Origin of the sequence: Streptomyces sp. NPDC096323, assembly GCF_040302845.1 — a bacterium.
In the GTDB taxonomy this organism is placed as follows: domain Bacteria; phylum Actinomycetota; class Actinomycetes; order Streptomycetales; family Streptomycetaceae; genus Streptomyces.
The window spans coordinates 169,106-399,791 of sequence record NZ_JBEOSI010000009.1 but is presented as its reverse complement, the minus strand read 5'-3'; the positions used below and the strand labels follow the sequence as shown (position 1 = coordinate 399,791).

The following is a 230,686-nucleotide window of genomic DNA, read 5'->3' as shown; positions in this document are numbered from 1 at the left end:
GGCAACTGGAGCGATTCGCGCAGCTCAGCAACGCGACCCTGCCCGAGGACCTGAAAGAACGCATCCTCGCCGCCAAGGACGATGCCGCCGCTGTACGCTCCATTGGCATCGACTTCGCCACGCGGTTCTGCGCGAAGCTGCTTTCCGAGGGTGTCCCCGGGCTGCACTTCATCACGCTGAACAACTCGACGGCGACGCTCGAGATCTACGAGAATCTCGGACTGCACGAGCAGTCGTGACCGGCCGTACCCGCCGCTACCCCGGGCGGTGGCCGTAGAAGGGGGCGGGCATGGGCTGGACGGTGCTCTACATCGCGTTCGGCATCGTTGCGCTGTGGCTGCTCGGTGAGGTGCTGCTGCAGTACAAGGCACGCCTGCGCTGGCGCCTGCTCGCCTTCACCGGCTTCGTCGGTGTCGTCATCGGTGTCCTGATGCCGTCCGTGTTCGTCATCGCCGTCGGCGCAATCGCCTTCGCCACCGGCCAGACGTACGTCACACTCTCCTTCCGCCGCGGCTTCTCGACGGGCTGGGCCATAGGGGGCAGTCCCGGAGCGAGCAGGCGCCGCCGTGGCGGAGCCGACCGGGAGCCCACGCTGCAGGTCTCGGACCTGGAGATGGAGTACGACGCCCAGGCACCGGCACAGCCGGAGGCCGCACCGCACGCCGAGCCGACCGCTGTCTACGCCCCCGAACCGCTGCCGGACGACACCGGGCAGTACGGCGTCTACACGGAACCCGGCCGGCAGGAGCAGCCCCAGGAGCCGCAGTACGCCGCCTACGACCCGTACACCGACTACTCCGCGTACCCGGCGCAGGGCCAGGACGCGTACGGCGGTCAGGACAGCTACGGCGGTCAGGACACGTACAGCGGTCAGGACACCTACGCGGGCGCCGGTCAGTACGACTACGGCACGGGCCAGCAGCAGTACGCCGCGTACTCCGACCCGTACATCGGCACCACGTCGAGCACCCCGCAGTACAGCACGTACGGAAATGACGGAACCGGCGACAGTTACGACAGCTATGGCGGCGGCCGGCAGTTCGCCGACCCGTACGCCCAGCCCCAGGCGTACTCCTCCGAGACTCCGCCGGGCGGCGTGTGGGTGCCGCAGCAGCGCGAGGGCGAGCAGTACCCGCCGGTGCCTCCGGAGCAGCCCGCCCAGCCGGCGCCGTACCCGAACGGCTACGACGCGGGCTACAACGAGCAGTACCGCTACTGAGACCGGGGCGGGTTCGCCGGTGACCCGGTCCCGCCCGCGGTTGTCACTGCGATCCGCGGAACCCGTCTCCCTCGACGATCAGCCCGGCGACCAGCGCCCCTGACATTCCCGCGTGCGCCGGACCGCCGCCCGGATGCGACCAGCCGCCCGCCAGATACAGCCCCGGCAGCCGGGTGCGATTGCCCGCGTGGAGCCAGCCGCCCCCGGCGCCCGCCAGCGCGGGCGCGGGAACCGCGCCGCCCGGCGCACCGGTCTCGGCGGCGGACTCCGCGGGCGTCCGTACCTCCGCGTGCAGTATCCGGTCCCGCAGGCCCGGCAGGGCCACGCCCGTGGTGTCGATGAGGGTGTCCGCGTACCGCGCCCGCAGCGCCTCGTCCGTCCAGTCCACCGGGCCGTGCGGGGCGACGGTCGCCGTCAGCGTCACCGCCTCGTGGGCATCGTCGGGGCGGGTCGACGGGTCGTCGGGGCGCAGCACCGTCACCGTGGGGTGCGTGGCGAGCCGGCCGCCGAACACCGCCTCCCGCTCGGCCGGCCCGTCCGCCGGATGCACCAGCGTCCGGTGCGCGGCATCCGCGGGCCGGGCGCCGCGCAGCGACAGCAGGACCAGGAACCGGCCCGTCGGGGCGGAGCCCTCCGGCCGGGGCTGGACCGTCACGTCACCGTCCTGCCAGAGCTCCTGAGCGGGCATCAGGCCCGGATGCGGATGGGCCCCCAGCACCACGTGAGCCGCCTCCGCGACCGTGCCGTCCGCCAGCTCCACGCCTGCAGCCCGGCCGTCCTTCTCCAGGACCCGGGCCACGTCCGCGCCGAAGACGAACTCCACCTTCCGCGCCAGGCACCGCTCGTACACCGCCTGCGCCAGCGCTCGCATGCCACCGGAGACGTACCAGCTGCCGAACGTCTCCTCCATGTACGGCAACAGGGCCGTGCTCGCCGGGGCGCGCAGCGGATCGAGGCCGTACGACAGCGCGTACCCGTCCAGCAGGGCGGCCAGCCGGGGGTCCGCCAGCTCCCAGGCGCCGATCTCGCTCACCGTGCCGGCCCGCCGAGCGGGGCGCAGCAGCCGTCGCCGCACGGACGCCGGATAGGGATCGCGGGTCAGGACCTGCCAGTCGGGGCGCAGGGGCTCCTCCAGCAGCGGCCGCCGGGACCGGTCCCACGCCTCCCGGGCCCGGTCGAGGAACGCCCCCCAGTTCGCGCCCGCGCCGCCGCCGAGCGCGGCGTCCAGGGCCGCGACGACACCGGCCCGCGAGGCGTTCGGCAGGGACACGTCGGTGCCGTCCGCGAAGAGGTGACGGCTCGCCGGGTCGACCTGGGTGAGGGTGACGCACCGCTCCAGCGGTTCCTTGCCGGTCTTCACGAACAGATCGCGGTAGACGGCGGGCAGATGGAGGAGGCCGGGGCCGGTGTCGAAGGCGAAGCCGCCCCGGGCATGGCGGCCTACCGAGCCGCCGAACGTATCCGACCGTTCGTACACCGTCACCCGGTGGCCCGCCACAGCCAGCCGGGCCGCCGCCGACATCGCGCCCAACCCGGCGCCGATCACCGCAATACGTGCCATGCCAGCGACCTTAACCGGCGTTGCGGACAACTCACCCGTCAGGCCATGAGGAAGCCGAGCCGGCCAGGCGTTTCTCCTCGCGGCGCTGTGCCCTGCGGCGCAGGAACCGGCGGATCCGGGAGGCCAGGAAGACCAGTATCACCAGGCCGAGCAGCAGCAGCGTCGCGGCGATGCCCGCCGCGATCCACGGATGGAATATGGCGAAGGTGACGACTCCGGCGACGCCCAGGTCCTCGGCGATGCTCACCGCGATGTTGCTGAAGGGTTCGGGGGAGGTGTTGACCGCCATCCTGGTGCCGGCCTTCACCAGATGGCTCATCAGTGCCGTGGATCCGCCGATGGCCCCCGCGGCGAGTTCGGGCAGCGAGCCGCTCTCGCCGGCCAGCAGCGCCGCTACGACCGCTCCGGCGACCGGCCTGATGACGGTGTGGGCCGTGTCCCAGACCGAGTCCACGTACGGGATCTTGTCCGCCACGACCTCGCACAGGAAGAGCACACCGGCCACGACGAGGACATCGGTGCGCTGCAGCGAGGCGGGCACCTCGTCCGTGACACCGGTCGCGCCGAAGATGCCGAGGAGGAGGACCACCGCGTAGGCGTTGATCCCGCTTGCCCAGCCACTTGTGAACACCAGGGGGAGTACGGACACGGGGGTGATCGTAACCAGGCGGCATACCGGTGCGGGAGGGAGCGGGTGCCCAGGTCTGAGTACCCGTACCCAGGGCGTGAGATGAGTAGGCGCACGGATGGGCCGCGACCTGCGGGAACGGCAGAGTGGGGACCACGGAAGGGGCGCTGCGCCGGTACCGCCGGCACGGGGCGGCGGAGCAGGCGCGGCACTCTTTTCCGAACGGGGGTGCGCGGCGGAGGACTCGGGACCACGGGGGACGACGGGGTCACGGGGGAAGGTTCTCCGGCAGCACGGAAGGCGCCGGTCAGGCGAGGCTCGGGGGGATCGAGCCCCGTCGGACCGGCGCTTTCATGTGTGCGACGGGGCCCGGGCCGGGGTCAGCGGCCGCTGACCCGTCCGTGCAGCAGCAGGGACAGCGCGGAGTGCACGTCGTCGATCGACCGCTCCGGCTGGAACGCCTGCCAGTCCAGCGCCGCCACCAGCACCATGCCGACCAGGGCCGCCGCCGTCAGCGGGATGTCGATCTCCTCGCTGAGCTCGCCGCCCGCGACGCCCTCCTTGAGGACGCCCTCGACCACGGCGACGGCCTCCTGACGCACCACCAGCAGGGTGCCCTGCCAGGCGCGGTTGGTGCGCCAGAGCTCGGCCACGTACAGCTGGGTGAAGGCCGGGTAGCGGTCGATGAAGACCAGACCGGCCCGGATCATGGCGTCCAGCGCCTCGACCCGGCTGCCGCCGCGCGCGTCGGTCTCCTCCGCCGCCGAGCGGAGCGAGGAGGTGAGGAGCCCGACACCGTGGCGCAACAGTTCCTCGAAGAGCTCGCTCTTGCTCTTGAAGTTGTAGTACACCGTGCCCTTGGCGACCCCGGCCCGCTCGGCGATCTCATCCACCGTGGTCGCAGAGAACCCCTTCTCGGCGATGAGGGTCACGGCCGCTTCGTAGAGCTTCTGCCGGGTGGCCTGACGGCGTGTGGCGCTACTGCTTTCCATGCCCCTGATTCTCACAGGTCCAGGAGCGCTCACAGACTCAGCTCCGGATGCAGCCGGTCCAGGGTCCACACCTGCTTGCGGCGTGCGGACAGCGCGGTCAGCGCGAGCGCCCCGGCGGTGAAGGCCACCAGCACCGCACAGGCCTGCCAGACCGGGCCGAGTCCACCGCCCGTGATCAGCCGGCGCAGGCCCTCGACGATGTAGCTCATCGGCAGGTAGGGATGGATCGCGTTGAAGAAGCCCGGACTCGTCTGTACGGGATACGTGCCGCCGGCCGAGGTCAGCTGGAGCATCAGCACCGCGAGGACGAGAATGCGGCCCGCCGCTCCGAAGCGGGCGTTCAGCCACTGCACGATCGCGCCGAAACAGCAGGTGACCAGGGCGAGGAAGCCGATGGTCCCGGCGGCCCGGGCCATCTGCAGCCCGAGCCCCCAGTGCAGTACGGACATCAGCGCGGCCACCTGGAGCAGACCGATCGCGGCCACCGGCAGCCAGCCCGCGAAGGCGATCCGCCAGGCCGGCGCCCCGGCGGCCAGGGCACGCCGGTTGAGCGGCTGGATCAGCATGTACGCGACCATCGCGCCGACCCACAGGGAGAGCGGGATGAAGTAGGGGGCGAAGCCGGTGCCGTAGTTGGGGGCCGCGTGCAGCGACTGGGAGGCCAGCTGTACGGGGTCGGCCATGACACCCGTACGGGCGTCGCGGTCCTTCTTGTCGTAGTCCGGGATCTTGCCGGTCCCGTCCTCGAGTCCCTTGGCGAGCGTGGCCGATCCGTCGCCGAGCCGGATCATGCCGCTGTCCAGGCGCGTCGCGCCCTTCTTGAGGTCGCCGACTCCGGTGTTCAGCTCGGCGGAGCCCGACCTGGCCGTGGCCAGGCCGCTGTGCAGCCGGTCCGCTCCCTTGGCGACCTTGTGGGCGCCGGTGTTGAGCGCGTTGACCTTCTTGACGGCGCTCTCCAGGTCCTCGTCCAGATGGGGCGAGCGCGCGGCGAGGGCGTCAGCCTGCTTCTGCAGCGTGGCCAGTTGGCTCCGGAGCTTCTTGAGGTCCCCGTTCTGGTTTCTGACCAGGACGTTCACGTCGTCGGCCACGGCGGCGACGTCGGCCGCCGCCGTCACGGCCCGCTTCAGCGGCGCGCAGACGCCGGGATCGGGGAGCGGCTGCTCCTCGCACCGGGTGCGGTGGATCGCGGTGAGGTCGTCGGAGGCTGTGTGGGCGGCCGTGGCGGCGGTGGGCGCCGCCTTCACCAGCAGGTCCAGGTTGTCCCGGACGGTCCGCGAGGAGTCGGCGACGAGCCGGGCTGTGTCGCCGATCGCCTTGCCGTTGTCCTTCAGGAACGGGCGGACGTCGGCGGCCACCCCGTTGACCTTGTCGGCGAGGAGCTGGGTGCCGTCCGCGACCTGGCGCGAGCCGGTCTCCAGGTCGCCCGCGCCCTTGTCCAGCTTGACGATGCCGGTGGCGAGGCTGCTGCTGCCGGCCTTCGCGTCCTTCAGGCCGTCCGCGAGGTCCTTCGAGCCCTTCTTCGCCTTGCCGATCCCGCCCTGGAGGTCGGCGGCGCCCTTGGCCGCCTTGGCCGTCGCGTCGTGGAGATCGGAGAAGTTGATGAAGATCCGGTCGAGGAAGCCCCGGGAGGCGTTGGCCGACGCGGCGGTGCGGACCTCGGAGAACACCGTGCGGGAGATCTGGCCGACGATGTAGTTGTTCGCGTCGTTGGTGCGCACCTGGAGCGCGCTCGTCTCGGGGGCGTCACCGGCGCTGGACGCGATGCGCCTGCTGAAGTCCGCGGGCATGGTCAGCGAGAGGTAGTACGTACCGTCCTCGACGCCCTGGCCGGCCTCGGCGGCACTCACCTCGTGCCACTCGAAGACCTTGGAGTCGAGGAGCTTGCCGGTGATCTCGTCCCCGGCCGCGATGCGCTTGCCGGCCGCGGTGGCGCCCTGGTCGTCGTTGACCAGCGCGACCGGGATGCGGTCCAGGCGTCCGTAGGGGTCCCAGAAGGACCACAGGTACAGGGCGCCGTAGAGCAGGGGCAGCAGCAGGAGCGCGGCGAGCGCGGCGCGCGGCAGCCTTCCCCTGCCGAAGCGCCGGAGCTCAAGCGCGGCCAGTCTCGGCGAACGCATCGGCCGTCCCTTCCTCGTGTTCGGGGGCCGCGGGCTCCACGGCGTCGTCGCGGCCTGTGATGTCCGTGCCGCCGGGGATCGTCTCCCCGGTGCGCACGGTGACGGCGTCCTCGGGGGCCTCGCTGCACACGGCCAGTACGGTCGTGCCGTCGGCGGCGAGCACACGCAGCAGCTCCCAGGCATCGGCGCGTTCGGCGTCGGAGAGCTTGAGGTCGGCGTCGTCCACCGCGAGCAGCCGTGGCCGGCCGATCATCGCGAGGGCGACGGAGAGCCGCAGCGCCTCCAGCCGCTCCAGATCCCGTACGGAGGTCCGCTCGCCCTTGGGCAGGGTGGCGGGGTCGAGCCCGGCCGCCTCCAGGGCGGTGTCGATCCGGGCCCTGGCCGTGGCGACGCGCTCGCGGTGCGGCCGCAGCAGGGCGCGCGGCGAGCCGTCGAAGCGGCGCTGCAGCAGGGCGCGTTCGCGCAGGTGCTCGGCGACCGTGAACGCCGGGTCGAGCTCGCTGACCCCGGGCACCGGGCCCAGGGCCGCGATGCGGCGTACGGCGGCGGCCCGGCGCGGGAGGCGCCGGCCGGCGGTCGCGGCATCACCTTCGGTGGGGCGCATCCGGCCGGTGAGGGCGAGCAGCAGGCAGGTGCGGCCCGAGCCGGACGGGCCCTCGATCGCGATCAGGGACCCGGGTGCGGCGTTGAACGTCACGCCCCGGAACGCCCAGCCGCGCGGCCCCTTGAGGCCGAGGCCGTCGGCCGTGACGGCTGCTCCGTGCGGGCCGGCCGGACTGTCCACGCTGTCCACAGACCTCCCCTTCCTGCTTCTGTACTGACTGGTCAGTGCAAAAAGATAGCCCGAACGGGCGGTCGAAGCAAAAGGCCTGGTCAGAGGGGGATCGAGGGGAATTGTCAGTGGGGGCCGTCACGATGGATACAGACGGCCACGAAGCCGTTACGAGACAGGAGGTTCTGTCATGGCCCACTCGTCCGCAGCAGCCGCCCCGCGACGCCGCGCAGACGGCCCTGCCCCCTCACCGACCGGTCCGGCGCACGACGTCCACCCCGTACTCCGGCGCACCACGGCGCCGCCGGCCGCTCTCGATCTCCTCGCCCAGGCCCGCGCCGGCCTGGAAGAGGCGGCTGTTCTCGATGTGCCGAACGAGCGCTATGCCACCGCCCATCTCGCCGCGCTGCGCACCGCGGCCGCGGTGCTCGCCGTCCGCGGGCGCCCCGAGACCTCCCGGCGGCGCCGCGAGCGGATCCGCAGCGCCTGGGAGGTCCTGCCGGAAATCGCCCCCGAGCTCACCGAGTGGAGCGCGCTGTTCGCCTCCGGCGCCCGCCGCCGGGCCCGGGCGGAGGCGGGCATACCCGGCGCGGCGGGCCGGCGCGACGCGGACGACCTGCTGCGCGACGCGGCGATGTTCCTTCGCCTGGTGGAGCGGCTCCTGGTCCTTCAGCCGGTCCTCCCGCTACCCCGCGCGGAACGGCCCGATGCGGGATGAGGGCGACGGCGGCGCGAGGCAATAGGGTGGTCGGGACCTATCACCTGCGCCGTTCACGCTCCGCCCGCAGAGGCGGCACCGTGCCGAGGAGTCAACTGCCGTGTCGGACCAGCTGCGCCCCCGCGCCTCCCTCCGTACCGCCGTGGTCTGGGAGGTCCTCAAGGATGCTCTCGACCGCCAGGTCAAGGCGACCGGCAGGGACGCCCTGGACGTACTGGACACCGGCGGCGGTACGGGCAACTTCGCCGTGCCCGTCGCCCGCCTGGGTCACCGGGTCACCGTGGTCGACCCCAGCCCCAACGCCCTGTTCGCCCTGGAGCGCCGTGCCGCCGAGGCCGGGGTGGCCGACCGGGTCAACGGGGTCCAGGGCGACATCCTGGGCCTGTTCGACGTGGTCGAACGCGGTGGCTACGACGCGGTGCTCTGCCACGGAGTCCTGGAGTACGTGGACGATCCCGCCGATGGCGTGCGGCACGCGGTGGACGCGCTCCGCCCGGCCGGTGCGCTCAGCCTGCTCGCCGCCGGGCTCGGCGGCGCCGTCCTGGCCCGGGCGCTCGCCGGCCACTTCACCGAGGCCCGCCACGTGCTCGGCGACCCGGCCGGCCGCTGGGGAGAGGGCGACCCGGTGCCCCGGCGGTACACGGCGGAGCAGCTCACCGGGCTCGTCGAGGGCGCGGACGTCGAGGTGGGCGCGGTCCACGGTGTACGCGTCTTCGCCGACCTGGTGCCCGGCGTCCTCGTGGACACCGAACCCGGCGCGATGGAGGCCCTGCTCAAGCTGGAGGCGGCTGCAGCCGAGCTGCCCGCGTTCCACTCGGTGGCGACCCAGTTGCACGTTCTGGGCACCAGGCGGCCCTGAGCCACCGGCCGGATCGCGACGGCAGCGTGGCTGATCAGCAACGCAGCTGCAGACGGAGTACGCCCCAGCAGCCCCGATCGGGGCCTCGGCCCCGTATGATCGGGGGACACCATCCGGCATGACGGATCGGAGGTTGGGGAATCAACGCCTCAGCAGCTGAGCCGTCGTGGCGGCCCGGACTGGCTGATTGGCAATGAGGGCGGGTTTCACGGGGGCGATTCCCTGCCTATCCTGGAAGGGCCGCAAACCGGCCGCCCCCCGCGGCCGACGACGAGGAGGACTCCGTGCCGCTCTCGGAGCACGAGCAGCGAATGCTCGAGCAAATGGAGCGAGCGCTGTACGCCGAAGATCCCAAGTTCGCGACAGCGCTCGAGGGAAGTGGGCTGCGTACATATACCCGGCGACGGGTCTACCAGGCAGTTGCTGGCTTCCTGGTGGGAATCGCGCTCCTCATGGCCGGAATGGTCGCCCAGCAGATCTGGATCGGCGTGGTGGGGTTCCTCGTCATGCTGGGCTGTGCGGTGCTCGCGGTGACGGGTTGGCGCAAGGCGCCGAAACCGGGCGAGCAGCAGGCGGTCCGCGCCGGTAGTGCGGAGCCGCGGCGACAGCCCAAACAGCGCCGGTCCGTGATGAACCGGATCGAACAGCGGTGGCAGCGCCGCCGTGATGAGCAGGGCCAGTAGCGCTCGAAACACTTTTGGGTGAGGGGCGGTCGCATTTCTGCGGCCGCCCCTCACGCGTGTCCTGGCCCGGCGACGCTCCGCCCAGGGGCCGGCATTCCCCGGCCCGCCTTGCCCCGCCCCGGGAGAGCCCGTTGCGCACGGGGAGCCTCTCCTGCGCGCAGGACCGTCCGCCCAGGGAAAGCCTCTTCTGCGCGCAGGCCCGATTGCCGGGCGGGCCCGCGGTTACCCCCGGGCGGGCCTTCCCTCCGCTCCGGGGGAAGGCCCGCCCAGGGTTGCCCGTCAGCCCCGCCGTGCAGGGCGTCCCGTCAGCCCTGCTGGCGGGACGGGCGGCGCAGCCACGCCGGTCGCTGCGGTGTCCGCCACCGGCCGGTCAGAGCCGCCCGGCGCTCCGATGCCGCCCACACCACCTGTACGGCCGATCGCGGCGCCACCACCGCGCGGAACCGGGCGAACCGGTCGGCGGAGGCCCGGAGGGCCGCCCGTACCGTCTGAGCGTCGTCCACGAGCCCGGACACCGGCCTCGGCTCCGGCGCGTAGAGCACCTGCTCCACCGCGCCCGCCACCCGGTGCACCGCCTCGGCCGCCTCCGTATCCAGCTCTCCCACCCGCACCACCCGGGCCGCCGCTTTCCTCGGGGTCAGCGACTCGTCCGGCTCGATGCCGTGGTCCCACGCGGTGTCGATGATCTCCTGCCAGGCAGCCAGCGTGCGCGCGGTCGCGTCCGCGGAGGTGCGGCCGGTGGAGGAGCCCAGCCGCCGGGAGCGTACCCGCATGCGCCAGAACATGGGCAGCAGCGGGAGCAGCAGGACGAGCACGGCCACCAGGACGACTCCGAGCACGGTGCCCGCCGGCGTCCCCGTGTCCGCGGAGGCCGCGGCATCCGGAAGCGCCGAGCTGCCGCACTCGCCCTGCCGGCGCATCTGCGCCGGGCAGCTGTCCGACGCGGACGGCGCCACCGGCACCGCTGCGGAGGCCGCGGCCTCCGGCTGCGCGGGATCGGCGGAGTCGCCGGAAGGCGCGTCGGGCAGGGTGTACGAGGGCGCGGAACCACGCGTCGGGGTGGGCTCGAAGCGGGTCCAGCCCACGCCCTCGAAGTACAGCTCCGGCCAGGCATGCGCATCGCGCAGACCGACCGACACCGAACCGTCCGACTGTGCCGTGCCGGGTGTGAAGCCCACGGCGACCCGGGCCGGGATGCCCAGCGTCCGGGCCATCGCGGCCATCGTGAAGGAGAAGTGGACGCAGAAGCCCCGCCTGTTCGTCAGGAACCGGCCGATCGCCGCGCTGCCGGTTCCCGAGCTCACCGAGGTGTCATACGTGAAGCCGCCCTCGGCAGCGAAGTAGTTCTGCAGTTTGACCGCCCGCTCGTATGCGTTCGACGAGCCCCGTGTCACTCCTTCGGCCGTCTCCCTGACCACCTTGGGCAGCGAGCCGGGCACCTGGGTGTACTCGCGGAGCAGCGCCGCCGGAGCCGTGCCCGCGCGCGCCAGCTGGGCGGCCGTCGGCTGCACGACCAGGCTGGAGACCCCGTACTGCGCACCGCCGGTGGTCTCCCCGTCGTCCCCGACGAGGGTGCGGCCCTCGGGCTCGAACCGCCAGCGCCCGTCGACCCTCACCTCGGTCGCCGGGTAGGGGAGCGGCAGGTAGGTCTGCCGGTACGAGGCGGACGCGGAGATGTTCGTACTGATCTCCGTCACGGCGACGTCCGGCGACAGACCGGGCGGGTTCGGGAGCCGCTTCGGTACGTCCTCCAGCCGGCGGGTCGAGGCACGCCACTCGTTCCCGTTGAACTGGTCCAGGGCCAGAATGCGGAGGTAGAGGTCCTGCGCACCGGTGGCGTTGGTGCGGTACGACATCACCTCCCGGTTCTCCGGCTGGTTGAGGTTGTTCTGGAGCGAGACCAGCGGGTTCACGGCGGAGATGGTGCCGCCACCGGACCCCTTGCCGTTGCCGCCCCCCGTACCGGCCAGCAGTCCGCTGTCGAGCGCGGGCAGAGCCGCGGGCACGACCAGTGCGACCCCCAGGGCCAGCGCGCCGATGCGCCGTCCGGTGCGCACCGGGGCGAGCGCCCCGCCGCCCGGGGCGCCGATGCCGGAGGACGGACCGCCCCGGGGCCCCGCGGCCCCGGCGAAGACGCGCCCCCACTGGGAGAGCCGGTCACGCCCCTCGGCCAGCAGGAGGAGCAGATAGCCACAGGCGGCCAGCAGGAACCACAGCCAGTCGGCGCCGCCGTCGGAGAGACCGGCCGCGACGGAGTAGAGGGCCAGCAGGGGCAGCCCGGCCGGCGCGGCGCTGCGGAACGTGACCGCCAGCGCGTCCACCGCGAGCCCTATCAGCAGGACCCCGCCCACCAGCATCAGCCGGATGCCGTCCGTGTCCGGAGCCGGGATCGCGTACTGCCCCACATCGTCCGCGCCCGCCGTCAGCAGGTCCGCGAGCCGCCGCACCGACTGCGGCCCCGGCAGGAAACCCGCCAGCGCCTGCTCCCGGGCGAACGTCGCGGTCAGCAGCACCACCAGGACCAACGCCTGCGTGGCGACGGTCACCAGCCGGGGCAGCGGCACCCGCCGGCCGAGCGCGCCCACACCGCACTGCAAGGCCAGCAGGAACGAGGCCTGCAGGATCCAGGTGAAGGGGTCGACCAGCGGCAGCATCGAACAAGCCGCCATCAGCGTCGCCGCATAGGCGCACAGCGCCAGCCGACCACGACCGCTCATGACCGTCCCCTCATGACCAACCACCGGAGAATCCCGTCGTCCCGCCTGTTGTGCCGCCCACCGCGGCGGACTGCGTCAGCGAACCCTGATGGCTCGCCTGCTGCCACAGCCGGGCCAGATCCGTGCCGGGCCGGACCGGCACCGCGGTCCACCCCGCCTCGCGCAGCAGCTGGAGCCGCCGCTCGCAGGCCGCGTCGGAGGCGGGCGCCTGGCCGTGCACCCAGGCGGCGCTGTCCAGGACGAAGGCGACCGCCCCGCCGCTGCGCTGCCGCATCCGGGCCGCCACCGCGGCCTGCTCGTCGTCCAGCTCGCCGAGGAAGGCGATCAGCAGGCCCTCGTTGCCGCCGCGGAGCACGTCGTACGCGCGGGCGAGAGTGCCGCCGTCCGAGTGGTCGACCACGGCGAGGGTGTCCATCATCAGCCCGGCCGACTCCGCCGAGTCCTGGGTGGAGCCGGCGAAACCGCCCTCGCCCGGCACCGACGTGCCGTCGTCGGTCAGCAGCCGGACCGCGAAGCCCCGCTCCAGCATGTGCACCAGCGCGGACGCGGCGCCGGACACGGCCCACTCGAACGCCGAGTCGGGCCCCGTGCCCTGGTAGCCGGTCCGGCGGGTGTCCAGCAGCACCGTGCACCTGGCGCGCTGCGGCTGCTCCTCGCGGCGCACCATCAGTTCGCCGTAGCGCGCGGTCGAGCGCCAGTGGACACGGCGCAGATCGTCGCCGTGCCGGTAACCGCGCGGGATGACGTCGTCCTCACCCGCCAGTGCGAGCGACCGCTGCCGGCCCTCGCCGTAACCGGTGGCCTCGCCGGCCAGCCGGACGGGGGGCAGCGGTTCGGTCCGCGGGATGACGACGAGCGTGTCGTACGCGCTGAACGAACGCGTCAGTTCGCACATCCCGAAGGGATCGCTCAGCCGCAGCTGAAGGGGACCGAGCGGATAGCGACCGCGCAGGTCCGACCGCACACGGTAGGACACCTCGCGCCGGCCGCCCGCCTCCACCCGGTCCAGGACGAACCGGGGCCTCGGCCCCAGCACGTACGGCACCCGGTCCTGGAGCATGAGCAGGCCGGTCGGCAGCCGCGAGACGTTGTCCATCCGCAGGTGGACCCGCGCCTCGGTGCCCGCGGGCACCCGGGACGGCGAGAGCCGCCGGGTCCCGGCGACCCGGTAGCGGGTCCGGAAGAGGACCGTCACACAGACCAGCGGCAGCACGGCGAGCAGCAGGCCGACCCGCAGCAGGTCCCCCTGGCCCAGCACATAGGCGCAGACCGCGGCGGCCACACCGGCCGCCAGGAAGGACCGTCCGCGCGTGGTCAGGCCGCCCAGGGCGGCCCGCAGACCGCCCTTGTCGTCCCGGTCGTCCATGGCGGGCGGCCCCCCGGCGGCCATCAGAGCCGCCGTGTGCCGGGCTGCTGCCGGCCGCCGTACACAGCGCCCGGCTGGTGCTGGGGCGCCGGGACGGCGGCGCCGCCCGACGCCGTCGGCACGGGGGTCTGCGAGAGGATCTCCAGCACCACCTGTTCGGCGGTGCGGCGGTTGAGCTGCGCCTGCGCGGTGGGCAGCAGCCGGTGAGCGAGCACGGCGACGGCGAGGGCCTGCACATCGTCCGGCAGGCAGTAGTCCCGGCCGCTCAGCGCGGCGGAGGCCTTGGCGGCGCGCAACAGGTGCAGCGTCGCACGCGGCGAGGCGCCGAGCCGGAGATCGGGGTGGTTGCGGGTGGCCCCGACGAGCTGCACCGCGTACCTCCGGACGGCCTCGGCGACATGGACCGCGCGCACCGCGTCGATCAGCTTGACGATGTCGTGGGCGTGCGCCACCGGCTGGAGGTCGTCGAGCGGGGAGACACCGCCGTGCACGTCGAGCATCTGCAGCTCGGCCTCCGCGCTGGGATAGCCGATCGAGACCCTGGCCATGAACCGGTCGCGCTGGGCCTCGGGCAGCGGATACGTGCCCTCCATCTCCACCGGGTTCTGGGTGGCCACGACCATGAAGGGGTCGGGCAGCTCGTAACTGTGCCCGTCGATGGTGACCTGGCGCTCCTCCATCGACTCCAGGAGCGCGGACTGCGTCTTGGGCGAGGCCCGGTTGATCTCGTCGCCGATGACGATCTGGGCGAAGATCGCGCCCGGTTTGAACTCGAACTCGCGGCGCTGCTGATCGAAGATGGACACGCCGGTGATGTCCGAGGGCAGCAGGTCCGGTGTGAACTGGATGCGTCGCACCGAACAGTCGATGGACCGTGCCAGCGCCTTGGCCAGCATGGTCTTGCCGACTCCGGGGACGTCCTCGATCAGGAGATGGCCCTCCGCGAGCAGCACGGTCAGCGAAAGGCGTACGACCTCGGGCTTGCCCTCGATCACACCTTCCACCGACCTGCGTACGCGCTCCGCTGTGGTGGTCAGATCTGTGAGGCTCGCTCGATCGTCATAGGTCGTCACCCGGCCCTCCTCGGCCCTGCCCCACGCTCCTCAGGAGCACAGGAATCCCCAGTCACGGGCCGGCGCCCTTGTGCGGCCCGGCCCACCCCGAAATACGGACACCGCGCCGGACGGGGTCCGGCGGGGTGTCACACCCGCATTCTTGTTGCCGTTACCGCTTCGTGTCACTCGCCTGTGGATAACCGGGGTCGATATGCCGGGTTGAGGAGGATTCTTCCTGCCGGAATGTGTCCGTCCGGCGTGCCCTCGCGTGAGGAAAGGCCAGGAAGGACCAGGCGGGTCAGACAGCCGGGAGGATCTCGCGCAGCAGACCCGTGGTCACGTCGAAGACGAAACCGCGCACGTCGTCGGTGTGCAGCAGGAACGGGGAGGTGCGGACCCGCTGCATCGACTGCCGCACGTCCTGGTCCGCGTCGCTGTAGGCCTCCACCGCCCAGGCCGGCCGCTGGCCGACCTCCATCTCCAGTTCCCGGCGGAACTCCTCGGTGATCGACTCCATGCCGCAGTTGGTGTGGTGGATCAGCACCACGCTGCGCGTGCCCAGCGCCCGCTGGCTGATCGACAGGGAGCGGATCACGTCGTCGGTGACCACGCCGCCCGCGTTGCGGATGGTGTGGCAGTCGCCGAGCGCCAGACCGAGCGCCTTGTGAAGGTCGAGGCGGGCGTCCATGCAGGCGACGACGGCGACGCGCAGCACGGGCTTCGCGTCCATCCCGGGATCGCTGAACTCGGAGGCGTACGCGATGTTCGCCTCGACCAGGCGGTCGGTGACGGTGCCGCCGGTGCGGGCCTGGCCGGCGGTGGGAGCGGAGGGCTCGGCAGGGGAGTGCGCGAAAGTCGACATGGAACAAGACGTTAGCTCTCGCGGGCCGAACCGGTGTGGTGTCGAAGCGGACAAAGAACGTCAACGGCGCTTGTTGTGAGGTAACCCACAAGCCTCACAGTCGGTCACCCGGCCGAGTGAACAACGCGAGGGCCGACGCGCTGTCGGGTTGATTGATCGGGAATCGATCGAATGGCAGGGTGGACTAAAGTGACGGGAAGTTACCGACACCCTGCACATTCCGACGTTTTCCCCGTGTGCGCGGCGTACGTACGGCCCGGCCCTCTCCCGCTCGCCGGTCGGCTGACGCCCCTTCCCCGGCGCCGGCGGACCTCCCCTTCGCGAGCGGGCGGGGACCAGGCCGTACGTGCAGCGCCCCGGGACCTGAGCCTGAGAGGGCGCATGAGCCAGACCCGACACGTCCCGGTGATGCTCCAGCGGTGCCTGGACCTGTTGGCCCCGGCTCTGGACGCCTCCGGCCCGCAGCCGCCCGTGGTCGTCGACTGCACCCTGGGCCTCGGCGGGCACAGCGAGGCCCTGCTCTCCGCCTTCCCCGCCGCGCGGCTGATCGCGCTCGACCGGGACAAGGAGGCGCTGCGGCTCTCCGGCGAGCGGCTCGCCCCGTACGGCGACCGTGCCACGCTGGTGCACGCCGTCTACGACGAACTGCCCGAGGTGCTCGCCCGGCTGGGCGTCCCCAAGGTCCAGGGCATCCTGTTCGACCTGGGCGTCTCCTCCATGCAGCTGGACGAGGCCGACCGCGGATTCGCGTACGCCCAGGACGCCCCGCTCGACATGCGCATGGACCAGACGACCGGCATCGGCGCGGCCGAGGTGCTCAACACCTACCCGCCGGGAGAGCTGGTCAGGATCCTGCGCGCGTACGGCGAGGAGAAGCAGGCCAAGCGGATCGTCTCCGCCGTCGTGCGCGAACGGGAGAAGGAACCCTTCACCAACAGCGCCCGGCTCGTCGAGCTGATCCGTGACTCGCTGCCGCAGGCCGCCAAGCGCACCGGCGGCAACCCGGCCAAGCGCACCTTCCAGGCGCTGCGCATCGAGGTGAACGGCGAACTCACCGTGCTGGAGCGGGCGATCCCGGCGGCGGTGGCGAGCCTCGCCGTCGGCGGGCGCATCGCCGTCCTCTCGTACCACTCGCTGGAGGACCGCCTGGTCAAGCAGGTGTTCGCGGCGGGCGCCGCCAACACCGCGCCGCCCGGCCTGCCGGTCGTCCCCGAGCGCTACCAGCCGCGGCTCAAGCTGCTGACGCGCGGCGCCGAACTGCCGACCGAGGAGGAGGTCGCCGAGAACCGGCGAGCCGCCCCCGCCCGGCTGCGCGGAGCCCAGCGGATCCGCGAGGAGGAGCGATGAGCAGCCGGCGCCCGGAGACCTCGCGGACGCGGCCCGGGGACGGAGCAGCGCGGTGAGTGATGCGGCCGGCGGGCTGAAGGGACGCGCCGCGCGGCTCAGCCGGCTGATGCCGGCCGGGCCGAGCAACGCCGCCCGGACCCCCTTCGTCCTCCTGGTCGTCCTGCTCCTGGGCGGCGGCCTGATCTCCCTGCTGCTGCTGAACTCCGCGCTCAACGAAGGATCGTTCCGGCTGAGCGAGCTGAAGAAGCGGACCACGGAGCTCACCGACGATCAGCAGGCCCTCCAGCGCGACGTCGACAGCGCCTCCGAACCCGACGCCCTGGCGCGGCGCGCACGGGAGCTGGGCATGGTCCCCGGCGGCAGCCCCGCCTTCCTCGGGCCGGACGGCAAGGTCAGCGGTGTCCCCTCCACCGCCAGTGCCGCGCCGGTCACCGCGGCGCCGAAGTCGGCGGTCCCCGAGCCGCTTCCCGTACCCCCGCCGGCGACGGCCCCCGCCGGATCCGGCCCTGTGCCCACCCCGGGGGCGCCGGGCACCTCGGCGCAGGCGCGTACCCCGGCAGAACAGTCCTCCACGAGCCCCGGCAGGTGACGCAGTGCCCTCCCAGGAACCACCGCGCCGCCGGGTACCCGGCCCCGCCCGACCGCGAAACGCCGCGGCCCGCGCCGGCCGCCCCCGGCCCGCCGCCCGCCCCGAACAGCGACGACGGCCCTCGTCAGCGGCGCCGCGCGGACGGACCCCCCGCGGCCGCTCCCGCCGGCCCCTGCGCCTCGGCAGTCCGCGGCCGCGGCTGCGGCTCGTCAGCCTGGCCCTGACCCTGGTCATGATCGCGTTCGTCGTCCGGCTCCTCCAGGTGCAGGCCGTCGACGCCAACGCGTACGCGGCCAAGGCCGAGAAGAACCGCTACCTCAGCTACACCGTCGCCGCCGAGCGCGGCGAGATCACCGACCGCGGCGGCATCGCGCTGGCCACCAGCGTCGACGCGTACGACATCACCGCCGACCCCAAGATGTTCACCCCCGAGGACAGCAAGGCACCCGACGCGCCCCAGCAGGCCGCAGCCCTCCTCGCGCCCATCCTCGGCGTCGACGCGGCCGGGCTGACCAAGAAGCTGTCGAAGCCGAAGAGCCGGTACGCGGTGCTGGCGCGCAGGCAGACCCCGCAGGTCTGGACGCAGATCAAGGACCTCAAGTCCGTCTTCGCCGAGAAGGCCGCGAAGGACAAGGCGGCCGGCGGGCCGGGGGCCAATGTGCTGGCCGGGGTCTTCCAGGAGCCGACCACCAAGCGCGTCTACCCCAACGGCGGCCTCGCCGCCGGGATACTGGGCTACGTCAACGCCGAGGGCGAGGGCGCGGGCGGCCTCGAATCGCAGCTGGACAAGGAGCTCGCCGGCGAGGACGGCACGATCAAGTACGCCCAGTCCGGCGGCCGCCGGGTCCCCACCGCGGGCACCAAGGAGGTCCCCGCCGTCGCCGGCTCCGACATCGAGCTGACCATCGACCGCGACATCCAGTGGGCGGCCCAGAAGGCCATCTCGGACCAGGTCGCGAAGTCCAAGGCCGACCGCGGCTACGTCATCGTGCAGAACACCCGCACCGGTGAGGTCCTCGCCATGGCCAACGCGCCGGGCTTCGACCCCAACGACCTCTCGCAGGCCGACGCCGCCGCGCTGGGCAACGCGGCGCTCCAGGACGTGTACGAGCCCGGTTCCACCAGCAAGGTCATGTCGATGGCCGCCGTGCTGGAGGAGGGGGTCGCCACGCCCGGCACCCACGTCACGGTTCCCAACCGCCTGCACCGGGGCGACCGGCTCTTCAAGGACGACATCGACCACAAGACCTGGTACCTCACGCTCAACGGCGTACTCGCCAAGTCGAGCAACATCGGCACCATCCTGGCCACCGGCCAGCTCGGCAGGACCCAGGCCCAGGCCAACCAGGTGCTCCACAGCTACCTCCGCAAATTCGGCATCGGCTCACCGACCGGACTCGGCTACCCGGGTGAGACCGCGGGCATCCTCGCCAAGCCGCAGGACTGGTCGACCTCGCAGCAGTACACGATCCCGTTCGGCCAGGGCCTCTCGCTCAACGCCATGCAGGCCGCCTCGATCTACTCGACGATCGCCAACGGCGGCGTCCGGATCGAACCCACCCTCGTCCGCGGCACCAAGGGCGCCGACGGCCGCTTCACCCCCGCCCCGGCGCCCGCGCAGAGGAGGGTGGTCAGCGAGAAGACCGCCAAGACGCTCGCCACCATGCTCGAGTCGGTCGTCGACGACCGCGAGGGCACCGGAACGAAGGCCCAGATCCCCGGCTACCGGGTCGCGGGCAAGACCGGCACGGCCAACCGAGTCGATCCGGTACGCGGCGGCTACCACGGCTACACCGCCTCCTTCGCCGGCTTCGCCCCCGCCGACAACCCCCAGATCACCGTCTACTGCGCCATCCAGAACCCCACCAAGGGCCTCTACTTCGGCGGCCAGATCTGCGGGCCCATCTACAAACAAGTCATGGAATTCGCGCTGAAGACACTGCAGACCGCGCCCTCCGGCAGCGAGCCTGCCCGGCTGCCGGTGTCCTTCGAACCCGGCGAGTGAACTCGGGGAGACCCTCAGTGACAACCATCACCCCCGATCCGGGGAACCGGAACGGGAACCACCGCACCCCCAGCCCCTCACTTCGCGAGAGGCCGGGTGCGCCCGGTACGCTCACCGCCGTGCCCCACGCTGAACAGTCCCGAACCACCCCGAAGGACGCCCCTGTGAACTACCCGGGAGCGCCCCGCCCGGATCGGCTGCGGCCGACCTCCCTGGTCACGCTGGCAGCCCGGCTGGGAGTCGAACCGCCGGGCAACGGCGAAGTCACCGGCATCACCCACGACTCCCGGGCGGTACGCCCCGGCGACGTGTACGCGGCGCTGCCGGGTGCCCGGCTGCACGGTGCCGACTTCACCGCCCAGGCCGCCGGTCTCGGCGCGACCGCCATCCTCACCGACCCGGCGGGCGCCGAACGCGCCGCGGCCACCGGCCTTCCGGTGCTGGTCACCGAGGATCCGCGCGGCCGGATGGGCGAACTCGCCGCCGAGATCTACGGCCACCCCGGCACCGGCCTGCTCCAGATCGGCATCACCGGCACCTCCGGCAAGACCACCACCGCCTACCTCGTCGAGGGCGGCTTCCGCGGCGCCGGACGCACCACGGGCCTCATCGGCACCGTGGAGATGCGGATCGGCGACGAACGCATCAAGTCCGAGCGGACCACCCCCGAAGCGACCGATCTGCAGGCCCTGTTCGCCGTCATGCGCGAACGCGGCGTGGACGCGGTCACGATGGAGGTCTCCAGCCACGCCCTGGTCCTCGGCCGGGTCGACGGCTGCGTCTTCGACGTCGCCGTGTTCAACAACCTCAGCCCGGAACACATGGAGTTCCACTCGGACATGGAGGACTACTTCCAGGCCAAGGCGCGGCTGTTCACCCCGCAGCGCAGCAGGCTGGGCGTCCTCAACTACGACGACGAGTACGGCCGCAGGCTGGTCACCGAGGCATCCGTGCCCGTCACCACCTTCTCCGCCGAGGGCCACCCGGACGCCGACTGGCGGGCCGAGGACGTCGAGGTGGGCCAGCTCGGCTCCACCTTCACCGTCGTCGGACCCAAGGGCGAGCGGGCCACGGCACGGGCCCCGCTGCCCGGCCCGTTCAACGTCGCCAACACCCTCGCCGCGATCGTCACCCTCGCCGTCGCCGGGATCGACCCGCAGACCGCGGCCGACGGCGTCGCCGCCGTGCCCGGAGTGCCCGGCCGGCTGGAACGGGTCGACGCGGGACAGCCGTATCTCGCGCTCGTCGACTACGCGCACAAGACCGACGCCGTCGAGTCGGTGCTGCGCTCCCTGCAGAAGGTCACCGAGGGCAGACTGCACATCGTCCTCGGCTGCGGCGGCGACCGCGACACCACCAAACGCGGCCCGATGGGCGCCGCCGCGGCACGGCTCGCCGACACCGCCGTACTGACCTCCGACAACCCCCGCTCCGAGGACCCCCTCGGCATCCTCGCCGCCATGCTCGCGGGCGCCGCCGAAGTGCCCGTGCACGAACGCGGTGACGTCCTGGTCGACGCCGACCGGGCCGCCGCCATCGCGGCCGCCGTCGGCCGCGCCGGACCCGGCGACACCGTGCTCATCGCCGGCAAGGGCCACGAACAGGGCCAGGACGTCCACGGAGTGGTGCGCCCCTTCGACGACCGGGTGGTCCTGCGCGCGGCCATCGAGCGGTCCCTGGGCCACGAGGACTCCACCCACCGTGCGCGCACCCACGAGAACAACAGTCAGGGATGACCAAGTGATCGCCCTTTCCCTCGCCGAGATCACCGAAATCGTCGGCGGGCAGTCGTACGACATACCGGATCCGGCCGTAACCGTCAGCGGGCCCGTCGTCATCGACTCCCGGGAGGTGAAGCAAGGCAGCCTCTTCGTCGCGTTCGCCGGTGAGCGGGTCGACGGCCACGACTACGCGCGGCGCGCCGTCGAGGCGGGTGCGGCCGTCGTGCTGGCCGCCCGCCCCGTCGGCGTTCCCGCGATCGTCGTCGACGACGTGGTGGCGGCGCTCGGCGCGCTCGCCCGCGCCGTCGTCGGACGGCTCGGCACCACCGTCGTCGCCCTCACCGGATCCGCCGGCAAGACCTCCACCAAGGACCTGATCGCCCAGCTCCTGGAGCGCAAGGGCCCGACCGTGTACCCGGCCGGCAACCTCAACAACGAGATCGGTCTGCCGCTCACCGCGCTGCGCGCCACGGAGGAGACCCAGCACCTGGTCCTCGAAATGGGCGCCCGCTACATCGGCGACATCCGCTACCTCACCGGGCTCGTCCCGCCGCGGATCGGCCTCGTCCTCAACGTCGGCAGCGCCCACATCGGCGAGTTCGGCGGCAAGGAGCAGATCGCCCAGGCCAAGGGCGAGATGGTCGAGTCCCTCCCCGAGGACGGCCTCGCCGTGCTCAACGCCGACGACCCGCTCGTGCGTGCCATGACCTCCCGGACCAAGGCCCGGGTGCTGCTCTTCGGCGAAGCCGCGGATGCGGACGTACGGGGCGAGAACGTCCGCCTCACCGAGGACGGCCGCCCCGCGTTCAGGCTTCACACACCCACCGGGTGCAGTGATGTGACCATGCGCCTGTACGGTGAGCACCACGTGTCGAACGCGCTCGCCGCGGCCGCCGTCGCCCATGAGCTGGGCCTGTCCGCAGACGAGATCGCCGTGGCGCTCTCCGAGTCGGGCACCCTCTCCCGCTGGCGCATGGAGGTCACCGAGCGTCCGGACGGCGTGACGTTCGTCAATGACGCCTACAACGCCAACCCCGAATCCATGAAGGCCGCGCTGCGCGCGCTGGCCGCCATGGGGAAGGGGCGTCGTACGTGGGCGGTGCTCGGCCAGATGGCCGAGCTCGGCGACGCCTCGCTCACCGAGCACGACGCGGTCGGACGGCTTGTCGTCCGGCTCAACGTCAGCAAGCTCGTCGCGGTCGGGGGGAGAGAAGCCTCCTGGCTGCAACTGGGCGCATACAACGAGGGTTCGTGGGGTGAGGAGTCGGTGCATGTGTCCGACGCACAGGCTGCCGTCGACCTGTTGCGCAGTGAACTGCGCCCGGGAGACGTCGTGCTGGTGAAGGCGTCCCGGTCGGTAGGCCTGGAACAGGTCGTCAGCGCGCTGCTGGAGAACGCGTCCGAGGGCGAGGTCGCCGGCCGATGAGGCAGATCCTCTTCGCGGGGGCCATCGGGCTCTTCCTGACCCTGGTCGGTACCCCGCTGCTGATCAAGCTCCTGGCCCGCAAGGGATACGGGCAGTTCATCCGCGACGACGGCCCGCGCAGCCACGGATCGAAGAAGGGCACGCCCACCATGGGCGGCATCGCCTTCATCCTGGCGACGATCATCGCGTACGTCCTGGCCAAGGTGATCACCGGCGAGGACATGCGCTTCTCCGGTGTGCTGGTGCTCTTCCTGATGGCCGGCATGGGGCTCGTCGGCTTCCTCGACGACTACATCAAGATCGTCAAGCAGCGTTCGCTGGGTTTGCGGGCCAAGGCCAAGATGGCCGGCCAGCTGATCGTCGGCATCGCCTTCGCGGTGCTCTCCCTCCAGTTCGCCGACGCCCGCGGCAACACCCCCGCCTCCACCAAGCTCTCGTTCGTCGAGGACTTCGGCTGGTCGATCGGCCCGGTGCTGTTCGTGCTCTGGGCCCTGTTCATGATTCTCGCCATGTCCAACGGCGTGAACCTGACGGACGGTCTGGACGGCCTGGCCACCGGCGCGTCCGTGATGGTCTTCGGCGCGTACACCTTCATCGGGCTCTGGCAGTTCCAGGAGTCCTGCGCCAACGCGGCCACCCTCACCAACCCGAGCGCCTGCTTCGAGGTACGAGATCCACTCGACCTCGCGGTCGTGGCCTCCGCGCTCATGGGCTCCTGCTTCGGCTTCCTGTGGTGGAACACCTCGCCCGCCAAGATCTTCATGGGTGACACCGGTTCGCTGGCCCTCGGCGGCGCGCTCGCGGGCCTCGCGATCTGCTCCCGCACCGAGTTCCTGATGGCGGTGCTCGGCGGCCTCTTCGTGATGATCACGATGTCCGTCGTCATCCAGGTCGGCTCGTTCAAGATGACCGGCAAGCGCGTCTTCCGGATGGCACCACTCCAGCACCACTTCGAACTCAAGGGGTGGTCCGAAGTCCTTGTCGTGGTCCGCTTCTGGATCATCCAGGGCATGTGCGTGATCGTCGGCCTCGGCCTCTTCTACGCAGGATGGGCAGCCAAGAAGTGAGCAACGTGGACTGGCAGGGCAAGCACGTCACGGTCGCCGGACTCGGGGTCTCCGGGATCCCGGCCGCCCGGGTGCTGCACGGCCTCGGCGCCGTCGTCACCGTCGTCAACGACGGGGACGACGAGCGCTCCCGCGGCCAGGCCGCGGAGCTGGAGGCGCAGGGCATCACCGTGCGCCTCGGCGACGGGGCCACCCTGCCGAAGTCCACCGAGCTCATCGTCACCGCCCCCGGCTGGAAGCCGGACAAGCCGCTCTTCGCCGCAGCCGCCGAGGCGGGCGTCCCCGTCTGGGGCGACGTCGAACTCGCCTGGCGGCTGCGCGGACCCGGTGCCGCGCCCTGGCTCGCGGTCACCGGTACCAACGGCAAGACCACGACCGTACGCATGCTCGCCTCGATCCTGGAGGCCGCCGGACTGCGCACCGCCGCCGTCGGCAACATCGGCGTCTCGCTCCTGGACGCGGTCCTCGGCGAGGAGACGTACGACGTCCTGGCCGTCGAGCTCTCCAGCTACCAGCTGCACTGGTCGCCGTCGCTGCGCGCCCACTCCGCGGCCGTCCTCAACCTGGCTCCCGACCACCTCGACTGGCACGGCTCCATGGAGGCGTACGCGGCCGACAAGGGCCGGATCTACGAGGGCAACACCGTCGCCTGCGTCTACAACGTGGCGGACCCCGCCACCGAGGACCTGGTGCGCGAGGCGGACGTCGAGGAGGGCTGCCGGGCGATCGGCTTCACCCTCGGCACTCCCGGGCCCTCCCAGCTCGGGGTCGTCGACGGCATCCTCGTCGACCGCGCCTTCGTGACGAACCGGCAGAAGCAGGCCCAGGAGCTCGCCGAGGTCGCGGACGTGAACCCGCCCGCCCCGCACAACATCGCCAACGCCCTGGCGGCCGCCGCGCTGGCCCGCGCCTTCGGCGTGGAGCCCGCCGCCGTGCGCGACGGGCTGCGGGCCTTCCGGCCCGACCCGCACCGCATCGAGCACGTCGCGGACGTCGCGGGGGTGGCGTACATCGACGACTCCAAGGCCACCAACACCCACGCCGCCGAGGCCTCCCTGGCCGCCTACGACCCGATCGTCTGGATCGCCGGAGGACTCGCCAAGGGAGCCACCTTCGACGAGCTGGTGACCGGGTGCGCGGGGCGCCTGCGGGGCGTCGTGCTGATGGGCGCCGACCGGGCGCTCATCCGCGAAGCCCTCGCGCGACACGCGCCCGAGGTCCCGGTGACCGACCTCGACCGGACCGACACTGGGGCGATGTCCGAGGCGGTCCGCGAGGCGGCACGGCTCGCCCGGCCGGGAGACACCGTACTGATGGCCCCGGCCTGCGCCTCGATGGACATGTTCGTCAATTACAACAAGCGGGGCGAGGCCTTCGCGGACGCCGTCCGCACGCTGGCCGCCGAGAACGCCTGACGGGCCCGGCCCCCGCGCCGTACCGTCCCGGAGCACCCGGGCGGGTACCGGCCGGGGGCCCCCGGCACAGCAGCCCCGGGCACGAGCAGTGGAGGGGACAGGGACCATGCCGGCCGAAGAGAGCTCTGCCGCACGCGGCAGGGACCGCTCACGGGCGACCTCGGCGATCAGCCGGGCGCTCCATCCGCCCCTCCTCGCGGCAGGAGGCGCACCGCTGCCCGCCGGCCTCGCCCTGCGCGTGCGGCCCCCCGCCGGCGCCCCACGGCCCGCTGTGGCCCGCTCCAGGACCTCCGGTGGCCCCCGCTCTCCCCGGGGCGGCGGGGCGCGGCGGCTGTACGAGCAGGCGCGCCGGGCGTGGGACCGCCCGCTGACCGCGTACTACCTGATTCTGGGCGCCGGACTGCTCATCACCGTGCTCGGCCTGGTGATGGTCTACTCCGCCTCGATGATCAAGGCGCTGGAGCTCGGCAAGCCCGGAACGTACTTCTTCCGCAAGCAGTTCCTCGCCGCAGTCATCGGGGCCGGGCTGATGGCGGCCGCCGCCCGGATGCCCGTCAAACTGCACCGGGCCCTGTCCTACCCCCTGCTGATGGGCGCCGTCTTCCTGATGGTCCTGGTCCAGGTGCCGGGGATAGGGATGTCGGTCAACGGCAACCGCAACTGGCTCTACCTGGGCGGCCCCTTCCAGCTCCAGCCCAGTGAGTTCGGCAAGCTGGCCCTCGTCCTGTGGGGGGCCGACCTGCTCGCCCGCAAACAGGACAAACGGCTGCTGACCCAGTGGAAGCACATGCTGGTGCCCCTGGTCCCGGTCGCCTTCATGCTGCTCGGGCTGATCATGCTCGGCGGTGACATGGGCACTGCGATCATTCTCACGGCCATCCTGTTCGGACTGCTCTGGCTGGCAGGGGCGCCGACCCGGCTGTTCGCCGGAGTGCTCGCCTCCGCCGGCCTGATCGCCTTCCTGCTGATCAAGACCAGTCCCAACCGGATGTCCCGGCTCGACTGCATGGGGGCCAGCGAGCCGGGCCCCGGCGGCTCGTGCTGGCAAGCGGTGCACGGCATCTACGCCCTGGCGTCCGGCGGATGGTTCGGATCCGGGCTTGGCGCGAGTGTGGAAAAATGGGGCCAACTACCCGAACCACACACGGACTTCATCTTCGCCATCACCGGGGAGGAACTGGGGTTGGCGGGGACGCTGTCGGTACTCGCCCTCTTCGCGGCCCTAGGCTATGCGGGTATCCGCGTGGCCGGACGCACGGAGGACCCCTTCGTGAGGTACGCAGCGGGAGGTGTGACCACCTGGATCACGGCCCAGGCCGTGATCAACATCGGTGCGGTGCTCGGTCTGCTGCCGATCGCCGGTGTCCCGCTCCCGCTGTTCTCCTACGGGGGGTCGGCCCTGCTGCCGACCATGTTCGCCGTCGGGCTGCTGATCGCGTTCGCGCGAGCGGATCCCGCCGCGAAGGCTGCCCTGGCCATGCGGAGGCCCGGGGTGAGATGGAAGACGATGAGACGGCGCGTCAAGAAGCGTCCGTCCGGAGAGCGGTGAATTTCGGTGCATGTCGTACTCGCCGGTGGGGGGACCGCCGGCCACATCGAGCCCGCGCTTGCCCTCGCGGACGCACTGCGCAGGCAGGACCCGAGCGTGGGAATCACCGCTCTCGGCACGGAGCGCGGACTCGAGACCAGGCTCGTACCCGAGCGGGGGTACGAACTCGCCCTGATCCCGGCCGTACCGCTGCCGCGCAAGCCCACCCCCGAACTCATCACCGTCCCGGGCAGGCTGCGCGGCACCATCAAGGCCGCCGAGCAGATCCTGGAGCGCACCAAGGCCGACTGCGTGGTCGGCTTCGGCGGCTACGTGGCGCTGCCCGGCTACCTGGCCGCCAAGCGCGCCGGAGTCCCGATCGTGGTGCACGAGGCCAACGCCCGGCCGGGCCTGGCCAACAAGATCGGTTCGCGGTACGCGCACGGGGTCGCCGTCTCCACGCCCGACAGCAAGCTGCGCGGCGCCCGCTACATCGGCATCCCGCTGCGCCGCACCATCGCCACCCTGGACCGGGCCCGGGTCCGCCCCGAGGCGCGAGCCGCCTTCGGGCTCGACCCCAACCTGCCGACGCTGCTGGTCTCCGGCGGCTCGCAGGGCGCCCGCCACCTCAACGAGGTGGTCCAGCGCGTCGCACCGCTGCTCCAGCGCTCCGGGATCCAGATCCTTCACGTGGTCGGCCCGAAGAACGAAATGCCGCGCGTCGACAACATGCCCGGGATGCCGCCCTACATCCCGGTACCGTACGTGGACCGGATGGATCTCGCGTACGCCGCGGCCGACATGATGCTCTGCCGCGCGGGCGCGATGACCGTCGCCGAACTCTCCGCCGTCGGGCTGCCCGCCGCCTACGTCCCGTTGCCGATCGGCAACGGCGAACAGCGGCTCAACGCCCAGCCGGTGGTCAACGCCGGCGGCGGACTGCTGGTGGACGACGCGGCGCTCACCCCCGAGTGGGTGCAGGGCAATGTCCTCCCGGTGCTGGCGGATCCGCACCGGCTGTACGAAATGTCCCGCGCCGCCGCCGAGTTCGGCCGCCGGGACGCCGACGATCTGCTGGTCGGCATGGTGTACGAGGCGATCGCCGCACGCCGAGGCGCGTGAGGCGGCCGGGTCCGGGGGCGGCGCCCCCGGACCCGGCATAAGGAGCGAGCGTGGCCGGACCGACGACCGCCCAGCGCGGCACAGGGCAGCAGAAGGACACCCGGGACAGCCCGCCGCGCCCGCGTGCGGAGGGCCGCCGGATGTCCCGGCGCACTCTCCTGATCGTGATCGCCGCGGCCGTGCTGCTGCTCGGCTCAGGCGCAGTCTGGGCGCTCTACGGCTCCTCCTGGCTCCGCACCGAACAGGTCCGGATCACCGGCGTCGACGTACTGACACCGGCCGAGGTGGAGGCCGCGGCGGCGGTGCCGATGGGCGCCCCGCTGATCTCCGTCGACACGGACGCCGTCGCCGCGAGGTTGCGCCAGAAGTTGCCTCGTATCGACTCGGTGGATGTCGTACGGTCATGGCCCCACGGCATCGGACTTAAGGTGACCGAACGGCAGCCGGTCCTGCTGATGAGGAAGGGTGCGAAGTTCACCGAAGTGGACGCCGAAGGCGTGCGCTTCGCCACGGTGGACAAAGCCCCCGTCCGTGTGCCCCTGCTGGAACTGGCGCCGGGACAGTCCGCGAGCAAGCGGAGGTTCGGCAGCGACAGGCTGGTGCGGGAAGCGGTCCGGGTGGCGGGCGACCTCCCGGAGGGGGTCGCCGGGCAGACACGGGTCGTGCGGGTCGTCTCGTACGATGCGGTCTCCCTGGCCCTCACCGGGGACCGCACGGTGATCTGGGGGAGCAGCGAAGAGGGTGTGGTGAAGGCGAGAGTCCTCACCGCTCTCATGAAAGCCTCTCCCAAAGCGGGACACTTCGACGTGAGCGCGCCCACCGCTCCCGCCGTGTCGAGTAGTTGACGCGCATTTGGCCTGGCCAGCACCCTGGTTGGTCAGCGCTACGGGTGATCACATAGGGTGAAAAGAAAAACGGGAGGTTCGGCGTGTTCGTTGAACGTGCGCCACTTGTCGACTTAGTGTCCTGTTCGGAAGAGTCCATGAAGCAGACACACTGGTAACCCTAAACTTCAAGGTTAGGGTTTGGGTCGGCGTTCGGACCGTCCCAATCGGCATCCGTCGTCGCGGCGGGACTACCGCCAAGCGACGACACGTAACTCGAGGCGAGAGGCCTTCGACGTGGCAGCACCGCAGAACTACCTCGCAGTCATCAAGGTCATCGGTGTCGGCGGCGGTGGTGTCAATGCCATCAACCGAATGATCGAGGTCGGTCTCAAGGGCGTCGAGTTCATCGCGATCAACACGGATGCGCAAGCCCTGTTGATGAGCGACGCCGACGTCAAGCTCGACGTCGGCCGTGAACTCACCCGCGGCCTCGGCGCCGGGGCGAACCCGGCCGTCGGTCGTAAGGCGGCAGAGGACCACCGTGAAGAGATCGAGGAGGTCCTCAAGGGGGCCGACATGGTCTTCGTCACCGCAGGAGAAGGCGGCGGCACCGGCACAGGTGGCGCACCCGTCGTCGCCAATATCGCGCGCTCGCTCGGCGCCCTGACGATCGGTGTGGTCACCCGCCCGTTCACCTTCGAGGGCCGGCGTCGCGCGAACCAGGCGGAGGACGGCATCGCCGAACTCCGCGAAGAGGTCGACACCCTCATCGTCATTCCCAACGACCGACTGCTGTCCATCTCGGACCGCCAGGTCAGCGTGCTCGACGCGTTCAAGTCGGCCGACCAGGTACTGCTCTCGGGCGTCCAGGGCATCACCGACCTCATCACCACCCCGGGCCTGATCAACCTCGACTTCGCCGACGTCAAGTCGGTCATGTCCGAGGCCGGATCGGCGCTCATGGGCATCGGCTCGGCCCGCGGCGACGACCGCGCGGTGGCCGCGGCGGAGATGGCGATCTCCTCGCCGCTCCTGGAGGCGTCCATCGACGGCGCCCGCGGTGTCCTGCTCTCCATCTCCGGCGGCAGCGACCTCGGTCTCTTCGAGATCAACGAGGCCGCCCAGCTGGTGAGCGAGGCGGCACACCCCGAGGCGAACATCATCTTCGGTGCGGTCATCGACGACGCGCTGGGCGACGAGGTCCGGGTCACCGTGATCGCGGCGGGCTTCGACGGCGGACAGCCGCCGGCCCGCCGGGAGAACGTCCTGGGTGCGAGCTCCACCAAGCGCGAGGAGCCGGCTCCGCCGGTCCGGGCCGCCGAGCCCGTGCGCCAGACGAGCGGACTGGGTTCCGTGCCCCCGCGCGAGGAGCCCCCGGTACAGGCCGATCCGGTTCCGGTGGCGCACGAGAGCCACCTCCCGCCGGCCGCCCCGCCGCACGTCCCGCCGGCCCGTCCCTACCAGGACTCCCAGGCCGAAGAGCTGGACGTACCGGACTTCTTGAAGTGATAGATCCGCACCATTCAGTGAGCAAGAAGGATTCTGTTTCTTCGGACGGCGGCGCTCACTTCTCCTTCACCGACAGGTGGGGCGGGGTGAGCGCCGCTCCGTACGCGGAGCTCAACCTCGGCGGCGCGGTCGGTGACGACCCCGCCGCCGTCCTGGCCAACAGGGAACGGGCGGCCCGGGCCCGCGGATTCGCTCCGGCGCAGGTCGTCTGGATGAACCAGGTGCACGGGCGGGAGGTCGCCGTGGTCGACGGCCCCTGGGGCGACGGCCGTGAGATCCCCGCCGTGGACGCCGTGGTGACCGCGCGACGCGGACTCCCGCTCGCGGTCCTCACCGCCGACTGCACCCCCGTACTGCTCGCCGACCCGGTCGCCGGAATCGTCGCGGCAGCACACGCGGGCCGTCCCGGTCTGGTGGCCGGAGTCGTCCCCGCCGCGGTCGGGGCCATGGTCCGGCTCGGCGCGGATCCCTCCCGGATCACCGCCCGCACCGGACCGGCCGTCTGCGGCCGGTGCTACGAAGTGCCCGCCGCCATGCGGGACGAGGTCGCGGCCGTCGTCCCCGCCTCGTGGTCCGAGACCAGTTGGGGCACGCCGGCGGTGGACGTCACCGCCGGAGTCCACGCGCAACTGGCGGACCTCGGCGTCACCGACCGGCAGGCGTCGCCCTTCTGCACCCTCGAATCGGGCGACCACTTCTCGTACCGACGCGACCGCACGACCGGGCGGCTCGCCGGATATGTCTGGCTGGACGGATAGGGCATGACGGATCGTAAGGCGCAACTCGCCGCAAATCTGGCACAGGTGGAGGAACGCATTGCTTCCGCCTGTGCCGCCGCCGGTCGCAAGCGGGAAGAGGTGACCCTCATCGTGGTCACCAAGACCTACCCCGCGAGCGATGTGCGGATCCTGCATGAACTCGGTGTGCGCCAAGTCGCGGAGAATCGTGACCAGGATGCGGCCCCCAAGGCCACCGCATGTGCGGATCTGTCCCTCACGTGGCACTTTGTCGGTCAATTGCAAACGAACAAGGTCCGGTCCGTGGCGAGTTATGCCGATGTCGTGCAGTCCGTGGACCGTACGAAACTGGTGACCGCACTCTCCGCCGCGGCCGGCCGCGGCGGGCGCGAACTCGGCTGTCTCATCCAGGTCGCGCTCGACGCGGAGAGCGGCGAGCGGGGGGAGCGCGGCGGTGTCGCGCCCGACGGGATCGAGGAGTTGGCCGACGCGGTCGCGTCCGCGCCCGGACTGCGGCTGGACGGTCTGATGACCGTCGCGCCCCTTGCCGGACCGTACGCCGGAAGGCAACGTGCCGCGTTCGACCGGCTGATGGAATTCTCATCCCGGCTGCGCGGGAACCATCCGGCTGCGAACATGGTCTCTGCAGGGATGAGTGCGGACCTCGAGGACGCGGTTGCGGCCGGAGCGACACATGTGCGCGTCGGTACTGCGGTACTCGGAGTCCGACCCGGGCTCGGGTAACGTCGCCAAGCAAGTCGGACCACAGCAGAAAATATGGTCATTACCGCCTATGGCGGGCAGGCCACCGTGGATCGCGGGCACTTGGTGACAGATGCCGATCCACCACAGAGCGGAGGACTCAGAGCATGGCCGGCGCGATGCGCAAGATGGCGGTCTACCTCGGCCTCGTGGAGGACGATGGGTACGACGGTCCGGGGTTCGACCCCGACGACGAATTCGAACCCGAGCCGGAGCCCGAGCGCGACCGGCGCCGGCACCAGCCCGCGCATCAGGTGGAGCGGGACCGGGACGAACCGGTACGAGCGGTGCAGCCGCCGGCGCAGCGAGAGCCGGTCCAGATCCCGGCGGAGCGAGAGCGACCCGCCCGGATCGCCCCCGTGGCATCCATCACACCTGAACGTCCGAACATGGAGAAGAACGCACCGGTGATCATGCCCAAGGTCGTGTCCGAGCGGGAGCCGTACCGCATCACCACGCTGCACCCCAGGACCTACAACGAGGCCCGTACCATCGGGGAACACTTCCGTGAGGGCACTCCGGTGATCATGAATCTCACGGAGATGGACGATACGGACGCGAAGCGACTTGTCGACTTTGCCGCGGGACTCGTCTTCGGCCTCCATGGCAGCATTGAACGTGTGACACAGAAGGTGTTCCTGTTGTCGCCTGCTAACGTCGATGTCACGGCGGAGGACAAGGCCCGCATCGCAGAGGGCGGATTCTTCAACCAGAGCTGAGAACACGACACCGGGAACGACCCGGCCGCGAGGCCGGAGCTACGAGAGCCAGGGGAGAGGGAAGCGCGAAGGATGGGCGTCGCACAAAGTGTTGTCTACATCGCGTTGATGTGTTTCCTCATCGTGCTGATCTTCCGGCTGGTCATGGACTACGTCTTCCAGTTCGCACGTTCATGGCAGCCGGGCAAGCCGATGGTGGTCGTCCTCGAGGCGACCTACACGGTCACCGATCCACCGCTGAAGCTCCTGCGGCGGTTCATTCCGCCGCTGCGCCTCGGGGGCGTGGCACTCGACCTGTCCTTCTTCGTTCTGATGATCATCGTGACCATCCTGATCAGCATCGTGACCAGGCTGTGAGCGATACGGTCCTGCCGACTGCCGACGACTACGTAGAGGTGAAGAAGAGATGCCGCTGACCCCCGAGGACGTGCGGAACAAGCAGTTCACGACGGTCCGCCTCCGAGAAGGCTATGACGAGGACGAGGTTGACGCCTTCCTCGACGAGGTCGAGTCCGAGCTGACCCGCCTGCTCCGTGAGAACGAGGACCTGCGCGCCAAGCTGGCCGCCGCCACGCGTGCCGCCGCGCAGAACCAGCAGCAGCAGGGCATGCGCAAGCCGGAGCCGCAGGACCGTCCCGGTTCCCCTGTGCCCGCCGCCATATCTGGTCCGCCGGTCCAGCAGCAGCCCCCGCAGATGGGTCCGCCCCAGCTGTCCGGTGGAGCTCCCCAGCTGCCGGCCGGTCCCAGTGGCCACGGACCCCAGGGTCCGCACGGCCCCGGTCCGCAGGGCCCGCACGGCCCCGGCCCGATGCAGGGCGGTCCCATGGGTGGCCCGATGGGCGGCCCCATGGGGCACAACCCGCAGCAGCAGCAGATGCAGCAGATGCAACAGCAGCAGCCGCCGCAGATGCAGCAGCAGGGCCCCGGTGGCGACAGCGCCGCCCGTGTCCTGTCCCTGGCGCAGCAGACCGCCGACCAGGCGATCGCGGAGGCCCGTTCCGAGGCCAACAAGATCGTCGGCGAGGCGCGCAGCCGTGCCGAGGGTCTGGAGCGCGACGCGCGTGCCAAGGCGGACGCGCTGGAGCGGGACGCGCAGGAGAAGCACCGCGTGGCGATGGGCTCGCTGGAATCCGCCCGCGCGACGCTGGAGCGCAAGGTCGAGGACCTGCGTGGCTTCGAGCGCGAGTACCGGACCCGTCTGAAGTCCTACCTGGAGAGCCAGCTGCGTCAGCTGGAGACCCAGGCCGACGACTCGCTCGCTCCGCCGCGGACGCAGGCTGCCGCATCGCTGCCGCCGTCGCCCTCGCTGGCTCCGGCCGGCGCCGGTGCCATGGGTCACACCATGGGCGGCAACCACGGCGGTCACGGCAACCAGCAGATGGGCGGCAACCCGTCCATGGGCGGTGGGCCCTCGTACGGTGGCCAGCAGCAGATGTCGCCGGCAATGACCCAGCCGATGGCACCGGTGCGGCCGCAGGCGCCGCAGCCGATGCAGCAGGCGCCGTCGCCGATGCGTGGGTTCCTGATCGACGAGGACGACAACTGAGCGGTGCGCGCTCGCTGAGCGCGTAGCCGTCGGCAGGCTGAGGGCCGGGCCCCGGGGATTCCCCGGGGCCCGGTCCTTTGCCGTGCGCGGCGGGTGGGTGCGGCCGGCTGCGGGGGGCCGCTGCGCGGGGCGTGTTCCCCTACCCACCCCTTCTCGAACCCGGGGCTCCGCCCCGGACCCCGCGCGTCAAACGCCGGCGAGGCTGACACTCGAGCCCCTGGGCTACGGGAAGGGGCGAGTGGGGGAACAGCGAGGGGCCCGGCCGGAATGTGTCCGGCCGGGCCCCCTCGTCGCGCTGCGGGCTACCGCTCCGTCTTGCGGAGGCGGAACGTGAGGGACAGGCCCTCGTCCTCGAACGGGGCGCCGTATGTGTCGTCCGCCTCGCCCTCGGCGTAGTCCAGGGCCAGGACCTCGTCCGCGATCAGCGGCGCGTGCTCGGTGAGGGCCTCGGCCGTCGCGGGGGACGTGGACGTCCAGCGGACGGCGATGCGGTCCGCCACGTCCAGGCCGCTGTTCTTGCGCGCCTCCTGGATCAGCCGGATCGCGTCACGGGCCAGGCCCGCACGCCGCAGCTCCGGGGTGATCTCCAGGTCCAGGGCGACCGTCGCGCCGGAGTCGGACGCGACCGACCAGCCCTCGCGCGGGGTCTCCGTGATGATGACCTCGTCGGGGGCCAGAGCGACCTGCTCCCCGTCGACCTCGACCGACGCCGTGCCCTCGCGCAGAGCCAGCGAGAGCGCCGCCGCGTCCGCGTTCGCGACGGCCTTCGCCACCGCCTGGACGCCCTTGCCGAACCGCTTGCCCAGCGCCCGGAAGTTCGCCTTCGCCGTCGTGTCGACCAGCGAGCCGCCCACCTCGGACAGGGAGGCCAGGGAGGAGACGTTCAGTTCCTCCGTGATCTGGCCGTGCAGCTCGGGGGAGAGGGACTCGAAGCCCGAGACCGCGACCAGGGCGCGTGACAGCGGCTGGCGCGTCTTGACGCCCGACTCGGCACGCGTGGCGCGCCCCAGCTCGACCAGGCGGCGGACCAGGGCCATCTGCGTGGAGAGGCCCGGGTCGATCGCGGACAGGTCCGCCTGCGGCCAGGCGGAGAGGTGCACCGAGGCGGGGGCGTCCGGGGTGACCGGTGTGACCAGGTCCTGCCAGACCCGCTCGGTGATGAACGGGGTCAGCGGGGCCATCAGCCGGGTGACCGTCTCGACGACGTCGTGCAGGGTGCGCAGCGCCGCCTTGTCACCCTGCCAGAAGCGGCGGCGGGAGCGGCGTACGTACCAGTTGGACAGGTCGTCGACGAACGAGGACAGCAGCTTGCCGGCGCGCTGGGTGTCGTAACCCTCGAGCGCCTGGGTGACCTGGTCCACCAGGGCGTTCAGCTCGCTCAGCAGCCAGCGGTCCAGGACCGTGCGGTCGGCCGGTGCCGGGTCGGCGGCCGAGGGCGCCCAGTTCGACGTACGGGCGTACAGGGCCTGGAAGGCGACCGTGTTCCAGTACGTGAGGAGCGTCTTGCGGACGACCTCCTGGATCGTGCCGTGACCGACGCGGCGCGCCGCCCACGGAGAGCCGCCCGCCGCCATGAACCAGCGCACCGCGTCGGCGCCGTGCTGGTCCATGAGCGGGATCGGGTCGAGGGTGTTGCCCAGGTGCTTGGACATCTTGCGGCCGTCCTCGGCGAGGATGTGGCCCAGGCACACCACGTTCTCGTAACTCGACTTGTCGAAGACGAGCGTGCCGATCGCCATCAGCGTGTAGAACCACCCGCGCGTCTGGTCGATGGCCTCCGAGATGAACTGCGCCGGGTAGCGGCTCTCGAAGACTTCCTTGTTCTTGTACGGGTAGCCCCACTGCGCGAACGGCATCGAGCCCGAGTCGTACCAGGCGTCGATGACCTCGGGGACGCGGTACGCCTCCAGCTGGCAGCTCTCGTGCGAGCAGGTGAACGTGATCTCGTCGATGAACGGCCGGTGCGGGTCGAGCCCGGACAGATCGGTGCCGGTGAGTTCGGTCAGCTCGGCGCGCGAGCCGACGCAGGTGAGGTGGTCGTCCTCGCAGCGCCAGATCGGCAGCGGCGTGCCCCAGTAGCGGTTGCGGGACAGGGCCCAGTCGATGTTGTTGTTCAGCCAGTCGCCGTAGCGGCCGTTCTTGACCGAGTCCGGGAACCAGTTGGTCTTCTCGTTCTCTTCGAGGAGCCGGTCCTTGACCGCGGTCGTGCGGATGTACCAGGACGGCTGCGCGTAGTAGAGCAGCGCGGTGTGGCAGCGCCAGCAGTGCGGATAGCTGTGCTCGTACGGGACGTGCCGGAAGAGCTTGCCGCGGGCGGCCAGGTCCTCGGTGAGGGCCTCGTCGGCCTTCTTGAAGAAGACGCCGCCGACCAGCGGCACGTCCTGTTCGAAGGTGCCGTCGGGGCGGACCGGGTTGACGACCGGCAGGCCGTACGCCTTGCAGACCAGGAGGTCCTCGGCGCCGAAGGCGGGGGACTGGTGGACCAGACCCGTACCGTCCTCGGTCGTCACGTACTCGGCGTTGACGACGTAGTGCGCCTCGGCCGGGAAGTCCACCAGCGCGAACGGGCGCTCGTAGGTCCAGCGCTCCATCTCGCGGCCCGTGAAGGACTGCCCGGTGAGCTCCCAGCCCTCGCCGAGCGCCTTCTCGACGAGCGGCCGGGCGACAACGAGTTTCTCCTCGCCGTTCGTCGCGACGACGTACTCCACCTCGGGGTGCGCGGCGACGGCCGTGTTGGAGACCAGCGTCCAGGGGGTCGTCGTCCAGACCAGGAGGGACGCCTCGCCCGCCAGCGGGCCGGAGGTCAGCGGGAACCGCACGAAGACCGAGGGGTCGACGACCGTCTCGTACCCCTGCGCCAGCTCATGGTCGGAGAGGCCGGTGCCGCAGCGCGGGCACCAGGGGGCGACACGGTGGTCCTGGGTGAGCAGGCCCTTGTTGAAGATCTCCTTCAGCGACCACCAGACGGACTCGACGTACTCGGGGTCCATCGTGCGGTACGCGTCTTCGAGGTCGACCCAGTAACCCATCCGGGTCGTGAGCTCGGTGAAGGCGTCGGTGTGCCGGGTCACGGACTCGCGGCACTTGGCGTTGAACTCGGCGATGCCGTACGCCTCGATGTCCTTCTTGCCGTTGAAGCCCAGCTCCTTCTCGACCGCGAGCTCGACCGGCAGACCATGACAGTCCCAGCCGGCCTTGCGGCCGACGTGGTAGCCCTGCATGGTGCGGAAGCGCGGGAAGACGTCCTTGAAGACGCGGGCCTCGATGTGGTGGGCGCCCGGCATGCCGTTGGCGGTGGGCGGGCCCTCGTAGAAGACCCACTCGGGGCGGCCCTCGGACTGTTCGAGGCTCCGGTCGAAGACCTTGTTCTCGCGCCAGAAGTCGAGCACGGCGTGCTCCAGCGCGGGCAGGTCGACCTGGGCGGGTACCTGGCGGTACTGCGGCGATGTCATACGGGCTTCCTCCGGCGGACGTTTTCCACTTCCGTCGGAGGGACGAGAACCGATGCCGGATCCCGCGGTACCACCCTCCTTGGCCCCGGACGTGCCGCCCGTGGCCCCCTCATTGGGGTGCGATGCCGGTTCTACCGGCCCGGGGCCCGTGGGCGGTGCCCACTGTCCCAGGCGTTCTTCCGGCGGCTCCGGGGTGATCTTCGCGGCGCGCTCGCCCCCGGGCTTCCACCGTCCCCGGGTCGCTCTGGGCTGCGTACGACGCTACTCGTCCCATCCATGCCTCTCGCTGAGGCCAGTGTACGGGCCCGCGGGGGCGGCGGCCGACCGGATTTCCGGCGGCCCGGGCGTGACCCGAATGGCCAGACGGGGCGTCCCGGATCCTTCCGCCGCCCCGGCGGGCCGGCGGAAGGCGGATTACCGGGCGGGGAGCTGGGCACAACGGTTTCAGGCGAGCGGTGATCCGGACACGGGGAGGGGCGATGCGGCGGCGTGCCCCGTTGCCGCGGGGCTGGGGCCGATTTATCGTCCCAGCACGACTCGCGAGCAAGATCACAATGCGTGAAGGGGCCGCGGCCATGGTGGCGAAGAAGACCGCCGCAGACAAGACGGCGTCAGCGACATCCACGGGCGCGGCAGCCGCGGAGATGACGGAAGAGTCCGGCCGGGACGGCGGCTCGGACGCGGACACGCGGACCGGGCCGGATCACACGGCCGAGGAGACCGCCGCCGCCACGACCACGAAGAAGGCCGCCAAGAAGTCGGCCGCGAAGAAGACCGCGGCCAGGAAGACGGCGGCCAAGAAGGCCGCCGCGAAGAAGACCACGGCCGGGAAGCCTTCGAAGAAGGCCGCCGACGCGGCCACAGGGGCGGCCGAGGCCGCCGAGGAGACGGGAGCCCACACGGTGGTAGCCAAGAAGAGCGCGGCCAGGACCCGGACGGCCGGCCGGAGCACGGCGCCCGTGCCCCCGGCGCGGGCCGCGGCGACAGCCCCCGGGGAACTGGCCGTACGGCCGGGAGAGGACCCCTGGACGCAAGAGGAGGTCGCCGCCGCCCACACCGAGCTGACCGGCGAGATCACGCGGCTGCGCAACGAGCTGGAGGCGTCGGGCCTGGCGCTGGCCGGGCTGATGCGCGACTCCGGCGACGGGGCGGGTGACGACGAGGCGGACACCGGCACCAAGAACATCACCCGCGAACACGAGATGTCGCTCGCCGCCAACGCCCAGGAGATGCTGGAGCAGACCGAACGGGCACTGGCCCGGCTCGACGCGGGCACGTACGGACTCTGCGAGATCTGCGGCAAGCCGATCGGCAAGGCACGGATGCAGGCCTTCCCCCGGGCCACGCTCTGCGTCGAGGACAAACAGAAGCAGGAGCGGCGCGGCTGATCCCGGACGGTGTGTCGTACCCTCGTCCTCAGTCGGGAACTAGGTTGAGGGACTCACGTGGCAGAGGCGGAGCGCATCATCGGTACGCCGGACATCCCCGAGGCCGAGGGACACGAGGGAGCCGGGCCGGAGAAGCCGGAGGCGAGCGGCTCCCCCGAGTCCGTCGGGCCGGACGGCCAGGACGCCGGGGACGGCGGGAGCACGGTCGACCGGTCGCCGGCCACGCGCCGTCGCCGGATCGTCCTGCTCTTCTGCGTCGCCGTCCTCGCCTACCTGCTCGACCTCGGCAGCAAGATGCTCGTGGTCGCGAAGCTGGAGCACCACGAGCCGATCGAGATCTTCGGCGACTGGCTCCGGCTCGACGCGATCCGCAACGCGGGGGCCGCCTTCGGCCTCGGCGAGGCCTTCACGATCATCTTCACCATCATCGCGGCGACCGTCATCGTGGTGATCGCCCGGCTCGCGCGCAAGCTGTACAGCCTGCCCTGGGCGATCGCGCTCGGCCTGCTGCTCGGCGGCGCCCTCGGCAACCTCACCGACCGCGTCTTCCGCTCGCCCGGTGTCTTCGAGGGCGCGGTGGTGGACTTCATCGCCCCGGCGCACTTCGCCGTCTTCAACCTGGCGGACTCCGCGATCGTCTGCGGCGGCATCCTGATCGTGCTGCTCTCCTTCAAGGGCCTCGACCCCGACGGCACCGTCCACAAGGACTGAGTCGTGCCCAAGGTCCTGGGCCGGTCCGGCCGCCGGCCGCGACAAGGCATACTCGACAGGTGAGTACGCAACCCGAGGTCCGCACCCTGCCCGTCCCCGATGGCCTGGAAGGCGAGCGCGTCGACGCCGCCATCTCCCGCATGTTCGGCTTCTCCCGCACCAAGGCCGCAGAGCTGGCCGCCGCCGGGAAGGTGCAGGTGGACGGTTCGGTGGTCGGGAAGTCCGAGCGGGTGCGGGGCGGTGCCTGGCTGGAAGTGGAGATGCCGCAGGCTCCCGCTCCGGTTCAGATCGTCGCCGAGCCCGTCGAGGGCATGGAGATCGTCCACGACGACGACGACATCGTCGTGATCATGAAGCCGGTCGGCGTCGCCGCGCACCCGAGTCCCGGCTGGACCGGCACCACCGTCATCGGCGGCCTCGCCGCGGCGGGGTACCGCATCTCCACCTCGGGCGCCGCCGAACGCCAGGGCATCGTGCACCGCCTCGACGTCGGCACCTCCGGGCTGATGGTCGTCGCCAAGTCCGAGCGCGCCTACACGCTGCTGAAGGCCCAGTTCCGCGACCGGGTCGTCGACAAGAAGTACCACGCGCTGGTCCAGGGTCACCCGGACCCGATGAGCGGCACCATCGACGCCCCCATCGGACGCCACCCCACCCACGACTACAAGTGGGCCGTCGTCGCCGAGGGCAAGCCCTCCGTGACGCACTACGACCTCATCGAGGCCTACCGCGCCGCCAGCCTCCTGGACATCAAGCTGGAGACGGGCCGCACCCACCAGATCCGGGTGCACATGTCCGCCCACCGCCACCCCTGCGTCGGCGACCTGACCTACGGCGCCGACCCGACCATGGCCAAGCGCCTCGGCCTGACCCGGCAGTGGCTGCACGCGGTCCGGCTCGGCTTCGAGCACCCGTCGGACGGCAGCTGGGTGGAGTTCGCCAGCACCTACCCCGACGACCTCCAGCAGGCCCTCGACAGGATCGCGGCAGAGAGCGAATGACCTCCTACACCACCCGCACGGTCACCGGTGAGCAGGACCGTGCCGCCTGCTTCCGGATCCGCAGGGACGTCTTCGTCGGCGAGCAGAACGTGCCGGAGGAGATCGAGTACGACTCCTACGACGCGGACGCGGTCCACGTCATCGCCGTCGCGGAGGACGGCACGGCGCTCGGCACCGGGCGGCTGCTGCACGGCCCGGCCGTGGCGGCGAAGACCGGCGGCGATCCCGCCGTCGGCTCGCTCGGCCGGCTCGCCGTGACCAAGGAGGCGCGCGGCCTCGGCGTCGGCGCGGCCCTGGTGCGGGCCATCGAGGACGCCGCCCGCGGACTCGGCCTGTCGGCCGTCGACCTGCACGCCCAGACGCATGCGCTCGGCTTCTACGAGCGGCTCGGCTACGCGGCCTACGGCCCCGAGTTCCCGGACGCGGGCATCCCGCACCGGGCGATGCGCCGGGCCGTGGACGCGTAGGGCGTAGGGCCTCTCCTCGCGCCGGGCCGTGAAGGCGTAGGCGTCTCCTCGCGCCGGGCCGTGAAGGCGTAGGGCCTCTCCTCGCGCCGGGCTGCGGACGCTTGGAACCTTCCGTTCGGATCGGGCCGGATCAGGCGGCGTTGTCCGGAGTGTCCGGGGTCTGCGTGGCAGGCTTGGGCCCAGTCCGGCCGGTCACCGAGGCCGGCTCGGCCCGCTCCGGAAGGCGCCCCGTGGACCAGATGGCACTGCTGCTCCTGCTGTTGCTCGGAGCCGTGGTCACGGTGCCGCTCGGGGACCGGCTGGGGCTTCCGGCGCCGGTGCTGATGACGCTCGTGGGCGTCGGGATGGCCTTCGTCAGCTTCGTACCGAACGTGGACATCCCGCCCGAGATCATTCTCCCCGCGCTGCTGCCCCCGCTGCTCTACGCCTCCGTGCAGCGCACCTCCTGGAGCCAGTTCGCCGCCAACAAACGGCCGATCTTCCTGCTGGCCGTGGCGCTGGTCTTCGTCACGACGGCGGCCGTTGCCGCGGTGGCCCACGCGGTCGTCCCCGGGCTGCCCCTCGCGGCGGCCGTCGCGCTGGGCGCGCTCGTCGCCCCGCCCGACCCGGTCGCGGCCACCGCCGTCGCCGGATCGGTCGGGCTGCCCCGCCGGCTCATCTCCATCCTGGAGGGCGAGGGGCTGTTCAACGACGTGACCGCGATCGTGCTCTACCACGTGGCGATCGCCGCAGCCGTCAGCGGCACCTTCTCGCTGCCCGAGGCCTTCGGGCTGCTGGCCCTGTCCGCCGTCGTCGCCGTCGCGGTCGGGTTCGCGCTCGGCTGGCTCACCATCAAACTCATGAACCTGCTGGACGACGCCACCCTCCAGGTCGGCCTGACCCTGCTGGTGCCGTTCGTCAGCTACGTGCTCGCCGAGGAACTGAAGGGCTCCGGCGTGCTCGCCGTCCTGACCACCGCCCTCTTCCTCGCCGAGCACACCGCCGACGCCGACGACGTCCTCGGCCGGCTCACCGGCCGCACCTTCTGGGAGATCGTCGACACCCTCGTCACCGGTGTCGCCTTCGGGCTGATCGGCCTCGAACTGCACAACGTCTTCGGGACCGCCGACGGACGTGGGCTGCGGATGGCCGGCTGGGCCCTGTCCGTCGTCGCCGTCGTCATCGGCGTACGCCTGCTGTATCTGCTCCCCGCGGCCTGGCTGACCAAGCGGCTGCACAGCCGCCGCGACGTGAGCGAGGACATCCCCGCCGGCTGGCGGGAGACCGTGATCATGTGGTGGGCGGGGATGCGCGGCGTGGCCTCCGTCGCCCTCGCCCTCGCCATCCCGCTGAAGACGGACGACGGCAAGCCCTTCCCCGGCCGCGACGAGATCGTCTTCATCGCCTTTGCCGTGATCATGGTCACCCTGGTCTTCCAGGGCCTCACCCTGCCCTGGCTGGTGCGCCGGCTGGGAGTGCGCGCCGACACGGACGCCGAGGCCGCGCTGGAGAGGGAGCTCGCGATCCGCGCCACGAAGGCGGCCAAGCGTCGGCTGAAGGAGATCCAGGAGACCCAGGAGTTCCCCGAGGACGTCACGGAGCGCCTTAAGCGGCTGGCCTACGACGTGGGCGCGCGGATCAGCCCCGACATGGTCGACAGCGAACGGCGCGAGGCGTACGCCCAGCGCGCCCAGCGGTACAAGGAGGTCAGCCGCGTCCAGCGCGAGATGATGTCGGCCGCCCGCCACGCGGTGCTCTCGGCGCGCAACGAGGCCGGCTCGGATCCCGAGGTGGTCGACCGGGTGCTGCGGCAGCTGGACGTACGCAGCCTGCGCTGACCGCGCCCCCTGCGCTCAGCCGCGTCCGGTGCGCGGCGCCCTGCCCCAGCCCGCCGGCTTCTCGTCCGCTCCGTCCACCCCGTCCACCGTCGGCCATACGTCACCGGGCGGCAGCGCCGCGGGGGCCGTGGCGATCCGCGGCAGCGCGTACGGATGGTGGTCGCGCAGCCAGCCGATCAGCTGCTCCCGGACCGCGCAGCGCACCGTCCAGATGTCGTCCGCGTCCTTCGCCGTGACCACCGCGCGCACCTGGATCGTGGACGCCGTGGTGTCGGTGACGGCCAGCGACCAGTCCCGGCCGTCCCAGGCGGCGCACTCGCCGAGGATGTCCCGCAGCCGCTCGCGCATCGCGGCGACGGGCGCCGCGTGGTCGAGGTGGAAGAAGACCGAGCCGGTCATCTGCACCCCGCCGCGCGACCAGTTCTCGAACGGGTTGCTGGTGAAGTAGGAGACCGGCATCGTGATCCGCCGCTCGTCCCAGGTCCGGACCGTGAGGAAGGTCAGCGTGATCTCCTCGATCGTGCCCCACTCGCCGTCCACCACCACCGTGTCGCCGATGCGCACCATGTCGCCGAAGGCGATCTGCAGGCCCGCGAAGAGGTTGCCGAGCGTGGACTGGGCCGCGACACCCGCGACGATGCCGAGCACGCCGGCCGAGGCGAGCATCGAGGTGCCGACGGTCTGCATGGCGGGGAAGGTCAGGAGCATCGCGGCGACCGCGACGGTCGTCACGATGGCGATGACCACCCGCTGGATCAGCGTGACCTGCGTCCGCACCCGGCGCACCCGCGCCGGATCGCGGGTGCTCGCCGCGTAGCGCGCGTACACGGAGTCCACCACCGCGACGGCGATCCGCACCACCAGCCAGGCCGACGCCCCGATCAGGACCAGCGTCAGCACCTGCCCGATGCCGGCCCGGTGGCCGGCGACCACGTCGAGCCCGGTGTGGGTGTACGTGCCCCGCAGCAGAGCCGCGCCCAGCGTCAGCTGGAACGGCACCCGGCAGCGCCGCAGCAGACCCCACAGCGGCGTCTCGTGGTGCCGCCCGTCGGCGCGTCTCAGCAGCAGGTCGAGCAGCCAGGCCACCACCACCGTGATCAGGGCCGAACCGCCGAGCACGATCAGCGGGCGCAGTACGTTCTCCATGCTGTGGCTCTCCAAGCTGTCGCTCGCCGTCCTTTCGAAGGTAACTGGCACCATGGGCCTCATGAACATCATGCTTTTCCACTCGACGTACGGTCTGCGCCCCGCGGTGCACGCGGCCGCCGACCGGTTGCGCGCCGCCGGGCATGAGGTGCACGTGCCCGATCTCTTCGGGGGACACACCTTCGAAACCGTGGAGGAGGGGCTGGCCTTCAAGGAGGAGACGGGCAAGGAGGAGCTGCTGAAGCGTGCCGTGCTGGCCGCGGCGCCCTACTCCGACCGCGGGCTGGTCTACGTCGGCTTCTCGCTCGGGGCCTCCGTCGCCCAGACCCTGGCGCTCGGGGACGCGAAGGCGCGCGGGCTGCTGCTGTTCCACGGCACCTCGGACATCGCCGAGAACGCCTCCGTGGACGAGCTGCCCGTACAGCTGCACGTCGCCGACCCGGACCCGTTCGAGACGCACGACTGGCTGAACTCGTGGTACCTGCAGATGCAGCGGACCGGGGCGGATGTCGAGGTCTACCGCTACCCCGGCGCCGGGCATCTGTTCACCGACCCCGAGCTGCCGGACTTCGACCAGGCGTCGGCCGAGCTGGCCTGGAAGGTCGCGATCGGCTTTCTCGCCACCCTGTGAGCACATGAGGGGCCCCGCGCCGGAATCGGCGCGGGGCCCCTCGGGTGTGACGGAGCGGGATCAGCCGCGGTACGCGGTCCAGCTGTCGCTCATCCGCTGCACCTGGCCCGCGGTGAACTGGTACATGCAGGCGTCGTACGTGTAGTCCATGAAGTTGTGGATCGGGTCCACGCCCGTCTTGTTGGCGCAGGTGTCGCGCCCGGTCGGGCACTCGAACGCGGCGCTCTTCTCGGCGGGGGTGTCGGTGACGTAGTCGCCGTTGCCGTTACAGCCGCCCTGGAACGTGTGGTAGAGCCCCATCCAGTGGCCGACCTCGTGCGTGGCGGTGTCGCCCTCGTCGTAGTTGGAGGCCGAGCCGCCCGGCAGCGAGGCGTCCAGGATCACGACGCCGTCCATGGACGGGCTGGAGTTGTAGGAGCTGGGGAAGGTCGCCCAGCCGAGCAGTCCGCCGCCGAGGTTGGCGGTGTAGACGTTGAGCGCGTTCTTGCCGCCCTTGCGCAGGGCCGTCTTCATGGCCTTCTCGGCCGACGAGCCCGAGGAGAGGTTGTACCAGGAGGCGTTGTCCGTGTAGTCGGTGCCCGCCAGGGAGAACTGGAAGCCGGTGGGGGTGTTGCCGGTGCCCTGGCCGCTGTACGCCGAGTTCAGCACGCTCATCTGGCTGCTGATGTCGCCCGAGGTGAGCTTGCCCGTGGTGCCGGAGTGGATGACGTGGAAGTAGACCGGGATCGTCGCGCCGGCGGCGAGCGTGGAGCCGGTGAGCCTGCGCTCGGCGACTCTCTGCTTCAGCTGCTTGTCGATGGCCGCGGCCTGGGCGGTGGTGAGCTCGTTGGGATCCGCGGCGTGCTGCGGGCCCGAGGGGCGGGACTGGCGCGCGGCGGCGCCGGCCGGGGCGTCGGCGCAGGCCTCGGCCGACGCGGCCGCGGAGGCCTTGCCGGAAGCGGCGGTGGCGCCGGAGGAGACGGTGAGGGGTGCCAGGGCCAGGGTTCCGGCCAGGACGGCGGTGCCGATCGCACGGTGACGCATACGCGGTGATATACGAGCAAGAGTGCGCACAGGGACTCCTCGCGGATGTGTGGGGGAGGGATTTCCTCACCCGCCGCCGGGGAGATTACGTGCGCATGTCACACCTGGGGGAGAATCGATCCGGCCCAATCATTCATGGTGCAGACCGGGACAACGGGAAGAAAATCTTCTGCCCGTTCCGAAGTTTGAGACACGAACGACATGTACCGGCCGTTCCCATGGCCGGTGTGTCCGCATTGGATCCGTCCGGAACGCCGCCCGAAGCAACCCTGTCATCCGCCGTCAACACGCCCCGCGGTGGCTGGATCCCGATGGTCCGCACGCCCGGGAGACGCGAACGGGCAGGTGAACCCGGCGGGTTCACCTGCCCGTTCGTCCGGGACCGGGCGGATCAGGCCTTCAGCGCGGCCGTGATCGCGGTGTTGAAGTCCGCCACCGTCATCGGGGCGTTCTTGTTGTCCGAACCGGTGAGCGTCTTGCCGTCCATCTTCAGCGTCGGAGTGCCCTCGACGCCGCTCTTGTCGAAGGTGGCGGACATCTTCATCGCCCAGGCGTCGTACGTGCCGTCCTTGACCTTCTTCTGGAAGGCCTTGTTGCCCTTGAGCGCGTCCACCGTGTCGGCGACCTTGATCAGGTACGCGTCGTCCTTGAACTTGTCCTCCGTCTCCTGCGGGTGGTACTTCGCGGAGTACAGGGCGTACTTGTAGTCGAGGAAGGCCTCGGGGCTGACGTCGAGGGCCGCGCCCAGCGCGCTCAGGGCGTTCTTCGAACCCTCGCCGTTGTCGCTGTTGTCGATGAACGTGGCACCGACGTACTTGACCTTGTACTTGCCGGCGTCGATGTCCTTGTGGACGGTCTCGCCGACGGTCTGCTCGAAGGTCGCGCAGATCGGGCAGCGGGAGTCCTCGTACAGCTCCAGCGTCTTCTTGGCGGTCGACTTGCCGACCACGACGGTCGTGCCGTTCTCGCCCGAGGTGTTCTTCGGGGCGGTGATGTTCTTCGCGTCCTTGGCCGCTTCCCAGTGGCCGGGCTTGTTCAGCTGCATCACGCCGTAGGCGCCGCCGCCGACGATCGCCAGGGTGGCGACCACCGAGACGCCGACGACGACCTGCCGGCGGGTGCGGTCCTTCTTGGCCTGGCGCTCGCGCTCGACGCGCAGCCGCTCGCGGGCGGCGGACTTGTTGGCCTGGCTGTTGCGGTTGCTCATGATCGGTTCTCCGTGGGGTGCGTGGTCGTACGTCGTCGGGGACTCGCGTGCTCAGGCGGTGGCGCAGGCCGAGCGCGGCGGTCCCCTCCGTCCCACGGAGTGCACCAGCAGACGGGCGTGGACGAGCAGGTGCGGGCCGGCTCCGGCGGTGCGGCCCTTGAGGCGTACGGAGCGGCGGACCGCCCCCGCCACGGCCACCGCGATCAGCAGCGGCCGGAACGCCAGCAGGGCGAACGCGCCCAGCAGCCCGGCCAGCGCCCTCTCGCCGCGATGCAGCCAGGCGGCGGCCAGCAGCCCGACCGTCACGTGAGCGGCCAGCAGCAGCCACGGCACCAGCGGGCCGGGGGAGGCCAGCAGCGCGGCCGCGCCATGGCCGCCCGCGGCCACAGACGCCAGCGGGGTGCCCACCTCGCCGACGCTGCCGAGGCCCCCCGCGCCCGGCCCGACGTCACCGCCGCCGCACAGGGCGTCGATGCCGACCGACCGCAAGGGACCCGCGATCGGGCCGCCCGCCGCGCCGTAACAGAGATGCTGGCCGGTGGTGAAGACGGTGTCCGCGGCCAGCTCCAGCGGTACGAGCAGCCCGGCGATGGCCCCGAAACCGCGCTCCCGGCCGGCCAGCGCGTAGGCCAGCGCGAACACGGCGCCGGCCAGCACGGCGACGAGGGTCAGCGGCAGCGCGACCCGGGAGAGCAGCACATGGGAGGCAGCGGAGAGCGTCACGACGAGCGCGGTGAAAAGCGCGGCGCGTACGACCCTGAGCTGCGTCCCGGAGATATCCATCGTCAGGGAGTGTCGCATGGGAACCTGTAGGCCAGCCCTAAAGGTCCGCTGTGCTGTGGGAAGGCTTACACAGGGCCCTTGCCGGCTCCCTACAGCCCCGGGATGCGGCCGTTGCGGAACAGGTCCACGAAGATCTGGTGGTCCGCCCGCGCCCGGGCCCCGTAGCTGTGGGCGAAGTCCACCAGCAGGTCCCCGAAGCCCTCCTCGTCCGCCGCGATCGCCGCGTCGATCGCCCGCTCCGTGGAGAACGGCACCAGGGAGTGGCCGCTCTCGTCGTCCGCCGCGGAGTGCATCGTCGCCGTCGCCCGGCCGAGGTCCGCGACGACCGCCGCGATCTCCTCGGGCTCGTCGATGTCCGACCAGTCCAGATCGACCGCGTACGGCGACACCTCGGCGACCAGCTGCCCGGCCCCGTCCAGCTCGGTCCAGCCCAGCCACGGGTCGGCGTGCGCCTGCAGGGCCCGCTGCGAGATCACCGTGCGGTGCCCCTCGTGCTGGAAGTAGTCCCGCACCGCCGAGTCCGTGATGTGCCGGGAGACGGCGGGGGTCTGCGCCTGCTTGAGATAGATCACGACATCGTTCTCCAGGGCGTCGCTGTTGCCCTCCAGAAGGATGTTGTACGAGGGCAGCCCGGCCGATCCGATGCCGATCCCGCGACGGCCCACGACGTCCTTGACCCGGTAGGAGTCCGGGCGGGTCAGGCTCGACTCCGGCAGCGTCTCCAGATAGCCGTCGAAGGCGGCGAGGACCTTGTAGCGCGTCGCCGCGTCGAGGTCGATCGAGCCGCCGCCCTCCGTGAACCTGCGCTCGAAGTCACGGATCTCGGTCATCGAGTCCAGCAGCGAGAACCGGGTCAGCGACCGGGCGTCCCGCAGGGCCTCCAGGAGCGGCCCCTCGGCGGTGTCCAGCGTGAACGGCGGCACCTCGTCGTTCTTCGCGCCCGTCGCCAGCGCGTGGATCCGCTCGCGGTAGGCCGCCGCGTAGACCCGGACCAGCTCGGTGATCTGGTCGTCGCCCAGCGCCTTCGCGTAACCGATCAGGGCGACGGAGGCGGCGAAGCGCTTGAGGTCCCAGGTGAAGGGGCCCACATAGGCTTCGTCGAAGTCGTTCACGTTGAAGATCAGGCGCCCGTTGGCATCCATGTACGTGCCGAAGTTCTCCGCGTGGAGATCACCGTGGATCCACACCCGGCCGGTGCGCTCGTCGAGATACGGGCCGCCGTGCCGCTCCCCCTCCAGGTCGTTGTAGAAGAGGCAGGCCGTGCCCCGGTAGAACGCGAAGGCCGACGCGGCCATCTTCCGGAACTTCACACGGAAGGCCGTCGGGTCAGCGGCCAGCAGCTCACCGAAAGCGGTGTCGAAGACCTCGAGGATCTGCTCCCCGCGCTGCGCTGCGCCGGTCTGCGTGTCCGACATCTCTGGGTGCCTCCTGGTACCTGGCCTGCATGACTACGTACATGACAAAAGGAACGGGTGTCCTCGCCCTTCCAACGCGCGACCGTATCGCGGAGTGCCCGTCGCTTGTCATCTCGGAGACGTAGACTTCCACGCTGTCCCCCCAGCCGACATCCGCCGTTCCCCCGGAGGCACAGCGCCGTGACCAAGCCGCCTTTCACGCACCTTCACGTCCACACCCAGTACTCGCTGCTGGACGGTGCCGCGCGGCTCAAGGACATGTTCGAGGCCTGTAACGACATGGGCATGTCCCATATCGCCATGACGGACCACGGCAACCTGCACGGGGCGTACGACTTCTTCCACTCCGCCCGGAAGGCGGACGTGACGCCGATCATCGGGATCGAGGCGTACGTCGCTCCCGAGTCGCGCAAGCACAAGCGGAAGATCCAGTGGGGCCAGCCGCACCAGAAGCGGGACGACGTCTCCGGTTCCGGCGGATACACCCACAAGACGATCTGGGCGTCCAACGCCAAGGGGCTGCACAACCTCTTCAAGCTGTCCTCGGACGCCTACGCCGAGGGCTGGCTGCAGAAGTGGCCGCGCATGGACAAGGAGACCATCTCCCAGTGGTCCGAGGGCCTGATCGCGTCCACCGGCTGCCCCTCGGGCGAGGTGCAGACCCGGCTGCGGCTCGGACAGTTCGACGAGGCGGTCCAGGCGGCCTCCGACTACAAGGACATCTTCGGCGAGGGCAAGTACTTCCTGGAGCTGATGGACCACGGCATCGAGATCGAGCGCCGGGTCCGTGACGGACTCCTCGAAATCGGCAAGAAGCTGAACATCCCGCCGCTCGTGACCAACGACTCGCACTACACCTACGCCAGCGAGGCCGCCGCGCACGACGCGCTGCTCTGCATCCAGACCGGCAAGAACCTCTCCGACCCGGACCGCTTCCGCTTCGACGGCACCGGCTACTACCTCAAGACGACGGACGAGATGTACGCCGTCGACTCCTCGGACGCCTGGCAGCAGGGCTGCGCCAACACCCTGCTGGTCGCGCAGCAGATCGACACCTCCGGGATGTTCGAGAAGCGCGACCTGATGCCGAAGTTCGACATCCCGGACGGGTACACGGAGATCACCTGGTTCCAGGAGGAGGTCCGCGTCGGGATGAACCGCCGTTTCCCGGGCGGGGTCCCCGAGGACCGGCAGAAGCAGGTCGAGTACGAGATGGACATCATCATCCAGATGGGGTTCCCGGGGTACTTCCTGGTCGTCGCCGACTTCATCATGTGGGCCAAGAACAACGGCATCGCGGTCGGCCCGGGACGGGGATCCGCCGCCGGTTCGATCGTCTCGTACGCGATGGGCATCACCGACCTCGACCCGATCGAGCACGGACTGATCTTCGAGCGCTTCCTCAACCCCGAGCGCGTCTCCATGCCCGATGTCGACATCGACTTCGACGAGCGCAGGCGCGTCGAGGTGATCCGCTATGTGACGGAGAAGTACGGCGCCGACAAGGTCGCCATGATCGGAACCTACGGCAAGATCAAGGCCAAGAACGCGATCAAGGACTCGGCCCGCGTCCTCGGCTACCCGTACGCGATGGGCGACCGCCTCACCAAGGCCATGCCCGCCGACGTCCTCGGCAAGGGCATCGACCTCAACGGCATCACCGACCCCAAGCACCCGCGCTACAGCGAGGCCGGCGAGATCCGGGGGATGTACGAGAACGAGCCGGACGTCCGGAAGGTCATCGACACCGCGAAGGGTGTGGAGGGCCTGGTCCGGCAGATGGGCGTGCACGCGGCCGGCGTGATCATGTCCAGCGAGCCGATCGTCGACCACGCGCCGATCTGGGTGCGGCACACCGACGGCGTGACGATCACACAGTGGGACTACCCCCAGTGCGAGTCGCTCGGCCTGCTCAAGATGGACTTCCTGGGACTGCGCAACCTGACGATCATGGACGACGCCATCAAGATGGTGAAGGCCAACAAGGGCATCGACCTGGAGATGCTGGCGCTGCCGCTGGACGACCCCAAGACGTACGAACTGCTCTGCCGCGGTGACACGCTCGGGGTGTTCCAGTTCGACGGCGGGCCGATGCGCTCCCTGCTGCGCCAGATGCAGCCCGACAACTTCGAGGACATCTCCGCCGTCTCGGCCCTGTACCGGCCGGGCCCGATGGGCATGAACTCGCACACGAACTACGCCGAGCGCAAGAACGGCCGCCAGGAGATCACTCCGATCCACCCGGAGCTGGAGGAGCCGCTCAAGGAGGTCCTCGGCCTCACCTACGGCCTGATCGTGTACCAGGAGCAGGTGCAGAAGGCCGCCCAGATCGTCGCCGGGTACTCGCTCGGCGAGGCCGACATCCTGCGCCGCGTGATGGGCAAGAAGAAGGCCGACGAGCTCGCGAAGAACTTCGTCCTCTTCGAGGCCGGCGCCAAGAAGAACGGCTTCTCCGACGCCGCGATCAAGGCGCTGTGGGACGTGCTGGTCCCGTTCGCCGGATACGCCTTCAACAAGGCGCACTCCTCCGCGTACGGGCTGGTCACCTACTGGACCGGCTACCTCAAGGCGAACTACCCCGCCGAGTACATGGCGGCGCTGCTCACCTCGGTCAAGGACGACAAGGACAAGTCGGCGGTCTACCTCAACGAGTGCCGGCGCATGGGCATCAAGGTGCTCCCGCCGAACGTGAACGAGTCCGAGTCCAACTTCGCCGCCCAGGGTGACGACGTCATCCTCTTCGGACTGACGGCCATCCGTAACGTCGGCCAGAACGTCGTCGACTCGATCATCCGGTGCCGCAAGGCGAAGGGGAAGTACAGCAGCTTCCCCGACTTCCTCGACAAGGTCGAGGCGGTCGTCTGCAACAAGCGGACCGTGGAGTCGCTCATCAAGGCCGGCGCCTTCGACGAGATGGGCCACACCCGCAAGGGCCTCGTCGCGCACCACGAGCCGATGATCGACAACGTGGTGCAGGTCAAGCGCAAGGAGGCCGAGGGGCAGTTCGACCTCTTCGGCGGCGGTGAGGAGGACAGCGACGAGCCGGGCTTCGGGCTCGACGTGGAGTTCTCCGACATCGAGTGGGAGAAGTCCTACCTGCTGGCCCAGGAGCGCGAGATGCTCGGGCTCTACGTCTCCGACCACCCGCTCTTCGGCATCGAGCACGTGCTGAGCGACAAGTCGGACGCGACGATCTCGCAGCTCACCGGCGGCGAGCACAGCGACGGCGCGATCGTCACCATCGGCGGCATCATCTCCGGCCTCCAGCGCAAGATGACCAAGCAGGGCAACGCCTGGGCCATCGCCACCGTCGAGGACCTGGCCGGCTCTATCGAGTGCATGTTCTTCCCGGCCACCTACCAGCTGGTCTCCACCCAGCTCGTCGAGGACACCGTGGTCTTCGTCAAGGGCCGGCTCGACAAGCGCGAGGACGTGCCCCGGCTGGTCGCCATGGAGATGCAGGTCCCGGACATCTCCAACGCCGGAACCAACGCGCCCGTAGTCCTGACCATCCCCACCGTCAAGATCACCCCGCCCATGGTCAGCCGGCTCGGCGAGGTGCTGAGCAGCCACCGGGGCGACACCGAGGTGCGGATCAGGCTGCAGGGCCCCCGCAAGACGACGGTGCTCCGGCTCGACCGGCACCGCGTGAAGGCCGACCCGGCGCTCTTCGGCGATCTGAAGGTGCTCCTCGGCCCGTCCTGTCTGGCCGGCTGAGCACCGGCCGCCCGCCCGCGCACGCACGAGAGGGGCGCCCCGCGAAAGCGGGTGCGCCCCTCTTCGGCTGCCGGCCTGTGGCCGTACCGGAGAAGTCCGGTCAGTTGTGGCCGAAGCGCCGCTGATGCTTACGCGCAACATCGGCAGGGCTGCCCTGGGACTGCGCCTGGGGCTGGTTCTGCGACTCGAAAGCCGTGGACCGCGCCTCCTGCGCACCGCGCTCCGACTCGGACGCGCGGTCCTGCTGGCTGCTCTGCTTGCGGTTCTTGTTCTTGGCCATGGTGTTCCTCCTAGGGGGACTCTCGGGGCCAGGACCGCTGTCAGATTCACATAATCGGATAAACATCGCATGTTGGATCATTACCATGCGTAGTGCGGGGGTATGATGCGCCGATTTCCGGATCCGCCACGCCGATGATCGAGTTCCGGCCGTTAACCCTCGCGTGGTCGGGCAGACTCGAAGGAAACCCTGAGTAAGCGGATCCGCCCCTTCCTGAAGACCGGACCCGCCGAACCCGTTCCCGAAAAGCCTGGAAGAGGGTGGAACGCGTGGACCGTTGCGTCGTCCTGGTGGACGCCGGCTACCTGCTGGGCGCAGCCGCGAGTCTGCTGGCCGGTGAGCCCGCCCGTTCCCGCATCACCGTCGACCACGCGGCGCTGATCCAGGGGCTGAGAGAGCGGGCCGAGGCGGATACGGAACAGCCGCTGCTGCGGATCTACTGGTTCGACGGCGCCCCCGACCGCGTACCGCAGCCCGAACACCGCAGGCTGCGCGTCATGCCGCGGGTGACGGTACGGCTGGGAGCCCTGACCCGCAGTGACGGACGGTGGGCGCAGAAGGGCGTCGACGCGGCGATGCACGCCGAGCTCACCGAACTGGCCCGGAACCGGGCCTGCTCGGACGTCGTGCTGGTCACCGGTGACGGCGATCTGCTGCCCGGCCTGATGTCCGCGAAGGAACACGGAGTCGCCGTCCATCTCTGGGCCGTCCAGGCGGCCGACGGCGACTACAACCAGTCGGAGGACCTGGTCGCCGAGGCCGACGAGCGGCGCGTGCTGGACCGGGCCTGGATCACCCAGGCCGTACGGGCCAAGGAGACCGGCGGCGCCTGTGCCCCGCCTCCCGTCCCGCGCCCCGAGATCGCCGCGATCCTCTCCGCGCCGCTGCCCGAGGCAGCCCTCGCGGCCTCCGCCGAGCGGGCCCAGGAAGCTCAGGAGGCCCAGGAGGCCCAGGAGGCCCAGGCCGCCCGCAACGGGACGTCCGCGCAGGGCGACGAGGCCCCCGGCCACACCTCGCACACCCACAACGGCAGAGGCGTCCCCACCCCGAAGGACCTCGCGGGCACCCTGCGCGGCCCCGCCGCCCAGGCGGACCGGCACCACCCCGCCCCGCCGCTCGCCAACGCGACCCTGCGCTGGTCGTCCGACCGGGGCTGGGTGGAGCGCGGCGGCCCCCTCGGCGAACCCCCGGAGACCGCCTCCCTGCCGACGCTTGCCCAGCTCACCACCGCCGAGCAGCGCTGGGCGGACCGGGAGGAGGACATCACCACGGTCGGCGGCGACCCCTTCGAGGTGGGCCAGGTCTTCGCCCGGCGCTGGATGGAGCGCCTGCCGGAGACCGTTCACCTGCAGAAGCTGTCCACCATGTACCCCCGCATCCCGCACCGCATCGACGGCGAGCTCCTGCGGTACGCGGCCCGCTTCGGACTGCTCGCCCACAAGGACGACCAGATCGACGAGCACGACCGGTACGCGATCCGGGCGGGATTCTGGCGCGAGATCGACGTACGGGCCGCCGCGGAGCACGCGCCCGCGGGTGAGAAACCCGGCGGGGCGGCCGACCGGCACGCGGCCGCAGGCAAACCGGAGAACGCGGTGCCGTCCCGGGACTGAGGCCGGATCGGGAGCGGAGCCGGCTCGGGACCGACTCGGGCCAGGGACCGGTGCCGCCGCGGGACTGAGGCCGCCAGGGGACTGCGGCCGGCTCAATACGCACGGCGCTCAACCCGGCACGCAATTGCTGCGTTGATGTCCGATCGGTGCGGCCCCGGGCGTAATGCGGGTCCCCGGACCCCGTACTCTCGTACCTCGTGAGTACGGGCACAGCACAGGCGCAGACGGCGAACGGCACCGTGTGCGCGGTGCGCGACCTGGTCAAGACCTACCCCGCGGCCCGGGGGCGGCGGGGCACCCCCGCCACACCCGAGGTGCGCGCCACCGACGGCATCAGCCTGGACATCCGGCGCGGTGAGATCTTCGGACTGCTCGGCCCCAACGGCGCCGGCAAATCCACCCTCGTACGACAGCTCACCGGACTGATGCGGCCGGACTCCGGCAGCGTCGACCTGCTGGGCCACGACCTCGTCCGCCACCCGGAACGGGCCTCCCGGTTGATCGGCTACCTCGGGCAGGAGTCGACCGCCCTCGACGAACTGACCGTCGGCCTCGCCGCCGAGACCACCGGGCGGCTGCGCGGCCTGCCGGTGCGCGAGGCCCGGGCCGAACGCGACGCGGTGCTCGGCGAACTCGGCCTCGGCGAACTCGCCGGCCGGCCCCTGAAGAAGCTCTCCGGCGGACAGCGGCGGCTCGCCTGTGTCGCGGCCGCGCTGGTCGGGGAGCGGCCGGTGCTCATCCTCGACGAGCCGACGACCGGCATGGACCCCGTGGCCCGGCGCGCCGTCTGGGCCGCCGTCGACCGGCGGCGCGCCGAACGCGGTGCGACGGTGCTGCTGGTCACCCACAACGTCATCGAGGCCGAGACCGTCCTCGACCGGGTCGCCGTCATCGAACGCGGCAAGGTCATCGCCTGCGACACCCCGGCCGGGCTCAAGGAGCGGGTCGCGGGCGAGGTCCGGGTGGAACTGGTGTGGCGCGAGCGGGCACCGCTGGATGTCCCCGAGGTCGCCGCCCTGCGGGCGTCCGCGCAGGAGTCCGGGCGCCGCTGGGTGCTGCGGCTCGGGCCGGACGAGGCGCGGGCGGCGGTCGCCGCCGTCACCGGTGGCGCGGCCTTCGCCGCACTCGACGACTTCACCCTGGCGACACCCAGCCTCGAAGATGTCTATCTGGCGCTCGGCGGGGACGCCACCGACGCCACCAAGGGGCTGGTCAAGTCGTGAGCGGGATCAGTGGCTCGGTGGCCGGAGCGGACCGGCAGGAGAGCGCGGGGGGCCGTCCGGCGCGGCCCATCGGTACGTCCGGCCCGGCGGGTCACGAGGACGGCGTGCGGGGCGCGGTGCCCGCGCCGCTCGCCCCGCGCGCCCGGCTCTTCCCCTCGCTGGCCGCGGTCTACCGGGCCCAGCTGTCCCGGGCCCGGGTCGCCAGGATCCCGCTGCTCTTCGTGGCGACCTTCCAGTCCGTCGGGATCATGGTCCTGATGCGCGGGGTCGTGGACGGGGGCTCCGAGGCCCGCGCCGTCGTGGCCGGCTCCAGCGTCCTGGTCGTCGCCTTCGTCGCGCTGAACCTGCTCGCCCAGTACTTCGGGCAGCTGCGGGCCGCCGGCGGACTCGACCACTACGCGACCCTTCCGGTGCCGCCCGCCGCCGTGGTCCTCGGTACGGCCGGGGCGTACGCCTCGTTCACCGTGCCCGGCACGATCGTGACCGCCGTGACCGGCAGCGTGCTCTTCGGGCTGCCGATGACCCACCTGTGGGTCCTCGTCGCCGTCATCCCGCTCTCCGGCGCGGCCCTCTCCGGCCTCGGCGCCGCCCTTGGGCTGCTCGCCCCGCGGCAGGAGCTCGCGACCCTGCTGGGACAGCTCGGCATGTCCGCGGCGCTGCTGCTGGGAGTGCTCCCCGCCGCCCGGCTGCCGGAGCCCATCAGCTGGGCCCGCGACCTGCTGCCCTCCACGTACGGAGTCGAGGCGCTCTCCCGGTCCTTCGACGCCCACCCCGACTGGGCCGTCGTCGGCCTCGATCTCGCCGTCTGCGCCGCTGTGGGCGTCCTCTCGCTCGCCGTGGCGGCGTGGGCGTACCGCAGGGCAGCGGTCCGGTGAGGCGCGGCACAGGGACGCCTGGCACGATGGCACGGTGACAGCACCTCTGACGCCGCCGCACCAGCCCTCGCCCGACGACCCGTGGCAGAAGCCGCCGAAGGGGGGCGGCCCCGGCGGCTCCCACCTCGGGACCCTGCTGCGGTCGCCCGAGGACGTGGAACTCCGTGCGGAACTGCGCCGGGCGGCACTGGTCGCCGTCGCCGTGACGGTCGCCGGGGTGGCGCTCGGACTGCTCTGGCTGTGGCTCGCGCCGCGCGTTCCGCTGGTCTCCGACGACACGGCCGTCTTCCTCAGCGACAGCGAGGGCGAGGAGGCGATCGGCGCCGACGGTACGTTCGTGCTGCTCGCGCTCGCCTTCGGTGCGGTGAGCGCGGCGCTGGCCTTCTGGTTCCACCGCAAGGGCGGGATCGCCCTCGTGGCGGCCCTCGCGGTGGGCGGCGTACTCGGCTCGCTTCTGGCGTGGCAGATCGGCACCCGGCTGGGCCCCACGGACGACGTGGTCGCCCACGCCCGCGAGGTCGGCAAGGGCGTGATCTTCGACGCACCGCTGGAGCTGCACGCGAAGGGAGCGTTGCTGGCGTGGTCGCTGGCGGCGATGGCGGTGCACCTGGGGTTGACGGCGCTGTTCGGGCCTCGGGATGCGGAGCCGGAGTGGGGGGTGTACGGGGAGCCCTCGGGGGGGCCTGCGTACGGGCCTGCGCCCGGGGCGCCGTCGGCGTCCCCTTCGCCCTCGTCCCCGCCTTCGCCTTCGCCCGAGGGGGGGCCGCCGTCGGGCGGTCCGGCGGCGTGAGCGGGGCGGGCGGGGCCGACGGGGCCGCTGCGCGGGGCTTGTCCCCTACCCGCCCCTTCCCGTAACCGGGGCTCCGCCCCGGACCCCGCTCCTCAATCGCCCGAGAGGCTGAAAATGGCTGGGCCGGGGCCCCACGGCGACGGGCCTAGCTCCGCCCGATCGGGGCGAATACCGCGTCCGTCAGGGCCGCCAGATCCGCGGGGGAGAGTTCGACCTCCAGGCCCCGGCGGCCCGCCGATACGCAGATCGTCGCGTGCTCCCGCGCGGACGCGTCCAGCACCGTGGGCAGCCGTTTGCGCTGGCCCAGGGGGGAGATGCCGCCGCGTACGTAGCCCGTGGTGCGTTCCGCCGCCGCCGGGTCCGCCATGGTGGCGCGCTTGCCGCCGGCCGCCGAGGCCAGGGCCTTGAGGTCCAGGGAGCCTGCCACGGGGACGACCGCGACCGTCAGGTGGCCGTCCACATCGGCTACCAGGGTCTTGAACACCCGGTCCGGGGAGACGCCCAGGGCCTCGGCCGCCTCCTCGCCGTAGGAGGCCGACGCGGAGTCGTGTTCGTACGCGTGCACGGTGAACTCCGTGCCCGCCGCGGTCAGGGCGACCGTCGCGGGGGTGCCGCCGGACTGCGGCTGCTTCTTCGGCTTCTTCGCCACGGGGGTGTGGCCCTCCGGTCGCTCAGTTGGGGTGGGTCGGGGCGAGGGTGAGGTCCACGGCGGGCAGCGACGGAAGGTGACGGATGACGGCCGTCTCGGAGCGCAGGATCGTCAGCTCCTCGCGGAGCCGGGTCGCGGTGTCCGGGGCCTGGAGGAGCCGCTGCCTGGCGGGGACGTCCAGGGTCGCCGCGGCGGCGACCAGGTAGGAGACCACCGACGGCTCGTCCGGCAGGTCCGCGCCCGTGGTCAGGGAGCGCTCGCTCGCGCCCGCCAGCCGCTTCTGGTAGCTGCGGAAGGCCCGCAGGACGCCCTCGGTGAGCGCTTGGGCCTCCTCGCCCGGGTCCTCCTCCAGCTCTTCGAGCTCAGCGATGAGATACGGGCCGCTCGCGTCCACGGACAGCAGCCTCACCCGGCTGGTGCCGGTCGCCAGGACCTCGAAGCTGCCGTCCGAACGCTCCCTGATCTTCGCCGCGTCGGCGATGCAGCCGACCCGGTGGAACGTCTGGACGGGGTCGGGGCCGAAGCCGTCCGCCGGGCCGCGCTCGGCGGGCAGGGTCATCGCGTCGGGCATGCCCGAGCCCGTCCGGGCGGTCTCGCGGCCGTCGCGGATGGCGACCACGGCGAAGCGGCGCGGTTCGTCCTCGTCGGTCTTCAGCAACTCGCGCATCATGGCGCGATAACGCTCCTCGAAGACGTTCAGCGGCAGCACGAGGCCGGGAAACAGCACCGCGTTCAGCGGGAACAGAGGCAGGCGAGCGGTGGTCACAACGGTCAAGCGTAATGGCCGCGGACCCGTCCCCGGACGCCCCGGTGGCGAAGCGGCGTCCCGGAGGCCACCCGGAGCCGCGCTCCGTCGCGTGCGTCGAGGAACCTGCCGAGCGGATCGTCGGAGACGAAGGCCCACGGGAACGACGCCGCATGGGGTCCGATCTGCCGGAACTGTTCCAGCGCCTCGCCCCAGCGGCCCCGCGCCACCAGCACGTACGCGAGCAGGTTGCGCACCTCGGCCGGCCACGGGTCGCCCGGGGCGAAGGAGGCGGACAGCGAGATCGCCCGGTCCGCCGCGGCGTCGATCCGCTCCTCCTGCACCGAGGTGAACCCGGCCCCCGGCCCCTGGGTCAGCACCGCGAACGCGGCCCGCAGCGGCAACGCCTGCACCAGCGAGCTGGGCAGCGAGTCCTCGGCCGCCCGCTCGGCGAAGTCGAAGCACTCGCGGTGCGAGCCGTACCAGGCCGCCGAGAGGTACTGGAGGGCGGCGACATGGCAGCCGTAATGGTGCGTGGAGCGCTGCAGGGCCTGCTCCCAGAGCGCCTCGAACGTGGTGTGCGTCGCCTGCGTGCCGCGCGCGTGGTCCAGGGCGAGGCGCCAGGGCACCGGATCGCGCGGATCGCTCCGAGCCGCCGCCGTGATCATCGGCCCGACCGTGCGCAGCTGCTCGGCGCGGGCCGGTGACTCCCAGGCCCGCCCGACCGCGAGCTGGGCCTTGACGAGGAGCGCGTCGCCGTCGTGCGGGGCGGCGGCCAGCCAGTCGCGGAGCCAGCCGTCCCGGCTGCGGGCGAAGGCCACGAGCCGGTTCAGATAGCGGTCCCGGCTCTCCCACTCGGCGGCGTCCCTGGTGGTCGCCAGCAGCTTCGCGGCCGGCTCGTACTCCCCGAGGGCGGCGGCCACCAGCACGGGCGACAGCCGCTCGTCGGGGGCGTCGAGCATCACCGCATGGTCGGCGGGCAACCCGGTGGACAGCTCCGGGGTGTGCCGGATCACACGCGCGGTACGAAGCAGAGCGCGGAGGAAAGGCATGGTGCAGACCATTGAAAAGCGCAGGTCGGGACGGCGCCAGGGGGGTGCTGTGAAGCTTTGGTGCCGAGTGGGAGGGTTGCCCTGTCCCGGTCCAAGAAAGAGTAAAGGAAATCGCGGGAACTGGCCTGATTCCGTCGGTCCTGCTGGGTGTGCCTGACCCCGTGAGCCCGGCACGGTCCCAGCGAAAGGCCCAAGGGGCGCGGCCCCGGTGCCGTCCGGCAGACCGCGCACCCGGTCAGCCGCGGCGAAGCAGCCGTGAGGCGCCCGCCGCGACGGTGGTGGCCAGTATCCATCCGAGCAGCACCAGGGCCGCCGCGATCCACTGCCAGCCGCCCTCCAGCCGCCAGTACCCGTCCTGGCCGAGGTTGATCACCGGCACCAGCAGATCCAGCGCGTACAGGGCCGGATTCCACTCGGGATGCTCACTCCCCTTGATCGACGCCGGTTCGTACCGCGCGAACGCCACCGCGCCCGCCGCCCACAGCACCGCCATCCACACCGCGGCCCGCCCCGGCCGGTAGCCGTACGCCACCGTCCAGTCCTGGACGAAGCCCCAGAGCTTCGCGGCGGGCGGCAGTGTCTCGCGGCGGCGCCGCTGCTTGGCGAGCAGCACCTCGCGGGCGTCCGCGTCCTCCCCGCTGTTGCGGAGCACGGCGGCCAGCCGTTCGTACGGTTCCGGCACGTACTCCGGAGTCGCCGCCGCCACCCACTCCAGCCGGCGGGAGAGCGGGAAGTGTCCGTACGGGACGAGGTTCTCGTACACGAAACCGCCCATCGCCAGACCGCCCGGGCCCGGCCAGCTGGTCGACACGTCGATGAGCGTGACGACCTTCGCCCCGTTGAGCACCACCCGTCCCCGCGCCGGGCGTTCGGGATTGAAGCGGAGCTCCGGCGCGACCGTCCGGCGCAGGGACAGCTCCTCGTGGCCGGCCAGCACGAAGACGGCCTTGTGCAGATCGATCGCGTCACCGAACCGCCCGTCGTCCAGCCGCACCCCGCCCCGGCACCGGAAGACCTGCGGGCGGGTGCCGCGGGCCGGTGTCGGGGAGTTGGCGATGCCGTACGGGGGAGTGGTGCCCTGGTTGCCCGTGTCCACGCTGACCCAGGCCTCGCTCATGTACAGCGTCCGCTCCACGCTCAGCTGCGGGGCGTTCAGCGCGCGGCGTCCCTGCGTCGCCCGCAGCCGGCTGCCGCGCAGACTCAGCGAACCGCCCACCTTCGCCCCGCGCAGGCTCAGCTCGCCGAGCGTCTCGATCATCTCGGCCTGCAGGTCCTGGGCGACGCAGAGGCCGTCGCCGACGAGCGCACGCCCCTGCCGGTCGGGCCCGACGTCGATCTGGCTGATCAGCAGATCCGTGCCGATCTGGGCGTCCGTGAGCCGGATCCCCCGCTCGACCCGGCAGCGCGGCAGATGCAGGTCGCCCTCGGTGCGCAGCCGCGCCGCCTCCAGCCGGGGCATCGCGCACCCCACCAGCCGCAGCGTCGTGAAGTGGCACTCGGGCAGCAGGACTTCCTCATCGAAGCGGCAGCCCGTCATCTCCACGTAGGGATCGACGCGCCCGCCCGCGAGTTCGAGCTTTCCGGTGATCCGCAGCCCCCGGAGCTTCAGCGCCGCCACCCGGCCCGGCCGGGGCTGCGGGCCGCTCAGCAGCAGCCGGGCGACGACGCGCGCCTCCACGCTGCGTTCGGGGCCCCACACGTGCGGGGCGAAGGGATCGTCGCGCGCCGCGTCGCGGGCGCGCAGGTCGTAGGTGGTCCCGGTCCGGAAGGACTGCCACATACCCAGTTCCGCGGGGCTGAGGCCGTCCGGAAATTCGTCGTGCGGTTCGGTCACCGACGCTCCCTCCGCTCGGAGCCGTAAGACCACCGTCACCTGCGAGGCGGTCTGAATCGGTAATCCCCTTATTCCCTCTGAGTGACCCCGTGAACGCACATAGTCAGCCGTCACACCGACGGCATGTATCAGCCAGTGATACGGGCGTCCGGGCGTCTGCGGCGGTCTGCGAGAATTGCGGTGTGATCTCTCGAATCGATCTGCGCGGCGATGCCCTCCCCGAGGGCGGCGCCCTGCGCGACCTGCTGCCCCGTGCCGAGTTCGACGTGGAAGCCGCCCTGGAGACGGTGCGGCCCATCTGCGAGGACGTACGCCATCGTGGCTCGGCGGCAGTGATCGACTGGGGGGAGAAACTCGACGGGGTGCGGCTCGGCTCGATCCGCGTCCCGGCCGACGCGATCACCGACGCGCTGGAGCGGCTCGACCCCGCTGTGCGCGCCGCCCTCGAGGAGTCGATCCGCCGCGCCCGTCTCGTCCACCGCGAGCAGCGCCGCACCACGCACACCACCCAGGTCGTGCCCGGCGGCACCGTCACCGAGAAGTGGGTGCCGGTCGAACGCGTCGGGCTGTACGTGCCGGGCGGGCGTTCGGTCTACCCGTCCTCCGTCGTGATGAACGTGGTCCCCGCCCAGGAGGCGGGCGTCGAGGGCATCGCCGTCGCGTCCCCGCCGCAGAAGGAGTTCGGCGGACTGCCGCACCCCACGATCCTGGCCGCCTGCGCCCTGCTCGGGGTGGACGAGGTGTACGCCGCCGGCGGCTCCCAGGCCATCGCGATGTTCGCGTACGGCACCGAGGACTGCCTGCCCGTGAACCTCGTCACCGGCCCCGGCAACATCTACGTCGCCGCCGCCAAGCGCCTCCTCAAGGGCCGCATCGGCATCGACGCCGAGGCCGGTCCCACCGAGATCGCGATCCTCGCCGACGCCACCGCCGACCCGGTCCACGTCGCCGCCGACCTGATCAGCCAGGCCGAGCACGACCCGATGGCCGCCGCCGTCCTGGTCACCGACTCCGAGGTGCTCGCCGCCGCCACCGAGGCCGAGCTGGAGCAGCAGGTCGCCGCGACCAAGCACGTCACCGACCGGATCGAGCCCGCGCTGGCCGGCCGCCAGTCCGCGATCGTCCTCGTCAACGACCTGGAGGACGGTCTCAAGGTCGTCGACGCGTACGCCGCCGAGCACCTGGAGATCCAGACCGCCGGCGCCGCGGCCCTCGCCGCCCGCGTCCGCAACGCCGGCGCGATCTTCGTCGGCCCCTGGTCGCCCGTCTCCCTCGGCGACTACTGCGCCGGCTCCAACCACGTCCTGCCCACCGGCGGCTGCGCCTGCCACTCCTCGGGCCTGTCCGTGCAGTCCTTCCTGCGCGGCATCCACATCGTCGACTACACGCGCGACGCGCTCGCCGAGGTCACCCACCACGTGGTGACCCTCGCCGAGGCGGAGGACCTCCCCGCCCACGGCGCCGCGCTCAAGGCCAGGTTCGGGTGGAAGGTTCCGCAGCAGTGACGAACGGCAAGACCCGCATCGACGACCTCCCCGTCCGCGACGAGCTGCGCGGCCAGTCCCCGTACGGGGCGCCCCAGCTCGACGTACCCGTCCGGCTGAACACCAACGAGAACCCGTACCCGCTCCCCGACGCCCTCGTCGACCGGATCGCCGAACGGGTCCGCGAGGCCGCCCGAAACCTCAACCGCTACCCCGACCGGGACGCCGTCGAGCTCCGCACCGAACTCGCCCGCTACCTCACCCGCACCGCCGGGCACGAGGTCGGACCGGCCAACGTGTGGGCGGCCAACGGCTCCAACGAGGTGCTCCAGCAGTTGCTGCAGACCTTCGGCGGCCCCGGCCGTACCGCCATCGGCTTCGAGCCCTCGTACTCGATGCACGCCCTCATCGCCCGCGGCACCGGCACCGGCTGGATCTCCGGACCGCGCAACGAGGACTTCACCATCGACGTCGACGCGGCCCGCGCGGTCATCGCCGAGCACCGCCCCGACGTCGTGTTCATCACCTCGCCCAACAACCCCACCGGCACCGCCGTCGACGCGGACACCGTCCTCGCCCTGCACGACGCCGCCCAGGCCGCCGGTCCCTCGATGGTCGTGGTCGACGAGGCGTACGGCGAGTTCAGCCACCACGCCTCCCTGCTCCCGCTGATCGAGGGCCGCCCCCACCTGGTGCTCTCCCGCACCATGTCCAAGGCGTTCGGCGCCGCGGGACTGCGGCTCGGCTACCTCGCCGCGGACCCGGCCGTCGTCGACGCGGTCCAGCTGGTGCGGCTGCCGTACCACCTGTCCTCCGTCACCCAGGCCACCGCGCTCGCCGCCCTGGAGCACACCGATACGCTCCTCGGGTACGTCGCGCAGCTCAAGAGCGAGCGCGACCGGATCGTCACCGAACTGCGCGCCCAGGGCTTCGACGTCACCGACTCGGACGCCAACTTCGTCCAGTTCGGCCGGTTCGCCGACAGCCACACCGCCTGGCGGCACATCCTCGACCGGGGCGTCCTGGTCCGGGACAACGGCGTACCGGGATGGCTGCGGGTCTCCGCGGGGACCCCGGCAGAGAACGACGCGTTCCTCGATGCGGTACGCGAACTGAAGAAGGAGCACGACGCATGACTCGCGAGGCCCGCGTAGGAAGAGTGGAGCGGACCACCAAGGAAACCTCCGTCGTCGTCGAGATCAACCTCGACGGCAGCGGCAAGGTCGATGTCGCGACCGGGGTCGGCTTCTACGACCACATGCTCGACCAGCTCGGCCGCCACGGACTGTTCGACCTCACGGTCAAGACCGACGGCGACCTGCACATCGACTCGCACCACACCATCGAGGACACCGCCCTCGCCCTCGGAGCCGCGTTCAAGCAGGCCCTCGGCGACAAGGTCGGCATCTACCGCTTCGGCAACTGCACCGTCCCGCTGGACGAGTCGCTCGCCCAGGTCACCGTCGACCTCTCCGGCCGTCCGTACCTGGTGCACACCGAGCCCGAGAACATGGCGCCGATGATCGGCGAGTACGACACGACGATGACCCGGCACATCCTGGAGTCCTTCGTCGCCCAGGCGCAGATCGCCCTGCACGTCCACGTCCCGTACGGGCGCAACGCCCACCACATCGTGGAGTGCCAGTTCAAGGCGCTCGCCCGCGCCCTGCGCTACGCCAGCGAGCACGACCCGCGCGCGGCCGGCATCCTCCCCTCCACGAAGGGCGCCCTGTGACCGGCCTCAACACCGTCCTGATCCTGGTCGGCCTGTTCCTGGCCGGCGGGGTCTACTCCTTCTCGAAGCAGGGGATGCCCAAGGGCGTCATCGTGCTGCTTTCGATCGCCTCCGTGATGTGCCTCGTAGCGGGCGTCATGCGGATCCAGGGCCTCTGGGACTGAGGAGCGACACGTGGATACGAAGAAGAAGGTCGTCGTCTTCGACTACGGCTTCGGCAACGTCCGGTCCGCCGAACGCGCCCTCGCCCACGTCGGCGCCGAAGTCGAGATCACCCGCGACTTCGACACGGCGATGAACGCCGACGGGCTGCTTGTGCCCGGCGTCGGCGCGTTCTCCGCCTGCATGGAGGGGCTGAAGAAGGCCCGCGGCGAATGGATCATCGGCCGCCGGCTCTCCGGCGGGCGCCCCGTCATGGGCATCTGCGTAGGCATGCAGATCCTCTTCGAGCGCGGCATCGAGCACGGAGTGGAGACCGAGGGGCTCGACGAGTGGCCCGGCACCGTCGGACCGCTCCAGGCCGACGTCGTCCCGCACATGGGGTGGAACACCGTCGAGGCCCCCGAGGGCTCACGGCTGTTCGCCGGACTCGACGCCGGGGCGCGGTACTACTTCGTGCACTCCTACGCGGCGCACGACTGGTCCCTCGAAGTCACCAACGCCAAGATCCGTGCCCCCAAGGTCACCTGGGCCACGCACGGCGAACGGTTCGTGGCGGCCGTGGAGAACGGCGCGCTGTGGGCCACCCAGTTCCACCCCGAGAAGTCCGGCGATGCCGGCGCCCAGCTGCTGACCAACTGGATCGAGACGCTGTAATGCCGAAGCTTGAACTGCTCCCCGCCGTTGACGTCCGCGACGGCCAGGCGGTCCGCCTGGTGCACGGCGAGTCCGGCTCCGAGACCTCCTACGGCTCGCCTCTGGAGGCCGCACTCGCCTGGCAGCGCTCGGGCGCCGAGTGGCTGCACCTCGTCGACCTGGACGCCGCCTTCGGCACCGGTGACAACCGGGCGCTCATCGCCGAGGTGGCCGGCGCCATGGACATCAAGGTCGAGCTCTCCGGCGGCATCCGCGACGACGCCTCGCTCGCCGCCGCCCTCGCCACCGGCTGCCGCCGCGTCAACCTCGGTACGGCCGCCCTGGAGACCCCCGAGTGGGTCGCCAAGGTCATCGCCGAGTTCGGCGACAGGATCGCGGTCGGCCTCGACGTCCGCGGCACCACGCTGCGCGGCCGCGGCTGGACCCGCGACGGCGGCGACCTCTACGAGACGCTCGCCCGCCTCGACTCCGAGGGCTGCGCCCGTTACGTGGTCACCGACATCGCCAAGGACGGCACCCTCCAGGGCCCCAACCTGGAGCTCCTGAAGAACGTGTGCGCGGCGACCGACAAGCCCGTCGTCGCCTCCGGCGGCGTCTCCTCGCTCGACGACCTGCGGGCCATCTCCTCGCTCGTCCCCGCGGGCGTCGAGGGCGCGATCGTCGGCAAGGCCCTGTACGCGAAGGCGTTCACCCTCGAAGAGGCGCTGGAGGCGGTCTCCGTATGACCGACTCCGTCAAGCGCATCTCCTCCGGCGCCCCCTGGGAGGAGAAGTTCGGCTACTCCCGGGCGGTCGAACTCTCCAACGGGCTGGTGCTCGTGGCCGGCTGCACGTCGGTGGTGGGCGGCCAGATCTCGGCGGGCAGCCCGTACGAGCAGACCGTCGCCTCCTTCCAGGTGGCCTTCGACGCGCTGAAGCAGACGGGCCTGGGCCGCGAGGACGTCGTCCGCACCCGGATGTACATCACGCACGCCCGGGACGTCGACGACGTCGGCCGCGCCCACAAGGAGCTGTTCGACGACGTGCGCCCCGCCGCTTCCATGATCATCGTGTCCGGTTTCGTCGACCCGAGCCTGGTCGTCGAGGTCGAGGTCGAGGCCTACCGGGCAGGTGTGCGATGACGCTCGCCGTACGGGTCATCCCCTGCCTCGACGTGGACAACGGCCGGGTCGTCAAGGGCGTCAACTTCCAGAACCTGCGCGACGCCGGCGACCCCGTCGAGATGGCGAAGCTGTACGACGCCGAGGGCGCCGACGAGCTGACCTTCCTGGACATCACCGCGTCCAGCGGTGACCGGGAGACGACCTACGACGTGGTGCGCCGCACCGCCGAGCAGGTCTTCATCCCGCTCACGGTCGGCGGCGGCGTCCGCGCCCCCGACGACGTCGACAAGCTCCTGCGGGCCGGAGCCGACAAGGTCGGCGTCAACACCGCGGCCATCGCCCGGCCGGAGCTGATCCGGGAGATCGCCGAGCGCTTCGGCCGCCAGGTCCTGGTGCTCTCCGTGGACGCCCGCCGCACCCCCGCCGGCACCTTCGAGGTCACCACGCACGGCGGCCGCAAGGGCACCGGCATCGACGCCGTCGAGTGGGCACACCGGGCCGCGGAACTGGGCGCGGGCGAGATCCTGCTCAACTCGATGGACGCCGACGGCACCAAGGACGGCTACGACACCGAGATGATCGAGGCCGTGCGCAAGCACGTGAGTGTTCCCGTCATCGCCTCCGGTGGCGCGGGCCGGCTCGCGGACTTCGCACCGGCCGTGGAAGCCGGGGCCGACGCGGTCCTCGCCGCGTCCGTCTTCCACTTCGGTGACCTGCGGATCTCCGAGGTCAAAAGCGCTCTGCGGGAGGCCGGGCACCCGGTCCGCTGAGGTCCGGGCGCTCTTCGCGAGGCCGGGCACCCGGTCCGCCGAGGTCTCGCAGGGGAGGACCCGCCGGTCCAAGACCGGTGAACTTGCCGATGTGCGCCACCGGGGCGCACCGCAACAGTGGCGACCGCCAGAGAACAACGGCGGTTCCACGCGGTGCACCCCGAAGGCCCCCGGTGACGACGGGCCGGCGGTCCCTGCCCGGCGTGGCACCCCGCCACGACCGAGAGGACCCCCCGTGCAGCACCTCCCCTCCGGCGACACCTCCCCGCGCCACCGGATGTCGAAGAGCCGCTCGCGCATCATCCAGGGCCTGCTGGCCGCCACCGTCGCCACCGCGGGTCTGTGCACCGCGCTGATGCCGGGCGCCCAGGCGGCCGGCAACCCCTACGAGCGCGGCCCGGCGCCGAGCAACTCGAGTATCGAGGCGAGCCGCGGCCCGTACGCGGTCTCGGAGACCAGCGTGTCCTCACTGCGTGTCAGCGGCTTCGGCGGCGGCACGATCTACTACCCGACGTCCACCGCGGACGGCACCTTCGGCGCGGTCGCCATCTCGCCCGGCTTCACCGCCTACCAGTCCAGCATCGCCTGGCTCGGGCCACGGCTCGCCTCCCAGGGCTTCGTCGTGTTCACCATCGACACCAACACCACACTCGACCAGCCCGACAGCCGCGGCCGTCAGCTCCTGGCCGCGCTGGACTACCTGACGCAGTCCAGTGCGGTGCGCAGCCGGATCGACACCTCACGGCTCGGCGTGATGGGCCACTCCATGGGCGGTGGCGGCACCCTCGAGGCCGCGAAGAGCCGCACCTCGCTGCAGGCGGCGATCCCGCTGACCGGCTGGAACCTCGACACCACATGGCCCGAAGTCCGCACGCCCACCCTGATCTTCGGCGCGGACGGCGACACGATCGCCCCCGTCGCCACCCACTCCGAGCCCTTCTACCAGTCGCTGCCGAGCAGCCTGGACAAGGCGTACGTGGAGCTGCGCGGGGCCACGCACTTCACCCCGAACTCCTCCAATACCACGATCGCGAAGTACAGCATTTCGTGGCTGAAGCGCTTCATCGACAACGACACCCGCTACGAACAGTTCCTCTGCCCGCTCCCGCAGGCGAGCCTGTCGATCGCCGAGTCGCGGGGCAACTGCCCCCACACCTCGTGACTCCTGACGCCCGGTGAGGGCCGGACCGCGAACGGCGGTCCGGCCCTTCGCCGTTCCCGTCACGGGAGGGGCCGCGCGCGGCAACGGGTCCGCACTGTGCGGGTGCACAGCCGACACCGGCCCGCCTTGGGAGGGTGCCCCGCAACCGGCCGGGGGCGGGGCGGGACCGGACGCGCGTCTTCCGGCGTTGTTTACGCGGAAGTAACGTGCTGGTGTGACTCCATCGACGACCGTGCACAGTCCGCTCCGGCTGTACGGCCGCAGCGGTGAACTCGCCATTGTGGACACCCTGTTGGCCCGGCTGCACCAGGGTGACGGCGGAGCGCTGGTACTGACCGCGCTGCCCGGCGTCGGCCGCACCGCGCTCCTGGACGAGGCCGTGGCCGCACACCGTGACCGGCGCACGGGACCCGTCCTGTACGCCACCGCCGCCCCCGCCGAGCAGCGGCTGCCGTACAGCGGGCTGCACGCCCTGCTCTGTTCGGCGCCGGGCCCGCTCCCGTCGCCGCCGGACCGGGTGCTGCGCGACGGCATCAGCCCGACCGCGCTGCTCGCGCTGCTGCGGCAACTCGGTGCGGACCGGCCGCTGCTGGTGTGCGTGGACGACGCGCACGCCTGGGACCCCGATTCGCGCGACGCCCTCGTCTTCGCTGCGCGCAGGCTCGGCGCGGGCAGCCGGGTCGCGGTGCTGATCGGCGCCGGCGACGAGACGAGCTTCGCGGGGCTGCCCGCCCTCCGGCTCGGCCCCCTCGGCGACGACGCGGCGGCGGCCCTCCTGGACCGGATCACCGACGCCGCGGGTGCCGCGGACCGGGTGGACCCGGTGGTGCGCGGCGAGCTCCTCCGGGAGGCGGCCGGAAACCCCCGGCTGCTCGCCGGACTGGCCGCGCGGCTCACCCCCGGCCAACTGGCGGGCCGCACCCCGCCGCCCTATCCGCTGCCCGGCGCCGAGGAGGTCCTGGACGCGCACGCCGCCCGCCTCGACGGGCTGCCCCCGGACACCCGCACGCTGCTTCTGCTCGCAGCCGCCGCGCAGGAGCACGAGCCGGAGGGCGCCGGGGCGGACGTGACCCTCCTGCTCCGCGCGGCGGCCTCGGCCGGTCTCGGCCCCGCCGTGCTCGACCAGGCCCTGCTCACTCCGGCCGGTACCGCCGGAGCCCTCCAACGCGCGGGCGACCGCCTCCACTTCAGCCACCCGCTGCTGCGCCGGGCGGTCCTGCACCGCGCCTCCCCGCAGCACCGGCGCGCGGTGCACGGACTGCTCGCCACCCTCCTGACGACGGTCCCGCCGGGCGCCCGCGGCGGCGTCCGCCGGCCACAGCGACGGACCACGGGGGCGGGCTCCGTCGCGAATGCGTCGTCTGTTTCGTACATCCCCCCTCTCGCGCGCCCCGGCGACGCCCCCGCACCCGGAGCCGGGGCGCGGGCGGCCGTGCCGTCCATGCTGCCCGCGCTCGTCCAGTGGGCCTGCGCCGCCGCGGGGCCGGACGACCGGCTGGCCGACGCCCTGGAGGCGGCGGCCGTGGCGCCGCGGCCGCATGCCGAGCGGGCGGCCGCGCTCGCCCGTGCCGCCGTGCTCTCCACCGACGAGGCGACGCGGGCCGCCCGGTTCACCGACGCCGCCGAACAGACCCGGCTCGCGGGCGACGCCGGCCGGGCCCGTGCCCTGCTGGCCCGGGCCGGCACGCACCCCGCGCACCACGGAGCGCATCTGGTGCGGGGACTGCTCGCCCTGCGTGACGGACCGGCCGCCGACGCCCACGAGGCCCTCCTCACCGCCGCGGCGCTGCTCGCACCGCACGACCCGCCGCGCGCGCTCGACGCCCAGCTCGGCGCCGCCGAGGCCGCCTGGGCGATGGGGGACGCGCTCGCGTACCTCGACGCCATGACCCGGATCCCCGTCGCCGTGACCGATCCGGCCCTCGCCCAGTACCGCGACGGCATGAGCGCGGTGCTGTGCGGGCGCATCGCCGAAGGACAGGCGCTGCTGCGCCGCTGCCTCGACTCGGCGGGCCGGGCGCACGACCCCGCCACCCTGATGCGCGGCGGGGTCTCGGCCCTGGTGCTGGGCGACATCGACGCCGCCTGCCGGTTCGGGACCCGGGCCCTGGCCGTCGTACGGTCGGCAGGCCCGGAGGCCCTGCTGCCGCAGGCACTGGAGCACCTGGCGTACGCCGAGCTCCGGGCCGGCCGCCATGGTCCCGCCCGCGCCCACGCGCGGGAGGGCCTGCACGCCGCCCGGCGTACCGGACAGCCCAACACCGCCTCCCACCTGCACGCCGTGCTCGCGCTCGCCGCGTCCGTGGAGGGCGGCCCGGAGGCCTGCGCCACCCACGCCGACGCGGCCCTCGCGGGGGCGGGACCGCACGGACTCGCCCAGGCCGCGACCCTGGCCACCTGGGCGCTCGCCCGCGCGGACCTGGCGGCGGGGCGCTCCGGAGCGGCGGCGGCCCGGCTCGACCCGCTCGTCCGGCCCGGCCCCCGGCGCGGGCACTTCGCCACCCGGATGCTCGCCGTGCCGTGCTACGTCGAGGCGTCCGTCCTGGCCGGGCGGGCGGACCGGGGCAGGGGAGGGGACCCGGTCGCCGACGCCGTGGCGGAGTTCGCCGTGTGGGTCACCCGCACCACCGATCCCCAGGCCCCCGCCCAGCTCGCCCGCTGCCGCGCCCTGCTGGCGGCGCCCGCCGACGTGGCCGGACGGTACGAGGAGGCGCTCGCCCACCACGACCGCGCAGGAGGCGACTTCGAACGCGCCCGCACCCAGCTGCTGTACGGGGCGTGGCTGCGCCGGCGCCGCCGCACCCGGGAGGCCAGGGGTCCGCTGCGCGACGCCCTGGTCGCCTTCGAGCGGTGCGGTGCGCGGGCCTGGACCGACAGGGCGAGCGGTGAGCTGCGGGCCGCCGGGGAGGCCGTGGAGGGCCCGGCCGCGGCGGGGGGTACGGATCCGCTGTCCGCGCTCACTCCGCAGCAGCAGCGCATCGCCCGGTGCGTCGCCGAGGGGGCCACCAACCGCGAGGTGGCGCTGCGGCTCTCGGTGAGCACCCGGACCGTCGACCACCACCTGCGCAATGTGTTCGCGGCGCTGGGCGTGCGGTCACGGACCGAGCTGGCCAGGCTGCTGGACCGGTAGAGACAGCGCTGCTACGGGGGCCTCCGATCGGACCCCGTAGCGGTGTCCGAGTCCGGGAGGTTGCAGGACCGTGATGAGAAGAACGACGCAAACCTCTAGGTACCGACTGGGCGGTATGCCATTCTGCGGGCGTCAGGATGATTCGGTGTGCTCATGCCCAACACCGGGCTGGGTGAACCGGAGCCGGCCGTATTCCGGAGCCGGCCGAATCCCGGTGGAGGCCGCCATGCCGCAGGTCGTACGTTCACGGGTCAGGGCGTTGCACGGGCCGCCCCCTGTCGCGCCGGTGCCGCGCCGCTTCCGTTCGCTGGCCGATCGCGAGGCCGTCGCCGCACTGCACCGGGCTGCCCGGGTGCTGATGGAGGGACTGCCGGAGCTGACGGACCGGCTCGTCGAGGCCCTGCGCGAGGAGGAGCCCGCCTACCGCTCGGCCATCGACGCCGACGCGGCGGAGATCTGGCAGGAGGTGCACCACTCGCTGCGGCACAACGTCGGCTCGCTGATCCAGCCCCGGGAGTTCCGGGAGGCCGCCCACCGCACCTCCCGCCGGATCGGTGAGGCCCGGGCCGAGCAGGGCCTGCCGCTCGACGCGGTCCTGCACGCCTTCCGGATGGGCGGTGCGATGGTCTGGCAGGAGCTGGTGGACGACACCGCCCGCCGCCACCCCGAGGACATCCGGCTGCTGGTGCACGTCGCGGCGGACGTCTGGAACTTCGTGGACGAGCACTGCGGTGTCGTCGCTGACGCCTACCGGCAGACCGAACGCCGACTGGCCTGGCGGCGGGAGAACCGCCAGCGCCTGATGACGGCGGCGCTGCTGGACGGCACCGCCCAGATCGCCGAACTGCCGGACGCCGCCGCGATGCTGGGGCTGCCGGAGCACGGCAGGTACGCGGTGCTCGCGGTCGCCACCGCCCGCCGCGCCCCGCACGGCACCGCGCAGCCGCCGATGACCCTGCCCGCGGGGACGGACGCGCTCTGGCACCCGGGCCCGGACGCGGAGTTCGCGATCCTGCCGCTGTCCCGGGGCGAGGGGCCGGCCCTGCCCCTCGCCCCGCTCACCGGATCCGCGGAGGGGGGCGAGGGGCCTCCGGCCGCAGTTGACGGGGATACGGAACTCGCCGCGCTGGCCGCCCAGTTGTCCGCCCCGCCCGGTGCCCGGGTCGGCATCAGCTCCGTCGTCGACGGGCTGGCGGCCGTCGGGGACGCCCGGCGCCTCGCGGAGACCGCTCTGCGGGCCTGCCCGGCCGGGGGCGGGGTCGTCCTGCTCGACGAGCAGCTGCCCGCCGCCCTGGTCGTCTCCTCCCCGGGGCTCGGCTCGGCCCTGGCCGCGCGGGTGCTGGGGCCGCTGGACCGGCTGGACCCGGCCGACCGCGACGTGATCATCGAGACGCTCACGGCGTGGCTCGACTCGGACGGCTCCGCGCAGCGGGCGGGGACCCGGCTCTACTGCCACCGCAACACGGTCCTGAACCGGCTGCGCCGCTTCGAGCAGCTGACCGGCCGCTGTCTGACCCGCCCGTCCGACGCGGTCGAGGTCTCCCTCGCCCTGGCGGCCCGCCGCCTGCTGGCCGGCTGACGGGGCGCGGCCGCGATTTCCCCGGCCGTCGGCGGGGCCTGCGGGGCCTGGGCGGCACCGTCCCGCAGGCCCCGCATGCGCTGGCGTGCCACCGTGCGGTCCCGGCACATCAGGGACGTACGCAACCCGCCGTCCCGCGCCCCGCACGCCCAACTGCCGCCGCGCAGGCCCGCGATGTGCTCGCGCACAGACCTCGCCCGTACCGGCTGTACCCGCGCAGCACCTCGGTCCCGCACGCTGTACGCGGGCCCCGGCGCCTGATGCCGTGACCGGCATGCCCTCAGTGCCCCCGAGACCCCGCGCGCACCACGCGCCCCGCGCCCGCGCGACCGCCGTCCCCTCTGCCCCCGCCCCGGGACCGCGCCGGTGAGCGGCGGCTTCGACGCCCGGTCGCTGGCCGTGGTCGTCTTCCTCGGATTCGTCGCCGTGTCGCTGCTGCTGTGCGGGCTGGCCGCCGCGGACCAGGACGACCCGGAACACTTCTACGCGGGCGGCGGCTCCGCCCTCGGTCCCGCCGGGAGCGGGCTGGCCATCGCCGGTGACTACATCTCGGCCGCCACCCTGCTCTCCACCACCGGCTCCGTCGCCCTCGCCGGATTCGACGGCATCCTCTTCGCCGTCGCCACGGTCGCCTCGCTGGTCCTGGTCATGCGGATCATGGCGGGACCGATGCGCCGCAAGGGCGTGTTCACCCTCGGTGACTTCCTGGCGGACCGGCTCGGCGACCCGACCGTACGCCGCGCCCTGGGGATCACGACCCTGGTCGTCCTGACGCCTCTGCTGCTGGTCCAGCTCGCCACCGCAGGCCGGGTCATGGCCTCCGTGTTCGGACTGCCCGACGGCGCGCTCACCAGCTGCACCGTCGCCAGCGGGGCCCTGATGGTCTGCTACTCGGCCGTCGGCGGCATGCGCGGCACCGGTTACATCCAGATCGTCAAGGTCGCGGTGGTGCTGGCCGCGGTGACCCTGCTCGCCGGCATGGTGCTCGCCCGCTACGGCTGGAACCCGTTCACCCTCTTCGACGCCGCCCGGCACGGCAGCGGCGCCGGCGGCTCCTACGCGCGCCCCGGGCTGCAGTTCGGCCACACCTTCGCCGGCGCCCTGGACCTCCTCGGCTTCCAGCTCACCCTCGTGCTCGGCGCCGCCTGCATGCCGCACATCATGATGCGGCTGCACCCCATGCGCGACAGCTGGACCGTGCGCCGCGCCACCGTGTGGGCGGCGGCGCCGGTGGCCTTCCTGTGCACCGGTGTCGTCGTGGTCGGCCTCGGCGCGTCCGCCCTGCTCGGCCGCAAGATCATCCAGGCCGCGGACCCGGCGGGCGGAACCGCGCTGCTGCTGGTGACCGGCGCGCTCGACCCGGGCGCCGACGGGCCGCGCGAGTCCCCGCTGTTCGCCTTCGTCGCCTGTGCGGTCTTCGCCACCACCCTGGCCGCGGTGGCCGGGATCACCCTGGCCGCCGCCTCATCCGTCGCTCGCGACTTCACGGCGAAGGCCCGCTCCCGTACGGCCGCCCGGTCCGACCGGTCCGCCGGGCGCGAGATCCTCCGCGCCCGCCTGGCCGTCGTGCTGACCGGTGCGCTTTCCGTCTATGTATCGACATATACCCATGACCGCAATCCGCAGGTTCTGCTCTCCCTCTCCTTCGCCGCAGCCGCCTCCGTGCTGCCGCCGGTCCTGCTGTACGCGCTCTTCCGTCCGTGGTTCAACGCGCGCGGGGTGCGCTGGACGGTCTACGGGACGCTGCCGCTGATCGTGTTCCTGATGGTCTTCTCGCCCGCGTTCTCCGGTACGCCGATCGCGCTCTTCCCGTCCCGCGACTTCCACTGGTTCCCGCTCCAGACGCCGGGGCTGATCACGATCCCGGCCGGATTCCTGCTGGGATACCTGGGCTCCCGCGCCGGGCGCGGGGAGCGGCCGGCACCATCGGCACAGCGTGCAACCTTTATTGCGCAATAGATATTGCGCAAGTTTCCTTTCGTATTTACCGTGGGAGGCATGGCAAGCAACGAACCACGCCGGGTGTCCGATCTCGGCACGCTCAAGGCGTTCGGGCACCCGCTGCGGATGAAGCTGTACCGGGCGCTCTACATCGCCCGGCAGGCCACCGCCTCCCAGCTCGCCGAGCAGGTGGACGAGCAGGTCTCGCTGGTCAGCTACCACCTGCGCAAGCTCGCCGACCACGGCCTGATCGAGGAGGCGGACCGGGAGGGCGGGGACCGCCGCGAACGGTGGTGGCAGCCCGCCTCGAAGGGGCTGAACTTCCACGACGAGGACTTCAGCGACGCCCCCGAGAAGGCCGCCACCCACACCGCGGTCAGCAGACTCTCGTTCGACCAGCACATCGAGATGTACCGGCGTTTTCTCGACGCGTACCAGAGCTGGCCCCCGCAGTGGCGCGCCGCCTCAAACAGCGCCGAGTACCTGGCCAGGCTGACTGCCGAGGAACTTTCCGCGCTCAGCCGTGAGGTGCACGAGCTCGTCGACCGCTACGAGGAGCAGGGCCGCGCCCGCGACGAGGCCGGCGACACGGAGAACCGCGAGAACGTCGCCCTGCACCTCTACGGCTTCCCGTTCAGGACCTGAACCGGCGCCCCGAGAGGACGACCCGTGACCGTCACCCTCCCCGCCACCAAGGACACCGGAAACACCGGACGCCCCGCCCACCGCGACGGCAACGTCCTGCGCTGGCTCGGCGCCTACACGGCGTCCATGATCGGCGACAGCGTCTACTACATGGCCCTCGCCTGGGCCGCCGCCCGCACCGGGAGTGCCTCCCAGACCGGTCTGGTGCTCGCCGCCGGGTCCATACCCCGGGCCGTGCTCCTGCTCGGCGGGGGAGTGCTCGCCGACCGGCTCGGACCGCGCCGCGTCGTGGTCGCGAGCGACACGGCCCGCTGCCTCGTCGTCCTCGGCCTGGCCGGCGCCCTGCTCCTCACGTCGCCCACGGTGTGGATGCTCATCGCCGTCGCACTCGTCTTCGGCGCGATCGACGCCCTCTTCCTGCCCGCCGTCGGCGCCCTGCCGCCGCGGATCACCGCCGCCTCCCAGCTCGCCCGGGTCCAGGGGCTGCGCGGCCTCGCCACCCGTACCGCCAACGTCGTCGGTGCCCCGCTCGGCGGCGTCGCTGTGGCCCTCGGCGGCCCGGTCCTCGCCTTCGCCGCGGCAGGCGTGCTCTTCGCCGTCTCGCTGCCGCTGCTCCTGGCCGTACGGATGAGCCCGCTGCCGGCCGGCGACGAGGCGGAAGCCGGACCCGCCGGAACCGCCTGGCACGAACTGGCCGACGGGCTGCGTCACATCCGCCGCCACCCGCTGCTGGGCCCTCTGATGCTCGTCGTCGCCGTCAGCGAACTGGGCTTCGTCGGACCGCTCAACCTCGGCCTGATCCTGCTCAGCGAGGAACGCGGCTGGGGCGCCTCCGGAATGGGCTGGGTCATTGCCGCCTTCGGCACCGGCGCGGGAGCCTCGGCCCTGCTGCTCGCCGTCCGCGGCCGGATCCGCCGGGCGGGGCTCGTCATGTGCCTCACCGTGCTGGTCGGCGCGGCCGCCATCGCCGCCCTGGCGTACGCACCCTCCGTGCCGCTCGCCGCAGGTGTCGCGGTCCTCGTCGGACTCTTCGCCGGCCTCGGCGGCGCCCTGTGCGGCGCCCTCATGCAGACCGCCGCCGACCCCGCCTACCTGGGCCGCGTCACCTCGGTCTCGACGCTCTTCACCCACGCCCTGGCGCCGCTCAGCTACCCGGCCACCGGCGCCACCGTCGCGCTCTGGGGGACCGGCCCCGTCTTCGCCGCCAGCGCCGCGCTGTGTGCGGCGGGCGCGGTGGCCGGCCTGATCCTCGGCCCGCTGCGCCGCGCGGAGCTCCCGCGCTGAGCGCGCCATGGGCGCGGAACGCGCCTACATCCCGAGCTTCGCCGTCGTCAGCCGGCCGATCGCGTCCTGCTCGCCCTCCAGCTCCACCCGCGCCGCGTCCTGGCGCCCGAACGCGAACAGCAGGAGCTCGCCCGGCTCGCCCGTCACCGTCACCACCGGGGTGCCGCGGTGCGCGACCGCCGTCTGCCCGTCCGGGCGGCGCAGCACCAGCCCCACCGGGGACTTCCGCCCCAGGACCCGCGCCGCCTTCTCCGTACGCGACCACAGGACGTCGGCGAACACCGGGTCCAGCTCCCGCGCCGACCAGTCCGGCTGGGCCCGGCGGACATCCTCCGTGTGCACGTAGAACTCGACGGTGTTGGCCGCCTCGTCGAGCTGCTTCAGGGCGAACGGGGACATCCTCGGCGGACCCGTACGGATGAGCTGGATCAGTTCCTCGTACGGCTTGTCGGTGAACTCGGTCATGACCCGGTCACGCCGGTTCTTCAGCGGGCCGATGACCAGCCCGGCCGCCGCGTCCGGCCGCCGCTCCCGCACCACCACATGGGCCGCCAGGTCACGGGCCGTCCAGCCGTGGCAGAGGGTCGGCGCCTCGGGCCCGACGGCCTCCAACAGGTCGGCAAGCAGAAGTCGTTCGCGCTTCGCATGGGTCGACATGCCCGCCAGCGTACGACCGCCGCCCCCCGTCCGCCCAGTGGACGCACGCCCGGACGCGCTACCTGCCCACGGCACAATGGGCACATGACCAGCACGCCCACGCCCGGCACCCCCCGGCCCGCCAGCGACCTCGACCCCGCCATCGCCGCCCGCCTCAAGCGCGGCGCCGACGGGCTGGTCCCGGCCATCGCCCAGCAGTACGACACCGGCGAGGTGCTGATGCTCGGCTGGATGGACGACGAGGCGCTGCACCGCACCCTCACCACCGGCCGCTGCACCTACTGGTCGCGCAGCCGCCAGGAGTACTGGGTCAAGGGCGACACCTCCGGTCACATCCAGCAGGTCAAGTCCGTCGCCCTGGACTGCGACGCCGACACCGTCCTCGTCAAGGTCGACCAGACCGGCGCCGCCTGCCACACGGGCGACCGCACCTGTTTCGACGCCGACGTCCTTCCCCTCGGAAAGTAGGGTCTGCGGCCATGGACCTCGACACGTTCCGCAAGCTGGCCGTCGACCGGCGCGTCATCCCCGTCACCCGCCGGCTCCTCGCGGACGGCGACACCCCGGTCGGCCTCTACCGCAAGCTCGCGGCGGAACGCACCGGCACCTTCCTGCTGGAATCCGCGGAGAACGGCCGCACCTGGTCGCGGTACTCCTTCATCGGCGTACGGAGCGCCGCCACGCTCACCACCCGCGACGGCGAGGCCCACTGGCTCGGCACCCCGCCGGTCGGAGTGCCCGTCGACGGCGACCCGCTCCAGGCGCTGCGCGCGACCATCGAGACCCTGCACACCCCGCACGACCAGGAATCCGGCCTGCCGCCCTTCACCGGCGGAATGGTCGGCTACCTCGGCTACGACATCGTGCGCCGGCTGGAGAAGATCGCCGAGCACGGCGGCGACGACCTGAAGCTCCCCGAGCTGACGATGCTGCTCACCTCCGACCTCGCCGTCCTCGACCACTGGGACGGCAGCGTCCTGCTGATCGCCAACGCGATCAACCACAACGACCTGGCCACCGGCGTCGACGAGGCGTACACCGACGCCGTCGCCCGGCTCGACGCCATGGAGCAGGACCTGCGCCGCCCCGTCGAGAACGCCCCTGCCGCCCTGCCGCCCTCCGAGCTCCCGCCGTACACCGCCCTGTGGGGCGGCCCCGCCTACCAGGACGCCGTCGAGGACGTGAAGGAGCGCATCAGGGCGGGCGAGGCCTTCCAGGTCGTCCCCTCCCAGCGCTTCGAAACCCCCTGCACCGCCAGCGCCCTGGACGTCTACCGGGTGCTGCGCGCCACCAACCCCTCGCCGTACATGTACCTCTTCCGGTTCGAGGGCTTCGACGTCGCGGGCTCCAGCCCCGAGGCCCTCGTCAAGGTCGAGGACGGCCGCGCGATGCTCCACCCGATCGCCGGCACCCGCCACCGCGGCGCGACGCCGCAGGAGGACCAGGCGCTCGCCGACGAGCTCCTCGCCGACCCGAAGGAGCGGGCGGAGCACCTGATGCTCGTCGACCTCGGCCGCAACGACCTGGGACGGGTCTGCGAGCCCGGCAGCGTCGAGGTCGTCGACTTCATGTCGATCGAGCGGTACTCGCACGTGATGCACATCGTGTCCACCGTCACCGGCCGCGTCGCCGAAGGCCGCAGCGCCTTCGACGTCCTCACCGCGTGCTTCCCCGCCGGCACCCTCTCCGGCGCCCCGAAGCCGCGTGCCCTGCAGATCATCGAGGAGCTCGAACCCACCCGCCGCGGGCTGTACGGCGGCTGCGTCGGCTACCTCGACTTCGCGGGGGACTCCGACACCGCCATCGCGATCCGCACCGCGCTGCTGCGGGACGGCACGGCGTACGTCCAGGCAGGCGCCGGTGTCGTCGCCGACTCCGACCCGGTCGCCGAGGACACCGAATGCCGCAACAAGGCCGCCGCGGTGCTCCGCGCCGTCCACACCGCCAACCGGCTCGGCTCCCACTGAGACGACCGGCACACGGGGGGCGGTCGGCCCCCGCGGGGCCGTAAGGGATAGTGGAGTACGTGAGCGCCGTCCCCGTACCCCAGCCCCGTGCCGAAGCCGCCGCCGCGCCCGACAGCGCGGGAAGCCGCCGAAGCCTGGCGGCCGGCCTGCTCCTCGGGGCGGCCGGAGCCACCGTCGTCCTGCTCTCCTCCGGGCAGACCTGGGCCGGGGGCAAGGCCGCGGTCGGCGGCGGCACCCTGGCGCTGAGCGCCGAGGGGCAGGACGTCACCGGCCTCCCCGCGGCCCTCGCCATAGTCGGCCTGGCCGCCCTCGTCGCCGTCTTCGCCGTCCGGGGCGCCGGCCGGCTCGCCGTAGCCGGGCTGCTGGCCCTCAGCGGACTCGGTGCCGCCCTGAGCGCCTACCTCGGCGCCTCCGACAGCGCCGCACTCGACGAGAAGGCCGCCCGGTCGACCGGCGACACGTCCGCCACCATCGAGGCCCTCAGCCACACCGCCTGGCCCTACGTCACCGCGGCCGGCGGCCTGCTGATCCTGCTCGCAGGCCTCCTCGCCCTGCGCTACGGCAGCCGCTGGCCCACGATGTCCGGACGGTACGAACGCGACGGCACCCCGCGCCCCCGCAAAACCCGCGGCCCCGCCCCGGACCCCGACCGGCCCGAGGACCTGTGGAAGGCCCTGGACCGCGGCGAGGACCCGACGCGCGAGGCGTGACCCCCCAGCTCACGTCGCACCCGCGCGTACGGGACAATGGCCGTGAGGTCGCAGCACACCCGCACGCACAGCGGCACGGCTGCGGCACCCCCGAGCGATACCAACAGCGCAACACCAACGAGGAGCAACTCATGGCGGGCAGCAGCCACGGACACACCCCGGCCGCCTGGACCGGTGTCATCATCGCCTTCATCGGCTTCTGCATCGCGGGCGTCTTCATGGTCGCGGCCAATCCGCTCGGCTTCTGGGCCGGAATCGCCGTCGTTTTCATCGGCGGGATCGTGGGCTTCGCGATGAAGGCCGCCGGCCTCGGCATGCCGAAGGAGTCGGCGGAGCTGGCAGCGGCCAGGGACCGCGCCGGACAGGCGCAGATCTCCTGAATCCCTTCGCGGGACGTGACCACGCGAGGCGCAGCCCGGCCCGGGCTGCGCCTTTCCGTATCAGCGGCGACAATCACCGAGTGGACGCATCGCCTACCCCCGCCCCGCCGGCCCCGGGCCCGCAGCCGGTGACCGGCCGGCTGCCCGCGCCGGGCCCGCAGCCGGTGACCGGCCCGCCCGCGCCTGGCCCGCGGCCCGGCCACGGGCCCGCACCGGTCTTCCCGCCCGCCCCCGCTCCCGGTCCGTGGTGGCGGCGGATCGCCCGGCCGGCCGGCGTCCTGGCGGGCGTCGTCGCCGCCTTCGGCTACGTCGGCACCGTCGACCCCAACGAACCCGGGCACTACCCGGTCTGCCCGCTGCTCCGGCTCACCGGCCTCGCCTGCCCCGGCTGCGGCGGGCTGCGCAGCGCCCACGCCTTCGCACACGGTGACATCGCGGCGGCGTTCGGCTCCAATGCCGTCGCCGTCGTCGGGTACGCGCTCTTCGCCGTGTTCTGGGTGCTCTGGACGGTCCGCGCGGCCGCCGGGCGGCCCCTGCGGATCGCGCCGCGAGCGGTCCACTGGTGGGCGATCGGATCCGTGGTGCTGGTCTTCACCGTGATCCGGAACCTGCCGTTCGGGTCGGCGCTGGCGCCGTGAATGCCCAGGTAGTGGGACACCCGTCGGCCGGATGCGGGCCCTTCGGCCTCCTGCGGATACCATCGGAACGGTCAATCGTTTTCAGTTCCGTTCCCCGTCAACGTCCCGGAAGGGGGCCTCTCGCGTGAGTGTGCTCGACGAGATCATCGACGGCGTTCGCGCCGACCTCGCGGAGCGGCAGGCGCGCGTCAGCCTCGACGAGCTCAAGGAGCGCGCGGCGCGCGCTCCCCAGGCCAAGGACGGAGTCGCCGCCCTGCGCGGCGAGGGCGTGACCGTCATCTGCGAGGTCAAGCGCTCCAGCCCCTCCAAGGGAGCCCTGGCCGCCATCGCCGACCCGGCCGCGCTCGCCGCGGACTACGAGGCCGGCGGCGCGTCCGTCATCTCGGTCCTCACGGAGGAGCGCCGCTTCGGCGGATCGCTCGCCGACCTGGAGGCCGTGCGTGCCAAGGTCGACACCCCGATCCTGCGCAAGGACTTCATCGTCACCTCGTACCAGCTGTGGGAGGCGCGCGCCTACGGCGCCGACCTCGTCCTGCTGATCGTCGCAGCCCTCGACCAGGAGGCCCTCGTCTCCCTGATCGAGCGCGCCGAGTCCATCGGCCTGACGCCGCTGGTCGAGGTGCACGACGAGGAGGAGGCGGAGCGCGCGGTGGAGGCCGGCGCGAAGATCATCGGGATCAACGCGCGCAACCTCAAGGACCTCAAGGTCGACCGCTCCACCTTCGAGCGCGTCGCCCCCGAGATCCCCGACCACATCGTCAAGGTCGCCGAGTCCGGGGTCCGCGGCCCGCACGACCTCATCGCCTACGCCAACGCCGGCGCGGACTCCGTGCTGGTCGGCGAATCCCTGGTGACCGGCCGCGACCCGAAGGCGGCCGTCGCCGACCTGGTCGCCGCCGGCGCCCACCCGGCCCTCCGGCACGGACGGAGCTGACCGCACCCGTGACCGCCGACCGTTCCGCGCGCCGTCCCCGGGCGGGCCTGCGCCACGCCCGGGTCGCGGGCCGGAACCCGCACGCGCCGCTGGCCCGCGGCTGCCGCCCCCGCGGCTGCCGCGCCCCCGCGCGCCGCGTGCACGGCCGGCGGGTGCGGTACGTGATCGGGGACGAGCCCGGCCAGGTCAACGGCATGCGATGGCGCACGGGGTCCGCGCAGTAGAGCGAGCCCCGGCCGTCGCACTCCGCCCCATCCGGCGGAAATCGCACGACCGCACCGCCCGGCCGTCCACGGCCGCGGCGGCGCTCCGCTCACGGCGCATACGGTGAACCCACCCACTGCCATGCCGAGGAGCACGTCGAGATGTCGTCCGACTTCTTCATTCCGGACCCGGAGGGTCTGATTCCCAGCGCCGAGGGGTACTTCGGCGCGTACGGCGGAAAGTTCATCCCGGAGGCGCTCGTCGCCGCCGTGGACGAGGTCGCCGTCGAGTACGACAAGGCCAAGGCCGACCCCGCCTTCGCCGCCGAGCTCAACGCGCTCATGGTGAACTACACCGGCCGCCCCAGCGCCCTGACCGAGGTCGAGCGCTTCGCCGAGCACGCGGGCGGCGCCCGGGTCTTCCTCAAGCGCGAGGACCTCAACCACACCGGCTCGCACAAGATCAACAACGTGCTGGGCCAGGCGCTGCTCACCAAGCGCATGGGCAAGACCCGCGTCATCGCCGAGACCGGAGCCGGCCAGCACGGAGTCGCCACCGCGACCGCCTGCGCGCTCTTCGGCCTCGAATGCACCATCTACATGGGCGAGATCGACACCGAGCGGCAGGCGCTGAACGTGGCGCGCATGCGGATGCTCGGCGCCGAGGTCATCGCCGTGAAGTCCGGCTCCCGCACGCTCAAGGACGCCATCAACGAGGCGTTCCGCGACTGGGTCGCCAACGTGGACCGCACCCACTACCTCTTCGGTACGGTCGCGGGCCCGCACCCCTTCCCGGCGATGGTCCGCGACTTCCACCGCGTGATCGGCGTCGAGGCCAGGCGGCAGATCCTGGAGCGGACCGGCCGGCTGCCGGACGCCGCGGTCGCCTGCGTCGGCGGCGGCTCCAACGCCATCGGGCTCTTCCACGCCCTCATCCCGGACGCCGGCGTCCGCCTCATCGGCTGCGAACCCGCAGGGCACGGGGTGGAGACCGGCGAGCACGCGGCGACCCTGACCGCGGGCGAGCCCGGCATCCTGCACGGCTCACGCAGCTACGTCCTCCAGGACGACGAGGGCCAGATCACCGAGCCGTACTCCATCTCGGCCGGCCTGGACTACCCGGGCATCGGCCCGGAGCACGCGTATCTCAAGGACATCGGCCGCGGCGAGTACCGCGCGGTCACCGACGACGCGGCCATGCAGGCGCTGCGCCTGCTCTCCCGCACCGAGGGGATCATCCCGGCCATCGAGAGCGCCCACGCGCTGGCCGGCGCCCTGGAGGTCGGCAGGGAGCTCGGCAAGGACGGCCTGATCCTGGTCAACCTGTCCGGCCGCGGCGACAAGGACATGGAGACGGCGGCGCGCTACTTCGGGCTGTACGACGCGGACGCGGTCGTCGAGGCCGACGCGGACAGTGACCGGGCCGAGATCGAGGGGGACGTCAAGTGAGCGGCAACATCGAACTGCTGAACACCACGCTCGCCGCGGCCAAGGCCGAGAACCGGGCCGCGCTGATCGCGTATCTGCCCGCCGGCTTCCCGACCGTGGACGGTGCCATCGAGGCCGTCAAGGCCGTGGCCGCCGGAGGCGCCGACGTCGTCGAGGTGGGGCTGCCCCACAGCGACCCCGTGCTCGACGGCCCCGTGATCCAGACGGCCGACGACATCGCCCTGCGCGGTGGCGTGCGGATCGTCGACGTGATGCGTACGGTCCGCGAGGCCCACGAGGCGACCGGCATCCCGATCCTCGTCATGACGTACTGGAACCCGATCGACCGGTACGGCGTCGAGCGCTTCACCGCCGAACTCGCCGAGGCCGGCGGAGCCGGGTGCATCCTGCCCGACCTCCCCGTCCAGGAGTCCGCGCTGTGGCGCGAGCACGCCGCCAAGCACGGCCTCGCGACCGTCTTCGTCGTCGCGCCCAGCAGCAAGGACGAGCGCCTTGCCACCATCACGGAGGCCGGCTCCGGCTTCGTCTACGCCGCGTCCCTGATGGGTGTCACCGGCACCCGCGTCTCGGTCGGCGAGCAGGCCCAGGACCTGGTGCGGCGCACCCGCGCCACCACCGAGCTCCCGGTCTGCGTCGGCCTCGGCGTCTCGAACGCCGAGCAGGCCACCGAGGTCGCGGGCTTCGCCGACGGGGTCATCGTCGGCTCCGCCTTCGTCAAGCGGATGCTCGACGCCCCGGACGAGGCGGCCGGTCTCGCGGCCGTCCGTTCACTGGCGGCCGACCTGGCCGAAGGTGTTCGAAAGCGCTGACATCCGTGCTCACCCGAATGGGTGGACCTGGACCGGGGAGGCACGCGAGTGCCTCCCCGGTTCGTTGCTGCGGGTGTGAGCGAGAAGAACCCAGAGGGAAAAAGGGCCGCGCGAGACCGGCTGAACCAGCAGCGCGAGCTGGCGAGGGCGCGTGAGCGCCGCCGCCGCACGCTGATCGTCTCCGCGGCCGTGGTGGGAGTCCTCGGACTGGCCGCCGTCGTCGGCCTGATCGCGGCGAACACCGGCGGCAAGGGAGACAAGGACAAGGCGTCGGGCCCCGCCGTCGCACCGTCCGGCGCCACCGGAAAGGACAGCCTGACCATCCCGGTGGGAGCGGACGACGCCCCGTCCACGCTCACCATCTGGGAGGACTTCCGCTGCCCGGTCTGCGCCCAGTTCGAGACCGCCTTCCGGGACACGATCCACCGGATGGAGCAGGACGGGCAGCTCAAGGTCGACTACCACTTCGCCACGCTGATCGACGGCAACATGGGCGGCAGCGGCTCGCTGAAGGCGGCCAACGCGGCGGCCTGCGCCCAGGACGCCGGCAGGTTCCCCGCGTACCACGACGTCCTGTACAGCAACCAGCCGCAGGAGTCCGACGACGCCTTCGGCGACAACGGCAAGCTGATCGAGCTGTCCAAGAAGGTCGACGGGCTCGACACGCCGGCGTTCCGCAGCTGCGTGAACGACGGCGCGCACGACGCCTGGGTGCAGAAGTCCAACACCGCCTTCCAGAACGGCGGATTCCAGGGCACGCCGACGGCGCTGCTCAACGGCGAGTCGATCTTCCCCAAGAAGGGGGACGAGCCGATCACCGTGGCCAACCTGAAGAAGTGGGTCGCCGAAGCCAACAAGGGCAAGAAGCCGGGCATGGTGACACCCGCCCCCTCGGGCTCCTGAGAAGGGGGCAACCGGGGGAATCGGCGGCCCGCTCGTTACCCAGACGTTGCCGGGCGGGTTGCCGTACGTGCCGCCCGGCAGGGTAGCGTCGACCGTGCCATGAACCTTGCCTACATTCCCAGCCCGTCGACCGGCGTGATCGATCTCGGACCGATCCCGCTCCGCGGCTACGCGTTCTGCATCATCATCGGTGTCTTCGTCGCCGTCTGGTTCGGCAACAAGCGCTGGGTCGCCCGAGGCGGCAGAGCCGGCACTGTTGCCGACATCGCCGTCTGGGCCGTCCCCTTCGGCCTCGTCGGAGGCAGGCTCTACCACGTCATCACCGACTACCAGCTGTACTTCAGCGACGGTGAGAACTGGGTCGACGCCTTCAAGATCTGGCAGGGCGGCCTCGGTATCTGGGGTGCGATCGCGCTCGGCGCTGTCGGTGCCTGGATCGGCTGCCGCCGCCGCGGGATCCCGCTGCCCGCCTGGGCCGACGCCCTCGCGCCCGGCATCGCCCTGGCCCAGGCCTGCGGCCGCTGGGGCAACTGGTTCAACCAGGAGCTGTACGGCCGGCAGACCGACGTCCCGTGGGCGCTGAAGATCAGCGAGGGCCCCAACCGGGTCGCCGGCACCTACCACCCGACTTTCCTGTACGAGTCGCTGTGGTGCATCGGTGTGGCGCTCCTGGTGGTCTGGGCGGACCGCCGGTTCAAACTCGGCCACGGACGGGCGTTCGCGCTGTACGTCGCCGCGTACTGTGCGGGCCGCGCCTGGATCGAGTACATGCGCGTCGACGAGGCCCACCACATCCTGGGCCTGCGCCTGAACGTGTGGACCGCGCTGATCATGTTCGTACTGGCGGTGGCGTACATCGTGATCTCGGCGAAGGTACGGCCGGGGCGCGAGGAGATCGTCGAGCCTGAGGCGTCGAAGACGCCGGACGCGGTCGAGGCCGAGGACGCGGAGTCCGGCGAGGCGGAGCCGGTCGAGGCCGACGCCGACGCCGAGGCCGACGCCGACGCCGACGATGCGCCGAAGACGAGCGGTGAGGCGGAGACGGCCAAGGGCTGACGCCGCGCCGCGCACGCGACGACGAGGGGCCGCCGAGCGATTCGGCGGCCCCTCGCTCTGTGCACGCCCACCGGCGCGGGGTGGGTCCCGACGGGTTGCGGTGTCCTCAATCGCCGGACGGGCTGGGTTTGCTGCCGCCCACCGGCGCAGGGTGTCCTCAATCGCCGGACGGGCTTGATTTTTCTGCCGGCAGGGGGTCCCTGCGGGTGGTGGTGTCCTCAATCGCCGGACGGCTTGGGTTCCCGCGAACCGCTCACCGACCCCGCCCGGCCAGGGCCAGCGTGCGGTGGGCCTGGGCGACCACAGCCGCGTCGACGAAGCGGCCGTCCGGGAGGGCCAGCGCGCCCGCCTGGAGCCGGGCCGCCTCGACGATCTCCTGGGCCGCCTCGACCTCCTGCGGCGTCGGCCGGAACGCCCGCTCGATCACCGGGAGCTGCCGCGGATGGATCGCCGCCCGGCCCAGGAAGCCGAGCGCCCGCCCATGGGCGCAGGACGCCCACAGCCCGTCCAGGTCCCGGACGTCCGGGAAGACCGACTGGATGGGCGGGGCCAGCCCGGCCGCCCGGGCCGCGACCACCACCCGGCTGCGCGACCAGTCGAGCCCGGCATCGTCCCGTACCCCCAGATCCGCCCGGAGGTCCGCCTCCCCGAGGGCGAGGGATCGGACCTGCGGATGGGCACTGGCCACCGTGTACGCGTGCTCGATGCCGAGCGCCGACTCCAGCAGCGGACAGAGTGCGACACCCGGGGCCAGCGCCGCGATGTGGTGGACCGACGCCGCATGCGTGATCTTCGGCAGCCGCAGCCCGGCGAGGCCCGGCAGCCCGGCCAGGGCCAGGACGTCCGTCTCGTCGTTGACCCGGACATGGACCGGCGCCGCCGTGGGGGGAGCCGGTTCGCCGAGCAGTTCGACGGTCGCCGACCGCGCGTACTCCTTGCGGTCGGGGGCGACCGCGTCCTCCAGGTCGACGATCACCGCGTCCGCCCCCGCATCGCAGGCCTTGCGCACCACGTCGGGCCGGTCGCCGGGTACGTACAGCCAGGTCAACGGGGTCTCGACGGTCACAGGACACGCTCCGCCCGCAGAGCTTCGATCTCCGCGCCGCTCAGACCGAGGCCGGTCAGGATGTCCTCCGTGTCGGCCCCGTGCGGCCGCCCCGCCCAACGGATCGACCCCGGAGTCGCGGACAGCCGGAACAGGACGTTCTGCATCCGCAGCGGCCCCAGCTCCGGGTCGTCGACCTCCGTGACGGAGTCCAGGGCACGGTACTGCGGGTCCTCCATCACGTCACGGATGTCGTGGATGGGCGCGATGGCCGCCTCCGCCTTCTCGAACGCGGAGACCGCCTCCTCCCGGGTGCGCCGCCCGATCCAGTGGCCGACCGCCTCGTCGAGCTCGTCGCTGTGCTCGGCCCGCGTGGCGCCGGAGGCGAACCACGGCTCGTCGATCAGTTCCGCGCGCCCCACCAGGCGCATCACCCGTTCCGCGACGGACTGCGCCGAGGTGGAGACGGCCACCCAGTGCCCGTCCGAGGTGCGGTAGGTGTTGCGTGGGGCGTTGTTGCGCGAACGGTTGCCGGTGCGCGGCTGGACGTAGCCGAGCTGGTCGTACCAGAGCGGCTGCGGGCCGAGCACCATCAGGATCGGCTCGATGATCGCCATGTCCACGACCTGGCCCGCGCCCGTGCGGTCCCGGCCGGCCAGCGCGGCCATCACCGCGAACGACGTGGCGAGCGCCGCGATCGAGTCGGCGAGACCGAACGGCGGCAGCGTCGGCGGGCCGTCCGGCTCCCCGGTGATCGCCGCGAACCCGCTCATCGCCTCCGCGAGCGTGCCGAAGCCCGGCCGGTGCGCGTACGGACCGAACTGCCCGAAGCCCGTGACCCGTACCAGCACCAGCCGCGGATTGACGGCGTGCAGCTCCGCCGGCCCGAGCCCCCACCGCTCCAGCGTGCCCGGCCGGAAGTTCTCGATGATCACGTCGGTGTCGGCGGCGAGCCGCAACAGCAGGTCGCGGCCACCCGGGCACGAGAGATCGAGCGTGAGATTGCGCTTGTTGCGTCCGAGCACCTTCCACCACAGGCCGATGCCGTCCTTCGCCGGGCCATGCCCCCTCGACGGATCGGGCTTGCCCGGATGCTCCACCTTGATCACGTCGGCGCCGAAGTCGCCCAGCATGGTCGCGCACAGAGGGCCCGCGAACAGCGTGGCGAGATCGATGACCCGCAGCCCCGTCAGGGGCGCCGCTCCGGGGGCGCTCATGCGCCGTCGATCTCGGTGCGGTACGGCATGGAGACCGAGGCGCCGGGTTTCTGTACGCAGAGCGCGGCGGCCGACGAGGCCCAGGCGATGGCCTGCGGCACCGGACGCCCCTCGCCCAGCGCCACGGCGAGCGTGCCGACGAAGGTGTCCCCTGCACCGGTGGTGTCGACGGCGGTCACGTCGGGGGCGGGGAAGTGGACGGTCCGGCTGCCCCGCGCCGCGTACAGGCAGCCCTTCGAACCGAGCGTGATGACGACCGCCGGCACCTGGCTGAGCAGGATCTCGGCCGCCGCGTGCGGTTCGGTGTGGCCCGACAGTTCGGCCGCCTCGTGCTCGTTCGGGATCAGCAGGTCGACGCAGTCGAGGAGTTCGGCGGGCAGCGGCTGTACGGGGGAGGGGGTGAGGACCGTCCGCACGCCCTGGGCGTGACCGGCGCGGGCCCCTTCGAGCACGGCCGACAGCGGCAGTTCCAGCTGGAGCAGCAGCAGATCGGCGCCGGCGATGGCGGCGATCTCGCCCGGGCCGAGCGAGGTGACGGTGCCGTTGGCGCCGGGGATCACCACGATCGCGTTGGAGCCCTTGGCGTCCACCACGATGTGCGCGGTGCCGCTGGGCCCTTCGGCGGTGTGCAGGAGGTCGGTGTCGACGCCCGAGTGCTCCAGGTTCTCCCGCATCCGGACGCCGTACTCGTCGTCGCCCACCGCGCCGATCATCAGCACGTCGGCACCCGCACGGGCCGCGGCGACGGCCTGGTTGGCGCCCTTGCCGCCGGGAACGGTGCGGAACTCCCGCCCGGTGACGGTCTCCCCGCGCTCCGGGGCCCGGTCGACGTAGGCCACAAGATCCATATTGGTGCTGCCGAGCACCGCGACGTTGGTCATGGGCGGAGTGCCTCCTGGTGGGTGAGCCGGTGGGTCAGATCGGCGAGGGTGTCGAAGCCGACCGAGTCGAAACCGGTGACGGATGTGGCGAGCCGGTTCTTCAGCGGGGTGGTCCACCGGTCGGGCAGCGCGTCGGGCCGCCCGGCCAGCAGCCCGGCGAGCGAACCGGCGGTCGCCCCGTTGGAGTCGGTGTCCCAGCCGCCGGACACCGCACGGCAGATGGAGCCGGTGAAGTCACCGTCGGCATGGGTGAGGGCGGCGGCGAGCAGAGCCGCGTTGGGCAGCACATGCACCCAGTGATACCGGCCGTAGGCCGCGTGCAGCCGGTCGACGACGGAATCGAAACGGTTCTCCTCTCGGGCCGCGGTGACGCCGTCCCGGACCGCCCGGGCGAACCGTGAGCGCGGCGGAACCACGCGCAGGCCGGCCGCGAGGCACCCGTGCACATCGGTCTCGCCGCCGGCCGCCTCGGCGAGCGCGGCCGCGGTGAACATCGCGCCGTACACCCCGTTCCCGGTGTGCGTGAGGACCGCGTCGCGGTGGGCCTGCTCCGCCGCCGCTGCCGGATCGCCGGGATGGGTCCAGCCGTGCACATCGGCACGGATCTGCGCTCCGATCCACTCCCGGAACGGGTTGCGGTGGCGGGCGGTGTCCGGAGGTTCGACGCCGTCGAGCAGATTGCGGTACGCGACCCGCTCGGCGGTGAACGTCCGGCCCGCCGGGAGCTCGTCCAGCCAGAGCCTCGCGAGGTCGGCGGTGGTGAACGCGGGCCCGTGCCGCTGGAGCAACAGGAGGGTGAGCAGGGGGTGGTTGAGGTCGTCGTCCTCGGGCATCCCGTCGATGTTCTCGGCCAGCGAGGTGGCGGCGGAACGGCGGTTCCAGGGGTAGGTGGCGGCCAGCGCCGGGGGCAGGCCGCGGGCGGTGAACCAGGTGCTCAGCGGCCAGTTCCCGGTGGCGCGGGCCAGGGCGCGGATGCCCTCCAGCGGCAGCTTCTCGACCGGTTTGCCGAGCAGACACCCGGCGGCGCGGCCCAGCCAGGCCGCGTGCAGCCGCTCGCGCCCCACGGCGGACGGCTCCGTGCGGGGGGCCGGCCAGTGCGGGCAGGCGGCCCGCACCGCGTCGAGGCCGGTCGGTTCGTCGTCGGCCAGCGGCGACTCCATCAGGGCGAGTTCGTCGAGCAGACGCCCGGCGACCGCGCGCAGCCCGGGCGGGGCCCCGGGCTCCGAGGCGCCCGCGCGGTCCGGGGCGGGGGAGCCGCCGGCCTCGTACCACCGGCGCTCGATGTCCCGGACGTCCCGCCCGTCCTCGGACGCCTGCCGCAACTCGTGCCCCACGAGGTCCTCGGGCTGCACCCAGGTGGCCCGCACCGTCGCGGTCACGGCCGGCCCGCCAGCGCGGCGAAGGCGGCCTCGTGGCGCCGGCGGCGGGCCGTGTCGTGCGCGAACACCTCGCGGGCGACCTCGGCCAGGGTGCGGGCCGGGGCGTGCAGATCGAGCCGGCTGGCCTCGCCGACCGTCGTCGCCCAGTCGGCGGGGACCGCCCGCTCGCCGTGCAGCGCGCCCGCGATCGCGCCGCTCATCGTGGCGATCGAGTCGCAGTCGCGCCCGTAGTTGACCGACCCGAGGACCGCCTGCCGGTAGTCCCCGTCCGCGACCAGCAGCATCCCGAGGGCGATGGGGAGCTCCTCGATGGCGTGCAGCCGGGACGGGCGGCGGGCGCCGAGCGAGGGCGCGCGGTAGTCGGGTCCGACGGTGTCGAAGGGGGCGACCGCCTCCCGCAGCGGGGCGAGCGCGGACTCGAAGTCCCGGTGCCCGACGGCGGTTTCGCAGACCGCGTCGATGGCGGCCCTGGTGCCGTCCTTGGCCAGCGACAGACACGTCTCGACGACGCTCGCGGGCGTCGCCCCCGGGACGCAGGCAGCCGCGACGGCAGCCGCGAAGACTCCGGCCGCCTCCCTCCCGTACGACGACTGATGGGCGCCCGCGACATCCAGCGCCTCGGCGTACGCGGCCTGCGGATCGGCGGCGTTCACCAGACCGACCGGCGCCATGTACATCGCCGCCCCGCAGTTGACGATGTTGCCGGTGCCCGCCTCGCGCGGGTCGACATGCCCGTAGTGCAGCCGGGCGACGATCCACTTCTCCGCGAGGAAGATCCGCTGGAGCGGCAGCGCCTCGGCCTCCAGCTCCGGAATCCAGCGGGGGTTCGAGATCAGCTCCGGCACGAGGTGATCGGCCACCGCGTACGCGTCGAGATGGCCGCGCACCTTCCCGTACACCCGGACCAGCGCATGGGTCATCAAGGTGTCGTCGGTGACGTGCCCGTCGCCCTTGTGGTACGGAGCGATAGGGCGGGCGGTACGCCAGTCGTCGCCGTCCCACGGACCGACGACACCGGTGATCCGGCCGCCGTGCCGGGCCACGATCTGCTCGGGGGGCCGGCCCTCGACGGGACCGCCGAGCGCGTCGCCGACGGCCGCGCCGACGAGCGCGCCCGCGATCCGTTCATCGAGGGTGGGCCCCGCAGGCGTCGTGGGGGGTGCGGACCTCGTGGGCGCCAGGGGCGCTGTGGATGTCATGTCCGAATTGTCCACCCGAGGGCGCCGGTTCCGTGTCTGCGAGCAGCCCGGCGAGTTCGATCAGATCCGTGCCCGCGAAACGGGGCAGCGCGCACCCCGCCAGGGTGCGGCACGCCTCGCGCCAGCCGTCGGGCACGGAGGTGACCGAGCCCAGCGCCCCGGTGAGCGCGCCGGCCAGGGCGGGGGCCGAGTCGGCGACCCGGGACAGACAGGCCGCGGACGGCACGGCCTGCGCGATGTCACCGCGGGCCGCGGTGGCCAGGGCGAGGGCGACGGGGACCGTCTCGGCCGCGGCGATCCCGTAGCTGTAGACGTGGTCGACGATCTGATGCTCCAGCACCGGCACGAGGGCGAACGCGCCGGCCCGTTCGCCGGCGAAGTCGCGGGCGATCCGGACCGCGTGGGCGGCGTTGCGGGCGATCTCGGTGCCCTCGGGGAGCTGGGCCAGCGCGGCGTTCACCGCGGTGTCCACGTCGGCGCCGGCGAGGGCCTCGGCGACCGCGGCGGCCATCGCCCGCGCCCCGTGCACCCCGTCGCCGTCCTGGGTGTAACGCGCGTCGAACTCCGCGAGATCGGCCGCCGCCGCCGGATCGCCGGGGTGCACGACGGCCAGCACGGCGGCCCGCACGCACGCCGCGTCGTCGAAGTAGTGCGGGTTGTCGTGGCCGGTGGCGGGCGGGCGGAGACCGGCGGCGAGGTTGCCGAGCCCGGCCCGGACCGAGATCCGGGCCCGCAGCGGCAGGACCGCCGACTCGACCTCCGGCGCCCGGGCGGCCGCCGCGGCGACCTCGGCGGCCAGCGCGTTCCAGGCCGCGTCCACGGCCGCCCGCATCCGGCGCCCGGGTGTCAGGCCCTGCAGCGCGCCGGCGGCGGAGGTGAGGACGGTCCCGGCAGCGAACGCCGCCCATTCCGCGTCGTCGGACGGGCCGAGCCGCAGGGGTTCGGGCGGCTGGTTGAGCGCGATGGGGACCGGCAGCGTGGTCGTCGCGTTCTGCTCGGCGAAGGTGTCGAGCTCCCGGGTCAGGCGCCGGGTCCACTCCGGCATCCGGGCCGCCCGGTGCCGCGCCGCCGGCCACCCGGCGGCGTCCCCGGCCGCCAGCCCGAGCAGCAGCCCCTCGATCCGGGCCCGGCGCTCCGTGGCCGGCCGGGCGGCCGGGGGGCCGGCCTCGGTTCGTGGGGCCTCGCGCAGCCGCTCGTCGCCGGCACGTTCGCGTGCGTCCGGGTGCTCGGTCCGTGGGGTGTCCCTGGCCGTGGTCATCGCCCCGCCGCCGTTCCCGTGCCGCCCACCAGGGGCCCCGGTCCGGGCGACACCCCGCCCCGTTCCTCCGCCTCGTTCTCGTCCGGGGTCAGCAACTCCGCGATGTCCAGGACGTGGTAGCCCCGCATCGAGGGGAGACAGCTGCCGCGGACCGGGCCGATCGCGTCCGCCCAGATGCGCGGGATGGCGGACGCGCCGTGCAGCGCACCGGCCAGGGCGCCCGCCACCGCCGCCGTCGTGTCGGCGTCGCGCCCCATGTTGACCGCCATCAGCACCGCCGTACGGAAGTCGCCGCGCGCCGCCGCGAACGCGCCGAAGGCCAGGCCCACCGCCTCGGGCGCCAGGTCCGTCCACGGGTAGCCGCCGATGACGACGGCCGAGCGCACCGCCCGCTCCCTGGTGAGGCGGTCGGGATACGGGTGCTGCGCTGCGGTCACCGCCCGGCGCAGCGAGCGTGCCGTCCACGAGTCCATCGGTACGACGGAGAGGGCGGCGGCGATCACGGAGGTGACCCCGGCCCCCGTCATCGCGGCCGCCACCCCGGCCGCCACCGCCTGGCCGCCGTAGATGCCCTCGCCGTCATGGCTGACCCGCCCGTCCACCGCGACCAGCCTGGCCGCCTCGGCGGGCCGGCCCGCGGCGAAGACCCCGAAGGGCGCCGCCCGCATCGCCAGACCGTCGCTCCAGGCATGCCGGTGCTGGGCGGAGATGGGGGCGGCCAGTCCCCGGCGCAGGTTCTCCAGCGTGCCCCGCTCGCTGAAACCGGCGCCCCGGAACGGCCCTTCGTCCAGATCGGCGATCCACAGGTGCCAGGCGCGCTCGACATGGGTGACGGTGAGCGCGGAGCCGTGCCGGGCCAGCAGCAGCCCGGAGAAGATCGCGTATTCGGTGTCGTCCGTGCCCGCCGGGTCGTCGCTGACGAAGCCCTCGATACGGCCCCAGCGGCGGCGGATCTCGGAGGGCCGCATGTTCTCCGCCGGGGCGCCCAGCGCATCGCCGACCGCGAGGCCCAGCAGCGCACCGCCGGCCCGGTCGCCGACGCCGCCCCGCGGCGGCAGCGGACGTTCGGCCAGGGGCGGCAGCGGACGCCCGGCCGGGGGCGGACCCGCCGGGCCGGGAGCACCGCGAACCCCCGCCCGCGCGCCGTCCGTCCGCGCCCCTGCCGGATTTCCTGCGGTCAGCTCCATCGCGTCGACCCTTCGCTCGCAGCGAGCCAGTTCTCATGCCTGTGGGATCTGTGCCACGCGGAGCCAAGACAGAGGCCGATTATCACCACAAAAGGGCCACTCGGATGACGGCCTTCGGACAGGAAGGGAAGGCGTGCCTACGTGGTTACGGAGGGTGGTAAGTACGGCCTGCCTTGCTGGCGGGACCCCTTTTTCGTGCGTACTTTCGAGGGTGTCGAGCGGGGCGGGAGCGTGCGAAACGCGCTGCCGGAGAAGGGGAGAGCTGTGTCCATCATCGAGACCGACGCCGTACTGCACGAGGCGCACCGGGACAACCACACCCACCGTGACGTGAACGGCGGCTGGCTGCGCCCGGCGGTGTTCGGTGCCATGGACGGGCTCGTCTCGAACCTCGCCCTGATGAGCGGTGTCGCCGGCGGCGACGTCTCGCACCGCACCATCGTGATCACCGGCCTGGCCGGTCTGGCCGCGGGCGCCTTCTCCATGGCGGCCGGCGAATACACCTCGGTCGCCTCGCAGCGCGAGCTCGTCGAGGCCGAACTGGATGTCGAGCGCCGGGAGCTCCGTAAGCACCCCATGGACGAGGAGCGGGAGCTCGCCGAGCTCTACGAGTCCCGGGGAGTCGAGGCAGGGCTCGCCCGGGAGGTCGCCCGGCAGCTGTCGCGCGACCCCGAGCAGGCCCTGGAGATACACGCCCGCGAGGAGCTGGGCATCGACCCGGGCGACCTGCCCTCGCCGCTCGTCGCCGCCGTGTCCTCGTTCGGCGCCTTCGCGCTGGGCGCGCTGCTGCCCGTACTGCCGTACCTGCTCGGCGCGGACGCGATGTGGCCCGCTGTGCTGCTCGCCCTGGCCGGGCTCTTCGGCTGCGGCGCGGTGGTGGCCCGGGTGACGGCCCGCAGCTGGTGGTTCAGCGGGCTGCGGCAGCTGGTCCTCGGCGGCGCGGCGGCCGCGATCACCTACGGCCTGGGCTCCCTGTTCGGGGTCGCCGTCGGGGGCTGAGTCCCAGGGGCCTGCGGTACTGTCCACGGCCACGTACACCTCCGGTGTGCGTGGCCGTAACGTGTCCGCCACCTGTGTGACGTACGTCCTGATCACCGCCACTGGGCGGAACGGCCGAACGCGACGTAAAATGAGACTCTATGCAGGGCTACACATAAGTAGTCGTTACCCGGCGGTTTCGTTTCCTTTGCCGCTGGGCATGAGCCGTAGACACCGCAGGCAACGACGCCTGCTCTCTGCGGTCTCCCGGGCGCCGATCCTCCGACTGCGACCCACTCCACCGCTATGGCGGTGTCCGTATGTTGGAACGAGCTATCCGCTTTTTGAGAAGCGTCCCATCATGTAATCTGCACGAAATTTCGCAGAGGGCCAACGTCGTCCCTCGGCACGCAAATGCCACGACGACGACGGGAGAGCCGATGCGCACCGACGCCTGGTCGCCCATGGACGGTCGCCCCGCCCAGCAGGGGATGTACGACCCCCGCAACGAGCACGACGCCTGTGGTGTCGGGTTCGTAGCCACTCTGACCGGTGTGGCCGGCCACGAGCTGGTCGAGCAGGCGCTGACCGTACTGCGCAACCTCGAACACCGAGGCGCCACCGGATCCGAGCCCGACTCCGGTGACGGTGCCGGAATCCTGCTCCAGGTCCCGGACGCCTTCCTCCGCGAAGAGGTCCCCTTCGACCTCCCCGAGGCCGGTGCCTACGCCGTCGGCATCGCGTTCCTGCCCGCGGACGACTCCACCGAGGCCGTCCGCAACCTCGAGAAGATCGCCGCCGAAGAAGGCCTCAAGGTCCTCGGCTGGCGCGAGGTCCCGGTCACCCCCGACATCCTCGGCAACGGCGCCCGCGCCACCATGCCCGAGTTCCGCCAGCTCTTCGTCGCCGACGGCGAGAGCACGGGCATCGTCCTGGACCGCAAGGCCTTCGTGCTGCGCAAGCGCGCCGAGCGTGAGACCGGGGTCTACTTCCCGTCGCTCTCCGCCCGCACGATCGTCTACAAGGGCATGCTCACCACCGGGCAGCTGGAGCCGTTCTTCCCCGACCTCTCCGACCGCCGTTTCGCGACCACGGTCGCGCTGGTCCACTCCCGCTTCTCCACCAACACCTTCCCGAGCTGGCCGCTCGCCCACCCGTACCGCTTCGTCGCGCACAACGGCGAGATCAACACGGTCAAGGGCAACCGCAACTGGATGAAGGCCCGCGAGTCCCAGCTCGCCTCCAGCCTCTTCGGCGAGGCGCAGCTCGACCGGATCTTCCCCGTCTGCACCCCGGACGCATCCGACTCCGCCTCCTTCGACGAGGTCCTGGAGCTGCTCCACCTCGGCGGCCGCTCGCTGCCGCACTCGGTCCTGATGATGGTCCCCGAGGCCTGGGAGAACCACGCCTCCATGGACCCGGCCCGGCGCGCCTTCTACCAGTACCACTCCACGATGATGGAGCCCTGGGACGGCCCGGCCTGCGTCACCTTCACCGACGGCACCCAGGTCGGCGCGGTCCTCGACCGCAACGGTCTGCGCCCCGGCCGCTACTGGGTCACCGACGACGGCCTCGTCGTGCTCTCCTCCGAGGTCGGCGTCCTGGACATCGACCCCGCCAAGGTCGTCCGCAAGGGCCGCCTCCAGCCCGGCAAGATGTTCCTCGTCGACACCGCCGAGCACCGCATCATCGAGGACGACGAGATCAAGGCGTCCCTCGCCGCCGAGCAGCCCTACCAGGAGTGGCTGGAGACCGGCGAGATCGAGCTCGAGGACCTCCCCGAGCGCGAGCACATCGTCCACACCCACGCCTCCGTCACCCGCCGCCAGCAGACCTTCGGCTACACGGAGGAAGAGCTCCGCGTCCTCCTCGCCCCGATGGCCCGCACCGCCGGCGAACCGCTGGGCTCCATGGGCACGGACTCGCCGATCGCCGCGCTCTCCGAGCGCCCCCGGCTGCTCTTCGACTACTTCACCCAGCTGTTCGCCCAGGTCACCAACCCGCCGCTGGACGCCATCCGCGAGGAGCTCGTCACCTCGCTGCGCTCGGTGCTCGGCCCCGCGGGCAACCTCCTGGAGCCGACCGCCGCGGCCTGCCGCAGCGTCACGCTGCCCTTCCCGGTGATCGACAACGACGAGCTGGCCAAGCTCATACACATCAACGCCGACGGCGACATGCCGGGCATGAAGGCCGCCACGCTCTCCGGCCTCTACCGCGTCAGCGGCGGCGGCGAGGCGCTGGCCGCCCGCATCGAGCAGATCACCACCGAGGTCGACGCCGCCATAGAGGACGGAGCCCGCCTGATCGTCCTGTCCGACCGGCACTCCGACGCCGAGCACGCCCCGATCCCCTCGCTGCTGCTCACCTCGGCCGTCCACCACCACCTCATCCGCACCAAGCAGCGCACCCAGGTGGGCCTGCTGGTCGAGGCCGGTGACGTCCGCGAGGTCCACCACGTCGCCCTGCTGATCGGCTACGGCGCCGCCGCGGTCAACCCGTACCTCGCCATGGAGTCCGTCGAGGACCTCGTCCGCGCCGGCACGTTCATCGAGGGCATCGAGGCCGAGCAGGCCATCCGCAACCTCATCCACGCGCTGGGCAAGGGCGTCCTGAAGGTCATGTCCAAGATGGGCATCTCCACCGTCGCCTCCTACCGCGGCGCCCAGGTCTTCGAGGCCGTCGGCCTCGACGAGGACTTCGTCGCGCAGTACTTCAACGGCACCGCCACCAAGATCGGCGGCGCCGGACTCGACGTCATCGCCAAGGAGGTCGCCGCCCGGCACGCCAAGGGCTACCCCGCCTCCGGCATCTCCGCCTCGCACCGCGCGCTGGAGATCGGCGGCGAGTACCAGTGGCGCCGCGAGGGCGAGCCGCACCTGTTCGACCCGGAGACGGTCTTCCGCCTCCAGCACGCCACGCGCAACCGCCGCTACGACATCTTCAAGAAGTACACGGACCGGGTGAACGAGCAGTCCGAGCGCCTGATGACGCTCCGCGGCCTGTTCGGGTTCAACTCCGGCCGCGAGGCGATCGACATCGACGAGGTCGAGTCCGTCTCCGACATCGTCAAGCGCTTCTCCACCGGCGCCATGTCGTACGGCTCGATCTCCCGCGAAGCGCACGAGACCCTCGCCATCGCCATGAACCAGCTGGGCGGCAAGTCCAACACCGGTGAGGGCGGCGAGGACGCCGACCGGCTCTACGACCCCGCCCGCCGCTCGTCCATCAAGCAGGTCGCCTCCGGCCGCTTCGGTGTCACCAGCGAGTACCTCGTCAACGCGGACGACATCCAGATCAAGATGGCGCAGGGCGCCAAGCCCGGCGAGGGCGGCCAGCTGCCCGGCCACAAGGTCTACCCGTGGGTCGCCAAGACCCGGCACTCCACCCCGGGCGTCGGCCTGATCTCCCCGCCGCCGCACCACGACATCTACTCCATCGAGGACCTGGCTCAGCTGATCCACGACCTCAAGAACGCCAACCCGGCGGCCCGCATCCACGTGAAGCTGGTCTCCGAGGTCGGCGTCGGCACGGTCGCCGCCGGTGTCTCCAAGGCGCACGCGGACGTCGTCCTCATCTCCGGCCACGACGGCGGAACGGGCGCCTCCCCGCTCACCTCCCTCAAGCACGCGGGCGGCCCCTGGGAGCTCGGCCTCGCCGAGACCCAGCAGACCCTGCTGCTCAACGGCCTGCGCGACCGCATCGTCGTGCAGACCGACGGCCAGCTCAAGACCGGCCGCGACGTCGTCATCGCCGCACTGCTGGGCGCCGAGGAATTCGGTTTCGCGACCGCGCCGCTCGTCGTCTCCGGCTGCGTCATGATGCGCGTCTGCCACCTCGACACCTGCCCGGTCGGCATCGCCACCCAGAACCCGGTCCTGCGCGACCGCTTCTCCGGCAAGGCCGAGTACATCGTCAACTTCTTCGAGTTCATCGCCCAGGAAGTCCGCGAGATCCTCGCCGAGCTCGGCTTCCGTACGATCGAAGAGGCCGTCGGCCACGCCGAGCTCCTGGACACCGACCGTGCCATCACGCACTGGAAGGCCCAGGGCCTCGACCTCGCCCCGCTGTTCTACGTCCCCGAGCTGGCCGACGGCGCCGTCCGCCACCAGATCGCCGAGCAGGACCACGGTCTCGCCAAGGCCCTCGACAACGAGCTCATCAAGCTCGCCGCCGACGCCCTGAACGCCGACAGCGCCGAGTCCGCCCTGCCGGTCCGCGCGCAGGTCGCGATCCGCAACATCAACCGGACCGTCGGCACCATGCTCGGCCACGAGGTCACGAAGAAGTTCGGCGGTGCGGGCCTGCCCGAGGACACCATCGACATCACCTTCACCGGCTCCGCCGGCCAGTCCTTCGGCGCCTTCCTCCCCAGCGGTGTCACGCTGCGCCTGGAGGGCGACGCCAACGACTACGTCGGCAAGGGCCTCTCCGGCGGCCGCGTCGTCGTCCGCCCCGACCGCGGCGCCGACCACCTCGCCGAGTACTCCACCATCGCGGGCAACACCATCGCCTACGGCGCGACCGGCGGCGAACTGTTCCTGCGCGGCCGCACCGGTGAGCGGTTCTGCGTCCGCAACTCCGGCGCCACCGTCGTCTCCGAAGGCGTGGGCGACCACGGCTGCGAGTACATGACCGGCGGCCACGCCGTCGTCCTCGGCGAGACCGGACGGAACTTCGCGGCCGGCATGTCCGGCGGTGTCGCGTACGTCATCGACCTGGACCGCGACAACGTCAACATCGGGAACCTCGGCGCGGTCGAGGAGCTCTCCGACACCGACGAGCAGTGGCTGCACGACGTCGTGCGCCGCCACCAGGAGGAGACCGGATCCACGGTCGCCGAGAAGCTGCTGGCCGAGTGGACCACCGCGGTGGCCCGCTTCAGCAAGATCATCCCGTCCACCTACAAGGCAGTGCTCGCCGCCAAGGACGCCGCTGAGCTCGCCGGTCTCTCCGAGCAGGAGACCACCGAGAAGATGATGGAGGCGGCGACCAATGGCTGACCCCAAGGGCTTCCTGACCACCGGCCGCGAGGTCGCCAAGACCCGCCCCGCCGGCGAGCGCGTCAAGGACTGGAACGAGGTCTACGTTCCGGGCTCGCTGCTCCCGATCATCAGCAAGCAGGCCGGCCGCTGCATGGACTGCGGCATCCCGTTCTGCCACAACGGCTGTCCCCTCGGAAACCTCATCCCCGAGTGGAACGACTACGCCTACCGCGAGGACTGGACCGCCGCGTCCGAGCGCCTGCACGCCACGAACAACTTCCCGGAGTTCACCGGGCGGCTCTGCCCGGCCCCGTGCGAGTCGGCGTGCGTGCTCGGCATCAACCAGCCGGCCGTCACCATCAAGAACGTCGAAGTCTCGATCATCGACCAGGCGTGGGACCGCGGCGACGTCACCCCGCAGCCGCCCGAGCGCCTCTCCGGCAAGACCGTGGCCGTCATCGGCTCCGGCCCGGCCGGACTCGCCGCCGCCCAGCAGCTGACCCGGGCCGGCCACACGGTCGCCGTCTACGAGCGCGCGGACCGCATCGGGGGACTCCTCCGGTACGGCATCCCCGAGTTCAAGATGGAGAAGTCGCACATCAACCGCCGCATCGAGCAGATGCGCGCGGAAGGCACCAAGTTCCGCACGGAGGTGGAGATCGGCAAGGACATCGACGCCGCCAAGCTCCGCCGCCGCTACGACGCCGTCGTCATCGCCGCCGGCGCCACCGTCTCCCGCGACCTGCCCGTCCCGGGCCGTGAGCTGAACGGCGTGCACTTCGCGATGGAATACCTGCCGCTCGCCAACAAGGTGCAGGAGGGCGACCTGACGGTCTCCCCGATCACCGCCGAGGGCAAGCACGTCGTCGTCATCGGCGGCGGCGACACCGGCGCCGACTGCGTCGGCACCGCCCACCGCCAGGGCGCGCTCTCCGTCACCCAGCTGGAGATCATGCCCCGGCCGGGCGAGGACCGGAACGCCAACCAGCCCTGGCCGACCTTCCCCATGCTCTACAAGGTCACCTCCGCGCACGAGGAGGGCGGCGAGAGGGTCTACTCCGTCTCGACCACCCACTTCGAGGGCGACGAGGACGGCAACGTCCAGGCCCTCCACCTCGTCGAGGTGGAGTTCAAGGACGGTAAGCTGGAGCAGAAGCCCGGCACCGAGCGGAAGATCCCCGCACAGCTGGTCACCCTCGCGATGGGCTTCACCGGCACGGACCAGGCCAACGGGCTGGTCCAGCAGTTCGGTCTGGAACTCGACGCACGGGGCAACGTCGCCCGTGACGACGACTACGCCACCAACGTCGACGGCGTGTTCGTCGCCGGTGACGCCGGCCGCGGCCAGTCCCTCATCGTGTGGGCCATCGCCGAGGGCCGCTCCGCGGCACGCGGCGTGGACCGCTTCCTGACCGGAGCCAGCGCACTGCCGGCCCCGATCCGCCCGACGGACCGTTCCCTGACGGTCTGATCACGGCACACAGACGTCCCGTACAACGGCGTACGGAACTGAACGCGGCGCCTGCCCGTCCCCGACCGGACGATTCGGCAGGCGCCGTGGCGCATCCCGGGACGGTTTCGTGCCTCAGGTGACCAGGGCCAGCGCACAGGTCGCGGCGGACACCGCCGTCACCGACAGCACCAGACCGGTCAGGACGAACCGCCCCACGGAGATCCGCGTCCCCTGCCAGCGGCACCGCTCGAACCACAGCAACGTCGCCAGCGAACCCCACGGCGTGACCACCGACCCCGCGTTCACCCCGATCAGCAGGGCGAGCAGCTGGTGGTGGTTGTCCGCGGGGATCACCGCCTCGCCCGCCACGTACGCCGGCAGGTTGTTCAGTACGTTGGACAGCCCGGCACCCACCCCCGCCGACCGCAGCATGCCCACCAGGCCGTCGTCCGAGCCCAGCGCCCGCACCAGCAGCTCATGCAGCCCGTGCGCGTTGACCGTCTCCACGACCAGGAACATCCCGGGCACCAGCACCAGCAGCCGCCACGGGACCAGCGACACCCGCAGCTCCTCCCGGCGCCGCATCGCATAGGCCGCCACCACGATCACCATCGCGACCAGCGACGCCGACCACAGCGGCACGTCCAGCAGCAGGATCGCCAGCAGGAAACCGCCGCACGCCACCGAACAGATCCGCAGCAGCACCGGATCACCCGGAACCGGCACGGCCGGCGGGACGTAACGGTCCGCCCCACGCCGGCCGCGGCGCCAGTAGAAGACCCACAGGCACAGGGCCGTCACGCCGATCGCCGCCAGCTGGGGCAGCCACATCACACCGGCCAGACCCGCCGGGGACAGCGCCACCCGGTCCGCCGCCAGCAGATTGGTCAGGTTCGACACCGGAAGCAGCAGACTCGCCGTGTTGGCCAGCCACACCGTCGTCATCGCCAACGGCAGGGCCGCGATCCCCACCCGCGTACCCAGCGCCAGCATCACCGGGGTGAGCAGCACGGCAGTGGTGTCCAGATTCAGCGTGATCGTGGTCAGCGACGCGAACACCACACACAGCCCGAACAGCAGCGGATAACGGCCTCGCCCCGCCCGCGCCACCCAGGCCGCAACCACATCGAATACCTGCGCCCGGCCCGCCAGCTCCGCCAGCACGATCACCGTGGCCAGGAACACCAGCAGGGGCCCCACGCGCCGCATCTCATCCGCCGCCGGATCAGCAGGAAGCAGCCCGGTCACCACCGCCACCACGCCCAGCAGAAGCAGCCCGCCCGCCAGCCGGTCCAGGGGGTGCAGCCGCCGCATCAGGGAGCCCGCACCGGAACGCACGGCCCCCGGCCGGTAGTGATCATTCCGCATGCGGTCATCGTGTCAGACCACCGTGCACCGCCCGCGGCTCAGCCCGTCAGCGCCGAGGTTTTCAGAACCACCAGCAGCACGAGCACGGCCAGCAGCACCACACACCCGGCCGCCTGCACCGGCGCACGCCGCTGCGCCGGTGCGTACGCGTAGACGACCGTGACGAGCGCACCGGTCAGCAGCCCGCCCAGATGCCCCTCCCACGAGGTGAAACCGGCGGAGATCACCATCCACACCAGGAACCCGGCCAGGAACCGGTTCACCGCCCGCATGTCCCGGCCCAGACGCCGGTTGATGACGTAGAACGACGCCGCGAGACCGAACACCGCCCCCGAGGCGCCCACCGCGCTGTCGAACGGCGCGATCAGGTAGACCAGAACCGAACCACCGAGCGCGGACAGCAGATACAGCGCGAGATACCGGACCCGCCCCAGCTGCTCCTCGACGACCCGGCCCAGATTCCACAGTGCGTACATGTTGAAGAGGATGTGCAGCACCCCGAACGGCAGCGAACCGAAGGAGGACCCGTCCGGAGGCAGGTGCAGAAAGGCCCCGGTCAGCAGCCGGTACCACTCGCCGTCCACCACGCCGATCACGTCGAGGCCGGGGAAACCCCCGTCCACGTAGACGTACTGGCCGCCGTCCGGGCCGGTCAGCCCGGCACCCGTCATCGAGAACCGGTCGACGATCCCCGGACGGACCAGCTCGGCGAGGTAGACCAGGATGTTCAGGCCCATCAGCACATAGGTGACGAGCGGCACCGTGCCGCGGGCCACCGCACCCCCGAACACGGTCCGCGCCTGCCGGATCGAACGCTGCCCTTCCTTCACGCACTCCACGCAGTGATGGCCGACGGCCGCCTCGCGCATGCAGTCGGGGCAGATGAAGCGCTCGCAGCGGGTGCAGCTCACATACGTCTCGTACGAGGGATGGCGGTAGCAGGTGGTGACGGCGGCCTCCATGGCCGGCTCCTTCATCGGTCTGCGGACACGAGGCCGGTGGGGGCGGCGGCGATCAAGATAGCGAACCCCAGGGAGCGGTCTAGGCTCGGGGTTCCTCATCCCCGACGATCGGAGCCCCCTGATGACCGCCGAGGCGTTCCGGATCCTGCGCGCGGCGGGCCGCGCGCAGGTGGCGTGGAAGAACGGCGGGGGCATCACCCGCGACATCGCCGCGCCGCCAGGCGCCACCACCGACGCCTTCGACTGGCGGGTCAGCCTGGCGGACGTGGCCGCGGACGGGCCGTTCTCCGTCTTCCCGGGCGTCGACCGCACGCTGACGGTGGTGGAGGGCGCCGGGATGGATCTGATGGTGGGCGGGGAGCACCACATCGTCGACGAGCCGTACTGGCCGCACGACTTCCCGGGCGACGTGGAGACCGACGGCCGGCTGCTGGCGGGCCCCGTTCTGAACCTCAACGTGATGTACCGCAGGGACCGCTTCCGGGCGCAGACGGCGGTGGTACGCGGCACCCTCCGGCTGGCGGCTCCGGAGGGCGGGGCGGTGCTCGCCGTGGCGCTGGAGGACGGCGCCGTCATCGACGGTACGGACACCGGGCTCGGCTGCTACGACGCGGTGCTGCTGCGGGGCACGGCCGCGTGCGTGCTGCGGACGCAGGGGTACGCGGCGCTGGTCACGCTGTCACCGGAGCCTCAGGAGCCGGGTACCCAGTAGTTGTGGACCTGGGACACCGTGGGGCGCTCACTCGCGGGGGGCAGGCCCTGCCTCTCGGCGACGGGCATCATCACCGTCCCGAACTTGTCCATGGCTTCCTGGGACTCCCAGAGGTCGTACACCTCGATGCCCGTATCGGTGGGGACGCACACGTGCGAGAGACATCCGGCGAAGGTGTCGCCCGGCATCGCCTGGAGTTTCGCGTTCAGCGCGTCGTACTGGTCCGTCGTGACGCCCGGCAGTGACGCCTTCATGAAGATGGCCATCTGAACTCACCTCGGAGTCGGGAGCGGCCCCCTCCCTGCCGCCGGACGGCGGCCTCAGCCTCTCTACCAGCACACCACGGCGGGGCCCGCACGGCATCCGTCCGGGTGGTCCACGATCGCACCCGGGGAAACCGGACAGAAGATGTCGGGATTTCCGGGTTCGATGGAGTCATGACAGCCACGACCTCACATTCCTGGGCCGGCTTCCGGTCCGCCGAGCCGGACTTCGCCGACACCGTCCGCCGACGCTTCGAGCAGTACAAGCACCACGTCCTGGCGACCATCCGCAAGGACGGCTCGCCCCGGGTGACCGGCCTCGAGGTGGACTTCCGGCTCGACGAGCCGTTCCTCGGCATGATGCCGAACTCGCGCAAGGCGCTGGACCTGCGCCGCGACCCCCGCTTCGCGGTGCAGGCCAACCCCGGCCCCGACGCCGAGATGGCCGACGGGGACGTACGGATCTCCGGACGCGCCGTCGAGGTGGACGATCCGGACGTGCTGGCGCGCTTCATCACCGAGGTGAAGCCGCCGGAACCCTTCCACCTCTTCCGGGTGGAGCTGACCGAGGTGGTGCGCACGGGACTCGAGGGCGGCGACACCCTGGTCATCCAGACCTGGCGCCCCGGCCACCCGCTGCACACGATCCGCAGGGGCAACGACGACGGCTCGGCGACTGGAACCCCATGACCGCTCCCTGACCGGCCCTCATCGCGCCTGACCGGCCCTCACCGTCGCTCGCCGCCCCTCACCGGCCCGGACAGCCCGGGCCGCCCAGGGCTGTCCGGCCGTGGACGACGGGGCGTCCGCGGCCGCTCCCGGCGGGCGGAGAATGGGCGGGTGCCTACCAAGAAGAAGCCCCAGGCGACCCCCGCGCCCGAGCGCCGTGGCGAACTGCTCGCCACCGCCGCCGAGGTGTTCGCAGCCCAGGGATACAACGCCACGACCGTCCGCAGGATCGCGGACGCGGCCGGCATGCTCGCGGGCAGCCTCTACTACCACTTCGATTCCAAGGAATCGATGCTCGACGAGATCCTCTCCACCTTCCTGGGCGAACTCTGGGAGGGCTACGACGCCGTCCTCGGCGCCGGGCTCGGCCCCCGGGAGACCATCGAGGCGCTCGTCACCGAGTCCTTCCGCGAGATCGACCGGCACCGCGCCGCCGTCGCCATCTACCAGAAGGAGGCCCGGCACCTGGCCGCCCAGCCCCGGTTCCAGTACCTCGTCGAGTCCCAGGAGAGGTTCGAGAAGGCCTGGCTCGGCACGCTCGAGCGCGGCGTGGCCGACCGGACCTTCCGCGCCGACCTCGACATCCGCCTCACCTACCGGTTCGTCCGCGACACCGTCTGGGTCGCCGCGTCCTGGTACCGGCCGGGCGGACAGCACAGCCCCGAGGAGATCGCCCGCCAGTACCTCTCGATGGTCCTGGACGGCATCGCCCTGCGGCACTGAAACCCGCGCCGCGGGGCGCGCCGGGAAACGGGTTCGGAGGACTTCAAAACCGCTCCTGGCCGGGCGCCCCAAGGGTTCCCGCGGAACGCGCCGGCCGGCGGCACGGCGCGTCCCACCGCTGGTCGGCAGATCGTGCTAGGGTTGATCCCGTTGCAGTTTTGGTACCCATGAACTTTATGTGCGCCTGACGGGAATGCTTCCTCAGGCGCTTTATTGTTTTCCGGCTTTCTCCGGGTGGGGCTCAATGCGGCGACTTGGAATTCGTAAAGTGCGGATTTCCGGCACTGCACCTGTTTTAGGAGAATGACATGGCTACTGGAACCGTGAAGTGGTTCAACTCGGAAAAGGGCTTCGGCTTCATCGAGCAGGACGGCGGCGGCGCCGACGTCTTCGCCCACTACTCCAACATCGCCACCCAGGGCTTCCGTGAGCTCCAGGAGGGCCAGAAGGTCTCCTTCGACGTCACGCAGGGCCAGAAGGGCCCGCAGGCGGAGAACATCGTCCCGGCCTAATTGCCGGACGCGTACCTCGCAGCCGGGGCCCGCACCGAGAAGGTGCGGGCCCCGGCTTGTGCTGTCCCTGGGAAGTAACGCAGAGACCGGGCGCCGACCGGCGCCCCGCACCGGGTGCGACGAAGCACCCCGGGCACCCCGGAAGTTCCGCGCGCCGCGCACAGCGGTCCGTCCGCACGTCCGCGCAGGCCCCGGAACTCCCGCGCAGTCCCCAGCAGTCCCCGTAGTTCCCAGGAATCCCCCAGGAGGGCAATTCCGTATGACCCGCTCCGAACGTCAGGACCGTCCCGCCCGCAATCGCCCGTCGAGGGGGCGTGGCACGGCCCAGGCACAGGCAACCGCACAGGGTTCCGGCAAGGGATCCGGCAAGGCGTCGCCCCGTCGCAGGGCCACGCCGCCGCAGGGTGAGTTCGCCCTGCCCGAAACGATGACCCCCGCACTGCCCGCCGTCGAGGCGTTCGCCGAGCTGGACATGCCCGCCGCCCTGCTGAAAACCCTTGCCGCGCAGGGCGTCACCGACCCGTTCCCGATCCAGGGCGCCACCCTGCCGAACTCGCTCGCCGGCCGGGACATCCTCGGCCGCGGCCGCACCGGCTCCGGCAAGACCCTCGCCTTCGGCCTCGCGCTGCTGGCCCGCACCGCCGGGCGCCGCTCCGAGCCGAAGGCCCCGCTGGCCCTCGTCCTCGTCCCGACCCGCGAGCTCGCCCAGCAGGTCACCGACGCGCTGACGCCGTACGCGACCGCCGTCAACCTGCGGATGGCCACCGTCGTCGGCGGCATGTCGATCACCAAGCAGTCCGGCACCCTGCGCCGCGGCGCCGAGGTGGTCGTCGCCACGCCGGGCCGCCTCAAGGACCTCATCGAGCGCGGCGACTGCCGCCTGGACCAGGTCGCCATCACCGTCCTCGACGAGGCCGACCAGATGGCCGACATGGGCTTCATGCCGCAGGTCGTCGCCCTGCTCAAGCAGGTCGAGGAGGGCGGACAGCGGATGCTGTTCTCCGCGACCCTGGACAAGAACATCGACCGGCTGGTCAAGATGTTCCTGACCGACCCCGTCGTGCACTCGGTCGACCCGTCCGCCGGTGCCGTCACCACCATGGAGCACCACGTGCTCCACGTGCTCGACGAGACCGACAAGAAGGCCGTCGCCACGAAGATCGCCGCCCGCGAGGGCCGGGTGATCATGTTCGTCGACACCAAGCGCGCCGCCGACCGCTTCGCCAAGCGGCTGCTCGCCAGCGGTGTACGGGCTGCCGCGCTGCACGGCGGGCGTTCCCAGCCGCAGCGCAACCGGACCCTGGACCAGTTCAAGACCGGTGAGGTCACCGCGCTCGTCGCGACGAACGTGGCGGCCCGCGGCATCCATGTCGACGACCTCGACCTGGTCGTCAACGTGGACCCGCCCACCGACCACAAGGACTACCTCCACCGCGGCGGACGCACCGCGCGCGCCGGTGAGTCCGGCAGCGTCGTCACGCTGGTGCTGCCCGAGGAGAAGCGGGAGATGACCCGGCTGATGCAGGACGCGGGCATCGCGCCCCGCACCACCCGGATCAAATCCAGCGACGAGGAGCTCACCCGGATCACCGGGGCCCGCGAGCCCTCCGGCATCGCGATCGTGATCGAGGTCCCGCAGCCGACCCCGCCGAAGCCGCGCACGCGGACCGGCGGCGGCACGGGTACGGGCACCGGCAGCACGGGCGGCTTCCGCTCGGGCAGCCGAGGCCGCGGCCGCCGCGGTGGCGCAGGTGCTGCCGGAGGTGCCGGTGCGCAGGGCACGGGCGGCGCGGCTCGCTCCGGCGGCTCCGGCACGGGTGGCGCCTCACGCGGTTCCAGTGCCGGTGGCGCTTCGCGCGGCGCCGGTACGGGTGGCGCTTCGCGCGGTACCGGCGGAGCGGGTCGCTCCGGCGGTTCGGGCCGCGGTGGCGCGCCTGCGCGTGGGCGTCGCGCCGCGTAGCCGGTAGGTATTGCAGCCCGTCCGGTGTGTGAGGACGAAGCGGCATGCGGGTTCGCCCGCAGCACCGCTTCCGTCCCCCGCGCCGGACGGGCTTTTTTCCGCCTCAGGTCGTGCAGTCCAGCACCGTCCTACACAGCGCGCACCGCGCCCGCACCCGGCCGCGGACCGGCACCCGGTTGCGCTGATGGCAGGTCGGGCACGAGAACGACACGCGCAGCCCGTCGTCCCCGGCCTCGAACGCGTACGGAACCGCCGGCCCCGCCGCCGGCACGGCACCCGGATGATCCTGGGCGTACCGCCGGTCCTTCGCATACCTGCGCCTCCCCGCCCAGCCCGCGGCCGTCAGCGGCGGCTGCGCGCTCTCGCGCAGCGCCTGCGCCCTCCCCTTCGTGTACGCCGTGTACGCCTGCGGGCTGGTGAACCACGGCGAGGGATCCTCGTCGAAGGCGAGCGCCCGCTTGGCCAGCACATACCCGAACTCCTCCGGGGTGAGATAGCCGAGCTTCTGGCTGGACGTGGCGTCCTCGCGGAACGCGTCCAGCAGCAGCCAGCCCGCCCCCAGATAGGCCGCCGCGGTGTCGGTGAGGATCTCGTTGGCACGGGTCCCCGCGAACTCCAGGCCGAGCCGGTGCAGCAGCACATGCGTGACCTCGTGCGACAACGCGGCGCCGATGTCCCTGCGATGGGTACGGAAACGGTCGTTCAGCTCGATGAAGTACTCCGGCCCCGCCGCGAGCTCGACACTTCCCGCATGCTCCATCGAACGGAACGCCACGATCATCCGGGCGTCCGGCAGCCGCAGATGCCGCACCATCGCCCGCGCCACCCGCTGCGCACCGAGATGCAGATCGTCCGCGTCGGCGAACGCCGCGTCGACGGGGGCCAGACTGGGGGCGAAGCGGTGGACGCCGTCGTACGACAGCCGTCGGTACAGCGCGGTGATCGCCGAGCGGACCGTGTCCAGATGCGGGAAGCCGTGCACCACCGGGCTGCCGTGGGGGCTGTCCGACACGTCCCCACCTCCACGTCGCGGTGCTCAACTCCTCATCACTGTACGGGGACGGCCGTTCCCCGTCAGGCGTCCGCGTCCGCCGCTTCGCCCCCGGCCTCGCCCGGACCCAGCTCGGCGAACGGTGCCCCCGCGCCCTCCACCTCCAGCACCCACACCTCGTTCACACCGGCCCGCAGCACCGGACCCGGCACATACAGCGTCCGCTGGGGGCCCGCCGACCAGTAACGCCCGAGGCAGAACCCGTTCACCCACACGAAGCCGCGCGTCCAGCCCGGCAGTTGGAGCCCGGCGTGCCCGGTCCCGGACACGTCCGCGACCTCGAACGTGCCCCGGTACAGGCCACTGCCCCCCGACCCGTCGACCGGCGCGAACGGCACGCCCGCCACCGCGCCGGGCTCGTCGAACGCGTCGAGCCGCAGCGCCCGCGCCCGTACGCCGTGCAGGAACTGGCGCTCGTGCAGCACACCCCCGGTGATCCCCTTCGGCTCGCCCAGCCGCGGCCCGTAGTTCACCCGGCCCAGCGACTCCACCCACAGCTCCACCTCGGCCGGCCCGGCCACCGGCTCCGGCAGGTGGGCGTCCTCCTCGCTCAACACGCCCCTGCGCACCCCGTCCACGTACACCGCCGCCCGGTCCCGCAGGCCCGCGACGCCCAGGGTGTACGGGCCGCGCGGACCCGGCACCGCGACCCGGTAGCGCACCAGGCCGCGATCCACCCCGAGTTCCTCGAACGTGGGCGGCACACCGGACTCCGCCGCCTCCTCGTCACCCAGCGCCTCCATGACGGCCGACAGCGGCGCCCACTCGGTCAGCCCGGCCCGCACCGGAGCCAGCCCGACGGGCTCCGGCGGCAGCGAGGGCAGCGGCCCGTCCGCGTACGCGGCGAGGACCTCCCGGAACAGGCGGAACTTCTCCGTCGGCCGCCCGTACTCGTCGACCGGCGCGTCGTAGTCGTACGACGTCACCGTCGGCAGCAGCTCCTCGTCCTGCAGCGGCCCGGAGCGGTTGGCGCCCGCCCAGCCGGCGAAGTTCGTCCCCCCGTGCGCCATGTAGATGTTCACCGACGCCCCGCACTCCAGGATCTCCCGCAATGCCCCGGCGGCCTGCGCCGGATCCCGTACGACCGCGGGCGCACCCCAGTGCTCGAACCAGCCGCACCAGAACTCCATGCACATCAGCGGACCACCGGCCTGATGCCGGCGCAGCACCCGGAACGCCTCGCGCGCCCCCGAACCGAAGTTCGCCGTGGCGAGCAGACCGGGCACCGAACCTCCGGTGAGCATGTGGTCCTCCGGCCCGTCGGAGGTGAACAGCGGAACGCTCACCCCGCACGCACCGAGCAGCGCCACGACCCGGTCCAGGTACACCGCGTCGGTGCCGTAACTGCCGTACTCGTTCTCCGCCTGCACCATGATCACCGGACCGCCGCGGTCGGTCTGCCGCTCCACCACCTGCGGCAGCAGCTCGGCGAACCACCGCCCCACCGCGCCCAGATAACCGGCGTCCCGGGTCCGCACCCGCCGCCCGAACCGCCCCGTCACCCACGCGGGCAGCCCGCCGTTCTCCCATTCCGCGCAGATGTACGGCCCCGGCCGGACGATCGCCCACAGACCGGCCCGGTGCGCCGCGTCCAGGAAACGGCCGAGCGCCCCCACGTCACGGAACTCGCCCTGCCTGGGCTCGTGCAGGTTCCACGGGACGTACGTCTCGACGCAGTTCAACCCCATCGCCCGCAGCATCGACAGCCGGTGCTCCCACTGCGCCTCGTGCACCCGGAAGTAGTGCAGGGCCCCCGACAGCAGCCGTACGGGCTTCCCGTCGATCCGGAAGTGGTCGTCCCCCACGGTGAAATCAGCCATCGTGCTCGTTCTCTCCTGTGCGCGCGGCCCCGTGAACGCCGCGCTGCGCGGCCCGGTATGCGGAACGCGGTACGTGTGACGGAGCGGGCGGCACCCGGGAGCAAGGTCACGGCCCAGCGTCACCCCTGGCGTGCGGCCCGGTCCATGGACAAAGATCATGGCTGTTTGGACGCAGCCGCAGGACGGTGTGCACGCAGCGGCACGATTACATGGACGCAGTCGCACGACTACGTGGACGCAGCCGCACGACTGTTTGTACGCAGGACACGACGCCGCGTGCCGGACGGGGAAGCGGAGGGAGGAGCGAGGGCCGATGTACCACACCTGGATGCGCTTCTTCACCCCGAGCCCGCTCCACCACCGCCTCGGCCTGGTCTGCCTGGGCGTCGGCCTGCAGCACGGCACGCTCCCGACGGTCGGGCCCCGCACCCTGGACCACCACGTGGCCGTCGTCGTCAACGCGGGCAGCGGATGGTTCGCAGGACCGGACGGGCGCCGGGTGCCCGTCACCGCGCCCAGCCTGATCTGGCTGACCCCCGGCACCCCGCACCACTACGGCGCCGACTCGGTCACCGGCTGGGACGAGAGCTTCGTCGACTTCACCGGGCCCGCCACGACCACGTACACCGAACTCGGCTACATCGAACCGGAACGCCCCCTCGTCCCACTCGCCGACACCGCCGCGCCCCGGGCCGCGATCGGCCGGATGGTACGGGCGGCCCGGCGCGGCAACCCGCTGCTGGAAGTGGAGACGGGGGCGGCCGTCCACGAACTCCTCGTCGCGCTGCGCCGCGCACGCGCCGACGTGGGCCCCGACGGCGACCCGGTGCTGCAGGCCCTGGCCCGCGACGCCTTCCAGCCGCTGTCCGTCGCCGAGCACGCCGTCCGTCACGGCATGACACCCGCCGAACTGCGCACGGCGGTGCGGCGGGGCGCCGGGTGCAGCCCGAAGGACTACCTCCTCGGCATCCGGCTCGGCCACGCCAAGGAACTCCTCGCCACCAGCGACCTGCCCGTCGCCGCCGTCGCCCGGCGCGTGGGGTACGACGACCCGGCGTACTTCTCCCGCCTGTTCGCCCGCCGCGTCGGAATGGCCCCGGTCCGCTTCCGCGCACAGCAGGGTCGCAGCGTGCCCGGCGGCTGGAGCGACCGCGTCCCGGACCCGGAACACCCACCGACGATCACCCCCATGTGACGGTCGGTCTAAGCTCGCTGACCATGACCACGAGCGACATCGACGATTCCGTAGGCGCCGAACTCAACCGGCTGCGCGAGAGCATCGACAACATCGACGCGGCTGTTGTCCACATGCTCGCCGAGCGCTTCAAGTGCACCCAGCAGGTCGGCCACCTCAAGGCCGCCCACCAACTCCCCCCGGCCGACCCGGCCCGCGAGTCCCGCCAGATCGCCCGGCTGCGCCAGCTGGCGGAAAGCGCGCATCTGGACCCGGCGTTCGCGGAGAAGCTGCTGAACTTCATCGTGGCCGAGGTCATCCGCCACCATGAGCGCATCGCGGAGGAGTCCGCGAACGGGGCGGGCGGCGCGGGGGCGTAGGGGCTTCCGGAGGAGCCGCTGCCGTTGTCAGTGGCTCCCCCTACGCTTCCGCCGTGATGGTCACCGATACGCAAGGCGGCCCGGCCGCTCCCGTACACCCCTGGCGCGACCTGCTCCAGCGGTGGAGCGACGAGTGGCTCGACCCAATCCTGCACGAACAGGAACGGCGCGAGCCCTTTCCGGCGGAGGTGCGGGCGGCTCGATGGCTGGGCGGTCCCGGGGCGGCCCCGGGGGAGCTGACGGCGCTGGAGGAGCGCCTGGGGACCGCTCTTCCGCCGAGCTACCGGCAGTTTCTGCAGATCAGCGACGGATGGCTCGACACCACGACCGAGATCGCACGCCTGCTGCCGGCCCGGGACGTGGGCCGGGTCAGGGACGTCGATCCGGAGCTTGCCGGGGACTGGGGCGGCGACCGGGGCGGGACCGACGTGCCCGACGAGGAGTACTTCGTCTACGGCGACGAGCAGGACCCCTGTGCCATCCGGACCGGGTATCTGAGCGACATGCTCAAGATCAGCCATACGCCCGGGGCGGGGGACGTCTATCTGCTCAACCCGCACGTGGTCACACCGGCGGGGGAGTGGGAGGCCTGGTATCTCGCTCACTGGTTGCCGGGAGCCCTCCGGTACCGGTCCTTCTGGGAGCTGATGAACGACGAGTACCGGAGCTTCCGCGGCGATTGAGCGTGGGTGCCCGTCAGGGCGAGATCTCCTCCAGCGGGCGGTTTGCCGTCTCCTCCGCCAGCGTTCCCGCCACCACCGCGCCCACCAGGGCCACCGCTCCCAGCATGACGAACACCGAGGCGACGCTGTCACCGGATGCGTAGACCACGCCCACCAGGATCGGGCCGAGGATCACGCCCAGGCGGTTGACCGCGCCGCCGACGCTGCAGCCCAGGGCGCGCATCCGGGTCGGATAGAGCTCGGGTGTGTACAGGTACAGGCAGATGTTGGAGCCGAAGAAGCCGACCGCCGAGAGAGATGTCCAGATCAGCACCTGCACGGGGGTGCCCGCGCCGAGCGCCGCGAGGGTGAGCAGCAGTGCGGCCGAGGCGCCGAGGCAGATCGCGAAGATCCTGCGGCGGCCCAGGACGTCCACGGTGAGGGCGACGATCAGGCAGCCCAGCAGACCGGCGACCGAGGTCACCGTGGAGTAGAGCAGGGCGTCGGACAGGGTCAGACCGTACTCGTCCTTGTAGATGCTGGGCAGCCAGGACGTCACGCCGTAGTTGACGAAGTAGCCGGTGAACCAGATCGCGCCGACCACCAGCGTGCGGCGCCGGTAGCGGCCGGTGAACAGGCCGCGCACGCCGGTCGCGGCGCGTTCCGCCGGGGTCGCGGACGCTGCCGCCGGAACCGGGGTCCCGGAGGGAGAGGGGGAGGCCGGTGGGGGCAGGGGGGCGCCCGTCGCCGCCGACACCTTGGCCTCGATCGCCGTCATGACCGCCTCGGCCTCGGCCAGGCGGCCCCGCTCCGCGAGCCAGCGTGGCGACTCCGGGACCTTGCGCTGGACGAGGAAGGCCAGCAGGCCGGGCACGGCGGCGACCGCGAACATCACGCGCCAGCCCGCCGCCGGGACCACCCAGGCCGCGACCAGGGCCCCGATGGTGAGGCCGGCCGGGAAGACGAGCTCGTACAGCAGAACGAAGCGGCCCCGCTTGAAGCTGCGGGTGATCTCGCTGATGAAGGCCGCCGCTACCGGCACCTCGCCCCCGATCGCGAGTCCCTGGACGAAGCGCAGGGCCAGGAAAGGGGTGAGCGAGGTGCACGCGGTCAGTGCCAGGCTCGCGAGACCGGACACGGCCACGCAGTACGCGATCACCTTCACCCGGCCGTAGCGGTCGGCCAGCCGGCCCGACAGCAGCGCGCCGACGAGCATGCCGGCCGAGCCGACCGTGAGGACCGCGGTGGCGTCGCCCGTGGACAACTGCCACTCGTCGCGGAGCTCGGGCAGCGCGTAGGCGATCAGCAGCTGGTCGAAGGCCTCGAAGAAGGTGACGACGCCCACGATCAGGCGGACGGTGACGTGCCAGCGGGAGAGCGGCAGTCGTTCGAAGCGGGCGGCGATGGTGGAGCGGGTGGTGCCGGCCGGCGGCGAGCCGGGGACGGCGTCCTTCGAGGTGTCGGTGCTCATCCAGGGTTCCTCCTGCTCCGCATGGGGCCGGAGCGGTTGGGGAGCCAGGTGTACGAGTGCGCAGAGGGGGGTGAGCCGGTCGAGCGCGGGGGTGGACGACGGCCGGGTCGGTCGAGCGTACGGGGGGACGACGGCCGTGCGGCGCTCATGGGCGGGTGACATCACCCACGGCCTCTGCGGACTTCCGTAAGTGCCTAGCTTCTAAGTGCTTAAGTTTTACCGGCACGGGGGCGGTGGCCGTCAAGACCCCGGAGGCAAAAGGAGATTTTGCCGTGGGGGCTTGCGGGTAATTACTTAAGCCCTTAGATTTTTAGGCCTGAGGTAATCGAACCGATCGCAGGAGGCCAACGGATGCTTGCCGACGAGGTGTTGGTCGCGGGGCAGTGGCGACAGGGCCGTGGCGCCCTCATCGAGACAGCCGACCCGGCCACCGGCCAGGTCATCGCCACCGTCCACGCCGCATCCCTCGACGACGTCGAGGAGGCCGCCACCGCAGCCGCCCGCGCCGCCCACGACCCCGCCTGGCGCGAGCTCCCCGCCCACCTCCGCGCCCGGCTCCTCCACCGCATCGCCGACCTCGTCGAGCAGAGCGCCGACCGGCTCTCCGCCCTGCAGACCGCCGACACCGGCAAATGCCGCACCGAGACCCGCGCCCTCGTCCACAGCGCCGCCGGCACCTTCCGCTACACCGCCGCCGCACTGGAGACCGCCGAGGACGCCCTCACCCCCTCCCGCGGCCCGTACGTCACCATGAGCGTCCACGAACCCATCGGCGTCGTCGGCGCGATCACCCCCTGGAACTCGCCGATCGCCAGCGACGCCCAGAAGCTCGCCCCCGCCCTCGCCGCGGGCAACGCCGTCCTTCTCAAGCCCGCCGAGTGGACCCCCCTCGTCGCCCTCGCGCTCGGCCGCCTCGTCCACCAGGCACTCACCGAGGCCGCGCTGCCCACCGCCCTGCTCTCCGTCCTGCCCGGCCGCGGCAGCGTCATCGGCGATGCCATCGTCCGCCACCCGGCCGTGGAGAAGATCACCTTCACCGGCGGCACCGCCACCGGCCGCACCCTCGCCCACGCCGCCGCCGACAAACTCATCCCCGTCTCCCTCGAACTCGGCGGCAAGTCCCCGACGATCGTGCTGGAGGACGCCGACCTGGAGCAGGCCCTCGCCGGCGTCATGTACGGCGTCTTCTCCTCCAGCGGACAGAGCTGCATCGCCGGCTCCCGCCTCTTCGTCGCCCGCTCCCGCTACGAGGAGTTCCTCGACGCACTCGTCTCCCGTACGGAGAAGCTCCGCGTCGGCCCCGGAACCGACCCCGACACCCAGGTCGCCCCCCTCGTCCACCACCGCCACCGCGACAGCGTCGCCGCCTACGTCGACCTGGCCCGCGAGGAAGGCGCCACCGTCCGGTGCGGGGGAGCGGCCCCCGAGGGCGAGCGCTACCGCGACGGCGCCTACTACCTCCCCACCGTCCTGGACGGCCTGCCCAACACCGCCCGCGTCTGCCAGGAGGAGATCTTCGGCCCCGTCGTCGTCGCCCTGCCCTTCGACGACGAGGACGACCTCGTCGCCCAGGCCAACGACAGCGTCTACGGACTGGCCTGCGGCATCTGGACCCGCGACCACGCCAGAGCCTGGCGCCTCGCCCGCCGCATCGACGCGGGCACCGTCTGGATCAACACGTACAAGCAGTTCAGCATCTCCACCCCGTTCGGCGGACTGAAGGACAGCGGCATCGGCACCGAGAAGGGCCGCGACCTCATCCGCGGCTACCAACGGCAGAAGTCCCTCTACTGGGCCACCGACACCACTCCCCTGCCCTGGGCCGCCCAGTGAAGCCGAGCGAGACGATTCCGGAGCCCCCCATGCCGTACGAGAACACCGCACGCCCCCCGCTGGAACCCGTCGCCCGGCTGCGCGCCCTGCGCTCCGTCGAGCTCCGCACCCCCGCCTTCACCGAGTCCGCCGACTTCTACGCCGAGGTCTGGGGCCTGGAGGCCGTCGAACGCGAGAGCGACGCCACATGGCTGCGCGGCACCGGCGAGGAACACCACGTCCTGCACCTCGCCCGCGGCGAACGCAACGGCCTCGGCCGCATCACCTTCGCCGTCGCCACCCCCGCCGAGATCGACGAGGCCGCCCGCCGGCTTCTCGCCCGCGGCATCGTCCCCGTCGCAGGACCCGGCCCCCTCGACCAGGTCGGCGGCGGCTACGGACTCCGCTTCACCGACCCCGAGGGCCGGCTGATCGAACTCAGCGCCCAGACCCACGCCGTCACCCCGCGCGGCAGGGACGCAGCCGTCCCCGTCGGCGTCACCCACACCGTCCTCAACACCACGGACATCGACGCCGCCGTCGCCTTCTACACCTCGGTCCTCGGCCTGCGCGTCTCCGACTGGTCCGAGCACCAGATGGCCTTCCTGCGCTGCAACGCGGACCACCACTGCATCGCGTTCAACCAGGCCGAGTGGACCTCCCTCAACCACGTCGCCTACGAGATGACGTCCATCGACCACTTCATGCGGGGCCTAGGGCGCCTGCGCCACCACGGCATCAACCCCCAGTGGGGGCCCGGCCGGCACGGCCCCGGCGACAACACCTTCTCGTACTTCACCGACCCCGCCGGGCTCGTCTGCGAATACACCTCCGAGGTCGCCCAGATCGTCGAGGACGCCTGGATCGCCAAGGTCTGGCGCCGGACCCCCGACCTCTCCGACCTGTGGGGCACCGCAGGCCCGCCCTCGCCCGCCATCCGTGGCCACATGGCCGGCACCCCCGACCCCGGACCCCTCGCCACCGCACCCTCCGACACCACCGAAGAGGTGACCGCATGACCGCCACCCTCACCCCCCGGCCGGACACCTCCGCCCGCCCCGCCCGCCCCGTGCGCCGCATCGGCCTCGTCGGCTGGGGAGCCATCGGACGCGTCGTCGGCACCGCACTCGCCGAAGGCCGCATCCCCGGCGCCGAACTCACCTGCATCATCGACAACCGGCCCCTCGTCGACGCCCCCGCACCCCAGCTCTCCTTCGAGGACGCCCTCGCCGTCTGCGACCTCATCGTCGAAGCAGCGGGCCAGGCCGTTGTACGGGAATGGGCCGAGCGCGTCCTCGACAGCGGCGCCGACCTCCTCATCGCCTCCACCGGCGCCCTCACCGACCCCGCCCTCACCGACCGGCTCCGCGCCGCCGGACCCGGACGCGTCTACTTCACCGGCGGAGCCGTCGGCGGACTCGACCTCCTCCAGGCCGTCCGCGGACTCGGCCCCCTCACCACCGTCACCCTCACCACCACCAAACTCCCCGCCACCCTCCACCAGCCCTGGATGGACCCGGAAATGACCGAACGGCTGCGGACCACCACCGAACCCGTCGAGGTAATGCGCGGCACCGCGACCGACGTCCCGGCGAAATTCCCGAAGTCGACCAACGTCGCCGCATCCGTCGCGCTGGCCACCGGCGACCCCGCCCTCGTCGAGGTCGTCGTCGTCGCCGACCCGGCCGCCACCCTCACCCGGCACGTCATCGAAGCGGCCGGCCCCCACGGCACCTACCGCTTCGAGGTCGCCCACCGCCCCGACGAAACGAACCCCGCCACCAGCCAGGTCGTCCCGCACGCCGTGCTCCGCAGCCTCGGCGCCGTCGTCGGCCGGGCAGGACAGATCCTGTGACCACCGCCATCGCCACCGCCGGGGTTCATACGCGCGAAGCCGGCGACCCCGACGCCCCGCTGCTGCTCTGCCTCCACGGCATCGGCTCCTCGTCCGCCGCCTTCACCCCGCAACTCGACGCTCTCGCCGACCAGGTGCACGTGGTGGCATGGGACGCACCTGGCTACGCGGACTCCGCCGACCCCGCCCACGCCCCCGGCCTCGACGGCTACGCCGACACCGCCGCCGCCCTCATCCGCGCACACGGCGGCCCCGCCCACGTCCTCGGCGTCTCCTGGGGCGGCGTCATCGCCCTGCGCCTCGCCACCCGCCACCCCGACCTCGTCGCCTCCCTCATCGTCGCCGACTCCAGCCGCGGCTCCGGCACCCGGCCGGACAAGGCCGAGGCCATGCGCGGGCGGGCACAACAACTCGCCGACCAGGGCCCCGAAGCCTTCGCCGCCGCCCGCGGACCACGCCTCGTCTCCGACGCCGCACCCCCCGCCCTCGTCGAACGCGTCGTCGCCACCATGGCCGCCTCCGTCCGCAGCCCCGGCTACGGCCACGCCGCCGCGTCCATGGCCGAGACCGACCTCACCGACGACCTGCCCGCCATCACCGCACCCGCCCTCGTCCTGTGCGGCGAACAGGACACCGTCACCGGCACCGACGAGTCACAGGCCATCGCCGGCGCACTCACCAAATCCGTCTACGTCACCCTCTCCGGCGCCGGACACCTCTCCAACCAGGAACGCCCCGAGGCATTCAACGCCTGGGTCCGCGCCCACCTCCACGTCGTCGCCCGCACACCCGCGTGACGACGAGACCCCACCCCACCCCCGAACCAACCAAGGAGCATCTCGTGCCCATCGACAACACCCCGTACGAGACCGACGGCGACCTCGCCAAGTTCACCGACTCCCTCATCGCCACCAAGGACTCCCGCGAACCCGACTGGAACACCCTCTCCTTCCAGGAGAAGGCCGGCGCCCAGTACCGCCGCGCCCAGATCCGCTACGTCGGCTCCGGCGCCACCGGCAACCACGAGAACGACAACCGCATCCTGCCCTCCGGCGGCTTCACCCTCTCCAACATGCTGCTGCCGCCGGGCGCCGAAGGCCCCGAGCACACCCACCACGACGTCGAGGAGGCCTTCTTCGTCCTGGAGGGCCAGGTCAGGGTCGGCATCCACCGCGGCGCCGACGAGGCCGAATACCGCACCCTCGGCTACCGCGACATGATCGTCGTCCCCGCCGGAGTCGCCCGCTCCCTCAAGAACGAGGGCGACACCGACGCCCTGTTCTGCGTCATCATCGGCACCCAGAAGCCGCAGGTCCCCACCTACCCCGCGCACTCCCCGATGCACGGCATCACCCGCGACTGATGGCCACCGACGACACCCCCCGTACGGTCGTCGTCACCGGCGCCGGCCGCGGCCTGGGACTGGCCGCGGCCCGCCGGATCGGCAACGACGGCCACCGCGTCGTCATCGCCGAACTCGACGCGACCACCGGCCGGCAGGCCGCCACCGAACTGCGCGCCGCAGGCATCACCGCCGACTACCACCCGCTCGACGTCGCCGACCCCGGCTCCGTCGCCGCCCTGGCCGCCACCCTCGCCGGCGACGGCAGCCGGCTGTACGGCCTGGTCAACAACGCCGGACTCGCCAACGCCGTGGGCGGCAAACCGTTCCACGAGATCGACGTCGACGCCTGGGACCGCATCATGACGGTCAACGCCCGCGGCCCCTGGCTCGTCGCCCGCGCCCTCCTCCCGCTCATGCGGGCCCACGGCAGCGGACGCATCGTCAACCTCGCCTCCGACGCCGCCCTGTACGGATCACCCCGCCTCGCCCACTACATCGCCTCCAAGGGCGCCGTCATCTCCCTGACCCGGGCCATGGCCCGCGAGACCGGAGACTTCGGCATCACCGTCAACGCCGTCGCCCCCGGCCTCACCGAAGGGGAGTCCGCCCTCGACATACCCGCCGAACGCCACGAGCTGTACCGCCTCAACCGGGCGATCTCCCGACCCCAGCAACCGGCCGACCTCGTCGGCCTGATCGCCTTCCTCATCGGCGACGAATCCGGCTACATCACGGGCCAGACCTTCGCGGTCAACGGCGGGTTCACGATGAACTGACAAATCAAGCCCGTCATGGGGGTCCCCCCCCCATGCCTTTAGGGCCATGGGGGAGATCGAGGACAAGGCGGTGCGCCGGACCGCCCCGGCCCATCCCCACCCCACCCGTACCCGTACCCCCAACCGCAAGGAACCCCATGGACCTCCGCCTGAAAGGCCACCGCATCCTCGTCACCGGCGGCAGCTCCGGCGTCGGCCTCGCCACCATCCGCATGCTGCTCGCCGAAGGCGCCCGCGTCGCCACCTGCGGCCGCCGCGCCGACGCCCTCACCAAGGCACTGCACGGCCTCGCCGGCCCGGACACGCTCTACCACGCCCCCTGCGACGTACGCGACGAAGCCGCCGTACAGGCCTTCACCGAAACCGCAGCCGCACACTTCGGCGGGCTCGACGGACTCGTCAACAACGCCGGCGCCTCCCGGATGAAACCCTTCGCCGAGACCACCGCCGACGACTGGCGCGACGAACTCGAACTCAAATTCTTCGGCGTCCTCAACCCCCTCAACGCCGCCCTTCCCCACCTGCGCGCATCCGGCAACGCCTCCGTCGTCAACATCAACGCCGTCCTCGCCAAACAACCCGAGACCGCACTGATGACCACCAGCGCCGCCCGCGCCGGCATCCTCAACCTCTCCACCTCCCTGTCCAAGGAACTCGCCCCCGACGGCATCCGCGTCAACTCCGTCTGCCTCGGCCTCGTCGACACCGGCCAGTGGGAACGCCGCTACGCCGCCTCCGGCAGCGCCCTCGACTACCCCGCCTGGCAGGCCGCCCTCGCCGCCGACCGCGGCATCGCGCTCGGCCGCCTCGGCAACGCCGACGAAGTCGCGTACGCCGTCACCGCACTCCTGTCACCCAGGGCCTCGTACATCACCGGCACCACCGTCGACGTCTGCGGCGGCGTCAACCGCGCCGTCGCATAACCCCCCCGTCCCCACCCCCTCAGGAGCACCCCGACATGACCCGGCCCAATGGCGGCGACCTGCTCGTCGAGACGCTGCGCGCACTGGGCGTCGACACGGTGTTCGGCATCGTCAGCGTGCACAACCTGCCGCTCGTCGAAGCCGTCGACCGCGACCTCCGCTTCGTCCCCGTCCGCCACGAAGCCGCCGCCGTCAACGCCGCCGACGGCTACGCCCGCGCCACCGGCAACCTCGGCTGCGCCCTCACCAGCACCGGTACGGGCGCCGGCAACGCCGCCGGATCGCTCATCGAGTCCCTCAGCTCCGGCACCCCCGTCCTCCACATCACCGGACAGATCGACAGCGAATACCTCGGCTCCGGACGCGGCTTCATCCACGAGACCAAGGACCAGCTCGGCATGCTCCGCGCAGTCTCCACCCACGCCGTCACGGTCACGGACGCCGCCAGCGCCGGCGACATCCTCCGCGACGCGGCATCCCGCGCACTCACCGCCCCGCACGGCCCCGTCAGCGTCGAATGGCCCATCGACCTGCAGTTCGCCCCCCAGCAGCTCACCGGCACCCCCGTGCCGGAACCGGCCGCCCCCGCCCCGCCCGACCCGGCACTCCTCGACGAAGCGGCCGCCCTGCTGTCCGCCGCCCGCCGCCCCCTCGTCTGGGCCGGTGGCGGCGCCAACACCGCCCGCCCCGAACTCGCCGCACTCCTCGACGCGCTGAACGCCGGACTCGTCACCTCCAACTCCGGCCGCGGCTCCGTCCCCGAGTCCGACGACCGCGTCCTCGGCAACTACGCCACCGCACCCGCCGGCCGCGCGCTGCTCGCCGAAGCCGACGTCCTGCTCTCCATCGGCACCCACTTCCGCTCCAACGAAACCGCCGACTACAGCCTCGAACTCCCCAACGTCCACATCCAGCTGGACCTCGACCCGGCCGCCCCCGGCCGCGTGTACCCCGCCACCGTCGCCCTCCACGGCGACGCCACCGCCGTACTCGCCGCCCTCCTGGGACGCGTCACCAGCGGCGGTACGGAGCCGAGCTGGCCGGACCGCGTACGCAAGGCCCGCACCGACGCCCGCACCGCCCAACGCCACGCCATCGGACCCCAGGCCGCGATCAACGACGCCATCCGCGACGCCTGCCCGCCCGGATCCGTCATCGCCCGCGACGTCACCATCCCCTCATCCACCTGGGGAAACCGGCTCCTGGAGATCACCGACCCGGCCACCAACATCTTCCCGCGCGGCGGCGGCATCGGCCAGGGCCTCGCCATGGGCATCGGCGCCGCACTCGGCCGCCCCACCACCCCCACCGTCGTCATCGCAGGCGACGGAGGCCTCGCCGTCCACCTCGGCGAACTCCTCACCCTCGCCCAGGAGAAGCCCGACCTCACCCTCCTCGTCTTCAACGACGGCGGCTACGGCGTCCTGCGCAACATGCAGGACAACCACTTCCCCCGCCGCTCCGGAGTCGACCTCACCACCCCCGACTTCGCGCTGCTGGCCGCCGCCACCGGCCTCCCGTACGCCCGCATCGCCTCCGAAGCCGACGCAGGACCCGTCATCAAGGAAGCCGTCACCACCCCGGGCCCCACCCTCGTCGAGATCGACCTCACCGCACTCGGCCCGATGAACACCCCCTTCACCCCGCCCGTCAAGCTCCCCGCCACCGCCACCGATACCTCTGGAGAAGGAGGCAACCCGTCATGACACCCGCCGAGGAACCCCGGCTCGACCTGCTCGTCCACCGCATGACCTGGGAGGCCGACAACGTCCTGAGCATCGAACTCACCCACCCCGCCGGCGACCCCCTCCCCGCCTGGCAGCCCGGCGCCCACATCGACGTACACACCGGCGGACACATCCGCCAGTACTCCCTGTGCTCCGACCCCGCCGACACCACCCAATGGCGCATCGGCGTCCTGCGCGAACCCGCATCCCGCGGCGGCTCCGCCCACCTTCACAGCCGGCTCCGCCCCGGCCAGACCCTCCACGTCCAGGGACCCCGCAACCACTTCGAACTCGACACCACGGGCGACGCCACCGGCTACCTCTTCATCGCCGGCGGCATCGGCATCACCCCGATCCTCGCCATGGCCCGCGAAGCCGCCCGCACCGCCATTCCCTGGCGGCTCGTCCACGGCGGCCGCACCCGCACCTCCCTGGCCTTCGGCGCCGAACTCACCGCACTCGCCGAACTCCCGGGCGGATCCGTCGAGTTCGTCCCCCAGGACGAACACGGCCACCTCGACCTCGACACCCTCCTCGGCGACCTCGCCCCCGGCACCCAGGTCTACTGCTGCGGCCCCGAACCCCTCCTCGCCGCCGTCGAGGAACGCCACCCCGACGCGCGTACGGAACGCTTCGCCGCACCCGCCTCCGCACCCCGCGACGCCGAGGACAGCACCTTCGACATCGTCTGCTCACGCACCGGACGCACCGTCGAAGTCGCCCCCGACACCTCAGCACTCGACGCACTGGAGAACGCCGGCATCCCCGTCGCCTCCTCCTGCCGCGACGGCATCTGCGGCACCTGCGAGACCAAGGTCCTCGAAGGCACCCCCGACCACCGCGACTTCCTCCTCACCGACACCGAACGCGAAGCCGGCGCCTCGATGATGCTCTGCGTCTCCCGCGCCCGCACCCCCCGCCTCGTACTCGACCTCTGACACGCCCCCGAAGGGAGCCGGCCCACATGACCAGCCCGACCACCCCCCAATACCTCGAACCCCACCAGGCACGCACCGCCGAACCCACCCCGTACGAGAAGAAGCTCGCCGCAGTCATCGAAGAGGTCTTCGGCAGCGGAGCCCACGACCTGCCCGGCCTCGTCGCCGGACTCAACGCCCGCGACCTCCCCGCCCCCGACGGCAGCCCGTGGACCGAGGAAACCTTCCGCAACGAGATGCGACGACTGGGAGCGTGAGCCAACCATGACGACCGACACCACCACCCCCGTACAGCCCGGCACCCCCACCCGCCCCTCGGAAGTCGCCCGCCCCGGCAACCGCACCGCAGACCGGCTCTTCGCCACCGGCATCCGCAACCAGTGGTACGCCGTCTGCCCCTCCGACCACGTCCCCGCCGGCGGCATGAAGCGCCTCACCCTCCTCGGAGAGGAATGGCTCCTCTTCCGCCGCGCCGACGGCACCCTCCACATGCTCGAGGACCGCTGCCCCCACCGCGGCGCCCGCCTATCCCTCGGCAAACACCTCGGCGACCGCATCGCCTGCTGGTACCACGGCGTCCAGGTCGACGGCACCGGCACCGTCGCCGCCGTACCGGGCCTCCCCGGCTGCAACCTCGAAGGCAGACAACTCGTCGCAGCCCCCCACGTCATCGAGACGGCCGGCGGCATCCTCGCCTACTTCGGCGACAACGAGCACCCCGAACCCGCCCCGCTCGCACTCCCCGAACACCTCACCGACCCGGGCACCTCCACGTTCCTCTGCTACGCCGAGTGGAACGTCAACTGGCGCTACGCCGTGGAGAACCTGCTCGACCCCATGCACGGCTCGTTCCTCCACCGCGACTCGCACAGCATGGCCGAAGGACAGACCACCGCACGCTTCCGCATCCGCGAGACCGAACGCGGCTTCTTCTTCGAGAAGACCGACCAGAGCGGCGTCAACTTCGACTGGGTCGAGCTCTGCCGCACCGGCGTCGACTGGGTCGACCTCGCCATCCCCTACCCCCCGACCGCCGGCCCCGGCGGACCCTTCGGCATCGTCGGCATGGCCACCCCCATCGACGAGAACCGCTGCGCCGTCTTCTTCTGGCGCTACCGCAAGGTCACCGGCTGGCAGCGCGACACCTGGCGCTTCCTCTACAAGACGCTCCTGGAGGACCGCCACTGGGACGTCCTCGAACAGGACCGCATCATGCTGGAGGACCTGCGCACCGACGCCGACCAGGCGGAAAACCTCTACCAGCACGACCTGGGCGTCGTCCGCGTCCGCCGCATGTACCGCACCGAGGCGGAAGCCCAGGCAGCCGGCTGAACGAGGTCCTCAATCGCCGGCACACAAACCTGGACACAGGCACATCAGCCACTTGCAAGCCCGTCCGGCGATTGAGGACACGCCCCGCGCCGGAGGAACGGCGCCCCGCGGAGCGCCCCGCACCGCTAAACCGCGACTACTCGCCCGACTCCGCAGCCAGCACAGACCGCTCAAGCTTCTCCAGCAACCCCGCCAACTGCGCGCACTCATCCGCCGACAACCCCGCCAGCATCCGCCGCTCATTGTCCAGATGCTCCGAGAACAACGCGTCGATCAACGACAGACCCTCATCCGTCAGCCGTGAGTGCACCACCCGCCGGTCCTGCGGATCCCGCTCCCGACGGATCAGCCCGTCCTTCTCCAGACGGTCTATCCGCAGCGTCACGCCCGCCGAACTGATCAGCCCCGAATCGGCCAGCTCACCCGCCGTACGCCGGAACGGCGCCCCCGCCCGCCGCAACGCCGTCAGCACATCGAAACCGGCCATCGACAGGCCCCTGCGCTCCACCGGCCGCGAGATCGCCGTGCTGTAGCGCAAAAACGCCCGGTGCAGCCGGCCGAACACCTCCAGCGGAGCCGTGTCCAGCTCGGGCCGCTCCCGCCGCCAGTCCGCCACGATCGACGCCACCGCGTCCTCACGCGGGGCCGGACCGGCCGACTCCCCGGACCCCGCAGAGCCGTTCTTCGCCATCCCGGGCACCCCTCCGTACACGTACACCGTCATCAAGAATCTTAGTCCTCAAAGGACGACGGCGGCCCTCGTCAGCCCAGCGAGAACCCCCCTGCACACCGCACGCCCCATACGGCAGCATGGCCCCATGTCCGTACTGACGCGCGATGAAGCGCAGGCCCGAGCCCAGTTCCTCGACGTACACCGGTACACGGTCGACCTCGATCTGACCGCAGGGGAGGAGACCTTCGACTCCCGAACCGTCATCCAGTTCACCGCCCTCGCCACTGGTGACACCTTCGTCGAGCTCAAGCCCGCCACCTTGCGCTCCATCAGCCTCGACGGCCACCCCCTGGACCCCGCGCACCTCGACGAGAACCGCTTCCCCCTCACCGCCCTCACCGCCGGCGCCCACGAACTGCGCATCGACGCCGCCATGCGCTACTCCCGCACCGGCGAAGGCATGCACCGCTTCACCGACCCCACCGACAACGAGACGTACGTCTACACCCAGCTCTTCATGGAAGACGTCCAGCGCGTCTTCGCCGCGTTCGACCAGCCCGACCTCAAATCCGTCTTCGCCCTCACCGTCACCGCCCCCGAAGGCTGGACCGTCCTCGGCAACGGCATCGCCGAACACACCGGCGACGGCCGATGGACCCTCGCCCCCACACCCCCCGTCTCCACCTACCTCGTCGCCGTCGCCGCAGGCCCCTGGCACTCCGTGACCACCGAACACGCCGGACTGCCCTTCGGCATCCACTGCCGCCGCTCGCTCGCCCCCCACCTCGACGCCGACGCCGCCGAAATCCTCGACATCACCCGCGCCTGCTTCGACCGGTTCCACGAGAAATTCGACGAGCCCTACCCCTTCGACTCCTACGACCAGGCCTTCGTCCCCGAATTCAACGCGGGCGCCATGGAAAACCCCGGCCTCGTCACCTTCCGCGACGAATTCATCTACCGCTCCGCCGTCACCGACACCGAACGCCAGACCCGCGGCATGGTCATCGCCCACGAAATGGCCCACATGTGGTTCGGCGACCTCGTCACCCTCGCCTGGTGGGACGACATCTGGCTCAACGAGTCCTTCGCCGAATACATGGGCTACCAGACCCTCGCCGAAGCCACCCGCTTCACCGACACCTGGGTCGACTTCGGCGTCGCCCGCAAGGGATGGGGATACGACGCCGACCAGCGCCCCTCCACCCACCCCGTCGCCCCCGACCCCGCCGCCGTCCCCGACACCGCGTCCGCGATGCTCAACTTCGACGGCATCTCCTACGCCAAGGGCGCCTCAGCCCTGCGCCAACTCGTCGCCTGGCTCGGCGAAAAAGACTTCCTCGCCGGCATCAACACCCACTTCGCCCGCCACAAATTCGCCAACGCCACCCTCGCCGACTTCATCGACAACCTCGCCTCCGCCACCGACCGCGACGTCCACGCCTGGGCCGACCAGTGGCTGCGCACCACCGGAGTCGACACCCTCACCCCCCACATCACCGAGAACGACACCACCTGGTCCCTCACCGTCGACCACCACGGCACCCGCCCCCACCACATCACCGTCGGCACGTACGACCACACCATCGACACCCAGGCAGGCCCCGACCGCCTCGTCCTGCGCGAACGCTTCGACCTCGGCATCCCCCAGGAGACCGGCACGGCACAGAACGGCGACAGCGCCACCACCCGCCCCGGCCGCCGCCCCGCCCTCGTCGTCCTCAACGACAACGACCTCACCTACGCCAAGGTCCGCCTCGACCCGGACTCCTGGACCACCGTCCTGAACAGCCTCTCCGGCATCCCCGACGCCCTCACCCGCGCCGTCGTCTGGAACGCCGCCCGCGACATGGTCCGCGACGGCGAACTCGCCCCCACCGCCTACCTCCAAGCCGCCCGCACCCACCTCCCGCACGAAACCGACCTGGCACTCCTCCAAGGCGTCCTCGCCTTCGCCGACACCCAGATCGCCGCACGCTACGTCACCCCCGAACAGCGGCCGGCCGCCCTCGCCATCCTCACCTCCCTCACCCGCGACCTCATCCGCCGCACCGAGGACGGCACCCAACCCGGCCTCCGCCTCACCGCCGTACGCCACTTCATCGACGCCGCCACCCAGCCCGACACCATCCACGGCTGGCTCACCGACGGCACCGCCCCCGGCGGCCCCGAACTCGACCCCGAACTCCGCTGGCGCATCCTCACCCGCCTCGCCGTCCTAGGCGCCACCGACGAAACAGCCATCGCCGCCGAACTCCAAGCCGACCCCAGCGCCACCGGCCAGGAAGGCGCCGCCCGCTGCCGCGCCGCCCTGCCCACCTCCGAAGCCAAAGCCGCCGCCTGGCACGCCCTCTTCACCGACGACACCCTCTCCAACTACCTGTTCACCGCCACCGCCCAAGGCTTCTGGCAGCCCGAACAGACCGACCTCCTCACCCCCTACGTACCCCGCTACTACCCCGACGCCACCGCACTCGCCGTCCGCCGCGGCCCCGCCATCGCCGAAGCCGCCGGACGCTACGCCTTCCCCACCCACGCCATCGACGCCCACAGCCTCCACCTCGGCGAACAAGCCCTCACCGACCAGGCCCTCATCCCCGCACTCCGCCGCAAACTCGCCGACCAGATCGACGACCTGCGCCGCGCCCTCACCGTCCGCAACGCCCACTGACCCGAAACCCGCACACCCCGCACCACCCGTGCCCGGCCCGCCCTCACCCGAGGACAGGCCGGGCACACCCGTTTTCCGGACGCCCCACTACCACCCCAACCCCCCACCCACGCCCCCAAACGCCCACCCGTCCCCCTTTCGAGTTCAGATCACCACGCTCCCCGGCACCGCCCACCGAAACCCGGACAAGCTGGCACGTCCACCCCTGCCCACCCGTCCGCACCGAAGGGGCCACCCACCCATGCCCACCCCACCCCTCGCCGGATCCACCACCGGCCCCACCGCCCTGCGCCCCCTCATCGACACCGTCCTCACCGCACTCCAAGAAGGCGCCCGCCGCCGCGACGGCCCCCTCCCCGCCGGCGGACCCGACACCGTCGCCGCCCACATGCGCACCGCCCTCGACCCCACCATCCCCGAACACGGAACCGGCCCCCACCACGCCCTCGCCACCCTCATCGGCGCCCTCACCGAAGGCGCCGCCGACCCCGCAGACCCCCTCTGCGCAGCCCACCTCCACACCCCGCCCCTCGCCCTCGCCACCGCAGCCGACCTCGCAGCCTCAGCCCTCAACCCCTCCATGGACTCCTGGGACCAGGCCCCCGCCGCCTCCACCCTCGAAGCCGACACCACCCGCGCCCTCGCCGCCGAGATCTACCCCCACCACCCCCACCCCGACGCCCTCATCACCACCGGCGGCACCGAAGCCAACCAACTCGCCCTGCTCCTCGCCCGCGAACGCCACGGCACCATCCAGACCATCTGCGGCACCAACGCCCACCACAGCATCACCCGCGCCGCCTGGCTCCTCGGCCTCCCCACACCCCTCACCATCCCCGCCCCCACCGGCACCATCGACCTCGCCGCCCTCAACGACACCCTCACCCGCCACCAAGGACACGGCCCCCTCCTCGTCACCGCCACCGCAGGCACCACCGACACCGGCCAGATCGACCCCCTCACCGACATCGCCGACCTCTGCCACACCCACGGCGCCGAACTCCACATCGACGCCGCCTACGGCGGACCCCTCCTCCTCAGCCCCACCCACCGCCACAAAGTCAACGGCCTCGACCGCGCCCACAGCGTCACCCTCGACCTCCACAAACTCGGCTGGCAACCCGCATCGGCCGGCATCCTCGCCGTCCCCGACCACCACCACCTCCACGCCCTCCACCACCAAGCCCCCTACCTCAACGCCGACGACGACACCCACGCCGGACTCCCCGACCTCCTCGGCCGCTCCCTGCGCACCACCCGCCGCCCCGACGCACTCAAAATCGCCGTCACCCTCCAAGCACTCGGCCGCACCGGACTCGCCGACCTCATCGACCGCACCTGCACCGCCGCCCACCACCTCGCCGACCTCATCACCAAAACCCCCACCCTCGACCTCTACGACCGCCCCACCATCACCACCATCCTCTTCCGCCCCACCGACACCGACGACCACACCGTCGCCACCATCCGCCGCACCCTCCTCACCCGAGGCCACGCCGTACTCGGCCGCACCCACACCCAAGGCCGCCTCTGGCTCAAAGCCACCCTCCTCAACCCCTACGCCACCCCCGGCGACCTGCAAAGACTCCTCGACCTCGTCACCCACCTCGCCAACGAACTCACCGCACCCACCGAGCCCGCACAAGCCACCGCACCCACAGAAGGCAGCACCCACCGATGACAGCCCGGACCGACCGGCCCACCCCCCAGACCGATCAGCCCGATCAGCCCCACGACCTCATCGGCATCGGAATCGGCCCCTTCAACCTCTCCCTCGCCGCCCTCGCCCACGGCATCCCCCAACCCCTCACCACCGCCTTCTACGAACAACGCCCCACCTTCCACTGGCACCCCGGCCTCCTCATCGAAGGCGCCAGCCTCCAAGTCCCCTTCCTCGCCGACCTCGTCACCCTCGCCGACCCCACCAGCCCCTGGACCCTCCTCAACTACCTACGCACCCGCGACCGGCTCTTCCCCTTCTACTTCGCCGAGCGCTTCCACATCCAACGCGCCGAATACGACGCCTACTGCCGCTGGGTCAGCCAACAACTCCCCGCACTCCACTTCGGCCACCAAGTCGACACCCTCCGCTGGAACCCCCAACGCGCCCTCTTCGAAGTCGACTTCACCCAACTCGGCCCCAACGGCGAAGCCGAAGCCCTCGGCCGCGCCCACACCCGCCACATCACCCTCGGCATCGGCACCGAACCCCACATCCCCGAACCCCTCAAACCCCTCGCCGACGCCCCCCACATCCCCGTCATCCACTCAGCCGACTACCTCCACCACCGACAACAACTCCTCGACGCCGAACACATCACCGTCATCGGCTCAGGACAATCCGGCGCCGAGATCTTCCTCGACCTCCTCCGCGCCCGCCCCACCGGCCACGAAAAACTCCACTGGCTCGCCCGCACCCCCGCCTTCGCCCCCATGGAGTACTCAAAACTCGGCCTCGAACACTTCACCCCCGACTACACCCGCTACTTCCACGCACTCCCCGAACCCGTACGCGACCAACTCGTCCCCCACCAATGGCAACTCCACAAAGGCATCGACCACGACACCATCACCGCCATCCACGACGAGCTCTACCGCCGGACCCTCCACGGCGGCTGGCCCGACGCCACCCTCACCCCCGGCGTCACCGTCCGCACCGCAGGCCGCCTCGCCACCACCCGCATCGAACTCCACCTCGAACACACCCAACAAAGCACCCGCACCCGCCTCACCACCGACGCGGTCGTCCTCGCCACCGGCTACCGCGAACGCCCCCTCGACCACATCCTCGGCAACCTCACCAACCACCTCCGCCGCGACAACGCCGGCCGCCCCCGCATCGACGCCCACTACCGCCTCGACCTCGACCCCGCCATCACCGGCAACATCTACGTACAGAACGCCGAACGCCACACCCACGGCGTCGGCGCCCCCGACCTCGGCCTCGCCGCCTGGCGAAGCGCCACCATCCTCAACCACCTCACCGGCACCACCCCCTACCCCCTCCCACAACGCACCGCCTTCACCACCTTCGGCCTCACCCCCCACCACACCGACATCCCCACCCAGAAACCCCTCCTCGTCCCCCTCAACCAAAGCAACTGACAACACCCCCCCACACAGCAAAAAAAGCGGCCGCCCACCTCCCCCAACGGGAAGCAAGCGGCCGCCACACCCTCACCCGACTAGAACACCGGCGAACCATCCCGCGTCAGACGCCAGTCCACCGAAGCGAACGCCGCACCATCCACCGAACCCTTCGCCTGCACCCACGAAATAATCGTGTTCCGGATCTCCTCCGAATTCGCCCACAACTGCTTCGCACCCGGCACATGCGGGAAATTACCCCCACCACTGGCCCGATAATTGTTCACCGCCAGCACGAACTCCGCCGCCGGATCGATCGCCTTGCCCTCGAACGACAGATTCACGATCCGCGAACCATTCGGCTTCGCGATGTCGATGTCATACGTCAGACCAGACACCGCGTCGTAGTTGTAGTCGGGAGTATTGTCCGCGTTCGTCAGCTTCGCCGTATCCACCGGAACACCCGCCGCCGTCTGCACGTAATACCGCGCCGAGAACTCCAGATAGTCCTTCAACTGCGCACCCGTCAGCAACCGCGCCTCAAGCGTGTTCTCGAACGGATACAACCCCGCCGCATCCTTGATCGTCACATTCCCCGCAGGAATCTGCGCCGTCCGCGAGAAACACGACGCCTGCGACAACACCGGCAACGACGCATACGCACCACCCGCCAACGCCGCCTTCACCGTCTCCGCCTGGACGACATTGATCAGATCGATGATCGGCTCGTCCTTCCACGCCGCCTCGGCCGTCGTCATCGCCGCCGTCGACGTACCGATCACCTGGTTGACGTACGCCACCACCTTCCGGTGCTCGTCCACCAGCAACTTCGTGACCTTCGGGTCCTCCGCCACCGTGTTCGAGTTCAGCACCTGGGCACCGGCCTTCTCGACCACCCAGCGCCCCTTCTCCCACACCAGACCGAAGTCGAACAACGTCAGCCGCTGCCCCCACTTCAACGGCTCCGACAACACGACCTTCTTACCGGTCTCCTTGTTCTCCACGAAGTACTCGGGGATCTCCGAATGCGCGTGACCCACCAGAATCGCGTCGATCCCCGGCACCTGCTCCGCCACCAGACCCGCCGCGTTCTCCACATACGGAATCTGATCACCGTACGACGACGTCCCACTGCTCCCCGAATGCGCCGACACGATCACCACATCCGCACCCATCGAACGAAGCCGCGGCACATACTTCGCCGCCTGCTCCTCAAGACCCGGGAACACCATCTTCCCGCTCACATTCGCCTTGTCCCAGATCGCGATCCCGGGGTTGGTCAGACCCAGAATCGCGACCTTCACATCCCGGCCGTGCGGCGTACGCAACTTCTTGATCACATACGGGGCGAACGCCGGCCGCAACGTCTTCGCATCCAGCGCGTTCGCACCCAGCAGCGGAAAATCACACTGCTCCTCGAACTTCCGCAGCACCGGAATGCCGTAGTTGAACTCATGGTTCCCGAGCGCCGCCGCGTCATAGCCGATCGCGTTCATCGCCTGCGCCATCGGGTGCACAGGACCGTGCTTCGCCGTGATCGGATCGATCTTCGCGTAGTAATACGACAACTGCGTACCCTGGATCGTGTCACCCGCATCGATCATCAGGGTGTTCTCACGGCCCTTCTCCCGACGCACCTGATCCACCAGCGTCGAGATCTTCGCCAGACCCACATCGTTGTGCGCCTTGTCGTCGAACTCCTTGTCCGTGAAGTAGTCCCAGTTGAAGACGTTCCCGTGCAGATCCGTCGTCCCCATCACGGTGAACGAGTACCGCTTCGGCGGACGCCCGTGCCCCCGGCCATGCGCCTCGGCCGGCGCCGCGGCACCACCCGCGATCGCCGCGCCCGCCCCGGCCGCGGCCGACGTGCCCAGGAACGTCCTTCGGTTCAGCGGCATCTCGTTCTCTCCCACATCGCAGTTCATTCCGTGCACAGTTCAGTCCGTACACAACGCGCGTAGACCCCACGCACGCGTGGACGACGCGCGTAGATAATCACCCACACCCCGCCCCCGGCAACACCCCCTGCACGTTTCCATTCGATGACCACCCGCCGGCGCGCCCGTTGCCCCAGCGAACTCAACACCGCCCAAGGGCCCCCAACACCCCCGCCGCACGCTCATCGGAGCACCCCGCCGCACAATTCAACACTTGTCAAAAACCCTTCATCCAAAGGACGTTGCGCAGTCATGCACAGCCAATTAACTACCCGTAGGTAAGGTCTAGGCTCGAACCATGCGCCGAGCCAAAATCGTTTGCACCCTAGGACCCGCCACCGACACATACGACCAGATCAAAGCCCTGGTCGACGCGGGAATGGACATCGCCCGCCTCAACCTCAGCCACGGCACCTACGCCGAACACGAAGAGCGCTACCACCACGTACGCAAGGCATCCGACGAAACAGGACGCAGCGTCGGCATCCTCGCCGACCTACAAGGTCCGAAGATCCGCCTCGGCCGCTTCCGCGAAGGACCCGTACTCCTTGAACGCGGCGACGACTTCACCATCACCGTCGAACCCATGGAAGGCGACCGCCACACCTGCGGCACCACCTACACCGGCCTCAACACCGACGTCACCACCGGCGAACGCATCCTCATCGACGACGGCCGCGTCACCCTCGAAGTCACCGAAGTCGACGGCCCCCGCGTCCACACCACCGTCATCGAAGGCGGCATGGTCTCCGACCACAAGGGACTCAACCTCCCCGGCGTCGCCGTCTCCGTCCCCGCCCTCTCCGAAAAGGACATCGAAGACCTCCGCTGGGCCCTGCGCACCGGCGCCGACGTCATCGCCCTCTCCTTCGTCCGCAGTGGACGCGACATCGAGGACGTCCACCGCATCATGGACGAGGAAGGCCGCCGCCTCCCCGTCATCGCCAAGGTCGAAAAACCCCAGGCCGTCGACAACATCGACGACATCGTCGCCGCCTTCGACGGCATCATGGTCGCCCGCGGCGACCTCGGCGTCGAAATGCCCCTGGAACAGGTCCCGATCGTCCAGAAGCGCGCCATCAAACTCGCCAAGCGCAACGCCAAACCGGTCATCGTCGCCACCCAGATGCTCGACTCGATGATCGACAACTCCCGCCCCACCCGCGCCGAAGCCTCCGACGTCGCCAACGCCGTCATCGACGGCACGGACGCCGTGATGCTCTCCGGCGAGACCAGCGTCGGCAAATACCCCATCGAGACGGTCCGCACGATGTCCCGCATCGTCGAAGCCGCCGAGGAGGACATCCTCGCGAAGGGCCTCCCGCCGCTGACCGACCGCAACAAGCCCCGCACCCAGGGCGGCGCGGTCGCCCGCGCGGCAGCCGAGATGGGCGACTTCCTCGGCGCGAAGTTCCTGGTCGCCTTCACCCAGAGCGGCGACACGGTCAAGCGCCTCTCCCGCTACCGCTCACCCATCCCGCTCCTGGCCTTCACCCCGGACCCCGCCACCCGCTCCCAGCTGAACCTCACCTGGGGCGTGGAGACGTTCCTGGGCCCGCACGTGGACTCGACGGACGCGATGGTGGCCCAGGTCGACGAGGAACTGCTGAAGATCGGCCGCTGCCAGAAGGGCGACGTGGTCGTCATCACCGCAGGCTCCCCGCCGGGCGTCGCGGGCTCGACGAACCTGGTGCGCGTGCACCACATCGGCGAGGACGACAGCCCGAAGTAGGGGAGCGCGCTCAGTATTTCGGCCCGACGTGTGCGTCCATGAGGGCTACGGACGCGCGTCGGGCTACGGAGATGTTCTTCGCGTTGGGTTGCCTCCACTCGACTTGGACCTGATCGAGCGTGTTGGTGTAAAGCCCCAGGATGTCGGCCGACAGGTTGGTGAAGAAGTAGCGGGGGTACTCGTACCGCCGTTGTTCACCACCGACGATGCGGATGGTCCAGTTGGTGATCCGGCAGCCGTCGGAGTGGATGAGGCCCCGGATGAACTCCCAGGGGTGGGTGTCGACGATGTCCTGCTGCCAGGCGGCGAGAGTGATTCTTCGGTCGTGCTTCTTGCCGGGGCCGTGTTGAGGAAATAGGCAAGGCCAGTGTTTGCTGGAACACGTGACGTACTGACAGCCCGGACTGGACACGAGACCTACTTTGTTCGCAGGCCGCGCGATCTGTACAGCTTCGACGCAGGCGTCGATGAGGCCCGGCCAGGCGTCGGCGCACGCGATACGGAGGCTGTACACGCCTCGCTTGGTCGCACTGATGCAGCCGTCACCGAGGTAGAGGCCCAGCAGGTACGAGTAGGCGGCGGGGGCGTCGGGGGGCCTGGGCGTATCGCCGCATCGAGGACAGTCGCGGCCGCGGTCGTATGCGAGGGGCTCTATTCGTACGAGCCACGAACGGATGGCGGCTCGGGAAACGCCGATCTGCTTGCTCACGGAGTTCTGGCTGAAGCCCTGAGTGAGGAGAGCCAGCGCACGCTTACGTGTTTCAAGGTCGTACACGGGGCCGAGCTTGGATGGATCTTTGCGCTCGGGGGAGAGAATGGCGCTGTAGTCACACGATCACGTGAATCCGCGCTATTCTCGCGCGAGCTTGGAATCTAAGGAAAAGTGCCCCAGGTGGGATTCGAACCCACACTGTCCGCTGTTTGAGAGCGGCCTCTCTAACCAGTTGGAGTACTGGGGCCTTAGAAAGGAAGGGTGTCCCCTGCCCTGCGTAGTGCCACCATATCGTAGCTAGGTAGGCTCGTGGGAGCTGTACCTGCCCTGAACCAAGGAGCCCCGTGACCACCCCCGAGTCGCCCCAGCCCGTCGCCGACGACGACAAGTCGCACGTCCCGCCGCTGACGACCCGCGTCGTCATCGCCGAGGACGAGGCGCTGATCCGCCTCGACCTCAAAGAGATGCTCGAAGAAGAGGGGTACTCGGTCGTCGGTGAGGCCGGGAACGGTCAGGAGGCCGTCGAGCTGGCCCGGGAGCACAAGCCGGACCTGGTGATCCTCGATGTGAAGATGCCGGTCCTCGACGGGATCTCCGCCGCCGAGAAGATCGCCGAGGAGTCCATCGCGCCCGTCCTGATGCTCACCGCGTTCTCGCAGCGCGACCTCGTGGAGCGGGCCCGGGACGCCGGGGCGATGGCGTACCTCGTGAAGCCGTTCAGCAAGAGCGACGTGGTGCCGGCCATCGAGATGGCGGTGTCGCGGTTCGCGGAGCTGAAGGCGCTGGAGGGCGAGGTCGCGGACCTGTCGCAGCGGCTGGAGACGCGCAAGCTCGTGGACCGGGCGAAGAGCATTCTGCAGACGGACTACGGGCTCTCCGAGCCTGCCGCGTTCCGGTGGATCCAGAAGACGTCGATGGACCGGCGGCTGTCGATGCAGCAGCTGGCGGAGGCGTTGATCGAGGACGCCGAGGAGAAGAAGCGGGCGGCCGAGTAGGCGCACCCGCACTCGTACACGAAGAAGGCCCGCGCCCCGGGCGGTCTGTTCCGGGGCGCGGGCCTTCTTCGTACGCGGTCAGTCCTCGCCGAGGTACGCCTTGCGGACGGACTCGTCGTGGAGGAGGTCCGCTCCGGTGCCGGAGAGGACGATCTTGCCGATCTCCATGACGTGGCCCTGGTCCGCGAGGGAGAGGGCGGCCTGGGCGTTCTGCTCGACGAGCAGGATCGTGGTGCCCGAGGCCTTGAGTTCGACGATGGTCTCCATGATCTTCTGCATCATGATCGGGGAGAGGCCCATGGAGGGCTCGTCGAGCATGAGCAGTTTGGGCTGGGACATGAGGGCGCGTCCCATGGCGAGCATCTGCTGTTCGCCGCCCGAGAGGGTTCCGGCGGCCTGCTTTCGGCGTTCCCCGAGGATGGGGAAGAGGTCGTAGGCGCGCTGGATGTCCTTCTCGATGCCTGCCTTGTCGTTGCGGAGGTAGGCGCCGAGGAGGAGGTTCTCGGTGATCGTCAGCCGGGGGAAGATGTGGCGGCCCTCGGGGGAGTGGGCGAGGCCGAGGGCGACGATCTTGTGTGCGGGGATGTTGGCGAGTGGTTTGCCCTCGAAGAGGATGCGTCCGCCGATGGGCTTGAGCAGTCCGGAGAGGGTGCGCAGGGTAGTGGTCTTGCCGGCGCCGTTGGTGCCGATGAGGGTGACCACCTGGCCGGCGTCGACGGTGAAGGAGATGCCTTTGACGGCTTCGATCTTGCCGTAGGCGACGCGGAGGTCCTCGACCTCGAGCAGTGCGGTCATCGGGTGTCCTCCTCCTCGGTGGTGGTGTCCTTGGTGCTGGTGGGGGCTGAGGCCTCCGCCTCGGCCACCGCTTCGGCTCCGGCCGCTTCCGCTTCCGCCGCTTCGACTTCGGCGACTTCTTCGGCGCCGGGGGCGCCTTCGAAGGGGGTGCCGAGGTAGGCGGCGATGACGCGTTCGTCGCTCTGGACGACGGACGGTGTGCCTTCGACGAGCTTTTCGCCCTGGACGAGGCAGGCCACCCGGTCGCAGAGGTTGAAGATGAAGCGCATGTCGTGCTCGATGACGAGGACGGCGATGCCCTGGTCCCGGATGGCGAAGATGAGTTCTTCGGTGACGCGGGTTTCCTGGGGGTTCATGCCGGCGGTGGGCTCGTCCAGGAGGAGGAGGCCGGGGTCGCTGGCGAGTGCGCGGGCGATTTCCAGCTTGCGCTGGTCTCCGTAGGGGAGGTTGCGCGCGAGGTGGTCGGCCTTGTCCTGGAGGCCGATGAACTCCAGGAGTTCCATGGCGCGTTCGTGGCTGGCCTTCTCGGCTTTGGTGAAGCCGGGGAGGCGCAGGAGTGCCGACCAGAGCCCTTCTTTGGTCCTGGTGTGGCGTCCGACGAGGACGTTTTCCAGGACGGTCATGTTGGCGAAGAGCCTGATGTTCTGGAAGGTGCGGGCGATGCCTGCCTTGGTGACGAGGTGGGGCTTGGGCGGCAGGATGGTGCCCTTGTAGCTGACCTTGCCCTCGGTGGGGACGTAGAGGCCGGTGAGGCAGTTGAAGAAGGTGGTTTTTCCGGCGCCGTTGGGGCCGATGAGTCCGACGATTTCGCCCGCGTTGACGGTGAGGTCGACGTTGCGGACGGCGGTGAGGCCGCCGAAGCGCATGGTGACGCCGCTGGCGTCGAGGACGGTGGTCGCGGTCTTCGTGGTGGTGGTCATGGTGGTCACGCCCCCGCCTTGGTGATGCCGGCGTCGGCTTCTTCGGACTGCCGTGGTTCGGGTACGAGGACGGGTTCGTCGTTCTCGTGGAATTCGAGCTGTTTCCGGCGGTCGGCGACCAGGCCTTCGGGGCGGAAGCGCATCAGGAGGATGAGGGCCACGCCGAAGAGGAAGAGCTGGTAGTCCTGCATGAACTGCAGTTTGGCCGGGATGAGGTAGAGCAGTGCGGCGCCGACGAAGGGTCCGCTGAGGGTTCCCATGCCGCCGAGGATGACGGCGGCGAGGAGGAACGCGGAGTTCGGGGGTACGGAGCCGGCGAACTGGTACTGCTCGGGTGTCACCGTGTAGTTGACGTGTGACTGGACGGTGCCGGCGAGCCCGGCGAGGGTGGCGCCGAGGGCGAAGGCGAGCAGCTTGAGCCGGAAGGCGTTGATGCCCATGGCGGTGGCTGCGGTCTCGTCTTCGCGGATGGCGACCCAGGCGCGGCCGATGCGGGAGTCTCCGGAGCGGCGGAAGACGAGGACGACGACGGCGGTGACGACGAGCATCAGCAGGTAGTAGTTGGCGGGCCTGCTGAGGGTGAAGGGGCCGACGTCGTGGCTGAGTCCGAAGTCGAATCCGAAGAGGTTGAGGTCGGGGATGCTGGGGATGCCCTGGGAGCCGTTGGTGAGGTCGGGTCCGCTGTTGCCGTTGAGGTTGTTGACGGTGACGCGGAAGATCTCTCCGAAGCCGAGGGTGACGATGGCGAGGTAGTCGCCGCGCAGTCTCAGGGTCGGGGCGCCGATGAGGACGCCGAAGATCAGTGAGACGACGGCTCCGGTGAGGACGGCGGCCCAGAAGGGGAACTGGACGCCGATCGCGGAGAGGGGTGCGCCGGAGACGAGGGCGGCGGTGTAGGCGCCGACGCCGAGGAAGGCGACGTAGCCGAGGTCGAGGAGGCCGGCGAGGCCGACGACGACGTTGAGGCCGAGTGCGACGGTGGCGAAGATGAGGATGTTCGCGCCGATGAGGGCGTATTCCGCGGTGTCCTGGGTGAAGGGGAAGCAGAACGCCGCCGCCAGGGCTGCGGTGAGGGTGACGTTGCGGTGCTTCGTGGTCAGCGCGGTGATGCGGGCGATGAGTCCGGCCCGGGTGAGTGCGGTGAAGGCGAAGCCCGCGGTGATGAGGAAGCCGATGAACTGTTCGGATTCCTCGGTGGGGATGTCGACGCAGAAGGTGAAGATGTAGAGCGCGACTCCGAAGGCGCCGGCGATGACGAGGATCTCGCCCCAGGCGGGGAGGGCCTTGGCGCGGCCGGCGGAGGGTGCGGCGAGGCTGTTGCGGAAGCGCTGCCAGGCGTTCGCGGGGGGCCCGTCGGCGGGGAGCGGTTCGTCGCTGGGGAGTGCGAGGGCGGCGAGGACGGCGATGAGTGCGCCGATGCCGCTGACCCAGGCTCCGGGTTCCAGGTTGACGATGCCGCCGAGTTCGTACGTGATGGCGCCGATGGTGTAGCCGGTGACGCCGAGGGTGCCGAGGGCGAAGAGGCGGACGGGGCTGTTGGTGCCGCCGGGGGTGAGCCAGCGCAGGCCTCGGATGCCGTATCCGCAGAGGGTGAAGAGGAGGGTGAGGATCGCACCGGTGAGGGTGAGGATCTGGAGGCCGCCGGGGTAGCCGGTGACGGTGAGGTCGCCGGGGAATTCGGAGGTCCAGGTCCAGGGGAGGAAGGTGCCGGCGAGGGCGATGGCCGCGCCGGCGGCGGTGGCGATGCGGGCGGCCGGTGCGGGCAGGGGGATGAGTGCTTTCTGGGTGGTCATCCGTATCACGCCCTGTCCGCGACGCGTTCGCCGAGCAGGCCCTGGGGGCGGAGCAGCAGGACGACGATGAGGAGGACGAAGGCCCATACGTCCTTCCAGGCGCCGCCGCCGAAGAGGTCCATGCCGGGGACGTCGCTCATGTAGCCGGTGGCGAGGGATTCGGCGACGCCGAGTACGACTCCGCCGAGCATGGCGCCGTAGATGTTGCCGATGCCGCCGAGTACGGCTGCGGTGAAGGCTTTGAGGCCCATGATGAAGCCCATTTTGAAGCCGATCTGGCCGTTCTTGAGCCCGTAGGCGACGGCTGCGACGGCTGCGAACGCGGCACCGATGGCGAAGGCCATGACGATGATGCGGTCGGTGTTGATGCCCATGAGCTTGGCGGTGTCGGGGTCCTGCGAGGTGGCCTGCATGCCGCGGCCCGAGCGGGTCTTGGAGACGAAGAGGCCGAGGGCGATCATGCAGACGGGTGCGGCGATGAGGACGAAGAGGTCACCGCGCTGGATGTGGGTGCCGAGGACGTCGAAGGCTTCGCCCTTGAACTGGGGGAAGGGGCGGTCCTTGGTGGCGTTGGGGTACCACTTCCAGATGGCCTGCTGGAGTGCGAGGGAGAGTCCGATCGCGGTGATCAGCGGGGCGAGCCGGGGGGCGGTGCGCAGGGGCCGGTAGGCGAAGCGTTCGGCTGCGACGCTGATGGCGACGGAGCATATGACGCCGCCGATGATCATGAGGGGGACGATTGCGAGGAGGTTGAGGCCGGCCGGCATCCAGAGGTACACGGTGAGTGCTCCGAAGCCTCCGATCATGAAGATCTCGCCGTGGGCGAAGTTGATGAGCTGGATGATTCCGTAGACCATCGTGTAGCCGATCGCGATGAGTCCGTACATCGCGCCGAGGATGAGTCCATTGGCCAGCTGTTGCGGCAGTTCGTGCACCGCAGGGCCTCCGTGGAGTGGTTCGGATATGGCACCGCGCGGGAGTGCTCTTGGCGCTCCCGCGCGGTCTGGTGTCAGTCAGTTGGTGACCGGGAGCGGTGTTACGGCTTGTAGGCCTCGCTGAGCTTGGAGACCCACTTGCCGCCGTCGACCTGGTAGGCGGTCATCATGGTGTTGGTGGTGTCGCCGTATTCGTCGAAGGCGACGGGGCCGGTGACGCCTTCGAAGCTGACCTTGCCGACGGCTTCGAGGACCTTGGCGCGGGCGTCGTCGGGGAGCTTGCCCTCGTTGGCTGCGACGACGGCCTTGACGGCCTCGATGATGGCCCAGGTGGCGTCGTAGGTGCCGCCGCCGTAGGCCTCGTAGGCGTCCTTGTATCCGGCGGTCTTGTAGCTGGCGATGAAGGCCTTGGCGGAGTCGAGTTCTTCGACGGGCTTGCCGACGGAGGTGGCGATGTCGCCCTGGGCCTTCTTGTTGAGCTTGATGAAGTCGGCGCTGTACATGCCGTCGCCGCCCATGAGGGGGATCTGGACGCTGTCCTTGAGCTGCTGGCTCAGGGGGGCGCCGGCGGGGTATTCCCCGCCGTAGTAGACGGCCTTGGCGCCGGACTTCTTGACCTTGGTGACGACGGCGTTGAAGTCGCGGTCGTCGGGGTTGACGTGGTCGGAGCCGGCGATCTTGCCGCCGAGGCCGGTGAAGGTCGCCTTGAAGGAGGCGGCGAGACCGGCGCCGTAGGGCTTCTGGTCGTCGATGAGGTAGACCTGCTTGATCTTCGCGTTGTTGTACAGGTACTTCGCGGCGAAGGCGCCCTGGATCTGGTCCGTGGTGGCGGTGCGGAAGTAGGTCTTGAAGGGGCGCTTCTTGTCGCCGGTCTTCCAGTTGTCGCCCTGGGTGAGCTCGGTGCCGGTGTTGGCGGGGGAGATCTGGGTGAGGCCGGCGTCGTTGAGGGGCTTCTGCATCGACTGGGAGACGCCGGAGTTCAGGGGTCCGACGACGCCGAGGACCTTTTTGTTGTCGATGAACTTGGTGGCGTTCTGCTGGCCGACGGAGGGCTGGGCCTGGTCGTCGAGGGGCTGGACCTCGAAGGTGATGCCCGGGACCGTCTTGTTCTTGTTCGCCGTCTTGGCGGCGAGGTCGGCGGAGTTCTTGATGCCGAGGCCGAGGGCGGAGAGGTCGCCGGTCAGCGGGGCGTCGACGCCGATGACGACGGTCTGGGTGTCCCCGCTGCTGCTGCCCTTCTTGTCGTCGTCGCGCGACCCGCAGGCGGTGAGTGTCAGTGCTCCTGTGGTGAGCACTGTGGTGAGGATGAGCAAAGAACGGTGTCGCACGAAAAGTCCTTTCCCTGGCGCGGCCTCCTCTGCTTGAGGTGCCGTGTCGTTCGCCGGGCCGTACTGGGTCGGTACAGGGCCGTGTGCAGACGCGCCCGGCGGCGCGGTGACTGGCGGTGACTCTAAGGGCAGGGGTGGGGGTGGGGGATGGGGTGGCGCAGGATGTGACTGTCTTGTTATGCCCTTGAGCAAGGCTTGAGGTGGCTGTGTGGATATGTCCGGCTATTTACTGGACGGCGAAGTGACCACATGCTGAGAACGTGCAGCTCTGTCAAGGGGCTTGAGCGGATCTTGGTGCTGTCGCCCGGCGGGGGGTGCGGGGAGGTGCCGGAGGCATGCCTGAGGGCCCGGTGCCTGCGGGGCCGGGCTGTCTGTGCTGCGTCGGGTGGGTGCGCATTGCGGTTTTGTTTACGCAGTGTTACGACCGGGGCGGTGGGGTCGACGCGGTGTGGTGGGTGGGCAGGCGGGGCGTGGCTGATGAGTGGGCCATGGGCCGGGCGGGGTGGTCAAGGGTGTTGGCGGCCGGTGTTGTGCAAGTTCTGTGTGTGTGGGGGTGGTTGTGTCCGGGTATGGCGCTGCCCGGCCGGATTGGGGGTCCGGCCGGGCAGGGGGTGGTGCGTGGTGGTGGGGGGTCAGGAGGGTCAGGAGGCGTCGGCCTTGGGGAGGTCGCGCAGGAGGCAGGTGAGGCGGGCGGTGCAGACCCGCTTGTCCTGTTCGTCGGTGATGACGATCTCGTACGTGGTGGTGGTGCGGCCGCGGTGTACGGGGGTGGCGACGCCGGTGACGAGGCCGTTTCGTACCCCTCGGTGATGGGTGCAGTTGAGGTCGACGCCGACGGCGATCTTGGTGGCGCCGCCGTGGAGCATGGCGCCGACGGAGCCGAGGGTCTCGGCGAGGACGGCGGAGGCGCCGCCGTGCAGGAGTCCGTAGGGCTGGGTGTTGCCTTCGACGGGCATGGTGGCGACGACGCGGTCGGCGGAGGCTTCGGTGATCGTGACGCCCATGCGTTCGCCGAGGTGGCCTGCGGAGAAGAGGGAGGGCAGGTCGACGCCGAGGGTGGCGTACTCGTCGATGATCTCCTGGGGGAACGTGGGTGTGGTGTGCTCGCCCATGGGTCCGGCTCCGATCGTCTGCGGTGGTTCGCTGGTGCGTACACGTTCGCTGGCGTGTGCACGTTCTTGTGTGTGCACTGTTCTTATCAGACGACTGAGCGGCCGCTTAGTGCCGCCCGCGCGGGGGCCGTCAGCGTGTGTTCTCGAAGCGGATGACGACGGACTTGCTGGCAGGGGTGTTGCTGGTGTCGGCGGTGGAGTCCAGGGGCACGAGCACGTTGGTCTCCGGGTAGTACGCGGCGGCGCAGCCCCGGGCGGTGGGGTAGTGGACGACGCGGAAGCCGGGGGCGCGTCGCTCGGTGCCGTCCTTCCATTCGCTGACGAGGTCGGTGTAGGCGCCGTCGGTGAGGCCGAGGGCGGTGGCGTCGTCGGGGTGGACGAGGACGACGCGGCGGCCGCCCTTGATGCCGCGGTAGCGGTCGTCGAGGCCGTAGATGGTGGTGTTGTACTGGTCGTGGGAGCGCAGGGTCTGCAACAGTAGGCGGCCTTCGGGGAGTTCGGGGAACTCGACGGGGGCGGCGGTGAAGTTGGCCTTGCCGGTGGCGGTGGGGAAGCGGCGGGAGTCGCGGGGGGCGTGCGGGAGGGTGAATCCGCCGGGGTGGGCGACGCGTTGGTTGAAGTTCTCGAAGCCGGGGACGACGCGGGAGATGCGGTCGCGGATCGTCGCGTAGTCCTTCTCGAACTCCTCCCAGGGGGTGGTGGAGGCGGGGCCGAGTACGGTGCGGGCGAGGCGGGCGACGATGGCGGGTTCGGAGAGCAGGTGGGGGCTTGCGGGGGTGAGGTTGCCGCGGGAGGCGTGGACCATGCTCATGGAGTCCTCGACGGTGACGAACTGCTTGCCGCCGGCCTGGATGTCCTTGTCGGTGCGGCCGAGGGTGGGCAGGATCAGGGCCCGGGCGCCGGTGACGGTGTGGGAGCGGTTGAGCTTGGTGGAGACGTGGACGGTGAGGCGTGCGTTGCGCATCGCGGCCTCGGTGACGTGGGTGTCGGGGGAGGCGGAGACGAAGTTGCCGCCCATGGCGAAGAAGACCTTGGCGTCGCCGTCGCGCAGGGCCCGGATGGAGCGGACCACGTCGTAGCCGTGGTGGCGCGGTGAGGTGATGGAGAATTCCTTGTCGAGGGCGTCGAGGAAGGCGGTCGAGGGCCGCTCGAAGATGCCCATGGTGCGGTCGCCCTGGACGTTGGAGTGGCCGCGGACGGGGCAGACTCCGGCGCCGGTCCGGCCGATGTTTCCGCGCAGCAGAAGGAAGTTGACGACTTCGCGGATGGTCGGCACGGAGTGTTTGTGCTGGGTGAGGCCCATGGCCCAGCAGACGATGGTGCGCTCGGAGGCGAGGACCATGGCGAGGGCCTCTTCGATGGCGGTGCGCTCGAGGCCGGTCGCGGCGAGGGTCTGCTCCCAGTCGGCTTCGGCCGCGGCTGCGGCGAACTCTTCGTAGCCGTGGGTGTGTGCGGCCACGAAGGTCTCGTCGACGGCGCCCTCGGTCTCCAGGATCAGTTTGTTGAGGAGCCGGAAGAGGGCCTGGTCGCCGCCGATGCGGATCTGGAGGAACAGGTCGTTCAGGGCGGTGCCCTTGATCATGCCGTGGGGGGTCTGGGGGTTCTTGAAGCGTTCGAGTCCGGCCTCGGGCAGCGGGTTCACCGAGATGATCTTCGCTCCGGCGGACTTGGCCTTCTCCAGGGCGGAGAGCATCCGGGGGTGGTTCGTGCCCGGGTTCTGTCCGGCGACGATGATCAGGTCGGCGTGGTGGAGGTCCTCCAGGGAGACGGAGCCCTTTCCTACGCCGATGGTTTCGGTGAGTGCCGAGCCGGAGGACTCGTGGCACATGTTGGAGCAGTCGGGGAGGTTGTTGGTGCCGAACTCGCGGGCGAAGAGCTGGAGGAGGAACGCGGCCTCGTTGCTGGTGCGCCCGGAGGTGTAGAAGAGGGCTTCGTCGGGGGAGGCGAGGGCGCGGAGCTCCTCGGCGATGACGGCGAAGGCGCGCTCCCAGGTCACGGCCTCGTACCGGTCGGCGCCCTCGGGCAGGTACATGGGCTGGGTGATGCGGCCCTGCTGGCCGAGCCAGTAGCCGCTGCGGGCGGCGAGGTCGGCGAGGGGGTGCGCGGCGAAGAAGTCCGGGGTGACGCGGCGCAGGGTTGCTTCCTCGGCGACGGCCTTGGCGCCGTTCTCGCAGAATTCGGCGGTGTGCCGTTTGTCGCCTTCGGGCCAGGCGCAGCCGGGGCAGTCGAAGCCGTCCTTCTGGTTGACCTTGAGGAGAGTCCGGGCGGTGCGGCGGACGCCCATCTGCTGCTGGGCCATGCGCAGGCTGTGGGCGACGGCGGGGAGCCCGGCGGCGGAGTGCGGGGCCGGTTCGACCTGGGGTGCGTCCTGGACCGGGTCTCCTGCGGGCGGCTTGGTGGCCATCGTGCTCCCCTTCGAGCTGCCGCGGACCGTGCGCGGTCCGCTGTGCGTGTGTGCTTCTCCTCGATCCTGGCACGCGGCGGGGGCGGGCCGCCCGCCGTGCGGTCCCGGATGGCGGCGGGCGGTGGCCGGTCCGGATTGTCAGTGGTACGTGGCAGGATCGGGGTGTGGCTGAGACGGCATCGAAGAAGACGGCAGACAACCGACCGCGCCTGCTCCTGATGGACGGGCACTCCCTGGCGTACCGGGCGTTCTTTGCGCTGCCTGCGGAGAATTTCACGACGGGGGCGGGGCAGCCGACGAACGCGGTGTACGGCTTCGCGTCGATGCTCGCGAACACGTTGCGTGACGAGGCGCCGACGCATTTCGCGGTGGCGTTCGACGTGTCGCGCAAGACGTGGCGCTCGGAGGAGTTCCCCGAGTACAAGGCGAACCGTTCGAAGACGCCGGACGAGTTCAAGGGCCAGGTCGAGCTGATCGGCGAGCTGCTGGACGCGATGCACGCGGACCGTTTCGCGGTCGACGGTTTCGAGGCGGACGACGTCATCGCGACGCTGGCGACGCAGGCCGAGGCGGCCGGGTTCGAGGTGCTGATCGTCACGGGTGACCGGGATTCGTTCCAGCTGATCACGGACCGGGTGACGGTGCTGTACCCGACCAAGGGTGTGTCGGAGCTGACGCGGTTCACCCCGGAGAAGGTCGAGGAGAAGTACGGGCTGACCCCGCAGCAGTATCCGGACTTCGCGGCGCTGCGCGGTGACCCGTCGGACAACCTTCCGGGCATTCCCGGGGTGGGGGAGAAGACGGCCGCGAAGTGGATCAACCAGTTCGGTTCGTTCGACGAGCTGGTGGCGCGGGCCGATGAGGTCAAGGGGAAGGCCGGGCAGAATTTCCGCGACCATCTGGACGCGGTGCGGATGAACCGGCGGCTGACCGAGATGGTCCGTGACGTGGAGCTGCCGAAGACTCCGTCCGATCTTGAGCGTGCTCCGTACGACCGCACGGCGGTCACCGGGGTGCTCGATGTGCTGGAGATCCGTAATCCGAGCCTGCGTGAGCGGCTGCTCGCGGTGGACCCGGGCAAGACCGAGGACGAGGCGCCCGCACCCGCCGCGGGCATCGCGCTGGACGGTTCGGTGCTGGGTGCGGGTGAGCTCGCCCCGTGGCTGGCGGAGCACGGCGCGCAGCCGCTGGGCGTCGCCACGGTCGACACGTGGGCGCTCGGCAGTGGCACGGTCACGGAGATTGCGCTCGCCGCGGCCGGCGGGGCCGCCGCCTGGTTCGACCCGGCCCGGATCGACGAGGCCGACGAGCGGGCGTTCGCGGCGTGGATCGCGAACGCGGACCGGCCGAAGGTCATGCACAACGCGAAGAGCGTGATGCGGGTCTTCCCGGAGCACGGGTGGCGGACCGAAGGCGTGTCGATGGACACCGCGCTCGCCGCGTATCTGGTGAAGCCGGGCCGGCGCTCGTTCGCGCTGGACGCCCTGGCCGTGGAGTACCTGGGCCGTGAGCTGGCTCCGGCGGCGTCGTCCGACGGCCAGCTGGCGTTCGGTGGGGACGACCAGGCCGAGGCGGATGCCCTGATGGCGCAGGCGCGTGCGGTCCTCGATCTCGGTGACGCGTTCACGGCGCGGCTGAAGGAGGTCGGCGCGGCCGAGCTGCTGCACGACATGGAGCTGCCGACGTCGATCCTGCTGGCGCGCCTCGAGCGGCACGGCATCGCTGCGGACCGGGCACATCTGGAGGGTATGGAGCAGCAGTTCGCGGGTGCCGTGCAGCAGGCGGTGAAGGAGGCGCACGCCGCGGTGGGCCGCGAGTTCAACCTCGGTTCGCCCAAGCAGCTCCAGGAGGTCCTCTTCGGTGAGCTGGGCCTGCCGAAGACGAAGAAGACGAAGACCGGGTACACGACGGACGCGGACGCGCTGGCGTGGCTGGCCGCGCAGACCGAGCACGAGCTGCCGGTCATCATGCTGCGCCACCGCGAGCAGGCGAAGCTGCGGGTCACGGTCGAGGGCCTGGTCAAGACGATCGCGGCGGACGGCCGTATCCACACCACGTTCAACCAGACGGTGGCGGCGACCGGCCGGCTGTCCTCCACCGACCCCAATCTGCAGAACATTCCCGTGCGTACGGACGAGGGCCGGGCGATCCGCCGGGGCTTCGTCGTCGGCGAGGGCTTCGAGTCGCTGATGACGGCGGACTACAGCCAGATCGAGCTGCGGGTGATGGCCCACCTCTCCGAGGACGCGGGCCTGATCGAGGCGTTCACGTCCGGTGAGGACCTGCACACCACGGTCGCCTCCCAGGTCTTCGGCGTCCAGAAGACGGCGGTCGACCCGGAGATGCGGCGCAAGATCAAGGCCATGAGCTACGGGCTGGCGTACGGGCTGTCCGCGTTCGGTCTGTCCCAGCAGCTGAACATCGAGGCGGGCGAGGCCCGTGGCCTCATGGACACCTACTTCGAGCGGTTCGGCGGGGTCCGTGAGTATCTGCGCCGGGTGGTGGAGGAGGCCAGGGCCACCGGTTACACGGAGACGATCTTCGGCCGCCGCCGCTATCTGCCGGACCTCAACAGCGACAACCGCCAGCGTCGTGAGACGGCCGAGCGGATGGCGCTCAACGCCCCGATCCAGGGCACGGCCGCGGACATCGTCAAGGTCGCCATGCTCCACGTCGACCGGGCGCTGACCGAGGCGAAGCTGACGTCACGGATGCTGCTCCAGGTCCATGACGAAATCGTGCTGGAGATCGCCCCGGGCGAGCGTGAGCAGGTGGAGAAGATCCTGCGCCACGAGATGGCGACGGCCGTACAACTGCGGGCGCCGCTGGACGTGTCGGTCGGCGTGGGCCCGGACTGGGAGTCCGCCGCACACTGACGCGGGGCCCGTGTGTCCTCAGTCGCCGGTCCGGCTCGTGTCCCGGGCCGGTCCGGCGGCGGGGAGCGGGGGCGTGCCGGCGGCGGGGAGCGCGGGGGTGCCGGTGCCCCGGCTCCGCAGCCGCGTCCACACCCCGTACAGCACGAGTCCGACGGCGAGCCCGGCGCCCGCGCCGAAGCACGCGGTCGGGATGATGTCGAGCGGGGTGCTGAGATGTCCGAAGTACGCGTACCAGCGCGCGCAGCGGTGCACGAGGCCCAGCAGTACGCACAGCCCGATGGACGCGGCGGCCCACCACCGTGCCCGGCGGTCCAGTACCGGTACGGACACCGGCGTCGGCCTCGCTCCCGCCCGGCGCAGCCCCGACACGGTGAACCACACGAGCACCGTCAGAGCCAGCGCCGAACTCCCGTACTGGACCAGCTGGAACACCGGGTGGCCGCCCGCGTTCCGCCCGAGCACCGGCACCAGTCGCACACCCCACCGGTCGTGGTGGGTGAAGGCGTCCCAGCCGACATGGGTGGCGGCCCCGATGACGGCCGACACCACGAACCACGCACCGTCCCGCAGGCCCCGCGGTCCGCGTTCCGGCGGGCGCCGGGCGCCGCGGACCCACGCGTGCACCCGCCCCTGCCAGGCCGTCGGCAGCAATGCCACGAGAGGTTCGCGCAGCAGCAGCCACATCGCCACGGTCGCCGCGGTGATCAGGACGTCGACGGTGAACACTCCCCACCAGGCGTGGGTGACCTGGCCGAACTCCATGGCGCCCGGGATCGCGGTGTCCGCGTAGTACGTCATGTCGGGGGCGAACGATCCGGCGACGAGAGCCGGGGCGAGGAGCGGTCCGCGCCCTGTTCCGTCGCGGCGGATCCCGGGGAGGACGGCTGCGGCGTGGCTGAGCGTAAACGGCATGGGGGAAGTATGCGTGGGCGGCCGGCACCCACTTTTCACCAACTGGACAACTTGCGGACCGGAAGGTGAGAAACCGGTAAGAAGCGGCCGGGCCGCTGTGTTCCGGCGGCACAAGTTGCCGTAGGGTCGCCTGAGTCCAGGCGCAGGGGAGCGCGGACAGTTGTCGAGGGGGAGGGCCCACACGTTATGGCAGCGCAATTCGGTCGCCGGCTGCGCAGAGGGGCGACCACGGCTGCCGTGGCCGCTGCCGCTGTGGCCGCTCTTTCCGCATCGCAGGGCCCCGGTTCGCCGCTGGTGGCGTCCGACAGCGACCAGCCGTCCGCCGGTCCGGCGGGGTCGACGCCCTCGGGGGACGGCGCCGCGTCCGGCAACTCGCCCTACTTCACCGACCTGCCGCCGCTGACCACGCCCAGCAAGCCGGGCACCTCCGTCAATCTGCCCGTGACCGGCAGTGCGGAATCGGGCATACCGGCGTCGGTTCTCGCGGCGTACAAGAAGGCCCAGCAGACCATCGCGGGTACGGACGCCGCCTGCCGGCTGCCGTGGCAGCTCCTCGCCGCGATCGGCAAGGTCGAGTCGGGCCAGGCCCGCGGCGGCCGCGTCGACGCGCAGGGCACCACGTTCTCCCCGATCCTCGGCCCGGCCCTCAACGGCCAGGGCTTCGCCCTGATCAAGGACACCGACAACGGTGCCTACGACGGTGACTCGACGCACGACCGGGCGGTCGGCCCGATGCAGTTCATCCCGTCCACCTGGGCGACCTGGGGCCAGGACGGCAACGCCGACGGCCGCAGGGACCCCAACAACATCTACGACGCGGCGCTCGCCGCCGGCCGCTACCTCTGCGCCGGCTCGCGCGATCTGGCGGTCTCCGCCGACCTGGACCGGGCGGTCCTGAGCTACAACCACTCGGACGAGTACCTGCGTACCGTCCGCACCTGGTTCGACTACTACAACCGCGGCACGCACGAGGTGCCGGACGGCACCGGTGTGCTGCCGGTGGAGTCCAGCACGGGAACGCGTCCGCACACCGGCTCCCGCACCCACGGCAGCAACCCTTCCTCCTCGCCGTCGCAGTCGCCGTCGCCCTCGCCTTCCGGGACGCCGTCCCCCGCCCCGACGCCCAAGCCGCCGTCGAAGCCGGCTCCCGGGCCCAGCGAGCCGGGCAGGGGCCCGGGCGGCACGACGCCGCCCGCCACCCCGACTCCCGAGCCCACGCCGTCCCCGGCCCTCGCAGCCGTGCGGGACGCGGGCACCGGCGAGCTGACCGCCACGGCGGGCGACGCCTTCGCCGAGCGCGTCAAGGTGCGGGCGCAGAGCAACTTCGGCAAGCCGCTCGCCAAGGTGTCCGTGACGTTCACCGTCACCGGTGACACGGACGCCGCGTTCGACGGCGGGAAGCGCACCGCCACCGGCGTCACCGGCGCCGACGGCACGGTCACCGCGCCGGTGCTGAAGGCGGGCGAGAAGTCGGGGACGTTCACCGTGCGCGCCACGGCCACCGGCACCTCGCTGCCGGCCGTCACGTACGCGGCGACCGTCACCGCCCGGCAGGCCGACGCCATCGCACGGACGGGCACCGCGGAGCTGACGGCGGTGGCGGGCCAGACGTTCGCCGACGTCACGGCCGCGGCCACCTACAAGGGCGCGGTCGCAGACCGGGTCGCCGTCACCGCCACCATGATCACCGACGACGAGACGCCGGCCGAGAACGACAAGGGTCCCTACTTCACGGACGACGAAGGCGACCCGGTTCGCACCCTGGTGTTCACCACGGACGCCGACGGCAAGCTGACCCTGCCGAAGATCTACGCCGACGGCGCCGCGGGCACGTACAAGCTGCGCCTGACCACCGAGGGCGGCGCCACCGTCGTCATCGAGCTCACGGTCGAGGCGCCTGCCGCCTGATCCACGCACAGCGCGCCTGAACAGCCCCTTCGCCGGCACCCGGCCAAGGGGCTGTTCTATGTGTTCTCATCTCACGCCCCGGTTGCTACGGTGCCCCAGCCCTGACGACCCATCAGTTCCGCAGCTTCCGGGAGGCCGAGCATGCGTGCCCTAGTCGCCGCCGCCATCGGACTGGCCGCCGCCCTCGCCCTCGTCCTGACCATCAGCGCGATCGGCGCACCACCCGGCGAGACCTCGCCCAAACCCCTGCTGACCACGGTCCCGGGTCCCAAGCACTAGCCGCAGTCGCCAGCCGTCCGCACCACGGAATGCAGAGGGAGGACACCCATGCGCCGCCGAGCCGGCCTCGTACTCCTGGCCTTCGCCGTCTTCTTCGCCGCGCTGTCACCGCTGTTGCGCTGGTACGCCTTCCCGCGGCTGGCGAAGATCCCGCCGAACCAGTACCAGGAGACCGTGCTGGAGGCGAGCCCCGCGACCCTGCTCGACTACAGCACCCTCAAGGCCGAGAAGGTCGACAGGATCACCATCGTGCAGACCCTCAAGGGCAACGTCGAGGAGTCGGAGAAGATCGAGCGCAGCGCCGGCCGCGACGTCGTCGTGTGGGACGCCCTGTCCTACGTACAGGGGCCCGACGGCAAGATGGTCTCCAAAATCCCCGAGCGCTACATCTTCGACGCGCACAGCCAGGACCCGGTCCACGCCACCGGCGAAATGGTCGACGGTGATCCGGTGAGCCGCGAGGGCATCGAGTTCAAGTGGCCCTTCCTCACGGAGAAGCGCGACTACGAGTACTTCGACGCCCAGACCCGTACCAGCTCGCCCATCCACTACCGGGGCAAGCGGAACTTCCGGGGCATGGACGTCTACTACTTCGAGCAGACCGTCCCCTGGACCAAGGTGCCCATGCCGAAGACGATGCCGATCAAGGGCATCACCGCCGCGCAGATCGCCAAGACCGGTGTGACCCGCTGGTACACCACCAAGCGGATGTTCTGGATCGACCCCGTCACCGGGGCGCCGGTCAACGGCGAGGAGATCCACAAGGAGGAGCTGCGGAACGCCAAGGCGATGGGCATGCCCAAGGACACCATCACCGTGTTCTCCGGGCATGTGAAGATCCGCGAGGACTACCTCGCCGCGACCGTCGAACTGGTCAAGTCCCAGCGGATCCTGATCCTGCTGCTGACCTCGTACCTGCCCTGGGGCTTCCTCGTCCTGGGCGGCGGGCTGCTCGCGCTCTCGCTGTGGCTGGAGGCGCGTTCGCGGCGGCCGGGCGAGGCGGAGACGGTCGGGCGGAAGGAACCGGAGCCCGTCCCTACCCCCGCTTGAGCCGCGCCTTCGTGAACCGGGTCGCCTCCACCGTCGTCGGGTCCTCCGGCCACGGGTGCTTCGGGTAGCGGCCGCGCAGCTCCGCCCGTACCGCCTTGTAACCCTCGCGCCAGAACGACGCCAGGTCCGCCGTCACCGCCGCCGGCCGCCCCGCGGGCGAGAGCAGATGGACCAGAACCGGCACACCGGCCACCCGCGGGGTCTCCTGGAGGCCGAACAGCTCCTGGAGTTTCACCGCGAGCACCGGCTGGGCCCCGCCGTACTCGACCCTGATCCGCGAGCCGCTCGGCACCTCGATTCGCTCCGGGGCCAGATCGTCCAGCCGGGCCGCCTCACCGGTCGCCCACGGCAGCAGCCTGCGCAGCGCCTGCCCCGCGTCGATTCCGGCCAGGTCCGTGCGGCGGCGGGCACGTGACAGCTCGGGCTCCAGCCACTGCTCGGTACGGTCCAGCAGCGCCTCGTCCGAGACGTCCGGCCACGGAGCGCCGAGCTCCCGGTGGAGAAAGGCCAGCCGCTCCCGCAGCTGCTCCGTGTCGCGGCTCCAGCGCAGCAGCCCGAGGCCCTCCTGCCGCAGCCCCTCCACCAGGGCCTCGCGGACAAGTGCGGGATCCGGCTTCTTCAGCGGGCGCGCCGCCAGCTCCACGGCGCCCAGGCGCTCCACCCGGCGGGCCACCACGTCCCGGCCGTCCCAGCGGACCTCCTCGCCGGCGAACCGCAGATGCCCGGCCGCCGTGCGGGCGGTGTCCTCGTCGATCACCGCGGCGAGCCGTACCTGCGCCGACGCGGCATGCGCCGGACGGTCGGCGACCGCGACCGCCAGCCACGGCGCACTGCGCAGCCGCGAGCCGTCCCGCAGCTCCGCTCCGGTGCCGGACGCCATCAGGAACGTCCCCTCCCCCCGGGCCCGCGCCACCCGCTCGGGAAAGGCCAGGGCCGCGATCAGGCCGACGGCGGCGTCGTCCGGACCGGACCCGCCGCTCCCGGCGCCCTTGATGGAGGAGGACAGCCGCCGCACCTCCTGGCGCCAGCGGGCCGCGTAGCCGTCCTTGCCCAGCCGGGCGGTACGCAGCGCGGCTGCCAGGTCGTCGCCGTACTCCCGCGGCGGCTCCTCGCTGAGCAGCGCCACGACCTCCGCGGCCCGCCGGCCGCCGACCTCGGCCGCCCCGTCGAGCAGGGCCCTGGCCAGCCGGGGGTGCAGCCCGAGCCGGGACATCCGTACGCCCCGGTCGGTCACGCGGCCGTCGGTCCCCACGGCGCCGACCGCCGTCAGCACCTCGCGGGCAGCCGCCATCGCCCCGGCCGGCGGCGGGTCCAGCAGCGCGAGCCCCGTGGCGTCCGGATCGCCCCAGCAGGCCGCCTGGAGGGCGAACGCCGACAGATCGGCCACCTTGATCTCGGGGGAGGGGAACCGGGCGAGCCGCCCGTCCTCCGCCTGCTCCCAGCAGCGGTAGACCGTCCCGGGGGCCTCGCGTCCGGCCCGGCCCGCCCGCTGGCGGCCCGCCGCCTGCGAGGCCCGGACCGTCGTGAGCGCGCTCAGGCCCCGCGCGTGGTCGGTGCGCGGCTCCCGGGCCAGCCCGGAGTCCACGACGGTCCGCACGCCCGGAACGGTCAGGGAGGACTCCGCCACCGACGTCGCCAGCACCACCCGCCGCCCTTCGGACGAACCGGCCAGCACCGCGTCCTGCACCGCCGCCGGGGCCCGCCCGTGCACCTGGAGCACCTCGGCGGCCACCCCGGACAACTGCCCGGCGACCCTGCTGATCTCGCCGACGCCGGGCAGGAAGCACAGCACGTCGCCGTCCCGCTCGGCCAGCGCCCTCCGCACCACGGAGGCGACGTGGGTCAGCATCGCCGGATCGACCCGCATCCCATGCGGCGGCCGCACCGGCCGCGCCGGCGGGGCCCACACCACCTCCACCGGGTACGACACACCCTCGGCCTCGATCACCGGTGCGTCGCCGAGCAGCCGCGCCCAGCCCTGCGCGTCCGTGGTCGCCGACGCGGCGACCAGCCGCAGATCTGGGCGGATCGCCTCCCGTACGTCCAGGAGGAAAGCGGCCACCGTGTCGGCGTCCAGATGGCGCTCGTGGCACTCGTCGATGATCACCGCGTCGACGCCCGCGAGCTCCTGGTCGCGCTGGAGCCGCTGGAGCAGCACCCCGGTGGTGACGACCTCCACCACGGTGTCCGGCCCCATCACCCGCTCCCCGCGCACGGTGAACCCGACCCGTTCGCCGGGCCGCTCGCCGAGCAGCCACGCCATGCGCCGGGCCGCGGCCCGGGCGGCGATCCGCCGCGGTTCGGCGACCACGACCCGGCGCACCGGGCCGTCGCCGGTCAGACCGGCCAGGACCAGCGGGACGAGGGTCGTCTTGCCGGTGCCGGGCGGTGCGCACAGCACCGCGGCGCCGCGGTGCTCGAGCGCCCGCCGCAGCGCGGGCACGGCGGTGCGGACGGGCAGCTGGTCCAGGGCGTCGGTACGGATCACGCCCCCAGTCTCGTACGGCGGGGGCGCGGCCCGTTCACCGGACGGTGCTCAGTCCCGTACGCGGACGAGGAGCGCGGTCCCGGTGCTCAGTCCCGTACGCAGACGAAGATCGCGGTCCCCGGGATCAGGTTGCCGCGCAGGGGCGACCAGCCGCCCCACTCCTGGTGGTTCCACGCCGGCCACTCCGGCTCGACCAGGTCCGTCAGACGGAAGCCGCCCGCGACCACGTCCCGCACCCGGTCGCCGAGCGTCCGGTGGTGTTCCACGTACACGGCTTCGCCGCGCTCGTCCTGCTCGACGTAGGGCGTGCGGTCGAAGTACGACGCGGCGACGGACAGGCCCTCGGGCCCCGGTTCGTCGGGGAACGCCCAGCGGACCGGATGCGTGACGGAGAAGACCCAGCGGCCGCCGGGCCGCAGCACCCGGTGGACCTCGCGGAACACCTGGACCGGGTCGGCGACGAACGGCACCGCGCCGTAGGCGGAGCAGGCCAGGTCGAAGGAGCCGTCCCGGAAGGGCAGCACCCCGGCGTCCGCCTCGACCAGGGGGATGCCCTCGCCGATCCGCAGGGCGTGCTGGAGCTGGCGGTGGGAGAGGTCGAGGGCGACCGGCCGGGCGCCCTGCGAGGCCAGCCAGCGCGAACACTGTGCGGCGCCCGCGCCGATCTCCAGGACGTCCAGGCCCTTCAGTGACTGAGCGGGGCCCAGCAGGCCGGCCTCGGCCTCGTCGAGCCCCTCCGGGCCCCAGACGAAGCGGTCGTCGCCCAGGAAGCCGCCGTGGTCGTTCTGGTACTCGTCCGCGTTGCGGTCCCACCAGCCGCGGCTGGCCCGGCTGCTCTCGGCCTCACCGGCGCTGCGGCGTGTCGCCTCGGGTTCGGCCGCGTAGATCTCTTGGCTCATCGTGTCCGTCGTTGTAGTTTGCCTTCACCCCTTCGTACGCGGTACGTACCAGGGGGGACCTGTGAGTACGGAACCCGTGTGTCCGGAACATTTCCGGGGCGATGTGGCCTCGGTGAACCAGAGTTGCGCCGGGTATGGGCCGTTCCGCCCTTGGTGTGCGCCTTCGCGCATTGACCATGCCCTGCTGCCCCCGTATGCTACAAGTTGCGCTGCGAGCCTGCGCGCCTCAGACCTAGCAGGCCGCGCTCGCATCTGCAGGTATGTCCCTCGGTTCACGAGAGGCGCCTCCCGGATCACGGGATCGGCGCTTCCCAGGCTGTCCGGCTTCTGCAGAGGCGATACGGGCTCTCGGCGTAGCAGTAACTTCGACTCACTGTCCGTACCGGAGCCCTTTCCCACATGACGAGCAGCACCGAGACCACCGCCACCACTCCGCAGGTTGCGGTCAACGACATCGGCGACGCGGACGCGTTCCTCGCGGCGATCGACGAGACGATCAAGTACTTCAACGACGGCGACATCGTTGACGGTGTCATCGTCAAGGTTGACCGGGACGAGGTTCTCCTCGACATCGGTTACAAGACCGAAGGCGTCATCCCGAGCCGCGAGCTCTCGATCAAGCACGACGTCGACCCGAACGAGGTCGTCAAGGTCGGCGACGAGATCGAGGCCCTGGTTCTCCAGAAGGAGGACAAGGAAGGCCGCCTGATCCTCTCGAAGAAGCGCGCTCAGTACGAGCGTGCCTGGGGCACCATCGAGAAGATCAAGGAAGAAGACGGCATCGTCACCGGTACCGTCATCGAGGTCGTCAAGGGTGGTCTCATCCTCGACATCGGCCTCCGTGGCTTCCTGCCGGCGTCGCTCGTCGAGATGCGCCGCGTCCGCGACCTCCAGCCTTACGTGGGCAAGGAGCTCGAGGCCAAGATCATCGAGCTGGACAAGAACCGCAACAACGTGGTCCTGTCCCGCCGTGCCTGGCTCGAGCAGACCCAGTCCGAGGTCCGCCAGACGTTCCTCACGACCCTCCAGAAGGGTCAGGTCCGCTCCGGCGTCGTCTCCTCGATCGTCAACTTCGGTGCCTTCGTGGACCTGGGTGGCGTCGACGGTCTCGTGCACGTCTCCGAGCTGTCCTGGAAGCACATCGACCACCCCTCCGAGGTTGTCGAGGTCGGCCAGGAAGTCACCGTCGAGGTTCTCGACGTGGACATGGACCGCGAGCGCGTGTCCCTGTCGCTCAAGGCGACGCAGGAAGACCCGTGGCAGCAGTTCGCCCGTACGCACCAGATCGGGCAGGTTGTTCCCGGTAAGGTCACCAAGCTCGTTCCGTTCGGTGCGTTCGTGCGCGTCGACGAGGGCATCGAGGGCCTGGTCCACATCTCCGAGCTGGCCGAGCGCCACGTGGAGATCCCGGAGCAGGTCGTCCAGGTCAACGACGAGATCTTCGTCAAGGTCATCGACATCGACCTCGAGCGTCGTCGCATCAGCCTCTCGCTGAAGCAGGCCAACGAGTCCTTCGGTGGCGACCCGGCCTCGGTCGAGTTCGACCCGACGCTGTACGGCATGGCCGCGTCGTACGACGACCAGGGCAACTACATCTACCCCGAGGGCTTCGACCCCGAGACCAACGACTGGCTCGAGGGCTTCGAGGCTCAGCGCGAGGTCTGGGAGACCCAGTACGCCGAGGCGCAGCAGCGCTTCGAGCAGCACCAGGCCCAGGTCATCAAGTCCCGCGAGGCCGACGAGGCCGCTGCTGCCGAGGGCGCTGCTGCCCCGGCCGGCAGCGCTCCGGCTGCCTCGGGCGGCAGCGGTGGCGGCGGCTCGTACTCCTCGGAGTCCGCGGACAACTCCGGCGCCCTGGCGTCGGACGAGGCCCTGGCTGCCCTGCGCGAGAAGCTGGCGGGCGGCCAGAGCTGACGCTCCGACCTCCCGGCCGGTCATCGGCTGAGTAGTTGATCAGATGACGGTGAGGCCCGCTCCCTTCGGGGGGCGGGCCTCATGCGTGTGTGCGGGCGGGCCCCGGCCCGTGGGATTCCGGACCAGGTGAACACAGGGAAACGTGTGGGATACACGAATGGCTGACGACCGGTAACACACTCTTGTCAGGATCCCGGCAACTCAAGATCGAAGGGGAGCCGGGACATGACGCATGCTTCGCACCACTCGCCCGCGACACCGGGCGCCAGCCGCCGTACCTTCCTTCGCAACGTCGGTCTCTCCGGCGGGGCGGGCGCGATGTTCGCCACCATGGGAGCGCTCGGCCTCGCCCCCACGGCCCAGGCCGCAGGCCGCGAACCCGCCTTCCGCGCCCCCAGCGGTGGCGACTTCAACCTGACGGGCAGAGCCGCCGCCAAGGTGGTCGTCGTGGGAGGCGGCATCGCCGGCCTCGCCACCGCCTACGAGCTCGGCAAGGCGGGCTACGACTGTACGGTCCTGGAGGCCCGCGGCCGTACGGGCGGCCGTAACTTCACCGTACGCGGCGGGGACTCCACCACCGACATCCACGGCGTCACCCAGACCGCCCGGTTCTCCGACGGGCAGTACATGAACGCCGGCCCCGGCAGGATTCCGCAGTGGATGGTCACTCTCGACTACTGCCGCGAACTCGGCGTTCCCATCGAGGTGTTCACCAACGTCAACGCCAACGCCTATATCTACAACGAGAAGGCGGGCATGAAGGCCCCGGTGCGCTATCGCACCGCAAAGGCCGACGTGTACGGCTATGTTGCCGAACTCCTCTCCAAGGCCACCGACAAGGGAGCGCTCGACCGGCAGATCACCGCCGACGACCAGGAGCGGCTCCTGGACTTCCTCAAGGACTTCGGCGACATCGGCGACACTCTCGACTACACGGGAAGCCCCCGGCGCGGATACCGCGTCGATCCCGCGGCCGCCGGTACCCCAGGGGAGGAGATGGGGTCCGTCCCCTCCGCGTCCGAGGTCTTCGCCAGCGGCGTCGGGCGCTACTTCGCCTTCGAGTTCGAGTACGACCAGGCGATGCTGATGTTCCAGCCGGTCGGCGGCATGGACCGGATACCCGCCGCGCTCACCCGGGCGATAGGGGAGCGCAGGATCCGCACCGGCGCGGCCGTCACCGAGATCACCGACACGGCCCACGGCGTCACCGTCACCTACACCCGGTCCGGGCGCACCCACAGCATCGAGGCGGACTACTGCGTCGCGGCCCTGCCGCCCAACGTCCTCGCCAAGACCGCCCACAACCTGGGCCCGGCCGTCCAGACCGCGCTGGAGGCCTGCAAGCCGTCCTCGGCCGGCAAGATCGGGCTGGAGTACCGGAGCCGCTGGTGGGAGAGCGACCACCGGATCTACGGAGGCATCACAGAGACGGACATGGACCTGGCCCACATCTGGTACCCGTCCTACGGGCACCAGGGCCGACGCGGCACCCTCATCGGGTACTACAACACCGGCGCCAACGCGGACGCGTACGCCGCCCTCACCCCACGCGAACGCGAGGCGCGGGCCGTCGCACAGGGCGTGAAGATCCACGGCGAGAAGTACCGTACGGAACTGGCCACGTCGTTCTCCCACCACTGGCGCCAGACCCCATACCTGGAGGCCGCCTGGCACTCCCTGTCCGGCGGCCCCGACGCCCCGGTCTTCGCACCGCTCAACCAGGCAGCCGGGCACGTCTACTTCGCCGGCGACTACCTGAGCTACGCCGATGCCTGGCAGCACGGAGCGTTCACCTCCGCACGGAAGGCGGTCACGGCACTGCATACGCGGGTACTTGGGTAAACAGCATGTGAAGGGGCACGGGAGGGGAATGCCCGTGCCCCCCCGGGACGTTCTTCTTCAGGAACACAAGGAGGAGCGGTAACCGTGCCTGATCCGCAGAGTTTGTACGAATGGGAGCCGAAGGGCCTGGCTGTCGTCGACATGGCGCTCGCCCAGGAGTCGGCCGGCCTGGTCATGCTCTACCACTTCGAGGGATACATCGACGCGGGTGAGACCGGTGAGCAGATCGTCGACGGGCTGCTCGAATCACTGCCCCACCAGGTCGTGGCCCGTTTTGACCACGACCGCCTCGTCGACTACCGCGCACGGCGCCCGCTGCTGACGTTCAAGCGGGACCGCTGGTCGGCGTACGAGACTCCGACACTGGACGTCCGGGTGGTCCAGGACGCGACCGGGGCCCCCTTCCTTCTGCTGTCCGGCCCCGAGCCCGACGTGGAGTGGGAGCGGTTCGCCGCCGCCGTCGAGCAGATCGTCGAGCGGCTCGGCGTCCGTCTCGCCGTCACCGCCCACGGCATCCCGATGGGCGTCCCGCACACCCGCCCGGTCGGCGTCACACCGCACGGCAACCGCACCGACCTCATGCCAGGCCACCGCAGCCCGTTCGACGAGGCGCAGGTTCCGGGCTCGGCCGCGGCCCTTGTCGAGTACCGGCTGATGGAGGCCGGACACGACGTCCTCGGCGTCGCCGCACACGTCCCGCATTACGTCGCCCGCTCCGCCTACCCCGACGCCGCGCTCACCGCGCTGGAGTCGATCACGGCCGCGACCGGACTCGTTCTGCCGACGGTCGCCCACTCCCTGCGCACCGAGGCGCACCGCACCCAGACGGAGATCGAACGGCAGATCGGCCAGGGCGACGAGGAGCTCGTCTCGCTGGTCGAGGGTCTGGAGCACCAGTACGACGCGGTCGCCGGTTCCGAGACGCGCGGCAATCTGGTCGCCGAGCCGGTGGACCTGCCGTCCGCCGACGAGATCGGTCTCGAATTCGAGCGGTTCCTGGCCGAGCGCGAGGGCGACGGCTGACCCCGGGGGGACCCGCACTAGGCTGCCGCCCATGCTGAAAGTGGGCCTGACCGGTGGTATCGGCGCCGGCAAGAGCGAAGTGTCCCGGATGCTCGCCGGATACGGAGCCGTCCTGATCGACGCCGACCGGATCGCGCGCGAGGTCGTCGAGCCCGGCACCCCCGGGCTCGACGCGGTCGTCGAGGAGTTCGGCAGCGACATCCTCACCGCCGAGGGGACGCTGGACCGGCCGAAGCTCGGCTCGGTCGTCTTCGCCGACAGCGAGCGCCTCGCCGCCCTCAACGCGATCGTCCACCCGCTGGTGGGCGCCCGCTCCGCCGAGCTGGAACGTGCCGCGGGCCCCGATTCCGTGGTCGTCCACGACGTGCCCCTCCTCACCGAGAACGGCCTCGCCCCGCTCTACGACCTGGTCGTCGTGGTCGACGCGGCGCCGGAGACCCAGCTCGACCGGCTCGTACGGCTGCGCGGGATGACGGAGCAGGAGGCGCGCGCCAGGATGGCCGCGCAGGCCACCCGGGAGCAGCGGCGTGCGGTGGCCGACCTGGTCATCGACAACGACGGACCGCTCGCGGCGCTGGAACCGCAGGTCCGCTCGGTCTGGGCGGAGCTGACCCGGCGGGCCGCGGCCGCCTGACCCGGGCGGCACGCCGGACCGACCTCAGGCGGAACGCCTGGCGGAACACCGGAAGCCGGGCCGGTGTTCACCCGACCGTGGATGAGGGAAGGATGCGACTGTGCCCGAGAGGAACCCGGAAACCCATGTCATCGACTTCCGCGCGGCCGAGCAGCTCCTGGCCGCGCGCGATCCGCGTGGGGCTGTCCAGCTGCTCGACTCGGTGATCGCCTCCCACCCGGAGAACACCGCGGCCCGGCTGCTGCGCGCCCGCGCGTTCTTCGCCGCGGCGCAACTGCGCCCCGCGGAGCTCGAGTTCGAACTGGTCCTGGAGCGGGAACCGGACAACGCCTTCGCGCACTTCGCGCTCGCCCGCACCTTCGAGCGCTCCGGCCACCCGGAGCGGGCCAGACGGCACTTCCGGCTGGCGGCGGCGCTCGACCCGAACCCGGAGTACCTGAGGGCGGCCCGCTTCGACGCGGAGGGCTGAGGCACTGCCGGCCCGGGGCTCGTACCGCCGCGCTCAGGGCTCGTACCGCCCCTGCCGCTCTCAGCGTCCGTAGCGCCCCGGTTTTTCGTGATCGGGTTCGTACGGCGGGACGGTGCGGCCCGGCTGGTAGTGCGGGCCCTGACGCATGCGGTGGACGACGACGGCCAGGTCGGTCAGGACCAGCAGAAGGAGCACCCCGCAGGCCGCGGCCCAGCCGGGCCGGCCGGCCAGGCTGAAGGCGACCAGGCCGAACACCGCCCAGGCCGTGCCCCATAGACTCAGCCAGAGCCGCATCCGCAGAGGACTGCGGGCAGTCGTCGGTTCGTTACCGGTACGCATGGCGATCGCCTCTCCTACCAGCATGGACCCGCGACGGCGCTCGTGCGGCGATCCGAGGGAAAAGGGCGGGGCGGCCATGAACGGCACAGCAGGGGAGGACGAAGCGGTCCGCAGGTCCCGGGTCCGCGGGTGTCTGCTGGGCGGGGCGATCGGGGACGCCCTGGGAAACCCGGTGGAGTTCCTTTCGCTCGCCGGCATCCGCCGGGCGCACGGCGAGCAGGGCGTACGGCGACTGACCGCCGACGAGGACGGGGTCACCGGACGCGTCACGGACGACACCCAGATGACCCTCTTCACGGCCGAAGGGCTGATCCGGGCGCACTCCCGGGCCATGGCCAAGGGCATCGGCGGCGCCGAGACGGCGATCATCAAGCACGCGTACCTGCGCTGGCTGGACACCCAGAACCATCCCGCCCCGCCGGCCGGCGGCCCGCAGCACCCGGTGCGCAGCGGGTGGCTCAGGCAGCAGCCCTGGCTGTACGCGCGCCGGGCCCCCGGAAACGCCTGCCTGACCGGGCTCACGTCCGGTCACACCCCCGACCCGCGGGGTCCGGTCGGTGTGCCGGGCCCCGTGAACACGGAGTCCAAGGGCTGCGGCACGGTCATGCGCTCCGCCCCCTTCGGCCTGACCGGCCAGGACGCGGCCGCCGCCTTCGAGCTGGCCGCCCGGTGCGCGCAGATCACCCACGGCCACCCCACCGGCGCCTACGCCGCCGGGGCGCTCGCGGCGATCACCGCCCATCTGCTGGAGGGCGACTCCCTGTCGGGGTCCGTCCTGCGGGCCATGGACCTGTTGGCCCGCCACTCCGGCCACGAGGAGACGACCGTCGCCCTGCGCGGGGCCGTGGACCTGGCCGCGCGGGGCGCGCCGAGCGCCGAGAAAGTGGAGTCGCTCGGCGCCGGCTGGGTGGCCGAGGAGGCCCTGGCCATCGCCGTGTACTGCGCCCTGGTCCTGCCGGGGGCCGGCCAGGTCGGCGAGGCGCTGCTGCTCTCGGTCAACCACTCGGGCGACAGCGACTCCACCGGCGCGGTATGCGGCAATCTGCTCGGCGCCCGCCACGGCGACACGTGCCTCCCGCCGTCGTGGCTGGTCCTCACCGAGGGGCGCGCCGTGATCGCCGAGGTGGCCGACGACCTGTGCCTGGAGTTCGCGCACACGGTCGTGTGGCCTGAGGGCCGCTACCCGGGGTGCTGAGCCCCGGCCGGCGGTCCGGGAGCGGGTGGGGCGGGGAACGGGGGGCGTCGACCGTTCGTTCGGCCGGTATGAGCGAACGAGTGGTACGTGAGGGGTACTCAGGGACGGGACCGGGCGCGATCACCCCGGACGGCTGCGCGGTCGAGCTGTACACCCGCCTGGCCGTCGCCGACGAACCTGACGTGATCGCATCGGCCGTCCCCGCCGGAGCGAGCGTTCTCGAACTGGGCTGCGGGGCGGGCCGGGTGACACATCCGCTGGTCGAGCGGGGATTCGACGTCACGGCGGTGGACGAGTCGGCGCAGATGCTGGAGCAGGTGCGGGGTGCGCGCACGGTGTGCAGCCCCATCGAGTCCCTGGACCTCGGCGACGAGACCTTCGACGTGGTCATGCTGGCGTCGTTCCTGGTGCACTCGGGCGACCACCGGGTGCGGGACGGGCTGCTGCGGACCTGCCGGAGATATGTACGCGACGGCGGAGCGGTGCTCCTCCAGCGCGAGGGCGAGGACTACCACGCCCGACTGCCGCGCGAGCGCGTCCATCCGGCCGGGTACACCACGCGGATCGTCTCCTCCGAGCCGGTGGGCGACGGGGTGCACTCGGTGCATGCCGAGTACGACTTCGCGGACGCGCGCTGGACCCAGACCTTCCTCTCGCGGCCGCTGTCGAAGGAGCGGTTCGAGGGATATCTGGAGGCCGCCGGGCTGCGGGTGGACCGCTATCTGACGGACGACGGTGTCTGGGTGCGGGCCGTGCCCAGGTAATCGGGCGCCAGAGCGGATTCGTGGGCGGCGGAGCGATGAGTTCTCGGCGGGTGAGCGGTCTGACCTTGTGTGAGCGACACCGCGCACCGCTTCCCCGAGGAGACCACCATGTCCGAGATCACGACGGCCGCGCCCACGTCTGCCGCCCCCGCCTCTCCCGCTGCCACCGCCGGTCACCGTGGCCGGGGCGCCGTCGCGCTGACGGTGGCGCGATACGTCCTCGCCCTGTTCCTGGGCTTCAGCGGCATCGCCAAGCTGATCGCCCATGAGTCGGCCATCGAGTCCTTCGACCGGATGGGCTGGGGCCACGGTGCTATGTACGCCATCGGCGGGCTGGAGACGGCCGGGGCGATCGCGCTGCTGGTGCCGGTCCTCGCCGGGGTGGCGGCCATCGCCTTCTGCGGACTGCTCGCGGGGGCGTCGATCGTCCAGCTGACGCTGCTCGACCCGCCGAACGCCGTCATGCCCGCGGTGCTCATCGTGGTGATGGTCCTGATCGCCCGGGACCGCCGGGACGCGACGGCGGCTCTGGTCGCCCGGGTCCGCCGCAGTGCGTGAGGCCGACGCCGCAACGGGCATGTACCGGGTGCGCCGCCCACGGGGGCCGCGCACCCGGTACATGCCCGTTCCGGGTTCCGGCGGTCAGTGAACCGTGGTGAAGCTCCGCCACGGCAGCGCGCTGGGTGCGTTGACGTCGGAGAACGTGGTCGCGACGTACGTCGTGCCCGGACCGGTGCAGTCCCGGGTGGGGTACAGGATGATGTCGATCAGGGTCTCGTTGAACACTTCCTTGGCTCCCGCGGGCGCGAGCCGGTGACATCCCTTCACCGAGGGACTGTTCACCATGATCACGGCGTCCCGCTCGGTCGTGTAGATGACCGGACCGACGGCGGTCCGGCCGAGGCCCGAACAGCCCGCGACGGTGAGGGTCAGGAGCGCGGTCCCGGCGGCGATGCCGAGACGGCGGCGTCGGTGGTCGTTCACGGGCATGGGCGGGTCCTCGTCTGTCTCGTCCGGCTCATCCGTACGCACTCCGTCACGCCACTCCGTACGCCACGGAGGGACGTGCTGACGCTGGTCACCCTGCCCGCTCCCGGCGGGACCGGCATCCGGGGAGAGGCCGGGCGGGGGACAGGAGGAAGGGCGGACGTTCGCCCGCTGCCGAAACCGGGCATAACGTGGTATTAGCACTCGATGTGCGGATGGCGTCCTTCACGGATGGTGTCCGATACGGCGTGAGGCAGATATTCCGGTTCTTCCGGCTGGCAGGGGGCCGTCATGGTCCAGGAGTTCTTGATCGCAGCGGTCGGGGTGGTTTCGGCGGGTGCCGTGTACACGGCAGCGGCCGCCCGGATCGTCAAGCAGTACGAACGGGGCGTGGTGCTCAGGCTCGGCCGGCTCCGCGACGATGTGCGCGGGCCCGGCTTCACGATGGTGCTCCCCGGCGTCGAGCGGCTTCGCAAGGTCAACATGCAGATCGTGACCATGCCCGTGCCGGCGCAGGACGGGATCACCCGGGACAACGTCACGGTGCGGGTGGACGCGGTCATCTACTTCAAGGTGGTCGACGCGGCGAGCGCGGTCGTCGAGGTGGAGGACTACCGGTTCGCCGTCTCGCAGATGGCCCAGACGTCACTGCGTTCGATCATCGGCAAGAGCGATCTGGACGATCTGCTCTCCAACCGGGAGAAGCTCAACCAGGGCCTGGAGCTGATGATCGACAGCCCCGCGGTCGGGTGGGGCGTGCAGATCGACCGGGTCGAGATCAAGGACGTCTCGCTGCCGGAGACGATGAAACGCTCCATGGCCCGCCAGGCGGAGGCCGACCGTGAGCGGCGCGCCCGGGTCATCAACGCGGACGCGGAGCTCCAGGCGTCCAGGAAGCTCGCCGAGGCGGCGTCGGAGATGTCCGCGCAGCCCGCGGCGCTGCAGCTGAGGCTGCTGCAGACCGTGGTGGCGGTGGCGGCGGAGAAGAACTCCACCCTGGTGCTGCCGTTCCCGGTGGAGCTCCTGCGCTTCCTGGAACGGGCCCAGCAGCCGGCCCCGCAGCAGACCGCCCCGCAGGTGCCGCAGCCCGTGAACCCACCGCCGGAGGTGCCGAGCGCCCAGAGCGAGGGCTCACCGGACGCACCGGACGTGCAGCCCGGCGTACGCATGCCGGACGCACCGAACGGCCGGGTGGAGCCCGCACCTCCGTCGGCCGGGCAGCCCCCACTGACCGAAGGGCTTCCGCCCACCGAGCCACCCCCGCCGACCCCCTCGGCTTCGCCGGCATCTGGCCCCGGCCGCCTGCGCCCCGCTACGCCGACCACCCCGGCCTCAGATGACGGGACGTCCCGCCGCACCGGCTCGAAGCCGCTCGCCAGTCACTGACCCCACGGCCTGCCGGGCGCCCACCCGGTCACGCTCCGGCCGCTGCCGGACCCCGTACGAGCTGCGGGCACGGCGGCGGCCGGTCCGCCGCGTCAGCCGCACCAGAAACGGCCAACGGAATGTGGCCGTGAGGATCGATGTCAGACCCCCCGCCTACACTCGCGTAGCAGAAGGATTCCGTGCCGACAGCGCTGACCAGGTACGGAAGACCGACGACGACACCGAGGACGACACCAAGCGCACGGGCTCACGAACGGGCCCCGGTCGGGAAGCGGGAAGGAGGAGGGCCGGTGGGTATCGCACCGCCACCGCAGGACGCGGCCGTCGGCCGCCTGCTGCGCTGTGCCGCAGTCTTCCTGCCTGCCGCGCTCCCGCGCGAGGGGCAGATCGCGTTCTGGGACCCGGAAGGGAACGCGCTGCCCAATCCCGGTGACCTGCGGGGGCCCGGCACCACGGCAGAAGCGGCCACGGCACCGGCGGACCCGGCCGGACCCACCGAAGCGGACGGCTCGGGCGTGCGGACGTCCGAGATCACCGTCGTACGGCGCCACGGCGTGCAAGGGGACGTCCGCCCGGACACCGTGCCCGCCCTGCTGCTTCCCCTGGCCGAAGCGGTGCCCCTGCTGGCCCGGGCCCGCCATCTGCGCTCCGCCCACCCCGCCACCCGCTGCTGGGGCGCGGCCACTCTGCATGCGCTCCACCTGGTGTCCCGGGGCCGGATGCTGCCCGGACTGACCGCCGACGACTATGACGCCTGGCGGGCAGGACCGCGCGACGCGGAGGACGTCGCCCATCTGCGCGCGGTCGCGGCGGCCATGCCGGCCGAGGGGTACGCGATCCCTCTCCCCGACCGCACCCCTCTCCAGGTCCCCGACCCCGGGCCGCTCATCGGCTCCTTCCTCGACGCTGTGGCCGACACCCTGCCCAGGACCCCCGCGGCCGCCTTCGCCATGGGCGCACCCTTCGCCGCCCGGGAGGGCCGCCATCTGCCCGGCGCCCGCGAGTGGGCCGTGGAGGTGGCCGCCGGGCTCGACGCGGGCGTACGGGTGTCGCTGCGCCTGGACCTCTCCGCGTACGAGCTCTTCGACACGGAGGACCCGGCCGGCCCGGCAGAGGACCGGGACGAAGGCGCACCGGCCCCCGCACGGCATGCCGGCGCCGCCATCACCCAGGTGCACAGCCTCGCCGACCCCACCTACGTCATCGACGCGGCCGCCCTGTGGGACGGCACGGCGGGTGAGCCCTTCGGCCCACGGGCCCGGATCGACGCCGTGCTCGCACTGCGCCGCGCCGCCCGCGTCTGGGCCCCGCTGGAACGACTGCTGGACCAGCCCGTCCCCGACGTGCTGGCCCTCATCGAGGACGAGTTGTACGAGCTGCTGGGCGCGGGCGGCGCCCGGCTGGCGGCCGCCGGTGTGAGCGTGCACTGGCCCAGAGAGCTCGCCCGTTCCCTCACCGCCGCCGCGGTCGTGCGGCCCGCGCCCGGCTCGGCCACCGACGGCACCTCGTTCTTCGACGCCGAACAGCTCTTCGCGTTCAACTGGCAGCTCTCGCTGGGGGACCAGAAGCTGACCGAGGCCGAGATGGACGTGCTCGCCGAGGCGCACCGCCCCGTGGTGCGGCTGCGCGACCAGTGGGTCGTCGTCGACCCCGCGCTCGTACGCAAGGCGCGCAAGCGGGAGCTGGGGCTCCTCGATCCGGTGGACGCACTCGCCGTCGCCCTGACCGGCAGCGCCGAGGTGGACGGTGAGCAGGTCGAGGCGGTGCCGGTCGGCGCCCTGGCCGAACTGCGCGCCCGCATCGTCGAGGACGACACCCCCGTCGCACCGCCGCCCGGCCTCGACGCCACCCTCCGCGACTACCAGCTGCGCGGCCTGGCGTGGCTGGACCGGATGACGTCACTGGGCCTCGGCGGCTGCCTCGCCGATGACATGGGCCTCGGCAAGACGATCACGCTCATCGCCCTTCATCTGCACCGCGCCCACCCCTCGCCCACGCTCGTGATCTGCCCCGCCTCCCTGCTGGGCAACTGGCACCGGGAGATCAACCGCTTCGCGCCCGGCGTCCCCGTGCGGCGGTTCCACGGCACCGGCCGCACCCTCGCCGACCCCGACAGCGGCTTCGTCCTCACCACGTACGGCACCATGCGCTCCAGCGCCGCCGAACTGGCCGCCCACAGCTGGGGCCTGGTCGTCGCCGACGAGGCCCAGCACGTGAAGAACCCGCACTCCTCCACGGCGAAGGCACTGCGCACCATCCCGTCACCTGCCAGGGTCGCCCTGACCGGCACCCCTGTCGAGAACAACCTCTCCGAGCTCTGGGCGCTGCTCGACTGGACCACCCCCGGACTGCTCGGCCCCCTCAAGGCGTTCCGGGCCCGCCACGCCCGCATCGTGGAGAACACCGGAACCGCCGCCGGGATCGCCAACGACGAAGCCGTGGAACGCCTCTCCCGGCTGGTCCGGCCGTTCCTGCTGCGCCGCAAGAAGTCGGACCCCGGCATCGCCCCCGAACTGCCGCCCAAGACGGAGACCGACCACCCCGTCTTCCTCACCCGGGAACAGGCCACGCTCTACGAGGCCACGGTGCGCGAGACCATGGCGTACATCGAGGCTTCGGAAGGCATCGCCCGCCGCGGCCTGATCATGAAGCTGCTGGCCTCGCTCAAGCAGATCTGCAACCACCCCGCGCAGTATCTGAAGGAGGAGCCGACCCGGCTCACCGGCCGCTCGGGGAAGCTCGCCCTGCTCGACGAGCTCCTCGACACGATCCTCGCCGAGGACGGCTCCGTGCTCGTCTTCACCCAGTACGTGACGATGGCCCGGCTGCTCTCCGCCCACCTCACCTCGCGCGCGATCCCCTCCCAGCTCCTGCACGGCGGTACGCCGGTGACCGAACGGGAACGGATGGTGGACCGCTTCCAGTCCGGCGAGGTCCCCGTCTTCCTGCTCTCCCTCAAGGCCGCCGGCACCGGGCTGAACCTCACCCGGGCCTCCCACGTCATCCACTACGACCGCTGGTGGAACCCTGCCGTCGAGGAGCAGGCGACCGACCGCGCCTACCGCATCGGACAGACCCAACCGGTCCAGGTGCACAAACTGATCGCCGAGGGCACCGTCGAGGACCGGATCGGCGAGATGCTGCTGGCCAAGCGGGCACTGGCCGACGCCGTCCTCGGCTCCGGGGAGACCGCGCTGACCGAGCTCAGCGACCGCGACCTCGCCGATCTCGTCTCGCTCCGGAGACCGTCATGAGCCCTCGCCCCCGCCCCGCCTCCGGGCTGTCGCCCTCGCCGTCGTCGGCCGCAGGGCGTCCCGCACGGCCCGTCGCCCGGTCACGCCCCGGCCCCGACGACCTCCGGCGGACCTTCGAGGCCGTGCCGGCGCGCACGTCCGGCGACGACGAGCCGTTCGCGGACAGCTGGTGGGGCCGTGCCTGGGTGGCCGCCCTGGAAGACCTGTCGATGGACGGGCCCCGGCTCGCCCGCGGACGCGCGTACGCGGACAGCGGGAACGTCGCCGCGATCACCGTCACCCCCGGACGCGTCGTTGCCTACGTCCACGGCAGCCGCCCCCGCCCCTACCGCGCGGAGCTCCGGCTGCGCACCCTCACCGACCCCGACTGGGACACCTTCCTCGACGCGGTCGCCGCCCGTCCCGGCCATCTCGCCGCGCTGCTCGCCAAGGAGATGCCGTACTCCCTCGCCGACACGGCAGCCGCCGCCGGCGTCGCCCTGCTCCCCGTCGCGGACGACCTCGACCCCGGCTGTTCCTGCCCCGACCGCGGCTGGCCCTGCAAGCACGTGGCGGCGCTCTGCTACCAGATGGCCCGCCTCCTGGACGCCGACCCGTTCGTCCTCCTGCTGCTCCGGGGCAGGGGCGAGCGAGAACTCGTGGAGGAGCTCGGCCGCCGCAACGCCGCGCACTCCGCACGGGAGCGGCCCGCAGCGCCCGCCACCCCCTCCGTACCGGCACAGCAGGCGCTCGCCGACCGCTTCCTGCCCCCGCTGCCCGCCCCGTTGCCGGTGGAGGCGCATCCGGGTCAGCCGCCCTCGTACCCGGAGTTCCCCGGAGCCCGGGACCCGCTCGCCCTCGACCAGCTCGCCACCGACGCCGCCGCCCGCGCCCACGCGCTGCTCACCACCGGCGCGGACCCGCTGGCCGGGCTCACCGCCTGGCAGGACGCGGTACGGCTGGCAGCCGCCCGCCCCACGGCCGGGCTCACCGCCACCACCCGCGCCCTCTACCGCGAACTGGCCTCCGCCACCGGACGCAACATCACCGACCTGGCCCGGGCCGTCGCCGCCTGGCGTCAGGGCGGAGCCGAGGGGCTCGCCGTCCTGGAGACACCGTGGGACCCCCCGGCCGGCCCGTTCGACCGCGCCCGCCCGGCCCTCGCGGCGGCCGGCTTCCCGCGCTTCCAGCCCTGGCGCAACCACCTCAGCCACCCCGGCGGCACGCTCCAGCTCCGCTTCGGCCACGACGGCCGGTGGTACGGCTACGAGTCCGAACCCGGCGAGGACGAATGGTGGCCCCGGGCCGCACCGGACCCCGACCCGGTGGGCGCACTCCTGGAGCTCAGCGGCGGCGGCTGACCGGCCGGCCCCACTGCGGGTTCAGCTGTTCAGGAAGATCAGCAGACCGATCAGCAGGACGGCGACGACCGGCAGCATGATCAACCGCGCCTTGCGGAACGACTCGTTGTCCTGCTGCGCCAGCCCCCGGCCGGCACCATGGGCGGACGCAAGGTGCTCACCGGCCATGTCGAGGATCCGCCGCGTCGTCAGGAGCGACGGCGACCAGTCGCAGTGCGTGCAGACGAGGAAGTCCCGGTACGGGTCGTACCGCAAATCCCGCTCCATGTTGACCGTGAAGACCTGCCCCTGCTCGGTCGTCGCGGTGAAGTGACGTATCGGCGTGCCCATGCGGCTGCTCCCCACTGTTCGGCGCCCGGTGCCCCGGCACCCGGCCGCGGAACAGTACCCGACGTGCTCAGGAACCGCTGCGGGCGGGCAGCACGGCGTCGACCGCGGCAGCGGCGAAACCCGGCGGAACGGGCTCGCTCCGCAACAGTGCCCGCATCCACACGGCTCCGGCGATCAGGTCGAGCAGCAGCATCGGGTCGATGCCCGCGGGAAGTTCGCCGCGAGCGGCGGCGCGGGCGAACACCGGCTGCTCACGGGAGAACCGGTCGGCGAAGAATTCGCGGGTGAGCGAGGCGAGTTCGTCGTCCGGCAGGCCCGACCCCGAGGTCACGGCCCGCACGACGGACCGGGTACGCACCCCGGTGACCAGGGCGATGACCTGTTCCGCCAGGGCGATCAGATCCCCGCGCAACGTGCCGGTGTCGGGAATGCCGATCTCCAGGACCCGTGCCCGGAGCAGCGCGGCCCGCAGCAGCGGCGCCTTCGAGGGCCACCAGCGGTAGATCGTCGTCTTGTTGACCCCGGCTTCCTGGGCGACGGCCTCGATGGTGAGTCCGGAGTAGCCACGTTCGGCGAGCAGACGCAGCGTGGCGTCGAAGATCGCCTCGGCTGCGCGGGGGCCCTTGCCGGAGTGAGGGTGCGAGGTCGGGTCGGGCATCGGGCGGCTCCAAAGAAATGCAACACAACGTTGCGTTGCATTATAGGCTGGTCGCCCGGCTGCGGAGTGCGGTCGTAGCAACATGCGGCGGAAGGGCTTGCGATGACGGGGGAGAAGGTTTCCGGAGGGGTGACCTGGGGGCTGCTGGCGGCCTGGGCGGCCAACGACCTGGAGGAGATCGCCACCATGGCGGGCTGGCTCCGGACAGCCCGGCCGAAACTGAGGAAGCGATTGCCATGGGTGCCCGACCGTATGTGGCAGCGTGCGGACCTCTCGCAGCGAGAGGTGAACACGGCTATCGGCCTCATGGGCGCCGTCATCGCGGCGGCTGCGGACGGCGCGCGCACCGGCGGACGCAGTCCGTTCTTCGGCGCCGTCCTCGTCGGTTTCGGACTGCACGGCGTGGTGCACCTGGCGCAGTCGGCGGCGTACGGCGGCTACACCCCGGGGGTGGCCACGTCGCCCGACCGTCGTCATCCCGTACTCGCTCTGGGCGCTGCACCGGCTGCGAGCGGCGGGCGTCCCGGCAGGCGGGGGCCGGGCCCTGGCCGCCGGGGCGGCGTTCCTGCCGGTGGCCGTGGTGGGCGTGCACGCGGCGGCCCGCGTCCTGGCCGGACGGCGTACGGCGGTGACCGCCTGAGGCGGCGCCCCCGCCCCCGCGTCAGAAGTCGGCCGTTGTTCGCTCCTCCAGGCGTGCCACCGAGTCCTGGGCGTACGCCTTCTCGTAGGCGTCGCGGATCCGCTCGATCTGCGGATCGCGCAGCCGGGCCTCGGACGCCGGATAGAGCAGCGTCAGTTCGTAGCTGCGCTCCCGCTCGATGACTCCGTGGGAATCCCGCCACTGCCCCCGGCCGTCCTGGATCGTCAGCCCGTTGGGGAAGCGCGGGGTGACTTCGGCGTCGATGAAGTCCAGGAACTGTCCGTCGGTCACATCCGGCCCGCCGTCAGGACGTTCGGTGCCGAAGAGGAGCCGCGTCTCGATGTAGTTCTTGCCCCGCGTCGCAGCAGCTGCCGCCGGCCCGGGACCGCCGGACGAGTCCGCACCCAGCGTGGCGTACGCGACGGGCGTGCCCACGGCCAGGGTCGCCAGACAGGCCGCGGCGGCCGCGAGCGCGGCCCGACGCCTCGGGCGCGGGCGGACGTCCGTGGACCCGGGGCGGTCGGGAGCGGCCGGGCTGCTCGCGCCGGCGGAGCGGGAGAGGCGGGACATGGGCAGGCCCTTCGTTCCAGGAGCGGGGGAGGGGCGCGTACGCGCGGGGCTCACTGTCGCAAGCCGCCCCCGCCGGACAGCGGAGGAACATGGGCCGCGCGAGCAATCCACCCGAACGGGCGGGCGCGCACCGGCGCATCGGCGTGGTCGGGCGCGCTGAGTGCGGCAAAAACCGCTGGTGCGCCGTGTGTTGCTGTTGCTAGCTTCCTGGACGTGGCGAAACTCAATCAGATCATCGCAGTGGAGAAGGGCGTCAAGTCCAAGGCTCACCAGGACCTGACGGCGGCGCATCACGGCCTCCAGAAGGCCGGACTGCTGGCCGGCATCTCCCGGACGTACCAGCCGAAGGACGAGGAGGGCGAGCAGTTGCCGCCCGAGTCGACCCTGGTGCAGATCAAGGCCGAGGACGTGCTGCGGGAGACCGCAGCGACCCTCACCCGCCTCTTCGACGTGACCGCCACGAAGGACTGGGCGAACTGCGCGGCCCGCGCCGATGTCTCGGTCGACGGACGCGTCCTGGTGAGCGACGTGCCGGTGTCGTATCTGCTCTTCCTGGAGAAGCAGCTCACCGATATCAACACCTTCGTCCGCAAGCTCCCGGTGCTCGACGCCTCCGAGGCATGGACCCAGGACCCGTCCACCGACTCCTGGAAGACGGAGCCGGTGCGGACCCTGCGCACGAAGAAGGTGCCCCGCAACCACGTGAAGGCGGAGGCCACCGAGAAGCACCCGGCGCAGGTCGAGGTGTACTACGAGGACATTCCGATCGGCTACTGGACGACGGTGAAGTTCTCCGGGGCGCTGCCCGCGCGGCGGATCAACGAACTGCTCGACCGGGTGGAGAAGCTTCAGCAGGCCGTCAAGTTCGCCCGCGAGGAGGCCAACGGCGTGGACGTCACGGACCAGCGGGTGGGTGACGCGGTCTTCGGTTACCTCTTCGGATGAGGTGACCGACCATGGAATCCCCGGCGGCGGTCAACGTCGCCGGGGTGCGCGAGGAGCGCAAAGCTGAAACTGAAGTTTGTCGTGACGACGCGGTTCAAGTGGAGGTTCGAGTCCTCCCCCCGGCACTTCCCTACCTTCCGTATCTTCCGTACGGACGCGGGCCGGGGTAGCCCAACTGGCAGAGGCAGGCCGCGATCAATCTCAGACTCTTGCTCCAGACTCAGCATGCGCCGCCTATCGCCGGATCAACCGGGCCCGTGCCCGTGCGCGTCGAGATGCCGGTTCGACTCCGGCCCGTGGAGCTACGATCCGCGGTCGTCTAAAGGCAGGACGCGGCGACATCAGACTGACACGGGACCTTTAAAAGTGCCGGCGTGCCGTACAGGCGGCAATCACAGGGCTCGGGGGCCGGCTACGCCCCCGGGCCCGCTCCCGTTCGCGGGCTCCCCCGTCACCCCGCATCACCCCGCCGCCCGCAGGGACACCCCGCGTCCCGCGAAGAAGCGCTCGAACTCGGCCAGCGGCAGCTCGGCCGCCCGGGTCGCGGCCGACGTGCCGGACGGGTTGTGGAAGTGGACGCCCGTCCCGTCGGCCGTGCGGGAGGTCAGGAGCACCAGGTGCCCGCCGCGTCCCGGCGCCGGCCGTTGCGGGTGGCGGATCGCGTAGTGCACCGACGCCATGACGGACCGGCCCTCGTCCAGCAGGTCCAGGATCTCCGCCGGTGCGAGATGCCGGTGGACCGCGGCCTCCAGACCGTGCTTCTCGCGTACGTAGGCGGCGAAGGGCGCGTAGACGAGACCCCGGATCGTGCCGTCGCCGTCCTCCGTGTACGCGCCGTACCCCAGCGCTCCGTCCCGCAGCGCGAAGAGGGGCGGGGCGTCGGTGCCGAGCGCCATGCGCAGGCAGGTCATCCCGCACAGATGCCCTGCCCAGCGTGCGTACTCAGCCGGTGAGTTCGCGCCCGAGTCCGCCCAGGCGGGGTCGGACGCCGGGTCGAGCCCGTCCTCGACGATCGGTCCCACGAGGTCGAACGAGGCGAACTGGGTGTGCACGGGGACCTGGCAGGTGGGACAGCTCACGATCGATCGGATCCGTTCATCGCCGGCGGCCGCTCACTGTCGGTAGCCCGCCAGGAAGCGGCCGATGCGGCTGATCGCCGCGTCAAGATCGTCAGCGTACGGGAGGGTCAGGATCCGGAAGTGGTCGGGTCGCGGCCAGTTGAAGCCCGTACCCTGGACGACCTGGATCTTCTCCCGCAGCAGCAGGTCCAGGACGAACTTCTCGTCGTCGACGATTCGATGCACCTTCGGGTCGATGCGCGGGAAGGCGTACAGCGCGCCCTTCGGCTTCACGCACGACACCCCGGGGATCTCGTTCAGCTTCTCCCAGGCGCGGTTGCGCTGCTCGTACAGCCTGCCCCCGGGCACCACGAGATCCCGGATCGACTGACGGCCGCCGAGTGCGGCCTGGATGGCGTACTGCGCCGGGGCGTTGGGGCACAGCCGCATGGAGGCGAGCATGGTCAGCCCCTCCAGATAGCTGCGGGCGTGCTGCTTGGGGCCCGAGACCACCATCCAGCCCGAGCGGAACCCGGCCACGCGATACGTCTTCGAGAGCCCGCTGAAGGTGAGGCAGACCAGGTCGGGGGCGAGGGTGGCCACGCTGTGGTGCTCGGCGTCGTCGTACAGGATCTGGTCGTAGATCTCGTCGGCGAACACCATCAGGCCGTGCCGGCGGGCCAGGTCGAGGATGGACTCCAGTACGTCGCGCGGGTAGACGGCACCGGTCGGGTTGTTGGGGTTGATGATCACGACGGCCCGGGTGCGGTCGGTGATCTTCGATGCCATGTCGGCGATGTCGGGGTTCCAGTCCGAGGCCTCGTCGCACACGTAGTGCACGGCCTTGCCGCCGGCCAGCGTCGTCACCGCGGTCCACAGCGGATAGTCGGGGGAGGGGATCAGTACCTCGTCGCCGTCCTCCAGCAGCCCCTGCACCGCCATGGAGATGAGCTCGGAGACGCCGTTGCCGAGGAAGATGTCGTCGACGCCGACCTCGGTGAGTCCCATCGCCTGGTAGCGCTGCGCGACGGCGCGGCGGGCGGACAGGATGCCGCGCGAGTCCGTGTAGCCGTGGGCCTGCGGGAGCATCCGGATCATGTCCTGGACGATCTCCTCCGGCGCCTCGAAGCCGAACAGTGCCGGATTGCCCGTGTTGAGCCGCAGCACGCTGTGGCCCGCCTCCTCCAGGGCGTTGGCCTGCTCGATGACCGGGCCCCGGATCTCGTAACAGACCTCGTTGAGCTTGCTGGACTGGCGGAATTCCATGCGGTGCCTCCCCGACCCGATTGCGATACTTGGTTTTACCAAGCTTGGGCTTGGAAAGTCCAACAACATGTCTAGACTGCGTCGCATGCCACGTCAGCAACAGCCCGCAACCCGCCCGGTCCGACGCCGGAGTTACGACCAGTTCTGCGCCGGCGCCCGGGCGCTGGACGCGGTCGGCGACCGGTGGACCCTGCTGATCGTCCGTGAACTGCTGGCCGGTCCCCGCCGCTACACCGACCTGCACGCCGATCTCCCCGGAGTCAGCACGGATGTCCTGGCCTCCCGGCTCAAGGACATGGAGCAGGGCGCGCTGGTCACCCGTCGCCGGCTGCCGCCGCCCGCCGCCGCCACGGTGTACGAACTCACCGAGCGGGGACACGGCCTGCTGCCCGTCCTCGCGGCGCTCGCCGAGTGGGGCGCGCCGGCCCTCGTGGAGCGACGGCCCACGGACGCGGTCCGGGCGCACTGGTTCGCCCTTCCGCTGCTGCGCGCGCTGGACGGGGCCGGCGGACCGGACGCCGACGGGGTGGTCGATGTGCGCCTGGACGAGGGCGAGTTCCATGTCCGTACGGGGAAGCCGGTGGCGGGTAAACCGGTGTACGGGGACGGGCCGGCCGCCCGCGCCGACGCGCGCATCGTTCTCGATGCCGAACTCTGTCTCGCGCTGGGGCGCGGTGAACTGACGTTCGCCGAGGCCGTGAAGGACGGGCGGATCGAGGTGACCGGCGACGGGCCGCTGGCGGCGGAGCTACGCGGCGCCTGACAGGCGCGATGGTGTCTCGATGGCGCGATTCGTGCGGTCAACTTCTGGGTAGCGTCGGGGCATTTGGGATGTCCGGGACACCGAGAGACAGGAGTCACCCGTGAGATTCGGCAGACAGTTGGAGCGGCAGTCGCGGCAGGGCCGCCAGAGGTTGTCGGGGCGTGAGGGGCGGCTGAGCAAGGCGCTGGTCATCGGGGGCTGCGTGGCCGCGCTCGCCTTCGTACCGGCAGCGGCCGTCGCCACCCCCGGCAGCGGGGTGAGCGGCACGGTGGTCGCGGTAGGCACCTCGCCGGGGAAGCTGAAGGTCAAGACGCCGAACGGGCGCACCGACGTCACTTTCCGGACGATCACCGTCGAGCCGGGAGGCTCCACCGGCTGGCACACCCACCGCGGCCAGCTGATCGCCGTCGTCAAGTCCGGGACGCTGACCCGCACTCTGGACGACTGCACGGTCGAGGTGACCCCCGAGGGCACGTCCTTCATCGAGCCGTCCGGCGCGAAGCACCGCCACATCGGCCGAAACCTGGGCAGCGAGCCCGTCGTCCTGTGGGTGACCTATCTGCTGCCCGAGGGCAGCCCACTCTCCGACGACGCCGACGCGGTGGACTGCGGCAGGAAGAAGTAGAGCGTGGCACCCGCCCTCTGGCGCCCCCGCCGGCCCCCGGCCGACGGGCGCCGACCGTCAGCGGGCGAGTGTCTCCCCGTACGCGCCGAGGCCGGAGCTCACGAGGCCGTCGCGGAAGGTCAGCACCTCGTACACCCGGCCGCCGATCTGATTGCGGTAGTCGATCACCAGCGTGTCGACGCCCACCCGCACCTCCATCACCTCGAACTCGAGGTCGGGGATGAGCTCCAGGCCCCGTGCCCAGTAGGCGCGCAGCGCGCTCTTGCCGCGGACCGTGCCCGAGGCGTCGCCGGTGAACCGGGCGATCATGGGGGAGCTGAAGGTCACGTCCTCGTGGTAGTGCGCCAGGATGCGTTCGAGGTCGTGGGAGTTCCAGTCCTCCTGCCATGCAGTGGCGAACGTGCGGGCGAATTCGAGATCCATGGGCAGGACCGTAACGGGCGGGACCGCTGCGGGCTGCGGATTTCCGCCAGCGGGGGAGCAGGATGGTCACGTGCGATTCGAAGCGATCACCTGGGAACGGCTGGCGGACGAGCTCGCCGCGCACGCCGACGCCCTGAAGCCGGCTGACGGCGGGCCCTGGCTGAAGATCGCCGTCGACGGCGCCCCTGCCGCCCGTACCGGCGAGCTGGCCGAGTCCGTCGCCGAGAGGCTGCGACTGCTCGGCCGGGCGGTACTTCCGGTGTCCACCGCGGGGTTTCTGCGGCCGGCCAGTCTGCGCTACGAGTACGGCAGGCGGGACCCCGACTCGTACTACGGCAGCTGGTTCGACACCGGGGCGCTGTGGCGCGAGGTGTTCGGTCCGCTCGAGCCGGGTGGCAGCGGCCGGGTGCTGCCCGATCTGTGGGACCCGGTGACGGACCGGGCCACGCGGAGCCCGTACCGGCACCTGCCGGAGGGCGGAGTGCTGGTTCTGCACGGCCCGTTGCTGCTGGGGCACTGGTTTCCGTTCGACCTGAGCGTCCACCTGAGGCTGTCGGCGGCCGCGCTGCGGCGGCGTACGCGGGAGGACGAGCAGTGGACCCTGCCCGCCTTCGCCCGGTACGAGGACGAGGTGGCGCCCGCCGGCAGCGCGAACGCGGTCGTCAGGGCCGACGATCCGCACCACCCCGCCTGGACGGGGCTGCGGCACGACGGGTAGGCGCGGGACCCGGTAGTCCGTGCCGCGCCGTCGCTATCCGGCGGGCAGGGGTGGTCGCCCTCCCACGGTCGTGACGGCCTCCGCCCCCGCCCGGCACCCCGCCGCCACGGCCGTCGCGTCGTCGGCGCCCGCCAGCCGGGCGGCCAGGAAGCCCCCGGTGAACGCGTCGCCGGCCCCCGTGGAGTCCACGGCCGCGGGCACGGGTCCGGCAGGAATGCGGGCCGTCACCGCCCCCGCGGTGGCCAGCAGGGCGCCGTCCTCGCCCAGGGTGACCGCGACCTGACGGACCAGCAGGCTCAGCTTGGCGGCGGCGTCGGCAGGTTCGGGCAGCCCGGTGAGCAGCCGGGCCTCGTCGGCGTTGGGGAGCAGGAGATCCGCGCCCTCGGTCAGGGCCAGGAACCGGTCGACGCCCAGCTCGGCGAGGAATCCGGCCGACGCCGGGTCGATGCTCACCGGAACGTTCCGCCGCCGGGCCTCCCGGAGGGCGAGCAGGGCCGTCGTACGGCTGGTCGCGGCGAAGAGCAGGTAGCCGGACAGATGGAGGTGGGCGATGCCGTCGAGCATCCAGGGCGACCAGTCGTCGGGGGAGAGCCGCAGCACCGCCCCGCCGTCGCTGAGGAAGGTGCGCTCGGCGGACGGATCGACGAGCGCGACGACGGTGCCCGTCGGTGCGTCGTCGTCCACGGCCAGCAGCGCGCGCACTCCCGCGCGCCGGAGCAGGTCCTGGTGCCAGTCGGCGGAGTCGGCGCCCACACGGGCCACCAGCCGCACGTCGCGGCAGCCCGAACGTGCCGCCCAGCAGCACACGTTGGCCCCCGCGCCGCCGGCCCGCGTCCGGATCCTGGCCGCCGTGTCCGTGCCGTGGACCAGTGCCGAGCCGTGCCGGGCCACCACGTCCGTCACCACGTCCCCGACGACGAGAAGGCCGCCGGTCACCGGACGGCCCAGGCGGCGGCGATCCGTCCGGCGAGTGCCACGTTGCCGCGGACGGCCGCCAGATTGGCCTCCAGCGAGGCGCCTTCTGTGCCCCGCATCAGCTGGTCGAGCAGATACGGCGTGACGGCCTGCCCGGCGATGCCGCGCTCCCGGCACGCCTCCAGCGCCTGGGCCAGCACCCGGTCGTGCAGGACGGGATCGAGCTGCTCGTCCCGCGGTACGGGGTTGGCCACGATCAGCGCGGCCTCGGGGCCGCCGAGCGCGTCCTGCGCCTCCATCACCCCGGCGACCTCCTCGGGCGAGCGCACGGTCCAGTCGACCGGCTCGCCCGAACTGCTCAGATAGAAGCCGGGGAACCGGTCGGTGCCGTAACCGAGCACTCCCACCCCGAGTGTCTCCAGGCGCTGCAGCGTGGCGGGCACGTCCAGGATCGACTTCACTCCCGCGCAGACCACGGTGATGCGCGTCCGCGCCAGCAGCCGCAGATCCGCGGACTCGTCCTGCGTCTCGGTCCAGTCCCGGTGCACTCCGCCGAGCCCGCCGGTCGCGAAGACGCGCAGGCCCGCCCGCGCGGCGAGGAACGCGGTCGCCGACACCGTCGTCGCCCCGCTCGCGCCCGTCGCCAGTGCCGGCGCGAGGTCCCGGTGCCCCAGCTTGCGCATCGCCGGGTCCTCGGCGACCCGTTCCAGCTGGGCCTTGTCCAGGCCGACCCGGGCGCTGCCGTCCAGCACGGCGACCGTGGCGGGCACGGCACCGGCCGACCGCACGATGTCCTCCAGCTCCTCGGCGACGCGCAGATTGCGGGGGCGGGGCAGGCCGTGGGCGATGATCGTCGACTCCAGAGCGACGACGGGGCGGCGCGCGGCGAGGGCCTCCCGTACCTCCGCGGAGAGAACCGGAGCGAGGGGGGCGGTGTGGAACGGCTCAGTGAGTGACATGTCCACATCCCTGTCGCGCAGGGGTCGCACTCAAACGTGCGCTCCCCGGGGGCGGCCGGTCTCGTGCGCGGTCCGGCGTCCTGGTGGCGAGACGTCCGTGGGCAGCGGCTGAGGTGACCGGCCGTGAGCACAACTGATCGCGGGACCGGGTCAGGACGTGGCGCGGCCGGCGAGGGTCCGGCGCAGGGCCAGCGCCGCCATCGGCAGCAGCAGGCATGCGCCGGCCGCGTTGAGCCAGCCGTAGCCGGCCTGGGAGACGATCACTCCGGCGACCGCCCCGCCGATTCCCGCGGACGCGTTCATGGCGAGGTCGGACAGCCCCTGCACCGCGGCGCGTGCGGCCTGCGGTACGGAGTCGGTGAGCAGCGCCGAACCCGCGACCAGTCCCGCGGACCAGCCGAGCCCGAGCACGAACAGGCCGGCCGCGGTTCTGCCGTGCGCGGAGCCCGCGGTGCCCGCGAGGAGGGCGGCGAGGGCGAGCAGCCCGGCGGCCAGCCCGATGACGGTGAGGCGGCCGAAGCGGTCCGCCAGCCAGCCCATCACCGGGGAGAACGCGTACATCCCTGCGATGTGGCCGCTGATCACGAGGCCGATCAGCTGGAGGTCCGCACCGTGGTGGCCGAGGTCGACCGGCGTCATCACCATGATCGAGACCATCGCGGTGTGCGAGACCGTGACGGTCACCAGCGCCAGCCGGGCCATGGGCGAGGCCCGCACGGCCGCGACACCCGCGCGCAGCGAACGGCCCCCGCCCGACCGGCTCTCCTGCGGGGCCAGGGCGCGCGCGGTGAGAAGGGGGTCGGGGCGCAGCAGCGCCGCGACCACGACGGCGGCGAGCAGGAAGATGCCGGCCGCCCAGACGAACGGGCCGGCCGTCTCCGAGACGGCGGTGCCCCGGAAGACGCGGCCGGCCGGGGCCGCGATGTTGGGCCCGAGCACCGAGCCGATGGTGGTCGCCCAGATGACGGTCGAGATCGCCCGCCCACGCCGGTCGGGCTCGGCCAGATCGGCGGCGGCGAACCTGGCCTGAAGGTTGGCCGAGGAACCGGCGCCGAACCCGGCCATGCCGAGCAGCAGCAGCGGGAAGCTCTCCACCACGGTCGCCAGCACCACGAGACCCGCGCCCAGGGCGCCGATCAGATACGCCAGCACGAGTCCGGGGCGGCGGCCGCGCGAGGTCATCAGCGCGGCCAGCGGCAGCGACAGCAGGGCCGTGCCGGTTACCGACGCGGTCGGCGCGAGGCCCGACAGCGCTTCGGAGCCGCTGACCTGCGTCGCCAGCACCGGGGCCAGGGCGATGCCGATGGGCACGCCGAGGCCGCCGAGTATCTGGCTGGCGATGAGCACGGGGAGCGTCCTGCGCCGTAGAGCGGGCAGGTCGGCAGTGGTGACGCCCTTGACCGGACCCGGTCCGGGGGTGTCAGGAGCGTCGAGGGTGTTGGTCACCGACGCAGTGTGCCAGGCGGCCCGGAGACACGGAACCGAGCGTGCGGGGGCGCGGGTGCGGTGGTGGGCGCGCCGGGACGGGGGAGTGGGCAGGCGCCGCCGGGCCTCTCCTTCGTCCTGGTCGGAGCACAGGCCGGCCCTTTTCTTCGTCCGGGTCGAAACACAGGCCGGCCCTTTTCTTCGTCCGGGTCAGGACATCAGAACAACGGCTGCGGCAGCACGCCCTCCAGGGCGAGCAGTTGCCGCTTGGTCTCCAGTCCGCCGCCGAAGCCGCCGAGCCCGCCGTCGCTCTCCACCACCCGGTGGCAGGGCACCACCACGGGCAACGGGTTGGACCCCATGGCGGCGCCGACCGCCTGGGCCGCCCCCGGCTGGCCCACCCGGCCGGCGAGGTCTCCGTACCCCGCGACCGCGCCGTACGGCACGCCCGCCGCCAGCTCGCGCAGCACCTGGCGGTTGAAGCCGCTGGTGAGCGACCAGTCCAGGTCGAGCGAGAACGCCCGCAGCGTGCCCGCGAAGTACGCCGCGAGCTGGCGTATCGGCTCGGCGAGGCGGGCGGAGCCGGGCGCCTCCACGGGCTCCGCGCCGAGCCGGGCGGCCAACCGCTCGAGCGCCCGGTCCCGGACCTCCGGCCGGGCGTGGAAGACCACGGTCACCAGGCCCGTTTCGGTCGCGGCCAGCATGAGCGGCCCGATGTCGCTGTCGACGACGGCCCACTCGACAACCCCGTTGCTGTTCATGGAAACCACCGTACGGGCGGCCACTGACAACGGGCGGCGGCGGCGCCACGGCGCTCCCCGAGCGGTCAGCCGGTGGCCTTGCGCACCACGTCGGGGGCATTGGTGATGACGCCGTCCACGCCGTAGCGGGCCACCCGGTGCGCCTGCGCCGCGTCGTTGACCGTCCAGGTGTTGACCTGGAGCCGCTTGCCGTGGGCACCCTTCAGCGCGTGCACCGCCGCCACGTACTCGCGCGAGACCGCCGCGTGCGACGGGTTGATCCGGTCGGTGAACTCCGCGTACGAGGGGAGGTCGGCGACGGCCGGAGTGCCGAGGAGGCCGGTGATGACGTCCGGGTGCTGCTCGTGCACCTTGCGCACGCTGCCGGCGCCGAAGCTCTGGATCACCAGACGACTGCGGACGTGCTCGCGGTCGAGCCACCCCTCCTGGCGCAGGACCCGCAGGGTCGCCCGCTCGATGCCGGGGTAGATCTCGGGGCTCTTGATCTCCAGGAGGAGGTTCTGGTCGTTGCGTCCGATCCGCCGCAGATACTGCTGGAGCGTGGGTACCCGGGCCCCGGCGTACCGCGGACCGAACCAGCTGCCCGCGTCAAGGCGGGCGATCTCGGCGGCCGTGAAGTCCTTGACCGCCCACGGCGCACGGTCGGGGAAGACCTCCTCGGCGTCCGTTGTCCGTTTCAGGCCGGTGTCGTGGATGACGACCAGTACGCCGTCCCGGGTCAGCTGGACGTCGTTCTCGACCCAGTCGAAGCCCAGGCCGTCGGCCTTGTCCACGGCCGCCAGCGTGTTCTCCGGCGCGTAGGCCGACGCGCCCCGGTGGGCGATGACGAGCGGAGCGCCCGCCCGGTTCCGAGACGGGTCCCCCGCCGTCCGGGCCGCGGCGTCGGCCGCCGCCGGGCGGACCACCGCAGCGGGGCGGGCGGCTGAGCCCCCCACCGGTGCGTCGGTGGTCGTGGCCAGCAGCAACGTGCCGGCTCCCAGCAGGACGGCGGCAGCGACAGCGGCGGTTGCGGCGCCTGCGCGCACGGGAACTCCTTGGGTCTGAGGTGCGGACGACCCGAGGGTCCCAGCCGTCCCGGAACGCGGGACAGGTGAAGGGTAGCCATCACATGAACGCACCTCGGGGACCGGGTCACGGACTGCCGCCCCTGTCGATAAAATGCAGCTCTTCTGTTTGTTTGCCGGGCCTTGCGCCTTAGGGTCGTCCGAACCCGGGCTTCTGCGAAAAGGGCGTATGCGCATGCAGGGCACAATCGACGGTTTCGGCTACGGAGCGGTGACCCCCGTGGCCGCGTTCCTCATGGCCTGTCTCGGCGCGGCCCTGGGCCTGCGCTGCACCACCCGGTCGCTGCGCACCGAGCGCTCCTTCAAGGCCGGCTGGCTGGCTCTGGGCGCGACCTCCATCGGCTCCGGGATCTGGACGATGCACTTCATCGCGATGGTGGGATTCACCGTCGAAGAGGTGCCGATCGGCTACGACAAGCCGATCACCTTCGCCAGCCTCGCCGTCGCGATCGTCATGGTCGGTATCGGGATCTTCCTGGTCGGGTACCGCGGCGCCACCCCGATGGCGCTGGTGACGGGAGGAACGATCACCGGACTCGGCGTGGCCTCCATGCATTACCTCGGCATGGCCGGTATGCGACTTGATGGGCAGTTCGAGTACGACACGATCACCGTGTCGCTCTCGGTCGTCATCGCCGTGGTCGCCTCGACCGCCGCACTCTGGGCCGCCGTCTCCATCCACGGCTTCCTGCCCAGCCTCGGCGCCAGCGTCGTGATGGGTGTCGCGGTGAGCGGCATGCACTACACCGGCATGGCCGCCCTCAGGGTCCACCTCCACCCCGCCGCCCTCACCGACGCCCCGGTCGGTTCCGGCGACAGTGCCACCGCGCTGCTCGTCCCCCTGCTGATCGGCCCGGCCTGCTTCCTGGTGCTGGCCGCCGTCGTCGTGATGTTCGACCCCCTGGTGGTCATGGGCACCCCGGACTGGAACGACCCCGCGGCCGGCCACGGAGACCGGGCACCCGGAATTCCGGTCCGGCGCCAGGTGCCCCGGTTCGGCACGCACGCCGATCCGGCCTCGTTCCACTCGCAGCGCAGGGAGCCCGCACAGCCCCAGGACTGGTGAGGTAAGGCCGCCGCGGGCGCCGGTCCGGCCCCGTTGTCAGTGCGGGGTCGTACGGTGGTTTCATGCGGCCCGTTTCGAAGATCGAACGCTCGGTGGCGCCTTTCGAGGTCGTCAGTCCCTACCAGCCCAGTGGCGACCAGCCCGCGGCCATCGCCGACCTGGAGCGGCGCGTCCGGGCAGGTGAGAAGGACGTGGTCCTCCTCGGCGCGACCGGCACCGGTAAATCCGCGACCACCGCCTGGATGATCGAGAAGCTCCAGCGCCCCACCCTCGTGATGGCGCCGAACAAGACCCTCGCCGCCCAGCTGGCCAACGAGTTCCGCGAGCTCCTGCCGAACAACGCGGTCGAGTACTTCGTCTCCTACTACGACTACTACCAGCCCGAGGCGTACGTCCCGCAGTCGGACACCTACATCGAGAAGGACTCCTCGATCAACGAGGAGGTCGAGCGGCTCCGCCACTCCGCCACGAATTCGCTGCTCACCCGGCGGGACGTCGTCGTGGTCGCCTCCGTGTCCTGCATCTACGGCCTCGGTACGCCGCAGGAGTACGTGGACCGGATGGTCCAGCTCAAGGTGGGCGACGAGACGGACCGCGACCAGTTGCTGCGCCGCTTCGTCGAGATGCAGTACACCCGCAACGACCTGGCTTTCACCCGGGGCACCTTCAGGGTCCGCGGCGACACCATCGAGATCTTCCCGGTCTACGAGGAGCTCGCCGTCCGCATCGAGATGTTCGGCGACGAGATCGAGGCGCTCTCCACCCTCCACCCGCTCACCGGCGAGATCATCAGCGAGGACCGTTCGCTCCACGTCTTCCCCGCCAGCCACTACGTCGCGGGCCCCGAGCGCATGGAGAAGGCGGTCGGCCGGATCGAGCGGGAGCTGGAGCAGCGCCTGGCCGAGCTGGAGAAGCAGGGCAAGATGCTGGAGGCCCAGCGGCTGCGCATGCGTACGACGTACGACATCGAGATGCTCCGCCAGATCGGCACGTGTTCCGGCGTCGAGAACTACTCGATGCACTTCGACGACCGTGACCCCGGCACCGCCCCCCACACCCTCCTCGACTACTTCCCCGAGGACTTCCTGCTCGTCCTGGACGAGTCGCACGTGACGGTGCCGCAGATCGGCGCGATGTACGAGGGCGACGCCTCCCGCAAGCGGACCCTCGTCGACCACGGTTTCCGGCTGCCCTCGGCGCTGGACAACCGGCCGCTGAAGTGGGAGGAGTTCCTCGGGCGGATCAACCAGACGGTCTACCTCTCCGCCACCCCCGGCAAGTACGAGCTCTCCCGGGGCGACGGCTTCGTGGAGCAGATCATCCGGCCCACCGGCCTCGTCGACCCGGAGATCGTCGTCAAGCCCACCGAGGGCCAGATCGACGACCTGGTGCACGAGATCCGCAAGCGCACCGAGAAGGACGAGCGGGTCCTGGTCACCACCCTCACGAAGAAGATGTCGGAGGACCTCACCGACTACTTCCTGGAGCTGGGCATCCAGGTTCGCTACCTCCACAGCGACGTCGACACCCTGCGCCGTATCGAACTGCTGCGGGAGCTGCGCTCGGGGGAGTACGACGTCCTGGTCGGGATCAACCTCCTGCGCGAGGGCCTCGACCTGCCCGAGGTGTCGCTCGTGGCCATCCTCGACGCCGACAAGCAGGGCTTCCTGCGCTCGGCGACCTCGCTGATCCAGACCGTCGGACGCGCGGCTCGCAATGTGTCGGGTCAGGTCCATATGTACGCGGACAAGATCACCCCGGCGATGGCGCAGGCCATCGACGAGACCAACCGCCGCCGTGAGAAGCAGATCGCGTACAACACCGAGCGCGGGGTCGACCCACAGCCGCTGCGCAAGAAGATCAACGACATCGTCGCCTCCATCGCCCGCGAGGAGGTCGACACCGAGCAGCTGCTCGGCACCGGCTACCGCCAGGCCAAGGGGACCAAGGCGCCCGTGCCCACCCTGGGCATCAAGGCCGGTGCCTCGAAGGGGAAGGCCGGCGGGGACAAGGCGGCGGTCACCGACCGCCCGGCCGCCGAGCTCGCCGGGATCATCGAGGAGATGACCGACCGGATGCGGGCCGCCGCCGCCGACCTGCAGTTCGAGGTGGCCGCGCGACTGCGTGACGAGGTGGGGGAGTTGAAGAAGGAGTTGCGCCAGATGCGGGAGGCGGGTCTGTCCTGACCCTGCTGCGCGCGGTGTGTTGCAAGACCGACACAAAACGGCCCTCGGCGGCTGCGTCCGTGGTGGGAATGCGTAGGGTGCTGGAAAACCGCGCAAGGACGGTTGCGGGGACAGCGGAGAGGGGACAGCGCGTGACGGTCAATATGACCAAGGGTCAGGCCATCAGCCTGCAGAAGAGCGACGGGGGGACCCTGACCGCGGTACGGATGGGGCTCGGCTGGCAGGCGGCTCCGCGCCGCGGTCTGTTCGGCTCACGCACCCGGGAGATCGACCTGGACGCCTCGGCGGTCCTGTTCGCCGACAAGCAGCCGGTCGACGTCGTGTTCTTCCGGCACCTCGTCAGTGACGACGGCTCGGTCAAGCACACCGGGGACAACCTGGTCGGCGGCGCCGGCTCGGGCGGCGACGACGAGGCGATCCTGGTCGACCTCCAGCGAGTGCCGGTCCACATCGACCAGATCGTCTTCACGGTGAACTCCTTCACCGGCCAGACGTTCCAGGAGGTGCAGAACGCCTTCTGTCGCATCGTGGACGAGACCAACGGCCAGGAGCTCGCCCGCTACACGCTGGACGGCGGCGGGCAGTACACCGCCCAGATCATGGCGAAGGTGCACCGTGCGGGGAGCGGGTGGCAGATGACCGCCATCGGCACCCCGGCCAACGGCCGCACCTTCCAGGACCTCATGCCGGCGATCCTGCCGCACCTGTAGGCGGTACCGGACCCACAGGGCCCGCATCACGACGCGCAGCTCCCGGCGGCATCGTCCGCCGGGAGCTGCCCGCATCGCAGCACCAGCCCGGCGCCGGCAGCGGCATCGGACCGGCGCCGGAACGCGCCGCACGGCACGGCGCCATGAACGACCGCACGACACCGCAGCGCGCAGTAGTAACTCGTCGAGGGGACAGGGCAATGACGGCCGAGCTGGTCCGGGGGCAGAACCACACGTTGCCCCAGACCCGTCTGGAGATCCGGGTTTCGGCCGGCACACCTGTCGTGGCCGGTGCCACGCTGGGGGACGAGCACGGCACGGTGCACGGGGTGGAGTGGATCGCCCACCCCGGCTCCCCGCAGCTGCCGGGACTCGAGGTCTCCAGGCAGGCCGCGGCCGAGCACCGGCTCGCGGTCGACCTCGACGCCCTGGCCGAGGCGGTGCACCGGGTCACGGTGCTGCTGGCGCTGCCGCTGCAGGCGGGCGGTCCGACCCGGTTCGGGGCCGTCGCCTCGCCCTTCGTCGCGGTGACCGGGCTCGACGGCGCGGAGATCGCCACCTTCACCCTGACCGGTCTGGACACCGAGTCGGCGGTGACCGCCCTGGAGCTCTACCGCAGGCAGGGGGCTTGGAAGGTCCGAGCGGTCGGCCAGGGCTACGCCGACGGGCTGGCCGCGATGCTCGCCGACCAGGGCGTGACCGGCGCGGCCGAACTGGCGAGGTCGATCCAGGAGGCGGTCGCCCGCGGTCTGGCCCGCTCGGTGGCCCCGCCCCCGCCCCGTGCCCCGGAGGGCGGCCGGGTCAGGCACGCCGGGGGCCCCGCGTCGCCCCAGGGCGGGGGCAGGCCCCAGGCCACCCCGCAGCCCGGCGGCCCCCTGGACGAGCCGTCCTGCGCCCCCACCACGCCGGTCGCCCCCGCCATGCCCTCGGCGGGAGGTCCCATCGACTACGCGCACCCTCGCCGCGAGGCGACCGCACCCCCGCCGCCCCCGCCGACGGCGCCCCCGGCCCAGCCCGGCCGGCCCGCGACCCCCGTGGCCGGGGACGCGACCGGCTGGTCGATGGAGGAGCGCCTCTACAACCAGGTCTGGGGCATGTTCGAGGACCTGGCCCGGGCCACGGCCGCGTACCGCAGCGCCGTCGACTTCGCCGAGTCCCGGATGGACCAGGAGCTGGAGCGCACCCTGTCCGATCCGCGCAGCCGGATCGGAGGCGCGGGTGACCGCGCCCGTGAGCAGGCCCGCGCCAAGCGCGACGAGCTGGCCGGCCGCGCCCGCGAGGCGCTGGACCGCGACCTCGCCCAGCTCGCCGCCGAGGCCGCCGTGGTGGAACCCGCGCTCCCCGCCGCGTACGCCGGCTGGGACAACCCCGTCTGGCACGGCTACCGGGTCCCGATGGAGATCCCCATGGCGCTGCGGATCGGTGACCTGCATCTGCCCGAGAGCGCCGGGGTGAGCATCCCGCTCCTCGTCCGGCTGCCGCTGGAGCGCGGCATGTGGATCGACAGCGGGCGCACGGCGTCCGAGGCCGCCGCCCTGACCGGTTCGGACCAGCTGCGCCGGCTGGCCATGGACAGCGCCGTCCTGCACGCGGCGCGGATGCTCGCCGTCTACCCGCCCAACGAGTTCTCCGTCCATGTCATCGACCCGGCCGGCTCCGGCGCCGCGGCGCTGGCCCCGCTGGTCGGTGCCGGGGTCCTCGCGAGCCCGCCCGCGTCCGGGCCGGGGGGAGTGTCCTCGGTCCTCGCCCGCCTCACCCGGCGGGTCGACCTCGTGCAGATGGCGATCAGGGCGGGAGCCTCCGACGCGCTGCCGTCCGACCTGGACCCGGCCGAGCAGTTGCTGATCGTCAACGACTTCCCGCACGGCTTCGACGACCGTGCCGTCACGCAACTGCGCTATCTCGCCGACGAGGGGCCCTCCGTGGGGGTGCATCTCATGATGGTCGCGGACCGGGAGGACGCCTCGGCGTACGGCCCGGTGCTCGACCCGCTGTGGCGGTCCCTGCTCCGCGTCACGCCGGTCGCCGACGACCATCTGGCGGACCCCTGGGTCGGGCACGCCTGGACGTACGAGCCGCCCGCCACCCCGCCCGGCAGCCGCGTGCTGGAACAGGTGCTGGAGCGGGTGGCCGCCGCGCGCCGCACCGGTCACCGCTGACTCACCCGCTCGGCCGGTCCCGCGAGATCGATCCCCCACCTGGCGTTTTGGCACCCCTTTACCCTTCTCTTTACCTTTCCTTGGTGATTCCTGTACTGTTCTTTGGGCGGAGGGGAGTACTCCCGATCGCGGCGTGCCCGTCAGTACGGACTGTGACCGGTCCCGGGGCGCCGGCCCAGGCGCGCAATCCCGCGCACCCGGGTGGAAGAGACCTCCGGCAGCGACGACGCTGATCAGTAGCCGTAGCGAACTGCCGGAGGCGCAGTGGACGTTTCATGGACCCTCTGGGCGCTGACCATTCTTGGTCTGAGCGCCCTCATCGCCGTCGACTTCTTCATCGGGCGCAAGCCCCATGACGTGTCGACCAAGGAAGCCGGAATCTGGACGATCGTCTGGATCGCGCTGGCCGCCCTCTTCGGGCTCGGCCTGCTCGTGTTCGGCGAGAGCCAGGCCTCGGGCGAGTTCTTCGCCGGCTTCATCACCGAGAAATCGCTCAGCGTCGACAATCTCTTCGTCTTCGTGCTGATCATGGCGAAGTTCTCGGTGCCCTCCCACCTCCAGCAGCGGGTGCTGCTCATCGGCGTGCTGATCGCCCTGGTGCTGAGGGCGATCTTCATCGCCGCCGGCGCCGCGGTCATCGCCAACTTCTCGTGGGTCTTCTACATCTTCGGCGCGTTCCTGATCTACACCGCCTGGAAGCTGATCCAGGAGGCGCGGGCCGACGAGGAGGAAGAGGAGTTCGAGGAGAACCGCCTCCTCAAGAACATCGAGCGCCGCTTCGGCGTCGCCGACCGCTACCACGGCACGAAGCTATTCATCCGCAACAACGGCAAGCGCGTCCTGACGCCGCTAATGGTCGTCATGCTCGCCATCGGCACCACCGATGTGCTGTTCGCGCTGGACTCCATCCCCGCGATCTTCGGCCTGACCCAGGACCCGTACATCGTGTTCACCGCCAACGCCTTCGCGCTGATGGGACTGCGGCAGCTGTACTTCCTGATCGGCGGCCTGCTCAAGAAGCTGGTCCACCTCAGCTACGGGCTGTCGGTCATCCTCGGCTTCATCGGCATCAAGCTCGTGCTGCACGCGCTGCACGAGTCCGGGGTGCACGTCCCCGAGATCTCCATCCCGGTCTCGCTGGGCGTCATCTGCGGGGTGCTCGTGATCACGACGATCACCAGCCTGGTCGCCAACAAGAAGCAGGCCGAGGCGGACGCCGCGGCCCGGGCGGGGAAGTCCGGGGACCCCGTGGACCCCGTGGACAAGGGCGTCGGCATAGACGCCTGAGCCGGGGCGGGCGGTGCGGGTGCGCGGACCGCGCACCCGCACCGCCCTGCCACGTCTCCGGCCCCGTGCGCTCACCAGCCCCGTGTCCGCCATTCGGGCAGCCGCGGTCGCTCGTCGCCCAGCGTGGTGTCGTGCCCGTGGCCCGGGTAGACCCAGGTCTCGTCGGGCAGCGTGCCGAAGAGCTTGGTCTCCACGTCGTGCAGCAGAGTCACGAACGCCTCGGAATCACCGAAGGTGTTGCCGACCCCGCCCGGGAAGAGGCAGTCCCCGGTGAACAGGTGCGGAGCGCCGTGCGGGTCGTCGTACACGAGCGCGATGGAGCCCGGGGTGTGGCCGGTCAGATGCCGCGCGGTCAGGGCGACCCGCCCCACCCGGATCGTGTCGCCGTCCTCGACGAGCACATCCGTCGCGACCGGGATCCCCTCGGCGTCGAAGCGTCCGGCGTACGTGCGCGCCCCGGTGGCCGCCACCACCTCGCCGAGCGCCTGCCAGTGGTCGCCGTGGCGGTGCGTGGTGACGACCGAGGCGATCGAGTCGTCACCGATCAGCCGCAGCAGTGTCCCGGGCTCGGCGGCCGCGTCGATCAGGAGCTGCTCGCCGGTGGCCCGGCAGCGCAGCAGATAGGCGTTGTTGTTCATCCCGCCGACGGCGACCTTGGAGATCATCAGGTCCGTCAGCTCGTGCACGTCCGCAGGCCCGCCGACCTTGACCGCTCCGCTGTACGTCATGCCTCTCAGCCTATAGCGGGGGCAGGGCGGGAAGGGTTCCGCCTTCGACGGCCAGGGCGGAGCCGTCACGCCGCCCGCTGAGCCATCCGAGCAGCTCGGGAGCCGTGCCGCGGACCACCACGGACCCGCCCTCCGCGCCGCCACCGGTCGTCCACTTCCGGCCCGTGTCGTCGGCCACGACCGCGGGATGCCCGGCGAAGCGCTCGGCCAGGAAGTCGATCTCGCAGGCGATGAAGTCGTCCGGCAGGTCCTCCAGCTCGTAGCCGATACCCAGGTCGACGTGGTGCAGCTCGACCTCGATGCGCCGGCGGAAGGGGATCCGGGAGGCCGAGTCCGTCACCCCGTTGCGCAGCGCGACGGTGCGTGACCAGTCGGCCGGTGCCGCGGCGGCGTCCATGAAGCGGCCCGCGCTTGCGGCGAGGTCGGCGAGCTGCTCCGGCTGCGGCCGGGGCGCGTCACGCTCGATTTCGCGGTCGCGGGTTTCGCTGTCTGCGTACATCGGACGGCCTTGGAGAACGTTTACCAGTGCGTCGGCGTTACGACAGAGGTGCGCGACCACATGACCACGGCTCCAGCCGGGGAGCCGCGACGGTTCGGCGAGTGCCGCGTCGTCCAGTTTCTCCGTGGCGCTGAGCAGTCGGTCGGTCGCTTCCCGCAATGCGGCCAGGTCGTGCGCATGATCAGTCATGGGGCTGAGCCTAGCCCCGCCACTCATTCGGGTGAAGGAGTTCTCGGCCGTCCGTAAATCGAATGCGCGTGCTATACGCTCGGAGTCGAAAGCTTCGTACACCGCTGTGGCACCCCCCATACCCTGGGGCAGGGGCTCAGTTCCCCCGCTTCCCTCCAGAAAGGTGCGGACCGGCGTGACCGACCGTCTCATCGTCCGTGGCGCTCGCGAGCACAACCTCAAGAACGTCTCGCTCGACCTCCCCCGCGACTCCCTCATCGTCTTCACCGGGCTCTCCGGGTCGGGCAAGTCGTCGCTCGCGTTCGACACGATCTTCGCCGAGGGCCAGCGGCGTTACGTGGAGTCCCTCTCCTCGTACGCCCGGCAGTTCCTCGGCCAGATGGACAAGCCGGACGTCGACTTCATCGAGGGCCTGTCGCCCGCCGTCTCCATCGACCAGAAGTCGACCTCGCGCAACCCGCGCTCGACGGTCGGCACGATCACCGAGGTCTACGACTACCTCCGGCTGCTCTTCGCCAGGATCGGCAAGCCGCACTGCCCGGAGTGCCACCGTCCGATCTCGCGCCAGTCGCCGCAGGCCATCGTGGACAAGGTCCTCGGCCTGCCCGAGGGCAGCCGCTTCCAGGTGCTCTCGCCGCTGGTGCGCGAGCGCAAGGGCGAGTTCGTCGACCTCTTCGCCGACCTGCAGACCAAGGGGTACAGCAGGGCCAGGGTCGACGGGGCGACCATCCAGCTCTCCGAGCCGCCCACGCTCAAGAAGCAGGAGAAGCACACCATCGAGGTGGTCATCGACCGCCTCACGGTCAAGGACAGCGCCAAGCGCCGGCTGACCGACTCGGTCGAGACCGCGCTGGGCCTCTCCGGCGGCATGGTCGTGCTCGACTTCGTCGACCTCCCCGAGGACGACCCCGAGCGTGAGCGGATGTTCTCCGAGCACCTCTACTGCCCCTACGACGACCTCTCCTTCGAGGAGCTGGAGCCGCGCTCCTTCTCCTTCAACTCGCCCTTCGGCGCCTGCCCCGACTGCACGGGTATCGGTACGCGCATGGAGGTCGACCCGGAGCTGATCGTCCCGGACGAGGACAAGTCCCTCGACGAGGGCGCGATCCACCCCTGGTCGCACGGCCACACCAAGGAGTACTTCGGCCGCCAGATCAACGCCCTGGCCGAAGCCCTCGGATTCCGTACCGACATCCCCTGGGCCGGGCTGCCGCAGCGCGCCAAGAAGGCCCTGCTCTTCGGCCACAAGATCCAGACCGAGGTCCGCTACCGCAACCGGTACGGGCGCGAGCGCGCCTACACCACGCCCTCCTTCGAAGGCGCGGTGCAGTTCGTCAAGCGCCGGCACACCGAGGCCGAGAGCGACTCCAGCAGGGAGCGCTTCGAGGGCTACATGCGCGAGGTGCCCTGCCCGACCTGTGAGGGCACCCGGCTGAAGCCGATCGTCCTCGCGGTCACGGTGATGGAGAAGTCCATCGCCCAGGTCGCCGCGATGTCGATCAGCGAGTGCGCCGAGTTCCTCGGCCGGCTGAAGCTGAACGCCCGCGACAAGAAGATCGCCGAGCGGGTCCTCAAGGAGGTCAACGAGCGGCTGAGGTTCCTGGTCGACGTCGGCCTCGACTATCTGTCGCTGAACCGCGCGGCGGGCACCCTGTCCGGCGGCGAGGCCCAGCGCATCCGGCTCGCCACCCAGATCGGCTCCGGCCTGGTCGGCGTGCTGTACGTACTGGACGAGCCGTCCATCGGGCTGCACCAGCGCGACAACCACCGGCTGATCGAGACGCTGGTCCGGCTCCGCGACATGGGCAACACGCTCATCGTCGTCGAGCACGACGAGGACACCATCAAGGTGGCCGACTGGGTCGTCGACATCGGCCCCGGCGCCGGCGAGCACGGCGGCAAGGTGGTCCACTCCGGATCGCTCAAGGAACTGCTGGCCAACGACAAGTCGATCACCGGTCAGTATCTGACCGGCAAGAGGTCGATCGAGATGCCGGAGATCCGGCGTCCCGTCGACCCGGCGCGTCTGCTCACGGTCCACGGCGCCCGGGAGAACAACCTCCAGGACATCGACGTCTCCTTCCCCCTCGGCGTCCTGACCGCCGTGACCGGTGTCTCCGGCTCCGGGAAGTCGACGCTGGTCAACGACATCCTCTACACCCACCTGGCCCGTGAGCTGAACGGCGCCAAGTCGGTGCCCGGCCGGCACACCCGGGTCGACGGGGACGACCTCGTCGACAAGGTGGTGCACGTCGACCAGTCGCCCATCGGCCGTACGCCCCGGTCCAACCCGGCCACGTACACCGGTGTCTTCGACCACGTCCGCCGACTGTTCGCGGAGACGATGGAGGCCAAGGTCCGCGGCTATCTGCCGGGCCGGTTCTCCTTCAACGTCAAGGGCGGCCGCTGCGAGAACTGCTCCGGCGACGGCACGATCAAGATCGAGATGAACTTCCTGCCGGACGTGTACGTCCCGTGCGAGGTCTGCCACGGAGCTCGCTACAACCGGGAGACCCTGGAGGTCCACTACAAGGGCAAGTCCATCGCCGAGGTGCTGGACATGCCGATCGAGGAGGGCCTGGAATTCTTCGAGGCCGTCCCGACCATCGCGCGCCACCTGCGGACGCTCAACGAGGTCGGTCTGGGATACGTCAGGCTCGGCCAGTCCGCGCCTACGCTCTCCGGCGGTGAGGCCCAGCGCGTGAAGCTGGCCAGCGAGCTCCAGAAGCGCTCCACGGGGCGCACGGTCTACGTCCTGGACGAGCCGACCACCGGTCTGCACTTCGAGGACATCTCCAAGCTCATCAAGGTGCTCTCCGGTCTGGTCGACAAGGGCAACTCGGTGATCGTCATCGAGCACAACCTCGATGTCATCAAGACCGCCGACTGGGTCATCGACATGGGCCCCGAAGGGGGCAACGGCGGCGGCCTGGTCATCGCCGAGGGCACGCCGGAGTACGTGGCAGGCGTCCCCGCCAGCCACACCGGGAAGTTCCTCCAGGGCATCCTGGACGCCGACCGGGTGAGCGAGGCCGCCGTGCCCGCGGCCCGCAAGCCGGCGCGGAAGACGGCGGCCAAGAAGACCGCGGTCGCCGCGAAATCCGCCCCCGCGCGGAAGACGGCGACGGCGAAGACCGCCACGAAGGCCACCGGAACGGCGGCGGCGAAGAAGCCCGCGGCCAAGAAGGCGGCCCGCGCGCCCAAGGCCTGACGGCAGGAGCACACGGTGAGAGGCGGCGGTCCCCTCCGGGGGGCCGCCGCCTCGTCGCGCCGGGAGCCCGCCGCCTCGTCGCGTCCGGTCGCGCCCCGTCCTGTCCGATCGTGTCCCCTCCCGTCCTGACCAGGCTGACCAGGCGCGATGGCGTGCGACCGGCCCGCGCGCGGGGGCGTCCGACTCCGCCGGTATCGTCGGATACGTCACCGCTGCCTCTGCCGTCCCTGGCACCCCGCGCAGCCCTGACGCCTCTGAGACATCCCTGCCCCCCGACCCGTGGAGACCGCATGTCCGGCCAGCCCGCCGCCCGCCGCACCGTGTTGAAGGGCGCCGCTCTCGCGGGCGTCGCCGGGCTGGGAGTGGCGGCCTGCTCGACCGACTCGAAGCTCGGGCACGCCCAGACGCCGACCCCCACCGCACCCGTCGAGCTCGGCGCCCCCGACGAGATCCCGGTCGGTGAGTCCAAGCTCTACCGCGAGCAGCGCGTCATCGTCAGCTGCCCGGCCAAGGGGCAGTTCAAGGCGTTCAGCGCCCAGTGCACCCATGCCGGCTGCCTGCTGGACAAGGTCGAGAAGAACGAGGGCCACTGCCCCTGCCACGGCAGCCTCTTCGACACCACGACCGGCAAGGCCGTGCACGGCCCCGCGACCGTCCCGCTGCCCTCCGTCCCGGTCAGGGTCGAGGGCGGCAAGCTGATCGCGGGCCCCGACGCCTGACCCGGTTCACCGGCGCCGCGTCCATAGGCGCCCGGTTCACTCCCAGTCCCAGTCGATGCCGACCAGGCCGGGCCGCACCCCCTGTTCCACCAGATGCACGGTCCGGTGCCGGCCGGTGAGCGTGAGGTCGGTCCGGGCCCCGCGCGGCGCCCCCGCCGAGACCTGCGCGAACCGCCGGCACCGTACCGGCAGCGCCTCCTCGTCGAACCGGACCTGCAGCACGTACTGCCCGCCGCCGAAGGTGAAGCCGCGGACGTACTCGCCGCACGGCCCTCCCGTACCGTCCTCGAAGCCGTAGCCGAAGAGGTACGTCTCACCCGCCCGCAGCCGCGTGTCGAAGAGCAGCTCCGCGACCAGCACCCCCGTCTCCGCGTCCCAGCGGACCCGGCCCGTCCGGCAGTTCTCCCGGGCGCTCACCCGTACCCGTGCCGGATCGCAGCCCGGGTCTCCGCGGTACACGGCGAGATAGCGGTCGACGCCGTCGCGGTGGGAGCGCACGACGTGCTGCGAGCTCCGGTACTGCATCCGGCGGCCGGGCCCGATCCGTACCCGCTCCTGGTGCCCCACTGTGTGCAGCCCGCCGTCCGCGGGTGACTCCATCGCCGCGAGCAGCCGCTCCACCGCGCCGGACGCCTCGACCAGGGACCGGTACGAGCGGGCCGGTGGGCGGTCCGTGTCCGTGCGGGACTCACCGGGGCCCAGCAGCCCGAGCAGCGAGTTCTCCGGCAGCCCCAGCACCTCCTCCAGCGCCTTCACGGCCCGGAGGGACTCCGGCCGCTGCGGACGGCGGGCGCCCTGCTGCCAGTAGCTGAGACTGGTCACACCGACCTTGACCCCGCGGTGCGCCAGATGGTGCTGCACCCGCTGGAGCGGCAGTCCGCGTACCGACAGTGCGGTGCGCAGCGCCAGATGGAACGGGCCGGTGTGCAGCACCTGCGCCAGTTCGGCCTCGGTGTGCTGCATGGGTCCTCCAGGTGAACGTTCACGACGGACGACGGCCGGGCCGCGCCGACGGGTGTGGGGCCGCAGGTGGCCGGGGGAGGGCGTTCACACACCCGCCACCGCCGTTCACACCGCGATGTTCCCCCGCATTGAAGCGTGTTGACCCGTTCCCGACAACGGTTGATGCTCCTCGGCAGCGTCCGGACGCGCTCCTCGGATCCCCCACCCCCCTCCCCGGGAGGAACGCCATGCGCAACCGAAGAATCCGGCCCCTGCGGATGTCGGTGACAGCGGTACTCGCCGCCGTGCTGCTCGCCGCACCCACGGCCCCCGCCACCGCCACCGCCACCGCCACCGAACAGCACCACGCCGCCTCCGCGACGACGGGCACGACGGGCACCCTCGCCGCCGCCCAGCGGCTGAACATCAGCATGCAGGCGCAGCAGAAGACGAACTGGTGCTGGGCCGCCTCCGGCAACACCATCGCCACCTGGTTCGGCCGGAACTACACCCAGAACCAGTTCTGCAACGCCGCCTTCGGCCGCGCCCAGGGCTACGAGTGCCCCAACTCGCAGGCCTCGCTCGGCAACGTCCAGGACGGTCTGTACTGGGCCGGCATCAACCCGGGTTCGTACGTCACCGGCTGGCTGCGTTACCCGACCGTGCAGACCGAGATCGCCGCCGGACGGCCGGTGGAGACCCGCATTCAGTGGTCGTCGGGCGGTGGCCACATGCATGTGCTGTACGGGTACGACGACGCGAACAGCTGGGTCTACTGGGGCGATCCCTGGCCCTCCAGCAACCGCTACAACTGGGCCTCGCACGCCTGGTACGTGAACAACAGCGAGTTCTCCTGGACCCACTCGCTCTACCGGATAGGGGCGTGACGGCATGACCTCCACCAGTCCCGGCGCCCGTCCCGCGCGTGCCCTGGCCGCCGCCCTCGCCGCCGGAGCCGTGCTGGCCGGCGCCGCCGTGCTCACCGTCGCCCCGCAGGCCGCCGCCGCCACCGGGCCCTCCGCCACCCCGGCGGCCCTGGCGGCCGCCCACGAGGCGGCCACCGAGGCCACCACCCTCGACACGCTGTCCCGGTTCTTCGCCCGCGAGGGCGCCGTCACCGCGAAGGCGGCCGCACCCCGGATCGAGGGCGCGGCCGTGCCCGTACGCACCCTGTCCGCGCACTTCGTCGCCGGAGAGCCCGGGGCACCCGTCGCCGCACTGGAGTACCTGGCCAGCACGGCGGTCTCCTCGGACGGGCAGAAGGCATCCCTCTGGACGCTCCCCGAGCCGGGGGCCGACGGGAACTGGCAGGTGGTGAACATCGCCACCGGCGACGACGAGACCCGGTACGCGGCCGCCGGCGTCCGCAAGCTGCCCGGCGGCATCGTCTTCCGGGAGCCCCAGATCGACGCCTGGTACGTCCAGAAGGGCGGCCGGGTACTGCCGCTGGACGCGGATGCCGTCCGCGCGGTCGGCGCGGGCGGCACCACCCTGGCCGCCTACCGCACCCGGGTACGCGCCGCCTACGCGGACAAGCTCCCCGGTTCCGGCTACGCCCGCGCGGGCCGGGCCGGCGGCTACGGACCATCCGCCCAGGCGCCCGCCATCGCAGCGGACGCTCCCTCGGCTGCCTCCGCGGACACCGCCCTGACAGCGACCTCCGCGGCGGCGGCCGCGGGCGCCGTCGCCGTACTCGCCCTCTGCGGCGTCACCGTCCTGCGGAACCGCGACCGCCGGCGAGGGACGCGGTGACCGAGGGGCCCGTCCGGGCCCGCTGACCCCGCGCTCCGGGACACGTGCCCCCACCCCGTGTCCCGGAGCGCGGCGCCACCCGATGAGCATGCCGTGCTGTCACTGCCCGCCAGTAGGGTGGGAGACATGGCAGACCCCTCCAGCTACCGCCCCAAGCCGGGACAGATCCCCGACTCCCCGGGGGTCTACAAATTCCGCGACGAACACCGCCGGGTGATCTACGTCGGGAAGGCGAAGAGCCTGCGCCAGCGCCTGGCCAACTACTTCCAGGACCTGTCCGGCCTCCATCCGCGCACGCGCACGATGGTCACGACCGCCGCGTCCGTGGAGTGGACCGTCGTCTCGACGGAGGTCGAGGCGCTCCAGCTCGAGTACTCCTGGATCAAGGAGTTCGACCCCCGGTTCAACGTCAAGTACCGCGACGACAAGAGCTACCCGTACCTCGCGGTCACGCTGAACGAGGAATTCCCCCGCGTCCAGGTGATGCGCGGCGCCAAGAAGAAGGGCGTGCGCTACTTCGGTCCGTACGGTCACGCCTGGGCGATCCGCGAGACGGTCGACCTGATGCTCCGGGTCTTCCCGGTGCGCACCTGCTCCGCCGGCGTCTTCAAGAACGCCGCCAGGACCGGCCGCCCGTGCCTCCTCGGCTACATCGGCAAGTGCTCGGCCCCCTGCGTCGGCCGGGTCACCCCCGAGGAGCACCGCGAACTGGCGGACGACTTCTGCGACTTCATGGCCGGTCGCACGGGCACGTACATCCGCCGCCTCGAGAAGGACATGACGGCGGCGGCCGAGGAGATGGAGTACGAGCGCGCGGCGCGCCTGCGCGACGACGTGGAGGCGCTCAAGCGCGCGATGGAGAAGAGCGCCGTCGTGCTCGCCGACGCCACCGACGCCGACCTGATCGCGGTCGCGGAGGACGAGCTGGAGGCCGCCGTCCAGATCTTCCACGTGCGCGGCGGCCGGGTGCGCGGCCAGCGGGGCTGGGTCACCGACAAGGTGGAGAACGTCGACACCTCGGGCCTCGTCGAGCACGCCCTCCAGCAGCTGTACGGGGAGGAGACCGGCGACTCCGTCCCCAAGGAGGTCCTCGTCCCTGCCCTTCCCGAGGACCCCGAGGCGGTCTCCCAGTGGCTGGCCGGCCGCCGGGGCGCCCAGGTCAGCCTGCGTATCCCGCAGCGCGGCGACAAGAAGGACCTGATGGCCACGGTCCAGCGCAACGCCCAGCAGGCCCTCGGACTGCACAAGACCAAGCGTGCCTCCGACCTGACGACCCGCTCCCGGGCCCTGGAGGAGATCGCCGAGGCGCTCGGTCTCGACACGGCCCCGCTGCGCATCGAGTGCTTCGACATCTCCCACCTCCAGGGCGAGGACGTGGTGGCCTCGATGGTGGTCTTCGAGGACGGACTGGCCCGCAAGGGGGAGTACCGCCGCTTCCAGATCAAGGGCTTCGAGGGACAGGACGACGTCCGCTCGATGCACGAGGTGATCAGCCGGCGCTTCCGGCGCTACCTGGCGGACAAGGAGCGCACCGGGGAGTGGGAGGAGGGCCCGGCCGCCACCGGCCCCGTCCCGGCCGACGCACCGGCGGAGTCCGCCGAACCCGCACGGGCCGCACCCGCCGAACCCGCACGGGCCGCACCCGCCGAACCCGCACCGGCCGCACCCGCCGAACCCGCCGAGCCCCGTGAGGACGACGGCCGGCCCAAGCGGTTCGCCTACCCGCCGCAGCTCCTGGTGGTCGACGGCGGGCAGCCCCAGGTCGCCGCGGCCAAGCGAGCCCTGGACGAGCTGGGGATCGACGACATCGCCGTCTGCGGCCTGGCCAAGCGCCTGGAAGAGGTCTGGCTGCCCGACGACGACGATCCGGTCGTCCTGCCCCGCTCCAGCGAGGGCCTCTACCTCCTCCAGCGCGTCCGCGACGAGGCGCACCGCTTCGCCATCACCTACCAGCGCGCCAAACGGGCCAAGCGCATCCGTTCCAGCCCCCTGGACGCGATCGCCGGTCTCGGAGACACCCGGAAACAGGCGCTGATCAAGCATTTCGGCTCCGTCAAGAAGCTGAAACAGGCGACAATCGACGAGATCTGCGAGGTTCCGGGGATAGGCCGCAGGACGGCGGAATCAGTGGCTGTCGCCCTCGCCGCGTCCGCCCCGGCCGCGCCCGCCGTGAACACGGCGACAGGAGAGATCATTGAAGACGACGACGGGGGCAGCACGACATGACCGGCAATGAACACGGGCACGACCGCACAGAGCGGCCCGGGGACGACCGCACAGACCGAGCAGACGGAGCGGCACACGTGAGTACGGGCACCTCGATCGAGACGGGCGACAGCTCGGTGGCCATCCCGGAGCTGGTGATCATCTCCGGAATGTCCGGCGCCGGCCGGAGCACGGCGGCCAAGTGTCTGGAGGACCTCGGCTGGTTCGTCGTCGACAACCTGCCGCCCGCGCTGATCCCCACCATGGTGGAGCTCGGCGCCCGCTCGCAGGGCAACGTGGCGCGGATCGCCGTCGTCGTCGACGTCCGGGGCCGCCGCTTCTTCGACAACCTGCGGGAGTCCCTCGCCGACCTGGAGGCCAAGGGCGTCACCCGGCGGATCGTCTTCCTGGAGTCCTCCGACGACGCACTGGTCCGCCGCTTCGAGTCGGTCCGCCGCCCGCACCCCCTCCAGGGCGACGGCCGCATCGTCGACGGGATCGCCGCCGAGCGCGACCTGCTGCGCGAGCTGCGCGGCGACGCCGACCTGGTGATCGACACCTCCAGCCTCAACGTGCACGAACTGCGCGCCAAGATGGACGCTCAGTTCGCGGGCGACGAGGAGCCGGAGCTCCGCGCCACCGTGATGTCCTTCGGCTTCAAGTACGGGCTGCCGGTCGACGCCGACCTGGTGGTGGACTGCCGCTTCCTCCCCAACCCGCACTGGGTCCCCGAGCTTCGCCCCTTCACCGGCCTGAACGAGGAGGTGTCCGCGTACGTCTTCGACCAGCCGGGCGCCAAGGAGTTCCTCAACCAGTACACGGAGCTGCTCCAGCTGGTGGCCGCGGGCTACCGCCGCGAGGGCAAGCGCTACGTGACCATCGCCGTCGGCTGCACGGGCGGCAAGCACCGTTCCGTGGCCATGTCGGAGAAGCTGGCCGCCCGGCTCGCCACCGAGGGAATCGAGACCGTGCTCGTGCACCGGGACATGGGGCGCGAGTGACCAGTCGCAACATGCGTCTGCGCAGACTGCGCAGAGGCACCCCACTGTCGGGCCGAAAGCGCGGCGCGCAGCCCAAGGTCGTGGCACTCGGCGGCGGCATGGGGCTGTCCGCCTCGCTCACCGCGCTGCGCCGGATCACCGGCGACCTGACCGCCGTGGTCACCGTCGCCGACGACGGCGGATCCAGCGGCCGGCTCCGCGAGGAGCTGGGCGTCCTGCCGCCCGGCGACCTGCGCAAGGCGCTGGCCGCCCTGTGTGGCGACGACGACTGGGGCCAGACCTGGGCCCAGGTCATCCAGCACCGCTTCCAGTCCAAGGGCGACCTGCACGAGCACGCGGTGGGCAATCTGCTGATCGTCGCCCTGTGGGAGCAGCTCGGCGACCACGTACAGGCCCTGGACCTGGTCGGCAAGCTCCTCGGCGCGCACGGCCGGGTGCTGCCCATGTCCGCCGTGCCGCTGGAGCTCCAGGCACTCGTGAAGGGGCACGACCCGGAGCGCCCCGAGGAGGTGGACACGGTCCGCGGCCAGGCCACCGTGGCGCTCACCCCGGGCGAGGTCCAGTCCGTGCACGTGGTCCCGCACGACCCGCCGGCCGTCCCCGAGGCGGTCGCCGCGGTCCTGGACGCGGACTGGGTGGTGCTCGGACCGGGGTCATGGTTCTCCTCGGTCATTCCGCATCTCCTCGTGCCCGATCTGCTGGACGCACTGATCGAAACGAAGGCCCGGAAGGTCCTCTCGCTGAACCTCGCACCGCAACCCGGCGAAACAGATGGCTTCTCTCCGCAGCGTCATTTGGAGGTTTTGGGACGACACGCCCCTAAACTCGCCCTGGACGTGGTGCTGGCCGACGAGGCCGCCGTGCCCGACCGCGAGTCCCTCGCCGACGCCGCAAAACGGCTCGGCGCCGCGGTCGAGCTGGCGCCCGTGGCCTCACCCGACGGCGATCCGATTCATGATCCGGAGCTGTTGGCCGCCGCGTACGACCGTATTTTTCGGATGCATGGAAGGATCGGCCCATGGCGATGACGCCAGCGGTGAAGGACGAAATCTCTCGGCTTCCCGTCACCCGGACCTGCTGCAGGAAGGCAGAAGTCTCGGCGATTCTTCGGTTCGCGGGTGGGCTGCACCTGGTGAGCGGCCGGATTGTGATCGAGGCGGAGCTGGACACCGCGATGGCGGCGCGCCGGCTGAAGCGCGACATCCTCGAGATCTTCGGGCACAGCTCGGAGCTGATCGTGATGGCTCCCGGCGGGCTGCGGCGCGGCTCCCGTTATGTCGTGCGGGTGGTGGCGGGCGGCGACCAGCTGGCCCGGCAGACCGGTCTGGTCGACGGCCGCGGCCGCCCCATCCGCGGACTTCCCCCGCAGGTGGTCTCGGGGGCCACCTGCGATGCGGAGGCCGCCTGGCGCGGGGCCTTCCTCGCCCACGGCTCGCTCACCGAGCCGGGCCGCTCCTCCTCCCTGGAGGTGACCTGCCCGGGCCCGGAGGCCGCGCTCGCGCTGGTCGGCGCCGCCCGCAGGCTCTCCATCGCGGCGAAGGCCCGTGAGGTGCGCGGCGTGGACCGGGTCGTCGTCCGCGACGGCGACGCGATCGGCGCCCTGCTCACCCGGCTGGGCGCCCACGAGTCGGTGCTGGCCTGGGAGGAGCGGCGGATGCGGCGCGAGGTCCGCGCCACCGCCAACCGGCTCGCCAACTTCGACGACGCGAACCTCCGCCGGTCCGCCCGCGCGGCGGTCGCCGCGGGCGCCCGGGTGGGACGCGCGCTGGAGATCCTCGGCGAGGAGGTCCCCGAGCACCTCGCTGCGGCCGGCCGGCTGCGCATGGAGCACAAGCAGGCCTCCCTGGAGGAGCTCGGCGCCCTCGCCGACCCGCCGCTGACCAAGGACGCCGTCGCGGGCCGGATCCGCCGGCTGCTCGCGATGGCCGACAAGCGGGCCCAGGACCTCGGCATCCCGGGCACGGAATCCACGCTCAGCGAGGAGCTGGCCGACGGCCTGGTCGGCTGATCCGCACCCCGCCGACCAGCCGCGGCGGGAACGTACCGCGTCCCCGCCGACCAGCCGCGGCGGGAACGCGCCGCACCCACGCCGACGAGCCGCGAACGGGAACGCGCCGCGCACCCGCGGGCGTTGACGCTGCGTAATCGCCGCAGCGGGCGGGGGCCGGCAAGCGGAAGCCCGTACTCCTACTGGGGAGTACGGGCTTCCGTCGTCCCTGCGGCCCCGCTCGATGTCACCCGGAGCGCTTGGGAGAGGTAGGGTCGGAGGCGGTCGGGGACATCCCATACAACTCGCCGGCGTCGAAAACCGGCGTACCTAACGAGGAGATCGGTTCGTGACGATCCGCGTAGGCATCAACGGCTTTGGCCGCATCGGTCGTAACTACTTCCGCGCGCTGCTGGAGCAGGGTGCGGACATCGAGATCGTGGCTGTCAACGACCTGGGTGACACTGCGACCACGGCCCACCTGCTGAAGTACGACACCATTCTGGGTCGTCTCAAGGCAGAGGTGAGCCACACCGCCGACACCATCACCGTCGACGGTCACACCATCAAGGTGCTCTCCGAGCGCAACCCGGCGGACATCCCGTGGGGCGAGCTGGGCGTCGACATCGTCATCGAGTCGACCGGCATCTTCACCAAGAAGGCCGACGCCGCCAAGCACATCGCGGGCGGCGCCAAGAAGGTCCTCATCTCGGCTCCGGCCAAGGACGAGGACATCACCATCGTGATGGGCGTCAACCAGGACAAGTACGACGCGGCCAACCACCACGTCATCTCCAACGCCTCCTGCACCACCAACTGTGTGGCGCCGATGGCCAAGGTTCTCGACGAGAACTTCGGCATCGTCAAGGGTCTGATGACGACGGTCCACGCGTACACGAACGACCAGCGCATCCTGGACTTCCCCCACTCCGACCTGCGTCGCGCCCGCGCCGCCGCGGAGAACATCATCCCGACCACGACGGGCGCCGCCAAGGCCACCGCCCTGGTCCTGCCGCAGCTCAAGGGCAAGCTCGACGGCATCGCGATGCGCGTCCCGGTCCCGACCGGTTCCGCCACCGACCTCGTCGTGACCCTGAAGCGCGAGGTCACCAAGGACGAGGTCAACGCCGCGTTCAAGAAGGCGTCCGACGACGGCGACCTCAAGGGCTTCCTGACGTACACCGAGGACCAGATCGTGTCCTCGGACATCGTCGGCGACCCGTCGTCCTGCACCTTCGACTCCTCCCTGACCATGGTCCAGGAGGGCAACACGGTGAAGATCCTCGGCTGGTACGACAACGAGTGGGGTTACTCCAACCGCCTCGTCGACCTGACCGTCTTCGTCGGCGGCCAGCTCTGATCCTCGGATCGGCAGGCACCTCGATGTGAGCACGGGGCTCGAACGGCGCAACGCGGCGCCGTTCGGGCCCCGTCGCATGCTCTCTCGTCCTCCAAGGAGTCCAGACAGATGAAGACGATCGACGAACTTCTCGCCGAAGGGGTCACCGGCAAGCGCGTATTCGTCCGCGCCGACCTCAACGTGCCGCTCAGCGGCACCACCATCACCGACGACGGCCGCATCCGCGCCGTCCAGCCGACCGTGGCGAAGCTGGCCGGGGCCGGTGCCCGGGTCGTCGTCGCCTCGCACCTGGGCCGTCCCAAGGGCGCCCCGGACCCGGCGTTCTCGCTGGCGCCCGCCGCCGCCCGCCTCGGTGAACTCCTCGGGACCGACGTGGCCTTCGCGACCGACACCGTCGGCGAGTCCGCCCGCGCCACGGTCGCCGCGCTCGCCGACGGCGAGGTCGCCGTCATCGAGAACCTGCGCTTCAACGCCGGCGAGACGTCGAAGGACGACGCCGAGCGCGGCGCCTTCGCCGACCAGCTGGCCGAGCTCGCCGACCTGTACGTGGGTGACGGCTTCGGCGCCGTCCACCGCAAGCACGCCTCGGTCTTCGACCTCCCGGCCCGGCTCCCGCACGCCGCGGGCGACCTGATCGCCACCGAGGTCGGTGTCCTGAAGAAGCTCACCGACGACGTGCAGCGGCCGTACGCCGTGGTGCTCGGCGGCGCCAAGGTCTCCGACAAGCTCGGCGTCATCGACCACCTCCTGGAGCGGGCCGACCGCATCCTCATCGGCGGCGGCATGGCGTACACCTTCCTCAAGGCCCAGGGCCACGAGGTCGGCAGCTCGCTGCTGCAGGAGGACCAGATCCCGGTCGTGCGGGAGTACCTCCAGCGCGCCGAGGCGAAGGGCGTGGAGTTCGTGCTCCCCGTCGACGTCGTGGTCGCCCCGGCGTTCCCCGACCTCAAGACCAAGGCCCCGGCCCACCCCACCACCGTCGCCGCCGACGCCATGCCGGCCGGGCAGATGGGGCTGGACAACGGCCCGGAGACCAACAAGCTCTACGCATCGAAGCTCGCCGACGCGGCCACCGTCTTCTGGAACGGCCCGATGGGCGTCTTCGAGCACCCCGATTTCGCCGAGGGGACCAGGGCCGTCGCCCAGGCCCTCGTCGACTCCTCGGGCTTCAGCGTGGTCGGCGGTGGCGACTCCGCCGCCGCGGTCCGCATCCTGGGCTTCGACGAGAACGCGTTCGGACACATCTCGACCGGTGGCGGCGCCAGCCTCGAATACCTCGAGGGCAAGACGCTTCCCGGCCTCGCCGCACTGGAGGACTGACCTTTCATGACCACTCGCACCCCGCTGATGGCGGGCAACTGGAAGATGAACCTCAACCACCTCGAGGCCATCGCCCACGTCCAGAAGCTCGCCTTCGCCCTGGCCGACAAGGACTACGACGCCGTAGAGGTCGCCGTCCTGCCGCCCTTCACCGACCTGCGCTCCGTGCAGACGCTGGTCGACGGCGACAAGCTGAAGATCAAGTACGGCGCCCAGGACATCTCGGCGCACGACTCCGGCGCGTACACCGGTGAGATCTCCGGCCCGATGCTCGCCAAGCTGAAGTGCACCTTCGTCGCCGTCGGCCACAGCGAGCGCCGCCAGTACCACGCGGAGACCGACGACGTCTGCAACGCCAAGGTGAAGGCCGCCTACAAGCACGGTCTGACCCCGATCCTCTGCGTCGGCGAGGGTCTGGACATCCGCAAGGCCGGTGACCAGGTCGCGTACACGCTCGCTCAGCTCGACGGCGCGCTGAAGGACATCCCGGCCGAGCAGGCCGAGACCATCGTGATCGCCTACGAGCCGGTCTGGGCCATCGGCACCGGCGAGGTCGCCACACCCGAGGACGCGCAGGAGGTCTGCGGTGCGATCCGCGTCCGCCTGGCCGAGCTGTACTCGCAGGAGCTGGCCGACGCCGTCCGCATCCAGTACGGCGGCTCGGTGAAGTCCGGCAACGTGGCCGCGATCATGGCGCAGCCCGATGTCGACGGCGCGCTGATCGGCGGCGCCGCACTGGACGCCGACGAGTTCGTCAAGATCGTCCGCTTCCGCGACCAGTGAGTATGCGCTAGCGCGGATCCGTCGTACCCTTGCGGGGGCCAGGAGGGCAGCCTCCCGGCCCCCGTTGTTCGCACATGCGGCCAGGAATTTTCGGAAAGTAGGGACCAGCCGTGATTTTGGGGTTCGAGATCGCCCTGATCGTCTTCAGCCTGCTGCTGATGCTGCTGGTGCTGATGCACAAGGGGAAGGGCGGCGGCCTTTCCGACATGTTCGGTGGCGGAATGCAGTCGTCCGTCGGCGGTTCCTCGGTCGCCGAGCGCAACCTCGACCGGATCACTGTCGTGGTCGGTCTGGGCTGGTTCGCGTGCATCGTGGTGCTTGGTCTGCTCATCAAGCTGGACAACTGACCCGTCGTACGCGATTCCGGTGATGGTGTAACTCCAACCACTGGACGCGCGTTGGGCCTTACGTAGACTGGGGCATCTTCGAGCACCATCACGCAGGGAGTTACGACCGTGGCAAGTGGCAACGCGATCCGGGGAAGCCGGGTCGGAGCGGGGCCGATGGGGGAGGCCGAGCGCGGCGAGTCCGCGCCCCGGGCCCGCATCTCCTTCTGGTGCTCGAACGGGCACGAGACGCAGCCGAGCTTCGCCCATGACGCGCAGGTACCGGAGACCTGGGACTGCCCGCGCTGCGGCTTCCCCGCCGGCCAGGACCGGGACAGCCCGCCGGACCCGCCGCGCACCGAGCCGTACAAGACGCATCTCGCGTACGTACGCGAGCGGCGCAGCGACGCGGACGGTGAGGCCATCCTCGCCGAGGCCCTCGCCAAACTCCGCGGCGAGATCTGACAGCCCCAACTCCACAGAAGTCGTTCACCGGCCGGACACCCCCAGGGTGCCCGGCCGGAACGCATTCGCCGTGCCGCAGCCCGCCGTTGTCCCGTCCGCCGCCCTGATCAATTAAGTTGGAGGGGCAGCGGGGAACTGCGGTTACGAGAAGAAGTGGGCTGATGTCCGGGATGAACGCACAAAGCCGAACCAGGCTCAACCAGACGCCGGAATGGACCGCGCTGGGAAAGCACCGTGAGCAGCTCGGGACGACCCGTCTGCGCCAGCTGTTCGCGGACGACCCCGAGCGCGGCACGGGATACGCCCTGCGCGTCGGTGACCTGTACGTCGACTACTCCAAGCAGCTGGTCACCGACGAGACGCTGAGGCTGCTCCGCGAGCTCGCCGCCGCCACCGGGGTCGCCGAGCTGCGCGACGCGATGTTCCGCGGCGACAAGATCAACACCACCGAGGACCGCGCCGTCCTGCACACCGCGCTCCGCGCCCCGCGCGATGCCGTGATCGAGGTCGACGGCGAGAACGTGGTGCCCGCCGTGCACGCGGTGCTCGACAAGATGGCGGCCTTCTCCGACCGTGTCAGGTCGGGCGAGTGGACCGGTCACACCGGCCGGCCCATCAAGAACATCGTCAACATCGGCATCGGCGGCTCCGACCTCGGCCCCGCCATGGCGTACGAGGCGCTGCGCTCCTTCACGGACCGCTCGCTCACCCTCCGCTTCGTCTCCAACGTCGACGGCGCCGACCTGCACGAGGCCGTGCGCGACCTCGACCCGGCCGAGACGCTCTTCATCATCGCGTCGAAGACCTTCACGACGATCGAGACGATCACCAACGCCACCTCGGCCCGCGACTGGCTCCTCACCGGCCTGAAGGCCGGTCAGGACGCCGTGGCCAAGCACTTCGTGGCCCTGTCGACCAACGCGGAGAAGGTCGCCGGCTTCGGCATCGACACCGCCAACATGTTCGAGTTCTGGGACTGGGTCGGCGGCCGCTACTCGTACGACTCCGCCATCGGTCTCTCGCTGATGATCGCCATCGGTCCCGGCCGGTTCCGCGAGATGCTCGACGGCTTCCACCTCGTCGACGAGCACTTCCGCACCGCCCCGGCCGAGGAGAACGCCCCGCTGCTGCTGGGCCTGCTGGGCGTGTGGTACGGCGCGTTCTTCGACGCCCAGTCGCACGCCGTGCTGCCCTACAGCCACTATCTGTCCAAGTTCACGGCGTACTTGCAGCAGCTCGACATGGAGTCCAACGGCAAGTCCGTGGACCGCGACGGCAATCCCGTCGACTGGCAGACCGGGCCCGTCGTCTGGGGCACCCCCGGCACCAACGGGCAGCACGCCTATTACCAGCTGATCCACCAGGGCACCAAGGTCATCCCGGCCGACTTCATCGGCTTCGCCGAACCGGTCGACGACCTGCTGCCCGGCCTGGTCGCCCAGCACGACCTGCTGATGGCCAACTTCTTCGCGCAGACCCAGGCCCTGGCCTTCGGCAAGACGCCCGACGAGGTGCGCGCCGAGGGCGTCCCCGAGGAGCTGGTGCCGCACAAGACGTTCCTCGGCAACCACCCGACGACGACGATCCTCGCCGACCGGCTGACCCCGTCCGTGCTCGGCCAGCTGATCGCGCTGTACGAGCACAAGGTCTTCGTCCAGGGCGCCATCTGGAACATCGACTCCTTCGACCAGTGGGGTGTCGAGCTCGGCAAGGTCCTCGCCAAGCGGATCGAGCCCGTGCTGACGGAGGGCAAGGGCGCCGAACAGCTGGACAGTTCGACCGCCGCGCTCGTCGCCGCGTACCGCGAGCTGCGGGGGCGCTGAGCCCATGGCCGTGGGGGAGGGGACGGCGGCAGGCAGGGTCCGGCTCAGGGCCCCGGCCCACGCGCCGGCCCCGCGCGCCGTCGGCTGGTGGCGGGCGCAGTGGCTGCTGCTGACGGCGGTGCCGGTGGCGGTCCTGGCCGTGCTGGGCGCGTTCCTCGCGTCCGCCCGGTTCTGGCTGCTCGTGCCCGCCGCGGTGCTGGCGGTCCTCGGCGCCGGCTGCGCCGTCCTCGTCCCCCTCTGGTGGTTCCGCACGCACCGCTGGGAGGTCACGGACGAGGCGGTGTACGTACGGACCGGGGTGCTGTGGCAGGAATGGCGCATCGCCCCGATGTCCCGGATCCAGACCGTGGACACCGTGCGCGGGCCCCTGGAGCAGCTCTTCGGACTGGCCACCGTCACCGTCACCACCGCCTCCGCCAAGGGCGCGGTACGGATCGAGGGCCTCGGCCACGAGGTCGCCGCCGAACTCGCCGACCGGCTCACGCGGATCACCCAGGACACCCCCGGCGACGCCACATGAGCACGGCCGCCGGCCAGGACGGCCCGCCGTGGCGGCGCATCCATCCGCGTACGGTCCTGGTCACCACCCTCGTCACGGCGGGAGTGGCCGTCGGCGCCGCCGTCCCGGCCGCGGTCGGGCTGGCAGGGAGGTTCGGGTACGCCAAAGGGATCGGCTGGGTCCTGGCCGGAGCCGTCCTCCTGATCGGCGGCGCGGCCGCGGGCGACTACGTGCGATGGCGGCGCACCCGCTACCGGATCGGCGCCGAACGCGTCGACCTGCACACCGGACTGCTGCTCCTCAAACGGCGCTCCCTCGCCAGGGAACGCATCCGCAGCGTCGACCTCACCGCCCACCTCCTGCTGCGGATCCTCGGCCTGGTCACCGTCCGGATCGGCACCGGTGAGCACACTGGCGGCGAGGCGCCCCTGGAACTCGATCCCGTCACGCGCGCCGAAGGCGAGCGGCTGCGGCGAGAGCTCCTGGACCGGGTCACCGCCCGGACGCCGGGTACGCACCGGGACGGCACGCTGGCGACGCTGGACCCCCGGTGGATCCGCTACGCACCGGTCTCCTTCGTCGCCCCGATGCTCGGGGGAGCGGCGGTCGGCGGTGTCCTGCAGGTCAGCGACTGGGCCGGTGCGCAGGGCGAGGTCATCGACTGGGTCGCCGGCCGGCTCCTGAACACCCCTCTGCTCTGGATACTCGTGGTCCTGGCGGCCGGAGCGCTGGCGGCCGGTGTGGCCGGGGCGCTCGGGCTCTGGGTCGAGAGGTGGTGGAACTACCGCCTGGAGCGCGAACCCGGAGGGACTCTGCGCGTGCGCCGCGGCCTGCTGACCGCGCGCTCGCTCTCGGTGGAGGAGCGGCGGCTGCAGGGCGTCGACCTGGTGGAGCCGCTGGGTGTCCGGCTGTTCGGCGCCGCCCGGCTGGACGCGATCACGACGGGTCTGGCGAAGGACGAGGAGGAGCGGGGCGCCGACCACGACACCCTCCTCCCGGCCGCACCCCGCCCCGTGGCCGAAGCGATCGCCGCCGAGGTGCTCCGCGAGCAGGCCTCGCCGGCCGCCGCCCCGCTCACCGCTCATCCGCCGGCCGCCCGGGACCGCCGTCTGCGCCGGGCCGTCGGGGCGTGCCTGCTTCCCGCGCTGCTCCTGGCGGTCCTGGGCGCCCTGCTGACGCCCGTACTGTTCTGGGCGGCGCTCGGCTGGGCGGTGGTGTCCCTGTCCCTCGCCGTGCCGCTGGCCCTCGACGCGTACCGGGCGCTGGGGCACGCCGTGAGCGGCGCGTATCTGGTGACCCGCTCCGGCACGCTCCGGCGGTCCACGGCCGCGCTGCGGCGGACCGGGGTGATCGGCTGGACGGTGCGGCAGTCGTACTTCCAGCGCCGGGCCGGGCTGCTGAGCATCACCGCCACGACCTCGGCCGGGGCGGGCGCCTACACGGTGCGCGACGCGGACGCCTCCGAGGGCCTGGCCTTCGCGGCGGATGCCGTGCCCGGCCTGCTCGAGCCGTTCCTCGACCGGTCCTAGGAGGTCACGGCGCCACCAGAGTGGTGGCGTCGAAGGCGGCGATGCCCGCCGGCGGCGGGGCGTCCCGGGGCTCCGGCGCGGGGTGCCCGGCCGCCAGGACGTACAACGGGGTGTGACCGGTGTTGTCCAGGCCGCACCGGCCGGCCACCGCGGAATCCCTGAAGGCGCCGGTCTGCGCGGGTCCAAGACCGAGGGCCGTCGCGGTCAGGGCGAACGTCTGCCCCAGGTGCCCGGCGTCCAGCAGGCAGACGCGGTAGGCGCGCGGCGTCGGGTACTTCGCGCTCATCCGCTCCAGACGCGCGGCGAGCACGACGAAGAAGGCGGGCCGTTCGGCCCATGACTGGTCGGCGCAGAGATGGGCGGCCTCCTCGGGCGTGAACCCCTCGGAGACCAGCTCCAGCGCGTGCAGCAGCCCGTTGTAGCGATACCAGCCGGCGGAGAGGCCGGTGACATCGAGGACGCCGACATAGGCGTCGATCTCCTGCCGGGAGCCGCCCTGCGGGCTGGTGCGGCGATACAGCGCGCCGCGGCCGCAGTCGATGAAGTCGACCGGTCCGAACACCGTGGCCAGCAAGGCGGCAAGGGTGTCCAGGGCCACCGGCGCACCGGTGAAGTCGCGGTGGGTGCGGCGGTCGTAAAGGACACGTTCGAACGGTGCCCCGAGCGCGCCCGGCCGACGGGGCAGCAGGAGCCGGGGAGCATGCGGACGGCCGGTGAACAGCGGAGGCGGGGCCGAGGAGCCGGACGCCGGGGCGGCCGTGGTCGCGTCGCCGTCGGCCGCGCCGGCCGGGTCCTCGCCGTCGCCCTCGCCGGGGTCGTACACGTCCGAGGTGGCGTAGTGGAAGAACGAGGCCTCGGGCATCCACGCGCCCCACTGCCGGGCGATCTGGTCGTCGCGGTGGGCGGCCGCGCTGCCCTCGGCCAGCAGAGCGCCACCGCGGAGCAGCGTCGCGACGGCCGCCTCGACGGTGTCCGGGGTCAGATGACCCAGACGCCCGGCCGCCTCCTCAGGGGCGTTCCACTCCTCGAACGCGCTCAGGATCTCGGCTGCCGCGGGGTGCAGCGCCGTGGGTGTGCCGTGCGGGTGGGGGTGGACGACGAACGTGCCCTCGTGCCAGTAGCACGTCAGGCAACGGGAGCGGCGCAGACGCAAGGTGACTCCTCGACGGTACGGAAGTGAAGTGGAGCGAGGGGGAGGGGAGGAGAGGGAAAGCCGCGTGGGGCCGGGGCTGGGGGAACCCGGCCCCACGCGACGGCGATCAGGCCTGGCGGTAGGCCCACGTCCAGTTCCAGGTGGAACCCTCACCGGCCTTGGGGCGGTCGGCCCGGACGACGATCCGGTGCTGCATCTCGATACTGCGCATCACTGATCAACTCCTTTCAGCTTCTTCGCTCCGTGGGTCGAAGCGATGACCTATCCATAACGCACCATGAATTCCTGCTGCGCAAGAGGCGTCCTGAGGCATCACTCTTTCGTGGTCTTATCCATGGCCTTTGATTTTGCTTTCTGTGGCATTTCTGGGGGGCGGTATCACGCACTGTTCCGGGGTCGGCCGGCATGGTGTCCGGTCGTGTTGGTGAGGCATCACCGCTGATCAGAGCAGTGATGTGAGGTTGCTTACCGATTTCTTTCCATATCTTTTCGGCTACCTGTCGAGGCGGACGAAGCCCTCCGGGGCGTGCCATAACGTGCTGTCACCGACGCTCCCCGAGTAGGCACTGTGCCCGACTCGAGGCGTAAAGCCATTCAGTAATGCGGGCGTCGGGCCAACGAATCAGCGAAGGGGAACCATGAGCGTATTTCCGTCCGAAGAAAAGGCCTACGACGTGTTCGGGCAGCTTTTCACCAGGCTGCTGGAGGACGAGCAGTTCATGGAAAAGGCCCGCAGGGAGTCGCTCTCCGTGCACCTGGTGCACAGGAAGCCGGACTGCCGGATCTTCGTCTCGCCCCAGGGCGTCGTCCTCGGGGGCGAGGCGCCGTTCAAGGCCGCGATCACCCTCAAGATGTCCTGCGACACCGCGCACGCGCTGTGGCTTGGCCGGCTGCTGGTGCCCGCCGCCATCGCCACCGGGAAGGTCCGGATCCGCGGCCGGATCGCGAAGGTGCTGGAGCTGGTGCCGCTGCTCCAGCCCGCCTTCGACAGCTACCCGGCGATCGCGGCCGAGTCGGGCATCGACGGCTGACGCACCGCCCGTACCCCTGCCCCCGGCGGCGTCCCGCCGCATCCCCTCGACAACCACTTCCCAAGGAGCCCCAAGAATCATGACCACCGATGTGTCGGGAGATCTCTCCCCGGAGCTGAACTTCGACGTCCTGCCTCCCGGGGTACGGCAACTCAAGGAGGAAGCGCGGAAGTTCGCGCACGAGGTCGTGAGGCCTCGGGTCCAGGAGATGGACCAGGCGCCCGCCGAGGACTTCGACTGGGACGTCGTCCGCCGCGGCCACGAGATCGGCCTGACCCGGGCGGCCGTTCCCGTCGACTACGGGGGCCTCGGCCTCGGCATGCTCGGGGTCGCCACCGCCCTGGAGGAAGTGGCCGCCGTGTGCCCCGGCACCGCGCTCGTCTTCGGCGCCACCATGCTCGGCCAGGCCCCGCTCCTGCTCTCCGGCGATCCCCGCCTCCAGGCGCGCTACCTGCCGCTGTTCTCCGGTGACGAGCCGGTGCTCGCCTGCAACGCCGTGACGGAGGAGGACGCGGGCTGCGACCTGATCATTCCCTCCAACGCGCCGCACGCACGCAACGTGATGACCGCGCGCCGGGACGGCGACACCTATGTGCTGTCCGGCAGGAAGCGGTTCATCACCAACGCCCGGTTCGCCGCGTTCGCCTCGGTGTTCGCGAACATGGAGGGCAGCCCCGGGGCCACGGGGCTCACCTCCTTCATCGTGCCCCTGGACCTCCCCGGCGTGGTCCGCGGCCCGGTCGCCGACAAGATGGGATACCGGGCCTGCCTGGGCAGCGAACTGACGTTCCATGAGGTCCGGGTGCCCGCCGAGAACATGATCGGCGGCGAGGGCGAGGGCATGCCCCTCAACATGGCGCAGAGCAACATGGCCCGGGCCGCGGTCGCCGGGATCTCCACCGGCGTGGCACGCGGCGCCCTGGAACAGGCCGTCACCTGGGCGGGCGAGCGGGTGCAGGGCGGCGCACTGCTGCACCGGCACCAGTTCACGGCGGCGAAGCTGGCCGACATGAGTGCCAAGGTCGACGCCGCCCGCCTCCTCTACCTGCACGCGGCGAACACCGTGGACACCCAGCTGCCACCACCGGCCTACGAGCCGGCCGTCGCCAAGCTCTTCGCCGACCGGGCGGCCATCGACGTGGCCGACGCGGCCTGCTCCCTCGTCGGCGCGCGGGGCTACCTGCGCTCCCACGGCGTGGAGAAGATGCTCCGCGACGCCTACGGCACCCGCATCTACGAGGGCACCCCCGAGGTGCTGGCACTCGCGATCACCGAAAGCCTCTACGCCGAGGACGATGCCGAATGAACGCGTCCTCCCTGCCCGCAGCCGGTGACGGTCACGTCCGCACCAGCATTCCGGCATCCGCCGACCCCACGGGCTCGCGCGCGCTGCGCTACGTCGCCGACATCATCGAACTGCACGAGCGGCTCAGCTACCGGCAGCTTCCGGCGGAGATCGACGGTGCCCCGCTGAACTACGCGGAGGACGAGCAGAGCGGCCTGATCACCGTGACCGCGCGGGACAGCCAGTTCCCCGCCCGCTACCTCAGGGGCATCCTCGGCTTCCGGCTCGCCCAGTATCTGCGGCTGAGCTGGATCTCGGCCGACCGCGTCTACCGGACGGCCGCCTACCACGAACCCCTGCCCCGGCCCGGTGGGATCGAGAGCATCCACACCGTGACCCTCTGCTCGCGGACCGGCAGGATCCGCGGCTACGTCGGACTGAGCTGCTCGTCGGACGCCATGAGCCTCCCCCTCGACTCGTCACGGCGCACCCCGTTCCCGACCGAGGTGGCCCACGGCGTCGACCTGCTCGCACCGTACGCGCGCCCCGGCCTGGGGACCCACCAGGTCTTCGAGATCAAGCGCTTCCTGCGCGACCAGGCGATGCCGCTCGGCATTCAGCACGACCGCGTGCCGTGGCACCTCATGCTGGGCATGGGCGACGCCATGATCCAGCTCGGTGACGCGATCCGCCTGGTGCTCGGCGACGCCAAGGAGCACGTGGCCCTGCGCCACCTGCGCCTGGGCGGCTTCGACCTGCGCGTCATCGAGGACACGTCTCCGAGCCTTCCCGCCTCGGACCCGCTGGCGCCGATCTACCACCAGGGGATCGTCGCCAAGCCGTTCGTCGCCCCGGTGCCCGACGACCTGCCCTGGTACCGCGACGTCATCCGGTCCTATCTGGACGGCACCAGCGACCTGACCTCGCATCACGACATGGTCGCCAGGCTCGCCGGGCGCAGACGGAAGACCGACGGCCCCCTGATCCCCCGCCAGCGTGGAGGTACCCGATGACCCTGGAGGACATCAGCCGGCAGCCGGCGGGCAAGGGGGAGTCCGGGCCGCACCGCGCCTTCTACGACGAGCTGGTCACCCGCAACGCCGGTGTCGTCCCCGAGGCCGAGCAGCAGGCGCTCCGCAAGGCGACGGTCCTCGTCGCCGGCTGCGGCTCCATCGGCGGCGCGGCCGTGGAGCCGCTGACCCGGCTCGGCGTGCAGCGTTTCCTGGTGGCCGACCCCGGAACGTACGAACTGAACAACCTGAACCGGCAGAGCGCGGTCGCCGCCGACATCGACCAGAACAAGGCCGCGGGCGCCGCCGAACGCATCATGGCGATCAACCCGCACGCCCGGGTGACGGTGTTCGCCGACGGGGTGACCTCGCAGACGGTGCAGAAACTCACCGCGCCCTGCCAGCTGATCATCGACGGGGTGGACGTCACCACCCCCGACGGCTGGCGCGCCAAGCACCTGCTACACCGCGTGGCGGTCCAGCGGCGGCTGCCTCTGATCACCGGCTGGGACATGGCAGGCACCCAGTACGTGCGCTGCTACGACTACCGGCGCATCCAGGAGCCGTTCGCCGGCGCCATCACCGTGGCCGACATCGAACGCATGGACACCTGGGACCTGCTGCGCCGTGCCGTGCCGCTGCGCAGGGTACCGGCCGAGATGCTGGCGGAGATCCGCGCCAACCATCTGCGTACGGACTACAGCTTCCCGCAAGTGGCCTACACCGCCACGGCGTTCGGGGTGCTGAGTTCCCACATGGCCGTACGGATCCTCGCCGGGAAGTCCGTACGCGCCGAAGTGCGCATGGACGTCCACCAGATGGCCCGGCCCTTCCATGAGCGCTGGCTCAGCCGTCTGTCGTGGCCGGTCCAACTGGCGGCCCTGGTACCGCCGGTGATCCGCATCATGCGCCGGCAACGCGCGCACTGAACGACGCCGCACTGAACGACGCCGCGCACGAGGGGCCGGCGGCGGGCACGCCGGACACCGGCGCCCCGCCGCCGGTGTCCGGCGCGGCACACTCCCAGGAAAAGGCAATCATGAATGTCTCGAAGCGGAACGTCCTGTGGACGTTCCTGTGCTGTGGCCTGGGCGTGGCCATGGTCTCCCTCGACAACCTCGTCGTCATCACCGCGCTGCCCGCGATCAGTGAGAGCCTCGGTGGTGACATCCAGCAGCTCGAGTGGACGGTCAACGCCTACACCCTCACCTACGCGGTTCTCATGCTGCCAGGTGCCGCCCTCGGCGACCGGTTCGGCAGGCGTCGCATGTTCGTGGTGGGCCTGAGCGTCTTCACCGCCGCGTCGGCGGCGGCTGCGCTCGCCCCCGGCATCGGCGCCCTGATCGCGGCCCGTGCCGTGCAGGGGCTCGGCGCCGCCGCGTTGATGCCCCTCAACCTGACGCTGCTCACGGCGGTGGCGCCCGCTGCCCGCCGCGGGGCCGTCCTCGGAGCCCTGAGCGCGGTCGAAGGCCTCGCCATCGCCATGGGTCCTCTGATCGGCGGTGTGACCGTGGAGCATCTGACCTGGCAGTGGATCTTCTGGATCAATGTGCCGATCGGACTCGCGGTCCTGCCGCTCGCGCGGTGGAAACTGGCCGAGAGCCGCGGCCCGAACGCCCGGCTGGACCTGGTGGGGACCGTACTGGCCGGCGCCGGGCTGTTCGGCATCGTGTTCGGCCTCATCCAGGGCCCCGCCGACGACTGGACCAGCACCCGGGTCCTGGCCGCGCTGACGGGCGGCGCCCTGGTCCTCGGAGCGTTCGTCGCCTGGGAACTCCGGACCGACCTGCCCATGTTCCCCATGAGGCTCTTCCGCCACCGGACCTTCAGCGGGATGAACGCGGCAGGGCTGCTGATGTTCGCGGGGATGTTCGGCTCGGTTTTCCTGCTCACGCAGTTCTTCCAGGGACCGCGGGGATACTCACCGATGGAGGCCGGACTGCGCATCCTGCCCTGGACGGCGGTGCCGATCTTCGTCGCGCCGGTGGTCGGCTTCCTCTCCGACCGGATCGGCAGCCGTTCCATCGTGGCGCTCGGCCTGACCTTCCAGGCCTGCGGGCTGAGCTGGATCGCGATCCGCGTCTCACCGGACGTCGGCTACTCCACCCTGATCCCGGCGCTGGTCCTGTGCGGGCTGGGGATGACGTTCTACTTCTCCCCGACGGCGAACCTGGTGATGAGCTCGGTCGCCGCCGAGGACCGGGGCATGGCCTCGGGCTCCGTCAACGCGCTGCGGGAACTGGGCGGCGTCCTCGGAGTCGCCGTACTGGCCTCCGTGTTCACCGCGCACGGCGACCTCACCACTCCCGGCGGCTTCACCGACGGCATGATCCCCGCGCTGTGGACCGGCGCGTGCCTCATCGCGGCCGGCGCGCTCGCGGTCCTCGCGACGCCGAGGCACCGGCACGCGGGCCGCGCCGCCGGAAGGGACGGCAAGGCGGCCCTCCAGGACACCGGGACCGCTCCGGCCTGACCGCCCAGCGGCCCTCCGGCCCTTCCCCGGTCGTCCGGCGGCGGCCCGGGAGGGCCGCACCGGCGATCCGGCCCCCCACGGCGTATGCCACGCCCCGAAGGAATGGACAGACCGATCACCGCACGCGTCCGCATCCTGCTCGTCGGCGACCGGGCCATCACCCGCGCCGGCATCCGTGCCGTCCTCGACCGGGACGAGACCATCGAGGTGGCGGGGGAGGCCCGTGACGCCGCCGATGCCGAGCGCCAGGCATGCCGTCTGCGCCCCCACGTGGTGCTCGCCGACGCCCAGTCACCGGGACTCGACGCCGTCCGTATGGTCGCCGCGCTGGCCGTGCGGTGCGGGGACGAGATGCCGGGGGTCCTGCTGATGACCCAGGGGACCGACGACACCGCGAGGGAAGCGCTGCGGGCCGGCGCCAGGGGCGTGGTGCTGAACCGTGCCACACCCGGCCAGCTGCTGTCCGCCGTCCACATGGTCGCGGCGGGGTACACCGTCTACGAGGACTCCGGCCCGCGCCACCCCGGGCAGGGTGAGCCGTGGTCCCCGTCGGCGTGCCGTCGGGGGACGGCCGCGGAACGCTCACGCGCCGAGTCGCTGACGCGGCGGGAGCGGGAGGTCCTGCGGCTCCTGGCCGACGGCCTCAGCAACGCGGAGATGTCGGCCGCACTGGTGCTGAGCGAGAGCACCGTCAAGACCCATGTGCAGCACCTGCTCGACAAGCTGCACTTGCGCAACCGGGTCCATGCCGTGATCTACGCCTACCGGACCGGGCTGGTGCCACCGGTGTGCGGCTGCTCCGGCGGGCGGCAGCTCTCCGCGCGGTGAGGCGGCATCACCCGTTCACTTCGAGGTCATAGTCGTGTGGCTGTGCGGATCAGCCCGGCGAGGGCGAGGGAGCGGCTGTGCGCGGGCCACATCCTGCTCATTCCCGGCACCTCGTCGGTGGCGCACCTGCGCGAGAACGTCGCCGGCGCGGGACTCCCGCTCTCCGACGAGGACCTCGCCGAGCTGGACAAGATCGGCCGTCAGGACCTGTTCCGCGTGGGATCACCCGGTGAGGCGGAGGCTGCGGATCCAGATCAGGATCCCTCCTCCGCCTTGCGGCTGCACGTACCGGACCCCGCTCCCTGATCCGGCCTGATCCAAACGAAAGACGCTGGCGCCGGGTTCCGTTGCGATGTTCCTCAGCCTCCTTCCAGGAGATAGCCGCGCCGGCTGGCCGTGCGGACGCGCAGGCCCAGCGGCAGGACCCGCCGCCGGATCCTCATCACGTGCAGATCCAGGGCGTTCCGGCTCGCCGTGCTGCCCCGGGTGCTCAGCAGGGTGAGCAGCTCATGGCGGGCCACCAGGCTCCCGAAGCGCTGGACCAGGGGTCGCAGCAGGTACGTCTCCGTCGGGGAAACGGGCACCACACGGCTGCCGTACCGCAGCAGGCCGTCGTGGTCGAGAACCGGTACGTCGTGCGACGCGGCCCGGGCGCGCAGGGCCGAGATGCGGGCGGCGAAGTCCTCGCGGGTGATCGGCGAACGGACCCAGTCCTCGCGCACGTCGGTGGAGACCGGCGGCGTCCCCCCGTTCTCGATCACGAGGAGGCGCAGGGCGCCCGTGCGCCGGTGCTGCTCCAGCTTCGACGCTTCGAGCGGCCAGCGGACTACATGGACTTTCTCCTCCACCGAGGAGGTTTGGGCCGTGCTGGTGTGTGACATGAATCTTCCCTTTCCGGATTTGCAGGAGAACGGGAAAGTCACCCGTGGACACCTCGCCATTCTGCGCGCTGATTTATTTTTGAAGCGCATGGAGATCGTGAGGCACGCGTGAAAACTGTTCTCTGCAGCATCTTTCTTTACTATGCAGCACACCCGAGGGTCGTGGCAATAAGCAATAACCGAAGGCATTGTACGACAAATCGGAAAGTATTTGATCATGGTTCCGGTGCTGCTGCGCTACTCACTCCGAAAGGGCCGGAGATTCCCTCCCGAGTCTGTGACCGGCGCGTTTGGGCCCCTCCTTATGGGTGAGAGGTCCGCTGAAAGGGGGAGACGGGAATCAGTAGAACGCCTGAGGCGGGTAACGGCCGGCCGCCCATAGATTGGGGTGGTGGGCCGAAGGCGAGGCAATCCGTGCCGGGAGCTCTGCCGTGCCGCCGAGGCATTCTGCGGTCCGGTCGCGTCCCGGGAGCTACGGCATTTTCCAGCCATGCCCGGCGCAAAAGGAATTAAGGACAGGGAGAGGGAGAGGCTATGCATGTGACCGGAGAATTGAATGCGTGTAAACACGCTGAATGCGCGGACCGGGGAAGCCCGGCGCCCGCCGCCGGCAACCCCGCTCAGGTGGCGGGCGCCGGTGACCTGCTGCGTGCCGTCATGACGCTCACCGTCGCCGGACTGAGCACCTGCACGCCGTGGGCGACCCGACCGGGACAGGGAGACCCCCGTGCGACGCACGCCGGGTGAAGGCGCGGGCCCGGGGGGCCGGCCGGCGGAGGCCGTGCTGGTGACGGGCATGGGGGCCACGACCCCACTCGGCGCCGATGTCCGCGGCACCTGGGAGGGGCTGCTGGCGGGGCGGTCCGGCATCGCGGCGATCGAAGCCCCATGGGCGGCCCGGCTGCCGGTCCGCATCGCGGGCAGCATGCACCGCGACCCGTACACGGCAGTCGACCGGGTCCGGCGGCGGCGGCTCGACCGCAGCCAGGCGGCGGCGCTGGCCGCCGCCGGGGAGGCGTGGTCCGACGCGGGGCCCCCGGAGGTCGAATCCGAACGGCTGGCGGTCGTGGTGGGCACCGGCATCGGAGGCGGGCTCACCATGCTGGACCAGTACGACGTGCTGAGGAAGCGCGGCGGACGAGCCGTCTCCCCCTATACGGTGCCCCGGCTGATGCCCAACGGAGCCTCGGCCGTGGTCAGTCTGCTGGTCGGGGCCCGCGCGGGCACCCACGCCCCGACCAGCGCCTGTGCGTCGGGCGCCGAGGCCATCGCCGTCGGGGCGCTGCTGATCCGGGCCGGCCGCGCCGACGTGGTGGTGGCCGGCGGTACGGACGCGTGCCTCCACCCGCTCTCGATCGGCGCCTTCGCGCAGATGCGGGCCCTGTCGCTGCGCAACGACGAGCCCGACCTGGCCTCCCGCCCTTTCGACCGGGGAAGGGACGGCTTCGTGATGTCCGAAGGTGCGGGCATGGTCGTGCTGGAACGGGCGGAATTCGCCCGGTCACGCGGAGCGCGCGTACACGCCGCCCTGGCGGGGGCCGGCGTCACGTCCGACGCCCACCACATCACGCTGCCGGATGCCGGGGGCCAGGTCCGCGCCATCGAGGAGGCGTTGCGGGACGCCGGCGTCACCGGCGGCGACATCGGCCACGTCAACGCCCATGCCACCGGGACGCCGCAGGGCGATGTCGCGGAGTCCCGGGCCCTGACGGCCGCGGTGGGCAGCCACCCGGTGGTCACGGCCGCCAAGTCGGCGACGGGCCACCTCCTGGGCGCCTCGGGTGCCGTGGAGGCGATTCTCACGGTGCTGGCCCTCAAGGACTCCCTGGTGCCCGCCGTCCGCAATCTGGACGAGGTGGGGGACGGCATCGAACTCGACCTGGTGACCGGCGCGCCACGCAAGGCCGGCGCCACAGCCGCCCTGTCGACCTCCTTCGGGTTCGGCGGCCACAACGTGGTCCTGGCGTTCACCCGCGTGTGACGGGCGGCGCACCGCCACCGGACCGCTCCCTCACCGCGACGAGATGACGCGCGACATCCTCCGGGTGGGTGAGCTGCGGGTAGTGGCCGGCCGACGCGATCTCGGTGACGGGCAGGTGGCTCGGCTCCTCCAGCTGATCCAGCGAGCCGATGACGAGTTCCACGGTTCCCACGGTGGACGTGACGCGCCGCAAGGCGCTGCGCAGGGCGGCGCGCTGCCCGTACGCCGAGCGCAGGGCGGCGACCACCCGGAGCGCCGCCCCGGCGCGCCGCAGATCGTCCACGGGCCCGTCGAGGTGCCCCTCGTGCGGGACGCCGAGCGAGCCGGCCAGCCGCTCGGCGGTCATCCCCCGCAGGGCCGGCACCGCCAGAGGGGAGCGCGTCAGCCAGGAGGAGGCCGGCTGGAGAAAGGCCGGAGAGACGAGCACCAGCGCACCGACGCGCTCGGGGTGCCGCAGGGCGAACCGCAGGGCCGGTCCGCAGGAGTACGAATGGGCGACCAGCACCGGCCGCCCCCGGACGGGTGCGAGGAGGGCGGCGAGCCAGGCGTCGTGCGACTGCCGGGCGCGCGCCGACCTCCCGAACCCCGGCAGGTCGGCGGCGAGGAACGGAGCGTCCACCCGGTCGGCCACCGGCGACCACGAGTCGGCGTTGACGGGCAGCCCGTGCAGGAACACGTACCCGGGCCGCTCCCGCTCGCCCACCACCCAGGTCCGGTCCGTGCCGACCTGGTGGAAGCCGTACGCCGCGCGCGGCGCCCGGACCCGGCCGAAGCGGGTGGCGACCAGTTCGTCGGCCCAGGCGCGCAGCGCTTCGCGCACCGGAGGCATCTCCAGCCCGACGGAGTCCGCCAGGCGCCGCGAGGGCGCGGTGTCGTAGCGGTCGGTGGACAGGAAGGACAGGGTCTCGGGGTCCGCCCTGGTGAGCGCGCGGGGCAGCCGCTTCACGACGCCGACCGGGACGAAGCGGCGCGGCGCCCGCACCCCCATGTGCTCCGCGAGCAGGGCGACGAGCCGCGGCAGGGTCGGCGTGGCGTCGTCCAGCAACCAGTAGGTGCCGTTCGCGCTCTCACGCCTTTCCGGAACGGAGGCCAGGAACTGTACGAAGTAGTCGAGCCCGACGACGGGCAGAAAGATGTCGGGCCCGCCGGGCAGCGCGACAAGGCGGCCCCGCCAGAGCTCGCCGACCAGATCGGCCAGGCCGACGGACTGCCCCGGCCCGATCACCGTGCTGGGGTTGGCGACGGTCAGGGGGACACCGAGTGCGTGGGCGCGCGCCCGCACCGCCGCGTCGCCCTCCCGCTTGGACGCCTCGTAGGCGCCGTCGCGCCGGTAGTCGGGCGAGGAGGCCTCGGCGGCGGCCATGCGGTAGCCGCTGATGTGCACCACCCGGCGCAGCCGCGGAAGGGCCGCCGCCCACTCCACGACGTGGACGGCCCCCTCCACGTTGACCGCTCTCGCCTCCGCCGGGCTCATGCCGAAGGCGAACCGCGCGGCGGTGTTGTACACGTCGCGCACATCGTCCAGGCCGTGTTCCGGCAGACCGAGTCCCGGCCGGGTGATGTCGGACGGGACGACGGTGAGCCGGCCGGTGTCCACCTGCTGGTCCGCAAGCCACTCCAGGAGCCGGTCGCCGCTGCCGTGCACGGCGGCCGCGACCTCCTGGCCACGGCGCAGGAGTTCGCTGACCAAGGAGCGGCCGATGAAGCCACCGGCACCGAAGACAACCGAGTTCGCGGGCATGCCATCTCCTAGCGGCGGAGCACGAGTTGACGTCTGGCGTCGGGAACGGAAGCGGGCGCACCGGCCCGGACGCATCGCCTGTCACCGTACCGGCGTTGTCACTCACTGTGAACGAGCCCCGTCGTGGCGTCACTCGAACGCGCGGCGGCCCGCACAGGGGCCCGTACGCTCCGCGCCGGCCGGACGCCTCGCGCGACAGGGGCGGGAGCGCACCGGCCGGCGTGCGGGCGGCACGGCCAGGGGCCCGCCGGGCCGGCCGCGTACCACCCCAACGGATGACACCACTCTCCGCCCGCGCCCCGACAGGGAGCGCGCAGAACCGTCCGGGAGGCACCTTCCATGCAGTTCCCGCTTCTCCGCCCCACCGACCCGAACGACCGGGGCCGGCTACTCCGCAGGACCGCCGTACCGGCCGTCCTCGGCGCCGTGTTCCTCGCCGCCGCGGCGACAACCGCCCCGCACGACGGCATCCCGCACGACCGCACCCCGGGTACACAGCCGCGGACGGCCGTCGCCGCGGCCGATACGGACAGCGGCAGCGGCTACCTCCTGTGGAAGCGCGCCTTCCTGGCCTCCACCGACCACCCCGACGCCCCGCCACCCGGCGCCAACGACTGGAGCTGCGTCCCCGGCCCCCGGCACCCCCGGCCGGTGGTCCTGCTGCACGGCACGTACGAGAACGCCTACGACAACTGGAGCGCGCTCTCGCCCCGGCTGGCGGCCGACGGCTACTGCGTCTTCGCCGGCAACTTCGGCGCCCCGCGGGGCGACGTCATCAAGGCAAGAGCCGCCGTCCCCGAATCCGCCGACGAGGTCGCCCGCTTCGTCGACCGGGTCCTGGACCGGACGGGAGCCCGCCAGGTCGACCTGGTGGGCCACTCCCAGGGGGGCGGCATCCTTCCGCGCTACTACCTGAAGTTCGCGGGCGGGACCGAAGCGGGCGATCCGGCCCGCAACAAGGTGCACCATCTGATCGGCATCGCCCCGGCCAACCACGGCAGCACCGTCTCCGGGCTGGCCACCCTCGCCCAGCGCCTGCGCGTCCTCGCCCCGGCGGCCCGGTTCGGCGGGCAGGCGCTGGCCGACCAGACGATCGGCTCGGCCGTGAACACCAGGCTCGACGCGGGCGGTGACACCCTCCCCGGCGTGCGGTACACCACGCTGGTCACCCGACGGGACAGGATCGTGACGCCGTACGAGCGCCAATACCTCAGCCCCGCGCTCCCCGCCGATCCGGTCACCAACATCACCGTCCAGGACATCTGCCCGCAGGACCGGACGGGCCACATGGGCAGCCCCTACGACCCGGTCGTCCTGCGGCTCGTACGCAACGCCCTCGACCCGACGACGGCGAGCCGCCCCGACTGCGCGCTCGCGCCCTGAGGCGGCGGCCCGACAGGCGGCGGCCCCGTCGGCGCGGGCACGACGAACGGCCCGGCCCGCCCTCGGGGCGGACCGGGCCGTACGGGCGAACGCTCAGGCGGAGGCCGGCGGATACAGGGCGCGGGGCAGCCGCGAGGCCGCCGCCGCGTCCAGCAGCCACAGCGTGCGGCTGCGACCGTACGCCCCCGCCGCCGGGGCCTGGATCTCCCCGGCGCCCGACAGGGCGATGGCCGCGGCCTCCGCCTTGTCCTCGCCCGCCGCGAGCAGCCACACCTCACGCGCCGCCCGGATGGCGGGCAGCGTCAGCGAGACGCGGACGGGCGGCGGCTTGGGCGCGCCGTGCACACCGACGACGGTGCGCTCGGTCTCCCGGACCGCGGGCAGTTCGGGAAAGAGGGAGGCGACATGGGTGTCGGGCCCGACACCCAGCATCAGCACGTCGAACACCGGCACCGGACCGTGGTCCTCCGGACCGGCCGCGGCGGCCAGTTCGGCGGCGTACGCGGCCGCCGCCGCATCGACGTCCTGGCCGTGCGGCCCGTCCGACGCGGGCATCGCGTGCACCCGGGACGGGTCCAGCGGCACCGAGTCCAGCAGGGCCTCGCGGGCCTGCGTGACATTGCGCTCCGGATCGCCCTCCGGCAGGTAGCGCTCGTCGCCCCACCACAGGTCGAGCCGCGACCAGTCGACCGCGTCCCGGGCGGGCGCGCCGGCGAGCGCGGCCAGCAGGCCGTTGCCGTTGCGCCCGCCGGTGAGCACCACCGAGGCGTGACCGCGTGCGGCCTGGGCGTCCACGATCTTCGTGATCAGCCGGGCCGCCGTGGCCTGCGCCATCAGTTCCTTGTCGCGGTGCACGACGAGCTGCGGGACGACGCTCACTTCGACTCCGCCTTCTTCGCCGGCGCGGCCTTCTTGGCGGCGGCGGGCGCATCGGACGGCGCGGCCGCCTTCTTCGCGGCCACGGGCTCCGCCATCTTTCCGAGGCGCTCGACGCCGAACTTCACCGTGGCCTCGTACACGTTGTCCGGGTCCAGACGCCGCAGCTCCTCCGCGAGGAGTTCCGCGGTCTCCCGGCGCTTCAGCGCCACCGCACGGTCCGGCTGGCCGACCATGCACAGCGTGGCGAGCGAACCGTCGGCCCGGTCCAGGACGATGTCGCCGTTCTTCGTCGTCATCCGGACGGCCGTCAGACCGGGGCCGCCGGACGTCGTGCGCTCCACCGGCACCTGGAGCCGGTCCGCGAGCCACATGGCCAGCAGTTCGCAGCTCGGGTTGTCCGACTCGC

200 protein-coding genes, 2 tRNA genes and 2 pseudogenes (2 of these 204 cut by a window edge) are annotated in these 230,686 nt (G+C 71.5%); 135 read left to right on the top strand and 69 right to left on the bottom strand.

The window, feature by feature from the left end:
- A protein-coding gene (metF, locus tag ABTX18_RS26135) for a methylenetetrahydrofolate reductase [NAD(P)H] (RefSeq protein WP_352125171.1) crosses the window boundary here: on the top strand, positions 1–239 show its end. The gene continues 679 nt to the left of window position 1, outside the view; only the last 239 of its 918 coding nucleotides appear in the window; its start codon lies beyond the left edge, outside the window; the stop codon is at positions 237–239.
- Between the two features lie 50 nt (positions 240–289).
- Positions 290–1,219, top strand: coding sequence for a hypothetical protein (locus ABTX18_RS26130; RefSeq protein WP_352125170.1), 930 nt, complete (start codon positions 290–292; stop codon positions 1,217–1,219).
- Between the two features lie 43 nt (positions 1,220–1,262).
- On the opposite strand, the gene ABTX18_RS26125 is transcribed toward ABTX18_RS26130, so the two are convergent.
- The 5 genes from ABTX18_RS26125 to ABTX18_RS26105 form a co-directional block, all read right to left on the bottom strand.
- Complete coding sequence (locus tag ABTX18_RS26125) at positions 1,263–2,780, bottom strand: phytoene desaturase family protein (protein WP_352125169.1); 1,518 nt, start codon at positions 2,778–2,780, stop codon at positions 1,263–1,265.
- Positions 2,781–2,811: 31 nt separating this feature from the next.
- Positions 2,812–3,429 carry a DUF4126 domain-containing protein gene (locus ABTX18_RS26120; protein WP_352125168.1) on the bottom strand — a complete coding sequence of 206 codons (618 nt, stop codon included), beginning with the start codon at positions 3,427–3,429 and terminating at the stop codon, positions 2,812–2,814.
- A 359-nt stretch (positions 3,430–3,788) separates the two neighbouring features.
- Positions 3,789–4,400 (bottom strand): TetR/AcrR family transcriptional regulator, encoded by a 612-nt coding sequence (locus tag ABTX18_RS26115; protein ID WP_352125167.1) that lies wholly within the window; start codon positions 4,398–4,400, stop codon positions 3,789–3,791.
- A gap of 29 nt (positions 4,401–4,429) precedes the next feature.
- Positions 4,430–6,517 (bottom strand): YhgE/Pip family protein, encoded by a 2,088-nt coding sequence (locus ABTX18_RS26110; RefSeq protein ID WP_352125166.1) that lies wholly within the window; start codon positions 6,515–6,517, stop codon positions 4,430–4,432.
- Positions 6,489–7,310 (bottom strand): ATP-binding cassette domain-containing protein, encoded by an 822-nt coding sequence (locus ABTX18_RS26105; RefSeq protein WP_503061208.1) that lies wholly within the window; start codon positions 7,308–7,310, stop codon positions 6,489–6,491. The genes ABTX18_RS26110 and ABTX18_RS26105 overlap by 29 nt, the downstream gene beginning before the upstream one ends.
- A gap of 169 nt (positions 7,311–7,479) precedes the next feature.
- Between ABTX18_RS26105 and ABTX18_RS26100 the strand changes: the two genes are divergently transcribed.
- From ABTX18_RS26100 to ABTX18_RS26090, 3 genes are all read left to right on the top strand, one after another.
- Positions 7,480–8,007, top strand: a complete 528-nt coding sequence (locus ABTX18_RS26100) for an SAV_6107 family HEPN domain-containing protein (protein ID WP_352125165.1) — start codon at positions 7,480–7,482, stop codon at positions 8,005–8,007.
- Positions 8,008–8,107: 100 nt separating this feature from the next.
- Positions 8,108–8,866, top strand: a complete 759-nt coding sequence (locus ABTX18_RS26095; protein ID WP_352125164.1) for a class I SAM-dependent methyltransferase — start codon at positions 8,108–8,110, stop codon at positions 8,864–8,866.
- 284 nt (positions 8,867–9,150) lie between these two features.
- Positions 9,151–9,549: an SCO2097 family morphological protein gene (locus ABTX18_RS26090; RefSeq protein ID WP_352125163.1), complete on the top strand. Its 399-nt coding sequence runs from the start codon at positions 9,151–9,153 to the stop codon at positions 9,547–9,549.
- A 305-nt stretch (positions 9,550–9,854) separates the two neighbouring features.
- Here the strand turns inward: ABTX18_RS26090 and ABTX18_RS26085 are convergent, their stop codons facing one another.
- From ABTX18_RS26085 to ABTX18_RS26070, 4 genes are all read right to left on the bottom strand, one after another.
- Positions 9,855–12,266 carry a transglutaminase TgpA family protein gene (locus tag ABTX18_RS26085; RefSeq protein ID WP_352125162.1) on the bottom strand — a complete coding sequence of 804 codons (2,412 nt, stop codon included), beginning with the start codon at positions 12,264–12,266 and terminating at the stop codon, positions 9,855–9,857.
- A gap of 10 nt (positions 12,267–12,276) precedes the next feature.
- Positions 12,277–13,656 (bottom strand): DUF58 domain-containing protein, encoded by a 1,380-nt coding sequence (locus ABTX18_RS26080; RefSeq protein ID WP_352125161.1) that lies wholly within the window; start codon positions 13,654–13,656, stop codon positions 12,277–12,279.
- A complete protein-coding gene (locus ABTX18_RS26075; RefSeq protein WP_352125160.1) occupies positions 13,656–14,705 on the bottom strand; it encodes an AAA family ATPase in 1,050 nt (349 codons plus the stop codon). Before ABTX18_RS26075 ends, ABTX18_RS26080 begins: the two co-directional genes overlap by 1 nt.
- Before the next feature lie 280 nt (positions 14,706–14,985).
- The gene (locus ABTX18_RS26070; RefSeq protein WP_352125159.1) at positions 14,986–15,549 is read right to left on the bottom strand and encodes a beta-class carbonic anhydrase; all 564 of its coding nucleotides are present in this window, start codon (positions 15,547–15,549) and stop codon (positions 14,986–14,988) included.
- Between the two features lie 381 nt (positions 15,550–15,930).
- Here ABTX18_RS26070 and rsmH point away from each other — a divergent pair, with 381 nt between their 5' ends.
- The 16 genes from rsmH to ABTX18_RS25990 all read left to right on the top strand — a co-directional run bounded on the left by rsmH (position 15,931) and on the right by ABTX18_RS25990 (position 33,869).
- Positions 15,931–16,896 carry a 16S rRNA (cytosine(1402)-N(4))-methyltransferase RsmH gene (gene rsmH, locus ABTX18_RS26065; RefSeq protein ID WP_352125158.1) on the top strand — a complete coding sequence of 322 codons (966 nt, stop codon included), beginning with the start codon at positions 15,931–15,933 and terminating at the stop codon, positions 16,894–16,896.
- Between the two features lie 106 nt (positions 16,897–17,002).
- Entirely contained in the window at positions 17,003–17,485 is a 483-nt protein-coding gene (gene ftsL / locus ABTX18_RS26060) for a cell division protein FtsL (RefSeq protein ID WP_352125212.1), read from the top strand.
- A gap of 4 nt (positions 17,486–17,489) precedes the next feature.
- Positions 17,490–19,490 carry a peptidoglycan D,D-transpeptidase FtsI family protein gene (locus ABTX18_RS26055; RefSeq protein ID WP_352125157.1) on the top strand — a complete coding sequence of 667 codons (2,001 nt, stop codon included), beginning with the start codon at positions 17,490–17,492 and terminating at the stop codon, positions 19,488–19,490.
- Positions 19,491–19,507: 17 nt separating this feature from the next.
- Positions 19,508–21,226 (top strand): UDP-N-acetylmuramoyl-L-alanyl-D-glutamate--2,6-diaminopimelate ligase, encoded by a 1,719-nt coding sequence (locus ABTX18_RS26050; protein ID WP_352125156.1) that lies wholly within the window; start codon positions 19,508–19,510, stop codon positions 21,224–21,226.
- 4 nt (positions 21,227–21,230) lie between these two features.
- Positions 21,231–22,637 (top strand): UDP-N-acetylmuramoyl-tripeptide--D-alanyl-D-alanine ligase, encoded by a 1,407-nt coding sequence (locus ABTX18_RS26045; RefSeq protein ID WP_352125155.1) that lies wholly within the window; start codon positions 21,231–21,233, stop codon positions 22,635–22,637.
- The gene (gene mraY / locus ABTX18_RS26040; protein ID WP_148017737.1) at positions 22,634–23,704 is read left to right on the top strand and encodes a phospho-N-acetylmuramoyl-pentapeptide-transferase; all 1,071 of its coding nucleotides are present in this window, start codon (positions 22,634–22,636) and stop codon (positions 23,702–23,704) included. The genes ABTX18_RS26045 and mraY overlap by 4 nt, the downstream gene beginning before the upstream one ends.
- Positions 23,686–25,119, top strand: coding sequence for a UDP-N-acetylmuramoyl-L-alanine--D-glutamate ligase (murD, locus tag ABTX18_RS26035; protein ID WP_352125154.1), 1,434 nt, complete (start codon positions 23,686–23,688; stop codon positions 25,117–25,119). Before mraY ends, murD begins: the two co-directional genes overlap by 19 nt.
- A gap of 106 nt (positions 25,120–25,225) precedes the next feature.
- Positions 25,226–26,668 carry a putative lipid II flippase FtsW gene (gene ftsW / locus ABTX18_RS26030; RefSeq protein ID WP_352125153.1) on the top strand — a complete coding sequence of 481 codons (1,443 nt, stop codon included), beginning with the start codon at positions 25,226–25,228 and terminating at the stop codon, positions 26,666–26,668.
- A gap of 6 nt (positions 26,669–26,674) precedes the next feature.
- Positions 26,675–27,769, top strand: coding sequence for an undecaprenyldiphospho-muramoylpentapeptide beta-N-acetylglucosaminyltransferase (murG, locus tag ABTX18_RS26025; RefSeq protein WP_250970255.1), 1,095 nt, complete (start codon positions 26,675–26,677; stop codon positions 27,767–27,769).
- Positions 27,770–27,819: 50 nt separating this feature from the next.
- Positions 27,820–28,614, top strand: a complete 795-nt coding sequence (locus ABTX18_RS26020) for a cell division protein FtsQ/DivIB (RefSeq protein WP_352125152.1) — start codon at positions 27,820–27,822, stop codon at positions 28,612–28,614.
- A 276-nt stretch (positions 28,615–28,890) separates the two neighbouring features.
- Complete coding sequence (ftsZ, locus tag ABTX18_RS26015; protein WP_352125151.1) at positions 28,891–30,105, top strand: cell division protein FtsZ; 1,215 nt, start codon at positions 28,891–28,893, stop codon at positions 30,103–30,105.
- 17 nt (positions 30,106–30,122) lie between these two features.
- Positions 30,123–30,863 carry a peptidoglycan editing factor PgeF gene (gene pgeF / locus ABTX18_RS26010; RefSeq protein WP_503061207.1) on the top strand — a complete coding sequence of 247 codons (741 nt, stop codon included), beginning with the start codon at positions 30,123–30,125 and terminating at the stop codon, positions 30,861–30,863.
- 3 nt (positions 30,864–30,866) lie between these two features.
- Positions 30,867–31,586: a YggS family pyridoxal phosphate-dependent enzyme gene (locus ABTX18_RS26005; protein ID WP_352125149.1), complete on the top strand. Its 720-nt coding sequence runs from the start codon at positions 30,867–30,869 to the stop codon at positions 31,584–31,586.
- 125 nt (positions 31,587–31,711) lie between these two features.
- Positions 31,712–32,323 carry a cell division protein SepF gene (locus tag ABTX18_RS26000; RefSeq protein ID WP_352125148.1) on the top strand — a complete coding sequence of 204 codons (612 nt, stop codon included), beginning with the start codon at positions 31,712–31,714 and terminating at the stop codon, positions 32,321–32,323.
- Between the two features lie 72 nt (positions 32,324–32,395).
- Complete coding sequence (locus ABTX18_RS25995) at positions 32,396–32,680, top strand: YggT family protein (RefSeq protein WP_352125147.1); 285 nt, start codon at positions 32,396–32,398, stop codon at positions 32,678–32,680.
- A 49-nt stretch (positions 32,681–32,729) separates the two neighbouring features.
- Entirely contained in the window at positions 32,730–33,869 is a 1,140-nt protein-coding gene (locus tag ABTX18_RS25990; protein WP_352125146.1) for a DivIVA domain-containing protein, read from the top strand.
- Between the two features lie 302 nt (positions 33,870–34,171).
- Here the strand turns inward: ABTX18_RS25990 and ileS are convergent, their stop codons facing one another.
- Complete coding sequence (gene ileS / locus ABTX18_RS25985) at positions 34,172–37,321, bottom strand: isoleucine--tRNA ligase (RefSeq protein WP_352125145.1); 3,150 nt, start codon at positions 37,319–37,321, stop codon at positions 34,172–34,174.
- 575 nt (positions 37,322–37,896) lie between these two features.
- Here ileS and ABTX18_RS25980 point away from each other — a divergent pair.
- From ABTX18_RS25980 to ABTX18_RS25960, 5 genes are all read left to right on the top strand, one after another.
- Complete coding sequence (locus ABTX18_RS25980) at positions 37,897–38,709, top strand: TraR/DksA family transcriptional regulator (protein ID WP_352125144.1); 813 nt, start codon at positions 37,897–37,899, stop codon at positions 38,707–38,709.
- A 57-nt stretch (positions 38,710–38,766) separates the two neighbouring features.
- Positions 38,767–39,420: a signal peptidase II gene (gene lspA / locus ABTX18_RS25975; RefSeq protein WP_352125143.1), complete on the top strand. Its 654-nt coding sequence runs from the start codon at positions 38,767–38,769 to the stop codon at positions 39,418–39,420.
- A gap of 59 nt (positions 39,421–39,479) precedes the next feature.
- Positions 39,480–40,421 carry an RluA family pseudouridine synthase gene (locus ABTX18_RS25970; RefSeq protein ID WP_352125142.1) on the top strand — a complete coding sequence of 314 codons (942 nt, stop codon included), beginning with the start codon at positions 39,480–39,482 and terminating at the stop codon, positions 40,419–40,421.
- Positions 40,418–40,888, top strand: a complete 471-nt coding sequence (locus tag ABTX18_RS25965) for a GNAT family N-acetyltransferase (protein WP_352125141.1) — start codon at positions 40,418–40,420, stop codon at positions 40,886–40,888. Before ABTX18_RS25970 ends, ABTX18_RS25965 begins: the two co-directional genes overlap by 4 nt.
- Positions 40,889–41,118: 230 nt before the next feature.
- Positions 41,119–42,705 (top strand): Na+/H+ antiporter, encoded by a 1,587-nt coding sequence (locus ABTX18_RS25960; protein ID WP_352125140.1) that lies wholly within the window; start codon positions 41,119–41,121, stop codon positions 42,703–42,705.
- Between the two features lie 15 nt (positions 42,706–42,720).
- On the opposite strand, the gene ABTX18_RS25955 is transcribed toward ABTX18_RS25960, so the two are convergent.
- A complete protein-coding gene (locus ABTX18_RS25955; protein WP_352125139.1) occupies positions 42,721–43,851 on the bottom strand; it encodes a mechanosensitive ion channel family protein in 1,131 nt (376 codons plus the stop codon).
- Positions 43,852–43,903: 52 nt separating this feature from the next.
- On the opposite strand from ABTX18_RS25955, the gene ABTX18_RS25950 reads away from it, so the two are divergent.
- Positions 43,904–44,482, top strand: coding sequence for a dienelactone hydrolase family protein (locus tag ABTX18_RS25950; protein WP_136328408.1), 579 nt, complete (start codon positions 43,904–43,906; stop codon positions 44,480–44,482).
- A 60-nt stretch (positions 44,483–44,542) separates the two neighbouring features.
- Here the strand turns inward: ABTX18_RS25950 and ABTX18_RS25945 are convergent, their stop codons facing one another.
- The 4 genes from ABTX18_RS25945 to ABTX18_RS25930 all read right to left on the bottom strand — a co-directional run bounded on the left by ABTX18_RS25945 (position 44,543) and on the right by ABTX18_RS25930 (position 48,910).
- Positions 44,543–45,505 (bottom strand): zinc metalloprotease, encoded by a 963-nt coding sequence (locus tag ABTX18_RS25945; protein ID WP_352125138.1) that lies wholly within the window; start codon positions 45,503–45,505, stop codon positions 44,543–44,545.
- Between the two features lie 391 nt (positions 45,506–45,896).
- Positions 45,897–46,712, bottom strand: a complete 816-nt coding sequence (locus tag ABTX18_RS25940; RefSeq protein ID WP_352125137.1) for a DsbA family protein — start codon at positions 46,710–46,712, stop codon at positions 45,897–45,899.
- Between the two features lie 51 nt (positions 46,713–46,763).
- Positions 46,764–47,495 carry a hypothetical protein gene (locus ABTX18_RS25935; RefSeq protein ID WP_352125136.1) on the bottom strand — a complete coding sequence of 244 codons (732 nt, stop codon included), beginning with the start codon at positions 47,493–47,495 and terminating at the stop codon, positions 46,764–46,766.
- A gap of 89 nt (positions 47,496–47,584) precedes the next feature.
- Positions 47,585–48,910 (bottom strand): DUF2252 domain-containing protein, encoded by a 1,326-nt coding sequence (locus tag ABTX18_RS25930; protein WP_352125135.1) that lies wholly within the window; start codon positions 48,908–48,910, stop codon positions 47,585–47,587.
- 180 nt (positions 48,911–49,090) lie between these two features.
- Here ABTX18_RS25930 and dnaE point away from each other — a divergent pair, with 180 nt between their 5' ends.
- On the top strand, positions 49,091–52,627 hold the full coding sequence (dnaE, locus tag ABTX18_RS25925) for a DNA polymerase III subunit alpha (RefSeq protein WP_352125134.1): 3,537 nt from the start codon (positions 49,091–49,093) through the stop codon (positions 52,625–52,627).
- Positions 52,628–52,727: 100 nt separating this feature from the next.
- On the opposite strand, the gene ABTX18_RS25920 is transcribed toward dnaE, so the two are convergent.
- Positions 52,728–52,907 carry a hypothetical protein gene (locus tag ABTX18_RS25920; RefSeq protein WP_352125133.1) on the bottom strand — a complete coding sequence of 60 codons (180 nt, stop codon included), beginning with the start codon at positions 52,905–52,907 and terminating at the stop codon, positions 52,728–52,730.
- A 260-nt stretch (positions 52,908–53,167) separates the two neighbouring features.
- On the opposite strand from ABTX18_RS25920, the gene ABTX18_RS25915 reads away from it, so the two are divergent.
- The 4 genes from ABTX18_RS25915 to ABTX18_RS25900 all read left to right on the top strand — a co-directional run bounded on the left by ABTX18_RS25915 (position 53,168) and on the right by ABTX18_RS25900 (position 57,408).
- Positions 53,168–54,520, top strand: a complete 1,353-nt coding sequence (locus tag ABTX18_RS25915; protein WP_352125132.1) for an NYN domain-containing protein — start codon at positions 53,168–53,170, stop codon at positions 54,518–54,520.
- A 239-nt stretch (positions 54,521–54,759) separates the two neighbouring features.
- The gene (locus ABTX18_RS25910; RefSeq protein WP_352125211.1) at positions 54,760–55,743 is read left to right on the top strand and encodes an ABC transporter ATP-binding protein; all 984 of its coding nucleotides are present in this window, start codon (positions 54,760–54,762) and stop codon (positions 55,741–55,743) included.
- Between the two features lie 68 nt (positions 55,744–55,811).
- Positions 55,812–56,618 carry an ABC transporter permease gene (locus ABTX18_RS25905; RefSeq protein ID WP_503061210.1) on the top strand — a complete coding sequence of 269 codons (807 nt, stop codon included), beginning with the start codon at positions 55,812–55,814 and terminating at the stop codon, positions 56,616–56,618.
- A 34-nt stretch (positions 56,619–56,652) separates the two neighbouring features.
- The gene (locus ABTX18_RS25900; protein ID WP_352125131.1) at positions 56,653–57,408 is read left to right on the top strand and encodes an ABC transporter permease; all 756 of its coding nucleotides are present in this window, start codon (positions 56,653–56,655) and stop codon (positions 57,406–57,408) included.
- 145 nt (positions 57,409–57,553) lie between these two features.
- Here the strand turns inward: ABTX18_RS25900 and ybaK are convergent, their stop codons facing one another.
- From ybaK to ABTX18_RS25880, 4 genes are all read right to left on the bottom strand, one after another.
- Positions 57,554–58,057, bottom strand: coding sequence for a Cys-tRNA(Pro) deacylase (gene ybaK, locus ABTX18_RS25895; protein ID WP_352125130.1), 504 nt, complete (start codon positions 58,055–58,057; stop codon positions 57,554–57,556).
- Between the two features lie 22 nt (positions 58,058–58,079).
- A complete protein-coding gene (locus ABTX18_RS25890; protein WP_352125129.1) occupies positions 58,080–58,823 on the bottom strand; it encodes an LON peptidase substrate-binding domain-containing protein in 744 nt (247 codons plus the stop codon).
- A 5-nt stretch (positions 58,824–58,828) separates the two neighbouring features.
- Positions 58,829–59,866 carry a hypothetical protein gene (locus ABTX18_RS25885; protein ID WP_352125128.1) on the bottom strand — a complete coding sequence of 346 codons (1,038 nt, stop codon included), beginning with the start codon at positions 59,864–59,866 and terminating at the stop codon, positions 58,829–58,831.
- Between the two features lie 223 nt (positions 59,867–60,089).
- Positions 60,090–61,688, bottom strand: a complete 1,599-nt coding sequence (locus ABTX18_RS25880) for an oxidoreductase (RefSeq protein WP_352125127.1) — start codon at positions 61,686–61,688, stop codon at positions 60,090–60,092.
- Positions 61,689–61,870: 182 nt separating this feature from the next.
- On the opposite strand from ABTX18_RS25880, the gene hisD reads away from it, so the two are divergent.
- The 14 genes from hisD to ABTX18_RS25810 all read left to right on the top strand — a co-directional run bounded on the left by hisD (position 61,871) and on the right by ABTX18_RS25810 (position 77,336).
- Entirely contained in the window at positions 61,871–63,193 is a 1,323-nt protein-coding gene (gene hisD, locus ABTX18_RS25875; protein WP_352125126.1) for a histidinol dehydrogenase, read from the top strand.
- Complete coding sequence (locus ABTX18_RS25870; protein ID WP_352125125.1) at positions 63,190–64,308, top strand: histidinol-phosphate transaminase; 1,119 nt, start codon at positions 63,190–63,192, stop codon at positions 64,306–64,308. The genes hisD and ABTX18_RS25870 overlap by 4 nt, the downstream gene beginning before the upstream one ends.
- Complete coding sequence (gene hisB / locus ABTX18_RS25865; RefSeq protein ID WP_327711573.1) at positions 64,305–64,907, top strand: imidazoleglycerol-phosphate dehydratase HisB; 603 nt, start codon at positions 64,305–64,307, stop codon at positions 64,905–64,907. Before ABTX18_RS25870 ends, hisB begins: the two co-directional genes overlap by 4 nt.
- Positions 64,904–65,071 (top strand): CG2302 family histidine operon protein, encoded by a 168-nt coding sequence (locus ABTX18_RS25860; RefSeq protein WP_266777672.1) that lies wholly within the window; start codon positions 64,904–64,906, stop codon positions 65,069–65,071. Before hisB ends, ABTX18_RS25860 begins: the two co-directional genes overlap by 4 nt.
- 10 nt (positions 65,072–65,081) lie before the next feature.
- Positions 65,082–65,723, top strand: coding sequence for an imidazole glycerol phosphate synthase subunit HisH (gene hisH / locus ABTX18_RS25855; protein ID WP_352125124.1), 642 nt, complete (start codon positions 65,082–65,084; stop codon positions 65,721–65,723).
- The gene (priA, locus tag ABTX18_RS25850; RefSeq protein WP_352125123.1) at positions 65,723–66,448 is read left to right on the top strand and encodes a bifunctional 1-(5-phosphoribosyl)-5-((5-phosphoribosylamino)methylideneamino)imidazole-4-carboxamide isomerase/phosphoribosylanthranilate isomerase PriA; all 726 of its coding nucleotides are present in this window, start codon (positions 65,723–65,725) and stop codon (positions 66,446–66,448) included. The genes hisH and priA overlap by 1 nt, the downstream gene beginning before the upstream one ends.
- Positions 66,445–66,843, top strand: coding sequence for a RidA family protein (locus ABTX18_RS25845; protein ID WP_352125122.1), 399 nt, complete (start codon positions 66,445–66,447; stop codon positions 66,841–66,843). Before priA ends, ABTX18_RS25845 begins: the two co-directional genes overlap by 4 nt.
- Entirely contained in the window at positions 66,840–67,595 is a 756-nt protein-coding gene (gene hisF / locus ABTX18_RS25840) for an imidazole glycerol phosphate synthase subunit HisF (RefSeq protein ID WP_352125121.1), read from the top strand. The genes ABTX18_RS25845 and hisF overlap by 4 nt, the downstream gene beginning before the upstream one ends.
- A 277-nt stretch (positions 67,596–67,872) precedes the next feature.
- On the top strand, positions 67,873–68,757 hold the full coding sequence (gene bdeA / locus ABTX18_RS25835) for a bis(hydroxyethyl) terephthalate hydrolase (RefSeq protein ID WP_352125209.1): 885 nt from the start codon (positions 67,873–67,875) through the stop codon (positions 68,755–68,757).
- Positions 68,758–68,971: 214 nt separating this feature from the next.
- Positions 68,972–71,887 (top strand): helix-turn-helix transcriptional regulator, encoded by a 2,916-nt coding sequence (locus ABTX18_RS25830; RefSeq protein WP_352125120.1) that lies wholly within the window; start codon positions 68,972–68,974, stop codon positions 71,885–71,887.
- Between the two features lie 226 nt (positions 71,888–72,113).
- Positions 72,114–73,466, top strand: a complete 1,353-nt coding sequence (locus tag ABTX18_RS25825) for a PucR family transcriptional regulator (RefSeq protein WP_352125119.1) — start codon at positions 72,114–72,116, stop codon at positions 73,464–73,466.
- A gap of 366 nt (positions 73,467–73,832) precedes the next feature.
- Positions 73,833–75,425, top strand: a complete 1,593-nt coding sequence (locus ABTX18_RS25820; RefSeq protein WP_352125118.1) for a sodium/solute symporter — start codon at positions 73,833–73,835, stop codon at positions 75,423–75,425.
- 39 nt (positions 75,426–75,464) lie between these two features.
- Positions 75,465–76,052 carry a winged helix-turn-helix domain-containing protein gene (locus ABTX18_RS25815; RefSeq protein WP_352125117.1) on the top strand — a complete coding sequence of 196 codons (588 nt, stop codon included), beginning with the start codon at positions 75,465–75,467 and terminating at the stop codon, positions 76,050–76,052.
- A gap of 24 nt (positions 76,053–76,076) precedes the next feature.
- Positions 76,077–77,336 (top strand): MFS transporter, encoded by a 1,260-nt coding sequence (locus tag ABTX18_RS25810; protein ID WP_352125116.1) that lies wholly within the window; start codon positions 76,077–76,079, stop codon positions 77,334–77,336.
- A gap of 24 nt (positions 77,337–77,360) precedes the next feature.
- Here ABTX18_RS25810 and ABTX18_RS25805 read toward each other — a convergent pair whose 3' ends face one another.
- The gene (locus ABTX18_RS25805; protein ID WP_352125115.1) at positions 77,361–77,993 is read right to left on the bottom strand and encodes a TIGR03085 family metal-binding protein; all 633 of its coding nucleotides are present in this window, start codon (positions 77,991–77,993) and stop codon (positions 77,361–77,363) included.
- 84 nt (positions 77,994–78,077) lie between these two features.
- Between ABTX18_RS25805 and hisI the strand changes: the two genes are divergently transcribed.
- From hisI to lgt, 11 genes are all read left to right on the top strand, one after another.
- Positions 78,078–78,461: a phosphoribosyl-AMP cyclohydrolase gene (hisI, locus tag ABTX18_RS25800; RefSeq protein ID WP_352125114.1), complete on the top strand. Its 384-nt coding sequence runs from the start codon at positions 78,078–78,080 to the stop codon at positions 78,459–78,461.
- A gap of 11 nt (positions 78,462–78,472) precedes the next feature.
- Positions 78,473–79,960, top strand: coding sequence for an anthranilate synthase component I (locus tag ABTX18_RS25795; RefSeq protein WP_352125113.1), 1,488 nt, complete (start codon positions 78,473–78,475; stop codon positions 79,958–79,960).
- Between the two features lie 50 nt (positions 79,961–80,010).
- Positions 80,011–80,670, top strand: a complete 660-nt coding sequence (locus tag ABTX18_RS25790; protein WP_352125112.1) for a TIGR02234 family membrane protein — start codon at positions 80,011–80,013, stop codon at positions 80,668–80,670.
- Between the two features lie 131 nt (positions 80,671–80,801).
- Positions 80,802–81,050 carry an HGxxPAAW family protein gene (locus ABTX18_RS25785; RefSeq protein WP_352125208.1) on the top strand — a complete coding sequence of 83 codons (249 nt, stop codon included), beginning with the start codon at positions 80,802–80,804 and terminating at the stop codon, positions 81,048–81,050.
- A gap of 80 nt (positions 81,051–81,130) precedes the next feature.
- Entirely contained in the window at positions 81,131–81,688 is a 558-nt protein-coding gene (locus tag ABTX18_RS25780) for a DUF2752 domain-containing protein (RefSeq protein ID WP_352125111.1), read from the top strand.
- A gap of 124 nt (positions 81,689–81,812) precedes the next feature.
- Entirely contained in the window at positions 81,813–82,622 is an 810-nt protein-coding gene (gene trpC / locus ABTX18_RS25775; RefSeq protein WP_352125110.1) for an indole-3-glycerol phosphate synthase TrpC, read from the top strand.
- A 47-nt stretch (positions 82,623–82,669) separates the two neighbouring features.
- Complete coding sequence (gene trpM / locus ABTX18_RS25770; RefSeq protein WP_352125207.1) at positions 82,670–82,846, top strand: tryptophan biosynthesis modulator TrpM; 177 nt, start codon at positions 82,670–82,672, stop codon at positions 82,844–82,846.
- A 141-nt stretch (positions 82,847–82,987) separates the two neighbouring features.
- A complete protein-coding gene (trpB, locus tag ABTX18_RS25765; RefSeq protein WP_352125109.1) occupies positions 82,988–84,274 on the top strand; it encodes a tryptophan synthase subunit beta in 1,287 nt (428 codons plus the stop codon).
- Positions 84,271–85,083 (top strand): tryptophan synthase subunit alpha, encoded by an 813-nt coding sequence (trpA, locus tag ABTX18_RS25760; protein WP_352125108.1) that lies wholly within the window; start codon positions 84,271–84,273, stop codon positions 85,081–85,083. Before trpB ends, trpA begins: the two co-directional genes overlap by 4 nt.
- A 75-nt stretch (positions 85,084–85,158) precedes the next feature.
- Positions 85,159–85,986, top strand: a complete 828-nt coding sequence (locus ABTX18_RS25755; protein WP_352125107.1) for a DsbA family protein — start codon at positions 85,159–85,161, stop codon at positions 85,984–85,986.
- A 99-nt stretch (positions 85,987–86,085) separates the two neighbouring features.
- Positions 86,086–87,042 carry a prolipoprotein diacylglyceryl transferase gene (lgt, locus tag ABTX18_RS25750; RefSeq protein ID WP_352125106.1) on the top strand — a complete coding sequence of 319 codons (957 nt, stop codon included), beginning with the start codon at positions 86,086–86,088 and terminating at the stop codon, positions 87,040–87,042.
- A 253-nt stretch (positions 87,043–87,295) separates the two neighbouring features.
- On the opposite strand, the gene ABTX18_RS25745 is transcribed toward lgt, so the two are convergent.
- The 7 genes from ABTX18_RS25745 to ABTX18_RS25715 are packed head-to-tail and all read right to left on the bottom strand — an operon-like array spanning position 87,296 to position 95,208.
- Complete coding sequence (locus ABTX18_RS25745) at positions 87,296–88,108, bottom strand: HpcH/HpaI aldolase/citrate lyase family protein (protein WP_352125105.1); 813 nt, start codon at positions 88,106–88,108, stop codon at positions 87,296–87,298.
- The gene (locus ABTX18_RS25740; RefSeq protein ID WP_352125104.1) at positions 88,105–89,304 is read right to left on the bottom strand and encodes a CaiB/BaiF CoA transferase family protein; all 1,200 of its coding nucleotides are present in this window, start codon (positions 89,302–89,304) and stop codon (positions 88,105–88,107) included. Before ABTX18_RS25740 ends, ABTX18_RS25745 begins: the two co-directional genes overlap by 4 nt.
- Complete coding sequence (rbsK, locus tag ABTX18_RS25735) at positions 89,301–90,185, bottom strand: ribokinase (RefSeq protein ID WP_352125103.1); 885 nt, start codon at positions 90,183–90,185, stop codon at positions 89,301–89,303. The genes ABTX18_RS25740 and rbsK overlap by 4 nt, the downstream gene beginning before the upstream one ends.
- On the bottom strand, positions 90,182–91,564 hold the full coding sequence (locus ABTX18_RS25730) for an ADP-ribosylglycohydrolase family protein (RefSeq protein ID WP_352125102.1): 1,383 nt from the start codon (positions 91,562–91,564) through the stop codon (positions 90,182–90,184). The genes rbsK and ABTX18_RS25730 overlap by 4 nt, the downstream gene beginning before the upstream one ends.
- Entirely contained in the window at positions 91,561–92,763 is a 1,203-nt protein-coding gene (locus ABTX18_RS25725) for an ADP-ribosylglycohydrolase family protein (protein ID WP_352125101.1), read from the bottom strand. The genes ABTX18_RS25730 and ABTX18_RS25725 overlap by 4 nt, the downstream gene beginning before the upstream one ends.
- Positions 92,690–94,021: an ADP-ribosylglycohydrolase family protein gene (locus ABTX18_RS25720; protein WP_352125100.1), complete on the bottom strand. Its 1,332-nt coding sequence runs from the start codon at positions 94,019–94,021 to the stop codon at positions 92,690–92,692. The genes ABTX18_RS25725 and ABTX18_RS25720 overlap by 74 nt, the downstream gene beginning before the upstream one ends.
- The gene (locus ABTX18_RS25715) at positions 94,018–95,208 is read right to left on the bottom strand and encodes an ADP-ribosylglycohydrolase family protein (protein ID WP_352125099.1); all 1,191 of its coding nucleotides are present in this window, start codon (positions 95,206–95,208) and stop codon (positions 94,018–94,020) included. Before ABTX18_RS25715 ends, ABTX18_RS25720 begins: the two co-directional genes overlap by 4 nt.
- A gap of 264 nt (positions 95,209–95,472) precedes the next feature.
- Between ABTX18_RS25715 and ABTX18_RS25710 the strand changes: the two genes are divergently transcribed.
- The 3 genes from ABTX18_RS25710 to ABTX18_RS25700 all read left to right on the top strand — a co-directional run bounded on the left by ABTX18_RS25710 (position 95,473) and on the right by ABTX18_RS25700 (position 102,639).
- The gene (locus ABTX18_RS25710) at positions 95,473–96,207 is read left to right on the top strand and encodes a VIT1/CCC1 transporter family protein (RefSeq protein WP_352125098.1); all 735 of its coding nucleotides are present in this window, start codon (positions 95,473–95,475) and stop codon (positions 96,205–96,207) included.
- Between the two features lie 419 nt (positions 96,208–96,626).
- A complete protein-coding gene (gene gltB / locus ABTX18_RS25705) occupies positions 96,627–101,186 on the top strand; it encodes a glutamate synthase large subunit (protein ID WP_352125097.1) in 4,560 nt (1,519 codons plus the stop codon).
- Positions 101,179–102,639, top strand: a complete 1,461-nt coding sequence (locus ABTX18_RS25700) for a glutamate synthase subunit beta (protein ID WP_352125096.1) — start codon at positions 101,179–101,181, stop codon at positions 102,637–102,639. The genes gltB and ABTX18_RS25700 overlap by 8 nt, the downstream gene beginning before the upstream one ends.
- A 114-nt stretch (positions 102,640–102,753) precedes the next feature.
- On the opposite strand, the gene ABTX18_RS25695 is transcribed toward ABTX18_RS25700, so the two are convergent.
- Together ABTX18_RS25695 and ABTX18_RS25690 are read right to left on the bottom strand one after the other, a co-directional pair.
- Positions 102,754–103,989: an ArsB/NhaD family transporter gene (locus ABTX18_RS25695; RefSeq protein WP_352125095.1), complete on the bottom strand. Its 1,236-nt coding sequence runs from the start codon at positions 103,987–103,989 to the stop codon at positions 102,754–102,756.
- A 38-nt stretch (positions 103,990–104,027) separates the two neighbouring features.
- The gene (locus tag ABTX18_RS25690) at positions 104,028–104,951 is read right to left on the bottom strand and encodes a rhomboid family intramembrane serine protease (RefSeq protein WP_352125094.1); all 924 of its coding nucleotides are present in this window, start codon (positions 104,949–104,951) and stop codon (positions 104,028–104,030) included.
- A gap of 121 nt (positions 104,952–105,072) precedes the next feature.
- On the opposite strand from ABTX18_RS25690, the gene ABTX18_RS25685 reads away from it, so the two are divergent.
- Positions 105,073–105,663, top strand: coding sequence for a HutD/Ves family protein (locus ABTX18_RS25685; protein ID WP_352125093.1), 591 nt, complete (start codon positions 105,073–105,075; stop codon positions 105,661–105,663).
- On the opposite strand, the gene ABTX18_RS25680 is transcribed toward ABTX18_RS25685, so the two are convergent.
- The gene (locus tag ABTX18_RS25680; protein ID WP_352125092.1) at positions 105,642–105,929 is read right to left on the bottom strand and encodes a hypothetical protein; all 288 of its coding nucleotides are present in this window, start codon (positions 105,927–105,929) and stop codon (positions 105,642–105,644) included. The two genes, ABTX18_RS25685 and ABTX18_RS25680, sit on opposite strands and share 22 nt — an antisense overlap.
- A gap of 171 nt (positions 105,930–106,100) precedes the next feature.
- On the opposite strand from ABTX18_RS25680, the gene ABTX18_RS25675 reads away from it, so the two are divergent.
- The 4 genes from ABTX18_RS25675 to ABTX18_RS25660 all read left to right on the top strand — a co-directional run bounded on the left by ABTX18_RS25675 (position 106,101) and on the right by ABTX18_RS25660 (position 109,850).
- Positions 106,101–106,616, top strand: a complete 516-nt coding sequence (locus tag ABTX18_RS25675; RefSeq protein WP_352125091.1) for a pyridoxamine 5'-phosphate oxidase family protein — start codon at positions 106,101–106,103, stop codon at positions 106,614–106,616.
- 150 nt (positions 106,617–106,766) lie between these two features.
- Positions 106,767–107,378, top strand: a complete 612-nt coding sequence (locus ABTX18_RS25670; protein WP_352125090.1) for a TetR/AcrR family transcriptional regulator — start codon at positions 106,767–106,769, stop codon at positions 107,376–107,378.
- A gap of 308 nt (positions 107,379–107,686) precedes the next feature.
- Positions 107,687–107,890, top strand: coding sequence for a cold-shock protein (locus ABTX18_RS25665; protein ID WP_015607926.1), 204 nt, complete (start codon positions 107,687–107,689; stop codon positions 107,888–107,890).
- 259 nt (positions 107,891–108,149) lie between these two features.
- Positions 108,150–109,850 (top strand): DEAD/DEAH box helicase, encoded by a 1,701-nt coding sequence (locus tag ABTX18_RS25660; RefSeq protein WP_352125089.1) that lies wholly within the window; start codon positions 108,150–108,152, stop codon positions 109,848–109,850.
- A 103-nt stretch (positions 109,851–109,953) separates the two neighbouring features.
- On the opposite strand, the gene ABTX18_RS25655 is transcribed toward ABTX18_RS25660, so the two are convergent.
- Both ABTX18_RS25655 and ABTX18_RS25650 read right to left on the bottom strand, forming a co-directional pair.
- Complete coding sequence (locus tag ABTX18_RS25655) at positions 109,954–110,862, bottom strand: hypothetical protein (RefSeq protein ID WP_352125088.1); 909 nt, start codon at positions 110,860–110,862, stop codon at positions 109,954–109,956.
- A 62-nt stretch (positions 110,863–110,924) separates the two neighbouring features.
- Complete coding sequence (locus ABTX18_RS25650; protein ID WP_352125087.1) at positions 110,925–112,721, bottom strand: glycoside hydrolase family 35 protein; 1,797 nt, start codon at positions 112,719–112,721, stop codon at positions 110,925–110,927.
- Positions 112,722–113,034: 313 nt separating this feature from the next.
- Between ABTX18_RS25650 and ABTX18_RS25645 the strand changes: the two genes are divergently transcribed.
- From ABTX18_RS25645 to ABTX18_RS25635, 3 genes are read left to right on the top strand one after another with little or no spacing between them, the layout of a single operon-like run.
- Positions 113,035–113,916: a helix-turn-helix domain-containing protein gene (locus ABTX18_RS25645; protein WP_352125086.1), complete on the top strand. Its 882-nt coding sequence runs from the start codon at positions 113,035–113,037 to the stop codon at positions 113,914–113,916.
- Positions 113,917–113,939: 23 nt separating this feature from the next.
- Positions 113,940–114,275: a chorismate mutase gene (locus tag ABTX18_RS25640; protein ID WP_352125085.1), complete on the top strand. Its 336-nt coding sequence runs from the start codon at positions 113,940–113,942 to the stop codon at positions 114,273–114,275.
- Positions 114,276–114,331: 56 nt separating this feature from the next.
- Positions 114,332–114,958, top strand: coding sequence for an SMI1/KNR4 family protein (locus ABTX18_RS25635; protein ID WP_352125206.1), 627 nt, complete (start codon positions 114,332–114,334; stop codon positions 114,956–114,958).
- Between the two features lie 13 nt (positions 114,959–114,971).
- Here ABTX18_RS25635 and ABTX18_RS25630 read toward each other — a convergent pair whose 3' ends face one another.
- Complete coding sequence (locus ABTX18_RS25630) at positions 114,972–116,408, bottom strand: MFS transporter (RefSeq protein WP_352125084.1); 1,437 nt, start codon at positions 116,406–116,408, stop codon at positions 114,972–114,974.
- Between the two features lie 351 nt (positions 116,409–116,759).
- Between ABTX18_RS25630 and ABTX18_RS25625 the strand changes: the two genes are divergently transcribed.
- The 11 genes from ABTX18_RS25625 (at position 116,760) to ABTX18_RS25575 (ending at position 127,116) form a co-directional block, all read left to right on the top strand.
- Positions 116,760–118,241: an aldehyde dehydrogenase gene (locus ABTX18_RS25625; RefSeq protein WP_352125083.1), complete on the top strand. Its 1,482-nt coding sequence runs from the start codon at positions 116,760–116,762 to the stop codon at positions 118,239–118,241.
- Positions 118,242–118,270: 29 nt separating this feature from the next.
- Entirely contained in the window at positions 118,271–119,239 is a 969-nt protein-coding gene (locus tag ABTX18_RS25620; RefSeq protein WP_352125082.1) for a VOC family protein, read from the top strand.
- The gene (locus ABTX18_RS25615) at positions 119,236–120,075 is read left to right on the top strand and encodes an aspartate dehydrogenase domain-containing protein (protein ID WP_352125081.1); all 840 of its coding nucleotides are present in this window, start codon (positions 119,236–119,238) and stop codon (positions 120,073–120,075) included. The genes ABTX18_RS25620 and ABTX18_RS25615 overlap by 4 nt, the downstream gene beginning before the upstream one ends.
- The gene (locus ABTX18_RS25610) at positions 120,072–120,872 is read left to right on the top strand and encodes an alpha/beta fold hydrolase (protein ID WP_352125080.1); all 801 of its coding nucleotides are present in this window, start codon (positions 120,072–120,074) and stop codon (positions 120,870–120,872) included. The genes ABTX18_RS25615 and ABTX18_RS25610 overlap by 4 nt, the downstream gene beginning before the upstream one ends.
- 44 nt (positions 120,873–120,916) lie before the next feature.
- Positions 120,917–121,438, top strand: coding sequence for a cupin domain-containing protein (locus ABTX18_RS25605; protein WP_503061206.1), 522 nt, complete (start codon positions 120,917–120,919; stop codon positions 121,436–121,438).
- Complete coding sequence (locus tag ABTX18_RS25600) at positions 121,438–122,196, top strand: SDR family oxidoreductase (RefSeq protein ID WP_352125079.1); 759 nt, start codon at positions 121,438–121,440, stop codon at positions 122,194–122,196. Before ABTX18_RS25605 ends, ABTX18_RS25600 begins: the two co-directional genes overlap by 1 nt.
- Before the next feature lie 137 nt (positions 122,197–122,333).
- Complete coding sequence (locus tag ABTX18_RS25595) at positions 122,334–123,119, top strand: SDR family oxidoreductase (protein WP_352125078.1); 786 nt, start codon at positions 122,334–122,336, stop codon at positions 123,117–123,119.
- Between the two features lie 35 nt (positions 123,120–123,154).
- Positions 123,155–124,825, top strand: a complete 1,671-nt coding sequence (locus tag ABTX18_RS25590) for a thiamine pyrophosphate-binding protein (RefSeq protein WP_352125077.1) — start codon at positions 123,155–123,157, stop codon at positions 124,823–124,825.
- The gene (locus tag ABTX18_RS25585) at positions 124,822–125,784 is read left to right on the top strand and encodes a PDR/VanB family oxidoreductase (protein ID WP_352125076.1); all 963 of its coding nucleotides are present in this window, start codon (positions 124,822–124,824) and stop codon (positions 125,782–125,784) included. The genes ABTX18_RS25590 and ABTX18_RS25585 overlap by 4 nt, the downstream gene beginning before the upstream one ends.
- Before the next feature lie 26 nt (positions 125,785–125,810).
- Positions 125,811–126,041, top strand: a complete 231-nt coding sequence (locus ABTX18_RS25580; RefSeq protein ID WP_352125075.1) for a recombinase-like helix-turn-helix domain-containing protein — start codon at positions 125,811–125,813, stop codon at positions 126,039–126,041.
- 7 nt (positions 126,042–126,048) lie between these two features.
- On the top strand, positions 126,049–127,116 hold the full coding sequence (locus ABTX18_RS25575; protein ID WP_352125074.1) for a Rieske 2Fe-2S domain-containing protein: 1,068 nt from the start codon (positions 126,049–126,051) through the stop codon (positions 127,114–127,116).
- A 136-nt stretch (positions 127,117–127,252) separates the two neighbouring features.
- On the opposite strand, the gene ABTX18_RS25570 is transcribed toward ABTX18_RS25575, so the two are convergent.
- Positions 127,253–127,807: a MarR family winged helix-turn-helix transcriptional regulator gene (locus ABTX18_RS25570; RefSeq protein ID WP_352125073.1), complete on the bottom strand. Its 555-nt coding sequence runs from the start codon at positions 127,805–127,807 to the stop codon at positions 127,253–127,255.
- Between the two features lie 127 nt (positions 127,808–127,934).
- On the opposite strand from ABTX18_RS25570, the gene pepN reads away from it, so the two are divergent.
- The 3 genes from pepN to ABTX18_RS25555 all read left to right on the top strand — a co-directional run bounded on the left by pepN (position 127,935) and on the right by ABTX18_RS25555 (position 133,565).
- Positions 127,935–130,460, top strand: a complete 2,526-nt coding sequence (pepN, locus tag ABTX18_RS25565; protein WP_352125072.1) for an aminopeptidase N — start codon at positions 127,935–127,937, stop codon at positions 130,458–130,460.
- Between the two features lie 241 nt (positions 130,461–130,701).
- Positions 130,702–132,141, top strand: coding sequence for a pyridoxal phosphate-dependent decarboxylase family protein (locus ABTX18_RS25560; protein WP_352125071.1), 1,440 nt, complete (start codon positions 130,702–130,704; stop codon positions 132,139–132,141).
- Entirely contained in the window at positions 132,138–133,565 is a 1,428-nt protein-coding gene (locus tag ABTX18_RS25555; protein WP_352125070.1) for a lysine N(6)-hydroxylase/L-ornithine N(5)-oxygenase family protein, read from the top strand. The genes ABTX18_RS25560 and ABTX18_RS25555 overlap by 4 nt, the downstream gene beginning before the upstream one ends.
- 80 nt (positions 133,566–133,645) lie before the next feature.
- Here the strand turns inward: ABTX18_RS25555 and ABTX18_RS25550 are convergent, their stop codons facing one another.
- Entirely contained in the window at positions 133,646–135,445 is a 1,800-nt protein-coding gene (locus tag ABTX18_RS25550) for a bifunctional metallophosphatase/5'-nucleotidase (protein WP_352125204.1), read from the bottom strand.
- A gap of 337 nt (positions 135,446–135,782) precedes the next feature.
- Here ABTX18_RS25550 and pyk point away from each other — a divergent pair, with 337 nt between their 5' ends.
- Positions 135,783–137,216: a pyruvate kinase gene (gene pyk / locus ABTX18_RS25545; RefSeq protein WP_352125069.1), complete on the top strand. Its 1,434-nt coding sequence runs from the start codon at positions 135,783–135,785 to the stop codon at positions 137,214–137,216.
- A gap of 10 nt (positions 137,217–137,226) precedes the next feature.
- On the opposite strand, the gene ABTX18_RS25540 is transcribed toward pyk, so the two are convergent.
- Both ABTX18_RS25540 and ABTX18_RS25535 read right to left on the bottom strand, forming a co-directional pair.
- The gene (locus tag ABTX18_RS25540; protein ID WP_352125068.1) at positions 137,227–137,991 is read right to left on the bottom strand and encodes a transcriptional regulator; all 765 of its coding nucleotides are present in this window, start codon (positions 137,989–137,991) and stop codon (positions 137,227–137,229) included.
- Positions 137,992–138,100: 109 nt separating this feature from the next.
- A tRNA-Leu gene (locus tag ABTX18_RS25535) sits at positions 138,101–138,175 on the bottom strand.
- A 97-nt stretch (positions 138,176–138,272) separates the two neighbouring features.
- Between ABTX18_RS25535 and ABTX18_RS25530 the strand changes: the two genes are divergently transcribed.
- Positions 138,273–138,923, top strand: a complete 651-nt coding sequence (locus tag ABTX18_RS25530; protein ID WP_352125067.1) for an ANTAR domain-containing response regulator — start codon at positions 138,273–138,275, stop codon at positions 138,921–138,923.
- Positions 138,924–139,001: 78 nt separating this feature from the next.
- Here ABTX18_RS25530 and ABTX18_RS25525 read toward each other — a convergent pair whose 3' ends face one another.
- The 7 genes from ABTX18_RS25525 to ABTX18_RS25495 all read right to left on the bottom strand — a co-directional run bounded on the left by ABTX18_RS25525 (position 139,002) and on the right by ABTX18_RS25495 (position 148,210).
- Positions 139,002–139,718 (bottom strand): ABC transporter ATP-binding protein, encoded by a 717-nt coding sequence (locus tag ABTX18_RS25525; protein ID WP_136330592.1) that lies wholly within the window; start codon positions 139,716–139,718, stop codon positions 139,002–139,004.
- On the bottom strand, positions 139,715–140,638 hold the full coding sequence (locus tag ABTX18_RS25520) for an ABC transporter ATP-binding protein (protein ID WP_352125203.1): 924 nt from the start codon (positions 140,636–140,638) through the stop codon (positions 139,715–139,717). The genes ABTX18_RS25525 and ABTX18_RS25520 overlap by 4 nt, the downstream gene beginning before the upstream one ends.
- A gap of 5 nt (positions 140,639–140,643) precedes the next feature.
- A complete protein-coding gene (locus tag ABTX18_RS25515; RefSeq protein WP_352125066.1) occupies positions 140,644–142,431 on the bottom strand; it encodes a branched-chain amino acid ABC transporter permease in 1,788 nt (595 codons plus the stop codon).
- Between the two features lie 5 nt (positions 142,432–142,436).
- Positions 142,437–143,366 (bottom strand): branched-chain amino acid ABC transporter permease, encoded by a 930-nt coding sequence (locus ABTX18_RS25510; protein WP_352125065.1) that lies wholly within the window; start codon positions 143,364–143,366, stop codon positions 142,437–142,439.
- A 101-nt stretch (positions 143,367–143,467) separates the two neighbouring features.
- Positions 143,468–144,679, bottom strand: a complete 1,212-nt coding sequence (locus tag ABTX18_RS25505; protein WP_352125202.1) for a branched-chain amino acid ABC transporter substrate-binding protein — start codon at positions 144,677–144,679, stop codon at positions 143,468–143,470.
- Between the two features lie 656 nt (positions 144,680–145,335).
- A complete protein-coding gene (locus tag ABTX18_RS25500) occupies positions 145,336–145,806 on the bottom strand; it encodes a PaaI family thioesterase (RefSeq protein WP_352125064.1) in 471 nt (156 codons plus the stop codon).
- 130 nt (positions 145,807–145,936) lie between these two features.
- A complete protein-coding gene (locus tag ABTX18_RS25495) occupies positions 145,937–148,210 on the bottom strand; it encodes an FdhF/YdeP family oxidoreductase (protein WP_352125063.1) in 2,274 nt (757 codons plus the stop codon).
- Positions 148,211–148,374: 164 nt separating this feature from the next.
- Between ABTX18_RS25495 and polA the strand changes: the two genes are divergently transcribed.
- Positions 148,375–151,086 (top strand): DNA polymerase I, encoded by a 2,712-nt coding sequence (polA, locus tag ABTX18_RS25490; protein WP_352125062.1) that lies wholly within the window; start codon positions 148,375–148,377, stop codon positions 151,084–151,086.
- Between the two features lie 18 nt (positions 151,087–151,104).
- On the opposite strand, the gene ABTX18_RS25485 is transcribed toward polA, so the two are convergent.
- Positions 151,105–151,998, bottom strand: a complete 894-nt coding sequence (locus ABTX18_RS25485; protein ID WP_352125061.1) for a DUF4184 family protein — start codon at positions 151,996–151,998, stop codon at positions 151,105–151,107.
- Between the two features lie 186 nt (positions 151,999–152,184).
- On the opposite strand from ABTX18_RS25485, the gene ABTX18_RS25480 reads away from it, so the two are divergent.
- From ABTX18_RS25480 to pgfA, 3 genes are all read left to right on the top strand, one after another.
- Positions 152,185–153,906 (top strand): lytic transglycosylase domain-containing protein, encoded by a 1,722-nt coding sequence (locus ABTX18_RS25480; RefSeq protein WP_352125060.1) that lies wholly within the window; start codon positions 152,185–152,187, stop codon positions 153,904–153,906.
- A gap of 141 nt (positions 153,907–154,047) precedes the next feature.
- The gene (locus tag ABTX18_RS25475) at positions 154,048–154,185 is read left to right on the top strand and encodes an SPW_0924 family protein (RefSeq protein WP_352125059.1); all 138 of its coding nucleotides are present in this window, start codon (positions 154,048–154,050) and stop codon (positions 154,183–154,185) included.
- Between the two features lie 48 nt (positions 154,186–154,233).
- On the top strand, positions 154,234–155,235 hold the full coding sequence (gene pgfA, locus ABTX18_RS25470) for a cell envelope lipid trafficking protein PgfA (protein ID WP_352125058.1): 1,002 nt from the start codon (positions 154,234–154,236) through the stop codon (positions 155,233–155,235).
- Here the strand turns inward: pgfA and hrpB are convergent.
- Positions 155,222–157,723 carry an ATP-dependent helicase HrpB gene (gene hrpB / locus ABTX18_RS25465; protein ID WP_352125057.1) on the bottom strand — a complete coding sequence of 834 codons (2,502 nt, stop codon included), beginning with the start codon at positions 157,721–157,723 and terminating at the stop codon, positions 155,222–155,224. The two genes, pgfA and hrpB, sit on opposite strands and share 14 nt — an antisense overlap.
- Positions 157,724–157,809: 86 nt before the next feature.
- The gene (locus ABTX18_RS25460) at positions 157,810–158,622 is read right to left on the bottom strand and encodes a class I SAM-dependent methyltransferase (protein ID WP_352125056.1); all 813 of its coding nucleotides are present in this window, start codon (positions 158,620–158,622) and stop codon (positions 157,810–157,812) included.
- A 399-nt stretch (positions 158,623–159,021) separates the two neighbouring features.
- Between ABTX18_RS25460 and rpsA the strand changes: the two genes are divergently transcribed.
- The 5 genes from rpsA (at position 159,022) to ABTX18_RS25435 (ending at position 164,504) form a co-directional block, all read left to right on the top strand.
- Positions 159,022–160,536 (top strand): 30S ribosomal protein S1, encoded by a 1,515-nt coding sequence (rpsA, locus tag ABTX18_RS25455; RefSeq protein WP_136330605.1) that lies wholly within the window; start codon positions 159,022–159,024, stop codon positions 160,534–160,536.
- A 318-nt stretch (positions 160,537–160,854) separates the two neighbouring features.
- Entirely contained in the window at positions 160,855–162,378 is a 1,524-nt protein-coding gene (locus ABTX18_RS25450; RefSeq protein WP_352125201.1) for a flavin monoamine oxidase family protein, read from the top strand.
- Between the two features lie 84 nt (positions 162,379–162,462).
- A complete protein-coding gene (locus ABTX18_RS25445; RefSeq protein WP_352125055.1) occupies positions 162,463–163,401 on the top strand; it encodes a PAC2 family protein in 939 nt (312 codons plus the stop codon).
- 31 nt (positions 163,402–163,432) lie between these two features.
- Positions 163,433–164,035 carry a dephospho-CoA kinase gene (gene coaE / locus ABTX18_RS25440; protein ID WP_352125054.1) on the top strand — a complete coding sequence of 201 codons (603 nt, stop codon included), beginning with the start codon at positions 163,433–163,435 and terminating at the stop codon, positions 164,033–164,035.
- 100 nt (positions 164,036–164,135) lie between these two features.
- A complete protein-coding gene (locus ABTX18_RS25435; protein WP_352125053.1) occupies positions 164,136–164,504 on the top strand; it encodes a tetratricopeptide repeat protein in 369 nt (122 codons plus the stop codon).
- A gap of 60 nt (positions 164,505–164,564) precedes the next feature.
- Here ABTX18_RS25435 and ABTX18_RS25430 read toward each other — a convergent pair whose 3' ends face one another.
- Positions 164,565–164,867 carry a DUF6343 family protein gene (locus ABTX18_RS25430; protein WP_352125200.1) on the bottom strand — a complete coding sequence of 101 codons (303 nt, stop codon included), beginning with the start codon at positions 164,865–164,867 and terminating at the stop codon, positions 164,565–164,567.
- A gap of 52 nt (positions 164,868–164,919) precedes the next feature.
- Here ABTX18_RS25430 and ABTX18_RS25425 point away from each other — a divergent pair, with 52 nt between their 5' ends.
- From ABTX18_RS25425 to ABTX18_RS25415, 3 genes are all read left to right on the top strand, one after another.
- The gene (locus ABTX18_RS25425; protein ID WP_352125052.1) at positions 164,920–166,038 is read left to right on the top strand and encodes an ADP-ribosylglycohydrolase family protein; all 1,119 of its coding nucleotides are present in this window, start codon (positions 164,920–164,922) and stop codon (positions 166,036–166,038) included.
- Positions 166,039–166,106: 68 nt separating this feature from the next.
- Positions 166,107–166,802, top strand: coding sequence for a class I SAM-dependent methyltransferase (locus tag ABTX18_RS25420; protein WP_352125051.1), 696 nt, complete (start codon positions 166,107–166,109; stop codon positions 166,800–166,802).
- A gap of 108 nt (positions 166,803–166,910) precedes the next feature.
- Complete coding sequence (locus tag ABTX18_RS25415) at positions 166,911–167,360, top strand: DoxX family protein (protein WP_352125050.1); 450 nt, start codon at positions 166,911–166,913, stop codon at positions 167,358–167,360.
- Positions 167,361–167,444: 84 nt separating this feature from the next.
- On the opposite strand, the gene ABTX18_RS25410 is transcribed toward ABTX18_RS25415, so the two are convergent.
- On the bottom strand, positions 167,445–167,792 hold the full coding sequence (locus ABTX18_RS25410; RefSeq protein WP_352125049.1) for a hypothetical protein: 348 nt from the start codon (positions 167,790–167,792) through the stop codon (positions 167,445–167,447).
- 288 nt (positions 167,793–168,080) lie between these two features.
- Here ABTX18_RS25410 and ABTX18_RS25405 point away from each other — a divergent pair, with 288 nt between their 5' ends.
- The 3 genes from ABTX18_RS25405 to ABTX18_RS25395 all read left to right on the top strand — a co-directional run bounded on the left by ABTX18_RS25405 (position 168,081) and on the right by ABTX18_RS25395 (position 173,769).
- Positions 168,081–169,175 (top strand): slipin family protein, encoded by a 1,095-nt coding sequence (locus ABTX18_RS25405; protein WP_352125048.1) that lies wholly within the window; start codon positions 168,081–168,083, stop codon positions 169,173–169,175.
- A gap of 290 nt (positions 169,176–169,465) precedes the next feature.
- The gene (locus ABTX18_RS25400) at positions 169,466–172,429 is read left to right on the top strand and encodes an SCO1167/SCO6262 family helicase (protein ID WP_352125047.1); all 2,964 of its coding nucleotides are present in this window, start codon (positions 169,466–169,468) and stop codon (positions 172,427–172,429) included.
- Entirely contained in the window at positions 172,426–173,769 is a 1,344-nt protein-coding gene (locus ABTX18_RS25395) for an SWIM zinc finger family protein (RefSeq protein ID WP_352125046.1), read from the top strand. Before ABTX18_RS25400 ends, ABTX18_RS25395 begins: the two co-directional genes overlap by 4 nt.
- A 21-nt stretch (positions 173,770–173,790) precedes the next feature.
- Here the strand turns inward: ABTX18_RS25395 and ABTX18_RS25390 are convergent, their stop codons facing one another.
- Positions 173,791–174,099 (bottom strand): hypothetical protein, encoded by a 309-nt coding sequence (locus ABTX18_RS25390; RefSeq protein ID WP_352125045.1) that lies wholly within the window; start codon positions 174,097–174,099, stop codon positions 173,791–173,793.
- A 67-nt stretch (positions 174,100–174,166) separates the two neighbouring features.
- On the bottom strand, positions 174,167–174,757 hold the full coding sequence (locus tag ABTX18_RS25385) for a TetR/AcrR family transcriptional regulator (protein ID WP_352125044.1): 591 nt from the start codon (positions 174,755–174,757) through the stop codon (positions 174,167–174,169).
- Between the two features lie 102 nt (positions 174,758–174,859).
- Between ABTX18_RS25385 and ABTX18_RS35880 the strand changes: the two are divergent.
- Positions 174,860–175,397 (top strand): annotated as a pseudogene (locus ABTX18_RS35880) (HXXEE domain-containing protein).
- 21 nt (positions 175,398–175,418) lie between these two features.
- Here ABTX18_RS35880 and ABTX18_RS25375 read toward each other — a convergent pair.
- A complete protein-coding gene (locus tag ABTX18_RS25375; protein ID WP_352125043.1) occupies positions 175,419–175,967 on the bottom strand; it encodes a DUF3574 domain-containing protein in 549 nt (182 codons plus the stop codon).
- 213 nt (positions 175,968–176,180) lie between these two features.
- On the opposite strand from ABTX18_RS25375, the gene ABTX18_RS25370 reads away from it, so the two are divergent.
- Complete coding sequence (locus ABTX18_RS25370) at positions 176,181–176,912, top strand: DUF7873 family protein (protein WP_136328681.1); 732 nt, start codon at positions 176,181–176,183, stop codon at positions 176,910–176,912.
- 38 nt (positions 176,913–176,950) lie between these two features.
- A tRNA-OTHER gene (locus tag ABTX18_RS25365) sits at positions 176,951–177,037 on the top strand.
- A gap of 336 nt (positions 177,038–177,373) precedes the next feature.
- Here the strand turns inward: ABTX18_RS25365 and ABTX18_RS25360 are convergent.
- Together ABTX18_RS25360 and ABTX18_RS25355 are read right to left on the bottom strand one after the other, a co-directional pair.
- On the bottom strand, positions 177,374–177,991 hold the full coding sequence (locus ABTX18_RS25360) for a cysteine peptidase family C39 domain-containing protein (RefSeq protein ID WP_352125042.1): 618 nt from the start codon (positions 177,989–177,991) through the stop codon (positions 177,374–177,376).
- A 33-nt stretch (positions 177,992–178,024) separates the two neighbouring features.
- Positions 178,025–179,236 carry a pyridoxal phosphate-dependent aminotransferase gene (locus ABTX18_RS25355; RefSeq protein WP_352125041.1) on the bottom strand — a complete coding sequence of 404 codons (1,212 nt, stop codon included), beginning with the start codon at positions 179,234–179,236 and terminating at the stop codon, positions 178,025–178,027.
- 85 nt (positions 179,237–179,321) lie between these two features.
- Between ABTX18_RS25355 and ABTX18_RS25350 the strand changes: the two genes are divergently transcribed.
- Entirely contained in the window at positions 179,322–179,999 is a 678-nt protein-coding gene (locus ABTX18_RS25350) for a winged helix-turn-helix transcriptional regulator (RefSeq protein ID WP_352125040.1), read from the top strand.
- Between the two features lie 100 nt (positions 180,000–180,099).
- Positions 180,100–180,624 (top strand): cupin domain-containing protein, encoded by a 525-nt coding sequence (locus ABTX18_RS25345; protein WP_352125039.1) that lies wholly within the window; start codon positions 180,100–180,102, stop codon positions 180,622–180,624.
- Positions 180,625–180,681: 57 nt separating this feature from the next.
- Here the strand turns inward: ABTX18_RS25345 and ABTX18_RS25340 are convergent, their stop codons facing one another.
- Complete coding sequence (locus ABTX18_RS25340) at positions 180,682–181,047, bottom strand: nuclear transport factor 2 family protein (protein WP_352125038.1); 366 nt, start codon at positions 181,045–181,047, stop codon at positions 180,682–180,684.
- A gap of 70 nt (positions 181,048–181,117) precedes the next feature.
- On the opposite strand from ABTX18_RS25340, the gene ABTX18_RS25335 reads away from it, so the two are divergent.
- The gene (locus ABTX18_RS25335) at positions 181,118–181,765 is read left to right on the top strand and encodes a nucleoside/nucleotide kinase family protein (RefSeq protein ID WP_352125037.1); all 648 of its coding nucleotides are present in this window, start codon (positions 181,118–181,120) and stop codon (positions 181,763–181,765) included.
- A 33-nt stretch (positions 181,766–181,798) separates the two neighbouring features.
- Here ABTX18_RS25335 and ABTX18_RS25330 read toward each other — a convergent pair whose 3' ends face one another.
- The 5 genes from ABTX18_RS25330 to ABTX18_RS25310 all read right to left on the bottom strand — a co-directional run bounded on the left by ABTX18_RS25330 (position 181,799) and on the right by ABTX18_RS25310 (position 186,850).
- Complete coding sequence (locus ABTX18_RS25330) at positions 181,799–182,701, bottom strand: carbohydrate kinase family protein (RefSeq protein WP_352125036.1); 903 nt, start codon at positions 182,699–182,701, stop codon at positions 181,799–181,801.
- Entirely contained in the window at positions 182,698–183,639 is a 942-nt protein-coding gene (locus ABTX18_RS25325; protein ID WP_352125035.1) for a pseudouridine-5'-phosphate glycosidase, read from the bottom strand. Before ABTX18_RS25325 ends, ABTX18_RS25330 begins: the two co-directional genes overlap by 4 nt.
- 150 nt (positions 183,640–183,789) lie before the next feature.
- Positions 183,790–185,085, bottom strand: a complete 1,296-nt coding sequence (locus ABTX18_RS25320) for an MFS transporter (RefSeq protein ID WP_352125034.1) — start codon at positions 185,083–185,085, stop codon at positions 183,790–183,792.
- Positions 185,086–185,282: 197 nt separating this feature from the next.
- Complete coding sequence (locus tag ABTX18_RS25315) at positions 185,283–185,825, bottom strand: methylated-DNA--[protein]-cysteine S-methyltransferase (RefSeq protein ID WP_352125033.1); 543 nt, start codon at positions 185,823–185,825, stop codon at positions 185,283–185,285.
- Positions 185,826–185,890: 65 nt separating this feature from the next.
- Positions 185,891–186,850, bottom strand: coding sequence for a glycerophosphodiester phosphodiesterase (locus ABTX18_RS25310; protein ID WP_352125032.1), 960 nt, complete (start codon positions 186,848–186,850; stop codon positions 185,891–185,893).
- A gap of 214 nt (positions 186,851–187,064) precedes the next feature.
- Here ABTX18_RS25310 and ABTX18_RS25305 point away from each other — a divergent pair, with 214 nt between their 5' ends.
- From ABTX18_RS25305 to ABTX18_RS25285, 5 genes are all read left to right on the top strand, one after another.
- Positions 187,065–187,955: an MHYT domain-containing protein gene (locus ABTX18_RS25305; protein WP_352125031.1), complete on the top strand. Its 891-nt coding sequence runs from the start codon at positions 187,065–187,067 to the stop codon at positions 187,953–187,955.
- Positions 187,956–188,017: 62 nt separating this feature from the next.
- Positions 188,018–190,141 (top strand): excinuclease ABC subunit UvrB, encoded by a 2,124-nt coding sequence (uvrB, locus tag ABTX18_RS25300; protein ID WP_352125030.1) that lies wholly within the window; start codon positions 188,018–188,020, stop codon positions 190,139–190,141.
- 131 nt (positions 190,142–190,272) lie between these two features.
- Positions 190,273–190,851 (top strand): TerD family protein, encoded by a 579-nt coding sequence (locus ABTX18_RS25295; protein WP_352125029.1) that lies wholly within the window; start codon positions 190,273–190,275, stop codon positions 190,849–190,851.
- A 200-nt stretch (positions 190,852–191,051) separates the two neighbouring features.
- Complete coding sequence (locus ABTX18_RS25290) at positions 191,052–193,010, top strand: TerD family protein (protein WP_352125028.1); 1,959 nt, start codon at positions 191,052–191,054, stop codon at positions 193,008–193,010.
- A 264-nt stretch (positions 193,011–193,274) separates the two neighbouring features.
- Entirely contained in the window at positions 193,275–194,297 is a 1,023-nt protein-coding gene (locus ABTX18_RS25285) for a TerC family protein (RefSeq protein ID WP_352125027.1), read from the top strand.
- A gap of 71 nt (positions 194,298–194,368) precedes the next feature.
- Here ABTX18_RS25285 and ABTX18_RS25280 read toward each other — a convergent pair whose 3' ends face one another.
- Positions 194,369–195,025, bottom strand: coding sequence for an MBL fold metallo-hydrolase (locus tag ABTX18_RS25280; RefSeq protein ID WP_352125026.1), 657 nt, complete (start codon positions 195,023–195,025; stop codon positions 194,369–194,371).
- 10 nt (positions 195,026–195,035) lie between these two features.
- Positions 195,036–195,713 carry a maleylpyruvate isomerase family mycothiol-dependent enzyme gene (locus ABTX18_RS25275; RefSeq protein ID WP_352125025.1) on the bottom strand — a complete coding sequence of 226 codons (678 nt, stop codon included), beginning with the start codon at positions 195,711–195,713 and terminating at the stop codon, positions 195,036–195,038.
- A gap of 175 nt (positions 195,714–195,888) precedes the next feature.
- Between ABTX18_RS25275 and uvrA the strand changes: the two genes are divergently transcribed.
- Both uvrA and ABTX18_RS25265 read left to right on the top strand, forming a co-directional pair.
- Positions 195,889–198,924: an excinuclease ABC subunit UvrA gene (gene uvrA, locus ABTX18_RS25270; protein ID WP_352125024.1), complete on the top strand. Its 3,036-nt coding sequence runs from the start codon at positions 195,889–195,891 to the stop codon at positions 198,922–198,924.
- A gap of 290 nt (positions 198,925–199,214) precedes the next feature.
- Positions 199,215–199,643 (top strand): Rieske (2Fe-2S) protein, encoded by a 429-nt coding sequence (locus tag ABTX18_RS25265; protein WP_352125023.1) that lies wholly within the window; start codon positions 199,215–199,217, stop codon positions 199,641–199,643.
- Positions 199,644–199,679: 36 nt separating this feature from the next.
- Here ABTX18_RS25265 and ABTX18_RS25260 read toward each other — a convergent pair whose 3' ends face one another.
- Positions 199,680–200,606, bottom strand: a complete 927-nt coding sequence (locus tag ABTX18_RS25260) for a hypothetical protein (RefSeq protein WP_352125022.1) — start codon at positions 200,604–200,606, stop codon at positions 199,680–199,682.
- Between the two features lie 227 nt (positions 200,607–200,833).
- Here ABTX18_RS25260 and ABTX18_RS25255 point away from each other — a divergent pair, with 227 nt between their 5' ends.
- The 14 genes from ABTX18_RS25255 (at position 200,834) to ABTX18_RS25190 (ending at position 215,635) form a co-directional block, all read left to right on the top strand.
- Complete coding sequence (locus tag ABTX18_RS25255; protein WP_352125021.1) at positions 200,834–201,472, top strand: papain-like cysteine protease family protein; 639 nt, start codon at positions 200,834–200,836, stop codon at positions 201,470–201,472.
- Positions 201,473–201,476: 4 nt separating this feature from the next.
- Positions 201,477–202,337 (top strand): hypothetical protein, encoded by an 861-nt coding sequence (locus ABTX18_RS25250; protein WP_352125020.1) that lies wholly within the window; start codon positions 201,477–201,479, stop codon positions 202,335–202,337.
- A gap of 126 nt (positions 202,338–202,463) precedes the next feature.
- On the top strand, positions 202,464–204,563 hold the full coding sequence (gene uvrC / locus ABTX18_RS25245; RefSeq protein WP_352125019.1) for an excinuclease ABC subunit UvrC: 2,100 nt from the start codon (positions 202,464–202,466) through the stop codon (positions 204,561–204,563).
- Positions 204,560–205,543 carry an RNase adapter RapZ gene (gene rapZ / locus ABTX18_RS25240; RefSeq protein ID WP_352125018.1) on the top strand — a complete coding sequence of 328 codons (984 nt, stop codon included), beginning with the start codon at positions 204,560–204,562 and terminating at the stop codon, positions 205,541–205,543. The genes uvrC and rapZ overlap by 4 nt, the downstream gene beginning before the upstream one ends.
- Entirely contained in the window at positions 205,540–206,571 is a 1,032-nt protein-coding gene (locus ABTX18_RS25235; protein ID WP_352125017.1) for a gluconeogenesis factor YvcK family protein, read from the top strand. The genes rapZ and ABTX18_RS25235 overlap by 4 nt, the downstream gene beginning before the upstream one ends.
- Positions 206,562–207,551: a DNA-binding protein WhiA gene (gene whiA / locus ABTX18_RS25230; RefSeq protein WP_030919772.1), complete on the top strand. Its 990-nt coding sequence runs from the start codon at positions 206,562–206,564 to the stop codon at positions 207,549–207,551. The genes ABTX18_RS25235 and whiA overlap by 10 nt, the downstream gene beginning before the upstream one ends.
- 328 nt (positions 207,552–207,879) lie before the next feature.
- Positions 207,880–208,890, top strand: a complete 1,011-nt coding sequence (gene gap / locus ABTX18_RS25225) for a type I glyceraldehyde-3-phosphate dehydrogenase (protein ID WP_352125016.1) — start codon at positions 207,880–207,882, stop codon at positions 208,888–208,890.
- A 108-nt stretch (positions 208,891–208,998) separates the two neighbouring features.
- On the top strand, positions 208,999–210,210 hold the full coding sequence (locus ABTX18_RS25220; RefSeq protein ID WP_352125015.1) for a phosphoglycerate kinase: 1,212 nt from the start codon (positions 208,999–209,001) through the stop codon (positions 210,208–210,210).
- 6 nt (positions 210,211–210,216) lie between these two features.
- Positions 210,217–210,993: a triose-phosphate isomerase gene (gene tpiA, locus ABTX18_RS25215; protein ID WP_352125014.1), complete on the top strand. Its 777-nt coding sequence runs from the start codon at positions 210,217–210,219 to the stop codon at positions 210,991–210,993.
- Positions 210,994–211,103: 110 nt separating this feature from the next.
- The gene (secG, locus tag ABTX18_RS25210) at positions 211,104–211,340 is read left to right on the top strand and encodes a preprotein translocase subunit SecG (protein WP_018104607.1); all 237 of its coding nucleotides are present in this window, start codon (positions 211,104–211,106) and stop codon (positions 211,338–211,340) included.
- A 108-nt stretch (positions 211,341–211,448) separates the two neighbouring features.
- Positions 211,449–211,784 carry an RNA polymerase-binding protein RbpA gene (locus tag ABTX18_RS25205; protein ID WP_078622699.1) on the top strand — a complete coding sequence of 112 codons (336 nt, stop codon included), beginning with the start codon at positions 211,449–211,451 and terminating at the stop codon, positions 211,782–211,784.
- 170 nt (positions 211,785–211,954) lie between these two features.
- A complete protein-coding gene (pgi, locus tag ABTX18_RS25200) occupies positions 211,955–213,607 on the top strand; it encodes a glucose-6-phosphate isomerase (RefSeq protein WP_352125199.1) in 1,653 nt (550 codons plus the stop codon).
- Positions 213,608–213,611: 4 nt separating this feature from the next.
- On the top strand, positions 213,612–214,127 hold the full coding sequence (locus ABTX18_RS25195; protein WP_352125013.1) for a PH domain-containing protein: 516 nt from the start codon (positions 213,612–213,614) through the stop codon (positions 214,125–214,127).
- On the top strand, positions 214,124–215,635 hold the full coding sequence (locus tag ABTX18_RS25190; RefSeq protein WP_352125012.1) for a PH domain-containing protein: 1,512 nt from the start codon (positions 214,124–214,126) through the stop codon (positions 215,633–215,635). The genes ABTX18_RS25195 and ABTX18_RS25190 overlap by 4 nt, the downstream gene beginning before the upstream one ends.
- 4 nt (positions 215,636–215,639) lie before the next feature.
- Here ABTX18_RS25190 and ABTX18_RS25185 read toward each other — a convergent pair whose 3' ends face one another.
- A complete protein-coding gene (locus ABTX18_RS25185) occupies positions 215,640–216,788 on the bottom strand; it encodes a SagB/ThcOx family dehydrogenase (protein ID WP_352125011.1) in 1,149 nt (382 codons plus the stop codon).
- A gap of 638 nt (positions 216,789–217,426) precedes the next feature.
- Between ABTX18_RS25185 and ABTX18_RS25180 the strand changes: the two genes are divergently transcribed.
- The 7 genes and pseudogenes from ABTX18_RS25180 to ABTX18_RS25150 form a co-directional block, all read left to right on the top strand.
- Positions 217,427–217,819, top strand: a complete 393-nt coding sequence (locus tag ABTX18_RS25180) for a hypothetical protein (RefSeq protein ID WP_352125010.1) — start codon at positions 217,427–217,429, stop codon at positions 217,817–217,819.
- Between the two features lie 79 nt (positions 217,820–217,898).
- Positions 217,899–219,125 carry an acyl-CoA dehydrogenase family protein gene (locus ABTX18_RS25175; protein WP_352125009.1) on the top strand — a complete coding sequence of 409 codons (1,227 nt, stop codon included), beginning with the start codon at positions 217,899–217,901 and terminating at the stop codon, positions 219,123–219,125.
- Positions 219,122–220,117, top strand: coding sequence for a hypothetical protein (locus ABTX18_RS25170; protein WP_352125008.1), 996 nt, complete (start codon positions 219,122–219,124; stop codon positions 220,115–220,117). Before ABTX18_RS25175 ends, ABTX18_RS25170 begins: the two co-directional genes overlap by 4 nt.
- Positions 220,114–221,043 (top strand): HesA/MoeB/ThiF family protein, encoded by a 930-nt coding sequence (locus tag ABTX18_RS25165; protein WP_352125007.1) that lies wholly within the window; start codon positions 220,114–220,116, stop codon positions 221,041–221,043. Before ABTX18_RS25170 ends, ABTX18_RS25165 begins: the two co-directional genes overlap by 4 nt.
- Positions 221,044–221,153: 110 nt before the next feature.
- The gene (locus tag ABTX18_RS25160) at positions 221,154–222,587 is read left to right on the top strand and encodes an MFS transporter (protein ID WP_352125006.1); all 1,434 of its coding nucleotides are present in this window, start codon (positions 221,154–221,156) and stop codon (positions 222,585–222,587) included.
- 102 nt (positions 222,588–222,689) lie between these two features.
- Positions 222,690–223,415, top strand: a complete 726-nt coding sequence (locus ABTX18_RS25155; RefSeq protein ID WP_352125005.1) for a LuxR C-terminal-related transcriptional regulator — start codon at positions 222,690–222,692, stop codon at positions 223,413–223,415.
- 87 nt (positions 223,416–223,502) lie between these two features.
- Positions 223,503–223,616 (top strand): annotated as a pseudogene (locus ABTX18_RS25150) (oxidoreductase); the annotation flags it as partial.
- Positions 223,617–223,774: 158 nt separating this feature from the next.
- Here ABTX18_RS25150 and ABTX18_RS25145 read toward each other — a convergent pair.
- Positions 223,775–224,296 carry a winged helix-turn-helix domain-containing protein gene (locus ABTX18_RS25145; RefSeq protein ID WP_352125004.1) on the bottom strand — a complete coding sequence of 174 codons (522 nt, stop codon included), beginning with the start codon at positions 224,294–224,296 and terminating at the stop codon, positions 223,775–223,777.
- 727 nt (positions 224,297–225,023) lie between these two features.
- On the opposite strand from ABTX18_RS25145, the gene ABTX18_RS25140 reads away from it, so the two are divergent.
- Entirely contained in the window at positions 225,024–226,277 is a 1,254-nt protein-coding gene (locus ABTX18_RS25140; RefSeq protein WP_352125003.1) for a beta-ketoacyl-[acyl-carrier-protein] synthase family protein, read from the top strand.
- On the opposite strand, the gene ABTX18_RS25135 is transcribed toward ABTX18_RS25140, so the two are convergent.
- Positions 226,264–228,018 (bottom strand): alpha/beta fold hydrolase, encoded by a 1,755-nt coding sequence (locus ABTX18_RS25135; protein ID WP_352125002.1) that lies wholly within the window; start codon positions 228,016–228,018, stop codon positions 226,264–226,266. The two genes, ABTX18_RS25140 and ABTX18_RS25135, sit on opposite strands and share 14 nt — an antisense overlap.
- 339 nt (positions 228,019–228,357) lie before the next feature.
- Here ABTX18_RS25135 and ABTX18_RS25130 point away from each other — a divergent pair, with 339 nt between their 5' ends.
- A complete protein-coding gene (locus ABTX18_RS25130) occupies positions 228,358–229,401 on the top strand; it encodes an esterase/lipase family protein (RefSeq protein ID WP_352125001.1) in 1,044 nt (347 codons plus the stop codon).
- 93 nt (positions 229,402–229,494) lie between these two features.
- Here ABTX18_RS25130 and pgl read toward each other — a convergent pair whose 3' ends face one another.
- Both pgl and opcA read right to left on the bottom strand, forming a co-directional pair.
- Positions 229,495–230,280: a 6-phosphogluconolactonase gene (gene pgl, locus ABTX18_RS25125; RefSeq protein WP_352125000.1), complete on the bottom strand. Its 786-nt coding sequence runs from the start codon at positions 230,278–230,280 to the stop codon at positions 229,495–229,497.
- On the bottom strand, positions 230,277–230,686 hold the 3' end of the coding sequence (gene opcA, locus ABTX18_RS25120) for a glucose-6-phosphate dehydrogenase assembly protein OpcA (protein ID WP_352124999.1). It continues 613 nt past the right edge of the window; the window shows 410 of its 1,023 coding nt (coding positions 614–1,023); the start codon falls outside the window, past its right edge; it ends in the stop codon at positions 230,277–230,279. Before opcA ends, pgl begins: the two co-directional genes overlap by 4 nt.

Coding starts and splice junctions, on each gene's coding strand:
- ABTX18_RS26130 (WP_352125170.1), top strand. CDS start 290: ATGGGCTGGACGGTGCTCTACATCGCGTTCGGCATCGTTGCGCTGTGG.
- ABTX18_RS26125 (WP_352125169.1), bottom strand. CDS start 2,780: ATGGCACGTATTGCGGTGATCGGCGCCGGGTTGGGCGCGATGTCGGCG.
- ABTX18_RS26115 (WP_352125167.1), bottom strand. CDS start 4,400: ATGGAAAGCAGTAGCGCCACACGCCGTCAGGCCACCCGGCAGAAGCTC.
- ABTX18_RS26110 (WP_352125166.1), bottom strand. CDS start 6,517: ATGCGTTCGCCGAGACTGGCCGCGCTTGAGCTCCGGCGCTTCGGCAGG.
- ABTX18_RS26100 (WP_352125165.1), top strand. CDS start 7,480: ATGGCCCACTCGTCCGCAGCAGCCGCCCCGCGACGCCGCGCAGACGGC.
- ABTX18_RS26085 (WP_352125162.1), bottom strand. CDS start 12,266: ATGAGCGGTCGTGGTCGGCTGGCGCTGTGCGCCTATGCGGCGACGCTG.
- ABTX18_RS26080 (WP_352125161.1), bottom strand. CDS start 13,656: ATGGCCGCCGGGGGGCCGCCCGCCATGGACGACCGGGACGACAAGGGC.
- ABTX18_RS26070 (WP_352125159.1), bottom strand. CDS start 15,549: ATGTCGACTTTCGCGCACTCCCCTGCCGAGCCCTCCGCTCCCACCGCC.
- rsmH (WP_352125158.1), top strand. CDS start 15,931: ATGAGCCAGACCCGACACGTCCCGGTGATGCTCCAGCGGTGCCTGGAC.
- ftsL (WP_352125212.1), top strand. CDS start 17,003: ATGCCGGCCGGGCCGAGCAACGCCGCCCGGACCCCCTTCGTCCTCCTG.
- mraY (WP_148017737.1), top strand. CDS start 22,634: ATGAGGCAGATCCTCTTCGCGGGGGCCATCGGGCTCTTCCTGACCCTG.
- murD (WP_352125154.1), top strand. CDS start 23,686: ATGGGCAGCCAAGAAGTGAGCAACGTGGACTGGCAGGGCAAGCACGTC.
- ftsW (WP_352125153.1), top strand. CDS start 25,226: ATGCCGGCCGAAGAGAGCTCTGCCGCACGCGGCAGGGACCGCTCACGG.
- ABTX18_RS26005 (WP_352125149.1), top strand. CDS start 30,867: ATGACGGATCGTAAGGCGCAACTCGCCGCAAATCTGGCACAGGTGGAG.
- ABTX18_RS26000 (WP_352125148.1), top strand. CDS start 31,712: ATGGCCGGCGCGATGCGCAAGATGGCGGTCTACCTCGGCCTCGTGGAG.
- ABTX18_RS25995 (WP_352125147.1), top strand. CDS start 32,396: ATGGGCGTCGCACAAAGTGTTGTCTACATCGCGTTGATGTGTTTCCTC.
- ABTX18_RS25990 (WP_352125146.1), top strand. CDS start 32,730: ATGCCGCTGACCCCCGAGGACGTGCGGAACAAGCAGTTCACGACGGTC.
- ileS (WP_352125145.1), bottom strand. CDS start 37,321: ATGACATCGCCGCAGTACCGCCAGGTACCCGCCCAGGTCGACCTGCCC.
- ABTX18_RS25980 (WP_352125144.1), top strand. CDS start 37,897: ATGGTGGCGAAGAAGACCGCCGCAGACAAGACGGCGTCAGCGACATCC.
- ABTX18_RS25965 (WP_352125141.1), top strand. CDS start 40,418: ATGACCTCCTACACCACCCGCACGGTCACCGGTGAGCAGGACCGTGCC.
- ABTX18_RS25955 (WP_352125139.1), bottom strand. CDS start 43,851: ATGGAGAACGTACTGCGCCCGCTGATCGTGCTCGGCGGTTCGGCCCTG.
- ABTX18_RS25950 (WP_136328408.1), top strand. CDS start 43,904: ATGGGCCTCATGAACATCATGCTTTTCCACTCGACGTACGGTCTGCGC.
- ABTX18_RS25945 (WP_352125138.1), bottom strand. CDS start 45,505: ATGCGTCACCGTGCGATCGGCACCGCCGTCCTGGCCGGAACCCTGGCC.
- ABTX18_RS25940 (WP_352125137.1), bottom strand. CDS start 46,712: ATGAGCAACCGCAACAGCCAGGCCAACAAGTCCGCCGCCCGCGAGCGG.
- ABTX18_RS25935 (WP_352125136.1), bottom strand. CDS start 47,495: ATGGATATCTCCGGGACGCAGCTCAGGGTCGTACGCGCCGCGCTTTTC.
- ABTX18_RS25930 (WP_352125135.1), bottom strand. CDS start 48,910: ATGTCGGACACGCAGACCGGCGCAGCGCAGCGCGGGGAGCAGATCCTC.
- ABTX18_RS25920 (WP_352125133.1), bottom strand. CDS start 52,907: ATGGCCAAGAACAAGAACCGCAAGCAGAGCAGCCAGCAGGACCGCGCG.
- ABTX18_RS25885 (WP_352125128.1), bottom strand. CDS start 59,866: ATGGTCTGCACCATGCCTTTCCTCCGCGCTCTGCTTCGTACCGCGCGT.
- hisB (WP_327711573.1), top strand. CDS start 64,305: ATGACTCGCGAGGCCCGCGTAGGAAGAGTGGAGCGGACCACCAAGGAA.
- priA (WP_352125123.1), top strand. CDS start 65,723: ATGCCGAAGCTTGAACTGCTCCCCGCCGTTGACGTCCGCGACGGCCAG.
- ABTX18_RS25845 (WP_352125122.1), top strand. CDS start 66,445: ATGACCGACTCCGTCAAGCGCATCTCCTCCGGCGCCCCCTGGGAGGAG.
- hisF (WP_352125121.1), top strand. CDS start 66,840: ATGACGCTCGCCGTACGGGTCATCCCCTGCCTCGACGTGGACAACGGC.
- bdeA (WP_352125209.1), top strand. CDS start 67,873: ATGTCGAAGAGCCGCTCGCGCATCATCCAGGGCCTGCTGGCCGCCACC.
- ABTX18_RS25825 (WP_352125119.1), top strand. CDS start 72,114: ATGCCGCAGGTCGTACGTTCACGGGTCAGGGCGTTGCACGGGCCGCCC.
- ABTX18_RS25815 (WP_352125117.1), top strand. CDS start 75,465: ATGGCAAGCAACGAACCACGCCGGGTGTCCGATCTCGGCACGCTCAAG.
- ABTX18_RS25805 (WP_352125115.1), bottom strand. CDS start 77,993: ATGTCGACCCATGCGAAGCGCGAACGACTTCTGCTTGCCGACCTGTTG.
- hisI (WP_352125114.1), top strand. CDS start 78,078: ATGACCAGCACGCCCACGCCCGGCACCCCCCGGCCCGCCAGCGACCTC.
- ABTX18_RS25795 (WP_352125113.1), top strand. CDS start 78,473: ATGGACCTCGACACGTTCCGCAAGCTGGCCGTCGACCGGCGCGTCATC.
- ABTX18_RS25785 (WP_352125208.1), top strand. CDS start 80,802: ATGGCGGGCAGCAGCCACGGACACACCCCGGCCGCCTGGACCGGTGTC.
- trpB (WP_352125109.1), top strand. CDS start 82,988: ATGTCGTCCGACTTCTTCATTCCGGACCCGGAGGGTCTGATTCCCAGC.
- lgt (WP_352125106.1), top strand. CDS start 86,086: ATGAACCTTGCCTACATTCCCAGCCCGTCGACCGGCGTGATCGATCTC.
- ABTX18_RS25740 (WP_352125104.1), bottom strand. CDS start 89,304: ATGAGCGCCCCCGGAGCGGCGCCCCTGACGGGGCTGCGGGTCATCGAT.
- rbsK (WP_352125103.1), bottom strand. CDS start 90,185: ATGACCAACGTCGCGGTGCTCGGCAGCACCAATATGGATCTTGTGGCC.
- ABTX18_RS25725 (WP_352125101.1), bottom strand. CDS start 92,763: ATGACATCCACAGCGCCCCTGGCGCCCACGAGGTCCGCACCCCCCACG.
- ABTX18_RS25720 (WP_352125100.1), bottom strand. CDS start 94,021: ATGACCACGGCCAGGGACACCCCACGGACCGAGCACCCGGACGCACGC.
- ABTX18_RS25715 (WP_352125099.1), bottom strand. CDS start 95,208: ATGGAGCTGACCGCAGGAAATCCGGCAGGGGCGCGGACGGACGGCGCG.
- gltB (WP_352125097.1), top strand. CDS start 96,627: ATGCGCACCGACGCCTGGTCGCCCATGGACGGTCGCCCCGCCCAGCAG.
- ABTX18_RS25700 (WP_352125096.1), top strand. CDS start 101,179: ATGGCTGACCCCAAGGGCTTCCTGACCACCGGCCGCGAGGTCGCCAAG.
- ABTX18_RS25695 (WP_352125095.1), bottom strand. CDS start 103,989: ATGCGGAATGATCACTACCGGCCGGGGGCCGTGCGTTCCGGTGCGGGC.
- ABTX18_RS25690 (WP_352125094.1), bottom strand. CDS start 104,951: ATGGAGGCCGCCGTCACCACCTGCTACCGCCATCCCTCGTACGAGACG.
- ABTX18_RS25685 (WP_352125093.1), top strand. CDS start 105,073: ATGACCGCCGAGGCGTTCCGGATCCTGCGCGCGGCGGGCCGCGCGCAG.
- ABTX18_RS25680 (WP_352125092.1), bottom strand. CDS start 105,929: ATGGCCATCTTCATGAAGGCGTCACTGCCGGGCGTCACGACGGACCAG.
- ABTX18_RS25675 (WP_352125091.1), top strand. CDS start 106,101: ATGACAGCCACGACCTCACATTCCTGGGCCGGCTTCCGGTCCGCCGAG.
- ABTX18_RS25665 (WP_015607926.1), top strand. CDS start 107,687: ATGGCTACTGGAACCGTGAAGTGGTTCAACTCGGAAAAGGGCTTCGGC.
- ABTX18_RS25660 (WP_352125089.1), top strand. CDS start 108,150: ATGACCCGCTCCGAACGTCAGGACCGTCCCGCCCGCAATCGCCCGTCG.
- ABTX18_RS25650 (WP_352125087.1), bottom strand. CDS start 112,721: ATGGCTGATTTCACCGTGGGGGACGACCACTTCCGGATCGACGGGAAG.
- ABTX18_RS25645 (WP_352125086.1), top strand. CDS start 113,035: ATGTACCACACCTGGATGCGCTTCTTCACCCCGAGCCCGCTCCACCAC.
- ABTX18_RS25640 (WP_352125085.1), top strand. CDS start 113,940: ATGACCACGAGCGACATCGACGATTCCGTAGGCGCCGAACTCAACCGG.
- ABTX18_RS25635 (WP_352125206.1), top strand. CDS start 114,332: ATGGTCACCGATACGCAAGGCGGCCCGGCCGCTCCCGTACACCCCTGG.
- ABTX18_RS25630 (WP_352125084.1), bottom strand. CDS start 116,408: ATGAGCACCGACACCTCGAAGGACGCCGTCCCCGGCTCGCCGCCGGCC.
- ABTX18_RS25625 (WP_352125083.1), top strand. CDS start 116,760: ATGCTTGCCGACGAGGTGTTGGTCGCGGGGCAGTGGCGACAGGGCCGT.
- ABTX18_RS25620 (WP_352125082.1), top strand. CDS start 118,271: ATGCCGTACGAGAACACCGCACGCCCCCCGCTGGAACCCGTCGCCCGG.
- ABTX18_RS25615 (WP_352125081.1), top strand. CDS start 119,236: ATGACCGCCACCCTCACCCCCCGGCCGGACACCTCCGCCCGCCCCGCC.
- ABTX18_RS25600 (WP_352125079.1), top strand. CDS start 121,438: ATGGCCACCGACGACACCCCCCGTACGGTCGTCGTCACCGGCGCCGGC.
- ABTX18_RS25595 (WP_352125078.1), top strand. CDS start 122,334: ATGGACCTCCGCCTGAAAGGCCACCGCATCCTCGTCACCGGCGGCAGC.
- ABTX18_RS25590 (WP_352125077.1), top strand. CDS start 123,155: ATGACCCGGCCCAATGGCGGCGACCTGCTCGTCGAGACGCTGCGCGCA.
- ABTX18_RS25585 (WP_352125076.1), top strand. CDS start 124,822: ATGACACCCGCCGAGGAACCCCGGCTCGACCTGCTCGTCCACCGCATG.
- ABTX18_RS25580 (WP_352125075.1), top strand. CDS start 125,811: ATGACCAGCCCGACCACCCCCCAATACCTCGAACCCCACCAGGCACGC.
- ABTX18_RS25575 (WP_352125074.1), top strand. CDS start 126,049: ATGACGACCGACACCACCACCCCCGTACAGCCCGGCACCCCCACCCGC.
- ABTX18_RS25570 (WP_352125073.1), bottom strand. CDS start 127,807: ATGGCGAAGAACGGCTCTGCGGGGTCCGGGGAGTCGGCCGGTCCGGCC.
- pepN (WP_352125072.1), top strand. CDS start 127,935: ATGTCCGTACTGACGCGCGATGAAGCGCAGGCCCGAGCCCAGTTCCTC.
- ABTX18_RS25560 (WP_352125071.1), top strand. CDS start 130,702: ATGCCCACCCCACCCCTCGCCGGATCCACCACCGGCCCCACCGCCCTG.
- ABTX18_RS25555 (WP_352125070.1), top strand. CDS start 132,138: ATGACAGCCCGGACCGACCGGCCCACCCCCCAGACCGATCAGCCCGAT.
- ABTX18_RS25550 (WP_352125204.1), bottom strand. CDS start 135,445: ATGCCGCTGAACCGAAGGACGTTCCTGGGCACGTCGGCCGCGGCCGGG.
- pyk (WP_352125069.1), top strand. CDS start 135,783: ATGCGCCGAGCCAAAATCGTTTGCACCCTAGGACCCGCCACCGACACA.
- ABTX18_RS25525 (WP_136330592.1), bottom strand. CDS start 139,718: ATGACCGCACTGCTCGAGGTCGAGGACCTCCGCGTCGCCTACGGCAAG.
- ABTX18_RS25520 (WP_352125203.1), bottom strand. CDS start 140,638: ATGACCACCACCACGAAGACCGCGACCACCGTCCTCGACGCCAGCGGC.
- ABTX18_RS25515 (WP_352125066.1), bottom strand. CDS start 142,431: ATGACCACCCAGAAAGCACTCATCCCCCTGCCCGCACCGGCCGCCCGC.
- ABTX18_RS25500 (WP_352125064.1), bottom strand. CDS start 145,806: ATGGGCGAGCACACCACACCCACGTTCCCCCAGGAGATCATCGACGAG.
- ABTX18_RS25495 (WP_352125063.1), bottom strand. CDS start 148,210: ATGGCCACCAAGCCGCCCGCAGGAGACCCGGTCCAGGACGCACCCCAG.
- ABTX18_RS25485 (WP_352125061.1), bottom strand. CDS start 151,998: ATGCCGTTTACGCTCAGCCACGCCGCAGCCGTCCTCCCCGGGATCCGC.
- ABTX18_RS25480 (WP_352125060.1), top strand. CDS start 152,185: ATGGCAGCGCAATTCGGTCGCCGGCTGCGCAGAGGGGCGACCACGGCT.
- ABTX18_RS25475 (WP_352125059.1), top strand. CDS start 154,048: ATGCGTGCCCTAGTCGCCGCCGCCATCGGACTGGCCGCCGCCCTCGCC.
- pgfA (WP_352125058.1), top strand. CDS start 154,234: ATGCGCCGCCGAGCCGGCCTCGTACTCCTGGCCTTCGCCGTCTTCTTC.
- ABTX18_RS25460 (WP_352125056.1), bottom strand. CDS start 158,622: ATGAGCCAAGAGATCTACGCGGCCGAACCCGAGGCGACACGCCGCAGC.
- rpsA (WP_136330605.1), top strand. CDS start 159,022: ATGACGAGCAGCACCGAGACCACCGCCACCACTCCGCAGGTTGCGGTC.
- ABTX18_RS25450 (WP_352125201.1), top strand. CDS start 160,855: ATGTTCGCCACCATGGGAGCGCTCGGCCTCGCCCCCACGGCCCAGGCC.
- coaE (WP_352125054.1), top strand. CDS start 163,433: ATGCTGAAAGTGGGCCTGACCGGTGGTATCGGCGCCGGCAAGAGCGAA.
- ABTX18_RS25430 (WP_352125200.1), bottom strand. CDS start 164,867: ATGCTGGTAGGAGAGGCGATCGCCATGCGTACCGGTAACGAACCGACG.
- ABTX18_RS25425 (WP_352125052.1), top strand. CDS start 164,920: ATGAACGGCACAGCAGGGGAGGACGAAGCGGTCCGCAGGTCCCGGGTC.
- ABTX18_RS25420 (WP_352125051.1), top strand. CDS start 166,107: ATGAGCGAACGAGTGGTACGTGAGGGGTACTCAGGGACGGGACCGGGC.
- ABTX18_RS25415 (WP_352125050.1), top strand. CDS start 166,911: ATGTCCGAGATCACGACGGCCGCGCCCACGTCTGCCGCCCCCGCCTCT.
- ABTX18_RS25410 (WP_352125049.1), bottom strand. CDS start 167,792: ATGCCCGTGAACGACCACCGACGCCGCCGTCTCGGCATCGCCGCCGGG.
- ABTX18_RS25405 (WP_352125048.1), top strand. CDS start 168,081: ATGGTCCAGGAGTTCTTGATCGCAGCGGTCGGGGTGGTTTCGGCGGGT.
- ABTX18_RS25395 (WP_352125046.1), top strand. CDS start 172,426: ATGAGCCCTCGCCCCCGCCCCGCCTCCGGGCTGTCGCCCTCGCCGTCG.
- ABTX18_RS25390 (WP_352125045.1), bottom strand. CDS start 174,099: ATGGGCACGCCGATACGTCACTTCACCGCGACGACCGAGCAGGGGCAG.
- ABTX18_RS25385 (WP_352125044.1), bottom strand. CDS start 174,757: ATGCCCGACCCGACCTCGCACCCTCACTCCGGCAAGGGCCCCCGCGCA.
- ABTX18_RS25375 (WP_352125043.1), bottom strand. CDS start 175,967: ATGTCCCGCCTCTCCCGCTCCGCCGGCGCGAGCAGCCCGGCCGCTCCC.
- ABTX18_RS25355 (WP_352125041.1), bottom strand. CDS start 179,236: ATGGAATTCCGCCAGTCCAGCAAGCTCAACGAGGTCTGTTACGAGATC.
- ABTX18_RS25350 (WP_352125040.1), top strand. CDS start 179,322: ATGCCACGTCAGCAACAGCCCGCAACCCGCCCGGTCCGACGCCGGAGT.
- ABTX18_RS25340 (WP_352125038.1), bottom strand. CDS start 181,047: ATGGATCTCGAATTCGCCCGCACGTTCGCCACTGCATGGCAGGAGGAC.
- ABTX18_RS25325 (WP_352125035.1), bottom strand. CDS start 183,639: ATGTCACTCACTGAGCCGTTCCACACCGCCCCCCTCGCTCCGGTTCTC.
- ABTX18_RS25315 (WP_352125033.1), bottom strand. CDS start 185,825: ATGAACAGCAACGGGGTTGTCGAGTGGGCCGTCGTCGACAGCGACATC.
- ABTX18_RS25305 (WP_352125031.1), top strand. CDS start 187,065: ATGCAGGGCACAATCGACGGTTTCGGCTACGGAGCGGTGACCCCCGTG.
- uvrB (WP_352125030.1), top strand. CDS start 188,018: ATGCGGCCCGTTTCGAAGATCGAACGCTCGGTGGCGCCTTTCGAGGTC.
- ABTX18_RS25290 (WP_352125028.1), top strand. CDS start 191,052: ATGACGGCCGAGCTGGTCCGGGGGCAGAACCACACGTTGCCCCAGACC.
- ABTX18_RS25280 (WP_352125026.1), bottom strand. CDS start 195,025: ATGACGTACAGCGGAGCGGTCAAGGTCGGCGGGCCTGCGGACGTGCAC.
- ABTX18_RS25275 (WP_352125025.1), bottom strand. CDS start 195,713: ATGACTGATCATGCGCACGACCTGGCCGCATTGCGGGAAGCGACCGAC.
- ABTX18_RS25265 (WP_352125023.1), top strand. CDS start 199,215: ATGTCCGGCCAGCCCGCCGCCCGCCGCACCGTGTTGAAGGGCGCCGCT.
- ABTX18_RS25260 (WP_352125022.1), bottom strand. CDS start 200,606: ATGCAGCACACCGAGGCCGAACTGGCGCAGGTGCTGCACACCGGCCCG.
- ABTX18_RS25255 (WP_352125021.1), top strand. CDS start 200,834: ATGCGCAACCGAAGAATCCGGCCCCTGCGGATGTCGGTGACAGCGGTA.
- ABTX18_RS25250 (WP_352125020.1), top strand. CDS start 201,477: ATGACCTCCACCAGTCCCGGCGCCCGTCCCGCGCGTGCCCTGGCCGCC.
- uvrC (WP_352125019.1), top strand. CDS start 202,464: ATGGCAGACCCCTCCAGCTACCGCCCCAAGCCGGGACAGATCCCCGAC.
- rapZ (WP_352125018.1), top strand. CDS start 204,560: ATGACCGGCAATGAACACGGGCACGACCGCACAGAGCGGCCCGGGGAC.
- whiA (WP_030919772.1), top strand. CDS start 206,562: ATGGCGATGACGCCAGCGGTGAAGGACGAAATCTCTCGGCTTCCCGTC.
- ABTX18_RS25220 (WP_352125015.1), top strand. CDS start 208,999: ATGAAGACGATCGACGAACTTCTCGCCGAAGGGGTCACCGGCAAGCGC.
- tpiA (WP_352125014.1), top strand. CDS start 210,217: ATGACCACTCGCACCCCGCTGATGGCGGGCAACTGGAAGATGAACCTC.
- pgi (WP_352125199.1), top strand. CDS start 211,955: ATGAACGCACAAAGCCGAACCAGGCTCAACCAGACGCCGGAATGGACC.
- ABTX18_RS25195 (WP_352125013.1), top strand. CDS start 213,612: ATGGCCGTGGGGGAGGGGACGGCGGCAGGCAGGGTCCGGCTCAGGGCC.
- ABTX18_RS25190 (WP_352125012.1), top strand. CDS start 214,124: ATGAGCACGGCCGCCGGCCAGGACGGCCCGCCGTGGCGGCGCATCCAT.
- ABTX18_RS25180 (WP_352125010.1), top strand. CDS start 217,427: ATGAGCGTATTTCCGTCCGAAGAAAAGGCCTACGACGTGTTCGGGCAG.
- ABTX18_RS25175 (WP_352125009.1), top strand. CDS start 217,899: ATGACCACCGATGTGTCGGGAGATCTCTCCCCGGAGCTGAACTTCGAC.
- ABTX18_RS25170 (WP_352125008.1), top strand. CDS start 219,122: ATGAACGCGTCCTCCCTGCCCGCAGCCGGTGACGGTCACGTCCGCACC.
- ABTX18_RS25165 (WP_352125007.1), top strand. CDS start 220,114: ATGACCCTGGAGGACATCAGCCGGCAGCCGGCGGGCAAGGGGGAGTCC.
- ABTX18_RS25160 (WP_352125006.1), top strand. CDS start 221,154: ATGAATGTCTCGAAGCGGAACGTCCTGTGGACGTTCCTGTGCTGTGGC.
- ABTX18_RS25155 (WP_352125005.1), top strand. CDS start 222,690: ATGGACAGACCGATCACCGCACGCGTCCGCATCCTGCTCGTCGGCGAC.
- ABTX18_RS25145 (WP_352125004.1), bottom strand. CDS start 224,296: ATGTCACACACCAGCACGGCCCAAACCTCCTCGGTGGAGGAGAAAGTC.
- ABTX18_RS25135 (WP_352125002.1), bottom strand. CDS start 228,018: ATGCCCGCGAACTCGGTTGTCTTCGGTGCCGGTGGCTTCATCGGCCGC.
- ABTX18_RS25130 (WP_352125001.1), top strand. CDS start 228,358: ATGCAGTTCCCGCTTCTCCGCCCCACCGACCCGAACGACCGGGGCCGG.